The following is a 230,686-nucleotide window of genomic DNA, read 5'->3' as shown; positions in this document are numbered from 1 at the left end:
CCGCATCAATGGTGGCGAGTGATGTGCGAGGTCGCGCAAGCGATGCTGCACAATGCGGCGCACGACGATCCTGATTTCGACACGACGCGCATCGCCGGCATCATTTTCAGCGGGCAAATGCAGGACGTCATCGCGCTCGATACCGATCTCAACCCGGTCCGCAACGCCATCCTGTACTCCGACGGTCGCGCCGAAATACAAGCTCGTGCGCTCGCAGACGCATATGCTGGCGGACACGAACGTTTTCTTGACGTCGTTGGTAATCGACTGGAAGGCTGCTTGCCACTACCAAAGCTCATGTGGATGCGCGATAAGGAACCAGACACCTTTGCGCAGGTTGCGCATGTGCTGATTAGTTCCAAGGACTATCTCATTGCGCGCCTAACAGGCGTGTGCGTTGGCGACGTGGCCGCCTGCTCTACCGCAGGTGCGATGAACATTCATACCGAGCAGTGGGATGAAGAACTGTGCACGGCTGCTGGCATCGATGTTGCGCTGTTGCCTGAACTGCACAAGCCTCAGGACGTTGTTGGCTCGGTGACTGCTACTGCGGCTGCAGTGACCGGATTCGCGGCAGGCACGGCCATATACGCTGGCATCGGCGACGCGGGCGCCACCACGTTCGCTAGCGGAGTCAGCCGGCCCGGCCAATACAATATCAACCTCGGTACCTCCGGTTGGATCGCCACTGTCTCGCCCGAACCGTTCGTAAACAAGCCGGGAGCGGCGAATCTCGCGTTTGGCGTCGCTAACGGATTCGTCAACGCCGTACCATTCCTCAATGCCGGCGACGTGCACCGTTGGGCGACCGGACTGTTTGCAGACGGCGACTATACACGTGCGCATGAGCTCATCACAGCGTCTGAACCCGGCGCCAATGGTGTGCTCTGCCTACCATATTTAGTGGGAGAGCGGTTCCCGGTAATGAACCCGACAGTACGCGGCGCATTCGTAGGACTTTCGCCTGCTGCAAGCTGTGCTGATATGCTGCGGGCTGCGCTCGAAGGCGTCGCGTTCTCCATCCGTCAAGGCATGGAAAGCTTCGATGAGCCACCAACTTCGATTTCGCTCATCGGCGGTGGTGCACGCGAAGCTGCATGGTGTCAAATCCTGGCTGATATGCTGCATCACTCAGTCGAGGTATTCGCTAACGCTGACATCCTGCCTGCTGTCGCGCTCGCCTCGCTAGTCTTCGATCGCCCTGATCTGGTCGCCGCTGTACGTGAAAGCACCGTCTACCAGCCTGAGCCATCCGCCATGCGCGCCTACGACACCCTCTACCCCCGTTTCGTCGCTCTCTACCCGTCACTCGCTGCTCTGAAGTGAGCTCACACCAATCGATCGTATGAAACCCGACTTGGAAACGATGCAGATAAGATGGAGCCATGACAGCGGCAATAATTCCGGCGAGCCGGCATGATAGTGGACGAGAGGAACGTGTTCCCTCTCCATCCGATATCGCTACGCTTGCGCGGCCGTTTGCGCGTCAATATGGAATTGACGAACTGTATTTGTTTGGTTCTATGGCTAGCGGTGAGGCCAATGCCGATTCTGACATTGACTTCATTTATGCCACTTCTCATGACGATATGCGTGCACGTAGAGTGGCGAATTTCAGAAGTGCCTTAAGGGATGCGTTTGGTCGCGATATCGATCTGGTGGATGCTGATTACATCACGCAGTCGGAGAAGAAACCGTATGATGAGATGATCCGTTTGCTATTTGTACGTAATGTGACGTCCAAACCAATTTTGCGTATTTTGCCGACCGATGACGAGGAGCAGGTATGAGCGGTTCGCACTCCGAAATGGATCCTCAGAGGGATCTGATTCACCTGCTGCAGATTCGGCACGAACTTGAGCTGGCATTATCGTTTCTCCATGGGGTCACGATTGAACAGTTCGAAGAGGATGAACTTCGTCAGCATGCAGTATCCATGGCGGTTGCTCAAGTCGGTGAGCATGTTAAGAAACTGTCGAAACAGTTTGTCTCATCCCAGCCGGAGGTTGCTTGGAAAGCCATCGCCGGTACTCGTGACTGGATCGTTCACGACTACGGCAACCTTGATTTCGAGGAAGTGTACCGTTCGGTAACCGGTGAAGGCCCGGATATTATTGGTCTTGTCACGCGGGCGATCGAGCTCATCGGCATTCCGGATACGGCGATAGGAACTTCCGGTGCGCAGGCTTTACGGGATGCGCCACTTATCTAGCTGCGAGACATATATTTGAGTGCTTTATTCGCATATCTGACGCAGATCGAGGCTGAAGAGCGCTGAAATACGCCCGGTATCTCACGATTTGGGTGAAAACGGACATGGGACGGCGGTTCGTGATGCTGCGTTGTTACGATGAGGGATTATGAGCGAAAACATCATGCGAATCATCGACCTTCGTGGCAAGAACCTATCCCGTGCTGAACTGCTGGCCGCGATGCCGCGCGCTGCAATGGGCACTTCCGAGGCGACCGATCTGGTGCGCCCGATTTTGAACGATGTGAAGGAGCGCGGCGCTGCATCCCTGCGTGACTTCGAGGAGAAGTTCGATCATGTGCGCCCCGAGCATTTGCGTGTGCCTGAAGAGGAGATCGAAGCTGCACTGACTACGCTCGATCCTGAAGTGCGTGCTGCTATTGAAGAATCCGTGCGCCGTGCCCGCGCTGTTGCTGCGAGCCAGGTGCCGAAGGACTTCCACACGGATCTTGCGCCTGGCGCTCGCGTTGCTGAACGTTGGATTCCGATTCAGCGCGTCGGCCTGTATGTGCCTGGCGGCAAGGCCGTTTACCCGAGCTCGGTCATCATGAACGCTGTGCCCGCGCAGGCTGCTGGTGTCGAATCGCTCGCCATCGCCACCCCGCCGGCTCGCGATAATGACAAGGGCTTGCCGAACAAGACGATCCTCGCTACCTGCGCCATCCTCGGTGTCAAGGAAGTGTACGCGGTCGGCGGCGCACAGGCCATCGCCATGTTTGCGTACGGTGCCAAGGGCTCCGAGCCGCAGGATGGCGACGTGCTGTGCGATCCAGTTGACAAGATCACCGGTCCGGGCAACATTTTCGTAGCCACTGCTAAGTCGCTCGTGTCGGCTTTTGTGGGCATTGACGCAGTCGCCGGCCCGACTGAAATCGGCATCATTGCTGATAAGGACGCTAATCCAAGCTTCCTCGCCGCTGATCTGATCGGTCAAGCTGAGCATGACGAGCTCGCCGGCTCCGTGCTGTTCACTGATTCTCCTGAGCTTGCTGACAAGGTGCAGGAGAATCTCAACTACCGCGTGCCGCGCACTGAACATGCTGAGCGCGTGCACACGTCCCTGTCCGGTACGCAGTCTGCGATTGTGCTGACCGACGGCCTCGACCAGTCGATCGACGCAGCCAACGCGTACGCTGCCGAACACCTCGAAATCCAGACCAAGGATGCCGATGAGGTCGTCAAGCGTATTAAGAACGCAGGCGCCATCTTCCGCGGGCCCTACTCGCCGGTGCCGCTGGGTGACTACATGTCTGGCTCCAACCACGTGCTGCCCACCGGTGGTACCGCTCGCTTCGCCGCAGGCCTAGGAGTCCACACCTTTATGAAGCCTGTCGAAGTTATCGAATACGACGAGGAAGGCTTGAAGGCACTCGCTGCACGTATCAACGCCTTCGCCGTGTCCGAAGACCTGCCGGCTCATGGCGAATGCGTCCTGTCCCGTTTCGTCAAGGACCCATACGACAAGGCCACACTGCGCGAACAGGAAAAGGAAGCTGGCCTGCGCTAAAAGGGCATATGCCAATGAGCTCAGCTCCCCTTGTCAGGGGAGCTGTCAGCCGTAGGCTGACTGAGGGGTAGTCGGACGTTGTGAAACGTTCTGGAGCGGTGACGCTCCCCCAGTCAGCTTCGCTGACAGCCCCCTCAGCCGAGGGGGCCAAGAAACGGAACTGGGGGAGAGAACATGACTGAAGAAACCAACGCGATTCCAGCGAATCTGCCGCTGCGCAACGATTTGATTGGCGAAGAACCATACGGTGCGCCGCAGCTTGACGTGCCGGTCTGCCTCAACGTCAACGAGAACCCGTACGAGCCGAACCCTGAAGTGTGCGCTACGATCGCGCGCCGCGTCGGCGAAATCGCTCATACGCTCAACCGTTACCCCGATCGTGAGCATATTGCATTGCGCCAAGCATTCAGCGATTATCTCGCTAAAGAGTCCGGCGCGCGTCTCACTGTCGACCAGCTGTGGGGTGCGAACGGCTCCAACGAAATCATGCTTCAGCTGTTCCAAGCATTCGGCGGCCCGGGCCGTACTGCGCTCGGCTGTGATCCGACGTATTCGATGTACCCCGAATACGCGCGCGACACGTTCACCGGATGGAAGCTCGCACACCGCAACGCTGACTTCACGCTCGACGTGGATGCTGCCATCGCAGCAATTCATGAGATCAAGCCGAGCATGGTGATCCTCACCAGCCCGAACAATCCGACCGGCACTCCACTCCCATTCGCTGACCTCGAACGCATCCTCGAGGTGTGCGAGAGCGCCGACGTGGCAGGCGCCGCGCCCGGCGTGCACCCGATCGTCGTCGTCGATGAAGCGTACGTCGAATTCCGCAATCCTGGCACGCCCAGTGCTGTCACGCTTATCGACCAGCATCCGAACCTCGCGGTCAGCCGCACGATGAGCAAGGCGTTCGCGTTCGCCGGCGCTCGCGTCGGCTACTTGGCAGCGAGCAAGGGCATCATCGACTGCGTGCGCATCGTCCGCATGCCCTACCACCTGTCCGCTGTCACGCAGGCTGCTGCACTCGCCGCACTCGAACACACTGACGAACAGCTCAGCCAGGTTGCTCACCTGCGCGAGACCCGCGAAGCTACTGCCGCATGGCTTAAGACCCAGACCTATAAGGGCCAGCCGCTTGAAGTTGCCGCATCCGAGTCGAACTTCCTGCTGTTTGGCGGGCACTTCGATAAGCGCGATCGCATCTTTGACGAACTGTTGAAGCGTGGCGTGCTTATCCGCGTCGTCGGCCCCAATGGTTGGATGCGCGTATGCATGGGCACTGATGATGAAATGGCACGCTTCCGCGAAGCACTCGTTGAAGCATTGCGTATTGTGGAAGCGGAATAGAAGCGTGCCCGTAACAGGCGCGCAGTAAACGTAGAACACACGGTAGAACAGACGGTAAGGAGCATCACATGGCACGCACCGCGCACATTATTCGTGAAACCAGCGAATCGCATATTGACCTTGAGCTGAACCTCGACGGTACTGGCAAAACCAGTATCGACACGTCTGTGCCGTTCTACAACCATATGATGAACGCGCTCGGTAAGCATTCACTTATCGATTTGACCATTAAGGCTCACGGTGACACTGACATCGACGTGCACCACACCGTCGAGGACACTGCCATCGTATTCGGTGAGGCTTTGAAGCAAGCGCTCGGCGACAAGCGCGGCATCCGTCGTTTTGCTGATGCGACCGTGCCGCTCGACGAGGCGCTCGCCAAAGCTGTTGTTGATATTTCCGGGCGCCCATACTGCGTGTGCACTGGTGAGCCAGCTGGCTTCGAATACTGCATGATGGGCGGGCATTTCACTGGTTCGCTCGTGCGTCACGTGATGGAATCGATCGCGCTGCACGCTGGTATTTGCTTGCACATGCAGGTGCTTGCTGGCCGCGATCCGCATCACATTGCTGAAGCTGAGTTCAAAGCACTGGCACGCGCACTGCGATTCGCTATCGAGCCTGACCCGCGTATTGAAGGCTTGATTCCGAGCACGAAGGGTGCGCTGTGATGAGTGACGAACAGCCGCACAACGACGATTTCGACATTCCTGATCCGTTCGATTCGTCGAATAACGATTCCAACGGTGACGATTTCGACGCGCATTTCAGCGATGAGGAGCTCGAGGCAGCCCTCGCCGGATTCGAAAAAGAATTCCAAGAGGATTCCCAACACGGCTCTCCAGCGGACAATGCTTCGCCTGCTGAAACGCATGCCGCTGATCCGTCCACACCAGAAGCTGATGCGCATGATGCTTCCGGTGCGCCATCTGACGCGCAGGCAAGTGATGCTGCCGATCCTTCGACGACTTTTGACGATGAACTGCAAGGGTTGCTGGGCAATAAGGCGAAAGCTGCAATGCTCATCACTCGGCTCACGTCGCCAAAACTCCTTGCTGCGTTCTGCCAGCTTTCTGACATTTCTGCTGATTGCATCGGCTCCAAAGAAGGCGCGGTAGCCATTTTGCGCAATCTCGATGGCGATGGCCCTGAATCTGCAGCCCATGACTTGACCATTGTGGTTTCTGGCATGGCTGTTGTGCTCACAGTCAATCGTGCCGACAAGCTCGAAGCAACCATGTACTTGCAAGGCAAGCCAGATCAGACGTTCGTGCCACCAGTACTGTTTAGTGCCACCGCGCCGTTCGTTGAAGATCTCATGCTGGGCATTAGTGATGAAGCCGCATTGCAAGCTGAAGGATTCGACATCATACGTTCCGCCGACCTTGACCATGATCAGGCGATGGCTATCATCGCCGAGTTCACGCGTTTTGGCCGCGGTAGCGCTTCGCGTATCGGCTAACAGACGACTTGGTGATGATCGACAGGCATTAAGCCGGTATCAGCAACACGAGTAAAGAGGAGACCAAGCATGACTTCGGTAGTGATATTTGACTATGGATTCGGTAACGTGCGTTCCATGGTGCGTGCTCTCGCGAACCTCGGCGTCGATGCGACGCTGACCTCCGATTATCGTCAAGCATTAGAAGCTGACGGTCTGGTAGTGCCTGGTGTTGGCGCATTCGGCGCATGCATGGAAGGATTGCGCCACGTTTCCGGCGATCGTGTCATTATGGATCGCCTGCGTGCTGGCCGCTCGGTGCTCGGCGTATGCGTGGGCGAGCAAATCATGTTCGACCAAGGCAACGAGCATGGTGAGCAAGCAAGCGGCTTGGGACTCATTGGCGGTACGGTTGACTTGCTTGACGCCGATGTAGTACCGCATATGGGCTGGGATACGGTGGAAGCGCCTGCTGATTCGGTACTGCTCAACGGTGTTGCGGATGAGCGTTTTTACTTTGTGCACTCCTACGCCGCATGTTCCGCCACGCCTAAAGATTTAAGCTCCGAATATATCGACTTGGGTGATGAGGAGCGTATCACATGGTGCACGTATGGTCGCAGTCGTTTTATTGCGGCGTATGAGCGTGGACCATTGTTTGCTACGCAATTCCACCCGGAGAAGTCTGCTGAAGCTGGCGCGCAACTGTTGCGCAACTGGTTGGCTACGTTCTGATTCATCGTTTGAGATCCAGCTAAGAAGCTAAAACACCGGTAAGAAAGGTCATATTATGTCACTGACATTGTTGCCCGCTGTTGATGTGCGCGACGGCAAGGCTGTGCGCCTGCGCCAAGGCGAATCGGGTTCTGAAACCGATTACGGCTCTCCGCTGGAAGCTGCTCGCACGTGGGTCGAATCCGGCGCGGAATGGATTCACTTGGTTGATCTTGATGCTGCGTTCGGCACTGGAAACAATCGCGCTCAGCTGCGCGAAATCGTGCACGAACTTGGTGACAAAGTCAATATTGAAATGAGCGGTGGCGTGCGCGATGACGCATCGCTCGATGCTGCGCTAGAAGCAGGGGCTGCACGCGTCAACATTGGTACTGCCGCACTGGAAAACCCTGATTGGACCGCTTCGGTGATCAAGAAGTACGGCGATCGCGTGGCCGTTGGCCTCGACGTACGTGGCCACACGCTTGCGGCTCGCGGCTGGGTTAAGGAAGGCGGCGACCTGTTTGAGACGATGAAATTCCTCGACTCTGTTGGCTGCTCACGCTACGTGGTTACCGACGTGGCGCGCGACGGCATGATGAGCGGCCCAAACATTGACCTGCTGCGCGAAGTCGCTGAACGCACGGATGCGAAAGTGACCGCCTCCGGTGGTATTAGCAAGCTCGATGATCTGCGCGCTATCAAGGAGCTTGCCGATCTGGGTGTTGACTCTGCGATCTTGGGTAAATCCCTCTACGCTCGCGCTTTCACCCTTGAGGAAGCGCTCGAAGTCGCAAAGTAAGCGCAATAGCCGGCTGCCTCGACACGTTATGCCATCCCATGCCCTCAACGGTTCGCACGGGATGGCATTTTGCATAGTTACACCATCGCGTGCGAACCTCAATGCGCTCAGGCTGCGCAGGGTAATTCGCCAGAATCAATAAGCTGCTTGAACAACGCATAATCTGCATCATTCTGGTCCGCATACGATGCGGCAAACGAGGCAATCGCTTCATCAAAGGATTCGTCATCACCCACATAAGCGGCGATGGCAATACGATCACCAGTACGCGCATGCGCATGAGCGAGACACCGCGCGCACATGCGCCCCAAATCAGACAGCGCTAGCGCATTGAGATGGTCAATATCAATCGACCCTTTAGCATTCCAGAATTGGCGCACATAATAATCACGCTTGTGCCCATCTTCCGCCATAAAACTCGCCCAACCGAGCAGCACATCCGCAGTCGATTGAATCAACTTCTGCCCTTGCACCACGCGCTCGCCATGCGTCGCGTACGGGGAGCGGCCAACGAAACGTTCCAATACTGACTCGTTAGCTTCCTTCATTTGCAACATCAACGGATCGTTAATATCGCGGCCAGTAAGCACCGACACCCATGCGCGCGTGCCCACTGAGCCAACACCTACTACTTTTCGAGCAGTGTCATGATACGTGTAATGACTCAACACGTGCCGACGATCCTCATACAGGCTATGCCGGTAACTATCGAACAAGGTTTCAAGCCGCCCCTGCAATGCCTCCAAATCGGCATAGTCTTGCAGCTCGTTAATTGGCGTCAACTCCGGCGGTTTCGAACGGAACCGTAATGTGTCACCATCGCGATACGTGAGCTTGGCAGCAGCACGATTGGAATCTTTCAACGCTGCCTTCGCTGCAGCATCACGCAGCGTGCGATTACGCTGACCGTTAACGGTACTCTCATAATGGTCGAGCGCCGCCTCCACATCAATATGGTCATACCAAGCGTCAAGATAATCCATCGCAGCATACTGCTTGAGATGATCACGATATGAATGCACGCAGCGTTTCACCGCAGCACGACGATCCAATTTACGAATACCGTTCGCACGCCCACAAATCTCCACCGACACAGCGAGGCGCTTAATATCCCACTCCCACGGCCCGGTCGTCGTCTCATCAAAATCGTTAATATCAAACACCAGTCGGTTCGATGGAGAGCGGAACATACCAAAATTACCGATGTGCGCATCGCCTACCGCCTGCACCGGAATGCCAGTAACCGGCGTGCGTGCCAGATCATTTGCCATAATCAGAGCCGTACCACGGTAGAACGTGAACGCAGAAACACTCATACGCTGGTAACGCAACGGAATGAGATCAGGCACACGCGCACGCGACTGCTCTTCCAGCAAGCCGATCACATCACGACGCCCTTCACGCACCTGCCACAGCGCATGGCTCGCTAGCGGAATGCGGAAGCGACGATCAAGGCCTGCGCGCTCGCGTTCAGCTGGCGTTGATGCTTGATGCCAAGAGGTCATGTCGATAATCGGATGATCGGCGTCCGCCGTATGCAGAATATTGCTCTCACTCACACACACAACCTTACCGCGTATGCGAAGTCCATAACGGCACATACCAGCATGTACGCGTGCATGAACATCCGTCATACCGCACTACCGATATGAACTACCAACGTGGAATGTTAACGTTCCTCGTAACACGGCTATGGAACGATAGGCGATTATGGATAAGCAACAAGAGTTTGCCCTGCGCACGGTCGAAGAACGCGACGTGCGCTTTATTCGGTTGTGGTTCACTGACGTGCTCGGCACGTTGAAATCCGTGGCTATCGCGCCCGCCGAGTTGGAGGCAGCGTTCGAGGAAGGTTTGGGCTTCGACGGTTCTGCCATTGAGGGTATGACACGCGTGTCCGAAGATGACATGATTGTGCACCCTGACCCTTCCACGTTCCAAATTCTGCCGTGGCGAGGCGGCCCACAAGGCACTGCGCGCATGTTCTGCGATATTCTCACGCCTGATGGTGAGCCGTCGCTGGGAGATCCGCGTCATGTGTTGAAGCGCGCGCTCGCCAAGGCGAAGGAAAAGGGCTTCACGTTCTACGTGCACCCTGAAATCGAGTTCTACCTGTTTGAAAGCCAGGATGACTGGTCGAAGCCGCCAATTCCGATTGATGAGGGTGGCTATTTTGATCACGTGCCGCGTAGCCCTGGCATGGATTTCCGCCGTGCGACCGTCAATATGCTTGAGCAGATGGGCATTTCGGTAGAATACTCGCACCATGAGGCTGGCCCTGGCCAGAACGAGATCGATCTGCGTTATGCCGACGCGTTGACTACCGCCGACAACATTATGACGTTCCGCACGGTCGTCAAGGAAATTTCGCTCGAACGTGGCATTCACGCGAGCTTCATGCCTAAGCCGATTGCTGACGCACCTGGCTCGGGTATGCACACGCATTTGAGCCTGTTTGAGGGGGATGCGAACGCGTTCTACGAGGCTGGCCAGGAGTTCAACATGTCCTTGACCGCTCGTCAGTTCGCTGCCGGCATCCTGTACCATGCGGCTGAGATCTGCGCGGTTACCGACCAGTACGTGAATTCGTATAAGCGCCTGTGGGGTGGCAATGAGGCTCCGAGCTACATTTGCTGGGGGCACAACAATCGTTCCGCTCTGCTGCGTATCCCGCAGTACAAGCCAGGCAAGGGCAACAGTGCTCGCATGGAATTCCGTGCGCTTGACCCGGTTGCGAACCCGTACCTCGCCTATTCGGTGCTGTTGGCTGCAGGCCTCGACGGTATCGAACAGCAGATGACGCTTGGCGAGCCGACCAGCGACGACGTGTGGGAGCTGACCGATGCTGAACGCCAGGCAATGGGTATTGAGCCGCTGCCTGATTCGCTCGACTCTGCGCTCAAGATCATGGAGAAGTCCGATTTTGTGGCCAGTGTGCTTGGTGAGCATGCGTTCGAATATTTCCTGCGCAATAAGCATCAGGAATGGGACGAGTATCGCCGTCAGGTCACGCCCTACGAGTTGAAGACGTACCTGCCGAAGCTGTGACGGTTGTATTGGAAGCCTCTCATACGTGTAGCGTATGAGAGGCTTTTTTATTACTGCTGGCTGTACTGTTGGTTGTGTTGTTGACTGCAATGTTGGCTGCATTGCCTCTGCGACTTATAACACGACGCGCGGAAGCGATCTACGAGGGGTTTTAATGGGGGAGAGGTTGTTTTAGTCTTATCGCTGATTCATATGAATGGAAGAGGAAACCCGCATGTCTACAGCACCTACAACCGCGCGTAATGAGCGGTTCTTCACCCTGCCGGTTATCACGCTGATTGCTTCGAGCTTTGTGCTGGGCATGAGCGAATTTGTTGTTGTTGGTATTCTGCCCGATATTGCAAGTGGACTGAAAGTTTCCGAAGTCACTGTCGGCAACTTGGTGTCTCTGTTTGCATTCGTCTACGCGCCGGTCACGCCGCTTGGCTCGGCGCTATCCGCGCGCTTCCCGCGATTTGCTACGCACTTGACGTTGATCGGTGTGTTCCTCGCTGGCAATGTGTTGTGCGCGTTTGCGCCGAATTATGGAGTGCTGGTAATTGCACGAATCATGATCGCGCTCGTTTCCGGCACGCTGGTCGCCATCGCCATGACCTACGCGCCTGATGTGACGATTGACAAATATCGCACCAAGTTCATCGCCTGGGTGTTCTCCGGCTTTTCGATTGCTTCCGTGGTTGGTGTGCCGATTGGCACGTGGGTAGCGAACGTATTTGGTTGGCGTTGGGCATTCCACCTTGTCAATGTGCTTACGGTGATGGTGATTATTCTAATTCTTACCGTACTGCCACGCAACAGCCACATTGTCCGGGTTGGTTTTATTCGCCAGTTCCGCTTGTTCCTTGATCATCGTATTCAACTTGGTGTGCTTGCTGTTGTGTGCGGTGCCGCATCCAGTTACGTGTTCTACACGTATTTAACGCCGATTATGCGCGATGAAATTCATGTGCCTGAACAGTATTTGAGCATTGGCCTGGTTGTGTATGGTGCCGCTTGCTTGTGGAGTAACTTGCACGCTGGCAAACTCGCGGAAAAGGGCAGGGGAGTGGAGCCATTGTGCCACTTGCGTTGGGTATTTCTTGCGCACGCCGTGTTGCTGTGTTCGCTGGCTTTGGCAAGCATTATTCCGCTCTATGGCGCGTTATTGCTGATTGTGCTGGGTATGTTTATGTACCTGTTTAATGCATCATCGCAGGTACTGTACATGGATGTTGCTGCACAGTCGCACCCGGGTTCGTTGAACCTTGCAGCTTCACTCAATTCGATGTCGTTCAACATTGGTATCGCAGTCGGCTCAGCAGTCGGCGGCGTAGTCAACGATGGGCTTGGCTTGACTTGGCTCGGCCCATTCGGTGCTCTTTTCGCACTGCTCGCTGTCGGCACTACCGTCATGCTGAAGCCGTATATCAACAAAGAAATCGCGTACTGATTTCGGCAAACAGCTGCTTCGTGCGATCAGCGTTGTGCGCTACTATCGCGCGCTGCCAAACCAGCCTTGGTAGATAATCGCGAAATTACGATTACCGTAGCTTGAGCAGGAGTTGCCTTCACCAGCTCCTGCTGCGAGCGCGGCCGTATTAGGCTGATAGGGCGTGTAAATATACAACAGTGCAGTTGCAGTATTAGTGATATACACGTCGCTGCCACCACAGCTTGCGTTCGGATGATATTGAATGTAGTTGAGCTGACCCGCATGATAGCCATACTGCGATTCGTGTGCTGCATAATACCGGTAGCGTTGCGCTGAACCGAATACTTGGTTGAAAAAACCAGCGTACTGTGGATCGCAGCTCGCATCATCTGGGCAACTTAACCCCATAGCGGCTTTGAACTGGAAGTCGCTTGGATGAGTAGCCGTAACCAGCTGCTGCTCTTTTTGCAAGACGGTCAACAATACTTTTTGACTGACTTTGCAAGCGCGCGCAGTCTTGTCAATAATCGCTGCAGCAGTTTCGCCTTTCGCGCCCTTGTAGGCGCTGCAATACTGGTCGGCAGCACGATCTTCAGTATCGAATGTGCGGGTTTTCAAACATTGCGTACCAGAGCATTGCGCGCCTTGCTCGTTAAGAAACGCTTGCACTTCTGCTTCACTCATTGCGTGAGCATTAAAGAACTGACCGTCTGAAATAATGTCGCCAGGATCGAAATTATAGGTTTGTACAAGTTCAGATTGACGATTCTGTGCCTGCACGATTTCGATACGCTGCACCACAATATCCGTGAGCGTCCACACCAGGGCAATAACGCAAATGGTTGCAATCAGCGCGGTGAGCGTGGAGACAAGACGCGTGCGAAGGCTTGCATGCTGCCACCAGCGGGTAAAACTGCGAGTTTTCCGCGAGCGACGAGACTTTGCCGTAGAGTGTGGCCGCTTAGACTGCTTGCCTCGATTAACGGTCCGATTGCGTGTTGACTTGCGCTTAGTACGTGATGTGTTCTTCTTATTCGACTGTGTCATCGTGCGCCCATTGTAGTAGCCGGATGTGCGCGTGCGGCGCACGAAAGCATCAAGAACGCTCAAAGCATGAGCAATGTCGTGAACAACACAGGCTGATTACTCAGCGTTGTTGTTCACGACCATGTTCATGACCAGTATCGTTAGGCCAGCGCTTTCTTAATACGATTGAGACTTGCTGGACCATGCGTACCCAATTCTTGGGCCCACAGGGAGACATAGAACTCCTCCAGCATCCAGCGGGCGGTATCCGCCTTCTTGGTGAGTTCCTCGTGGCGCGGGCCAGCAGGCTCAGCCTTGGCACGTGCGGCAGCCTTATCCACCAGCTGCTTCGCCTCGTCTGCCTCCCACGCCCAGCGCACATCGCGGTTCTTATCTGCTTTCGCCTTGTTCAAACGCATCACATCTGCTTGCAGATAGCGCGGGATATTCACCAGCGCATCTGGGGGAGCGGCGCCCACAAAGCCGGGGAACACTAGCGTTGCAATATGCTCGCGTACTGATTGCAATACTGAGAGCATCGGCAAATCCGCTTTGCCGCTCGTTGCCTTGTCAACCTCCGCATAGCGTTTGAGAATCGTAATCACATCATGTGCGACCGCGTACACGGTGTCTTCGAACACTTCGGTGACGCCGAGTACCGCGTCGGCCAACGCGTCATCGTCCGGCAGCGTATCGACTTTCGGTAGCAGACGCTTGACCGCAGCCAACTGCAAATCCTCTACCAAATCCTTCGTCGACTTGTACGGTGCTGAAGCCAACATCAACGCTTCCGCGCCTAGCCAACGCGACGAAATACGCTCACTGGGCAGTCGCAATGCATCCAGCGCACCACGCCACAGCATTGTTGCACGCGATTCAGTAGTCGCACCAGCCTTATGCAACAAGTTCGCCTGCTCAACCAGCTTGCCCTGGTCGGCTGCACGATCAGCTTGCTTTCGCACCATTTGACGTGCTGATGCTTCCGCCTGTTGCGCAAACTGACGTTGCAATTCAACCAGCGACTTCGACGTGCCTAACGTTTTCACTGGCCCGCGCGCACGACGGTTACGTGCGTTCTTCGGCGCCGGAAGTTGCTGCTCAACCGCAAACGTGACACGCAGATACGGGTTGAGCTTCTCCCACAATTCGCCCGTCAGCACTTCAGGATGGATTTGTGCGCCGACGGTTGCGATTGCTGCCTGCGTAAACACATGCGGTAAATCAGGCCAACGATTGGTATTGCCATCGCTGAGCGCATCTTCAGGCGGCAAATACGGCTTGTTACGCTCACCTGAACCAGGCAAATGAGCAAAATGATCATCAATCCACGAGCGGATCTTACGCGCAGTATCAGGCGCAGGTACAAACTGCACGCGCAGTGTCTTCGGCAACGCCTTAATCATGCCGACAATCAGCTCATCCAACAGGCCGGGCACATTCCACGTGAACTGTTCAGGCGTGAGTCGAGACAGTACTTTCAACGGTACATGAACTGTCACACCATCAGCAGGATCATGCGGGTCATACACGTAGCTCAACCGCAAATCAATCGGCTGACCGTCAGTGCCAAGCGTATGCCAATGATCAGGGTAATCGGCCAAACTCACCGAATTCGTATCGGCTAAACGCTCCACCTTGTTCGGGTCGAAATCAAGCAAATGCGGGTGCTCATCATGCTCGCGCTTCCACCATTTCGCCAGATCCGCTACCGAGGTGACATCGTTAGGAACTACCGACTGATAAAAATCGTACAGATCCTCATCGCTTACCGTTTGCGCCATTTGGCGAGTACGGCTCGCATCATCAGCAGCATCTTCAAGAATGTCACGATTACGCGTCACGAAATCGTCGTAACTAAACCGTTGCTGAATATCTCCTTCGACCAAACCCTGACGGATGAGGAAATCTCTCGCCTCCATTGGGTTAATACGGCCCCACTGCACAGTGCGATCCTGCACAATCGGCAAACCATACAGCAACACTTTCGCACTAGCTACCGCAGAACCACGCGAACCAGACCAATGCGGTTCCGCATACGTGGTACGCGTCAACTGGCCAGCCAGCGGTTCCGCCCAAGCTGGGTCAATCGCCGCAGAATACCGCGCCCACAAGCGGCTCGTTTCCACCAGCTCAGTACTCATCACCCATGCTGGCGTACTCTTCGCCACACTTGAGGCTGGGAACAATGCAAAATGCGTACCGCGAGCACCCTGATAGTCATTCTTCGCCATCTTTTGCGCACGTTTGAATGCGCGCGCTTTCGCCGCACCCTTCAACCCGGTGAAATCAGAGGCTTTCGGCTCGCGAATAATCTGCATGCCCATCATGGAAATCAAGCCGGCCAGCATTGACGTGTGAATACCACGATCATCCCAAGAACAACACAACGAATGCGCTGCCTGCTGATTGATAGGCAGCTGACGAATCGTCAACTCTGGGCGAGCAGCAGGCTGCGGTGAGCCAACATTGAACTTCAATTCACGGCACATTTCCGTAAGCTGCGCCACCAGATCCTTCCACTGGCGGATACGCAGCCAGCTGAAATACTCCGTTTTACAAATACGCCGCAACGCAGCATTACTCGGCTCACCATCCGCTTGGAAAATACGATCCCATATGTTCAGCGCTGTTAAAAAGTCACTCGACTCATCCGCATATCGATTGTGAATACGATCAGCCTCATCACGCGCCTCATCCGGGCGTTCACGCGGATCTTGCAAACTTAAGAACGCGACGATAACCAACACCGCAGCTAACGTGTCTGGCGTCGTTGACTTCGCGGCCTCAATCACCATACGGCCAAGACGAATATCGATAGGAATACGCGACAGTTGACGGCCCACATGCGTCAATACCACTTCGCCATGCTTCCGAGCGACGGCTTTGAGCTCAGTAAGCTCATTAAAACCATCAGAAACAGCCTTCATATCCGGCGGGTCAATAAACCCAAAATCAGTGACATCTTGCGCAGTACGCGCCACGCCAACTGACAACATATGCAGCACCACGGCACCCAGCGACGTACGCAAAATCTCCGGCTCAGTAAACCGCGGACGCGTCTCATAATCCTCACGAGAATACAGACGAATCGCAATACCATCCGCAATACGACCGCATCGACCGCTTCGCTGATCAGCGCTCGCTTGACTAATTGACTCAATAGGCAGTCGTTGCACTTTAGCGCTCTTAGAATAGCGAGAAATACGCGCAGTACCCGGATCTACTACATAACGAATACCAGGAACCGTCAGCGAGGTTTCCGCCACGTTCGTGGCGATGACAATACGCTGATGCGTATGCGGTTCAAACACCCTGTGCTGTTCTTTAGCAGACAGGCGTGCGAACAATGGCATAATCTCAATCGCATCCGGCCTGCGCATATCATCCGCGCGCGGGCCATAATGATGACGCAACGCATTTTCAAACTCGTGAATATCGCGTTCACCAGAAGCAAACACGAGAATATCGCGAGCGCCACGCTCATGACTGGAATGAATAATCAGCTCAGCACACGCGCGTGCCACAGCAGTTGGCATATCCATGGTCGTTTCACGATCATCGCGGCCACCACTCGGTGCTGCAGACAACGCAGCATACTCATCTTCGCCAGGCATAGCGCCCGTTTCAAAACCAGGCACATTGCGCATCAATGCTGGCGCGCACCCCAACGGTTCATACACAACCTGCACCGGGTACGTGCGGCCAGACACTTCAATCACTGGAACCTTGGTGTGCAGCGCGTGTTCAAAATGCTCTTGGAATTTGACTGAATCAATCGTTGCTGAAGTGATAACCAGTTTGAGATCACGCCGTTTAGGCAACAATGCGGTCAGATAGCCGAGCAGGAAATCAATATTGAGACTGCGCTCATGAGCTTCATCGATGACGATCGTATCGTATTTCATGAGCTGCGGATCGCGTTGAATCTGCGCCAACAAAATACCGTCAGTGACCACGCGCAAACGCGTTTTCGGTGAGCTTTCATCCGTGAAACGCACCTGATAGCCGATCTCATCGCCCAAGCGCACACCCATTTCAGCAGCAATGCGTTCCGCTACCGTGCGCGCAGCAATACGCCGCGGCTGCGTGTGCACAATCTGCCGGCCATGCGATCCGCGGCCAAGCTCCAGCAGAATCTTCGGCAGCTGCGTGGTTTTACCAGAACCAGTTTGGCCGGAAACAATCACCACTTGACTGCGACGAACTGCATCAGCAATCTCGTTACGCGCTGCGCTAACTGGTAATTCGGACGGATATTCGAACTTCATCAATGACTTGTTCCTACTGTGACCTTACAGACTGAACCTACGGTTGAACGTACAGGTTGACCTTACCAACTACGGTGTGCTGGCCTACTGGCGTGAGCGAAAGACTATGCGGTTACGCGTTCCTCACCACTTCGATAACACGATAACCCTTTGCAGAATGATACTTGGACACCTCATAGTCGTCGCCAAGCGCACTCGCCAGCCACGGAACCAAGGAATCGGCGCCAAGATTCTTCTGCACGACTAAATAGGCAACACCGCCAGCAGGCTTCAGTCGCGGCAGCCACGCCATCAATAACGTGTGCAACGCGTCTTTACCAATACGAATAGGCGGATTCGACCAAATAGCATCAAACACCAGATCATCCGGCATTGATTCGCAAACGCCGGCAGGCTGCGTGGCAAGCGGCTTGCCATCTTCATTGCAAGCGGTGACATGAACATTAGTGCAGCCATTACGCTTCGCATTCTCAGCAGTTAACTCGAGTGCACGCGTGTTCACATCCACTGACCACACATCGGCATGAGGCGAGGCGAGAGATAACGCCAACGTAATCGGACCCCAACCGCACCCCAAATCCAAGAGTGCGCCCGTTTCAGGAGCGTCCGGCACTTCGCGCAGCAGCACCGACGTGCCCAGATCAACACGAGATCCAGAAAACACGCCGTTCGACGTTTCAACCTGTACGTCATGACCTTGCACACTCACGTTCAGCGAACGGCGAACGTCCTCAGACGCGGGTTCGGCAGAAAAATACTGTTCGACCATGCCTCTCCTTATATGCCCTGTATACAGATACCCTGATATGCCTGTCGTCCAACACGATGATAATAGGAACCACCATAGTTCAATCGTGAGTCAAGCGAGAGGTGCCATTGATCGATCAGAGCCGTCGACGGTCCACTGAAGAAACGACCGTGCAAGAACGGTCCGCCAGCCAAGAGGGGGAGTTGGAACAGGGCGGCGTACTCGCTGACCAATCCGACGTGCTGCTTGACGAGCATGATCACGGCGTAGGAGTTGGCGAACGGTCAGACGAAATCTGGGAAGAACGCGAATCACGTAACGCGTTAAAGCATGTAGCTGGCCTTGGCGAATTACAAGATGTTACCGAAGTTGAATATCGTAAAGTACGTCTTGAACGCGTAGTGCTCGTCGGCGTGTGGTCGAGTGCTGAAACTACCGCCGCACAAGCAGAAGAGTCGCTCCGTGAGCTGGCAGCCCTTGCACAAACTGCGGGCGCTGTCGTATGCGACGGACTACTGCAACATCGACTTCGACCAGACGCTGCCACATATGTAGGCTCCGGTAAAGCGCGCGAAATCGCGCAAATCGTAGAGCGTGAGGAAGCCGATACAATTATCGTCAACGATGATCTACCACCAAGCCAACGCCGTGCTCTCGAAGACGCTACGAAAGTCAAAGTAGTTGATCGCACCGCGGTAATCCTCGACATTTTTGCTCAGCACGCGACTTCGCGTGAAGGCAAAGCGCAAGTTGAACTCGCACAATTGGAATACATGCTGCCGCGTTTGCGTGGTTGGGGCGGTTCACTATCACGTCAGGCAGGTGGCCGTGCAGCCGGCGCAGACGCTGGCATCGGTTCGCGAGGCCCTGGCGAAACAAAAATCGAAATGGACCGTCGTGTCATTCGCTCCCGAATTGCACGATTACGCCGCCAAATCCGCGAAATGGCTCCTGCTCGTGAAGTCAAACGAGGCGCTCGCAAACGGTTCGGCCTGCCAACGGTTGCCGTAGTCGGGTATACGAATGCTGGCAAATCATCGTTGACGAATCGGTTGACAGGCTCTAGTGAGCTTGTTGAGAACGCACTGTTTGCCACGCTTGACACTGCTGTGCGCCGTGCAAAATCGCATGACGGGCGCTTCTATGCGTATGTTGATACCGTTGGTTTTGTTCGCCAACTGCCAACACAACTCGTTGAAGCGTTTAAATCCACGTTGGAAGAAGTAGCGGAAGCTGACATCATCCTGCATGTTGTTGATGGTTCTCACCCTGACCCATTCTCGCAAATTGATGCAGTCAACGATGTGCTGGCTGACATTGAGGGCACTGCAGAAATTCCGCGTGTACTGGTGTTCAATAAAATCGACCGCATTGATCAGGCAACACGTGAACGACTGACTTCACTGGAGCCGCAATCGCATCTTGTCTCCGCCTATACCGGCGAAGGGCTTGATGAACTGCGTGATGCTATTGAAGCGATGCTGCCACTTCCTGGCGTGCATGTTTCTGCGCTGCTGCCGTATTCGGCTGGCGCACTATTATCACGTATTCGTGAGTATGGCAGTGTTGATTCAGTCGATTGGCGTGACGACGGCGTATGGGTTGAAGCCAACGTTGATAGTCGATTGGCAGCACAAGTAGTGGACCAGGCTATTGACTAATAGTCAGCCTCACTCTTGGTAGGTTCGATGACTGGCAGGAGTGATGACCATTGGTGATTTCACGTGTGAGCTGCGTCACTCTTGCGGTGACTATACAGCATAGTCTGTGAGCGCTAACAACGTTGGAAACGCCGTGCTTAGTAATAATAGTGCGGCATAGCAAATCCAATATGGCAAAACGTCATTATGTGTAGATAAAGTGTTTGTGTTATCCAAAAGAAGTCCCGTTCGCATAACGGGAAGTTGTGCTAAGAGAGGTCGCAACACCATGGCTGAATCGTCCATTAAGCCCACCAAGCTCGCCATCGTCGGAGCCGGTGCCGTCGGTTCTACCCTCGCCTTCGCCGCAGCCCAGCGCGGCGTCGCACGCGAGATCGTTCTCGAAGATATCGCTAAGGAGCACGTGGAAGCCGAAGTGCTCGACATGCAGCACGGCTCCAGCTTCTACCCAACCGTGTCCATCGCCGGCTCCAACGATCCTGAAATCTGCCGCGACGCCGACATGGTCGTCATCACCGCAGGCGCCCGCCAGAAGCCAGGCCAGTCCCGCCTCGACCTCGCCGGTGCAACCATCAACATCATGAAGTCGATCATCCCCTCCATGATGGAAGTCGCCCCGAACGCCATCTACATGCTCATCACCAACCCGGTCGACGTCGTCACCCACGTCTGCCAGAAGCTCTCCGGCCTGCCCACCAACCGCATCTTCGGCTCCGGCACCAACCTCGACTCCGCACGTCTGCGCTTCCTGATCGCCCAGCAGACCGGCGTCAACGTCAAGAACGTCCACGCCTACATCGCCGGCGAACACGGCGACTCCGAAGTCCCGCTGTGGGCCTCCGCCACCATCGGTGGCGTCCCCATGTGCGACTGGACCCCGCTGCCGGGCCACGAGCCGCTCGACGCCGCCAAGCGCGAAGAAATCCACCAGGAAGTCAAGAACGCCGCCTACAAGATCATCAACGGTAAGGGCGCCACCAACTACGCCATCGCCATGTCCGGCGTCGACATCATCGAAGCCGTCCTCCGCGACTCCAACCGCATCCTCCCCGTCTCCTCCATGCTCAAGGACTTCCACGGCATCTCCGACGTCTGCATGTCCGTCCCCACCCTCCTCAACCGTCAGGGCGTCAACACCGCCATCAACACCCCCGTCTCCGACAAGGAGCTCGCAGCCCTCAAGCGCTCCGCAGAGACGCTGAAGGAGACTGCCGCCCAGTTCGGCTTCTAACAATTTTGCAGGGTGACGGAGCGTCCGCTGCGTTGCTCCTCGGTCGACGCACCTTCGTGCGACTTCCCTCGGTGCGCCTTGCGGACGCACGCGTCACCCTGCAAAATTGCTGTGATTGATGGAGCGTAAACCGCCTTTCTTCGACGCTCGACGCACCTTCGTGCGCCTTCGGTCTCAGACGGCGGTTTTTCGCACACATCAATCAAATATTCGTGGGTATTGGTTGATTGTGGTTGATACCCACGGAATTATGATGTAAACCCCGGCTTATAGGCCGGGGTTTCGTCGTTTATGGACTAATGAGAATGATTGTGAGAAGCAATCTCACCGATACATGAAATGAGACACCAATGAGTCATGACCATGCAGCAGCATCCACTGCTATGCAATCCGGTGCAGATGCTCGCTCGCATCAACGCCGACTGGCGATTACCCTCATCATGACAGGAAGCGTATTCGTAGCGGAAGTCATTGGCGCAATCATCACCGGCTCACTAGCATTGCTCGTCGATGCAGGCCACATGCTTACCGACATGTCAGTACTCATAGCCTCCACAATCACCGCCATACTCATGCAACGCAAACCCAGCACCAAACGAACCTGGGGATGGGCGCGTCTAGAAGTACTCACAGCCGCATGCGGAGCACTAGCACTACTCATCGTCGGCATATATGCACTCGTCGAAGCAGCCATGCGCCTCTTCGGCAAATCACCAGACGCCGTACAAGACATCAACCTACTACTGTTCTTCGGCCTACTCGGACTCGCAGCCAACCTCGGCTCCCTCTTTGCACTCGTTGGCCAACGATCCGACAACATGAACATGAAAGCCGCATTCCTCGAAGTCATGAACGATGCGCTCGGATCAGTAGCTGTCGTGATATCCGCACTCGTGATGATGAGCACCGGATGGGCAGGATTCGATGCAGTTGCCGGCGGCATCATCGCACTCATGATGATCCCGCGAGCAGTGCTACTCTTACGCAATGCCGTACGCGTACTCCTCGAAGAAACACCAGAAGGCCTTGACCTCACCGAAGTACGCGCCCACATGGAACAAGTACCACACGTTATCGCCGTCCATGATCTACACGCCAGTACCGTATCCACCGGCATGCCAATACTCATGGCACACGTAGTTGTAGACCGCACCATCACCATGGAACAAGCAGGTGAAGTGCTCGCCCAATTACAAGACTGCTTGAGAGAACACTTCCCAGTATCAGTGCCACACACCACATTCCAACTTGAACCAGAAGGGTATGAACAAACTCAACCAGAACAATTAGAAATGTAACTGATCGTTGTGTTGCTGAGTATGCCTCAGCAACACAACGATCAAGCGACGTTGATCACAGCTTTCGCAATACTGTAACTACACGACCCATAATCTGCGCGTGCGTGCCATCAATAGGAGAGTAAGCAGGATTGTGAGGAATAAGCCACACATGCCCATTTTCCTTACGGAAAGTCTTCACAGTAGCTTCATCGCCAAGTAGTGCTGCAACAATATCGCCATTCACTGCAGAATGCTGTTCACGAACTACGACATAATCACCATCGCAGATCGCAGCATCCACCATTGAATCACCATGCACTTCCAGCATGAACAAATTACCAGTGCCAGTAAGCCGCTCCGGCAAACGCATCACATCATCAACATGCTGTTCAGCCGTAATAGGCACACCAGCGGCAATACGACCGACCAGCGGCACATCCCGCGATTCCTGAATTGATTCGCTGGATTCACTACTCGTGGGGAATGGCAACACAGTGGCAACCTGTGTGCTCTCCCGAGGAAGATCATCAATAAGCTCAATAGCACGCCCTTTATTGGCGTTCATGCGAATATAGCCTTTTTCTGCCAATGCTTGAAGCTGATGTTTAACAGAAGAAGGACTTTTTAACCCAGCTGCTTCGCCAATCTCACGAAAAGATGGAACAAAGCCCTGCTGCGTAACGTGGTCACGAATAGCATCAAGGACCTTGCGCTGCCGGTCAGTGAGTGTAGGCCGGCCCTGACGGCTGGCAGCCTGCTTCGGTTCGAAGGGTATGGTGCTCACGCTGGGCTCCTTTCGTATGATGCATCCAGCATAACGTGAACATCACGTGAAATCAAACATCTGTTCGACACAGCGTGTTGCACAAGTCGAACAGATGTGCCATAATCAGAACACCTGTTCGATAGAACTTTTGTTCGAGAAGGTGGTGGAATTATGGCGTATATGGCACCGACGATGATGTCTGGTATTCATACAGGCGATCAAGCCGCTCCTCGGGTTGTGCGCTCTCATGCATATATTCACGTGGATCAAAGGAACAGCCGAAGCGGCACATATGCTGTAACGCATAGCAAGAAGTCAATTGGGGGAGTAACGCTTGATGGAGCTTGCCATCAGCGCAATCGGCATTCTTTGTCACGCACAGGCAATCGCCGCACGGTGAGTAGTACGCGTTGGCCATTAGCGTTTTTCGTTGCGGTGTTGATTAGTATTGCTGTGCTTGTGTTTGGTCCGGTTCAAGCTCGTTCTGCTGTACAGACGAGCACGATGAGCTATATCGTGCAGCCGGGGGATACGTTGTGGTCGTATGCGGAAGATATTACGCCGAAAGGTGGTGATGTTCGCGATACGGTAGATGATTTGATCGCCATGAATGGGCTTGATGATATGACGTTGCATGCTGGGCAAAAGATCATTGTGCCAGTGGAATAAACACTGAAGAGGTGACGCATGACCTTGTTTTGTCAGGCGGTACGCTATTCTGAGGTCATGCATTGTCCTTATTGTCAGAACGCCGATACGAAGGTTATCGATACACGAATTAGTGATGATGGGTACTCTATTCGTCGTCGTAGGGTATGCCAGACTTGCCACAAGCGGTTTACGACTGTAGAAAGCACCATGCTTCTGGTGCGTAAACGCTCCGGCAATGTTGAGCCATTTGACCGTAAGAAAGTAATCTCTGGTGTGCGTAAAGCCTGCCAAGGTAGGCCGATCGATGAGGATGATTTGAAGAAACTCGGCCAATGCGTTGAAGAAGATCTGCGTTCTCGTGGCTTAGCTGAAGTTGATTCTGACGATGTCGGTAAAGCAATCCTCGAGCCGCTTCGCGATCTGGATGAGGTTGCCTACCTGCGATTTGCTAGCGTGTACCAGAATTTCGATGGTTTAGAAGACTTCCAGCGTGCTATCGATGAACTGCGCAAGGAGAAGGCTGCAGATAAACAGGCGTAAAGGACACTGCTGCATGTGCCACGCGTGTATGTGCTGCACATAGACGCGCGCATGTATTACATCATGCAAGTGGGGGTGTGACTCAACACGGTCACACCCCCACTTGCTACGAATCGCTAGCTTTGTCTTGTACCCTTTGCGCGCGTACAACTCGGCTGCAAGCAACCAGCATCGCTATCAGCTAATCACGCGCATACGAATTGTGCCTTCAATATGGCTCAATGCATCGAGCGTTTCCTGATCAGGCTTTTGCGACACATCAGTCACCACATAACCCAATTCGCCTTCAGTGCCAAGAGACTGTGCAGCAATGTTAATGTTTCGCTCGCCCAGCACATGATTCACACGAGCAAGCACACCAGGCAGATTTGCATGCAGGTGAGCGATGCGAGCTGCTCCCTTGCAAGGGCCAAGCGTGAGCTGCGGCATATTCACCGACAGCATCGTGGAACCCTTGCTCCAATAATCTTCAAGACGCTGTGACACAAAATGACCGATCGACTCCTGAGCTTCCAGCGTGGAACCACCAATATGCGGAGTGAGAATCATATTGTCCTCATTAGCAAGCTCCGTATGGAACGGATCGCCAACCTTCTTCGGCTCAACCGGGAACACGTCAACCGCAGCGCCAGACAAATGACCAGAATCAAGATGACGCTTCAGCGCATCAAGATCAGCAACAAAACCACGCGATAGGTTAATGAAAATCGCGTTCTGCTTCATATGCTCGAACTGATCCTCGCCAAAGAAGCCAGTATTAGACTTGCGGCCATCAACATGCAACGTCACTGCATCAGACTGTTCCAACAGCTCGTTGAGCGTTTCGCAACGGTGTGCATTACCCATTGCCAACTTTTCTTCAATGTCGTAAAACACCACGCGCATGCCTAATGCTTCAGCAAGCACAGACAGCTGAGAGCCAATATTGCCGTAACCAATAATGCCCAGCGTTTTGCCACGCACCTCATGCGAACCCGAGGCAGACTTATCCCATAAGCCGTGACGCATGTGATGTGTATGCGCCGGAATACGACGCATCAAGCAGATAATGTCGCAAATCACCAGTTCGACCACGGAACGCGTGTTGGAATATGGGGCATTGAACACGGCAATACCTTTTTTGCCCGCATAGTTAAGATCAACCTGATTAGTACCAATGCAGAAGCATCCCACGGCAGTCAGCCATGGGCATGCATCAATCACTGCCGCGGTCACGCTCGTCTTGGATCGCACTCCAAGCAGGTCCACGCCATCAAGGGCGCGGATGAGTTCGTCCTCGCCAAGCGCGCCCTGCATGGTTTCGACCTCGAAGCCATGATCGCGCAGCGATTGCGCGGCGAAGGGATGAATGTTCTCCAGAAGTAACGCTTTTGCCATGTCCACCACCTTAGAGGTTCAGGGCGATTTCGTCATCATCGGTCCGCACGATGAACAGCTGCTGTGTCGGACGAGTCATTGCCACATACAAGTCAGCGGCAGCTACCAGACGCGATGGAGCGTCTTCTTCGATACGCCCTGGCTGAACTACCACCACAGCATCAAATTCAAGGCCTTTCACCGCTTCAGTAGAAGTGACAACAACCTGCGCATCCCACTCTTTCTGGCGCGCAATACGCGCCGCTTCTTCTTGACCCAAAGCGTCGGGAAGACGAGACAGAATCGCATTGCTCAGCGTGTCGAGATACGAATCCGGAGCGATAACAGCTACGCGTCCAGTGCCATCAGCAGAAACAAACCGCTGCGCAAGTTGCGTGGCAACGCGCGCAACCTCGTCGCTCAATGCAGCCTGATCCTTCACTGTCACACGCTGTACTGCATCAGGAATAGTACGTACCGCGTTCACAGTGGAAATATACAAGCCTTCATGTTGTGCAAAACGAGAGGCAAGATGCGACACTTCCTGCGGATTACGGTAATTAATCGTCAGCTCATTGAGCTCCCAGTTATGCTCGCCAAACAGGCGATCCATCGTGCTGTTCCAGCGACGCGTGCCGCCAAGAGCCGCAGTCTGCGCCACATCGCCCACGATCGTAAAGGAACGAGACGGGCAACGACGAATGAGCATGCGCCAGTCCATTGCCGTCAATTCTTGCGCTTCATCAACAACGATATGCCCGTACGTCCATTCACGGTCAGCCGCTGCGCGCTGAGCAGTCATCTCATCGCCTGCACCATTCATATGGTCAATAAGCATTTGCGAGGTCACAATACCTGAACCAATACCAGCCTGCGCAAGCGTATCGCGAGCAAACTGCTCTTCTTCAGCGCGCTTGGCGTCGCGAGCAGCCTGCTGAGCTGCAGTCTTCGGATCGGTGCCTAACAATTCCATAGCCTCATCAAGCAGCGGAATATCCGACACAGTAAGCGGCGAACCCTTCGGTCGCGTCAGCGTCGCAATATCCTCGTCGGACAGCCAGGGGGCGTATGCGCGCAGGCGTGCTGGATTGGCCCACAAATGATCAATCAGCCATGGTCCATTCATAGGCAACCAAGCAAGATTCAACGCGATACGCACTTTATCATTCATGCGCAGCTGCGACAGTGCCTGTGAAAGCTCCGTTTGGCTTGGCGTATAGTCAAGCTGTTCTGCGTAACGATCGCGCAATGACATCAGCATTGACTGCACAAACGTGTCGCGAGCCTTATTATGCGGCTGACGAGTGCGCTTCGCCTGTTCGATGGCATGCTGCACGTCAGTAGCAGTCATGCGCACGGCCAGACCGTTGACATGAATAGTTGGCAGATCGCGGGGTACACGTTCGCGAGCGGCGACTGCGTTCGCAATCACTTGCGCCATACGCCGATCGCCTTTCAGCATGGCGGCTCGAGGCGCATCGTGCGCAGTAGCAGTAATACCAGGGATGAGATCAGCAATCGTACGACTGACTACACCAGTTTCACCCAAAGACGGCAACACCTGGTCAATGTAATGCAAGAACGTAGAGCTAGGGCCAACAACCAGCACGCCAGAACGCTGCAATGTATTGCGATGCGTATACAGCAAGTATGCGGCACGGTGCAATGCGACTGCAGTTTTGCCGGTACCAGGACCACCCTGCACGATAACAGCATGAGCCATATCAGAGCGGATAATACGATCCTGCTCAGCTTGGATTGTGGCAACAATATCGGTCATTTTGCCAGTGCGTCGCGAGCTGAGCGATGCCAGCAGAGCGCCTTCGCCGGTGAGTGTACCGGCGGAAGAAGCTTTACCGACTTGCTCAGAGTGAATGTCAAGCACTTCGTCTTCCACGCCAACAACTTCACGGAAGTTGAGTGTGATATGGCGGCGCATAACAATGTCACCATGATTGGACGGCGTGGCCTCGTAGAACGGGCGCGCTGCCTCGGCACGCCAATCCGTCAAAATCGGCTCATGCTTCTCGTCGGCCAATCCAATGCGCCCAATGTACCTGCGTTTGCCGTGCACATCATCGAGACGGCCGAACACGAGCCGATCCTCAACAGCGCGCAGCTGGGTGAGTCGGTCCTCGTACATGGTGGCGAAGGAGTCACGCTCAGTGCGCTGGGTGGGCGAGCCGTGCGAGCCGGCTGCGCGCACGGTGTCAAGCCGAGAACGGTTCTGTGCGCGTAATGCGTCTAGGCGGTTATAGGCGCGGTCAACGGCCTGCTGTTCTTCATGCAGCTGCGAGGAAAATCCCGACATTCTGTCCATCTCTCTCGTGAAGTGCCAATGGTCCAGGGGTGAAACTCAAGGCAATCTAATGTAGCGCAAAGGGCATACGAACGTTCACGTGAGCAATGCAGCTCAGCGGCGATTGTCATGACAGTGCGACACGGCACGCGGGGGTATCTGTCAGCCGCGAATCGCCGGATGTGGAGGATGAGCACCGAAAACACGTCAAAAAGACATTTTCGTGGGGGAAGATGGTGACGAGTGGGGTAAAGTGGTGACTTGGTGTATGCGGATTAATGCAAAGGAGGTGAACCGGTGATTGATGAGACGGCACCGCAGGGCGTGCCGAACCCTGCCTCGAACCCTACTGCGGGGCTGGATCTCGCCGGTTTGCCTCCGCTGTTGTTGGGCACCTACACGCCCAAAATTGACGCTAAAGGCCGCATTGCCTTACCAGCCAAGTTCCGTACACAACTCGGACCGGGCCTTGTTATGGCGCGCGGGCAGGAGCGCTGCATTTATCTGCTACCGCAAAGTGAATTTCGCAGGATCGCGCTACAGATTCAGCGCACATCAATGGGTAATAAAGCCGCTCGCGATTACCTACGCGTATTCCTCTCCGGCGCGGTTGACCAAGACCCAGACAAGCAAGGACGTGTGCTCGTGCCACAAATGCTTCGCGATTACGCGAATCTCGGCAACGACATCGTAGTAATCGGTGTAGGCACTCGCGCCGAAATCTGGAACCGCGAGGCTTGGGAGCAGTATCTCAACGAGAAAGAACAAGGCTATTCCGACATAGCCGACGACGTACTACCGGCGGTGGATTTCTGATGGACAACCTGACTGATACTAACTTTGGCAGCACTGTCACTGACAGTGTAAACAGTGCCAGCAATGTCGAATCACGCTCCACCGACCTTGCTGCCATCCACCAACCCGTATTGCTCCAGCAATGCGTAGATTTAATGACGCCTGCGCTCGCGAGCGAGGGTGCTATTGCTGTAGATTGCACATTGGGATTGGCAGGACACACGATCGCTTTTCTCAAGGCGGCTCCAGGCGCACGCCTGATCGGCATTGATCGTGACGCTGAAGCGCTCGCAATGGCTACTGAACGCATTCGTCGAGAAGGATTGGCTGATCGTTTCACGCCCGTGCATGCTGCGTTTGATGCTTTCGGTGACGTGCTTGATGATCTGGGCATTAGTACGGTGAATGCTGCGTTCATGGATCTCGGCTTGTCCAGTTTGCAGATTGATGAAACCGATCGCGGTTTCTCCTATTCGCATGACGCTCCGCTCGATATGCGCATGGATGTCAGCCAGCCGCTGACTGCTGCGCGCATCTTAGCTGAGTATTCTGAGCAAGATCTTGTGCGTATTTTCCGCACCTACGGAGAAGAGCGATTCTCGAAGCAAATCGCTCGCCGTATTGTTGCCGTACGTGACCATGAACCGCTCACCACTTCGGGGCAACTCAATCGATTGGTTGATGAAACCGTGCCGCAAGCGCACCGCCCCGCAGGCAATCCTGCTAAGCGCGTGTTCCAAGCACTGCGTATTGAAGTGAACGGCGAACTCGACAAGCTTGCTGGAACACTGCCGCAGATTGCGCAGCGATTGGCTCCGCACGGCCGCTTAGTCGTTGAGTCATACCATTCCTTGGAAGACAAAACAGTGAAGTCATTCATGAATGAAGGACTCAAGGTAGATGCGCCTGCCGGATTGCCAATTATTCCTGACGACGCGCAACCGTTCTTCCGCGCGATCACTAAAGGCGCGATGAAAGCCGACGAGCAAGAGATTGCGGGCAATCCGCGATCAGCCTCAGTAAGGCTGCGCGGTGTGGAACTGGTACGACCACTGCCGCAGCGGTGGCGCAAACAGTTCGAACAGCAGAACTCACGTGAAGGACGCGAGCGCTCTCAGCGTGAGCAGTCCAGTCGACGAGGCCGCGCAAAGCGTACACAACATAATCAACAGACTTCAACATCGATCGCTTACTGACAGCAGGGGACTGACATGGCATCCACATCGCGAACGGTTCGCTCAAGCGCCGCGCCTGCGGGACGACGCGCACCAAGCGAGGCGCGTCCAGCATCGCGTCCGCAGTTGCATATTGTTGATGGCACGCGTTCAGACAAGAGCCCTGATGGTATGGCTGAACGTTTCCGTCGACTGATTGCGTGGACGCGTACGCGCAGCACGCCGTTGATTCATATTGTTATTGCGGTGGCATTTTTGCTGTCGACGTTGCTTGGCGCGTTGATGCTGCGCACGCAGATGGTACAGAACTCGTTTGAAGCTTCTGAAGTGCAGAATCACATTAACGTCTTGTCGCAGGATGTGCAGGATGATCGTGCCAAACTTGATGCGCTAATTGCTTCACTGCCTGATAAAGCGCAGAAAATGGGCATGGTTCCTTCCCAGGATTCCATCACGATTGATCTCAATGGGTATACGCCCAGCAAGGGGTCTGCGCAATGATCAAGGCCATCACTTCGCTTGTCAAATTCGCTAAAGCCCGCCGGTTTGCTGCTGAATGCATTGCGATCGGCGTGGTTTTGGCGCTTATTGCCTCGTCGTGCATGATCAAACTGGCTTCGATTCAGCTTATTGACGGTCAGACTACTGCGCAGGCTGCAACTGATGCGCGCACGCGCAAAGTTACGGTGAAGGCTATGCGCGGTCGTATTACTGATACGAACGGCACGGTACTTGCGCAAAGCGTCGAACGCTACACCATTATTGGTGACCCGTATCTTGCTTCAACGTTCGAACCGATTAATTGCGGTACGAAGCAGGCTGAAAAAGCTGGATTCTGCCATAAAGTCAACGGTAAGCGTGTTGGCGCTAAGGGAGCGGCTGCTATTGCGCGCCTGCTCGCGCCTGTGCTGGGCCTTGACTCCATGGAGTTGGGCGCCAAACTGACTGGTACGAACCGGTATGTGGTTATCAAAAAGGACGTGGAACCGGCTGTGAAGCGAGCTATTGATAACCTGCATTTGGGCGGCATTGTGTATGGCACGTTGTCGAGCCAGCGCGTATACGCCAATGGCACGCAGCTCGGTGCGTTGCTCGGTGGCGTTGACGATTCGAATACGGGCGTTGCTGGTATTGAGCAAATGGAGAATTCGGCGCTCAACGGTACTGACGGCTATGTTGTGTACCAGCAGGGCAATGGTGGCGAGGAAATCCCCGGTACCATGACCGATTCCAAGGATGCGGTTAACGGCTCGGACGTGGCATTGACGATCGACCATGATGTTGACTGGTATGTGAAGAAAGCGTTGAAAGAGGGCAAGGAAAAGAGTGGCGCGGCATGGGGTATTGCCGTTGTGCAAAAGGTCGGTTCTGGAGAAATTCTTGCTCTTGAAGACACTGACGAGTATGAGGCTGGCAGTGATGATGCCAAGCTCAATACTGCGCGTGCAGTCAGCCAAACGTTTGAACCAGGCTCGGTGGGCAAGGTCATTACGATGGCTGGCTTGCTGCAAACCGGCTTGCATAAGGCTACTGACAAGTTCACCGTGCCGTACTCCTATACGAAGAACGGTCAGGAATATCACGATTCGTCATCGCATGGCGATGAGCATTGGACGCTTGCGGGCATTATTAAAAACTCGTCGAACGTTGGCGTGGTGATGGCATCCGCACAGTACACCAATGAGCAACGCTACGAATTCCTCACCAAGTTTGGTGTTGGGCAGTCCAGCGGTTTGAACATTCCTGGCGAATCGCAAGGCGTGCTGCGCTCTCCTGAAGCGTGGGATGGTCGTACTTCCAATACGGTGCTGTTCGGCCAAGGCTACACAACGAACGCTATCCAGTTGACTAACGTGGTGGCCACTATCGCCAATAAGGGTGTGCGCAATCAGCAGTCGCTGATCAAGTCGATTACGCACGCTGATGGCACGGTAGAAACTCCCACTTCGGGCAGTGCCACGCGTGTTGTGGACGAGCAGGTTGCGTCGGATGTGAAGAACGCCATGGAGTCAGTTGCTGAATCGTACGACAAGCTCGTGCACGTTGACGGCTACCGTATTGCGGCAAAAACTGGTACTGCTGAGGTTGCTGGTGCTGATGGCCGACTGACCTCTATTGTCGCTGACTTCACCGGTATGATTCCGGCCGACAATCCGCAGTATGTGATTACTGTGGTGTTGAAGGATCCGGCTGGCACGTATGGCGGTGTGACTGCAGGCCCGATTTTTGCGCAGATCGGTGAATTCCTTATGCAGAAGTACGATGTGCCCGTTTCGAGCCCGCGCAACGATGCTATTGCAGTGGACTGGTGAGCATATCAGCAGCGGAACAAACCGTAGCGAACCACAACGGTTCTGGAGGATATGAGGAAATCATGATGAACGTCGAGGGAAAGGTGGGACGATGAGCGCAGTGAGCGAAGCTGTTGCCGGGCGCATGACGCTAGGTGATATGGCTGAGCGGTATGGGTTCGAATTAGACCCACCGTTTGCCTCGGGAGTGACGGTCACCTCGATTGCCGATGATATTGATTCGGTGCGCCCAGGATGCTTGTACGTGCCCGCGCAGAGCGTAGATGTTAAACGAATTGCTGAAGCGCAGACGCGAGGCGCGTATGCAGCGTTGGTGCCACCATCACTACGTTTGCCTGGCGATCGCACTGAACTACCGTTGTGTCGCGCGCGCTTGACCCCACTACAACTGGGCCGGCTTGCCAGTGATCTCGCTGGTACGCCATCGAATTCACTCGCTGTGTTCGTAGTCAGCGCTGATGATGCTGATCGCGTTGAGCCGTACGTTGACTATGTTGCTGAATTCTTGCATATGCTCGGCAATCCTGTGGGAGTTATTACCTCAGCAGGGTCTAAATCATTGGAACGTGAGCTGGATCTTCACTATCCACTGTCCATTCTTGACGTACAGCAAACGCTGTCAGTATGCGTAGAAGATGGTGCTGCGGCTGTAGTAATCGCGTTGGATGATCGCACGCTGCAACCGGATGCGCTGACATGCGTGAACGTTGATGTTATCGGCGTGGAACGCATTCACATTCTGCCCGATGACCGCCGTTCGCTTACTGAGCAGCTCGCCAGTCACTATGGGTTTATTGTTGACGATCAAACGCATATTGCGGCCAGCGATGAAGAATCTGATTTGCTTGCAGCTGGAGCACCATTTGCACATGATCGCGAAAGTATTCGGGAACTATCGCTTGCGATCGCCATGGTAATGGCAGCCGGTGTGCGCAAAAGCAATATTCGTAGCGCATTGCGCGTCTCCCACGAGCTCGCGCACCGTGAACCGTCTTATACGCAGTCCCATAAGGAGGATCAACAGGCATGAACGACGAGGCAACGATGATGCCGCTGACTGTAGCGCAGGTCGCGCAGGCAGTGAACGGACGGTTGATCGTACCGCAAACCGCTGTGCACGATGCTGACGCTGTAGTAACCAGCGCGGTGAGCGATTCGCGTCAAGTACGCGAAGGCTCAGTATTCGTCGCCATCGCTGGCGAGCGTGTTGACGGGCATGATTTTGTGGCGAAAGCAGCCCAATTGGGTGCTGCAGTCGCACTGGTACAACACGAGGTTGAGGCTCCGGTTGCGCAGATCATTGTGAACGATACGGTTGATGCACTAGGCGCACTGGCTCGCGCCAATATTGCTGCCCGCCGTGCAAGCGGTGAACCGTTCACGATTATTGGTATTACCGGCTCGGTTGGCAAAACAACGACCAAGGACCTCACTGCCGCATTGCTGTCAACAGTTGGCCCGACCGTTGCACCTGTTGGCTCGTTCAACAATGAGATTGGTTTGCCGCTTACTGCACTCAAAGTGGGGGAGCGTACGCGTTTCCTTGTTGCAGAAATGGGTGCAAGCCATGTTGGTGAGATTGCTCGACTCACGCGTATTGCCCCGCCAGATATTGCAGTGGTACTCAAGGTCGGTGTCGCGCATTTGGGCGAATTTGGCTCGGTGGAACGTATTGCGCAAGCAAAAAGCGAAATCGTGCAGGGCTTGGTTCCCGGTGGTACGGCAATACTGAATGCTGATGATGAGCATGTAGCCGCAATGGCTGCTATTGCTCCTGGTGACGTACTGTGGTTTGGCATTCAAGACCAGCATGATGGTCGCGTTGACTTGTTGACTGCGCGTGATATCACCACTGATGATCTTGATCATCCTTCCTTCACCATGATTGCTGCTGATGGCGAACGCGTACCGGTAACGCTGGGTATTTGCGGCGCGCACAATGTGATGAATGCGCTTGCAGCTTCGAGCGTGGCACGCACGCTTGGCATGTCGTTGACGGATATTGCGTCAACGTTGGCAGCACAGTCGCGTATTAGTCCTCATCGTATGGCGGTGTCTGCGGTGCAGCGTGCAGGCGGCCAGTTTACGCTGATTGACGATTCGTACAACGCTAATCCTGATTCCATGAAGGCTGGTCTTGATGGACTGGCACGTTGGCGTCGCGGTGGCGTCAAGCCGTTCCGTGTCGCTGTACTTGGTGCCATGCTTGAGCTTGGCGGTGACGAGAAGGCGTTGCACGAGTCTATTGGCGCGTATGCTGCGGGACTTGGCCTTGATGCTGTGGTGGCAGTTGGCAATGCAACTGACGAACATTTTGATCAGCTGGCTGGTGCGATTGCTGATGGAGCACGCCAGGCGCTTGCTCAAGGCGAGCAGGATGCTCAGCACACTGACGGCGATACCACTGCCTCAGTAGACTGGGTGCATAACGCCGATCAGGCTGATGCGCGTGTTGCTGAATTGGCTCGCGAGCATGCTGACACGGTGGTGCTGTTGAAGGGATCGCATTTTTCTGGTTTGAGTGCGCTGGCTGAACGATGGTCAGCAGCAGGGGAGCCGGGCGCGGCCGCCTGATGGCATAATTCGCGCCAATGAATACGGGACGAGTAGGAAGTGGAGTGCTGAGTTGATTTCGCTCATCATTGGAATTGTGGTGTCGCTGGTCGTTACGCTGACCGGTACGCCGTTGCTGATCCGCACCGTGCATAAGCTGCACTACGGCCAGTACATTCGACAGGACGGTCCGAAGTCGCATCAGATTAAACGTGGCACGCCAACAATGGGTGGTTTAGCGATCGTGTTCGCTATCATCTTGGGCTGGCTCGCCTCCGCACTGTACCGTTTCTTCAGGCTCGGCCAAGTGCCTTCTCCCTCGGCACTGCTGGTGTTGTTTGCCATGCTGTCTATGGGTCTGTTGGGCTTTATTGACGATTTTGCGAAAGTGCGCAAGAAGCAAAACCTTGGCTTGTCAGTGAAAGCTAAGTTTATTGGCCAGTTTATTTTCGGTACGATTTACGCGGTGCTCGCACTGCTTATTCCTACCAAATCCGGTTTCCCCAGTGCACAACCGGGTATTAGCTTTATCGAAAAGCCGTTTATCACCTTTACGTTTGCAGGCAGTGTGATTGCTGTCATCCTCTTCGTGGTATGGGTGAACTTCCTGATGACCGCGTGGACGAATGCAGTAAACCTAACCGATGGTCTTGACGGTCTGGCTGCAGGCTCATCGATGATCGCCTTTGCAGGCTACGGCATTATCGCCTTCTGGGAAAGCTACCACATTAAAGGCGGCACGCATGAAGGCTACTCGTATGCAGTATCTGACCCGCTTGATTTGACGATTATTGCCGTATGCGCGGCCATCGCATGCTTCGGCTTCCTGTGGTACAACTCGAACCCAGCAACAGTGTTCATGGGAGACACCGGCTCCCTAGCGCTTGGCGGTCTGTTCTGCGCATTGTCGATTGCAACGCACACGGAGTTTTTGGCTGTCATCATTGGCGGCCTGTACGTTATCGAAGCGATGAGCGATGTCATCCAGGTCACTTCATTTAAGCTCACTCGCCGTCGCGTGTTCAAAATGGCGCCAATCCACCATCATTTTGAGCTGCTCGGATGGAGTGAAGGCAAAGTCGTGGTGCGTTTCTGGATGGTTGAATTCTTGTTCGTCATCACTGGATTGACACTGTTCTACGGCGATTGGGTAGTGCATTCCGGTCTGCTATTCAACTGAATTCAATAACACATAACAGCAACTTCAAGTATTCCGAAACGTTCACAGCGGGCAGCAAACCCACGAAAGGGGAGTGGAACGATGGATCTGAGCGATAAAACGGTTGTAGTAGCAGGCCTTGGTATTTCCGGCCGAAGCATGGTTGACGTGCTGCGGACACGCGCCGCGCACGTAATTGGCGTCGATGAGCGCAAGCCGGAAGCTGATCTGCATTCCTTCGACGATATTGACTGGGATAGCGTTGATCTCGTCATGACGTCGCCGGTATTCAATCCGCGTACGCCGTTCATTCTTGAAGCACAGCGCCGCGGTATTCCTGTGATGAGCGAAGTTGAACTCGCATGGCTACTGCGCGCCAACAACGAGCGCACTGGTAAGCCTGCGCCATGGGTGGGTATTACCGGTACGAATGGTAAGACCTCCACCACGGAGATGACTTCCGCAATGCTAACCGCGTGCGGATTGACTGCGCCAGCTGTAGGCAATATTGGCAAGGCTGTCTCGCATGCTGCGATTGACCCAGCCAACGATGCCCTGTGCGTGGAATTAAGCTCTTTCCAGCTGCATTTCACGTATTCACTAGCATTGGATTGCGCAGCAATTACCAATATCGCTGATGATCACCTTGACTGGCATGACGGTATCGAAAACTATGCTGCCGACAAGTCGAAAGTGTTCCACGGCGTACAGCGTGCGCTCGTCTACAATGCCGACGATCAGCGCGTGACCGCTTTAGCTCAGGCCGCACAAACCGCTCCTAGCTGCCGTCGTATTGGATTTACGCTCGGAGTTCCGAAGAGTGGCCAAATTGGTGTCGAAGATGGTTGGATTGTGGATTTGAGCGGCATTGCTGGTGGCAAGCTGGGAGAGCCTCATCGTGTGGCTGCTGTGCGTGAATTCCCGCACTTGTGCGAGCCGGACGGCACAATCTACCCGCATCTGCTGGCTGACGCGCTTACTGCGCTCGCTTTAGCACTTGGTCTTGGTGCCGATGTGAATCGTGCGCTCGAAGCATTGCGCGCTTTTGCTCCCGGCGGTCATCGTATTCAAACGGTTGCTACCGCTCATGTTGATGGCGGTACGATTCGCTTCGTCGATGATTCCAAGGCAACAAACGCGCATGCTGCACGCGCCTCGCTGAGCAGCTTTGCGCCTAAGAGCGTGGTGTGGATTGCTGGCGGATTAGCGAAGGGCAGTCGTTTCGAACAGCTGGTTGCTGATCAAGCACATACGATCAAGGCTGCAGTCATTATTGGCAAGGATCAGCAGCCGATGATCGACGCTTTTGCGACGAGCGCGCCGGATATTCCTACTACCATCATTGATCCAGCTGACAATGAGACTGTTATGGCCCGCGCAGTTGATGCGGCTGGAGCGTATGCGACGGCTGGTGATGTGGTATTGATGGCGCCGGCTTGCGCTTCCATGGACCAATTCGTCTCCTATGCTGACCGCGGTAACCGATTTGCCACTGAATCTGAGCGGTGGGTTGAGCAGCATGGTCGGCGTGGGTAAGCCGCGTCGAACGGCGGCATCATCGTCACAGTCGTCATCATCACAGTCGCGAACTCCACGATCCACACGCTCCTCGCGCACGCAAGACGCTGCCAGCACTGCGAGCAGCACGTTTGCGCGCGGGGACGCGAAGCGTACAGTTCGCACGTCGACGATGGACGATGATATTGATGTGCTCAGCCGGTACACTGGCATCCGCAGTTTGCTCAATCCGCTGTGGTGTTATCACGGATTCCGTGCTGCCGTGGTAGTGCTCACCTGCTTTGGTGTGATTATGGTGTTCTCCAGCTCCACGGTGTCGATGGTAGCTGCGGGCGCATCCCCGTTTAAGCAGGCGATTAGCCAAGGCATGTACTGTGTGCTCGGCATGATTGTCGGCGTTCTGCTCATGTGCATGCCAGCTGTGGTGTATAAGCGACTGGGATTTGGTGCACTGGTATTCGCCATTTTTCTGCAGATGCTTACCTTTACGCCACTCGGTGTGGAAGTTAATGGTAACGCTGGTTGGATTGGTAAACCTGGCGTATTTACTATGCAGCCGGCTGAGGTTACCAAACTTGCACTGTGTATTTGGTTGCCTTCCGCACTGCATAATGCGAAGAAACTCTATACACGCGAAGGACTTAAAGCATACGCAGTACCCTCAGCGCTATATGTGCTCTGCCTTGGACTGGTCATGATGGGCAAGGATTTGGGAACCGGCATGATCGTCCTGTTTATTGGCTTCGTGGCGTTCCTTCTCGGCGGTTTCCCTGTCAAATACTTAGCCGGACTAGCCTTGCTGGGTGTTGTTGGTGTTGGCGCGCTAGTCGTTACAAGCCCAAACCGTCTCAACCGCGTGCTGGCAGCGTATCAGGACTGCACTGGCGATGCCATACAAGGCGTGTGCTACCAGTCAATGCACGCGCGGTATGCGTTAGCATCCGGAGGATTACTCGGCGTAGGCATTGGTAATTCACGCGAAAAATGGAATTATCTGCCTGAGGCGCATAACGATTTTATTTTCGCCATTATTGGCGAAGAAACAGGGTTTGTTGGCGCCGCTATTGTGATCGTACTGTTCGTAGTACTCGGCTGGTGCATGATTAGTGTTGCGTTGCAAACGAAAGACCGATACGTGTCGATCAGCTTGCTGTGTATTACGGTATGGATTGTTGGCCAAGCGCTGGTCAATATTGGCGTTGTTGTTGGCGTGTTCCCCGTTATGGGCGTTCCTATGCCATTCGTATCCGCAGGCGGCTCATCATTGATTATGTGTCTTGCTGCAGCCGGAGTGGCAGCAAGCCTGATGCGATCGCAACCGCAGATTAAAGCCGACTCGTCTAAGGCATAAGTGCCATCACGCACTGCACGCGCACATGCCATGTACTTCGAGCGCATGATCTCGTGCGCGTGTCGTGCATGACGGCTTGTCATCAATGCTATTCGTCGCCGCACGCGCTAAGCTCGTAGACTATGAGTGCATCATCAGCCCACATTGTTTTGGCCGGCGGTGGAACCGCAGGTCACGTCAATCCATTGCTCGCTGTCGGCAACGCTATCCGTCGTATTGACCCCGATGCGCATGTCAGCGTTATCGGCACTGCAGTCGGCCTCGAACGCGACCTGGTACCGCAAGCCGGTTTCGAACTCGACGTGATTGACAAGGTGCCATTCCCACGCCGACCAAACCTGTACATGCTGCAATTCCCCGCGAAATGGATTCGCGAAACACGCAAAGTCCGTGACATTCTGACCCGCCGCCAAGCCGATGTTGTTGTGGGATTTGGCGGATACGCGTCCGCGCCTGCGTATGCTACAGCGCACAAAATGGGTATTCCGGTTGCCATTCATGAGCAAAATGCGCGTGCTGGCATGGCCAACAAGCTTGGCGCTCGGCACGCTGCGTTTATCGGCACTGTATATGAGAACACAGGGCTGAAACCTGGTAAAACAGCGACGGTTGAGCGCGTTGGATTACCATTGCGTCCAGCAATCAGTGATCTCGCTCATCGTTTTACGACCGATCGTGCAGCTGCACGCGCACAAGGTGCTGCAGCACTCGGTCTCGACCCCACGCGCCCAATGATCCTGGTTACCGGCGGCTCCCTGGGTGCAGTCAGCCTCAACCGTGCAGTAGCTTCTAGTGCTGCAACCCTCCTGCGCCATGCGCAAATCGTCCATTTGACCGGCAAGGGCAAAATCGACGAAGTACGCGCACTAGTAAGCGCATCCGCTGGCAAAGAAGTGCTCACTGGTATTGGCCCCGATTCAGCTGGCCAAGGCGACTATCATGTGGCGCAATATCTTGAGCGTATTGATGAAGCGTTCGCTTGTGCGGATCTGGTGATTTGCCGTTCTGGTGCCGGATCGGTCTCCGAACTCGCCGCGCTGGGCTTGCCTGCCGTTTATGTGCCGCTGCCGATCGGTAACGGTGAGCAGCGATTCAACGCGCAACCAGTAGTAGACGCTGGCGGTGGCGTAATGATCGCCGACCGTGAATTCACTGACGTGTGGGTAAGCTCGCACATTCCTGCACTGCTAGCGGATGAAGATGCGCTTACCAACATGGGGCAGTGCGCTTGGCAGTATGGTATTCGCGATGCAGCAGACGTGATGGCTCGTCGTGTACTTGGACTGATTCGTTAGTATTCGCGCACAACAACCTCTATACGTGCCGTACAACATTCATGCGAAGCGTGCCCCTTGGGGGGCGCCTCGCTCATAATGGGATGAGCTGAATATCCCAAGGAGAATTTGCCGTGTCTGAAACCCTTACCAATGCCGAAACCGCCATCCTTGATCCGACTCGTGCCGCATTTGACGCGCACGCTACGGTTGCTGATTTAGGGCGAACCCATTTCATCGGCATCGGCGGCGCCGGCATGAGCGTGCTTGCTGAAATGCTGCACGAGCGTGGCGTTGTTGTTGACGGTTCTGACCGCGAGGCCAGCTCTAAAACGGAGCGACTGCAAGCACTAGGCATCACTGTTGAATTTGGTCAGCGCGCACAAAACGTCGCTGACGCGCAAACCGTAGTGTATTCCAGCGCTATCAAGCCGGACAATCCTGAAATCGTTGCAGCTCACGAAGCTGGTAAAGCTATCGTGCATCGAAGCGATATTCTTGCCCTGCTGATGAACGATCGCCGTGCGGTTACCGTGGCTGGCGCACATGGCAAAACCACAACGAGCTCACTACTCGCACATATTCTCGTGCACGCTGGCGAAGGAGCGCTCGCTGATCCAAGCTACGCTATTGGCGGCTCTATTCAAGCGCCCGGTGGTGGCACGCTGGACGGTGGCCATGCTGGCGAAGGTCAAGTACTGGTTGCAGAAGCGGACGAGTCTGATGGCAGCTTCGAAAAATATCATCCCGATATTGCCATCATCACCAACGCTGAAGCCGATCATCTTGACCATTACGGTACCGAAGAACACTATTGCGCAGCGTTCGTAGAACACGCAGGACACGCGAAAAACTATGTCATCATGTCTGGCGACGATGAAGGCGCACGAGCAGTATTGCGCGCACTCGACCCGCAAATCAGCGCGCACACTATTATCACGACGACACAGACTGCTGAACAGTTCGGTGACACCAACGGTGCCACGCTCGTGACAATCACTTCCGAAAGCGAACAAGCTGATAGTGGTGTTGAACAATTCACCATGTGCGTGCCAGCTGCACTTATTGGTGCCGCACAGCCGTTGAATCTGCCGGTTCGCCTAGCAATTCCTGGTATTCATAATGCGCGCAATGCTACGGCGGCGATTACGGCCGCAATGCTGCTAGGACTTGACCCGCACAAGGCTGCTGAAGCTGCATCGTCATTCTTGGGTGCGGCACGACGCTTCCAAGTATGTGGCAGCGTTGGCGATGTGACGGTCGTGGATGATTATGCGCATCATCCTACGGAAATCGACGCGCTCTTGCATGCTGCACGCCGCCGCTACCCGCAGGCAGTACTTCGCGTACTCTTCCAGCCGCACCTGTTCTCGCGCACGAAGTTCTTCGCTCACGAATTCGCACAAGCATTAAGCCTTGCCGACGATGTGATTGTCACCGGCATTTTCCCCGCGCGTGAAAAGCAAGAGGATTTCCCTGAGATTTCAGCGCGTACTATCGCTGATGCAGCGGCAGATATTGCGCACGATCCAGCATCGTGGATTAGCGCAGTTGATGACATGCATACTGCTGCGCAAATGCTTGCGATGCGCGCCAACCCAGGTGATGTCATTCTTACGGTTGGTGCCGGTGATATTACGACGATGACTCAGGTGATTCTGCACGCCCTCGACGCGCGTTACAGCGCCGGTGAGCGCTAATGGCAGGCAGGGTTATTCGATCTGGCGCTGCGGGGTCCGCTGCTTCACGCGCTCACGGGGCCGGTACTGGTCGCAGTGTGACTTCATCTGGCCGCACGGTGACTGGAAACGCTGGAGCCGGAAACACACGTTCCGCAGATTCCAGTAGCACTGCTGGCAGCGGCAATACTGCTGCTCGTCGCGTTGACACCGACAGTCACACGCAATCCGGTACTATGCCGCGCGTAGGGCGCAAACCGCGCGTGTCAAGACCAGTGCGCTCAACACGCACGAGTGCGCGTACAGTGCGCAACACTGAGTCTGCGCGCACAGACACACGTTCGCAAGCTGAACGCGAATCTGCCGCCTCTGCAACGGGTACTTCGCGTACAGGATCTGCGCGCACAAGCTCGCCTCGTACCGGTTCTATACCACGCACCTCACGTTCGTCGTCGCGCAGTCGCACGCGTACACGGCAAACGCAGGCTGCAGTAAGCCGACGTTTCGGGCGCAGCACTAGCTCTCGCACAAGTGCACGTTCCGCCTCGCCTGCACGGCCGCAAACCGGCTCACGCACAGTGAATTCTGGCACTGTTGAGCGATCCAGCGAAGGTGGATTTGTTGACGCACGGCGTTTGCATAGCGACGATGTTGTTTCGAAAACACTCAACGAAAACGTTGGCGTGCTCGGGGTTGCCACACGGCCAAAAGTCCTTGATTTTGATGCGCGTTTGCGTGAGAAACGCAAGGCGAGCGTGCGCGTTATCGCACTGCGTGTTACGGCCATCGTCGCTGCTATCGCTGCCGTCTGCGCGCTCGTATGGCTATTGTTCTTCTCTACAGTATTCCGGCTTGAGACGTCGCAAATTAGTGTTACAGGCGGCAATGAGTGGGTGAGCGAACGCGACGTTCTCAACATTGCTGGCAAACAAGCTGGAAAATCACTGCTATTGGTGTCTACTGACGATGTCAGTACACAACTGCAGTCAATTCCTGGCGTGACTCAAGCAACCGTTGTCAAACACTATCCGCGCTCGCTGTCGGTTGCGGTGAAAGCACAGCAGCCGGCGGCAATGCTGAAAAGCTCCGATGGCTCAATGGTTGCGGTAGACCGTAAAGCACGTGTGCTGAACGCTGTTGGCGATGCTTCTACCGAGGGCATTCCGGTTATTGAAGTCAGCGATGTTAACCGTGGGCTGAATAATCGTGCAGTCAAGGAAGCGTTGAAAGTACTTGGTGGCCTGCCGGATACGATGCGGCAGACTATTACGAAAGTAACGGCTAAAACGCAGGATTCCATCACTACGCAGATGAGCGGCACCTATACGGTAGTGTGGGGTGACTCCTCAGATTTGAAGTTGAAAGCTGCGATTGTCGATAAGCTCATCAACGATCCCACCAAGATCGGCGATAAGCATCAAGTTGATGTTTCTGCTCCCAGCCGTCCGATTATCAAATGATGACGTGCGCACAGCGTGCATGCTTGGCGCACGCGGCAGTAGCAGGCGTGCGATCGCTCGTTCGCTGGCGGCATAGCCACGCGGGGCTTGCGCGCTGACGATATTGGGATACAATGAGATGTCCGGTTTTTGGGCCGGAGCTTGATAATTCAAGATTGGGGTCGATCGGTTTCGACGGTGACCTGTTCGTCGCAGGGAAGCGTGCCGAGAACGCCGGGTCCGCTCGTGGATGCCCCCGGCAAAAGAATAAGTGCTAAATCTAACCGCACTGAGTTCGCTCTCGCTGCCTGAGCTTCGCGCCAGGATTAACCAGTGAGCAGCCGCTCCGTTCACTCCCTCTCGTCTTTGGGGGGATGCTGAGCGTCGTTTAAAAGACTTGCTTGAGTCACTGCGTTGCAGGGTGATTCAGGGACTTTAACTGCGAATATGCTCGCCGCCCGTTGTTCACGACATAGGCGGGGGCAGAAAAACTGCCATCTTGGCCAGTGAACTACGCACGTAGAAGACTGAGGGTACGGTCATCGGACCGGGGTTCAATTCCCCGCGACTCCACGAACGCGTGAGATTACGCAAACGCGAAAACAATAGCCGCTTCTTTCCTGCTCGGGCAGGGGAGAAGCGGCTATTGTTATTGCAGATTACGACTGACAAGCAAGTCAGTTCTCGATCTTGCCCTCTTCAGTCATAGCCTTGAGCTGGGCCGGAGTGTACTTGTCACGCTTGAATTCGGTGATGAAGTACAGGCCGACAATCAGCAGCTCAATAGCCGGCAGAATGAAGGAGAACTGCATCGAGGTCGCATCAGAGAGTGCGCCCTGAGCCATTGGCAGGATAGCGCCGCCAACCAGAGCCATTACGATAATGGCGCCGGCGGTCTCGGTGTGGCGGCGATCCTCGACGGTCTTGAGCGTACGCGAGTAGATCGTCGGCCAGCCCGGTCCCAGGAACAGCGACACGAGCACGGCGAGCCAAACAGCAGCCATACCGGGGATGAACGCGGTGCCGAGCAACACCAGGAAGCCGATGATCATGTACGCAGCAAGCACGCGCGTCTCACGGAACTTCGACAGCAGGTAGCTGGCGGAGATACGGCCGGCGAAGAAGATAATGTAGCTGATGATCATGTAGTTTGCCGCGTCGCGGTCGGAGATCGGAGCGCCAGCCTGCTCGGAGATGTTCAGAGCCAGTCGGATAGTGAACGACCAGATGCCGGTCTGCGCGCCGATGTAGATGAACTGTACGGCGATGCCCTGCCAGAAGCGACCGTTGTGGCCCAGGTAGCTCAGCGTCTCGCCAAGCTTAGCCTTGGCAACATCGCCTTCCTTGGTCTGCGGGCGGCACTTCGGGAACTTGACAATCGCGAACAACACGATGAACAGGAGCATGATCGCCATAACGACCATGTACGGCTGCAGCGTGCGGCTGAGCTGGTCGGAACCATATTCGAGAGCCTTGGCCGGATCGGTGGCGCGCAGCTTCTCCATCTCGGTGTGCAGGTTAGAATCCTGGAACACGAGGTACTTGCCCAGCAGGATACCGGTGAGCAGGCCGAGCGCGTTCATCGTCTGCGCGACATTCAGGCGCAGCGTGCTCAAACGCTTCGGACCAAGCAGCGTCGCATACGTGTCGGCGGAGGTCTCGAGGAAGCTCAGACCGATCGCTTCGACGAAGATAGCGAACAGGAAGACCTCATAGGTGACCAGTCGGGAGGCTGGGAAGAAGATGAAGCAGCCGAGCGCGAAGAACGCGAGACCGGTCATGATACCGACCTTGTAGCTGGTCTTCTTAATGAACAGGGAGGCTGGGATAGCGATGATGAAGTAGCCAGCGTAGAAAGCGCTCTGCACGAACGCGGTCTGCATGTCGCTCAGCTCGAAGACGGCTTTGAACTGAGTGATCAGCACGTCGTTCAAGCTGGAGGCGATCGCCCAGAAGGCGAACAGCACTGAGGTCATTGCGAACTGGAGGACCGGTGTGCGGTCAAGGTAGCCGTCTGGGCTCTCTACCCACGGCGTCTTTGCGGCGGTTGTGTTGCTCATGATGTGATTCCCCTTGTTGTTTCTTTGCGTGAGTGAAGCTGGTGTGCGGCAACTAGCAGTTACTGAGTTGCCACACACCAACAGGCGACAGTTACATGATCTGGCAGAACTCGATGACCTCGTGGTTGGGGCCAAGCACGTTGAAGTAGCGGATGCCGTGCTCCCAGAACGTGTCGATGTGCTGGATAGAGCCTTCAACGAAGTTCAGGCCAAGCTTCTGTGCTTCAGCAAACGATGCTTCAATATCCTTGGAGTCAAGTGCGAAGTGGTTGATTGCGCCGTTCTCCATCGGGGTCGGATCCATCGTCCACACTTCGAGCGTGAGGTTGTTCAAGCGCAGGAACGTACAACGATCGTCACCGTTCGGGTAGATGCCGAGACACTCGAAACCGAGCTTCTCATAGTAGGCAATAGTGCCCTCGAGATCGGTGGTAGGAATGCCGACGTGCTGCACACCAGTGACGGTATCCTGAATGGCCATGATTACTCCTTTGTGTTTGGTTGTTGGTTGTAGTAGATCGATGTGAAACTGGCACAGTCCAGCCGAAAACAGGTACGCGAAGGCACACCGTAGACGGTGATACTGCAATGAATGAGGATGAGTGGGGGGAGGCTATGGCGACGCGACATCGTTGTTGTGCCGCCATAGCTGCGTTTCTGATGGTTTTCGGCCGCAGACCTCAGACCATCAATGCTGCGTTGAGCGCTAGTGCGCTCGCATGCTTACTCGGCTTCTGACGCCTTTTCAGTTTCGGCCAGATAGTCAGGCATGACTTCCGGGTACTTCGGCCATGCGCCAGCCTGCGTGCACACGAATGCAGCAGTGTTCACAGCAGCGCGGTGAGCCTGTGCCAGCGTGGAGCCGGTGAGAATCTTGCCGGTGAACGTGCCGGAGAACGAGTCGCCAGCGCCAACGGTGTCAACGACCTCAACATGCGGGGTATTGAGCGTGGAGGACTCGCCGTTCTTGGAGATGATGGTCGAGAAGGTGGAACCGCCGGTCAGGATCACGTAATCCAGGCCGTATTCGGTCATGAACCAACGGCAAGCCTCATCGTCGGAAGTACCGCGGATATCGAACATGTCGCGCAGGAGCAGCAGTTCAGCATCGTTGATCTTGAACACGGTAGCGTAACCGAGCAGCTCTTCAATGAGCTCCTTGGAGTAGTGGTCACCGCGCAGGTTGATGTCGAAGAACTTCATTGCGGACGGCTTAGTGTGCTTGAGCAGCTCGATAATCGTGTCGTGCGATTCAGGGGAGCGCAGGCCCAGCGTACCGAAGCATACAGCGTCAGCCTGCTCGGCAACTTCGATGAGCTGGCGGGTGAGCAGCAGGTGATCCCATGCCACACCCTTAACGATGGTGTACTCCGGAATACCGTTCTTGAGCGCTACTTCAACGGTGGAGGTCGGCCATGCGTTGCGCTGAATAATGGTGTGAATGCCAGCCTTCTCAGCCTCGACAAGCAGTTCGTCACCGAGCTCGTCTTCGCCAACAGCGCTGATGGACCAGCCTTCAGTACCATTCATCATCGCATGGTAGGCGAAGTTAACGGGGGCGCCGCCTGCACGCTTGCCAGTGGGCAGCATATCCCAGAGGAGTTCTCCCAGAGACAGAACAATTGGCTTGGCCATGATGGTTCCTTTCATTGGATGTGGTGTGGTTAGTGGTTTCCGTTTGGAAAATTTGGAAAAACTTACATATCTCGCTGTTGCGAGGTTGGTTACGTGAGTTCGAAGAACATGGATGGATGCTCAAGGAACTGGTTAATGGCGACTGCGGCACCGCCTCCGAGCGCTGCATCAGCAGGTAATTCGGATAGGGTGATGGTGGTCGCTTCGTTGAGTTCAGGAATAACGTGCTGATTGACAACGGTTTTGACTTCGTCGAGGAGGAGCGGGCCGGCTTCGGAGACAATATCACCGATGACGATCTGCGCGGGGTTAAACGCGTTGAAGATAGTCACGCAGCCGAACCCAATGTATTGCCCGACTTGGCGAACGAGCTGTATCGCGCGTTCGTTGCCGTGCTTTGCCATGGCAAACAGGGTGCGAGCAGCTTGCGTGTGTGTCAGCTGGCTGGCGTTGTCAATCAGGTCGCCTTCATTGACGATCATCTCGTGAATAGCGGGAGTAGAGCAGTAGCGTTCAAGGCAACCAACATTGCCGCATTCGCAGGGTTTGCCGTGAATGTCAATGCTGACGTGGCCGATTTCGGTAGCGGCTCCCATTGCGCCGTTGATCATTGAACCGTGGTCGATGACGCCGAGGCCTACGCCTTCGCCGATGAGGTAGTAGGCGAGACCGTCGTCGGCAACAGAGGGGTCGAATAAGTATTGTGCGAAAGCGCCTGCGCGAGCGTCTTGCTCAACGAATACGGGGACGGGGAAAGCGCCACCGAATTCATCAAGGAAGTTGACGCGCTGCCAACCGCGCATCGAAGAGACGACTGCGGTACGGCCAATATGGCGCAGGTAGGGTCCGGGGACAGCCATACCAACAGCGACAATAGCGGAGTCGGCATGGATCATGTCGTTGATGATCGCATGAAGCAGATTCACTGTTTCGCTGATGGTGTCCTCGGTGATTTGCGGGAGGTCACGTACGGTCAGCGGGGTGCCGGCGAGGTCGAAAACACCGATTTGTACCAGACTGCGAGCGAATTTGACGGCAATAACATGGAACGCGTTTTTATCGAGTTTCAGTCCGATAGAGCGACGGTTCTTGCTGCCTTCAAGATCGCCGGTTTCTTCGATAACGCCTGCATCGAGGAGTTTTGCGGTGATTTTGGTGATGGCTGCGGGGGTGAGTTCGAGGGCTTTTGCAATTTGTGCCCGAGAGCTGACACCGTGCTGGTAGAGGTGGTGCATGATGCGCGAACGGTTCGATTCGGAGACCGATGCGATTGATGTGGCTGTGCCGGCCATATTGCCCATCGCTACTCCTTCGTTGGTTGCGCCTATGCCACAGCAGTCGTTGCCGACTATCTGCGTCGTGTCTCATGATCGTCGTTGAATCTGAACGATGTTTATATATTAACGCAGTTAACTCAAAATGGGTAGTCAAGGGGGTCTACGGCGTGTCGCCTTATGGCACTTATCTTTTCCCTCCGACGCGCCGCTGAAACAGGGGATGATAGCCTAGTGAAGTCATCGGCAATGTTGCGTCAAAGGAGATGAGCATGACGGTTGAAATAGCAGTACAGGATGTATCAGGCACGCGCATCGCCGTAGAAGAGGGTGCGGACCGTGTCGAACTGTGTATGGCATTGCGCACAGGAGGCATGACTCCCAGCTTTGGGCTGATTCAAGCATGCACGCATGTGGGCGTTCCACAAGGAGTGCAAGCGTTGATTCGTCCGCGTGCCGGCGATTTTGCATACGATGATGTTGAAAAGCAAGTGCAACTTGCAGACGTTCGTTCAGCGATTCTCGCAGGAGCGACTGGCGTAGTAGTCGGTGGGCTGACCGCAGAGGGTGATATTGATTTGCCGTTTGCTGAACAACTGGTGCAAGCTGCTCGCGATGAGGCTGAGCGGTGTAATCGCAAGGTGCAGATCACGTTCCATCGTGCCTTTGATATGGTGGCGAACCGGTTTGCAACACTGGAAGCATTGATCGACATGGGATATACGCGAGTACTCACTTCCGGCGGTGCTGCGCGCGCTATCGAAGGACTCGATCAATTGCGAGCGCTGGTATCACACGCAGGTGGGCGCATTCAAATCCAAGCAGGCGGTGGTGTTGCAATCGATGACATTCCTGCATTGTTGGATGCGGGTGTGTCTTCAGTGCATCTTTCTGCTCGCCGATCGCGCCCGTCCAACGGTGGCCCTGGCGGCGGCGGTCATGAAGACATTGATGAGACTGATAGGCAGATAGTGCGTGCTGCAGTCGCCGCAGCGCGCAGATGGTAACGAAGTAATCGGCGATTGCGGCGTGGCTTGGTGTATCGCAAGTCACGCCGCAATTATTGAAGGTATGAGCGAGTAATTGCGCGGGCGCTTACAAGCTTTCGAGGTAATTATGCAATACGGATAATGCTTCGCCGCGTAAAGTGATATCGCCGCCGCATTGGCATCGACGGATGATCGTGCGCGTATGGAATGACGAGCCAGTCAACTGGTCAAATCGCCGCTGGGCCGCGGTAAGAAAATCATCATTGACGATATCGGGCTGGCCATACACGCACACGTCCGCCATATCGAGCAGGCCGACTGGCATGGAGAGCGCGGTGGCAAGATATGTGCCAGCTTGTCGAAGAATTTGCGTGCGCTCAAGAAGCGACGCATGCTGCATACGAGCGCGTAGTGAAGTTGCTGAAATGAGCCGCTCGAGACAGCCGCGCTTGCCGCACGCACAAGGTGGTCCTTGCGGGTCGAGTGAAATGTGACCGATTTCGCCGCCGGCATGGTATTCGCCAATAACGGGTACGTCATCAATGAGCACTGCGCCACCGATGCCACGGCTAATGCGTACAAACAGCATATTGGGTCCGCCTTGGCCGAAGAACCGTTCGGTGAGCATCGCGCAGGTGGCGTCGTTATCAACGGTGACGCGAATTCCAAAATGTTGTTCGATTGGTGAACGCAGATCAAGATCTTCCCAGCCGAACAATGTGGAACGGCGCACCACGCCTTCCTCATCGACAACGCCAGGGGCTGCGATACCAATGCCAATAGCGTCGCCAGCGTGATTGAGGAGCTGTTCAATAATCGAGGTGATCATCTCGATCGTAACGTGATCAACAGCGTTGAGCGCTGCTTCAGCGCGATACGTAGGAATACCAAGCAAATTGGTAACAGCACCTTGAATGAGATGCGGTTGCGACATGTCAATGCTGATAATGTTCAGTCGCGTAGTATCAACGCTTAACAGTGTGCCGCGCTTACCTTTGCCACTGTTAGATTCTTGACCATTTTCGCGCAGAAGGCCACAGTCAAGCATGTCGTTGACAACGTCGGATACTGCTACTCGTGACAATCCAGTGCGCCGGCCAATTTCAGCACGTGAATACTGATGATCAGGGAACAGTAGGCTAAAAATCAACGATCGATTAATACGGCGTACATCCGCTGGACTGGCTTTGGCGCTACGGTCCGGGGTATGTAGTGCCCAGATCCCGGAGCGGCGGGAAGCGGTCATGATACGTCCTTTCACAAGCGAGCGAAGACGGCGAAAATGCCGGAGAGAAAGTTACGCTTTCTTCATTGTATGGCCATGACATGGTAAACGCCGGAGCGTGCACAAAATGAAATAAGTTAGTATACTTAACAAATAGCGGAACTGCTACGGATGTAGCAAGCCCATCGCCGTCGTCGAACACGATGTGCGCGCGGTGACGAGGGCGTTGCCGAGCCGCGGATAATCCAGAAAGGTGGGACAACATGCCAGAAGTAATTGTCGTCAAGAACGAGCAGGAAGCGGGCGAAATCTACGCTCGTTGCGTCGCTGATTTAATCAAGGCCAAGCCCAACGCAGTGCTAGGTCTCGCTACAGGCTCCAGCCCGCTGGCTGCCTACCAGGCACTCGCCAAAATCGTCAAGGATGAGAGCATCGATGTCAGCCAGGTGCGCGGCTTCGCACTTGACGAGTACATTGGCTTGCCGCTGACCCATCCTGAGTCCTACCATTCCACCATTCACCGCACTGTTGTTGAGCCGCTCGGCCTCGATCCAGCCAAGGTTCACGTGCCCGGTGATGTCCTCGACGGTGCGCCGCTGGAAGATGGCGAGAAAATCGAACACGCTGGTGCTGATTACGATGCAGCTATCGAAGCTGCGGGTGGTATCGACGTGCAAATCCTCGGCATCGGTACCGACGGTCACGTTGGCTTCAACGAGCCTGGCTCGTCGCTGGCTTCCGGCACGCGTATTAAGACGCTTGCCGAGCAGACTCGTATCGACAACGCACGCTTCTTCGACGACGACATCAACCAAGTGCCAACCCACTGCATTACGCAGGGTATTGGCACGATTATGCGCGCTCGTCACCTGGTGCTGCTGGCCTTCGGTGAAGGCAAGGCTGAAGCCATTGAGGAGACCGTTGAGGGCGGCGTGAGCGCCTTCTGCCCGGCTTCCGCACTGCAAATGCACCCGCATGCAACGATTATTGTTGATGAGGCTGCTGCTTCTCGCCTGCGCCACAAGGACTACTACAAGTACGCATTCGCGCACAAGCCGGCATGGCAGGGCATCTGATCTCATCGTTTACCAGCGCTCCCTTTGCTACTTCACTCGGCAAGGGAGCGTTTTTTCGATAAGGAGCATGACGATATGAGTCAATCACGAGAAGAGATCGTCGCGCAGGTGAGCGAATCGCTGGCCGGAGCCCCGGAACGTATCGCTATCCGCGGCGCGCGCAAAGTTGACGCACAGGGAGTGACCAGTCACTTCTGGCTGACCGCCGCACACGGTGTTATCACTGCCATCGGTACCGATGATGAGGAATTCGAATCAGCGTGCCGCTCTATCGGCCTCGATCCAGCCGACGACACGGCAGTGATCGACGCCGCAGGGCAACTGGTCACGCCTGGTTACGTCGATATTCACGCACACGGCGCATGGGAACATTCCTTCGATGATGGTCCAGAAGGTATTGATATCGCACGCGCAGGCCACGCTGTACACGGCACTACCCGACAGGTGCTGTCGCTGATCACCAACCCTGTTGACGTCATTTGCGCGAACTTGAAGAACGTGCGTGCCAAGATGGATATGCGCCCCGACATTCTGGGTGCTCACTTGGAAGGTCCGTTCCTTGCGCTCGCTCGCAAAGGTGCGCATGATCCAGAATGCTTAAAGGACCCGGTACCTGAACTGGTTGAACAGCTGTTGGAAGCCGCTGACGGGTGCATTCGCCAGATCACCATCGCCCCCGAGCTGCCGCACGGTATTAGCGCAATTCAGCAGTTCGCCGCCGCCGGCGTCGTTCCTGCGGTTGGCCACTGTGACGCCGACTATGAGACCGCCAAGCGTGGTTTTAACGCAGGAGCCGGCATTATGACCCACATGTTCAATGCGATGAACGGACTGCACCATCGCAAGCCGGGCCCGATTCCAGCTGCTGTAGAAGACCCGCGCGTTACCATCGAGCTGATTAACGACGGTTTCCACGTGCAGAACCCGATGGTTCGCTTGGGCTTCGGATTCGCGCCGCATCGCATCGCTTTTGTTACCGACGCAATGGCCGCTACCGACTGCCCGGACGGTGCTTACAAGCTCGGAGCGCTGGACGTCAATGTTGTTGATGGCCACGCACGACTGGTTTCCAACGGTGCAATTGCTGGATCGACGCTGCTGCTCGAAGTTGCTGTTGAACGTGCAGTCAACGAGCTGGGTATTTCGCCAGTGGATGCTGTTGAAGCGGCCACACTCACCCCGGCCAAGGCGTTCGGCTACGACAAGCCGAACGCAGTAACCGGCGCTCCTCTGGGTCTACTGGCACCCGGATACGCTGCCGATGTGCTGATCACCGACCCTGCCACCTGGAAGGTGCAGCAAGTGTGGTGCGCCGGCCGTAAGGTCAAGTAACCGCGGATAAGCCACCTATGCAATAGGGGCGGTGTTTCCTTCGATGAGTTGAGAAGGAAACACCGCCCCTATCTTGTGGTTGATGGCGCTCAGTGCATCACACCATCCGCCACGAAGATCGCATGTGCGTCTCCGTGGCTTTTGTTTTCGATGTACCGGCGGAAGATCGCCAGACGCTCCACGGTGCTTTTGGCAAGCGGCTGCGGCATGTCGTCGAGATCAAACCAACCAACGTTGAGACTCTCCTCATCGCCAACAAACGGCTTCGCATTGCCACCCGGCTTCAACGCGCACAGGAACGAATGATCCATGTACATCGTGTTGTCGCCGTTCGCATACGTGATCACCTTGCTCGAGGAGACGACAGCCACCAAGTCAGTGACGACCGCATCCACGCCCGTCTCCTCTTTGATCTCGCGCACCACCGTATCGGCAGGCTGCTCGCCCGGCTCATTGATGCCGTACACCATCGCCCACTCGCCGGTATCACTTCGCCGACCGAGCAGAATACGGCCTTCGCCATCCAGCACGCAGCCGGTGACGCCGTTGAGCCAGAGAAGATCATGACCGATCTTCTTGCGCAGTTCCAATACGAAATCTGGTGTAGGCATGACTACTCAGTCCTCGTGGGCGGCCGCTGCGCGCTCGGCCATCCACTGTTCGACCTCATCGGGCTGCTTCGGAATGCCGGCGGAAATCCATTCGGGGCCGTTCTCGGTCATCAGCACATCGTCCTCAATACGAATGCCAATACCACGGTACTCCGGCGGGATCAGCAGATCATCCTCACGGAAGTACAGGCCCGGCTCGATCGTGAAGATCATACCCGGCGTGATCTTCGCGCCCTGATACGACTCGTAACGAGCCTGCGCGCAATCGTGCACGTCAAGACCAAGATGATGCGCCACACCGCAAGCAAGCCAACGACGATGCTGCTGGCCTTCAGGGGAGAGGGACTCCTCGACGTCTACCGGCAGCAGGCCCCACTCGTGCAGGCGCTCGGCGATCACGCGCATGCACGCGTGATGAATATCCGAATAGGTTGCGCCTGGCTTAGCTGCCTCAAAACCGGCCTGCTGGGAATCGAGCACCGCCTGGTAGAGACGACGCTGGAAGTCGGTGAACTTGCCGTTAGTCGGGAACGTACGAGTGATATCGGCCGTGTACAGGCTGTTCACCTCTACGCCAGCGTCGATGAGCAGCATGTCGCCCTTGCGCACCACGCCCGTGTTACGCATCCAGTGCAGGATCGGCGCATGCTCGCCCGACGCGATAATCGTGTCATAGCCGAGCGTGTTGCCCTCCTCGCGGGCTACTGCGTTGAATGCGCCCTCGAGAATGCGCTCAGAACGCGGCTTATCAAGAGCTTCCGGCAGCTTCGAAAGAATGCGATCGAAACCGTGCTTCGTGGCGGCCACAGCCTTACGCATTTCGCCGATCTCATACGCATCCTTGACCATGCGGGCTTCAGCAGCAAACTCGTGCAGCTTATCATCGTCGGCAGCGTTCGTATCCGGATCCGTATAACCGTTCGCCTCGCGAATCGACTCCACCAGCGACGTGATCTGCGGGTCAACATCGCTGATCACGCGCACACGCACCGCACCAGCCTCAGCGCCAACATCCTTCGACAGTGCATCTGCCAGCTGAGCAATATCATGCGTTTCGATGCCGGTCATTGCCGTCATCTCTTTGAGCCCCGCGCGCGGGCCTACCCAGTACTCGCCATAATGCGGGTTCATGAAGAAGTCCTGCGTGGCGGTGTCGGCGCGCGGAGCCACAAACAGCTCCGCCTCATGCGTCTTGCCAGCCTTGGCTTCCTCACTGTTTGGATCAACCGGGTTGAGCACCAGCACCGCACCCGCTTCGTAATCCTGGCCAAGACCCGTGTAGTAAGCGAACGAAGTGTCTGGGCGGAACATGTAGTCGCAGTCGTTGTTACGCACCTTCGGCTGACCAGCCGGAATCACCAGACGCTCGCCGGGGAACGCACGGCCCAGCGCTTCAAGACGTGCTGGCGTGTACTTGGCAGCCTCCAACGGTTCAATATCCGGCTCGCTGGAATCCCAGCCGGTCTTCATGAAATCAATGAAAGCCTCAGAACGCGGGCGCAGCGAACGGTTGTTCACGCGATCGCTCATCGGCTGATCTGCGCCAGGAGCCTTCGCCTCCTCGCGAGCCTCATACTCCTTGTCCTTTTCAGTGATGACTTCGCTCATGATCACTCCTCGCATAATCGAGTCACAGTGTTACCGCTCTCATCCTAGTCGCACTGCGTGCGAATCGTCGCCGCGGCACCGTCAGCAAGATCTGTATATTCGCCGCGCGCAAACGCATAAGTGTTAGGTTGACGCCACCTTCTAGAATATGAGCGTTCAACGCAAGCACTATTTAACCATGCAAAGGGCGATGCAAGTCATGTCATTCGAGCATCCGAATCGATATAACGAGACCATTCTCGACGTCGAGCGCGATATTATGCGCCGACCGCCGGAACACAATACCACGAACATGGATCTCGACCGGATGAACCTCATGCTCGACATCCTCGGCCACCCCGAACACTCATTCCGCGTTATCCACGTAACGGGCACTAATGGTAAAGGCTCCACGGCGCGCATGGCTGAAGCGATCTGCCGCGCGTACGGGCTGCGCACCGGCCTGTACACCTCGCCGCACCTCGAACGCATCAATGAACGTATTGCTATCGACGGCCAAGAGCTGTCCGACGACGATTTCGTTGACATTTGGGATCAGGTCAAAGACCTCGTCGACCTCGTCGACGCCAAAATGGAAGAACAAGGCAAGCCGCGCATGAGCTTCTTTGAAGTACTCACCGCGATGGCAATCTGGAAGTTCGCCGACGCGCCAGTTGACGTAGCCATCGTAGAAGTTGGCATGGGTGGCCTGCAAGATGCGACCAACGTGCTCGACGCCGACGCGGCAATTATCGGCCCTGTCGACATGGACCACATGATGTGGCTCGGCGACACCGTCGAGAAGATCGCCGAACAGAAAGCTGGCATTATCAAGCCTGGATGCACGGCGATTATCGGCCGTCAGCCGCACGAGGAAGAAGTCATGCCAATCCTCGAAGAAGCTGCGCGCCGCAACAACGCAACACTGGTACGCGATGGTTACGAAATGGAAGTCACCGGTCGTATGCCCGCAGTCGGCGGTCAAATTGCCACGCTGCACACGCCCAACGGTGTGTACACGGACGTGCCAATCGCCAAGTTCGGCGAACACCAAGCACACAATGCGCTCGCCGCGCTCGCCGCTGCCGAAGTAGTTATCCCGGTGAACGGTCCGCTCGACGGTGATCTCGTTGCTGAAGCGTTGCAGGGCGTTCGCGTGCCTGGGCGTATTGAGCAGATTCGTACCTCGCCGACCATCATTCTTGATGGTGGTCATAACGTCAACGCGGCAGAAGCACTACGTGCTGCTATTGAAGAAAGCTACGATTTCACCCAGCTGGTTGGCGTCATCGCCATGATGGGCGACAAGCAGGTCGAAGAATACTTGGGCGTGCTCGAGCCGATTTTGAGCCACGTGGTCGTTACCGAAAACTCGTGGCGCGACCGTGTTATGCCCGCTGAAGAATTAGAAAAGGTTGCTGTCAGCGTGTTCGGGCGCGACCGCGTAACACGCGTAGACTCCCTGCCGGACGCTATCCAAACGGCTGTCAATATGGTTGACGCGGAAGATGAGCTTGGTGTTGGTTACGGCCGCGGCGTGCTTATTTGCGGCAGTTTCGTCACTGCTGGTGACGCGCGCGTACTGCTCAAAGAGCAAATGAACCCCGATTTGGCCAAGCCTAAGGCCGAACGCGTTGAACCCAATCTTGGTACTGCATCATCTGATACCTCTGCTCCTGCCGAGGATGCTGCCGACCGCGATTTCGCGACCGATGCAAACCCTGATTTTAACGAGAACGACTTCGCTGGCATTGGCACCAGCGACGAAGAGAGCGCGAACAACGGCGATGAAACACCTGCCGAAGAAGCTGACGATACATCGTTCTCGCAGGACGCGAACTAACACTCATGTATCTTAAAGAACTCACGTTGCGCGGCTTCAAGTCGTTTGCCTCTGCGACAACGCTCCGGTTTGAACCGGGCATTACCGCAGTAGTCGGGCCGAACGGTTCCGGCAAGTCAAACATTGTTGACGCGCTCACGTGGGTCATGGGCGAGCAAGGCGCGAAAAACCTGCGCGGCACATCCATGGAGGATGTGATCTTCGCAGGTACTTCATCGCGCCCGCCACTCGGTCGCGCACAAGTGAGCTTGACCATCGATAACAGTGATCACACGCTGAACATCGACTACACGGAAGTGACCATCAGTCGTACTATTTTCCGCAATGGTGGCTCTGAATACGCGATCAATGGCTCTGCATGCCGTCTGCTCGATATTCAAGAACTGCTCAGCGATACTGGTTTAGGTCAGCAAATGCATGTCATCGTCGGCCAAGGCCGGCTCGACAGCATTCTGAAAGCAGATCCCAGCGGTCATCGCGCGTTCATCGAAGAAGCCGCTGGCATCCTCAAACATCGCAAACGCAAAGAGCGCGCACTGCGTAAGCTCGCCAACACGGAGACTAATCTCGCGCGCCTTGATGATTTACTTGGCGAAATCCGACGCCAACTTGGCCCACTCGGCCGTCAAGCCCGCATTTCACGCCGCGCCGATGGTATTCAAGTAACGCTACGCGACGCGCAAAGTCGCCTCTACGCTGACGACGCGTTACAAATCATGCGGCAGCGCGACGATATACGCGCCAACTTGCATACCGTGCGAGCACAGCTTGCCGCAGCACAACAAGAACTTGCTCGCACGAAAGTGCACATTGAACGTATTGAAGCATTGAATGCGCAGTCAAGTCCTGCGCTCGCCGCCATCAATCAAACATGGCATGAGCTGTCACGCCTTGAAGAACGGTTGCGATCATTAGCTTCCATCGCACAAGAACGCGCGCATTCGATGAGCGGTCAGCTTATTACCGCCATGGGCGACGATCCGCAATTGTTGAACCAGCGAGCGGATGAGCTTGAAACATTAGCGGACCAGGCGCGCGCGAGCGTGCAGGATACGCGCATGCAGTTCGATCACGCGATCGAGCAGCGTGCGGATGATGAAAAACAATTAGCTTCCATACGCCAAACGCTTACCGAACTGCGACGCACAGTTCGCCAGCGCGAAACAACAATCGCAAACCTGCGCGAAAAACTGGCGCGCGAAGAAGCCGCGGTACAACTCGCGCACAGTCGTGTCACCGATTTCACCACGCAGCACGATAGTTTGACTGCGCAGCGAGCTGACGCGATAACGCAACGTGGCACGTTAGAACGTACTGCAAACAGTGAGGACACTGATGATGGCAGCGAAGCATTGGACGCTGCGCGAAGCCACCTATCTGACGCAGTTGATGCGCTCAATGAGCTACAAGATCAGCAGCGCAAACTCAACGGCACCATTATTTCATTGCAAGCTAAAGCTGACGCATTACGCGACACATTGGAAAGCCGCAACGCTTCCGGATCCTTAGAACATGATGCTGGGGTTGGTGCGCTCGGCCACCTCACGGATTTTATTCACGTCGCTGAAGGCTGGGAAGAAGCTATTGCCCGCGCCCTCAACGATTTCGCGAACGCTGTTATTGTGCCGAACAATGATGCATTGCGTTATGCGCTGAACCGTGCGCGCGAAGACCGTTGGGGGCGCGCAGTAGTACTGCGAGCAGACGATACAGCGAGCGACGCTAGCGACCATGCAGATATGACGGTAGATATAACCGCGTTGGCTGATAATGCGGTTATTCCTGCCGCGAATTTGATCAGCGTCAATCCGGATGCTGCAAATAGCGAACAAGCACGCAATGTAGTGCGTTCAGCGCGCATACTCCTTGCTGATACTGCTGCTGTGCACACGCTCGAACAAGCGGTGGCAGTAACCGCACAGGCAGATGCTACCGATACTGGGGGAGTAGCGCCGCAGTTCACGCGTGCTGTCACACAGGCCGGCGAGATCGTCAATACGGTCGGCGCAGTGGGCGGTTCAGCACTGTCACAAAGTGACCTGTCGCTTGCTGCTCGCCGAGATGCTGCACTCAAACACATGCGCAGTCTGCAAGTTGAATGCGATGCAATCGAACAGCGCATCGAAACCGCGCGCGCAGAGCGTGACCAAGCTCGACTCGCTGTTGATCAAGCAGCAGCAAAACGAACCGAAGCGCGAGTAAAAGCCGAACAAGCTGCGGCAGCATTACGATCTGCACATGATCGCATTGCTGGATTAGAACGCCAAATTCGTGCGCTCGACGCTAAAATCACTACGGCTCATGACGATGCACAGGCTCATCAGCGTGCTTTTGATGAGCTTAGCCGTGCGCTCGACTCCGCGCAGAATGCGAACAGTGAGCACGCTAATGCTGATGAACTCACTGCGCGCGAACATGAACTAGAGACCAGTCTTACTCACGCACGCGAACGAGAAATTACCGCCAAAATAGCGTGGAAAGAGGCTGAACGTAAAGCCGAATCATATGATCGACAAATCGGTTTGCTGCGCGACCAAGCCAAAGAAGCGGTAGAACGCCGTGCGCGCATTGAAGCCATGAACGCGCGCAAACAAGCACAAGCTGCTCGTGCGCAAGCAATCGCACAAGACGCTACAGCAGTCGCACAAATGGTCGCTCAAGCCATCGCTGACGTAACGCAACGCCGTGAAACACTGCAAGCGCGCGCATCCGGCCACGATGAGGAACTCAAACAATTGCGTGCCGAGCGTGATGCTCTTGAACCGCAAGTCGCACAAGCACAACGCCGCGAACACGAACTGGACGTGGATCGCGAACGCGCAGCAGGCGAGTATGGGCGTATTACGCAAAAAATTGCTGACGATCTGGGCATGAGCGTTGACGAACTCGTACGCGAGTACAATCCCAGTTTGCCAGTGCCAGTGTTAGATGATGATGGCCGCCCTGTACCGCTCAACGACAATGCGCAATCTCACGCTCATGAAGCGGCTGAGCGTGATGAGAGCGAGAGTACGGATGCGCATGAACAGCGCTATCAGACAGTGCCATACGTGCGCGCAGAGCAGGTGAAACGTTTAGAAAAAGCCAAGCGTGATCTCGCTGCTCTAGGCAAAGTCAATCCGCTTGCTGCTGAGGAATATGAGGCGCTTGAAACACGTAACCGGTATTTGAATGAGCAACGCGATGACGTGGTGAAATCACGTGACGATCTCATGCAGCTTATTCGAGAACTCGACTCTACGATGGTTTCCGTATTCCAATCCGCGTTCGACGATACGGCAGCCGCGTTCGAGAACATGTTCTCCACCCTGTTTCCCGGAGGCACTGGGCGATTGCGCCTCGAAAATCCTGCGGATATGCTCACCACCGGTGTGATCGTAGAAGCGAGCCCTGCCGGTAAACGAGTCAAACAATTGAGCTTGCTTTCCGGTGGCGAGCGCTCGCTGACTGCGCTAGCGTTGCTGTTTGCGATTTTTACCGCGCGACCCAGTCCGTTCTACGTGATGGATGAGGTCGAAGCCGCACTCGACGACGTGAATCTCACTCGTCTGATTAACGCATTCAACGAGCTGAGATCACACGCGCAGTTGATTATCATTACACATCAACAACGCACGATGAGCATTGCGGATGCTTTGTATGGCATCACGATGCGTTCCGATGGCGTGACCGCTGTTGTTTCGCAGAAGTTGGAGCGGGACTGAGCGGGTTGTACCGGAATCGCGCTTGCGCGCGATGCTGTGTTGTTAGCGGCGAGCACCGCGACCGCTCCCTCACCCGGCTTCGCCGGGAGCGTCCTGTAAAACTATGGACTCGCTTCGCGAGCGTTTTGCCTGCTCGCCTATCGGCGAGCACAACGCCTAAAAACAGCCCACAGGGCTGTTTTCTACACGGCGTTGTCAGCTGAGGGGGCTGGCTGAGCGAAGCGAAGACTGGGGGAGTGTTACCACAATCGTCGCTTCGCGTTGATTGTGAGTTGTACAGCCAATTACAGCCAATTATTAGAACGTTAGAACCCAGTACTTGTAGGCTTCGGATAGTACTGTGCGAACTTGCGATATTGGTTAAGCTCCGACTCTGTCAAGTGCAGCCAACGCTTGAAACCGCCATCCTTCGGGTTACGCTGCGGGCTAATACGACCCGCCTTCTGCAAACGCTTCACCTGCGCCTTCAGCTCCGGATCAGTGACATAACGCAGCAGCAGCGGGTTCGGGATAATCGAATACAGCACTTCGCCGCGTGCAACGCGCGCCGCCATCGGATGCCCTTCGATCACGTCAGAAACCAGCACCTCCATCGGATTGACGCCAGCGCCGTACACGTAGAAGCTATTGCGACCAATACGCGGGTTCACCTCAAGGAAATAGAAGCGGCCGGTATGCGGATCGCGCTTGACATCGAAGTTTGCAAAACCGCGGTACGGCATCGACTCGAGGAAACGCTTCGCCGGTTCCAAAATCTCATCAATCGGTTCGGTAATCATCGCGCACGGGTTGCCCAACGTCGCCGGATGATGCTCCTCAAGCAGCACATGCGCTGAGCACAACAGTGACACCGTGCCGGTTGTATCCACGTACGCGGTCACCGAATACATACCAGTGTCATCGCCCTCAATCAGCTCCTGTGCAACGAACGTGCCACGGAATCCAGCCTTCGCGAGCGTCGCCCACAACTGCTGCAACTGTGCATCCGTGTCGATGCGATACACCTTCTGACGGCCTTCGAAGATCAGATTCTCATACTGGGAGCTATCAGCAGGCTTCGCCACAATCGGAAAATGCAGGTCTGCAGGCGTAGGCTGCGGCACCCAGCCGGCACTTCCCGCTGCAGAAAAATCCTCATAGAACGACTTCGGTACTGGCATACCCTGCGCGGTGGCGAGTCGCTCGAATGTCTGCTTGTCACTCACCTGATCAATGACTTCCAGCGGCGGAATCGGCACAACATAATACTGTTCGAGTTCGTCGCGATGCGATGCCAGCACATGAATACGCCAATCAGTATTCGCCAGCAGCAGCAGCTTACGACGCGGATTTGCCGCCTTCAGTTCAGCTCCCAAACGCAGCAGCTCTTCAACCAACGGCTCTTCCTCATTGGCCTTATCAAAGGCGTGGCGGGTGATGATCTTCGAATCGCGGATTGCGCTCGGATTGTAGGCGGTGACCAGAATTGGCTGAACACCGTACGCGTCGTTAAGCTCGCGCGCCAAAGCATATGCGCCGAGATCGCCGCCGAGAATCACCGGTTGAAACATTGTCATCGTATTTGTTCCTTCGCTTCGCCGGGGCCGCGTACTTTCCGATATATTGGCGTGTTGTCAAGCAGATTATGGTTCATACGCGTAAGGTTGTCATGCGTTTCTTACATGCCGATAAGACATTGTACATAAACGTTGGTTGAAGTTGTTTATTGATGAGTCATATGCATGTATATGATGCTCGTTCGTTTACTGCCCAACGATGTAGAGTTGCAACCCGCTGTTAACGTTGTAGCTCCAAGTACCGGTGAGACCATTCCAAGTAAAGCTTTTCTGATCAGGCTGGTCCTGTTTTGATTCAATTTCGGCGGTCACATCAGTAGGAATCTGCAGTTGCTTTGCGATGCAATCGTAGGTTGTGAAGTTGGATTGTGCGCCGGACATCAGGGTTAATGATCGCGTCGCTTGATCGACAATTAGTGACTCCTGAGTGGGGTTTTCTGCATTGAACGTGGTATGCGGGTTGCATGCTGAGTCGGCTTGCTGAAGCACAGTTGGAATGTCGGTTGATGTCGACTGCTGCTGACCCGGCTGGTCTTGCTGATTGGATTGGGATTGATCGTCACCATCGATCTGCTGACTATCGTCATTATCCTTTGCCGTGTCATCGTTACTCGTAGATGTTGAATTGTTATTGTTGTTCTGCTGCTCGCTGGTTGTTGGATTAGTGGCAGTCTGAGCGGAACGACTATGTGTGAGTATGCCGAATGCGATGCCTGCGACCACCAGTACTGCTACGACGACAGTAATAATAATCACAATAGTGCGATTCAATGGATGGCCTGACGAGTGATGTTGTGCTGCGTTCATGATGGAATCCTTCTTCCTTGCAGACGATCTCAATCAGACAAACGGACGCAGCGCACCGGAAGGCGCGCCGTACGCCCACAGGCTGTTGATACGTACAGTTGGCACGTTCGCCTCAATAATCTGATCATTGCCGAGATAGATCGCGATATGTCCGGGCCAATAGATCAGATCACCGCGTTGACGATCGTTTAATGACACATGCATGAAACGGCTGTCAGCAGCCATGTTATTTGCATCATGACTATGCCACGGATCGTACCAATGATTCGATGGATTGTACTCATGCAAATCCATACCTGCCGCGTATAGTGACTGCATTACCAAGCCAGCACAATCAACGCCAACACCCGGCTGCAATGCATAATCCCACACATAACGCGTACCGAGATAATCGTAGGCACGGCTAATCATTGCTTCGATTGCTTGATCGCGCGTTGCATTCATTGTGATACGTGATGGCGAAGCATATCCGAACTTGCCATTGGCGGGTACACCCACATCACATGAACTCACTTGGAAGTATTGGGCGGGATTCTGCCATCCTTTCTTACCACAACCATTCCAGAACAATGTGCCATGCTGGAAGTCTTGAGCTAGACCTTTATTCCAATCATGCTCATCATTGACGGGGTAGCCGAGATCTCCGGCCTCGTAGCGGCGTGCTGCATAATCGCCAAGAAAAGTGCCGCTGACACTGTGGACGCCTGATGCGGTGGACCAAAATAGAGTACCGCCTTGGAACCGTTGCGAAGCTCCGCCGTCACGTAAACCAGTGACTTCATCACTAGTGGGATACCCAAGCCATCCGTTTTCCCATCCATGTGCGGCCCAATAGTTTTGAATATCTCCTCGTGTGAAGAACGTTCCTGCAGCGGACTGATGTATTTCTCCTTTTTGGAACGCCTGTGAATGGCCTCCGCGCAATGTTGTTTCATTGACGAGCGGCATTCCTAAAATGCCGTTTTCTGCGCCGAGTGATGCGTATTTTGCATAGATATCACCGGCGACTCCTAGGACTTTGTTATTGGCATTGGTCCATTGGTATACCGCACCGTGCTGGAACGTTTGGCGCAAACCATAAGTTGTTGTTTCAGCCGGTTGTGTTGGCCTGCCAAGACGAAGATGTTGATTCCAATATGCTCGAACCTGGGGCGTCATATCGATGATTTTTTCAAAATTCCATTGTTGCGCACGCGATCCGTTATCGGCATACGATTGCACATTGGTACCGGATTTGGCGCGTCCGTCGAATACATCCAATGACAGTAGGTAATCGCCAGTGAGTGCGGAGCGTAGAATAATACGTCCATTTGAATTGATAGCGATCCATTTCTGCGCCCGTGAATTGTTGGATGCGTACGACTGAACGTTTGCGCCAGACTGGTTGTTTCCTGAGAGTATATCCAGTACTTTGCCGGATCCCTCGTTGGTGAGCGTCAGATAGCCCTTATCGTCTTTTGTTACCTTCCATCGCTGCGCTGGGGAAGCATTGTCTTGGTATATTTGCACATTTGCGCCGTTGTCAGTACTGCCATTGGACACATCAAGTACTAAGTTACTGGCCAATGCCGAAGAAATCGTGTACTCACCTTCATTGATGAGATCTTTATTTGCTTCGGCCAGTGCATCAAGATACTCAACCGTATATGTAGGACCGGTCTTCTCAGGGGGAAGTGTGGACGTACCGGAATGAGATGGTGATTGTTCCGTGGATTGAGATGATTGTTCAGTGGACTGATCGGTTGATGAATCAGCTTCGGGCGTGGTCTGCTGCTCATTAGTAGCGAGAGGTTCCTCTGAACTATCGTTTGCGGTTGTATCTGGTGCCGAGGATGATGCGTTGTTACTTGGCGTTGTGGCGGCTGTTGCGTCGCTGGTGATACTGTTCGTTGTTTCAGGGGAGGTTGAACCGGTTTCGGCTGCAAATGCGATCGTTGTGGGCATACATAGTGATGTGATCAGTAATGTCGCTGCTGACATACCGCAAACAGTTTTACGCAGTTGTGGGAACCGATGGTATGAGCGTCGTTGCATGATAATCTCCCTTCACATCTGCAGTAATGGTAAATCATTTTCCATGTTTCAGACATCGGGGGTGTCGTTTATCTCATGTTCGAAGGGAGGTTGGAGAAGCAATGACGCGATACAGTAATGTGGCATTGGAATGTGTGTGGGAACGGCGGCTGACAGCCGATTGGATGGAAGGCGTAAGCAATGGCAAACGATGATGGACGATTCAAAAACTTGCGAAAAGCGTTAGCTGAGCGTACGGGGACGAATGCGGGTGACTGGTTTCCTGTGTTTAAAGCGCGGTATGGCATGCAGATTGTGTTCGAAGCATTGCGTGCCACGCGCGGCGCCGGATCGGTGATTACGCAGCTGTTCACTTGCTGCACGGCAGTTGATCCGATTATCGTCGCAGGACTGACGCCGCGATATGCGGATGTTGATGCGGATACGATGGCGATCGACGCCAATGCTATCGATTCGCTGCGCGTCGGCGCTGACGAGCAGATTCATGCTGTGATGCTGCAACACACCTTTGGCGCGATCGCCTCCGAAGAGGCCCGACGGTTGGCCGACTTCACGAACGGGCTCAATGCGCTACTGGTCGAGGATTGCGCGCATTGCGCTACCCGTATGGCACACAATGAAGCAGGGGAGCCGCTGGCCGACGTCTCTGTGCACTCGTTCGGCGTGGAAAAGATTCTGCCGACCCGATTCGGTGGCGCCGTATGGGTAAACCCGCATCTCGCAAAGCGCGATCCTGAACTTGACCAAGCAATTCGACGCGGGTTTGCTGCGCTCGCCGAACCTCCGAAGCATGTGGATACTGTTACGAAAATCTACGTCAACGAGAATCGTGTGCTATCGCGGCTTGGCTCCCTTGGCGGGCGCCTCCGCGGTGTTTTGACGCGCGCTGGCTGGTATGAGCCGCCAATCGCCGACGTCGAGCGCCGCGGTGGGCTGGCCTCGCAGCCGATGAGTGTAACCCCGTGGATCGCCGCACAGGCCGAACACGCTATCAAAGCCCTTGACACCAACGAGGCTGGCCGCCGCGAGATTGTAGACGCGTATCGTACAGCGTTTTCCAAGTGCGATCATGTGACGATGCCGAGTGTCGTAACTGCCGGTGGCCCACAGCCGTTGCTGCGCTTCCCCCTGTTCGCTCGTGACACCGAGGCTGCTGAGCGCATTATCACCGCTGTGCGCGCTGCAGGAGGTTATGCTGAACGCTGGTATCGGCCGGAATTGTTCCCCGGAGTCACCGACCCGGCAGCGTACGGTCTCGATACGCTAGATCGCTCCACGGTAACGGTGAGCGATCGCCTCGTTGCTACCGCATTGTGTTTGCCAACTGAACTCGGCGCTGGTGAGACTGCGCGTGCGCGAACGCAGACGATTATCGAAGCAGTGTTGAATACGCGCTGATATTGACGCAGATCTTTGCGAAGATATCAAGAAACCCGTGCAGCACACAATTGCCACTGTATGGTGAAAAAGTGAAGTCCCTGACCTTCGAAATGAAGATCAGGGACTTCACCATATGAACTCGCGATAGCACGTGAGCTGAGACTACTTCTTCAGCCCATCCTTAACGGATTTTGCAAGCTTCAGCGTACTGTAGAACGCCTTCTTAATCGGCACATCGCGCCCGGCAGCCACATGGGTGATTTCCTCGGTGAACTTGCACTTGAACTCGTTAAGACCATTCAGGCTTGGTGCTAAATCAGAGCCAATGCCCATGAGATCGTATTCGGTAATGCCCTGCGAGCCGAGGATGCAGCATTCGGTGTACAGCAGCTTGTCAGTGACATGCAGGCGCATGACATCGTTGCGCATACCGGCATAGTAGCGCACCGCGTGCGTGCCATTGACCGTAACAATCGACCAAGCAACCACGCGTCCGTCGATACGTGCGGCGAACACACGGCAATGATCGGCACCAAGTGCCTTGATCATATCGGAGTAATCGGTGATCGGCGCGGGGGTGAAGCCATCGCGCTTGCCGGTCTCGACCATCACATCGTAGTATTCCGCAAAATCGGCGATCGCCTCAGCGGTCTCATCAGCGCATTCGGCCGGGCATTCGCGCAGGGCCTTGCGCACATCGCGACGGCCGCGGCGCTTCATGCGGGCGAGAATCTCGTCATCGCCGCCGGTCACGTTGATCACTACAGTCTGGTCGTACGGCACGGTGGACAGTACCGGCACGGTGCCGTCAGTGAACCAAGTATCGATGCGAATGAACGCCACGCGGCGGTCGGCCTCGTGCACGGTTTTAGCGATCGCGTCGATCGTCTCGCGCTCCTCAGCCTCATCCGGCTTGGTGATCCAGACCGGGCCGTGCATCGAACGCAGGTAATGATAGCCGTGCGTCTCCATGTCGATGAACGCGATGAACGCGATGATATCGCCATCACGCTTGATCAAATACACGCCCCACGGGGTACGACCGGGAATATCCGCTTGAAAACGCGCCCAGATTCCGGTTTGCTCAATAGGCAGCGTCACTCCAGCATCAGACGCAGCCTGTTCCATCTGCGGGTAATCGGACTTCTCCAACGTGATCATGCTTGTATGTTCCTTACGAATCCTAATAGTTTCACGCTGCCGACTGCAGCGTACGTCGGCAGCAATATGTGCGGATGTGCGGGTGTACTCGCGTTTAGGCGAACAAGCGCTCGATAATATGATCGTCGCCTTCGAACGGCACATGCTTGTTATGATTCTTAATCCAACGCTCATCGCCCTTACCGATAATGAGCAGAATGTTGAACTGGTCAGCATGCGCGCGCGCATCGTAGACAGCGTTCGTCACAGCGGTCGTACGATCAGAAATCACCGTTGAGGTAACAGCATCGTTGGTAATATACCCCTGCATTTGCATGCAGATATCAATAAACGGTTCGCTGTCAGTATCCTCAGCCGTGAAAATAAAGTTTGCAATACGATCCTGCGCGGCTTCAACGATTTCTTTGCGACGATCATACGCTTTGTTGCCAGCCGAACCAGTAACCAGCGTGATACGCGGATGCTGCTCACCAAACCGCTCATACACAAAGTCGAGCAGTGCGGTGACCGACGCGTAATTATGCGCATAATCGACGATGGCAAGCGTATTCGACTGCGGATCACGGAACTGTTCCATGCGCCCAGCGATACGGACGGTTGTCATCGCATGCGACACACGTTCATCGTGCAGATCTGCGCCAGCAGCCTGCGCGATTGCCAGTGCGGCTGCTGCATTCGCATAGTTGAAGTCACCATCCAGTGCGAGCGTAAACGCACCAAGATCAGCGTTATCAGCCGCAATATGGTAGCTGCTATGTGCCTCATTAGCAGGGCGAGCAACAAAATCTGCAACAGTATGATCAGCGTCAGCTGAATCATTGTCAGTTTCAGAGCTGGCGGTGTACAGGGAATCGTTACGCAAAGCGAACGTCGTCACCGGTACGCCGGCAGCCGCGGCATCTTGGCGCAACAAATCCGCATGGTCTGCGTCAACACCCAAAACTAGCGAACGGCAGTTAGCAATAATGTGACGCTTGCAGTACAGGTAATCTTCAAACGTAGGATGCTCAATCGGGCTAATGTGATCAGGGGAGATGTTAAGGAACGCCGCCACATCAAACGTAAGCCCATAGACGCGCTCCACCTTGTATGCCTGCGAGGAAACCTCCATCACAAGGTATTTCATACCGTTATCAACAGCCTCGCGCATCATGCGGAATGCGTCCATTGATTCAGGCGTAGTCAAATCAGATTCAACGTACGTATGCCCGTCCAAACAGTTGTCCACCGAGGAGAAGAGCGCCGCATGACCATCGCTATACGCATTGAGCACAGCCTGTGTAAAGTACGCGGTCGTAGTCTTACCTTTAGTACCAGTGATACCAACAACAGTCAGCTCATCCTGCGGGCGACCATAGAACTGTGCAGACAGCAAGCTCATAGCACGGCGAACATCGTTCACAATCAGTCCTGGAGCATCAGTTTCGCCAGAAAAATCTGTTTCTGCCACATATGCTTGAAGGCCAGCTTCATCAATACCATGCAAGTATTCAGCTTTGAAACGGCCCTTGCAGCATAGCAGCGTGCCAGCTTTCACCTGACGAGTGTCATAGGTGATTGCTGCGAACGCCGTGTCGCAGTCATCGAAATCATGCGGATCAAGCGTCCAATGGTCACGTCGAATGATCTCGCGCAACAAGCCGTGTTCCTTAAGCAGTTGCGTCGCCGACGCCAAAGTGAGTGTCATGCCGTAGCACCTTTCCTAACAAATCCGTCCCTTATTGTACAAGCACGGTTGCCGCGCCGCCTACAATGGTGTGCGTGACTGACGAGCAGACATTGAGCGAGACTACAGCGCAGAAGCGCGCGCGCTTTGAACGGCTTGCCATGCCTGCGGTAAACGCGTTATACCGTCAGGCAATGAAACTCACCAATGATCCTGACGATGCTCAAGATCTTGTGCAAGACACGTTTGAACGCGGGTTTAAAGCATTTGACTCATTTAACCCTGACTCTAATTTCGAAGCGTGGATGACCACCATTGAACGCAACGCATACTTTAACCAGTATGCGAAAGCGAAACGGCGCCCGCAGCGAGCTAACGATTCTACGGGCGAATATGATGACTGGGATATTTACGCAGCATCTGAACATTCGCCAGAAGAGTTGAAGTCAGCTGAGCAGGAATATTTGGATGCGTTTGCACCTGAGGAGATTATGAAGGCGCTCGCGCATTTGTCTCCTGAACGGCGGCAAGTGTTTATTGACGCAGCGATTGATGGTAAGTCATATCAGCAAGTTGCTGACGAGCAAGGCGTCAAAATTGGTACGGTGATGAGCCGACTCAATCGTGCGCGCGCACAGTTAAAACGTGAGCTTGCGTCATACGCGTTAGAACGTGGCTACGGTTCACCGTCCGCGAACCGTGCAGGTGCAGGTCATAATGGGCATAATGAACATACGGAAAGCATGACGAGCAGTGCGACACGTACGTCTGCTGCGTCGCATGCTACGAATGCTACACGGCGAGCTGTCAGTGGTAAGGCAGCCGATACGGGAAAGGAGTGATGATGGGCGAGCCTGTAGAACGGCACGGTCGTATCTCCATCACCCGGCGGACGCCTGACGGTGCGGTAATTCATACGGATGTGCGTATCACGACGGTGGATGTAAACGCGGATGTGTCTGATGGCTCTAGTGTCAGCGCGCAGTGGGTGCCTATGGATTCAGGTGAGTGTTTTGACCCTGAATCGTGCTGTGACGCGCGCGAAAAGGCGATGATTCGAGCGTTGCGCGCCTATTTGCGCCCACAAGAGGCGCCGGAATGTCTGCTGACTCGTTTGCGCGACACGCTGGATCGGTGTTGTGGTGAAAACCAGTGCGATGGCGATATTGAAACAGCGACAGGCTGCCCGTGCGGCAATCCTCGCTGTGATGGTAGTTGTTCACGATCCTGTTGCAGCTGAGAGCTGTTGCTCGATGAGCAATTTGAACATATGAAAAACCCCGATATATGGCGTGATAATCGCTGTATATCGGGGTTTTATATGCTGATGACGTGTGTAACGTCATCGACAAGAATCAGGCGTTTGGCCTCTTGCCGTGGTTGGCGGCCTTCTTGCGGCGATCCTTGCGCTTGCGTCCGCGCATGCCCATGATGGACTCCTTTTCGTACGATTGATAAGCCTTGGGGATTATCGCATAAAGGCGAGACGTTAGCAAGTCGCGTCCCGCCTTTCACTTCTAGCAGCCGGTAATACGACGCTGATTTATGCTTCTAGTTGGCGAGCAGAGATGAACAGCTTCGTTTCGCTCGTCTCGCCTGGCTTAATTGCGATGAGATCAATACCAGTATTGAACGCGTTAGCATACGCGGTTTGCGGTTCGACAGCAGTACCAGCCGGGTGCTGGTTCGCGGGGAAGCCAGTACCCGTGCACACCTGGAACGAAGTAATCGTCTCATCGCCGCCAACCGTGATTTGCAGGCCGTCAGGGCGAGTAAACGTGGCGGTCGTCGTGCCATCAGCATCGTGATGCACGTCAGTCCACGCGTCGTCGAACGGCTGGCCAGTCAGCAGCGGATTATCGCGCAGATCATACTTCGTACCATCCACTGGCTCAGTGCCGGTCGGAATAAGATTCTCATCCACAGTAACGTGCGTGTTAGCCGGCACGGTCAGATGGCATTGTGCATTGTGACCGTCAATTTCATCGCCGTAACCGTTGAACCCGTTATCGAGCCACGGGTGGATTGCCAGTGCCCACGGAGCATCCACATCGCCGTTATTGTAGGCGCTCACGGTCACATGCATGCCGTCATCATCAAGCTCATGCTTAGCCGTCACAATCACGTCGAACGGGTAACCGAGCAGGAATGGTACACGCCACGACTGCGTGACGGAGTTTTCAGTGAGTTCCTCGAGCTTCCAGTAGGAGCGGTAACCGTAGCCATGAATAGCGGTATTGCGATCATGCTCGTCGATCGGCAGCGTGTACGTTGTGCCCTCAAACGTGTACGTGCCCGCTTCGATACGGTTCGGGAACGGTACGAGCAGCTGACCATGGCAGCAGGTGACCGGATCATCGGGGCCAAGCGGCACGATGACGTTCTTGCCTTGATAGGTGATCTTGCGCATCGTTGCGCCCAGTTCGGTGATCACCGCCGACCAGTCGCCGTGGGAGATGGAATACTGCTGACCGGTGCGCGGCGGAATGTTATTCGTCATGTGTATCACTCCATTGAGATGAAGGGTGTCTATGTGTTCGACAACGTTGTGTTACCGCTAACACCGTTGCCGCTACCATATCAGTGTAGCGCGCAAGATAACGCCGCCATGCGAGACACTCAACTGAATCACGTGATAAAACGGGCGAAATTGTTGCCTCTCGTGTTCGCTTCGGTATAAGGCTCGCTACAGTGGTGTGGAGCATAGACAAAGCCAGACGGCATGCGATAGACGTGAAAGGTGAAACGGATGACCAAACGCATCGTATTGGCGGACCCGCGCGGATTTTGCGCTGGCGTGGATCGAGCGATTCTCACGGTGCGCACGATTCTTAAAGCCGCGGATAGTACACGTTCACGTGCCGATGGACTGCCGCCAGTGTATGTTCGCCGTCAGATTGTACACAACAAGCATGTGGTAGAAGAACTTGCTCAGCAAGGTGCGGTGTTTGTTCAAGAACTCTCTGAAATTCCAGATGTGGCCGCTGCAGCTGGCATTCCGATTGTGTTCTCAGCACACGGCGTGTCGCCAACAGTGAAAGCTGAAGCGGACCGCCGAGGCATGCATGTTGTTGATGCTACCTGCCCATTAGTAGGCAAAGTACATCGTGAAGTATTGCGGTTTGTGCGCGCGGGCTATGAAATCGTGTACATCGGGCATAAAGGCCATGATGAAGCCGTTGGCGTGGTAGGGGAGAGCCCCGAACACGTACATCTTATTGAACACGCTGATGATGTTGCACAGCTTGACTTCACGCCGGATATGAAACTGGTACTGCTCAGCCAAACCACGTTAAGCGTGGATGAAACTGCCGATACGATTGCAGCACTCAAAGATCGCTTCCCATGGATTGAAGAGCCGCCAAGCTCTGACATTTGCTACGCAACGTCGAATCGTCAAGCTGCCGTCAAACTTGTTGCTGAACAATCCGACTGTGTGGTGATCGTTGGATCAGCAAACTCATCAAATTCAGTACGTTTGATGGAAGTAGCGCAAGATGCGTTAGCTCAACGTGGCACAGCACATCGTGTTGACGATGCAAACGAACTCGACCCCGCATGGTTTGGCGGTGTCGAAGCCGTTGGCGTATCCTCCGGAGCATCAGTGCCCGACGAACTCGTTGCGGGAGTAATCGATGCACTCAAAGCCCAAGGGTTCACTGATGTGACCACAGTGGAAACGATTAAAGAGAATATGCATTTCGTGCTACCGGCGGAACTCCGCCGGTAGCCTTCGCAGGCGCCTGTAGCGCGCCTGCTCACTTCGCCTACAAAAAGCCCACTGGGCTTTCTGCTTAACGGCTCAGCTGGCGGAGCTCCGCCGGTAGCCTTCGCAGGCGCGGTAGATTACCAAGTGCCGATCGGAGCGGCGACGGCGTCAAGTACTTTGAGCAGATCGTTGGGATTGACGCCTACAGAAAAGCCGCGTTTGCCTCCGGAGAGAAGAATCTGATCGAATTGCAATGCGGATTCATCAAGCACAGTTTTATGTTTGGTGCGCTGGCCAAGCGGTGAAATACCGCCAACAACATAGCCGGATTCACGCATAGCAACTTTCGGATCGGCCATAGTTGCTTTCTTTGCTCCAACAGCAGCAGCGAGCGCTTTCAAATCCATATGCCCACTGACTGGCACTACGCCGACCACACGCTCAGAGCCGGTATCAGCCATGAGTGTTTTGAATACCTGATGCTCGTCAAAGCCGAGCTTGGTTGCGGCTTCAACACCGTACCCGTCATCCATGTGATCGTTGGAATGCTCGTATTCGTACGTGGTAAATGGCACGCCAGCGGCTTCGAGCTGCACGGTGGCCGGCGTGGAACCTGCGCCTTTCTCATGTTTCTTCTTAGCCATGCCCATTATCCTAAGCCGAAGAGTCACCGAACGATATTGCGCCACCGATATGCGGCAGCTCGTGAGGTGAGGTGAGTAAACATGCAAAAGCCTCGAAGCTGTTACGCTTCGAGGCTTCTTACTATGCGTTATCGCGAGCTAGTCGTGAATCATTGCGGGCAAACCCGCATGCATTCACTCGGAGATCTCAGCGAAGTACAGCAGGGTACGGATCATGTTGGAGGTGAAGCCGTACTCGTTGTCGTAGAAGGAGACGGTACGAGCCAGGGTCAGGCCGTCGATGTTGTTCACATCGGTCTGAGTCGGGTCGAACACGCCACCGTGGGTGTCGCCGAGGATATCGGAGGAAACGATGCCCTCATCGTTGTAGCCGTAGTAATCGGTGTTGGAGAAGGCTTCCTTGAACGCGGCGTTGATCTCGTCAGCGGTGGTTTCCTTGTTCAGGACGGTGGTCAGCTCGGTGACGGAGCCATCCGGAACCTGGACGCGCTGAGCGTGGCCCTGCAGCTTGCCGTTCACGGACGGAACGACCTTGCCGATAGCCTTAGCAGCGCCGGTGGAGTGAGCGATGGTGTTGATGGCGGCAGCGCGCAGGTTGCGGCCGGTCTTGGTGCCACGCGGGCCATCGAGCAGCATCTGGGTGCCGGTGTAAGCGTGGATGGTGGTCATGAAGCCAGCGCGGATGCCGAACTTCTCGTCCAGCAGCTTGACCATGGCGGCCATGGAGTTGGTGGTGCAGGAGCCGGCGGAGACGATCACGTCGGAAGCCTTGAGGATTTCGTGGTTCACGCCGAACACGACGGTCGGGGTGACGTCATCCTTGGCTGGAGCGGAGATCAGAACCTTCTTGGCACCAGCGTTGATGTGAGCCTGGGACTTCTCAGCGGAGGTGTAGAAGCCGGTGCACTCGAGCACGTACTCAACACCGTCGTTCTTGACCCACGGAATGTTGTTGGCGTCCTTCTCGGCGTAGACCTTGTATTCCTTGCCGTCCACCACGATGGAGTCCTCGGTGGCCTTCACGTCAACCGGGGTGCCATCGTCGTGACGGAAGGTACCGTGGGTGGAATCGTACTTCAGCAGGTAAGCCAGGGTGGCCGGAGTGGTCAGATCGTTGATGGCGGCAACTTCGATGTCACCAGCCTGGCCGCCGCGAGCCTGCAGCTCGAAAATGCGACGGAAGGCGAGACGACCGATGCGACCGAAGCCGTTGATACCAATCTTAACTGTCATGTAATTCTCCCTTGTAGGGTGGCAGTGGCGCATGCGAACGCACCACGCCGTTGTTTACCAACACTCTTACTGTAATGCGCCGTCTGTACGAGGGCAACGTCACCGCTCAAGCCGTGGGCATGATTCACCAAAAGTTTCGTTAACGCTCACATCTGTAGTATTCGGGGTATTCGGGGTATTCGGGGTATTCGGGAAAACAATCCTGTACGAATACTGCGCGCGTCATACCGCCAATGCGGAAGACACGGTGGTATCTAACGCGCCCAGATCTCCAGTGAAAGCATGATGACGAGTAATACGTGGCAAAGATTCACTGGAGGGGAACGTGACAATCAGCGTGCCCTGACGTACATCAATGGATGCTGCACGCTCATCAAGAAGCTCATTGCTGACTCCTTGCACAATGGTATTTGTCAGCGTCGCATCCGTTAACTCATATTTCAATCCGCGCTCGCTGACCCCCTGCGCGTCGCTCGAATGCGCGAATACTGACACCATGCGCGCTCTCGCATCGCCAGTACTATCCACATGGCGCGCTGCAAAATCAAGTCGCGCATCGCTAACCGCAGTGACAATCATGCCATCGCCATAAAGAAAACCAACACCGCCATGCTGTGCGAGCAGTGCGGTTAACTGAATACTGGCAATAGTATGGTCGATTCGTCCGCCTAATGCGCCATATATGCGGAACTGGCGCGCTCCGCGATTCCAGCCAACTTTGAGCGCTGATAGCAGATCGGGGTCATCTTTCTGCGAAGGCAGGCGCAACGTATTCGAACCATGCGGCACGCTACTGGTCAACGAATCAAAATCACCGATCACAAAATCTGCTTCAATACCCAACGCACGCGTATGGTCCAATCCGCCATCCGCAGCAATGACCAGTGCGCCGCTTGGCACTATCGGCGTGTCCCCGTAGTATTCGCCAGCCGCGAAAATTACACAAGTCTGTTCGCTCATGCGCACCACTGTACGCCTCGCCTGCAGATTTGTGGACAGTGCAGCATGACTCACAGTGGTGTAGGCTCGCAGCATACCGGTGAATGCGCAAGGCGGGGGAGACTATGGCGAAAGTGGATGTGCAATCAGAACGACCAATCTTGAAGTCGAAACTGTTCCTCTATGTCACCGAGTTCTTCTCAGGTATGGGCGTGATGGCTGCGGAACTTGGTGCGTCGCGATTGCTTGCCCCGTATTTTTCTAGTTCGCAGATTGTATGGACCATTATTATCGGCACGATTATGATCGCGCTTGCTCTCGGTGCGCTTTTCGGCGGACGCTGGGCTGACAAAGACCCTAATCCTGACCGCTTGTACTTGCGTATTCTCATTGCTGCAGTATGGATTGCGCTCATTCCACTCGTGGGCAAATATGTGATTATTCTTGTGTCCGGTTTGCTGATCGTCACCGTGTCAACGAACTTTTTGATCATCGCAGCATTTATTAGCTGCATGATTATTTTTGTGCCGCCGCTGTTTCTTCTTGGCACCGTTACGCCTGGCCTGAACAAGTTCGCGACCGATTCGCTGGAGAACAATGCGTCTGTTGTCGGCCGACTGTCCGCATGCAATACTGTCGGCTCAATCCTTGGCACATTCCTGCCCACGTTTGTAACCATTCCTGCCGTTGGTACGTTTGTAACGTTCCTGATTTTCTCTGGTTTGTTGCTAGCGCTCGCACTGGCGTACTTCATTGCTTCGCGTATTCGTATCGTTGTGTGCGTCGTCTCAGCTGTTGTGTTTGTTGTTTCCGCTGTGCTCTCGCCGATGACCGGTTTCGCTTTCTGGGAGAATCGCAGCGCTATCGCGTACGAAGGTGAGTCGATCTACAACTATCTGCAGGTCAAGAACCTTTCCGACCGCACGATTCTGTCAACCAACGTGCTGTTTGGCGTGCAGTCAGTCACGATGAAAAACCAAGGGTTGACGGGTATGTATTACGACACAGCGCTTGCGGCGCCGGCGCTCGCTGATCATGCGCGTTCTGCATTGATTTTGGGTATGGGTACCGGCACGTATGCGCGCCAGCTGAAGCGTTATTACCCGAATATGAAGGTGACCGGCGTCGAGATTGACCAGAAGATCACCGATCTGGCGGCAGAATACTTCGACGAGCCGGCCGACATCCCCGTCTCCACCTACGACGGGCGCGCATGGCTGTCCGCTGCAACAGATACCTACGACGTGATCATGGTTGATGCGTACCAAGACATCACGATCCCATTCCAGATGAGTTCCGACGAGTTCTTCTCGATGGTGCGGCGGCATTTGAACCCCGGCGGTGTGATGGTTGTCAACATGAACATGATCTCTGACGGTGCTGGCTCAATCAACGAATCATTGCAGGCGACTATTGCTAATGCGTTTAATGGTGCGTGCAGAGTAGGCACGACATACACTGCTGACGTGCCTGGCACAACAAACCGTGAACTGTTCGCTAAAGCGCCAACTGCTGCAGAACGTCAGCAATTCGCCACACAAGACGGTGCGTGTGATGATTCACAGCGTTCAATTGGCCAGATTGCCACAATCAGTAAGCCGGTGACCAGCACCATGTATGCAGACGTACAAGCTGATGCATTGCGCGATTCGACACTGCGACGCACTGGAAATGAAGAGCTTGCGCAATACATGGAGGATGTTGCTGAGCGCATGACAGCGGTTCGTGACCCGTCGAATGATACTGGCGATCGCAGGCTCATTCTCACCGACGATCGTGCACCGGTTGAAGTACTTGGTATGAAAGCCATTGATCAACTGATTGCCCAGGAAGCAGGGCCGTACCGTGAGCTTCTCAAACGTGAAGGCATTGGCGGGTTGCTGAAATCCGTACAGTAGTGGGCACAGGCACGACGGTCTGCATAGTGCCTGTGCTGCATGTATTGTCTGCGACACGCCCGGAGCGTGCCATGTGGTATTATCTACAAGGCTTGAGAAATCAAGAAAGCGGGTACGCCCCACCTGGAAGCCCTTCATGGTTTCGGGTTCAAGGCATAAGCCTTTGCCAAGCATGAGATATGCATTGGTAGTGCGATACGAATGCACGCGAAAGCGTTACCATTCAGTGTTTGCTGATGAGATTACTCTTCGGCTCGCATATTGGCATGCCATGAACTTATGACTTCATGAATGGTTACGGATAAGGCCGCCCGGGAGAATATGAGGATTGGAGTCATCATTAGCGACGAACCACGTATCAACGACGAGATTCGCGTCTCGCAGGTACGCCTGATCGGCCCAAACGGCGAGCAGGTGGGAGTGATCGCGACCTCGGTCGCCCTGAACCTGGCGAAGGAAGCGAACCTCGATCTTGTCGAGGTGGCGCCCAATGCGAAGCCTCCTGTCGCCAAGCTCATCGATTACGGCAAGTTCAAGTACAACGAGAAGATCAAAGCTCGTGAAGCGCGCCGCAACCAGAGCACTGCCGAGATCAAGGAGATCCGCTTCCGTCTGAAGATCGACGATCATGACTTCGAAGTGAAGAAGGGTCATGTCACGCGCTTCCTGAGCGGTGGTGACAAGGTTAAGGTCACCATCATGCTGCGAGGCCGTGAACAGTCCCGTCCGATCGGCGGTGTTGAACTGCTGCGTCGACTTGCAGCCGATGTTGAGGAGTACGGCAGCATTGAATCCGCACCGAAGCAGGAGGGTCGCAACATCATCATGACGTTGGCGCCCAAGGGCAAGAAGGTGCACACCCAGTCCGAGCAGCGCCGTCGCGGTGATCAGTCGCGTGCGGAGCGTCAGGCTCGCCAGGCTGCTCGTCTGGCCGCCAAGCAGGAAGCACAGCAGCAGGCCGCCAAGGAAGCCATGTCTGCGGTTTCCTCCGAGACTTCCACGAAGAAGAATTCAACCAAGGAGGGCAGCAATGCCGAAGATGAAAACTAATTCCGCCGCGTCCAAGCGCGTCCGTGTCACCGGCAAGGGCAAGCTGATGCAGGCCGGCACGTCCATGCGCCACAACCTCGAGCACAAGTCTGCTCGCAAGCGTCGCGCCCTCAAGGCCGACCAGGTTCTGGCCCCGGCACAGTCCAAGAAGATGAAGCAGCTGCTGGGCATCTGATTCGCCGAGCACCATTGAGCCGTTAGATAGAAAGAGGAATACATCATGGCACGTGTCAAGCGCGCAGTTAATGCTCACAAGAAGCGTCGCGTCGTTCTCGAAAGGGCGTCCGGCTACCGCGGTCAGCGTTCCCGCCTGTACCGCAAGGCTAAGGAACAGCTGCTGCACTCCTTTACCTACAACTTCCGCGACCGTAAGGCTCGCAAGGGTGATTTCCGCAAGCTGTGGATCCAGCGCATCAACGCTGCTGCCCGCGCTGAAGGCATCACGTACAACCGCTTCATCCAGGGCCTGAAGCTGGCTGGCATCGAGCTGGACCGTCGTGCTCTCGCTGAGATCGCTGTCTCTGACCCGGAGACCTTCAAGGCGATCGTGGAGCAGGCCAAGGCCGCTCTGCCTGCAGACGTCAACGCTCCTGCCGAGGCGTGAAACTCACAGCCCAGTGGGCTGTGAGTAGCCGAGGTGAGCAGCTGCAATTTGGGCAGCTGTGAAGGGCGCGTGAAGCGCGTCAGGCGCGAAACAAATAGCCCATTGGACTGATTGACTGAACGAAACCCCGCTTAATGGCGGGGTTTCTTCGTATGTTGCTAGGCTTTCCACAACGCAATGTGAGGTGAGAGATATATGAAACATGATTTCGACACGCTCCGTGAGCGTTTCCTTGCGCATATTGCGATTGAACGTGGCCTTGCTGATGCCACGGTGAAAGCATACGAATCTGATATCGCCAAATACGTGGGATGGTTGCACGCACGCGGTATTGATCATCCAGCTGATATTCGTACCAGTGATATTGAAGATTATGTCGCTGCTCTAGACGCTGCAGGCGAATCAGCGCGCTCGAAAGCTCGCCGACTTGCCTCATTACACGAATTGCATCGTTTTGCGCTTGCCGAACATGTGGTAACAGATGATGTTTCTGCCCATGTTAAAGCTCCAAAGAGCGCCTCTACGCTCCCTGAAGTGCTGACCGTTGACGAAACCGCTCGCCTGTTAGATGCGGCTACGCCTAGTGCTGATTGCGATGACCCGGTAGCGTTTCGCGATAAAGCAGTGCTTGAATTCATGTATGCAACCGGTTGCCGTGTCTCTGAGGCAGCTGGTATGAATCTTGACGATCTTGACCTTGATGACGAGCATGTGGCTCGTCTCATGGGTAAAGGTTCTAAACAACGACTAGTACCGATTGGCAGTTACGCATGTGCCGCGGTACGCCGCTATCTTCAAGGGCCACGCGCTCAATTAGAAGCGCGCTCGAAAGCAGCAGTGCCAGAGCGCCGCGCATTGTTTTTAAACAAGCGCGGTCAGCGTATTTCACGACAGTCGATTTGGCTGATTGTTCAAGCAGCCGGCCGCCGCGCTGGCATCGATCGACCATTACACCCGCATACGCTACGGCATTCGTTCGCCACGCATCTGATTCAAGGTGGCGCTGATGTGCGCACGGTGCAAGAACTGCTTGGCCACACATCGGTAACTACAACGCAGATTTACACGCATGTGAGCCCAGAGCATTTGATTGAAGCATATTTGATGTCGCATCCAAGAGCCCGATGATTAGGCTTCGCATTGGCTGCGCTGGGTGCGGCCGCGAGTAAGGTGGAAACGGAGATTTTTCCGACGGCGGAATGAGGCAGCAATGGGCGACTGGCGTGACAGGCGCACGCAAGACGGCGGAGCACAACAGGGCACGCTGCCGATGGCTGGAACGTATGTCGTTGCTCCACAGGACGACGTGGATATTGATAAGGTAGAGGTCATGCCTACTGATTTGCTTGGACGAGAATATGAGACTTTCCCCGCGCCCGAACCATTGGATCACCATGGTCCCGCGCGCGTTATCGCCATGTGTAATCAGAAGGGTGGCGTTGGTAAAACTACTAGCTCTATTAACATTGCTGGCGCACTCAGCCAGTATGGTCGCCGTGTACTGATTGTTGACTTTGACCCGCAAGGCGCTGCTACCGTGGGCCTTGGCATCAATGCGAATGCGGTAGAAAACACGGTGTATACGGCGCTGTTCGACCCTTCGGTTGACCCGCACGATATTGTGCAGCACACTGCATTCGCCAATCTTGATGTCATGCCTGCCAATATTGACTTGTCGGCCGCAGAAGTGCAGTTGGTTACGGAAGTTGGTCGCGAGCAAATTCTCGCAAGCGTACTACGCAAGCTGAAGAACGAATACGATGTCATTATCGTTGACTGCCAGCCGTCGCTCGGTTTGCTCACTGTGAATGCGCTTACGGCTGCAGATGGCGTGATCATTCCTGTGGCTGCCGAGTTTTTCGCACTCCGCGGTGTAGCTCTCCTCATGCAGTCCATCGAAAAAGTGCAGTCGCGTATCAACCCGAATTTGCAAGTGTACGGCGTGCTAGTCACGATGTTCACGCGCACACTGCACTGCGAGGAAGTGCTACAGCGCATTTACGAGGCGTTCCAAGATAAAGTGTTCCATTCGGTGATTTCTCGTTCGATTAAACTGCCAGATGCCACCGTCGCCGCAGCCCCTATTACGATTTTTGCGCCTGGGCACAAGACTGCAAAAGAGTATCGTGAGGTAACGCGCGAACTAGTGGCGCGCGGTATTGTCGCATGAGCGAGAACCCCGCAATAGCTGGAATGCTAGGCCAGCGGGGAGTACCTTCGGCAGTTGATACGCCGGACGTGAGCTCATTGAGCTCAGGGTTTTCAGTGGATCTTGACGTGTATTCAGGGCCGTTTGACGCCCTGTTAAGCATGATCGCTAACCGTCGTCTTGAACTGACCGAAGTATCGCTATCAACTATTACCGAGGAGTTCCTCGCGTATGTGCGCGGCATGGATGTTACGCACAATATGGAGGAGGCGAGCGCGTTTATCGACGTAGCATCAGTGCTGGTTGAAGCAAAAAGTGCTGCATTGCTGCCAAGCCAGTCTGATGAGACACGAGACGAGCAAAGCCTTGAGGCATTGCGCGAACGTGATTTACTGTTCGCACGATTATTGCAGTATCGCGCATTCAAGCAAGCGTCAGTGGATTTCCGTGCGCGATTAGCGGCTAACGCCGGTCGCTTTGCGCATCCAGCTGCCGTAGATGAAGCAGTTACGGCGATGCTTCCCGAATTGGTATGGACGCTTGGGCCGCAGGATTTAGCACGTATTGCAGCTCATGTGTTCACCAACGCGCCGGTTGATGAAGTTTCATTACACCAGTTGCATGTACCGTTGGTGGATTTGCGTGCGCAAGCCGCGATTGTGCGCGACCGATTGCGCGCATTGCCATCTGGTAGTTCGATGACCTTCGCACAGTTGACGCAGGATGCTCACGGGCGTCTTGAGATTGTGGCACGGTTCCTCGCAGTGCTGGCGTTTTTCAAACAAGGAGCGCTGCAAGTGAGACAAAACGGGCCATTCGAAGAACTATATGTGCGATGGGTGCATGCCGCTGACCATGACGGAACTGACATTGCTCATGCAACCAGTGGCACCGACAATACGAGTAGTGTGAGTGTGAATATAAGCGAGAAGGATTTTGCATGAGTAGCCAGCAAACAGCACGAGCACAAGCGTTGTATGACGGCATCGCAGTAGATGCGTTCCCTGGCGGTTTGCGCGCTTGTTTGGAAGCGATACTCATGGTTGCTGATCAGCCACAACAGGAGGCTGATTTAGCGCGTATTCTTCACGTGAATGAGCAAGAAGTGCATGACGCGCTAGCAACATTGCGTGCATCGTATGACGATGAGCATCGTGGTTTTGAATTGCGCCATAGCGCTCGCGGATGGCAGTATGCGAGCCGTGCAGCGTTTGAACAGGTAACGGCTGCGTTTGTTACCGATGGTCAGAGTGCTCGGCTTTCGCAGGCGGCGTTAGAAGCATTGGCGGTTATTGCATATAAGCAGCCGGTGACGCGCGCGCAGATTGCTGCGATTCGCGGTGTGAATTCTGATGGTGTGATTCGTTCACTGATGGTTCGTGGTTTGGTGCGCGAGGAAGGTGTAGATGAGGAGTCGCGTGCTGCACTGTTGGTAACGTCTGCCGTGTTTCTTGAGAAGATGGGATTGGATTCGTTGGATCAATTGCCTTCATTGGCACCGTTTTTGCCTGATTCTGCGGGTGCAGTGGTAGCGCAAGCGCAGCAAGAGGCTTCGTTTGATAATGCGTGGGAATCGCAGGAGTGACAGGTGACTCAAGTGACGATGGAATATGGCGATGATACTGCGTTCGATGAGCGCAGCATGACGATTAGTGGCGTTGTTGGCAATGTGAGTGAACGGCGTCGCCGGCCTCCGCAGGTTGGCGTATCCGTGGTTATTTTGGCGTTGGGACCAGGTAAGACAGATTCGGATAGTGGCGCAGATGACGCGGATTCGTCAGGGCGTTCGCGATTGTGGTTGCCACTGGTGCGCCGTACTAAGCAACCATATTTAGGTGATTGGGCGCTGCCTGGTGGGGGATTGCGCGCGGATTTGTCGTTGGAACGCTCGGCGTATTTGGCGTTGGAATCTACTACTGATTTGCATCCAGCGTATCTTGAGCAATTGCATACGTTTGGCGGTCCTGAACGTTCTCACGGCGGTTTGCCAATGGTCTCGATTGTGTATTGGGCGTTGGTGGGGCGTGCAGAAACGCGTGATTTTGCGCCCAGTGATAATGTGCGTTGGTTTGCGCAAGATGAGTTGCCGCCATTAGCGTTTGATCATCGGGCCATTATTGATCATGCTTTGCAACGGTTGCGTGAGCGTATTGAATATCCTGATTTGGTAACGCGACTAGTGGGCCCAGAATTCACGTTGCGTCAGTTGCATAATGTGGCTGAAGCAGTGACTGGCGAGGATATTGATTTGGCGAACTTCCGCCGTCGAATGTTGGCGAGTGGGCGTCTTGAAGAGACTGGTACGAAAGTGCGCGAAGGCCGTCAGCGGCCTGCTGCAGCGTATCGGTATGTGCCAGTTCCGGGGGAGCAACGTTGGAGTATGACTCCAGATTCGGCACTGTCGATGACGAGCGGCACTCGGCGAGATGACCCTGATGATGCGCTAGGGCCTCTGATGACCGATACTCCAAAACGTTGAAATTATTGAGTATCTCTCGCTAATGCAAACACTTATAGTCATTGTGACTATAAGTAGTGCTATGGTGACTCCTTGTGTGCGAAACGTCTATAGTTTCGCCCAATAGAGAGGAATTGTCATGGCACAAGCCACGTCAGCATCCGCCGCATCATCACCGGCTGGAGCACCACTTACTCGTAATGAACGGCTCGATCGGCTGCCGTTCAACAAGGCTCACCGCAAACTGCTCGTCGCCTCCGGTATCGGCTGGGCGTTCGATGCCATGGATGTTGGCCTCGTATCGTTTGTTGTGGCAGCCATTGCCGCTGATCCACACTTCAACCTCAACCCATCCGAAAAATCGTGGGTGCTGTCTATCGGCTTCGTTGGCATGGCTGTTGGCGCAGCACTTGGCGGTTTCATCGCCGACCGAGTGGGGCGTAAAACCGTCTTCACTGCCACGCTGATCATCTTCGGTATTGCTAACGGTGTCATGGCACTGTCTTGGTCGCTGGGCATGCTGCTCGGCGCGCGCCTTGTGATCGGCCTTGGTCTTGGTGCCGAATTGCCAGTCGCCTCCACGCTCGTCTCTGAGTTTTCTCCAACCAAACAACGCGGCCGCATGACCGTCCTACTCGAATCATTCTGGGCAGTTGGTTGGATTATCGCCGCAATGATCGGCTATTTCGTCATCCCTAACACCGGCGATTGGGGATGGCGTTGGGCGTTGGCAATCGGCGCACTGCCATTGCTGTACGCGATCGTCACCCGCGTACACATTCCCGAATCCGTACGCTTCCTAGAAGCTAAGGGCCGTGAAGACGAAGCTGAACAAGCTGTGCGCTACTTTGAAGCTGCCGGCGGGGTGGCACCAGTCGCATCTCCCAAAGGGCAGCCACTGCCAAAAATCAACACGCGTGAACTCTTTGGCTCCAAATATATTGCGCGCACCGCAGCAATTTGGGCCACATGGTTCTTCGTGAACTTCTCGTACTACGGCGCGTTTACGTGGATGCCGTCGCTGCTCGCGGACCAGTTCGGCTCGCTCACCAAGTCGTTTGGCTATACGCTGGCGATCTCCATCGCCCAGCTGCCAGGCTACTTCCTTGCCGCATGGCTCGTTGAAATCTGGGGACGGCGCAAAACACTGAGCATCTTCCTCGCGATATCTGCACTAGCAGCATTCGCATTCTCACAGGCTGGTTCGGTAACACTCGTGCTCGTGTTCGGCATGCTGCTCTCCGCCTCTAACCTCGGCGCATGGGGCGTGCTGTACGCGGTCACTCCAGAGATTTACCCGACTCGACTGCGCGGTGCTGCCGCTGGCGCTGCCGCCGCATGCGGTCGTGTCGCCGCGATTATTGCGCCACTGCTCATGCCGTGGTTCCTCACCCTGTCCGGTGGTAACAAAGCAGTCGCGTTCATTATTTTTGCTATCGCCTTCGTACTCGCATGCGTTGCAGCACTCTGCCTGCCTGAACGCAAGGGGCTTGACCTCGAAGACTAATCGCATTGAGCGCGGAATACATCGACCGTCCTCTATGTAAGCGATCACTAGTTGCTTCATATAGGGCGGTCGAAGCATATGAGTATGCTTGTGCCGGTTTGTGAGTAAGTGAAATAAGGTACCACCGAAGCAACAACACCGGTCATGTACCGGGCGGTTACGCAAAGAATCAATTAAGAGAGGTTTCTATGGCGGTTCGCGGCGATATTCGTAATGTGGCCATTGTGGCACACGTCGACCACGGCAAGACCACGCTGGTGAACGCGATGCTCCAGCAGTCCCACGTGTTCAACGAGCGTGAAGAAGTGCCGGATCGTGTGATGGACTCCAACGATCTGGAACGCGAGAAGGGCATCACCATTCTGGCCAAGAACACGGCCGTCGAGTACACCGGTCCGCTGGCCGCCAAGTATGGCTACCCGGACGGCATTACCCTGAACATCATCGATACCCCCGGCCACGCCGATTTCGGTGGCGAGGTTGAGCGCGGTATCTCGATGGTTGACGGCGTTGTGCTGCTCGTGGACGCTTCCGAAGGCCCGCTGCCGCAGACCCGTTTCGTGCTGCGCAAGGCGCTTGAGGCCAAGCTGCCGGTGATTCTGTGCGTGAACAAGGTCGACCGCCCGGATGCGCGTATTGAAGAAGTCGTCTCCGAGTCCACTGACCTGCTGCTCGGCCTCGCGCAGGATGTTGTTGAGGAAGGTGTTGACCTCGATCTCGACCATCTGCTCGACCTGCCGGTCGTCTACTGCGCGGCTAAGGCCGGCTACGCCTCCACCAACCAGCCTGCCGACGGCGCTCTGCCGGACAACGACAACCTCGAGCCGCTGTTCGAAGACATCATCAAGTACATCCCGGCCCCGGAGTATGAGGAAGGCGCCCCGCTGCAGGCTCACGTCGCCAACATCGACTCCTCCGACTTCCTCGGCCGACTCGGCCTTGTGCGTATCTACAACGGCACTCTGGAGAAGGGCAAGACCTACGGCCTGTCCCGTGTGGACGGCTCGATCGAAAACTTCCGCGTCACCGAGCTGCTGCGCACACAGGGCCTCGAGCGCGAATCCGTCGAATCCGCAGGCCCTGGCGACATCGTCGCCGTCGCCGGCGTGAACGATATCATGATCGGCGAAACCATCGTTGACCCGAACGATCCGAAGCCGCTGCCGCTCATCCACGTTGACGACCCGGCTATCTCCATGACCTTCGGCGTCAACGACTCCCCGCTGGCCGGTACTGAAGGCAAGGATCACAAGCTCACCGCTCGTATGATCAAGGATCGTCTCGACCGCGAGCTCATCGGTAACGTGTCGATCAAGGTACTGCCCACCGACCGCCCGGACGCGTGGGAAGTGCAGGGCCGTGGCGAACTCGCGCTGGCTGTGCTCGCCGAGCAGATGCGCCGCGAAGGCTACGAGCTGACCGTCGGCCGCCCGCAGGTAGTCACCAAGACCATCGACGGTCAGATCAACGAGCCGATGGAAAACACCACCATCGACGTGCCGGAAGAGTACATGGGTACGGTTACCCAGCTCATGGCAGACCGTAAGGGCCGCATGGACTCCATGTCCAACCACGGCTCCGGTTGGGTGCGCTTGCAGTTCACCGTGCCGTCCCGTGGTCTGATCGGCTTCCGTACCGCACTGCTGTCCGCCACCCGCGGCACTGGCATTGCTTCCTCGCTGTCCGCTGGTTACGCTCCGTGGGCAGGCCAGATCGTCACCCGTCAGAATGGTTCGATGGTGTGCGATCGTAAGGGTGTGGCCACCCCGTACGCTATGCAGCGTCTGCAGGCTCGCGGTATCTTCTTCGTCGAACCGCAGTCCCCGGTCTATGAGGGCCAGGTTGTCGGCATGAACAACAAGCCTGACGAGCTCGACGTGAACATCACGCTCGCCAAGCACATGACCAACATGCGTTCCTCCACCGCTGACGTGCTCGAAACCCTGACCCCGCCGGTCAAGATGAGCCTCGAAGAGTCGCTCGACTTCGCCAACGAAGACGAGTGCGTCGAAGTCACGCCAGAATCCATCCGCGTGCGCAAGATCATCCTCGGCCGTGAAGACTGGTACAAGTGGCGCGCCAAGCAGCGTCGTCAGAATAACCAAGCCACGAAGTGACTTGGTTATTCTGACGACGCTGCCTTCGCGGATGCCCTGTGGTGGCATCCGCTCACCTCGGCTACGAACAGTCCACTGGACTGTTCGTTTAACGCCTCGGCATCGTCAAAACAATCAGGCTACGAAGTAGCCCGATTGTTTTGACGACTTCGCGGGCGCTTGTAGTGTGCCCGCTCACTTCGCCTACAGAAGGCCCACTGGGCCTTCTGCTTAACGGCTCAGCAGAATAACCAAGCCACGAAGTAGCCTGATTTGATAGGCATAGGAGGTCGATCTACTTGCGGTAGACCGACCTCCTTGTATAGGTGCTGGCGGAGCCTTGCCCCCCTCTGCCGAGGGGGTGTCAGCGAAGCTGACTGGGGGAGAGACCGCCACAATATCAGTGCAAACCAGGTAGTTAGCAACGCACAACCGATCAATTTCATACGTTTGTTCGCCCGTTCGGGGCATACTGGTACGCATGATGCAATTGGAAGATCGTGCTAACCTGCCGTGGTCCCATCGTTTGGGGCTGATTGCGCGGGGTGTTGTTACCGTACTTGCTGGTGCACTGGTTGCCGTATTCGGCACATTCGCACATCGTATGGGAGCGGCATCCAATATTCCTTACGGTCTGGCAATCGCCTTTCTCATCCTCATCCTGTCAACATGGTGTGCACGCGCTCGACTCGACGCCGTCGGCCTCGCATTGCATCTGATCGCATCATCCGGCACAGCATGGGTTATTGCCGGAGCGTCTACTGGCGACGCACTCACGCCAATCGGCTTTGGCGGCTCAGTACCATACTTCAGCCAGCATGCCGGGTACATTTGGCTTATCGGCATGATTCTCGTCCAACTTGGCATGCTGTTTATGCCAGCATCATGGTTCCGTATCGGCACAAAACCAACCCCAAACGGAACTACACCCCGAGCCACCAGTCCCAGCTCGTCTGCCGGTGAGGCACGCTAATCATGACCACGCTGCACTATCTTGGCCCTGAAGGCACGTTCACGCATCAAGCCGCACTACAAGCTGCAGCAACATTGCACGCTATTGACGGTACGATCACCTTGCAAGCTGAACCCGATGTGCCAGCGATTCTCGACGCTGTTCAACACCATGGCGATTGGGGTGCTATCGCTTGGGAAAACAATATCGAAGGATACGTGGTCCCCAATCTTGACGCGTTAATCGACGCACGAAACACTGCCGCATTCGCACGCGTCGGCATTGATGTCTCCTTCGACGCATTTGTCAAACCTGCTTCGTCGCATACGACAGACAGCACGGCAGACGCAGCATCGCTCATTGCATCATGCACGACAATCACCGCGCATCCTCACGGATTAGCACAATGCCGTCGTTTTGCCGCCGAACATAAGCTCACTGCTGTGCCGGCAGCATCCAATGGTGCCGCATGCCGTGATCTCAAACCGGGGCAAGTCGCACTTGGCCCAGCAATTTGCGGCGAACTGTACGGACTGACGCGCGTTGCAACAGCTGTTGAAGATTATCCCGGTGCACACACCGAGTTTTTGATTCTGGCACCTCGCGCCGAAGCTGCACAACTTGCAGCTGTAGCAGCGCGCGTCAGCAGCGGCAAAGCAAATCGTGACGACGCTGAATTCGAATCCATTGTCGCGTTCATTCCGCTCTATACCGGCCCGGGCGTGCTCGCAAACCTGTTGGATGTTTTGCGTGACGCAGGACTCAACATGACCAGCTTTATCTCACGCCCTATTAAAGGCCGAGACGGTACGTACAGTTTTATTGCCACTATGGATGCAGCCCCATGGCAACCGCATTTTCGTGAAGTGCTTGGCGAAGTTATCGAACACGGCGACTGGGTGAAAACTCTGGCCGTATATCCACGTCGCGAACGGCCTAGCCCACCGGTATACGCATGGTCGCTGCCAAACGGTGGCGTGCGATACGAGGATAATGCCTCAAGCGACTGGATGAACGATGATAAAACCTGCAAGGAGCTGTTGTGGTAGAAGCGCAACCAACGCATACGATTCATGCCAACGACCGTAATCACACGGTTGGTATCGTCGGTTTGGGACTGATCGGTGGCTCACTTGCACGCAGGCTCGTCGCGCGCGGAGCGGACGTGATCGCCTGGAATCACCGTGATCATCCGTACGCACAGGCGCAAGCGGACGGTATTCGCTGTATGACAACGCTAGCTGAATTGGCGCAAGCTCAGCCTGCAATCATTGTCTTGTGCAATCCGCTCAAAGCAATGCCCGCCATACTTGCCGAGTTGAAGCGTTCGCTTAATTCACAGGTAACAACGCTTACCGATGTGGGCAGTGTGAAAACTATGGTGCGCGAACAGGTGAACGACGCCGGACTAGGGGAGTGCTATGTAGGAGCACACCCTATGGCCGGCAATGAACTGTCTGGATGGTCGGCAGCTGACCCTGCGCTGTACAACGACGCATTGTGGGCAGTAAGCGTAGACGAGCACACGGATTATGATCGTTTCCTCGCTGTTGCACGGTTGATTGTTCAGGGCGTAGGCAATCGCATTATTGTGATTAACGATCACGTGCATGATGGGGCCGCTGCCATGATCTCACATATGCCACACGTGGTATCCACGGCATTGATCAATGAAATCACGGCTCACCCTGACCGCAATATTGCCGCCGCACTGGCTGCCGGCTGCTGGCGTGATATGACGCGCGTGGCACTCACCGATCCAAACCGTACGCGTGCGATGGTCGATGAGGATGCTGCCAATGTTGAGACACTCCTGCGTTCGATGGCCACGCGGTTAACCGATATGGCTGACGCGTTGCGCGATGGTGATAGTGATCGCATTACTGATTTCTTTGCTGCCGGTCAACCATTCCGCGACTACAAAGCCGCGCAACGGTTGCGCGATTCGGCCGGGGACCCGGCATCCGTGCCGGGTGCCGAACAGTCGGAATACGATCTCCATATCGACCCAGATCATTGGCGCGCAGACCTATTGGCTTCTGCTCGTCGCGGCGAACACATTGTCGCTATTCGCGATTCGTACGATATGCGCGTACAGGTACGTTCCGCAATCTAGTCGGCGCTAGGCGTAGCGCGTAACAGTACGGCTGATACTAGCGTTGCGCTACGCCTGTATACCTTATTACCTATGGGATTATCGCTTATGAGAATTCTATGGGCGAGTAAAGGGTCGCTCCGGTACTGGTTTAAGTGTGATAATCGTATCCGCATCAATAGTGACGCGCTGTTCAGGGCGTGAACCGTTAGCGGCAGCATCGCGAGTCATTTCCAACGTATGACCATCCCATGAGGTGACATGCCCCACGTAGTCACGGTATTTCATGCGATGATCAATCGGATCTACGCCTTCGGATACGCGAACGACTACGCGCGCGTGCGCTGGGATTTCATTAGGGATTGCCATATCGACTCCTTTGCCTGTGCCGTTGTTCCATCGTAGCGCTGCGAACGGTAATGTAGAAGCAAAAGGGGAGTTTGCCATGTCGTCATCGTCTGCTTCAGCGTCTCAGTCAACTGCAACTGAGGCATCGCTCCGCTCATCGAGCGTAACGCAAGACGCACAACCATCACCCTTTGATAACGATGTAGCACCTTTCCTTGTTTGGCTTGCAGCAAATCGTGGCTTATCAGCGAACACGGTAAAAGCGTATGGCACTGATATTGCGCAATGCAGCACTGTGCTCGCTGAGCGCGGTATCACAGCGCTGGCCCAAGTAACAACGGATGATTTGCGCGCTTGGATGGCTGACCTGACGCATACGCATGCGCGATCTAGCATGGCTCGCAAAGTCGTTTCCGTACGCGCACTGTTTGCGTGGGCGCATGAACGCGGGCGTATTCCAACGGATCCAGCAGCAGTATTGATGACACCCAAAAGTGCCAGCACACTGCCTACCGTGTTAACTGAAGCACAGGCTGGAGCGTTAATGGATGTTGCAGATGCTGATGCTACCGCTATCGATGATTCGCGCACGCGCAGTGATAGCAGTGATATGCACGGCAACAATGCCTCTGACGATAGGGAAGGTGCGCGTACCAACAAGGCGGTAACGCATGCCATTGCGTTGCGTGATGCTGCAATGTTGGAAACGTTGTACGCTACGGGGATTCGTGTAGCAGAACTGACTGGATTGAATGTTGGCGATATTGATTTAGCTTCGCACACGCTGCGTGTCACTGGTAAGGGGAACAAGCAACGTGTTGTGCCGTTTGGGGCTCCAGCTGCTGCCGCATTAGTAGCGTGGCTTGAGCAGGGGCGTTCGGTACTTATTGCGCGGGGCAACACACAAGCGGCACACAAATCGTCATCATCGCGCTCGCCTATGTTTCTTGGTGCGCGTGGTGGGCGCATCGATCAGCGCGTAGTACGCATGGTGGTCCATCGTAAAGCTCAGGAAGCCGGCGTACCAGATATCGCGCCTCACGCACTGCGCCATAGCGCCGCTACACATATGCTCGATGGTGGCGCTGACTTACGCGAAGTGCAGGAGCTGTTGGGGCATGCCTCGCTAAAAACTACGCAGCGTTATACGCATGTGTCTATTGAGCAGTTGAAGGCGCGTTATACACAAGCATTCCCTCGCGCGTGAATGCAAAAGTACGGTTTGCTGCCTTCGTGTCTCACCATGTAGATACGCCATCGGGGAAATTTGTAAGCAAATATAACGTAAAAACGCCTGGAATTAACATACTCGTAACATTGCGCAGTGGATTTATGCACACTGTCACACAGCAATATCATGTGAACACTCTTGTATCAAGCTGGGAAATCCGTTGGAATCTCGCCACATGCCCCTCGCTGGCCAACATCGATGACTGTACATAACACTGCTGCGAAGTGTTTCGAACTCGTGATTATGCGTTGTCGTAAAACCGCGCAACAATAAGCCTTGATCAGCAAAGGGGTTGTGCACATACGTGTGTCGCATGTGCCAGCCCCTTTTGCGTAACGCCGGGCAAGGCCCGACGACAATGGAATAGGAGAACATCATATGAAGAAGAAAGCTCTTGCTTTCGCGGCCGCGGCTTGCTCGCTGGCCATGCTGCTGAGCGGCTGCGGCTCCTCCAACAGCAACACCGCTTCCTCTGATAACGGCAAGATGATCATCACCTCGTACGCTTCCGAGCCTCAGAACCCGCTGATCCCGGGTAACACCAACGAGACCGGTGGCGGCAAGCCGGGCGACCTGCTGTTCGCTCGCCTCGTCTCCTTCGATGCTAAGGGCAACGCTTCCAACGAAGTGGCTGAGTCCATCACCCCGAACGAGAACGCTACCCAGTACACCATCAAGATCAAGTCTGGTTGGAAGTTCACCGACGGCACCCCGGTGACCGCTGAGTCCTTCACCAAGGCTTGGAGCTACGTGGCTAACGCCAAGAACGCTCAGAAGTGCTCCTCCTTCTTCTCCACCATCGCTGGCTTCGACGATCTGCAGAAGGACGGCCTCAAGGGCACCGAGCAGCTCTCCGGCCTGAAGGTTGTTGACGACACCACCTTCACTGTGGACATGTCTCAGCCTGACGCCACCTTCCCGATCAAGATCGGTTACCTCGCCTTCGCTCCGCTGCCGGAATCCTTCTACAAGGATCCGAAGGCCTTCGGCGAGAAGCCGGTAGGCAACGGCCCGTACAAGTTCGACGGCTGGGATCACAACAAGGAAATCCGCCTCGTCAAGAACCCTGACTACAAGGGCAACGACGTTGCTAAGAACGACGGCATCACCTTCAAGATCTACACTGACGACAAGGCTGCTTACGCTGACATCCAGGCTGGCAACCTTGACGTGATGGAGTCCGTCCCGGCCTCCGCCACCAAGACCTTCGAGAAGGATCCGAAGGTGCAGGCTTACAACAAGGCTGGTTCTGTGTCCCAGACCTTCACCATTCCGTCCAACCTCGAGCACTTCGATGTGAACACCGAGGAAGGCCAGCTGCGTCGTCAGGCTATCTCCAAGGCCATCAACCGTGAGCAGATCACCGACAAGGTGCTCAACGGCGTCGGCACCCCGGCCAAGGACTTCACCTCCCCGCTGACCCCTGGCTACTCCGACTCCCTGAAGGGTGAGGACAACCTCGAGTTCGATGCTGCCAAGGCTAAGGAACTGTGGGCCAAGGCTGACGCTATCTCCAAGTTCGATGGCCAGCTGACCTTCTCCTACAACGCTGATGGTGGCGCTAAGCCGATCTACGACGCTATCGTCAACCAGCTGAAGAACAACCTGGGCATCAACGTCGCCACCACCCCGGTGCCGACCTTCCAGGAGTTCCGTGACGCGATCACCAACCGTCAGGTTAAGGGCGCCTTCCGTACTGGTTGGCAGCCGGATTACCCGTCCGCTGAGAACTACCTGTTCCAGCTGTACGCTTCTGCTGCTGCTGACGGCAAGGGCTCCAACGATGGTGACTTCAAGAACGCTGACTTCGACAAGCTGATGGACGAGGCTTACGCTGCCCAGTCCACCGACGACGCCAACAAGCTCTACCAGCAGGCTCAGGAGATCCTGCTGCAGGACCTGCCGTCCATCCCGCTGTACTACTCCAACGCTTGCGGCGTTGCTGGCACCAGCGTGAAGGGCTTCGAGATGAACTGGCAGAACCTGCCGGTCTACGAGGAGCTGACCAAGTGAGCCTAAGCGCTTGCTGATCATCTTCGTGATCTCTGATTGCGAACGGGGCGGAATCCGTACGGGTTCCGCCCCGTTTTGTATGCTCAAACAGCTTGTGCGCGTGTCTTTACAACATCCGCGATATACCGTTTTTAAGATTCACGTCATCCTCACGAAACATTCAGGTCAACCCATGGGGTAGACTTACGGGGTACTGAGCGACCGGCCCAGTGTATTTTCGTGCGCCCATTGCGTGCGGGGGAGAAGCGGACGGCCGGTCCGAAAGAATAAGGAGAAGCCAATGGGCAAGTATCTTCTGCGCCGAGTATTGCAGATGATCCCCGTGGTTCTCGGCACGACACTGCTGGTCTATGCACTCGTCTTCGCACTGCCGGGCGATCCGGTTAAAGCGATGTTTGGTGACAAGCCGGTTAACGAAGCTGTCGCCGCCCAGATCCGCGCCGAGTACAACCTCGACAAACCGTTTATCATCCAGTACCTGCTGTTCCTCAAGAACGCGCTGACACTGAACTTCGGTCAGACGTTCGCCGGTCAGCCAATCACTGCGGAAATTGCGCGTGCATTCCCGGTGACCATCAGGCTGGGCATCATGGCCTTCTTCTTCGAGGCTATCTTCGGTATCATCTTCGGTATCATCTCCGGCCTGAAGAAGGGCAAGTGGTACGACACGGTTATCCTGATCGTCTCCCTGCTGCTCATCTCTGTGCCTACCTTCGTGACTGGCTTCGCTGGCCAGTACTTCCTGGGCGTGCAGTGGAGCCTTATCCCTGTGACCGCTGGCAACGACCCTGGTTTCTTCGACCTGTTGTTCCCAGCGATGGTGCTTGGCTCTGTGTCTATGGCCTATATCATCCGTCTGACCCGCTCTGAAATCTCCTCGAATATTGCTGAGGATTACGTGCGTACGGCGCGCGCGAAGGGTATGAGCAACAAGTCAGTGATGGTTCGTCACGTGCTGCGTAACTCGCTGATTCCTGTGGTGACTTACCTTGGCCAGGATCTTGGTGCACTGATGGGTGGCGCTATGATCACCGAGCAGATCTTCAACATTCACGGCGTTGGCTTCCTGACCTACCAGAGCATCCTGAAGGGCGAAAGCAACCTTGTGGTGTCCATCGTGACGCTGCTGATGCTGGTCTTCGTCGTCTGCAACCTGATCGTCGACCTGCTGTACGCGGCACTTGATCCGCGTATCCGTTACGCGTGATGCAGGGGAGGGATAACACAATGAGTGACAACACGACTATCCATGACGTTGCCGTCCTCCCCGGGCAGGAGCGTTTCGTCGCGCCTCTTGATGAAACTCCGCTGCAGGATGTCGACAAGGTTGATGAATCCGCTCCGGCTACGAGCATGTGGGCTGATGCGTGGCGCAACCTGCGTAAGAACCCGCTGTTCATCATTTCGGGCATTCTTATCATCTTCATCATCTTTGTAGCACTGTTCCCAAGCGTGCTGACTAAGACTGATCCGAACTACTGCAACTTGGACAACTCGCTAGGCGACCCGGAAGCTGGCCACCCGTTCGGCTTTGACTTCCAGGGCTGCGACGTGTTCGCTCGTACCGTGTACGGTACGCGTACGTCGCTGTCCGTTGGCCTGCTGTCGACGATCCTTGTGGTGATCATCGGTACGCTGATTGGCGCTGTCGCTGGCTTCTGCGGCGGCTGGATTGATGCAGTGCTGAGCCGTTTGAACGATATCTTCTACGCGATCCCGATGCTGCTCGGCGCCATCGTCGTGCTGCAGATGTTCAAGACCTCCACGTCGATCTGGAAGATCGTGCTCGTGCTGGCCCTGTTCGGCTGGGTATCCACTGCGCGTATTGCTCGTGGCGCTGTGCTGGAAGCGAAGAACCTTGAGTTCAACACTGCTTCTACGGCTCTGGGCTCCACTCCAATGCGTAATCTGTTCCGCCACATCATCCCGAACTCGCTGGCCCCGATCATCGTTATCGGTACCACGTCGCTGGGCTCCTACATTGTCTCCGAAGCTACGCTGAGCTTCCTGGGTGTCGGCCTGCCGACCACCACGGTCAGCTGGGGCGGCGACATCTCCAATGCACAGACCAACCTGATGACCAACCCGATGGTGTTGTTCTACCCGTCCGTGGCTCTGGCTGTCACTGTGTTGAGCTTCATCATGATGGGTGACGCCGTCAAGGACGCGCTTGACCCGAAGAGCCGTACGGCGTGATCGTGAGGAAATCCAATGACTGAAAACGTGAATGAGAACACCGAGGCCAAGATCGTCGCTATGCAGCGCGAACAGGGCCCGCTGCTCGAGGTCAAGGACCTTCAGGTCGACTTCACCACCGACGACAAGCGTGCAGTGCACGCAGTGCGCGACGCTTCCTTTAGCGTCTACCCCGGTCAGTGGGTGGCTATCGTAGGCGAATCCGGCTCCGGTAAGTCCACGTCCGCTATGGCTGTACTGGGCCTGCTGCCCGGCACTGGTCATATTGTTGGCGGTTCCATCAAGCTGGAAGGTCAAGAGATCGCTGGCTTTAAGCCAAAGGAATTTGACAAGCTGCGCGGCTCTAAGATGGGCCTAGTCCCGCAGGACCCGATGAGCAACCTTAACCCTGTGTACCGTATTGGCACGCAGGTTAAGGAAGCACTGAAGGCCAATGGCATGGACGTCTCGCATGAGAAGCGTTCTGCGCTTGCCAAGGCGCTGGCCGGCGACGAGGTCGCGGTAAAGGGCAATGATGATGAGACCTTTATCGGCTCCGCTCAGCTGCCCGCTCTGCTTGAAGACGCGAAGAGCGCATTGACTGCTATTGGTGTCAGCGGTGAAAAGTTTGACAACGTCATGCAGTACTTCAAGGACGAGTGGGTGCCCGGTTCTGAAACCCGCTGGCGTGTTGCCGACGACCTGATCAAGGCCGGCGTGAGCGACGATAAGGCATGGGAGATCGCTAAGAAGCACGTCACCGGCTCCACGATGGAAGATCGTATTGCCGGCCTGCTGTCTGAAGCTGGTCTGCCGGATGCTGCCACGCGTGCTCGCCAGTACCCGCACGAGTTCTCCGGCGGTATGCGCCAGCGTGCACTGATCGCTATCGGCTTGGCATGCCGCCCTGACCTGCTGATCGCCGACGAACCGACTTCTGCACTGGACGTGACCGTGCAGAAGAAGATCCTCGACCACCTGCACATGCTCACCGACTCGCTGGGAACCGCTGTACTGTTCATCACCCACGATCTTGGCTTGGCTGCCGAGCGCGCTCAGCATATCGTCGTGATGTACAAGGGTCAGGTTGTCGAATCCGGCCCAAGTCTCGAAGTACTCCAGCACCCGCAGCACCCATACACCAAGCGACTCGTGGCAGCAGCTCCCTCGCTGGCTTCTCAGCGCATTATCTCCGCTAAGGAACGCGGTGAAGATGCGGATGCACTGCTCGAACACCAGGTAAAGGGTGAGGCAACGCTTGAGAAGAGCGAACACATTATCACCGTTGACCACTTGACCAAGGAATTCAAGCTTCCGCGCAAGAAGGAAATGTTCAAGGCTGTTGACGACGTATCGTTCTCGGTCAAGCGTGGTACCACGCTGGCTATCGTGGGCGAGTCCGGTTCTGGTAAGTCCACTGTGGCCAACATGGTGTTGAAGCTGCTTGAACCGACCTCCGGTACGGTGACTTACGAAGGCAAGGATATTTCTAGCTTCAAGGGCAAGGAACTGCTTGACTTCCGCCGTCACGTGCAGCCGGTGTTCCAGAACCCGTACGGTTCGCTTGACCCGATGTACTCGATTTATCGTTCGATTGAAGAGCCGCTGCGCATTCATAAGATCGGCGATAAGAAGAGCCGTGCTAAGCGTGTGCGTGAGCTGCTCGACATGGTTGAGATGCCTGAGTCTGTGATGACCCGTTACCCGAACGAGTTGTCTGGTGGCCAGCGTCAGCGTATCGCTATTGCGCGCGCTATGGCTCTTGACCCGGATGTCATCATCTGCGATGAGGCCGTGTCCGCACTGGATGTGCTGGTGCAGGATCAGGTGCTGCGTCTGCTTAATGATCTGCAGGCTGAAAAGGGCTTGAGCTACCTGTTCATCACCCACGATCTGGCTGTGGTTCGTCAGATCGCCGACGAAGTCGTGGTGATGCAGCACGGACGCTTGGTTGAACACGCTACGACCGATGAGGTGTTCGACCATCCGAAGATGCAGTACACGCGCGACCTGCTTGACGCTATTCCTGGCGGCAAGCTCCAGCTCGGCTTGGACTGATACAAGCTACGAGTAACGCGTAAGAGGCATATCGAGAATGATCTTCTCGATATGCCTCTTGTTGTATTTGGCCTGATAGCGATACGCAGCAGAGAGTGTTTTGTATAGTGGACGGCATGACCATCACCATTACGACATCGAATGTGAACGGTATTCGCGCAGCCGAGCGTAAAGGCATCGCCCACTGGGCTGACACGCATACGCCAAACGTCTGGTGTATGCAGGAGGTGCGCGCTCCACAACCAGATGTGGATCGCATTCTTAACCGCCTCGCTCCTAGCAGTGAGCACATGAACGAGGTTTGCCGTATTAAAGGCCGTGCTGGTGTGGCTCTTACTACAGATTTGCCAGTTACCGCACGCCGTTACGGTCTTCCAGGGCTCGATGACGATGTTGATACCGGGCGTTGGATTGAAGCTGACGTAACTACTCCGCAAGGCTACGGCATCACGGTAGTATGCGTGTACGTGCACGCAGGCAATGCTGACGATCCGGTCAAAATGACGCAAAAATACCGTTTTCTTGATGCAATGGTGACTCGTATGCGCGAACTGCGCGATGAGGCTGCGCATGGCGGCAAACAATCAGTATTGTGCGGCGATTTCAACATTGCGCATACGCCGCTTGATATTAAGAACGCGAAAGCAAACGAAAAGCATGCAGGATTTTTACCGCAAGAGCGCGCATATGTTGACCAATGGCTAGGAGAGCTGGAATTCGTTGACGTCATGCGTGATCTTGCCGGTGATATTCAAGGACCGTACACATGGTGGAGCCAGCGTGGACGTGCGTTTGATAACAATGTGGGATGGAGAATTGACTACCAGTTTGCCACTCCAGAACTTGCTGAAACGGCTCGTGGATTTGTTATTGACAAGGCGCCCACGTACGATGCTCGATGGTCAGATCATGCTCCATTGAGCATTGATTACGACGTGTGAGCGCGGCTTCGGCCCGGCTTTCAGCCAATAACAAGGCAGGGTGATACGCTAGTTGGCGTTGCACCCGTAAGAAATGAGGATTCAATGGGACTGTTCGGATTCGGCAGGAAGAAGCACCAGAACGAGGACAAGGCCGACGAGGCTGCCAAAGACGAGGCTGCCAAGGACGAGTCGCTCAACGCTGAGCACACTGAAGACGCTGCACCTGAGCCGGAAACGCCAACGACGCCAACTGACACGTATGAGGGCCGTGGTGAAACGTATGGCCCGTGGGACGTGAACGATGAGAACGCGCCTGACTACGACGATTACCTGGACCTCGGCTCCTACTATCTGCCATTCTTGCAGGGTATTGAGCTGCGTATTAAGGCAAATCGTTCCACGCAGCAGGTTCTTGGCTCCACGATTACCTACGGATCGTCCAGCTTGGAAATCGAAGCGTTCGCAGCTCCTAAGACGATGGGCTTGTGGGATGATGTGCGCGCTGATCTGCTTGAAGCGAACAAGAACGCTACCGAGCAGCCGGGCGTGTTCGGCACTGAGCTGGCATTGCCGGTGACGTTGAAGGGCGGCAAAACCCTGAATACGCGTATCGTGGCTGTTGATGGCCCGCGTTGGATGCTGCGTGGTATTTTCTCCGGCAAGGCTGCCAGCGACCCGGATAGCCCGGAGACTCAAGCGCTGAACAAGTTCTTTGCTGACATTGTTGTTGAGCGTGGTGAAGAACCGTTGGCTCCGCGCGATCTGATCCCTATGCACCCGCCCGTTACCCCTGCTGAGCGTAAGGCTGCTGCAAGCCAGAGCGAGGAAGAGACGGAAGGCAAGGAACATCTGAAGGATATTCCGGGCAAGCCGACTGGTCCGTTCGATTCCGATCAGCAGACTGAGGTGAAGACCACGTTGTCTCGTGGCCCGATGTTCTCTGAGGTTCGCTGATAACGCGTCTCTACAATCCCGTGACTTCCGCATGCAGCAATATGCGTGCGGTACAGGAGTGATCATTTGTGAACGACAACGACCAGAATCCCAAAAAGCGCACGGGTATGGCCTCACTGGCCGCCGCTGGCGATGATGATTTTTCTGTTATCGACGCTATCGGTGGCCCGCGAGGCGTTGTCGAATCGATGCTGCCTGGCGTCGTATTCGTCGTCCTGTTTGTGGTGACGAGCGACCTGAATCTCACGATTATTGTTTCGGCAGTACTCGCTGTAGCGCAGGTTATTGTTCGTCTCATTCAACGGCAATCGCTGATGGGCGCGCTTTCAGGCCTTATTGCTGTTGGCATCTGCCTGATTTGGGCATGGCAAAGCCATGAAGCACGCAACTATTACCTGTTTGGGTTTCTCACGAACGCCGCATATATGGTGCTGCTGACGGTAACCTTGCTGATTCGCGTGCCTGGACTGGGCGTGATGATCGAGTTTATTCGCACACTGCCCACTGAGCATTGGCGTGCCTGGTTGCATGATTGGTTGGATGATGCGCCGCTCAAACGTGCGTATACGATTGTCACACTGTTGTGGATCGGCGTGTTTGGACTGCGACTTGTTGTGCAGGTGCCGTTGTACTTGGCAGATCAAGTCGCTTGGCTTGGTACTACGCGCCTGCTGATGGGCATTCCATTCTGGGCATTAGCTATTTGGGTGTCGTATCTGATCGTTGCTACTCCCATGCATCGTCACAAGCTTGCAGCACAAGCAGCACACGCTGAGAGCGAATCTGCATCATCTGCATCATCTGAATCATCTGCATCAGCCAACTGAGCTGGCTGACCGAAATAGCGTGCATACGCGAAACGGAAAGGACATTATGGACGCTGAAGTGCGCATCGAACGATACGCCGATCAGGGACGTTGCGTTGGCCATATTGATGGGCGCGTTGTATTCGTACGATTCGCATTGCCAGGCGAACTAGTGCGCGTTGAACTCGACGAACCGCACGACCGCGACGACCGCTATTGGACTGGCGAAGTTGTAGAGGTTCTTGAAGCGAGCGAAGATCGCGTGTCCCCCGCATGGCCGCTTGCCGGCCCTCTTTCGATGGGCGGCGGTGTTGGCGGCGCTGATCTAGTGCACGTATCGTTAGCTGGTCAGATTCGTTGGAAAGCGGTCACGATCAGCGAGCAGATGAGCCGACTCGGTCATGTTGAAACAATCGTGCCTGTTGACCGCATCGATGGTGATGAAGCACTAGGCGGACTTCACTGGCGCACGCGTATTGAGATGATCGCCGACGATGATGGCCGCCCATCTATGCGCCGCCGTGGCTCACATACGCGCGTGCCGCTCGACACAATGCCACTGGCTACGCATGCGCTGCTCAATGTTGCTGAGCGCAATCATGTATGGGACGGCGGTTTTGAGCCGGGCTCGCAGATTCGCTTGTCTGTTCCTGAACCGCGCGACATGGCTGACGGTATGGACTTGGCGGAGGCAATCGGCGACAATTACGCCGTACTCGTTGACGGTGACATGAACGCTGGTAGCCGAATGCTCACCGAGCGCGTCACCATCGATCACACCACCTTCGAATATGGTGTTGATGCGAACGGTTTTTGGCAGGTACACCGTCAAGCACCCGTTTCGCTTGCTGGCCATGTTATTGATATGGCGCGTCGTGCACTAGACGGTGCGCGATCTGCCTGCATTTGGGACCTGTACTCTGGCTCCGGCTTGTTTACACTACCGTTAGCCACGATGGTCGCACCGCGTACCCGTATGCTCAGCGTGGAAGGCGGCAAAACCGCGGTGAAGCATGCGCAGAGGAACCTGCGCCACTATGACCTCGCTGATGTTGATGCTCGCTGTGGTGATGTGGCAGCGACGCTCGCACACGTGCCAGCGCATTTAGCGAAGCCTGATCTGGTCGTACTTGATCCGCCGCGTGCCGGCGCACACGCTAAAGTATGCCGTCAAATTGCGGCTAGCGGCGCTCGCACGGTTATTTACATTGCGTGCGATCCCACGAGTCTTGCTCGCGATACGGCGACGCTAGTTTCACTCGGCTACACATTGTCCGACATTCACGCGTACGACATTTATCCGATGACTCACCACGTTGAAACCGTGGGCGTGTTCACGCGTACGGAACGAGAATAGTATGTTCCGCACGGCCGCAGAGCAGACGAAGATAAGCAGTGCAGCACATCGTGTGCGTACACGCATAGCGATGCGCTGTACTGCGGCGCTGCTTGCTGTCTGCGCAGTGTTCACAACGGCTTCGTGTACGCCTAACGGAGCAGCAGTTGGCGACACGCAGGATCATCAGCCAGCAATTGCTCACGCGGGTATTCAGCGTGCGGATATGCTCATTAGCCTGATCGGCTCTACTGACGTTGATCGAGATCGCTTGGTGCTTACAGCGTTTGCGACCGCGAAATTACATGCCTCGTATGTGTCGACATCTCAAGTCAGCGATCCGGTCACCGCTGCGCAGCAAGGTGTGATTGATATGACGAATCAGCAAGTGCACGTCATCATCATTAGCGGTATTGATGTGACCGACAACACTGCTGATAGTTGGGCTCAAACATTGGAGGCTCCACGTGAAGCGGGTATTCCTGTCGTACTGCTTGAACCACAAACAGCGCCACAGAATACGCAGTTGTATGCAGCTGTGTTCACCATCAATGATCGTGCTACGGATGCTACACCAATCGATCAAGCTATCGACGCGGTGATTAACGATGAGCCGCATGAGCGAGACATGATGGTAACCACAAACGTTGCATGATGAGCTGATGCGTTGAATACGGTGAGATGTAGTGCTGTGCGACCCACGCGGTAGGGTGGAGCGTATGAGCGAACGTTCCTCCTTGCCTACGGTAACGCAATCGGGATTAAGCGAATCAGAAGTCAATCAACGACTCTCTGACGGTCGCGCCAATATTGTACGTGACGCCACCTCACGCTCAGTCGCTGATATTGTGCGCGCCAACGTGTTCACGTTATTCAATGGGATTATTGTCACCGCAATGATTCTCGTGCTGATTACTGGCTCCTGGAAGGATGCCGTATTCGGCTTTGTCATCATTATCAACACGGGTATTGGCATTGTTACCGAGCTCAAAGCAAAACGTACGCTCGACCGGTTATCAATTCTTGTCGCCTCCGATTACACCGTACGCCGCAATGGAACCAATATTGAAGTTCCTTCCAACGGTATTGTGCTTGATGATCTGCTGTGGATTCGCGCTGGCGAACAAGTGCCAGCAGACGCGCACATTATCGAATCGTGGGGACTAGAACTTGACGAATCGATGCTCACTGGAGAATCACGCACCGTTCGCAAACAAACTGACGATAACGTGTACTCCGGTTCCACTGCGGTTGCCGGCATGGCATTAGTGCGAGTAAGCGCAGTCGGTGCGCATAGTTATGCAGCAACGCTCACCGCGCAAGCCAAAGTGTATAAAAAAACGGTGTCTGACCTGAACAAGGGCATTAACACCATCTTGAAATTCATGACGTTTCTCGTCGTACCGCTATGTGTGCTGCTGATTATCTCGCAAATCAATACGGTAGGCGGATGGAATATCGCACTATCGACTGGCGCATGGCGGCAAGCAGTAGTGTCCGCTGTAGCTGGCGTTGTTGGCATGATTCCTGAGGGATTAGTACTGCTCACATCGTTGAACTTTGCTGTCGCAGCCATGCGACTTGCACGCCATAACACGCTGGTGCAAGAGCTTGAATCAGTAGAAACGTTAGCTCGCGTTGATTGTTTGAATCTTGATAAAACCGGTACGATCACCGATGGTGGCATAGCATTCGACCATATTGCGATGCTGCCGAGCACATCATGCAGCGAACATGTGGCGCAGCAAGCACTCTACGATCTAGCCAATGAAGAACAACCCAATGGCACGGGGCAAGCAGTACTTGCCGGTTTGCGCGACCAAGGGTTCAGCGAGGGGCAGGTTGTAACGCGCGTACCATTTTCTTCTGCGCGCAAATGGAGTGCTGTCACATATGGTGACGGCACGACCTGGTATATGGGCGCGCCAGAAGTGCTTTTGCGCGCACTTGACGGCGATTATGCGAATGTGCTCGCACAGGTGAACGTGCTCGCTGAGAACGGCAATCGTGTGCTCTTGGTAGCACAAGTGACTCCAGAAGATGCAACAGTCTCGGCCCCCTCAGCCGGGGGAGCTGAGGAGGTGGTGGATCCGCAAGCGAAACCAGTGGGCTTGGTAGTGTGCGCGGAACGCATCCGTGCTGACGCTCAGGGCACGCTCGCATGGTTCCGCGAACAAGGCGTGCGATGCCGGATCATCTCCGGTGATAATCCGGTTACTGTTGGCGCGATCGCCGCCAAAGTACGCCTTACTGGCGAACGTCAGCCAATCGCCATGGATGCGCGTACGCTACCGGAAGATATTGATGAGCTTGCACGAACGCTCGAAAATGTGGATGTTATTGGCCGCGTACTGCCGGATCAGAAGAAAGCTATCGTCCAAGCATTGCATGCTGGGCATCATGTGGTAGCAATGACTGGTGACGGTGTGAATGATGCGCTCGCTATTAAAGAAGCTGATCTTGGCATAGCAATGGGCAATGCGGCGCCTGCTACCAAAGCAGTCGCACAAGTAGTGCTCGTTGACTCGAAGTTTGCTCATTTACCTGACGTGGTGGCACGCGGCCGTCAAGTAATGGCCAATATGGAGCGCGTCGCCAGCCTGTTCCTCGTAAAAACAGTGTATTCAGCACTGATTTCGCTAGGCGTAGTACTGACCGCTATCCCATTTCCGTACTTGCCGCGTCACATTACGTATGTGGGAGCATTAACCATTGGAGCGCCTGCCTTTATTCTCGCGCTCGCACCCAATACGAGACGCTATATACCAGGATTCTTAGGCCGCGTTGTACGATTCGCGTTGCCTGGCGGAACGGCGATTGCCTTGTCGGTATTGCTGTCAGCATGGCTACTGCCGAGCATCATGCACTGGAATGTAGCGCGCGAAACTGATTTAGCGTCGCTGCGTGCCACGTGTGCGATCATCGTATTCACCCTTGGCGTGCTGGTGCTTGCTCGCGTAGCCAGCCCCTTGAACTCATGGCGAGGCATACTGGTTGCCGCATTTGCTGCCGCTGGCGTTATTGGCTTATGTATTCCATTTGTAGCCCAATTTTTCGCATTGCACATGCCTACAGGCAGAGTGCTTATTGCTACGGGCGTAGCGTTATTGATTGCCGCAGTGATCTTTGTACTGTGCCATGTTGTGATGGCGTTAGGGGCGCGAATTGTCTCACATTACAATCCGACACGCCAGAGCTGAGGTAACACTCCGGTATCGTTAGCGGCGGATAATCGGCGACGAAATCATGATTCGCCGATCTAAAGGCCGGAGGGAACATGTCCGTACGAGACAACCAGCTATCCACACTGAGTGTGAATGGCAAGGACTATGACTACTATTCGATTGCTGATCTGCCCGGCGTCGATCACTTGCCGTATTCGCTGAAGGTGCTGGTCGAGAACCTCGTGCGCAATATCGACGGTGCCAATATCACTGACGATCACGTTAAGGCACTGCTGAATTGGGATCCGACTGCTGAGCCGAGCCATGAAATCCAGTTCACGCCAAGCCGCGTGGTGATGCAGGATTTCACTGGCGTACCGTGCATTGTTGATCTTGCTACCATGCGTGACGCTGTCAAGCAGCTTGGCGGTGACCCGGAGGTTATTAACCCGCAGGTGCAGTCCGACATGGTGATCGACCACTCTGTGCAGATCGACAAGTATGGTGTTGCCGACGCTGTTCAGCAGAACATGGACATCGAATACCAGCGTAACGGCGAACGCTACCAGTTCCTGCGCTGGGGTCAGCAGGCGTTCCGCAACTTCCGCGTCGTGCCGCCGGGAACCGGCATCATCCACCAGGTCAACATCGAATACCTTGCCAAAGTCATTATGACTAAGGCAGGGGAGCGCGGCCGCGATCTCGCATATCTTGATTCGTGCGTTGGCACCGACTCACACACCACTACTGAAAACGGTCTCGGCGTGCTCGGCTGGGGTGTTGGCGGTATTGAAGCCGAGGCTGCTATGCTCGGCCAGCCGATCTCCATGCTCGTGCCGCGCGTCGTCGGCTTCAAGCTCACCGGTTCTATCCCCGAAGGTGTGACTGCTACCGACGTGGTGCTCACCATTACCGACATGCTGCGCAAGCACGGCGTTGTCGGCAAGTTCGTCGAATTCTACGGCGACGGCATTGCGTCTGTGCCGCTGGCCAACCGCGCCACCATCGGCAACATGAGCCCTGAATTCGGCTCCACCTGCGGCATCTTCCCGATCGATCAGGTTACGCTCGACTATCTCAAGCTCACCGGCCGCTCCGACGAGCAGGTCGCGCTCGTCGAGGCGTACGCGAAGGCCAATCATCTCTGGGGCGACGCATCCGACCCGGACTATGTCGAACCGCAGTACTCCGAGTACGAGGAGCTCGACCTGTCTACCGTCGTGCCGTCCATCGCCGGCCCGAAGCGTCCGCAGGACCGTATCGTGCTGTCCGAATCCAAGAAGACGTTCGAAGATACACTGCCCGCCTATGAAACGCCGAAGACTGTCAAGGAGCCGGTTGCTGTATCCACCGACTTCCGCGGTGATTTTGATCTCACCAACGGCGACGTGGCCATCGCCAGCATTACTTCGTGCACGAACACGTCCAACCCGTCCGTGATGATCGCCGCCGGCCTGATCGCCCGCAACGCGGTCGCCAAGGGCCTGAGCCCCAAGCCGTGGGTGAAGACTTCGCTCGCTCCCGGCTCGCAGGTCGTCGCCGACTATCTTAAGGCCGCAGGCCTGCAGGACGACCTCGACCGGCTTGGCTACGAGCTCGTCGGCTTCGGCTGCGCCACCTGCATCGGCAACTCCGGCCCGCTGCTGCCGGAGATCTCCGAGGCGATCAACGCGAACGACCTGACCGTCACCGCCGTGCTGTCCGGCAACCGCAACTTCGAAGGCCGCATCAGCCCGGACGTCAAGATGAACTACCTCGCCTCGCCGCCGCTCGTCATCGCGTACGCGCTCGCCGGCACGATGGACTTCGACTTCGAAACCCAGCCGCTCGGCCAAGACCCGGACGGTAACGACGTGTATTTGAAGGACATCTGGCCGACCAATGAGGAAGTCGCCGCCGTGGTCAACGGCACCGTGAGCCGCGAAATGTTCCTCAAAGACTATGCGAGCGTTTTTGAAGGCGACCATCGCTGGAAGGGCCTCGACGTGCCTGAAGGCGAATTGTTCGCATGGGATCCGAAGTCCACGTACGTGCGCCGTCAGACGTTCTTTGATGGCATGAAGGCCGTGCCGGATCCGGTTTCGGACATTCACAGTGCCCGCGTGCTCGCCTTGCTCGGTGACTCGGTCACCACTGACCACATCTCCCCGGCAGGCGCATTCAAGGCATCCAGCCCAGCTGGCAAGTACCTGACCGAACGCGGCGTCGAACCGAAGAACTTCAACTCGTACGGTTCTCGTCGAGGCAACCATGAGGTGATGGTTCGCGGTACATTCGGTAACATTCGTTTGAGGAACCAGCTGCTTGCCTCCACCGGCAACGAGGTTACGCCCGGTGGTTTCACGTACGATTTCACGACTGGTAAGCCATCTACGATTTTCGATGCATCGCTGAACTACAAGGCTGCTGACATTCCGCTAGTTGTGCTTGCTGGCAAGGAATACGGTACCGGTTCGTCTCGTGACTGGGCTGCTAAGGGTACGCTCATGCTTGGCGTCAAGGCAGTCATCACCGAGAGCTTCGAACGTATTCACCGCAGCAACTTGATCGGCATGGGTGTGCTGCCATTGCAGTTCCCAGCAGGGGAGAGCTACACGTCGCTCGGTCTCGACGGCACAGAAACCTACGATATCGACGGTATCGAAGAACTCAACAATGGTGCGACCCCGAAGACCGTGCACGTGACCGCTACGCACGCCGACGGCTCCAAGACTGAGTTTGACGCGGTCGTGCGCATCGATACGCCTGGTGAGGCTGATTACTACCGTAACGGTGGCATTCTGCAATACGTGCTGCGCAACCTCATGAAGTAATACGCTGTTGAACCGTAAGGGGCTGGTTTGATATCACGAGATATCAAACCAGCCCCTTACGCGTTAGGTACGCAATGCCTTCAGCACTGTGCACCACTAGTAGCGCAAACGATATTCCTTCCAAATATCACTCAGCTTGCGGCCATCCGCAGTACGCTTCCACACATCTAAACCATTGCCAGTACTGCCACTGGCTGCTTTTGCGGCCGCCGTTGGTGACGCATATTCCGAACCATCTTCCAAACGGAATCGGCCATGTTCAGTCACCGTTGCCACCCAACGCTCACCCTTACGCGGGCGCTCCCACACCAACGTTTCACCAGGAATAAGCAAGCCAGCAGCCACCACTTGTGCAATAGTGACGCGGCGAGATCCGCGCGTAGGCTTGGCCGCATGATCGCGAGCAAGCTGCTCGACATCTTGCGCAGTCAAGTCAGCATGATCTTCGTCATAGCGAATATCCCAGTATTCGGCAATCAGCCGAATAGTTTCTTCCTGCCGTGCATGCAGCATGTGCGGCGTGCACGCATTGAAATCCTCTAACTGCGCGGTAAGCGGGAATCGGCGCGAATCCGCGCGCATAAGCATCCGGTTACGGCGGCGATCATAGTCGGTAAGGCGATTGAGCTGATCTTCACTGCCCTGTACCAACGCCATATTGCCCAGTCGATACATCCAAAAATCATGCTGTTCCTGCGTCCAGTCAGCAAACGATGACGATTGCGTAATATCCAACGGCATGATTGGCAAAGCGCTCAACGAACGCGGCCGCGTAATACGCGACTGAGCCTTACACTCGTTTGCGCGAATCAACAACAGTCGAATAAGGTTCTCTTCACCCTGTAATTCACCGTGCAAACGTACTAAAGCTCCTGCACGATCATTGGCAGACACAGACAGTCCGCGTACAAGCCGTACCGGATAACCCTTGTCAAGATCGCGAATTGCAGCAGCAGCACGCCCACGACGAGTAAGCGCACTATGACGATTCAATGTGGCAATGCCGGTCGCTCGCTCAAGCGCTACAAGCACTTCCTTGAGCCGTTGCCGGTCATGAAGATCAAGCACAGCTTTTGCATCAGCCGCAGAACGAGTGGCATGAGCGCCAATGGCCGTAAATGGTGAAACACCAGGCGCTCCTAAATTGCGGAACGAATGCACGAGCGCCCACATAGCAACAGGTCGCCATTCATGCCCCGAATAATCATTCAACAATTCGAGCACATCACGTGCCTCATCTGGTAGCAATGCCTCACTCGGACGCTCAAGAATACGCCATGCCATCGCATATGGTGCAAGCACTTTATCAATAAACGCCGTTACTGTGCCGCCGGCAAGATACGGTTGCAATACTTCATCAAGAAAATCACCAATCAGCCTGCCGCTAGCCGGCTTATGCGTGACGATCATATGCAAGTATGCGAAGAATTCTTCAACCTGCGCGGTATCATCGCCCAGCGGATCCATAATGTCATCCCAGCGGGCAGCCCACGCGTCTGCTTCCGCTGGCTTCATACCGGATAATGCTTTTGCTTTAAACACATCCGACGGGGTGAGCGGCAAACCGCGCATATTCATCACGTCAAAAATACGATGTGCGCCATCAAGATCATCGGTGGTCACAATGACCAGCGTCACACCGTTCACCAAGTAGGAGGCGAAACGATGCCGCTCATCCTCACTGAGCGCATCTAACGCGTCATACGCTGTTTTAGTGTTAATCGTGATATTGCGTTGTGCGTTCGACGCCCAATCATCATCACTTAAGTCGAAGAGCGCTTCCAGATTACCTTCCTGCACATATTCGCGGAAAAATGCCGCATCACGCTCGCGCAGTGTTAACCGTGGCTCGTTCGCAATGCCACGCAATTTGTCGCCAGGCTCTACGATCAGCGCATCAAGCAGACGCATCCACTCCGGGTCAGTTTCCAAATCACGCAAAGCGGCAATAATAATCGACAGTGATACCAGTCGCTGCTGGCCATCAATCACACTAAACCGCGTGCCGCCTTCTCGAACGAGAATCAACGATCCAAGAAAATACGGGGTATTTGGTGTTTTTGCTGCTTCCTCAAGATCGTTAATCAGCTGCAGAATGTTTTCTCGACGCCAAATATAGGCGCGTTGAAATGATGGAATTGAGAACTGATAATCCGGGGTGAATACTTTGCCTAGCGGCTTCTCGTATGCACTGATCGACATGTGATCCTACCCCCTCCATTGGCGCGCGTGGCGAACACGCCATGCTTCAATCTCCAGCCTAGCAGCGTGCGCCCAGCCTGTCAGGCAGATATCACTGGGCGCGTCCCATCATCAAGATCGGCCCGTTCAACAAGTCGTGCCATTTGCACGCGGCCCATTGCTAGCTTGTCAGCCGCGCTCGAAAGATGCGCTTTGGCCGTACGCTCCGAAATAAACATGCGCGCCGCAATCTCCGCATTCGTCATTCCTTCGGCAGCGAGAATCACTGTTTCTCGCTCACGCGCAGGCAGCGCATTAAGCAATGCGCGTGCCTCATCGCGGCGAGCCTGCGGACGCGACGAACCAAGATCAGCAAGCAACTGCCGTTGACTGGCAACATTGAACTGTGGGGCGCCCTGACACACATCAAGCACGCGACGAATAATTTCCTCCGGCGCATCCGTTTTCGACACAAACCCTTCAGCACCCGCTTCTATTGCGCGTTGCACCGTATTCGAAGGATTAAGCGATGTAAGAATCAACACATGCGTTGGATGGGGCAGTGCGCGCAACTGCTGAGTAGCTGCAATACCATCCATGTCAGGCATGGCGATATCCATCAACACGACGTCAGGGTGCTCGCTACGTGCTTTTCGCACTGCTTCGCGGCCTCCAGTAGACGTGGATACTACGCGAATAAGACCCTGCGAGTAATCGTTGAGAATCAATTCCATCGCCTGACAGACCATCGGATCATCATCGATGATACTCACAGTGACAATCGTGCTAGCTTCTCGCGGTTCTTCTGCCTTCACGATGCCCATCATACTGGCACAGTAGCGGTGGAGCCGGCCGGCATACTGGGCGTTGCTGGATTATCTGGCGTGTGCCAGGGCAATACCACATCAACATGGAAGATTTGTTGAGCATCACTGCCATAGCGGCATTCTCCGCCCACTGAACGAACGCGCGCAGCAACACCGGGAAGTCCAGCACCGGTACGCGCATTGTGCGCAGTATCGTTCGATGAAGCAGCTGGCATAGCACTAGCATCATGCGACTCGCTGCCAGTGATGGGATTACTGACATGCACGTGCACGCCTTGCTGCGGATTGACTGTTACTTCCAAACACACTGGTGCGCCAACAGCATGACGGCACGCATTGGTGAGACTTTCTTGAATCGCACGATACGCAACCTTGCCAATCGTCTCGTCTAAATCACCCAGCTGATGAATATCAATCCACGTGTTCAACGATGTGCCAGCTCGCCGCGTATCTTGAATCAACGCGTCCAACGATTCGCGCGTTAACGCAGTCTCATCACTGGGAGCCAATTGTTCCCACGCCTGCTGTGGGTGACGCAACATGTCGATAATCGCATGCGCTTCGTCCAAAGCGCCTGCCGACTGGCGGCGGATTTCATCAGCTTTCAGCGCGACCGTTTGCGCACGCCGACGCATATCGTCAACATTGGTACCGGCTTCGTGCAGATCAGTTTGCGCTAAACGCGCAGCCTCGACTTGTAATGCGCTCGCATTGAGTGCAATCAACGATAGCGAATGCGCCAACGTATCATGTGCTTCAGCGGCGATCGCATCAGCAAGCTGTTGATTGGCAAGATCATCTTGTAAGTGTGCGGCATGATGACGAGCGGCTTCAGTGCGCGCATCTGCCTCGTTGAGTCGCGCGCGCGAACGAATATGCAAGCCAATCAATATGGCTCCGCCCACGCCTAGTAGCGCGATCACAATCGCAGTCGTCACAATTGTCGATTCCTCAACAAGCATGACCGGCGTTTGCCCAGTATCAGTAGTGCCTGGTTTGGCAAACACTTCATGCCAGAACGATGTGCCTGCTGGCTGAAGTGCATCACGCAATTGTGCCCAAACAGCAATCGGTGTTGCAACAACTATGGCGCGCAACGTGCGCCGCGTGTCTGATCGGCGAGCAATGAGCGAGCACAACGCCATCAGCATCAGTAGCGGATCATAAGGGAATACTAGGGTCGCGAGCGCACAAATCCAGAACACAGGTTCAGGGTGCTTCGAACGCTTTTGCAACACAAACGGCCAGACCAGCGCAAGCAATACGCCCAGTATCATCCACGGGTTAGTAAGGTCACCATCCTCATTCGTGAATGCTGAGGCTGCATAAGCAACTTGCACTAAACACATCATCATGGCGAGAGGAATCATCACCACCGTGCACCACAGTCGTGTGCGTACTGGTACAACGTCATCAGCCGTAATAGACAGTGGCCATCGGTGAGGCAAGCGTGGCATCGAGGAAGGTGCGGTCATATTTCCCACTGTATTGCTGCTCGCCGATCGACACCATTGAACGAACGGGCGCGTCTAGACACGTTCGATTGCCCGAATGGGCAATGCAATATGACCATTCGTCCACTGACGGCGTGGCGCGTATTTCGATAGCGTCGTATGTGTCAGGCGCCGCAACCTGCACGATGAGCGTCGCCGATTGCCGCGAAAGAGAAAGAAGGAGCTATGAGTAACCCCAACCCTGCTCAGCAGCCGAGCCAGCGGCCCGTGAGCCAAGGTGAGCAGCATGCCGCAAAACCGAAGAAACCACTGTGGAAAAAATGGTGGTTTTGGCTGATCATCATCATTGTTGTGGCAGCTCTCGGTAGCACTGCAGCACCGAACAGCTCTTCAACAGACGACGCCAACAAGTCATCAACGTCCAGTCAGTCCAGCAGTGACGCCACGCAGAAGAACAATGCTGACACTGATGCATCGTCCACTGACGGCGACACGTCAAAAGACAAGGCAGCCGCAACCGGCGAACAGGACATGGAAGGCGATGTTGATTCCGGCAACTACCACGTCAAACTCGTGTCATTGACCAAAACCGGTGCAGATTACGAAGGCAAGCCCACGGCAGTACTGACGTATGAGTTGACTAACAATAAGTCTGAAAACTCGAATTACATGGATTACATGGTCAGCGCGTTCCAGAACGGCCGTCAGCTTGATACTGCAATCTTCACTGAGGCTCCAGAGGGGTACGATGCCAACTCGGCGCTCTCGAAATTGCAGCCAGGAGGCACCGCAACGGTCACGCAAGCGTACGTGCTTGAAGATGACAGCCCAGTCAGCATTGAAGTTGAAGGCACTGTTGACTTTACCGATGCCAAAGTAACGCACACGTTTACGTTGCAGTAAGTTCAGTGCAGTAGGCGCGCAGATTGATCAGGTGGGTAGGTGTTTGTCTACCCACCTGTGCGCATATCGTGAAACCGCCATGCTCCAGGCTGAAATTCAGGTGACTCTCAGGCGATACCCCGTAGGATGAGGGAGAAGCGACAAGCAAGGAGTCATGATGACATTCGGTCAGCAGCCGCAAGGTAACGGCAATCCATTTGGCCAGCCGCAATACGGTCAGAATCAGCAGCCGTACGCACAGAGCCCTTATACGCAGAACAATTACGGTCAGCCCCAGTATGGGTATGCGCCCAATGGTACGGCGACCATGAACGCGCAAACTGCGTATTCCTATGAACAAGTGCAGCAGGCACAGCGAGCCTCAGTCACAAAAGCATATGGTGAGATGACCATCGGCCTGATTATTACCGCCGTGGTCGCTGTATTCACGCAGATGACTGGTGCATATGTTGCCTTTATCAGCGCTACTGGTCTGATCGGGTTCTTCCTCTTCGCCATTGTTCAGGTAGGTCTCGCGCTCTATCTTGGCGCACGCATTATGACCATTAGCTCTACAGCCGCTCGCGTCATGTTCTACGTGTATGCTGCACTGATGGGCTTTACACTCAGCTCGATTTTCATCGTGTACCAATTGTCTGATATTGGTATTGCGCTTGGCATGTGCGCACTGTTCTTCCTTGTGCTTACGATGTTCTCGCTGACCACCAAGTTTGACATGCTCAAGCTCGGCCCAATTCTGATGGTTGGCCTGATCGTACTGATCATCTCGCAACTAGTACTGATGTTCATTCCAGGAGTTGGCGAAGCAACGCGTATTATCTGCGCAATTGGCTTGGTGCTGTTTGCTGGCATGACGATGTACGATGCGCAGGCTACGCGTGCACTGTTCGCTCACTATGAGTCTCAGGGCCCGGAAATGATTCGTAAGATTTCGATCGTGTGCGCGCTCAACCTGTACCTCGACTTTGTGAACATGTTCCTGTACATCCTGCAGCTGTTCGGTAGCAGAGACTAGCCTGCGAGTAATCGCATAGGATGAAGCCCGGCTCAAGTAGTCGGGCTTTTTCATATCCGTCACATGCCGCCGGTACCGTAGTGCCTCATGAAGAGACAGGAACTGATGGGGCTCGCGTGCCTGCTATTAACCGCGTTGATTTGGGGATTTGCGTTTGTTTCTCAAGTGCAGGGCATGGATTCGATGACCCCACTGTTTTTCAACGCAACACGATTCACGCTTGGTGCGCTTTCACTGATTCCTTTGCTCGCATGGCGCCGGATGAAGCACGCTGCAACGCCGACAGTATCGGCTAGCGCACAGGCCAATCATGCGCGCTGGCTTTCCAATCCGATCATTGTCGGCGCAATCTGCGGCATATTTCTCTTCACTGCGAGCACCTTGCAGCAATACGGTATTCTTTACGGTCGCTCGGCTGGCCGCGCTGGATTTATTACGGCACTGTATATTGTGATGGTGCCGCTGCTCGCCTTCGTATTCTTGCATCGACGCGTGCACTTGATGACCATCATCGCAGTAGTGATTGCTGTCGTAGGTTTTTATTGCCTGTGCATCACCAATGGGTTCGGTTCATTAACGCTGGCCGACCTATTGCTATTGTTCACCGCAGTGCTGTTTGCCGCGCATATTTTGGTCATCGACACATTGGGGTCTCGTATTGACGCACTAGTGCTGTCTTTCACGCAATTTGTTACTACTGCCATCTTGAGTTGGGTAGGTTCACTCATCGAAGGATCAGTGAACTGGGCAGGTGCTGCTCAAGCGTGGGAAGCAGTGTTGTATGCAGGCATTGGTTCGGTTGGTATCGCGTACACATTGCAAGTTGTTGGCCAGCAATGGGTGCCGCCAACACAAGCCAGCCTTGTCATGTCACTGGAATCATTCTTCTCAGTGCTTGGCGGCGCATTGCTACTCGGCGAGGTGATGACCCCGCGCGGTTACCTTGGGTGCGCGCTCATTTTTGCGGGCACGATGCTCGCACAACTGCCCGCAAACCCGTTTACAACACGCGCAAAAAGCCGTTAGTCAGCTTTCGGCGCTTCGCCAGCCTGTGGTGCGCCGTTAATATCACGGTGAATATTCTGCATTTGCGTTTCAATATTCTGCAACGAACGCGCACAGTCAAGCAGTGTTTGCGAATGCTCGGTCAGCTTAGCGTCAGGCAAATCAGTTTTGTACCGCAATGCATGCTCAAGGCTCGCCCAATAATCCATAGCGATAGTACGGAACTGTACTTCAACTGGCGTGTAGTGAGCACCGGATGACAGAAACACTGGCACTGCATAAATCACATGGAGTGAGCGGTACCCGTTTTGCTTAGGATTTTTAATGTAATCCTTGACGCGCAGTACGGAAATATCGTTTTGCGCTGACAAATAATTCGATACAGAGTACACGTCATCGCGGTAGTTGCAGATCACACGAATACCAGCCACGTCGAACAAGTTATCGCGCATTGCCGCAACATTGAGCGGCAGCCCCTTGCGTTCCAACTTGCCTAGAATCGAATTCACCGACTTCAAACGCCGTTCCATATGATGAATTGGGTCGTGTGCGAAGCGAACCTGAAACTCAGAATCAAGAATTTCGAGTTTGGTACTGATCTCATACATTGCGCCTTCGTAGACCTGCATAAGATCAGCGAATTCAGTGATCTCATCGGTGGGGAACGGGGTGTTCTCGCCACCAAGAGCCTTGAGTCGCGCTTTGAGATCGTTGGTATTGATGCGGTTCTGTCGGTCAAGTATCACGGTCAATATTGTAACCGCACATGTGTGCTGAACCTGAATAATCGCTGAAGCAGACTTACCAGCGTGACGCAACACGGTTGACGCTCTGGCGTGGGCAATCGATACGATGGAAAACTATGAATGAAGACATGATGACCGAGGCTGAACGCGCCTCAAAACTGGCTGAACCAGCGGCTGATGCTGCCGCAATGCCAAACCGTGGCAAGGGCGTGTACTATGTGCACACGCTCGGATGCCAGATGAATGTGCATGATTCCGAACGTATTGCTGGCGTACTTGAAGCAGACGGTTATGTGCCAGCGACTGAAGATCAGGTGATTGACAAAGATATTGACCTGATCGTGATGAACACGTGCGCAGTGCGCGAAAACGCTGCTGAGCGTATGTATGGCACGATCGGCTTGTGGGCGCAGATGAAGCGTGAGCGGCCGAACCTGCAAATCGCAGTAGGCGGGTGCATGGCGCAGCTTGATCGTCAGAAGATCGCAAAGAAAGCGCCATGGGTAGATGCAGTGTTCGGTACGAAGAACATTGGCTCTCTGCCGCAGCTGCTTGATCGCGCGCGCATGATTGGTGAACCGCAGGTTGACGTGGTTGACCATCTGGATTATTTCCCTAGCCAGTTGCCGACCGCCCGCGCCTCGCGCGTCTCCAGCTGGGTGTCAATTTCGATCGGCTGCAACAATACGTGCACGTTCTGCATCGTGCCGACCACGCGCGGTAAGGAACATGATCGTCGCCCGGGCGATATTCTTGCTGAAATTCGCCAATGCGTGGATAACGGTGCCAAAGAGGTTACGCTGCTCGGCCAGAACGTGAACTCGTTCGGCTATGGTATTGGCGACCGGTACGCGTTTTCTAAGCTGCTGCGCGCATGCGGCGACATTGAAGGCTTGGAACGCGTGCGCTTTACTTCGCCGCATCCTGCTGCATTCACGGACGATGTGATCGCTGCAATGGCTGAAACACCGAACATTATGCACCAACTGCATTTCCCACTGCAGTCTGGTTCTGACCGCATTCTGCGCGCAATGCGCCGCTCGTATCGTTCAGCGAAATTCCTTGACATTCTTGGTCGTATTCGTGAAGCCATGCCGGATGCGCAGATTTCCACGGATATTATTGTGGGTTTCCCCGGTGAAACTGACGAGGATTTTGAAGAGACGATGCGCGTTGTGCGTGAAGCACGATTCTCTTCCGCCTTCACATTTGAGTATTCTCCGCGCCCGGGCACCCCGGCTGCGTCTATGGAACAAATACCGCATGACGTGGTCCAGGAGCGTTTCGACCGACTGGTAGCGTTGCAGGAGCAGATTACTGCTGAAGAGCTTGCCAAGTTCGAGGGCCGTGATGTTGAGGTGATGATCACGGGGACGACGGGCAAAAAGGATGCTGCCACGCATCGTGTAACGGGCCGTGAAAAAACTGGTGTGTTGGTGCATATCGGTGTGCCTGATGGTGAGCCTATGCCACAAATCGGCGATTTTGTTACCGCAACTGTTACGCATGCAGGCCGCCACAATCTCATCGCTGACCCTAACCCAGCGCAAGGCCAAACGTATTCAGTGAGGCGATAACCATCATGACAGCACGAGTCGTATCGATTGTCGGCCCTACCGCGTCCGGCAAAACAGGACTGGGTATCGCCATCGCCAAAGCGTTGGCGGTGCGCGGAGAACGCGCTGAAATCGTGAACGCTGATGCGTATCAAATGTATCGGGGTATGGATATTGGTACCGCCAAGCCAACAGCGGAAGAACAGGCTGCAGTACCGCATCATCTCATCGATATTGTTGATCCGGATGAAGCGATGTCAGTTGCGCGCTTCCAACAGCTTGCGCGCGACTGTATTCACGATCTGCAAGATCGCGGTATTCGTCCAATTCTGGTAGGTGGCTCGGGCTTGTATGCGCGCGCCGCCATCGACGATATTTCTTTCCCTGGAACTGACCCTGAAGTGCGCAAGCGACTCGAAGAGCGCGAACGAATCGAAGGTGCGGGAGCACTGTTCGATGAGCTTGCCGTCAAAGATCCTGAAGCTGCCTCGCGCATGGACCCGCACAATCCACGGCGTACGATTCGCGCACTTGAGGTCATCGAGGTCACAGGACGGCCGTATTCAGCAAGCTTGCCGCATTATCGGTATGTGATTCCCACCGTGCAAATTGGTCTTGACTTATCGCGTGAGGAGTTGGACCAGCGTATTGATATTCGCACCAAGCACATGCTTGAAGGCGGTTTCGTAGAAGAAGTGGAGCGTTTGCGCCCGCATTTGGGTGCTACTGCCGGTCGTGCGCTCGGCTATCAGCAGGTTATCGACTATCTCGACGGCCTGCGTGACATGGAGTACACGTTCTACGATATTGCGCAAAAAACCAAGCGTCTTGCCCGCAAGCAGATGGGCTGGTTTGGTCGAGATCCGCGCATTCACTGGCTGCAAGCGCTCAACCCACAGCTGGTTGATAAAGCAATGGCCATTATTGACCACGCTGATGCTGGTGACTACGATCCGATCGACGCGCAAGCCGACGAATACGTACAGCATCATCTCGGCGATATCGACTGATATACGCGTACACACACGCTGAATATAGGTACAGGGTTGCAGTTCACAGGAATGAACTGCAACCCTGTACATGTTGGTGGTACTGAAGAGTACTTACTGCAGGTGCCGTCAGTGTGCGGGACCTTGCTCCCATCCAGCAATCAGGAAAATACGCGTTGGATTCGCCGGACGCACAATCGTGGCAAACATTCGTTCGAAACCGCTGATATCACCCTGATACGCGCGCAATTTCGCTGCTTTATACGATTCGCGCGTCACGGTACCCCAGTCAAGATCCCAACCGGCATCATGCGCGAGTCGAGAAGCAAAAATGCGCAATGTCATCGCATTACCACCCTTGAAGGGATGCAGGTAACCGAGTTCGTCGTACACGTACGCGAGCGCGTGCGTGAAATCGTCACGATCAAGATTGTTGAGATTATGCTTCTCAGCTAGCTCTGTGGCGATATTGAGCGCGCCGGTTTCGATGAGCTGCGCAGGGAAAAACGCTTCCGGATTCTTTGCACGTGCTCGATCGCTTGTCACTTCGCGTGTCACATTCGATGTGCGCAAATGACCAGCGTCCGAAAACACGCCTTCAAACAATGCTGTATGAATAGCAATGAGCTCGTGTAAGTCTCCGGTTGGATTCCAACGGCGTTCAGCAAGGAGTACCGTGCGCGCAAACACGCTGCTCGCATGATCGGTTGCATGATCGTCGAGACTGCCATCAGCAAGTCGCCCGTTCACAATGCCAGACGTCTCCCGATCGGCAGTGTCGATGAGTCCGAGCACGTCCACTTCACCGCGCTCGTAGCAGGCCGCGGCGCGCATCGTTGCTTCGCCCGGCCTCATCGATTCCAATGCGCAGTTGTGAAGAGAGAATGCGACTGCGCTCGCACGTTCGGCTGGAGTCATAGTTAGATGGTACATGCGTTGGAGGTGAATTGTGCGCTTTTGACGCACATCGTCGGCGTAAAGTGATGGGTGATGGGTAGAATCTGAAGCGTTATGGCACGTACAGCATCCTCATCAGATAATCGATCCTCTGATTCCCGCTCTCGCACGCGGTCGTCGCGGGGGAGTTCTCGCGACGGCGGTGGGCAGGATCCGCGCGAACCAGAACCCATGTGGAAGAAGGTACTTCTCGCGATTCCGCGTGCTTTCGGATCATTGGTGCGTTCTATTACCGGCGTGGGTGAATATGATCCGGTGTACCGCCGTGATGGCTTGTGCTTCCTGCTCATTGTGCTCGCTGTACTGTTTTGCGCTTCCGAATGGTTCCGTGTGAACGGTGTGATTGGGCGCGTGTTGCACTCATTCTCGTCTGGCGTTTTGGGCGTAATGAGCGTGGTATTACCGGTACTGCTGGTTATTGTTGCTGTTCGGTTGATGCGCAATAGCGGCAAAGATTCTGACAATCCGCGTGTAGTTACCGGTTGGACACTGCTGTTGTGGTCAATCTGTTCGATTTTGGATGTGATTATCGCCTCTGACGCGCGCGTTTTTGACATTCGTATTTTGCAAAACGCTGGCGGTTTGTTTGGATTCTTCTTGGGTTCGCCGCTCGCTTGGGGATTGTCCAAGGTGTTCGCGGTCATTATTTTCGTCGTTGTTGGCCTGTTTTCGCTGCTGATGATCACCCGCACGCATGTCAATGAGGTTCCTGAGCGAGCGCGTGCGTTGGTTGCAACAATCAGTGGCGCTATGCCTGAAAAAACAGGTCATAGAGGCAGTAGCGATGAGGATAGCGACCAGTTCCCCAATGAAGTGCGCGTTGGTGACGATACGCTCGCATTTGCCGAAGGCGTGCCCGCACATGATGGCAGTGATGAAACTGAGGCTGAGAGCGCTGATAGCCCGGTAAAAGAAAGCTTCTTTGCTCGACTGTTTCATTGGCGTCGTGGCAGCAAGCAGGATGATGATACTGCTTTGGAGCGTTACGCCGGCGATGATCCGTTCACCAGTGCAGCTAGCCGTCACGGTCAGGCAGCTGAAACTACATTGGATGAACACGGTGGTGTTGTGCCACGCACAGTTTCTTCCACTGTCGGGGATGATAATGCGGCTAGCTGGGCATCTGATCCAGATGGCACACTACCGATGGGGGCTGGGTCTGCAAACGCGCCGGTACCAGTAGCATCTTCCGGTACGGTAGCAATGCCCGGGCCGTCTGCTGATCCGTGGGCGGCTATGCCAGCTGTTGGCGGCAGCGGATCGGCTGCAGTAGTACCAACACAGCCGCGTACTGTGTCGTCAAGTGTGCCGAGCGCAGTACCGAGCGCAGTACCAGGTGCAGTGCCGAGCGTTGTGCCTGCTGGATCTTCAAGCGCAGCAGATGTGCCGGCTGGCAGCGCGAACAGTGGCGAAGACATGAATCCGAATGCTGATGACGAGCAAGCGGGCAGTATTCCGGATGCGCCGTATCAGTTGCCGGATTTGAATATGCTGTCGCATGGTCAACCGCACGCTGTGCGCACCCCGGCTAACGATCGCGTTATCCGCGCGCTGACCTCCACGTTCCAGCAGTTCAACGTGGACGCGAAAGTTGTTGGCTTCCTGCGCGGCCCTTCGGTTACGCAGTACGAGGTTGAGCTTGGCCCTGGCGTTAAAGTCGAGAAGGTTACCAACTTGCAGCGCAATATTGCGTATGCGGTTGCTAGCTCTGACGTGCGTATTCTGTCGCCAATTCCCGGTAAGTCCGCTATCGGTATCGAAATTCCGAACGACGATCGCGAAATCGTCCACTTGGGTGACGTGTTGCGTTCTGATAAGGCAATGAACGATCCCAACCCGATGCTTGCTGGTGTTGGCAAAGACGTTGAAGGCCATTTCGTCACGGCTGACTTAACGAAGATGCCGCATTTGTTGGTTGCTGGTGCAACTGGTTCAGGTAAGTCGAGTTTTATTAACTCAATGCTGATGTCGATTATTATGCGCGCGACTCCTGAGCAAGTGCGACTGATCATGGTCGACCCGAAGCGTGTCGAATTAAGTGCGTACGCGGGTATTCCGCATCTACTAACGCCGATTATCACCGATCCGAAGAAGGCTGCTCAAGCTCTCGAATGGGTGGTTAAGGAGATGGATGCGCGCTATGACGACTTGCAGTTCTTCGGATTCCGCCACGTCAAAGACTTTAACGAGGCAGTACGCGCTGGCAAGGTGCATGCTCCAGCCGGTTCAAACCGCAAGGTTGCTCCATACCCGTATCTGCTGGTTGTTGTCGACGAGATGGCTGATCTTATGATGGTCGCCAAAAACGACGTGGAAAGCTCTATTCAGCGCATTACGCAGTTGGCGCGAGCCGCTGGCGTACACCTGGTGCTCGCCACGCAGCGCCCATCCGTTGACGTGGTCACTGGTCTGATTAAGGCCAATATTCCTTCAAGGCTCGCATTTGCAACGTCGTCGGCTACTGATTCGCGCGTTATTCTCGACTCGGTAGGCGCTGAGACGCTGATCGGCCAGGGTGACGCTTTGTTCCTGCCGATGGGCTCGATGAAGCCAATTCGTGTGCAGGGCTCGTGGGTGAACGAGTCGGAGATTCGCAAAGCGGTCGAATTTGTGCGCACGCAACGCAAACCGCATTATCGCGAAGATATTGAGCAGATGGCCAAGGAAGCAGAAAAGGCTGCTGTTGAGCCGGATGAGGATATCGGTGATGATCTTGACGTGTTGCTGCAGGCGGCTGAACTGGTAGTCACCACACAGTTTGGTTCCACATCAATGCTGCAACGCAAGCTGCGTGTCGGCTTCGCAAAAGCAGGCCGTCTTATGGATTTGCTGGAATCGCGCGGTGTTGTTGGCCCATCGGAAGGCTCTAAAGCACGCCAAGTGTTGGTACAGCCGCAAGATTTGCCGGCAGTCCTTGCCTTTATTCGAGGAGAAACCAGTTCGATTCACTCTGGCAGTGCTAGTGCGGGGGCGGCAGACTCACAAGCAGCTTTGCCAAGGCAAGACGAGTGAGCACAGTGACCGATGGTATCGGCGGTTTTCCTGACGATTGTCAGCTGATACTCATTCAACGTAGCAACGTGAGGGTATGGTGAACACTATGGCTACAGACATGAAGGAACGTCAAGAAACTTCGAAGACATCGCTGTTCGATGGCTGGAACGCGCCGCCGAATCTGGTCACGTACACCCGCATTGTCCTAGTGCTGGTGTTTCTTGGCCTTGATATTGCTGCCGGTGCGTGGGGCGCGAATAATATTGCACTGCGTTGGGCGGCTGCAATACTGTTTATTGTTGCTGCTTCGACCGATAAAATTGACGGTTGGATGGCGCGCACGTTCAACCAAGTCACTGAGCTTGGCAAACTCATGGACCCGATCGCTGACAAGCTGCTGACTTGTTCAACATTGATCGTTGCTTCGGTGTTCAGTGAAATTGGCTGGTGGGTAACTATTCTCTTCCTCGTGCGCGAAATCGGCATTACGGTGATGCGCTTCTTCGTTATTGACACCGGTGGCAAGGTCATTGCTGCGGCGTGGCCTGGCAAGCTGAAGACTCTGTTCCAGTGCATTGGTTTGGCTATGCTGCTGCTGCCGGTGTGGCATCTCAACGCAGCACAGACTGTGCCGATGTGGATGACAATCTACTACGTGCTGACATACGTGTTTATTTACGTGGCGTTGGCATTGTGCCTGTACTCGGGCATTCTGTATCTCGTCAACACGTTTGCTGGCCGCAAGAAGAGCAACGCAAATGCCTGATAAGGCAAATGCTCTGTCGCGCGATGAGCGAGCAGCTCGCATACTGGCGTGGTGCCAGGCGCGCGATATAAAAATCGCTTGCGCTGAGTCACTGACTGGCGGGTTGCTTGCGGATGCATTCGTGCGTATTCCTGGCGCGTCTCGCGTGTTCCTTGGCTCAGCAGTGACGTATGACATTGCAGCAAAAGCGTCCATATTAGGTGTTGATCGCAGCTTGCTTGAGCGTGAAGGTGCAGTGCACCCTGAAGTGGCTCGGCAGATGGCGCGCAATACAGCACGGTTGTATACGCAACCTGCATATTGTGGTGTGATTGGTTTGTCGACAACAGGAGTAGCTGGTCCTGGTCCTGATGGTGACAAGCCCGCCGGATTAGTGTATGTGGGCGTGAGTATTCCGGCCATTGCTGCGCCATCCGGTACGGACTTGTGTGCGGCATACGAACTGCGTTTGCATGGTTCGCGCGAGGATGTGCGTGAGCTCACCGTATTGCGCCTTATGGAGATAGTGAGCCAACTCACAGTGGATTCACAGGAATAATCTGCGCCTGGTCGTGTTGGTCATAGTGGAACGCTTGAACGATATGAACAACACGAAAGGGGAGTCAGACATGGATACGATGACTCGAACCAGCGAACGCATGGAGACGACCACCATCCCGCAAAGGGTACAACCCGGCACCGCGCGCATGCGCGATCTGACCCCAGCACAGCGTAGGGCGGTACTGTTTGCTCAACAGCAGGTATTGCGTGCTCGCGCTGCCAAGAAGGCGAAGGATGAGCGTCAAGCTGAACTTGAGCGTATGCGTATGGCGGAGGATTCCTTCGAGACGAAGCCGCGCGCAGCAGTACGTAGTGTGCAGAGCACTCCAGAGGCTAAGGATGTTTCGCTGCGCGAAGCTATCGGCCACGTGCTGCGCGATTTGCGTACGCGTGACGGCAAGACCTTGCGTGAAGTGAGTGAAAAGGCCGGGGTGTCGCTTGGATACCTGTCTGAAGTGGAGCGTGGTCAAAAGGAAGCAAGTTCAGAATTGCTTAGTTCGATCGCTGAATCGCTGGGTGTGAGCACTGCACAAATGCTGCGTTTAGTTGCTGACTATCTTGACTCGCTTGAGGCGTAACTTGGCCTGTTGCCAAGCTGTATGAGGTTGCCTGTTGACATGCAGGCAACCTTTTTTGTTTGCGGTTGTGCGCGGGGCTACTGTTGAATGCTGGTGTGAGGTTGAGGCTACACTGGTGGGTCATGCATGAGCGAGAATTCTGGGAATTGGTTGATGAAGTATTCGGCAAGGCGTATGGCCGCAGCCTAGTGCGAGATCAGACGCTGGATGTGCTCGGTGGTAGGTCTGCGCTGCAGGCGCTGGCTGATGGTGTTGAACCACGCGTGGTATGGAATGTGCTGTGCGATCATATGCAGATTGGTGACCCGCAGCGGTGGGGTAGAGGCCACAATGCACCACCTATGCCTGCTCGATAAACGGTAGATGGGGTGAACTACGCTACGGCGTGTCTGGCGATTGCATGCGGTTTTGACGATGTTGTAAGCCGTAACCATGAGCAATAATCGAACAAATGTTCGCCTTGTGGGGTATGGTTATCCACATAAAGACGATAAAGCATCGCATAAGTGGACGAGCAAGCAACACGCCGACTTATTCCTTACGGCAGTAGGGAATTGTGGCTACTGTGCAGACTTTTTGCAGTAGCCTTCGACCACATAAGTCGGTACAGCTTGCGTCGATATGCTGCTGATTCGTACGGTGGATATTGATATCCGCCCACTGACGTGAAGGAGACTGACATGGCACAGCGCACGAGTACGAAGGAAAGCGCGGCAAAAGCCGGGTCAAAGTCCGCGGCGGGAGCTGGCGACGCGCATGGTATCGACCCGCGTCGTAAAGCCGCACTGGACTCTGCTCTCGAGCAGGTAGAGAAAAGCTTTGGCAAGGGCTCGGCAATGCGTTTGGGGGATAGACCCGAACAGAACGTGGAAGTTATTCCTACAGGGTCGCTGGCTCTTGATTTAGCGTTGGGTATTGGCGGCTTGCCAAAGGGCCGTATTGTGGAGATCTACGGTCCAGAATCTTCGGGTAAGACAACGCTTGCATTGCATGTAGTAGCCAATGCACAGAAAAATGGTGGTGTAGCTGCGTTTATTGACGCAGAACATGCGCTCGACCCCGTGTATGCCCGTAAGTTGGGTGTTGATACGGATTCCTTGATTGTCTCGCAGCCAGACAACGGTGAGCAGGCACTGGAAATTGCGGATATGCTGATCCGTTCTGGTGCTCTCGACGTGATTGTTATTGATTCGGTGGCGGCGCTAGTGCCTAAAGCTGAAATTGAAGGTGACATGGGCGACAGTCACGTTGGCTTGCAGGCTCGATTGATGAGCCAAGCACTGCGCAAAATGACCGGTGCTCTGGCACAGGCTGGCACGACCGCTATTTTCATTAACCAGTTGCGTGAGAAGATTGGCGTTTTCTTCGGCAATCCGGAAACCACTACTGGTGGCAAGGCATTGAAGTTCTACTCATCAGTGCGATTGGATATTCGCCGTATTCAGACCATCAAATCTGGTGATGAAGCAATCGGTAACCGTACGAAGGTCAAGGTTGTGAAGAACAAGATGGCTCCGCCATTTAAGTCGGCAGAGTTCGACGTGCTGTATGGCGAGGGTATCTCAACAGAAGGTTCTGTGCTTGATATGGCCTTGCAGTGCAACGTGGTGAAGAAGTCGGGTTCGTGGTTCACCTATGACGGAGATCAGCTCGGTCAGGGCCGTGAGAACGTACGCAAGTTCCTCAAAGACAATCCGCAGATCACTGAAGAGATTGAAAACAAGGTCAAGGCTGAATTTGGTCTGATTGAACCACAGGATCAGTTTGCTGAAGGTGAAGCAGAGCCGCAGACTGACGCAGGAGCAGATGCTGCTGGCGATGCTAATACTCAGCCCGCTGACACCAAGGCCACTGCGTCGAAAAGCGCTGCCTAGTGAACTGTAGTTATTGGCAATGATACGAGCGGAAGATTTTCTCGCAGATCATGCTCCGCTGGTTGGTGATGACAGTGCGACTGACGCTGTCATCACCAACCAGCAGCGCAGTTTCCCTGCACGTCAATCAAGCGCGGGGAGTGCAGCATGGCATCGTCGCAGTCGGCAGCAGCGTACGAATGCTCGATATGCTTCTCGATCACAGAGTATTGGCATGTCGGGCGTACAGTCGGACTCAGCGCAGGGGAAAGGCGTTGAAGATCCGCGCGATTATGATGCCTGCCGGGAGGCTGCGCTGAGGCTGCTTGACGCTGCAGCTCGACCATCCGGCGCGTTACGTGACCGTCTGATAGCTAAAGGCTACGATGAAGATATTGTTGCGGATGTTATTGATCGACTCACGCAATTGTCTTTACTGGATGATGAAGCATATGCGCAATCAGCGTTACGTTACTGTTTGAACAGGCTCATGGGCCAGCGAGGCGCAATGGCAGATCTCACGCGCAAAGGTGTCGGTCGTCAATTAGCTATGCGCGTGTGTGAACAAGCTCGTGAACAAGGCGCTTTTGAAGATGCCGCATGGGAATTAGGACGGCAAAGCGCGCGCAAAACGGTTGGTTTGGACCAGCAAACACGCAAACGTCGCTTCTGGTCAGCTGGTGGGCGCAAAGGACATAACCCTGCCACGCTGGGAGAGGTCGCGCACGCACTGTTTGACCAATCTAGCAATGACTGAGGTTCGGAAAAAGAAAAACGAGACCCCCGATACCCCGGGTTCTGTCGCGTGTTACCACGCGGATGACCATCCATCTCGACCTGACGTTACCGTCAGGCTCTAGCGGCCTACCCGATGGCACGGGCGAGCAGCCCTTACCGCCATCTGCTTGGCCTTGCTCCCGATGAGGCTTGCCATGCGGCCAACTGTTACCAGCGGCCCGGTGGTCTCTTACACCGCCGTTTCACCCTTACCCGCTCGCGCGGGCGGTCTATTCTCTGCTGCGCTATCTCTCAGGTCGCCCTGGGCGGACGTTATCCGCCATCGTGCTCTGTGGAGCCCGGAAGTTCCTCAGCGTTGCCAAATGAATGACGCGGCCGCGGTCATCTGGGGGTCTCGAACGCACCATTATACAGATAGGGCGTACAGGCGGTGGTACGCCACATGCACGTATATGAATCGAAAAGAGCTTACAGGGTTGCTTGCGCCACGTCACTTGACAATGCCAGCGGCGATACGCTTCAGCTCGGCAATATGTCCGTCGAAAGCGGCACGCCCGGCCGGTGTCATCGCATACCAGCGCACCATATGCCGGCTCGTATCAGATTCGCGCTTATCAACGGACACATACCCACAGTCAACGAGCGCTTTGAGATGTTTGGAACAGGCCGCGTCTCCCAGTTGCAGCGCGTCACGTAAGGCCGCGAACTGCAACTCGTCGACCGCAGAGAGCATGCCGCAGATGCGCAGACGCATCGGCTCATGAATCACTGGATCGAACTGGGGGATGATACGCGTCGAATCGGTCATGTCAGATCTCCAGCAATGCTTTGCGCGCAAGATCGTCGTATGAGCGTTCGGTGGCAACGAAGAAAATAAACCACACGCAGCTTGCCAGCAGAAGTCCTAAAGCAGCTCGCCCTATCTCCTCGGGAGTATGAGGGCTGATAGTGGAGCACCACCAGATCGTGAACGCAACGTATGCGGCAAACCCACAGTACATGGTGATCTGCAATGCTCGCATAGCTGCGTTGCGCGGACGAATACCGAAGGTGAGGCCGCCGGGCCACAATCCGCCACGATCCGGCAGTCCGCGTGAACGCGTAATCCAGCGAATCATCATGATCAGCACTGCGATGCTGGCAAGAGCTACGGCCCATAGTGCGAACTGTGTGGCTACAGCGAAGTTCCATTGGCTCTTTGCTGCCGAAACTGGCGAATCGTATATGGCAGCGATCGAGTCTGTTGATGTTCCAGCGGCGTCAGCGGCCTCCAGCTTATCTATATATTCACTCTGCAATGTCTGAAATCGATTCCACGACAGAGTTGTGTACAGCGAGCCAATAAGGTAGCCAAGGTCGCTGAATATGGCAAGCAGTGCAATTGCTGGATAGAACCAACCAGGGGGAGTGATGCGATCGGCAATGCTATCTCGGCCTTGCCGCACAGTGTTCAATGCTTCCTGCGCGAGAGCTGCATTCAGTTCGGGATGACTACTGGGGGTTGGGGTGTTTGCCGGGGTGTGATGAACGGTGCGCTGAGTTGACGTCATCGCAAGTCTCCTTTGACGAGCATATATGCGATCAGAGATTGATATTGCAGGGCACTGCTACGAGCGAGTAAGGGTGGTGATGGAGGAAGAGAGCCTCACAGAGGTGAGCTAACAAGAATAACTTTCCGTATAAGAAAGTATATTGCTTTCCTCTAAGGAAAGCAATAAAAACGCGTCATTACGGCACTGCCGTAGTGACGATGTGCCCATCTTGCTGCGCACCCCGCACGAAACAAACAAATCCAAGCATATCTTCGTTACGAAACGCTGGAAAAAAAGAAACATATTTCTATGGGCGAGTTCTTCCCAGAGTTTACCTTTCGTTCGGCTACAATAAAACGTACCCGATTGGCGAGGACGCCTTTCGGCACACATATAGCGGGAAACCGCTTGAGTATAGGGAGGTCCACATGGAAATCGTCGTTACCGGACGCCATACGCAGATCAAGCAAAGGTTCCGTGATGTCGTCGAAAGCAAGATGAATCGTGTGACCGCTATTGCACCGGATGCGCAGCGCGCGCAGATCGTGCTGACGCATGAAGGCAATCCGCGTCAGGCTGATACTGCCAAGCGCGTGGAGATTACCGTTATTGCCGGTAGCACCGTGGTACGCGCTGAGGCTTCGAGCACTGATGAGTTCAGCGCGCTCGACATGGCGCTTGACAAGCTGACTCTGCGTTTGCGCCGTACGCGTGATCGTCGTAAGGATCATCGTCGCGGCTACACCAACCCGGTGCCGGTTGATCTGGGCGTGATTACCCCGCCGGAGCCGGAAGAGGAAGCCGAGCCGGAAGAGCCGAACAACAGCCCTGAAGCTGCTGTCGCTTCTGATCTTGGTCCTGGCGAATCTGTGGAAGTCCAGGTTGGCGACACGCCGATTGTCATCCGTCGTAAGCTGCACATCGCAGAGCCGATGAGCATCGATGAGGCACTGTACGAGATGGAGCTGATCGGTCACGACTTCTTCCTGTTCGTCAACAAGGAAACTGGCCGTCCGTCCGTCGTCTACCACCGTCACGGTTGGAGCTACGGCGTGTTCGAGATCGACACCCCAGAAAACGTGAAGAAGTAAGGGGGTACTCCTCACTGATTCGTCGGTAGGGTAACGCTCACGCAAGAGCAAGATCGACGAATAAGCAACTGATAAAGGTCCGTCCGGCATCAAGTCGGGCGGACCTTTTTGTGCCAGTTGATTGGTGGGAGCGGCACGCATGAAAACACCGAGTGATCATGCTCGTCGTGAAGAAAATGTCCATGCGCGCGGGTCGCAGTTCGTGAAAATCGGCGCGTTCGCCTATCATGGTTGAAGTTTGTGCCCGGCGGCGTACGACGTCGGGCTGGCTCGTTGACGTCCGAAGTTAAACAGGGAGCGAATGTGGTAGATATCGTCGATAAGGCCCTTCGAATGGGTGAAGGCCGCCAGATCAAGAAGCTGGAGAACGTGGCCAAGGCCGTGAATGCTCTTGAGGACGAGATTTCAGCTCTGTCCGACGAGGAGCTCAAAGGCCAGACCGCCAAGTTCAAGCAGCGTCTGGACAATGGTGCCACGCTGGACGATCTGATGCCGGAGGCGTTCGCCACCGTGCGCGAGGTTTCTAAGCGCACCCTCGGCCAGCGTCACTTCGACGTGCAGCTGATGGGCGGCGCAGCCCTGCACTGGGGCAACATCGCTGAAATGAAGACTGGTGAAGGTAAGACCTTGGTCGCCACCTTGCCGAGCTACTTGAATGCACTCGAAGGCAAGGGCGTGCACGTGGTCACCGTCAACGACTACCTCGCCAGCTACCAGAGCGAGCTCATGGGCCGCATCTACCGCTTCCTCGGCATGTCTGTCGGCTGCATCATCACCGATCAGAAGCCGCCGGAGCGTCGCAAGCAGTACAACGCTGACATCACGTACGGCACCAACAACGAGTTCGGCTTCGATTACCTGCGCGATAACATGGCGTGGGAGAAGAGCGAACTGGTGCAGCGCGGCCACCGTTTCGCCATCGTCGATGAGGTTGACTCCATCCTGATCGATGAGGCTCGTACGCCTCTGATTATTTCTGGCCCGGCTGAAGGCGACGTGACCCGTTGGTACCGTCAGTTTGCGCGCCTTGTGCCGAAGCTGACTCGTGACGAGGATTACGAGGTCGACGAGAAGAAGAAGGTCGTCGGCATCCTCGATCCAGGTATCACCAAGGTTGAAGACTTCCTGGGTATTGACAACCTGTACGAGCCGGCCAACACCGCACTGATCGGTTACCTGAACAACGCCATCAAGGCTAAGGAACTGTTCCTGCGCGATCGTGATTACGTGGTCACCAATGGTGAAGTACTTATCGTTGACGAGCACACTGGCCGTATCCTGCCGGGCCGCCGCTACAACGAAGGCCTGCACCAGGCGCTCGAAGCCAAGGAGAACGTGGAGATCAAGGCTGAGAACCAGACCTTCGCAACCATCACCTTGCAGAACTACTTCCGTATGTACGACAAGCTCGCTGGTATGACCGGTACTGCTGAGACTGAGGCTGCTGAGTTCATGGGCACCTACAAGCTCGGTGTGCTGCCGATCCCGACGAACAAGCCGATGATCCGTATCGACCAGGACGACCTGATCTTCCGCACCAAGAAGGAGAAGCTGGCCGCCATCGTTAAGGATGTTGCAAAGCGCCACGCGAAGGGCCAGCCGGTGCTGCTGGGTACCGCATCCGTCGAGTCTTCTGAAGTTGTTTCTTCGCTGCTCGATGTTGCTGGCATTCCTCACCAGGTGCTCAACGCTAAGCAGCACGCCAAGGAAGCTGCTGTGGTTGCTGTCGCCGGTCGTAAGGGCGCAGTTACCGTGGCTACCAACATGGCTGGTCGTGGTACTGATATCATGCTCGGCGGTAACGTTGAGTTCCTCGCTGATGCCAAGCTGAAGAAGGATGGCTACTCGCCTGAGGACACTCCGGATGAGTACGAGAAGCGTTGGCCGGGCGTGCTCGCTGAGGTCAAGGAGCAGGTCAAGGACGAACACGAAGAGGTCAAGAAGCTTGGCGGCCTGTACGTGCTCGGTACTGAGCGTCACGAGTCTCGTCGTATTGATAACCAGCTGCGCGGTCGTTCTGGCCGTCAGGGCGACCCGGGTGAATCCCGCTTCTACCTGTCGCTTGAGGATGATCTGATGCGCCTGTTCAACACGCAGCTCGTTGCTCGTGTGATGGCCAAGGGCATGCCTGAAGGCGAGCCGATCGAGTCGAAGACCGTTTCTAAGGGTGTGCGCACTGCACAGAAGACCGTTGAAGCACGTAACTTCGAAATTCGTAAGAACGTGCTCAAGTATGATGACGTGATGAACAAGCAGCGTACGGTCATCTACTCTGAGCGTCAGGCTGTACTGAAGGGCGAGGATATCCACGAGGATATTGAGCGCTTCATCGCCGATACGGTGCTCAGCTACGTCAAGGGCGCTGAGAAGGGCTCTGCGAAACCGGCTGACTGGGATTGGGATGGCCTGTTCAAGGCACTGAAGACCGTGTTCGGCTTTGACATCGACCAGGATGCTGCTAAGGCTGCTGCCGAAGGCGCTAAGGGCGAGAAGGCTGCTGAGGCTGTACGCGACGTGATCGTCGAACAGACCAAGAAGGAGTACGCCGAGTTCGAAGAGAAGATCGGTACCGATGGCCTGCGTCAGCTTGAGCGTCGTGTGGTGCTCGCTGTGCTTGATCGCAAGTGGCGTGAGCACCTGTATGAGATGGATTACCTCAAGGATGGTATTGGTCTTCGTGGTATGGGCCAGCGTGATCCGCTGGTTGAATACCAGCGCGAAGGCTACCAGATGTACAACTCGATGATCGAGGCCATTAAGGAAGAGTCGGTTCAGCTGCTCTTCCACGTGGATGTACAGCAGGTGTCTCGTACCGATGAGGCTAAGGCCGCTGAGCAGGAATCCGAAGAGAGCGCAGACGCTGCCGTTGATCAGGCTGAAGCTGCTCTTGGTGTGGAGAACACTGAAGAGGATAAGGCTGATGAGGCTGAAGCTTCTGTGAGCGATGAGCCGGCCGACCCGGACACGTTGGATGACGAGTCTGACGAAGAGAAGGCTGCTATTGCTGAAGCTGCTAAGGCTTCCGAAGCTGGCGAGACTACGTCGTCCATTACTGGCCCGGCTCCGATCAGCCACGCTGAAGGCAAGGTTCCGGTCAGCAAGCGCCCGAAGAGCGAAGAGCTGAAGACTCCATGGGCTGATGGTCGTACGTTCCCGGGTACCCCGAAGAACGCGCAGTGCCCGTGCGGTTCCGGCCGTAAGTACAAGATGTGCCACGGTCAGAACGAGGCGTGACCTGCCAGTAGTTGTGCTCGCACATAACGTGCGCACATGAGCTAGAGGCTTCCCATTGTGGGAAGCCTCTTTGCGTTTCTAGGGCACATCATTTTCCCTATACTTGACTATGAAATCCCCATGGGTAGGGGTATTGCCCGAGCTAGCGTACGGTGAAGCCCTGCGAGACAGCGTACAGTTTGAGTCGCCGCTCCCATTCGCCAAGTAACGCTGCACTATTGCCGCCCGCGTGCAATGCGGGAACGATCAGTCGCATGAACTCAGCGTTGAGCTGGCTATAGAACGGCAAATTATCCCAATCGCGATTCACACGTGCAGCTGATTTCGCATACACGTCGTAAATCTGCTGATTGAAATACGGATCTACCGTACCGCGTCGTGTTAAATCTTCCACATAGCCTGCCGCCGCAGACACGCCGCCTGGCGCTCGTAATTCCACTGATGCTGGATCAAGTTGGAACCAGCGAATAAATGTTAGTGCTGCTTGCAAACGGATTTTCGGCAGTCCTGCACTTACTGCCAAGGTTGAGCCACCAATTTCTGCAGTGCGCACCTTACCTGGATCAACGAATGCGGGCGGTAGCGCCACCTTCCAATGACCTTTATCTTGCGGATACGAGGCAGCAAGAATCTTACCTAACCAATTCGCATACGTTACGGTGAGATACTTGCCAGAATCAGGCAGCATGTACCGGTTGTTCCACATTGGTTCTGCGGCAAGCACACCATCATCGAGACATTGTTGAATAAACTCCGCCACAGAAACCATGAGCTCATCGGTCATATGGAAAGCGATCGTGGTGTTGTCTTCCACACGCCACGGTTGTACGCGTGCTGAGCGGAAGAACGACAAGTAATGCTGCACGTTCGTAGTATCAAGAATGCTCATATAGCGTTGCGGATTGCGCGCATGTAACGCTACGCCTTCCTCGTAAAGCTGATCCCATGTAGCTGGTGGTGTGAGCTCATATTTATCAAATAAGTCAGCGCGGTAGAACATCACGGTCTGCGACTGATCTCCAGGAATACCGTAGAGTTTGCCTGCATAGTGTGCTGAACGCCATGCAGCCTTGTCGACAAGTGGCGCAGTTTCAGCTTCAATACCAGTGTCGGATAGATCTTGCAATGCGCCGGATGCGGCAAGCTGGGGGAGCGCTGTTCGTTCAAGATTGATGAGATCAGGTACAGAACGATGATTGATTACGCGCTCCCAGTACAAGGCGAGCGTGTTCTCTTGCGTGCGCCCCTCGATTGGATCAATAACAATATGCGGGTGGATACGCATGAATTCGTTGATACGCGGTAGCGTTTCGTTAAACGCATTAGAGAGCATCGTGAGTGCAACCACGTCACTTGAACGCCGGATTTCTGCGTAAGGGCCAAGTTTCATGGTGGAACGCTTGTGCAAGCTCATCGAATTACGCGCGACAAACTCAGCATTGAGCGAGATAGTAGAAGGTCTTGCACCGGCAGGATTGCGTACTGCGCTGACTAACGCGTCAGCAGCATGTTCAGCGATATCGTTGATTTTCAGATCAATAGTGCTCAATGAGGGAGAGATGAGCTTCGCCGTAGCGATATTGTCGAAGCCGATCACCGAAACATCTTCAGGAATACGCAACCCATTGCGTTTTGCAGCGTCGATAAACCCGGCAGCAAGATCGTCATTAAAAGCGAACACTGCGTCAGTAGGGCGAATGAGATATTGCTCAAGCGCTTGCACGCCACCGCTGATATTAGGCGCGCATTCTCGAACCACGCGATAGGTCATGTCATAGCGGAAGGCTGCTGCGCGAATATATCGACGGCGGTACTCATTCGACCATGAACTTGCCGGGCCTGCAAGATACGTGATAGAAGAGTGACCGCTATCTTTGAGTCTGCGAACAGCATCATCAACAGCTTGTGCCACGTCAACGGTAACGCTGTTCAATCCTGGAATGGCACGATTCAGTAGGATAACCGGGCGAACAAGGGCAATACGGCGGATATCTGGTTCGCTTAGTCTCGAGGAGAGTAGTACTACACCGTCGACATTGCGCATGACATACGACATGGCTTTACGCTCAGCAGCTGGCTTACCGTCGGTATCAAGAGTGATTAAGCCATAGCCGCGCGCGTCAAGACGACGTTGCAATGCGTTGACAGTAAAGGCATACAGCATATTGGCGAGCGTGGGCGCGATAACCGCCATCATGCCAGTGGATGGTAGTAGCTCATCGCTGTCACTGGCATCCATCGAAAGATAGCCGAGCTGCTCAGCAATACGGCGAATGCGAAACTCAGTTTTTGCTGCCACGCGACCGGGCTGGCTCAACGCGCGTGAAACCGTAGAGGGATTGACGCCGGCCTCGCGCGCGATGTCATAAATAGTTGCTTTGCGTCGCTCATTTGCCATGGTAGGTTCCTTCTGGCTTTCCGGCACTGTGGATGACATTTCAACTGCTCGGCAACATTATGGCAACCTTTGGCAACAAGTGCAATGGGGGTGCTGAATCAGACGAATATAAAACATGTCAGCGAAACGCCAGCGCGTAGGAGCGCAGGAATCGCAACAAAACAAGCAGCAGACAAGTTCACCTGGAGGAACCATGTCTATATCCATCACAGCCGCCACGCGGGTAACGGGTGCGGCGCCATCCAAGGCCGTATCGTTTGCGGTTGAGGATGTCGAGCGCGACCTGAAGGCCACGATTGCGCCGTCCGAGACCCCCGGCGCCAATATCGTGCTCGTCGAAGGCCCGCACAATCCGGAAACCTATGAGGTACGTGTGGCGGACGGTAACCTTGAGATCCACGCTGGCGACGACTTCGGCTTTATTTACGGCCTGTACGCGGTCAGCCGCGAAGTGCTCGGCGTCAAGGACTTCTGGTTCTGGAACGACCAGCGTTTCGAGCCGGTGCCATCCATCGAACTCGCCGACGACTTCACGCTCACCAGCAAGCCAACCGCCGTCAAATACAAGGGCTTCTTCATCAACGACGAAGTACTCCTCGAGGATTGGAAGGTTGACAACGACCTCGACAAGACCTGGCGACTGGCGTTTGAGACCGTGTACCGTCTCGGCGGCAATATGGTCATCCCCGGCTCCGGCCAGCGCGGCGAGCCACACTTGAAGCTCGCACAAGACATGGGCTTCTACATCAACCAGCATCATGCGTGCCCGCTCGGCGCACGCATGTTCGCCGCCGCCTACCCGGGTGTACAGCCCAAGTGGCCTGAGGAAGAGCCTCGTTTCGAAGCCTTGTGGCGCGAAGCAATCGAAGCGCAGAAAGGCAAGCGCACCGTGTGGACGCTCGGCTTCCGCGGCCAAGGCGACCAGCCATTCTGGAACTTTGACCCGCGCTACGCCACCGACGAGGCTCGCGGCAAGCTGCTCTCCGAGATCATCCAGCGCCAGTACGACATGGTGCAGGAAGCCGACCCGGGTGCGCAGTGCGTGATCTACTTGTACGGCGAAGCGATGGAACTCTACCGCGCAGGCGTGCTCACGTACCCCAAGCAGGTGGCCAAGATTTGGGCCGACAACGGTTTCGGCCGCATGGTCTCCCGCCGTCAGGAAAACAACAACCCGCGCGTGCCCGCCATGCCTACAAACGACGGCGACAACGGCATCTACTACCACGCCAGTTTTTATGACCTGCAGGCCGCCAACCACACCACCGACATCACCAACGACCCGCGCCTCGTCGCCAAGGAGCTCGAGGATGTCATCGTCAACGGTGGTGACGACGTATGGATCGTCAACGCCTCCAACATCAAGCCGCACGTGTACTTCCTCAACTTCATCGCTGCAATTTGGCGCGACGGCAAGATCAACTTCGAGAAGACCGCGAAGGACTACATCGCCGACTACTACGGTGACGACAACGTGGACGCAGTGTTCGACCTGTACGAAGAATACTGGAAGGCCGCCGTCCAGTACGGACCCAACTGGGATGACCACGCCGGCGAACAGTACTTCAACCACGTGCCGCGCATGCTCATCACCCAGTGGCTGCGCGACCGCCAAGCCCCCGCGCAAGATCTGCGTTGGATGCACGATGCTGCCAGCCTCAAGGAGCAGATCACTTTCTACCGCGATCTGATCGCTCCGGCTGTTGCTCGCTATGCGGCGCTCGCCGACAAGGTAGAGCTGGCTGCCATTGCCGCCGAATTGCGCGGTGAAGAAGACGCTGCCGAGCTCATCCGCGACTCGATCGGTGTCGAGGTCGGCATCTACGAGCACTCAGTGGCTGCATCCGTGCACGTGTGCGACGCACTGCTCGCCGGATATGAGGAGGACTGGCAGCACGCGTTCTACGACGCCGGACTCGCGGCCGAAGAGTTCACCGCCGGCGACCGCGCAATGCGCGACCGCGAACACGGCAAGTGGGCTGGCTTCTGGCGCAATGACTGCCTGACTGACATCAAGCAGTCCGCTTGGGTTGCGAAGCAGCTGATGGGCTACCTGCGCTGCGTGGGTGACGGCCCGCACTACTACCAGTGGCTGCGCGACTTCTGCTACCCGGCTTGGGAGAAGGACGTGTTCGTGATCATGAACATGGAGAACCACCCGACCGACGACGAGATCTTCGCCGCCATGAAATCCAAGTGGGGCAAGTGACGCGAACTGGCTTCCGATGAAGGAACCGGATCATCAGCGCAAACATTTGCCTCATACGAGAAGAAAATCCACAGGGATTCGAAACCGTGGGGAATCGGGGTGCCTCCCGACCTTCACGGACACAAGAAAAATCCGGCTTCGGGGTGCCTCCCGGAGCCGGATACGGAAAGGATGCTGCAATGACACAGCAGGCAACCACTCCCAAGGCTAACGTGCCTCAGGGACGCAAAATTACACTGCTCAACGCAATCGGATACGCGTTCGGCGACTTTTACGGCGGTGGCTTCGGTCAGATCGCCACGTACCTGACCCTATTCTGGACCACGTTCGCAGGGCTCAAGGTTGCGCAGGCTGGCTCCATCGTTGGTATTGCAACGATGCTCGCCGCCTTCTCCGCACTGATCTTCGGTACGCTGTCCGACAATCTGTACAAGTGGAAGATTGGTCGCAAGTTCGGCCGCCGTCGTTTCCTGATCTTGCTTGGCGTGCCTACATTGCTGGTCACCATCTTGATGTTTGTGCCTGGTCTGCCATTCTGGGCGTACTTCATCGTGTACGCGCTGTGGATCATTGCCAACCAGCTCATCATGACCCCGTACTCGGTGCTCCCGAACGAGATGACCACCGACTTCAACGGCCGCACGATGCTCTCCACCACGCGAATGCTGTTCTCCGGCATCTCCACCGCTGTGATCCCGCTGGGTATGGCTGCCTTCCTCAAGGCGCTTGGTGACAAGCAGAGCTCCTCTTACACGATCTCGATGGGCTTCTTCATCGTACTGTTCGCTGTGTTCGTGTTCATCGCCTACAAGTCCACCTGGGAGCTGACCCCGGAAGAAGCCGGCTTCGACGAGGCAACTATCGAGGCGGAGCAGAAGGAACCGTTCAACTTCGGCAAGTGGCTCAAGGGCGTGGCTGACATTTTCGTGGGCTACTTCTCCACCTTGCGCAACAAGACCTTCCGCAAGCACATCCTCATCTACCTGCTTGGCCAGTCCTTCCTGGACATCTTCGGCCAGGTGTGGCTGTTCTTCGTGCTCTACAACCTCAACAAGCCGGTCGCTTTCGGTTCCGCTCTGTTGGGTATGGCGCTGATTGGTGAACCGCTCAAGCCGGTCTTCGGCTGGATCTTTGCCAAGCTTGGACCGCGCAAGATGTTCTCCCTGAACTTCGCCGGCGCCATCCTCGGCCTCCTGGGCCTGTGGGGCCTGTGGCAGACCGCCGCTCAGAACAACACCGCAGCTTGGAACACCGCGCTGTACGTGGTCATGGTCTGGTGGCTTATCTTCCGCGCTATGACCTGGTTCATTCCGTGGAACGTGTTCCCGTTCATCCCGGATGTTGACATGATCATGGCTGGCGAGAACCGCGGCGGCCTGTACATCGGCTTCCAGCAGTTCGCTCGTAAGATCACCGCAGGCCTGTCCGCGATGGCCTGGGGCTGGTTCCTCGGCGCCAACGGCTTTGTTGAGGACGCGTTCAAGGCTGGCAAGCCGCAGCCTGAGCAGGCTGTGAACGCCATCGGCACTGTGCTGGTGTGGTGGATCATCGCCGGCCTGGCCGTAGCGTGGATCATCTCCTTCACGATGAAGCTCGACAAGAAGACCGATGCTGTGCTGCTCAAGGAAATCGACCGCTTGAAGGCCGGTGGCCGCAAGGCTGACGTCGATCCTGCTACTAAGAAGGTCGTCGAACAGCTCACCGGTATCAAGTACGAGCAGTGCTGGCCGCAGACCACTGAGTGATCAGCACCACGCGTAACGCATAACTCGTGACGTGTGACTGGCGGCGGTCGTGGTTGCAGACACGATCGCCACCAGTCTCAAACAGTCCGGAGTCTTCTCATACGAGAGCAGACTCCGGACTGTTCTGCTATATGGAAGATCATGCTCAGTGAAACGTTCGGCCACTACAATGAGCGGCGATATTAGCTAAACGGCGCCTTCCAGCGTCAAGGAGGAACAATGGCAGAGATCACATGGAAGTCGATTCTCACCAAGTTGGTCGGGGGAGACCACTTAAGCGCCGAGGAATCCGAATGGTTCGTCGATGATCTGATGAAGGGCAACGCAAATCCGGCAGCTGTGGGTGCTGCGCTTGCTATGCAGCAGCAGCTGGGATTGACTCCTGAGGAGGTGTCTGGCGCTGCCAAGGCCATGGTGTCGCACGCTGTGCCGCTGAAGGTCTCCGGTGAAACCACCGACATCGTCGGCACTGGCGGTGACGGTTTCGCTACCGTGAACCTGTCGACGATGGGCTCGGTTGTGGCCGCGGCTGCTGGCGTGAAGATCGTCAAGCACGGCAACCGTGCGGCATCGTCTAAGTGCGGCGCCGCCGACGTGCTTGAAGCACTCGGTTTGCCGCTGGATTTGAAGCCTGAAGCAGTGGGTGAGATTGGCGACGAGGTGGGTATTACGTTCGCGTTTGCGCGCACCTTCCACCCGGCCATGCGCTTCGTGGGCCCGATTCGCGCTGCGCTCGGTATTCCGTGCGTGTTCAATGTGCTGGGACCTCTGACCAACCCGGCAAAGCCTGCGCACGTGGCTATTGGCTGCGCGAAGCGTGAGGTTAGCCCGATTATGGCTGCTGTATACGCTGCTAACGGCCAGTCTGGCATGGTGTACACCTCGCATGAGGGTCTTGATGAGTTGGCGCCTACTGGCCCGGTTTCCGTGTGGGAGATTCGCGACGGTAAGGTGACTGAAACTGATTTCGACCCGACTGTGGACCTTGGCCTTGCCAAGATCGACGTCGCCGAGCTGAAGGGCGGTGAGCCTGAAGTTAACGCTGCTGCATTCCGTGACTTCTTGGCTGGTAAGGATGTTCCAGCCCGCACCACCGCGCTGCTCAACGCTGCATCCGCCATCGTAGCTGACGGTCATCTGGTTGGCGAGGGCACGTTAGCTGAGCGCTTCAAGGAAGCATACGCGATTGCTGAAGATGCAGTTGACTCCGGCAAGGCTGCGGCACTGCTCGACAAGTGGATTGCAACCGCTAAGTCCAAGGCGTGAACGCTCGCAAGAGCATAGTGTGTGCGGGTTAGCTGACCGTTGTTTATTGCTGCGGTTCGGCTGACACGATAAGGCCTCTTCCTTCGGGAAGAGGCCTTTGTTATGACTGAAGGTATGTTCTTACTCCTATTCCGTCTGCGAGCCAATGTGCGTTGGCAACCAGTTTGGCAACTTTGGCAACACGGATAGGGGGTCTGCTTCGCGCCTCTATCGTGAATGGCATCGAGCCAATGATGGCGATACCGAGCAGGAGGACATTGTGAGTTCGTTTGCGGAATTCGGAGTGCTGGTCAACAACCGGCATAAGCCGAAAGACAAGCCAGCCGACACCAAAGTAGCATTGGGGTTTCTTGCGCCGTGGCTTATTGGCGCAGTATGCCTCAGCCTCATCCCCATGTTGTACTCGCTCGTGATCTCCTTCACCAAATACAACATGATTAAACCGCCGCAGTTCGTCGGCCTGATGAACTACCGGCACATGATCGCCGACCCAAGGTTTATTAACTCGCTTACCGTAACGCTCACCTATGTGATCGTCTCCGTGCCGCTGCAACTGGTCGCTGCACTCGCTCTCGCTGTGCTGCTCGACCGCGGCATGAGGGGCCTTGCGTTCTACCGTTCCGCGTTTTATCTGCCATCCATGCTTGGCGGTTCGGTTGCTGTAGCAGTCCTGTGGAAAATGGTGTTTGGTGCTGACGGCCTGTTCAACGCCTTTCTTGGGATTTTCGGCATCGATACGACGATGAGCTGGATTGCAAACCCGGATACTGCCAATTGGACGCTTATGGCTCTGCACGTGTGGCAGTTCGGCTCTCCGATGGTCATCTTCCTCGCCGGTCTGCGCCAAATTCCGCGCGAACTGTACGAGGCTGCCAGCGTGGACGGTGCCGGCACATGGCGGCAATTCCGGTCGATCACGCTGCCGATGCTCTCACCGATCATCTTCTTCAACCTGGTGATGTCAGTCATCAACTCATTCCAAACGTTCACGCAGGCGTACGTCGTCTCCGGTGGAACCGGAGGGCCAAGCGACTCCACATTGTTTTATACGCTCTACCTCTACCAGCAGGGATTCGCCTCCCTGCGCATGGGATACGCCTCCGCGCTGGCATGGATCATGGTATTGATCGTGGCCGCGCTAACGGGAATGAACTTTGCTCTTTCGAAATTCTGGGTGCATTACGATGACTGACACGACACAAACTACGACAACCAGCGCATACGCAGAACTCGGTTCCGGCCACGGTATGAATCCCAACCGGGGGAGGGCTGCCGTTCGCATGATCAGCGCCATTATCAAACAGATCGTGGTATTGCTGCTCGCCATCCTCATGCTCTACCCAATCCTGTGGATGATTGCCAGCTCCCTGCGCCCACAAAACGAGATCTTCACCAATATGGGATTGCTCGTCACCAAACCTGTTTGGGAAAACTATGTCGCTGGGTGGAACGCACTGAGCTATCCGTTTGGTCGCTACATTCTCAACTCGCTGATCATCGTCGTTTTCGCGATCATCGGCAATATTCTCACCTGCTCAATGGCCGCGTACGCGTTCGCACGATTACACTTCCGATTCCGCGGCGTGTTGTTCGGCTTCATGCTGCTCATGCTCATGATTCCGATCCACGTGATCGTCATCCCGCAGTACATCATGTGGAACTCACTGCACCTGATCAACACGTTCGTGCCGCTCATCGTCCCTAAATTCCTCGCCATGGACGGTTTCTTCACCTTCCTGTTCTATCAGTTCCTACGCGGGCTGCCTCGCGACCTCGACGAGGCGGCGAACATCGACGGTGCCGGCCACATTCGCATCTTCTTCCAGATCCTCCTGCCCCTCATGAAACCCGCTATCGGTACTTGTGCTGTTTTCACGTTTATCTGGACTTGGAACGACTTCTTCAGTCAGTTGTTGTACCTGACCAAACCCGACATGTACACTGTGCCGATTGCTTTGCGCACGTTTATTGACTCGCAGTCCCAATCCAGCTACGGCCCCATGTTCGCCATGAGCGTTATCAGCCTGATCCCGCTGTTCCTCGTATTCACGTTCGGGCAGAAGTATTTAGTCCAAGGCATCGCCACTACTGGTGGTAAGTAAGCATTGAAAGTGATTCAAAGATGAAGCGTTTATGGAAGAAGTATTTGACAGCTGTGATGGCGGCCGTGGCATTGTGCGTCACCACCGCGTGCGGCAGCTCGGTCGGTGCCTCTGACGTGCCAGTTGTGGCATCGGATGGCGACGTGACCATCCGCCTTGACTGGTGGGGCGGTGACTCGCGCGTCGAAACCACCGAACAAGCGGTTGCGGCCTTCGAAAAACTGCATCCGAACATTCACGTTGACATGGAATACTCCGACTGGACTGGCTACTGGGACAAGCTCGCTGTACAGTCGGCAGGCGGCAACGCGCCCGATGTTATGCAAATGGACGAACTGTACCTCTCGTTCTACGGTTCGATGGGTTCGCTTCTCGACCTCAATACAGCGTCGAAATATCTTGAACTCAATGGTATGAGCGATTCACTCAAATCAATGGGGCAAGTCGAAGGTAAACAGGTCGCTGCCCCCGCCACCACCGCACAATATGGCGTCATCGTCAACAACACGATTCTCAACAATCTTGGGCTCACACTGCCCGATACTGACCATTGGACGTGGGATGAATTCGCTGACTTCGCCAAACAGGTCACCGAAAAGTCCAACGGCACAATCATCGGCTCACTGGCACCAAATAACGGTTATGGCTTGCAATTGTGGGCGCGCCAGCACGGCGAAAAACTGTTCGACGGCAACCATATCGTCATTCAACCTCAAACACTCGCATCGTTTCTACAATTGCCTGCTGACTGGGCTAGCAACGGCGTCGAAGGCAGTCGCGAACGGTGGAGTGAAAACAGTGCTGCGACACTCAACGACAGCGACTTTGGCAAAGGCCAACAGGCGATGATGATCACACAAGCCACGATGATTACGCCTTACGCCCAAGCAGCTGGCACCGATGACATGTCGATTGTGCCACTGCCGCAGATCGACCCGGGAGCAAAAACCATGTATCTCAAGCCCGGCATGTACTGGTCGATCTCCTCGAGCTCCCAGCATCCAGCTGAAGCAGCTATGCTCGTGAACTATTTGATCAACAACAAGCAAGCAGGAACGATCCTCGGCACAGAACGCGGCATTCCATCCAATGACGATATCCGTCATACGCTAGCGAACAGCGTGTCGGGAACTGATCGTACAGCGCTTAACTTCGTTGATACGATTCAGCCCACATTGGGTACCTCTCCATCGATTACGCCCAATGGTGCTTCCGAACTTGATAAGACCATCATCCGCTATCAGCAAGATGTTGTCTTCGGCAAACGTAAAGCCCTAGACGCGGCAAAAGCTATGATTGCCGAACTGCAAGAGTCTATCGACTTTGCTTCGTAAGGTGTTGCGGCCAAGACGTATACGAGTGGGGGGTGCGGTTCACACACGTAGTGAACCGCACCCCCCACTCAAACAATGATGGCATCGTCATACGTGTGCCAGCAGACTACACCCTTGCACCATCATCAAACGGGTTAGTACGCGTCTCACTGTGCCCCTTATGCTGCAAAATCAAGCCAGCCGCACCGATTAGCGCGCATACGCCGAACACAGAACCCAAAATAGCGGCTAGTGCTGGAACGAACACTGAACCAATAATGCCAGCAACGCCAACGAGAAGCAGTATCCAAAACACAAGCTTCGAAGCCTGAACATGCCCAATCTTTGGATTCGGCGGCACAAAATCGTCACCATACTGATCCATCACATCGTCAGTGTCAAGCCAGCTAGAACCCACGTGATCGCGTGGACCACGCTGATGCAATGGAACAACATCGTCCGTAAACGTGCCAGCGTCAAGATCATTCACTGATAGCAGTGCTTCTTTTTCTTTACGCTGCGCATGACGTTCAAAACGCCGCGCATTACGGGAACGCGCTACATCATCAAGATCATCGGCATGTTCAGCTGCGAATGCTGCCCAATCCAAATCGTCGCCAGCTCCAGACGTGCTGGAATTCTGCCCATCTTGCGGCGTGGGGTTTGGACGCTCGCTGTCCGCATTGCTATTGTGGTTCTCGGTCATATAGTCCTACTGTAATCAAGCGGCCAGTCAAACCGCCGCAAACCGTTGGAGGTGGCAATCGTGCTGTACTGGTTCTTTGTTAAGGGCTTCGGTTGGGTCGCTCGTCGTCGTATGGGCCCGACTGCGCACGGCTTGGAAAACATTCCGCGTCATGGTGGAGCGATTATTGCTGCGAACCATCTCGCCGTTATTGATGATGCGCTTATTCCGATTACCTGCCCGCGCATGGTGCATTTCATGGGCAAGGCTGAATATTTTGAAGGTAAGGGCATTAAAGGCAAGTTCAAGAAGTGGTGGTTCACTTCTGTCGGCGTGTTCCCCGTGGACCGTTCAGGTGGCTCCAAGTCGCTGGGTGCGCTCGCTCATGCGCGTGAGATTCTTGAAGATGGTCATCTGTTCGGTATTCACGTCGAAGGTACACGTAGTCCCGACGGCCGCTTGTACCGTGGCCACACAGGGGCCGCGCGTCTTGCGTTGGAAACCGGCTGCCCGCTGGTGCCTACTGCGCTGATTGGCACGCGCGAAATCCAAAAGCCGGGGCAGATTATTCCGGGCAAGGGTAAAACGCAAGTGATTTATGGCAAGCCGATTCCAGTTGAGAAGAAGGCTGATGATGAAATCACGCATGAGGAAGCACGCGAACTCACCGACCGTCTGATGCGCGAGATTCAAAAGCTCAGCGGACAAGAGTACGTGGATGAATACGCGCAAAAAGTTAAGGCACGGCTAAAGGCTGAGGCTGAAACAGCGGAAGCGAGCGAACAGCAGCAGGCGTAACATGTTCGACGCTAGAAGTGCCGGAAAACGACAACAATACTAGTTTGGGCAGCTCTCCACATTGTTGGAAAGCTGCCCAAACTATATGCGCATAAATCAGTGATGATTGCGCTTAGTAATCACTCATCATCACACAACAGTCAGTGTGATGACTGTCTTTTTGCCATTCTCATCACGCAGACGAGTCTGACCGGTAGCGCTTTGCTGCTGTACCAAACCAAGAATGTTCAAACCAGTCGTCTTTACGTCAAAGCCAAGTGCTTGCAGCGTCTTGGTCGCCGCATCCTTGTTCTGACCAACCACGTTCGGCACGTTGGCCATCTCAGGTCCCTTGGAAATCACCAACGACACAGCATCGCCCCAATGCAGTTGCGAACCAGCGTTCACCGACGCAGAAACCACGCTGCCGGCGGGTACCTTGTCATCGTACGCTTCAGACGTAGTGACCTTGAGCTTGGCTTCATTCAACGCAGCCATCGCCTCGTCCTGCGTTTTGCCGACGACGTCAGGCATTGCTACCGGCATTGGCCCCTTCGACAGGACTACCGTGATCTTCTCGTTATGCGGCAGAGTAGCACCCGGTTCGACGCTAATGGATTGCAGCGTACCTTCAGGCAGCGTTTGCGAATACTGCTCCTGCGATTCATCACGCGTAACATTCGTAAAGCCAGCTGCTTGCAACGCAGCCAGAGGATCCTTGCCATTGGCTGAGTTCGGATCGTCAATATCGCTTGGAACCGTTGCGGGCTTGACACCGCGCGACACTACAACGCTCAAATGATCGTTGTTTCGCTTGCTAATATGATCGCCAACATTCTTCGGACTCGTGGTAATAATCGCACCTTGTGCAACATCATCACTGTACTGCTGCGAAACCTTGAACGGAATATTCGCCACGTTCAACGTGCTCTTATACGTGCTCCATGATGCGCCAGCAGTAGAACATGCTTCTCCCTGAACACAGGTGACGTCAGTCGGCTGCGGCACTGTCCAATAACTGCCCGGACCAAGGTAATACCACCATGCTCCACCGCCACCGCCAGCGCATAGTGCTACAACAAGAGCAACAACCAGCGTGATAATCAACGCTTTATGAGATTTACGCGGCCTATCAACCTGCGCGTTGTGTTGCGCGCTGTGCGGCATGTTCTGCGCAGAAATAGTTGGGAAAGGAAGGTTATGCGACGGCGAGCTCGGCATATCAGGATCAGAAACTGCCGCTAAGTCAATCGATTGCGTGGTGCTTCCAGGCTGCGAGGTAATTACTTGCGTGGCAGTCTGATCCGTTACCACTGGCGTGTTTTGTACCGGTGGTACGGGTGCTAGGGGCGTGGTAACCGCTGCTCCAGGCGTAGAAGGCACAGGAGTTGCACCTGCGGCAGTAGTTGAACCATTCTCCTCGCTGCCAGCAGTATCCGGCACAGTATCCGGCACGGTATTCGGCAACACCTGCGTAGCTGGGGGAGCAGGAGGAGCTGGAATTGTGCCAACCAGCGCCGGCACCGTGGACTCATGCGCATCCTGACGTGCATCATCCGGCAGCTTACGATACTGCCATGCGGCCATATCGAGTTGTGGCGTAAACTGTTGCAACTCGTGCAATGCATCGGCCGCATCCGCAGGACGATCATTAACCGCACGAGCTGTTAAATGTGCGATAAATGCGGCAACACGCGGGTCAATACCAGGGCAGACTGTTGCCACAGACGGCACATCCTCATGCACATGCTTAAACACCATCGTGACAGGATTATCCGACGTGAATGGCACATCACCAGCGAGCATTTCCCACGCCATAATGCCCACCGAATACAAGTCACCCTGCTTGGTTGCCTGATTATTTTCGATCATCTCCGGCGCTAAATACGCGGCCGTACCCAGCAGCATGCCAGTAGACGAGAGCGTAGCTTGAGACGCAGCTTTAGCCAAACCAAAATCAGTAATCTGCACGTGCCCGCGATCATTCAGCAGAATATTTTCCGGCTTAATATCACGATGCACCACGCCCACACGGTGTGCGGCAGCCAAGCCGTCAAGCGTTTCAGAAATAACACGCAACGTTTCCCGCACACTAAACGTGCCCTGCAGATTCATATCATGACGCAAATTCACGCCATGCACATACTCCATAACGAGATAGTCAAGCCCGTTAAACTCGCCAGTGTCATACACCTGCACAATATGCGGGTTAGCAATCGAGGCGGCGGACTTTGCTTCCCGGCGGAAGCGCTCCACGAACTGCGCGCGGTGAGCACCTTGCGCCAGCTGCGTATGCATGATTTTGATCGCGACCGTACGTTCAAGCCGCTCGTCCACCGCTTCATACACGGTGGCCATGCCGCCCTCCGCGATCCTGCGGATGACGCGATAGCGTCCTTCGATCGTCTGCCCTTCCGGCGTGGCTGCGGCTTCACTCATGGTTGTTCGTAAGGTTCCTTCAAACGCGAATCGTCTTTCCCCAGTGTATATGGTGGCGCGAATCCTACACGGCAAAATCCGGTACGAAACGTGCACATGCTGTGACGAGTGCGTTCGTCGCCTCATCAGGAAGACCAAGTTCATACACTGCAGCCTTCGAACGCGCCCACAACGTGCGAATACGCTCACGCGAACGGTCAATCGCACCAGTAGAAGCAAACAGTGCAATCACATGCTGTACGTCAGCGTTGCTGCGCGCTGAAGCTTCGAACAAACGAATCAACTCATCGCGATCCGCATCACTAGCATGAGCCAGCGCATCCGCCAACAGTACCGTGCGCTTACCTTCGCGGATATCACCGCCCACCGGCTTGCCAGTATTGCGCGACGAACCAATAACATCCAACAAATCATCTGCTAACTGGAAAGCTTGGCCGAGCGGCAAACCAATCGCCATCGCATGGTTGCGCGCAACATCCGGCGAAAACCCAGCTGCTAATAGTGCGAATTCAAGCGGAGCGATCGTCGTATAACTCGCCGTTTTCCAACGGAAAACATTCAACGACGCTTGTGCCAACTGTTCAGGATTATCAAGCGGATTCAACTCGACAGCAAGATCAAGTACCTGACCAATTTCCACTTCGCGGTGCATGGTTAAGAACGTTGAGACAATAGCGCCAGCATCGGCGTTCATGCGCTGCGCTGCAGCATTGGCAATATCAACACTAGCGGTAGCCAGCAGATCGCCTAACATAATGCCTAATCCACGGCCGATTGACGCACTGTGCGTAGCAGACTCCAACGCGCGATGCGCTGACGGTTTGCCACGGCGCAAATCAGACTCATCAATAATGTCATCATGCACGAGCGCTGCAGTTTGAAACACTTCGATAGCGCACGCTAAGTCAACAACCGCATCACGTGGAGTATCAGCGTGACACGATTGAGACTCATTGACATGAGCATGCTGTGCTGCATCGAATGCATCAAGTACCAGTAGCGCGCGCAGTCGCTTGCCTCCCTCACTGGAAACAACCGCTTGTCGAGTGACCGTGTCCATAACCATTCGGCACGATTGCGCAATCGACTCATTGCTGCCAACACGCGCAAACTGGTCCACCAAAACGCCAATACGCGGTTCGATAAGGTTCAAATCCGATGCAGTACTCATACCTAAGAGGTTATCCACAAGGTTTTACGAATACAAGATTGGCGGATTTCCAACGCTGATAAGCCTTCGACCACATAGGTCAAAAAACGCGTGGTAAATGGCGAAGATAGTGCATAGTAGACATATGCGGTTGATCGGGGAAATCAGCCGTACCAATACACCCGTGATTGTCAGTGACAATGCGGGCTCCATGAATCAAGGGGGATTGTCATGGTATTGAAACAATCAGCATCTGCTGTCCACGAATTGCATGTGCCCAGCGAGCAATACAGTGCAGTAGAACGTCTCTCATCGCAGCGGTTAACGCAGCTCACTAGTCAATATCGGCAAGATCGACGTTGCCGAGGCGCGAGCATTGCAACACACGATTGGGTGCGCTCGCCGTTTGCTTGGTGGGCTGATGCGCTCGAACACGGCGAATCACAATTAGATGTTGAAGCGGTTGCTGCGCTAGCTGTAGGCATGAATGAAGTGCTTTCGATTCGCGACGCACTCGTACTCTCACTGATTGCTGTGCCAACGTATGCCGATGTCGAAGTAATGATTGAACTTGCTGCACGGCCTCATGATCCAGCGGTGCAACGTCGCATGTATCGCGAACTCAATCGCGCATTCGCCGATGACCAACGCCGCCCTGACATACGCCGATGCTTGACCGGCGTCGATTTACTCACCAGTATGATCGGCGCACTACCGGAACGATTCGGTATCCAACCGCTGGCAATTATTGCGTACGCATTATGGTGGATTGGAGATCGGCGCGCGGTTACATTCGCTTTGCAATGTTTGATGTTGGATGATGAGTGCACGCTAGCGGCTATTGTCTGTTCAGCGATTCAACGAGGAACAGGGCCAGCTTGGCGTGACGGACAGCCACTAGGCAGTTCACTGAGATAAGTGAGATAAGCGAGGCAAGTGAGGTAAGCCTCAACAACGCGTAAGCGCTGGTGCTCAAGCGTGTTGCATCGTGTTACATACTGTGCGGCGCGCGGAAAGATGCCGGCTATGGGAATAATCGTCCTAGGAAGATGGTTAACTCCAATAGTTGACGATTTGCCCTTGCCAGAAGTGCGCCTATTGTGGTATAAGCACGGCTGGCGAGAACAAGCAGGAGGATGAGTTTGGCTGCGAAGGACACGAAAGCTACGACGGTGAACGAAGCGGAAGCCAACGAGAAATCCAAGAGCACCGGCGCGCGCAAAACCGCCACGAGGAAGAAGGAGACCGCCACGGCAGGCAAAGGCAAGACTTCGACGGCACGTAAGACGACCGCGACCAAGACCCCGCGCACGCGCACGGCGAAGAAAGCCGCGCCCGAGGTTAAGGAAGAGACTCGCGTTGAAGAAACGGACGAGGATCTTGACGACGATCAGGTCGACGAGCCTGATGTTGACAGCCTCGACGACGATCTCGACGACGTGGACGACACGGACGTTGATGACGAAGACGACGAGGATGATCTCGACGACGAAGACGATGAAGACGAGTCGGAGGATGACGACGACGAGGACAGCGATGAGCGGGCTCGTAAAGAAGTCGAAACTCCGAAGGAGAAGGGCGCTTTCGTTGTACGCGATGACGATGACGACGATAATCTGACGCCATCGGGCAATCCGAAGCGCCGTGTTATTGCTGCTGGCGCTACCGCTGATCCAGTCAAGGACTACTTGAAGCAGATCGGCCGCGTGAGCCTGTTGAACGCTGAGCAGGAAGTTGACCTCTCGGAGCGTATCGAAGCTGGCTTGTACGCGCAGCACTTGCTTGACACTGAATCCGACAAGATGGACTTTAAGCGCAAGCGTGAGCTCAAGTGGGCTGCAAACGACGGCAAGAAAGCTAAGGACCACTTGCTCGAAGCTAACCTGCGACTGGTTGTTTCGCTGGCAAAGCGTTACACCGGCCGTGGCATGCTCTTCCTCGACCTTATTCAGGAAGGCAACTTGGGCTTGATTCGCGCAGTCGAGAAGTTCGACTGGAAGAAGGGCTTCAAGTTCTCCACGTACGCTACTTGGTGGATTCGTCAGGCAATCACCCGCGCTATGGCTGATCAGGCGCGTACGATTCGTGTGCCTGTGCACATGGTTGAAGTGATTAACAAGCTGAGCCGTGTGCAGCGCCAGATGTTGCAGGATTTGGGCCGTGAGCCTACGCCTGATGAGCTGGCACGCGAGCTTGACATGCCGGTTGAGAAGGTGCAAGAAGTGCAGAAGTACGGCCGTGAGCCGATCTCACTGCACACTCCGCTCGGCGAGGACGGCGATTCTGAGTTCGGTGATCTGATCGAAGATACCGACGCTATCGCACCGTCCGACGCAGTCGCATTCTCACTGCTGCAAGAGCAGTTCAAGCAGGTGCTTGAAACGCTGTCCCCCCGTGAAGCCGGCGTGATCAAGATGCGCTACGGTCTTGAAGATGGCCAGCCGAAGACGCTTGACGATATTGGCCGCGTGTACGGCGTGACTCGTGAACGTATCCGTCAGATCGAGTCGAAGACCATGTCGAAGCTGCGTCACCCTTCGCGCTCGCAAACTTTGCGCGACTTCTTGGATCAATGATCCTCTCCGTGCTCCCCACAAGGGAGCACGTTTTTTGTCTTACCTGGAGCAAACAAGGAGAACTATGCCTGAATCCTACGGTGCAGACAGTCTTACCGTGCTTGAAGGCCTTGATGCGGTGCGTAAGCGCCCTGGTATGTACATTGGTACGACTGACAGCCAGGGACTCATGCACTGCCTGTGGGAGATCATCGACAACTCTGTGGATGAGGCTCTCGCCGGCGCATGCGACCGTATCACCGTCACCTTGCACACCGACGGTTCTATCGAAGTAGCAGATAACGGTCGTGGTATTCCTGTTGACGTCGAGCCTAAAACCAAGCTCACCGGCGTTGAAGTCGTGCTCACGAAACTGCACGCGGGCGCCAAGTTTGGTAATGCGTCATATAACGCGGCAGGCGGTTTGCATGGTGTTGGCTCGTCGGTAGTGAACGCGTTGAGTTCGCGCCTTGATGTTGAAGTTGATCGTGATGGGAAAACCCACCACATGGCTTTTCATCAGGGTCATCCAGGCGTGTACACGGATGCTGATCCTACGCATCCTTCACCGGATTCGCCATTCAAGCGCACGCGTAAGAACAAGCCAACTGAGCTGGAGATTATTGGCAAGGTCAGTCCGAAAACCACGGGTACGCGCATTCGCTACTGGGCTGATCCGGAGATTTTCAATGACACTGCGCAGTTCAGCTATGAGCAGCTCATTGACCGTGTGCGCCAGACCAGTTTTTTGGTGCCGGGGCTGAAAATCACGGTTATTGATGAGAATATTCCGGAAACCGGTGATGATCAGATCGACGAGCTGCATGAAGTCGATGAGCGCGATGAGCGTTTTGCTGACTCCACCGTTGATGCTGTTGAAACTGCTGACGAGACTGTTGATGACAGCGCTGACAGTGATGACGCTACTGACACTGACGCTACTGAGGCGCAGAAACATGCTACGCAGTCTCATGCAGTAGCCATCGCCAAGGCTGACGCTGCCGGTCACGCACACCGTCGCGTCGAAGAATTCTGCCATACCGGCGGTGTCAAAGACTTCGTCGATTTTCTCTCAGCTGGCGAAGCTGTTTCCGACATTTGGCGCATCCAAGGCGAGGACACCTATGAGGAGGAGACGCAGGCCGTCGGCGAAGGCGGCGAACTACACGCGCTCAAGGTCACACGTACCTGCGGTGTCGATATTGCGATGCGCTGGACCAACGGTTACGACACCGTCATGCGCAGCTTCGTCAACGTTGTGGAAACGCCCGGCGGCGGCATGCACGTCGACGGCTTCCTCAACGGCATCACCAAGCAGATTCGCAAAGCTGTCGAGGACAATGCGCGCAAGCTCAAGGTGAATCTCAAAGATTCCAACATGCGCGTCGAACGCGACGACATCACGGCTGGACTCGTCGCTGTCGTCACCGTGCGCATCGCCGAACCCCAGTTCCAAGGCCAGACGAAGGACGTGCTTGGAACTGCACAGGTCAAGCCGATCGTCACCAAAATGACTGACAAGCAGTTCGGCGAGATGATCACCGGCTCCAAGCGCGGCTACAAGGAACAGTCCGGCCGCGTGCTCGAGAAGATCGTCGGCGAAATGCACGCGCGCATCCAAGCGCGCAAAACTAAAGAGGTCACACGGCGTAAGAACGCGCTCGAATCCGCATCCATGCCGCCCAAACTGTCCGACTGCCAGCCGGGCAACGACGACGTGGCCGAACTGTTCATCGTCGAGGGTGATTCCGCACTCGGTACTGCTAAGGCCGCGCGCAACTCCGGCTTCCAAGCACTACTGCCGATCCGCGGCAAGATCCTCAACGTGCAGAAGGCGTCGCTGAGCCAGATGCTGTCCAACAAGGAATGCGCAGCGATCATCCAGGTGATCGGAGCCGGCTCCGGCGCAAGCTTCGACATCGAACAGGCGCGCTACAACAAGGTCATCATGATGACCGATGCTGATGTTGACGGCGCGCACATTCGTATTCTGCTGCTCACCTTGTTCTACCGGTATATGCGCCCGCTCATTGAGCATGGGCACGTATACGCCGCCGTGCCGCCTCTGCATCGCATCGCGCTCGCCGGCTCGCACAAGGGCGAATATATTTACACGTATTCCGACGACGAACTTGCTGGCAAACTCGCTGACCTTGAGAAGCGCAAGATCTCCTACAATCCGGACATCCAGCGTTACAAGGGTTTGGGTGAGATGGATGCCGACCAGCTGGCGGACACGACGATGGACCCGCGCACGCGTATGCTGCGCCGCATCCGCATGGAGGATGCTGCACAGGCTGCCGGTATCTTCAGCCTGCTGATGGGCGACGATGTGCCGCCGCGCAAGGCGTTCATTGTCGACAACGCCGACGATTTCGATCGTTCTAAGATCGACACCTGATCGAAGCGAATCCTATTGTGCGCGATCCGGCGCACATACGATGGGCCTGTGCGAGCAGACATTCTGCTTGCGCAGGCCCATTGCTATTGATGCGTGATTGCGCGTGATGTGCGGCGTTACTCGTGCCGTTCGCGGCACGTCTGACCGAGCCTACGCGACAGAGAGATCGGGTCAAGCAACGCGTCAAGCTCGCTGGCCGGCAGATCGGTACGTTCACCAGCAACCTCGCGCACAGAACGGCCACTGACCGCTGCTTCCTTAGCGATGTCAGCCGCATGCTCGTAGCCGATCGCGTCGTTGAGTGTGGCGGCGATCGACGGAGAATATTCGGCGTACCGGCGGCCTACTTCGGCGTTGATCGTGATGCCATCCACGCAACGCTCGCGGAACATTGCCATCGCATTCGTGAGTAGATCAATACCGCCAAGCAGCGCGTGAATAATCACCGGGTCGAATGCGTTAAGTTGCAGCTGTCCTTCGGAGGCGGCCCATGTGACGGTCGTGTCCATGCCGAAGATCATGAAACAGCACTGGTCCACGCATTCGGGAATCACTGGATTTACTTTGCCGGGCATAATACTGCTGCCAGCCTGCCGTGCTGGCACGTTCAGGTCGTTGAACCCGTCGTGCGGGCCGGAGTTGAGGAGTCGTAGGTCGTCTGCTGCTTTCTTTAGATGGATGGCAAGATTCTTCACGGTTTGCGAGACAGCGATGTACGCGCTCATGTCGGTCATCGCGGCTATCGGGTCGGGTGCAGCGGTGATTGGCAGGCCCGTGATACGGGCCAAATGCTCAGTGGCTGCCTTGCGGAAGCGCAAGTCAGCACAAATGCCAGTGCCGATGGCTGTAGCGCCCAGATTGAGTGTCATCAGCTGCGGTACGACGCGCTCCAGCTCAGCAAGATCGGTTTTCAAAAAACTTGCGAATGCGTGGAATTCCTGGCCGTACGTCATTGGCACGGCGTCCTGCAGTTGCGTGCGGCCGATGGTTACATCGTTGATATGTCGGTCGGCCAGAGTATGGAACGATGTGGCGAGCTGCTTCGTCTCCTCAGCAAGCGGGTTGAGCGCGTCGATGAGCGCGAGCTTGCATGCGGCTGGATACGTGTCATTGGTGGATTGACTGTGATTTACCGTGTCGTTCGGGTGGATGACAGCGTAGTCGCCACGCTGATGGCCGATGATTTCGAGCGCGCGGTTGGCAATAACTTCGTTGATATTCATATTGGTGGAAGTGCCAGCGCCACCTTGTAGTACGTCAACGGGGAATTGATCGGCGAGTTTGCCGCTTTCAATCTCAAGACATGCGGCGACGATGGCGCGCGCTTTGCTGTTGTCAATGAGGCCGAGTTCAGCGTTAGCTTCGGCGCAGGCGCGTTTGACGGTTGCGTAGGCTTTGACCAGCTGCGGGTGCGCGGAGTCGGGGATACCAGAGACGGTGAAATTGCCGATGGCGCGTTGCGTGTGGATACCCCAGTAGACGCCGGCCGGTACCTCGAGCTCGCCGATGCAATCGTGTTCTATGCGGGTATTGGCGGTATTGTGGCCGGATTTCGTGATCATTTGACGCTCCTTTATGGCGATGTGTCCTGATCCACGGGTGGATACTTCTGAGTTAATCATGCGTGATATTGGCTGATTCTTGGTGTATTCGCCGTGCGCGAATTGGGTTGACGCGCCGATTTGGCGATTGATGAGGGTGCTGGTGGGGTGTGTGAAGGGTGTCGCAGATGTTGATGTAGATGTTGATCGGCGTGTCGCGACACGACCATTGGCTACCAACTGGTAATTATCTTCAATATTCGCTATGGTTTGTACGAACGTACATTTATCTATTGTCTGTGTGTGCGATAGCGCGCGTGATGTAAGGAGGGGATATGGTCAACCTGTTGCTTGCTGTGATCTATGTGGCCTTCATTAGCTTAGGATTGCCGGATTCGCTACTTGGCTCAGCATGGCCGACGATGAGTCAAGATCTCGGCGCGCCCGTTTCGTGGGCGGGTGGAATCTCAATGACGATTTCCGCAGGTACCATCATCTCCGCACTGCTCAGTGATCGTATGACGCTCAAGCTCGGCGCTGGTCGAGTCACCGCAATCTCTGTGGGATTGACCGCTGCGGCGCTGTTTGGCTTCTCGGTGGCGCCAAACTATTGGGTGCTGCTGCTCATGGCAATCCCGTACGGTCTTGGTGCCGGTGGTGTTGATGCAGCGCTCAACAACTATGTCGCGATCCATTATGAAAGCAAGCATATGAGCTGGCTGCACTGTATGTGGGGTGTGGGTGCTTCGCTCGGCCCATACATCATGGGATTTGCGCTTTCTGGCGGCCAAGGATGGGCCTGGGGATATCGATATATCAGCATCATGCAGATCGTGCTCACTGCGGTACTGGTGCTGAGCCTGCCGATGTGGAAGTCGCGTACGGCAGTGCCGGCCGCGGCGGGTACTGCGGGTAGTGCTGACGGTAATGCTAAGACGACCGTGCCTACCGAACGCAAACCGTTAGGACTTTCTGGTGTACTCGCCATTCGCGGTGCCAAAGAAATTCTCATTATGTTTTTCTGTTACTGCGCAATCGAATCAACTGCCGGCCTATGGGCTAGCAGTTACATGGTGATGCACGACGGTGTTGATAAAACCACTGCGGCTTCCTTCGCTAGCCTGTTTTATGTGGGCATCACCATCGGTCGTGCGCTAAGCGGCTTTATGACGATGCGCTTCAGCGACCCTGTGATGATTCGCATCGGCCAATGCGTGCTGTTGCTCGGTGTGTTGCTGGTTACCTTGCCGCTGCCTGGGACCTGGGGGACTGTGGTCGGTTTGGTGACGATCGGACTCGGTTGTGCGCCGATCTATCCGTGTGTTATTCATTCGACGCCTACGTATTTTGGTGAGGAGAACTCGCAGGCGATTATCGGCGTGCAGATGGCCAGTGCTTATGTTGGTTCACTCGCCATGCCGCCGGTGTTTGGCCTGATTGCACAGTATGTGACGATCTCGCTCTACCCGTTCTACCTACTGGTGCTCCTTGCATTGATGGCATTCATGCACGAGTCGCTACGTCGCAAGCGCAGCTGACAGGCGGTGGTGTGGTGGTGTGTGATGATTGCGTGCGGGTTATTGCATATCGAAAAACGATAGATTAGTATCGAATTACGATTATTGATAATCGAATTTCGATAGGATATTGTCTTGTTGGGGGAGGGTGGCCGTCATGGGTTCGGCAAATTGGTTGAACGGGTCGTCCGGGATGCGGTCGACCATGTGGCGTGAAGAGCATCCGTGGGCGATTGGCGCGCTTAAGGCGCTGATCGTTCTGTTTGCACTGATCTGCCTATGGGGGCAGTATGCCTGCTATGTGGTCGCCGGCGATGTTGTGCTGACGTATCCCGAGACGGCTCCAGCACGCTGGCCGTATACGATCGCTGGAATCCTCGGAGTCGCATGCTTCGAGGTCGCCATGGTGCCGTTGTGGCGTCTGCTGGATCTGGCCAGACGACACGACGTGTTCTCTGGCAAGGCCGTGTTCTGGGTGAACATGATCATCGGATGCGCCGCTGCGGAAGGCGCGCTGGTGCTGTTCGTGCTGCTGTTTGGTATGTTCGCGCAGTTCGACTACTGCGATCCGACGAGTGGCGAATGCTTTCCTGCCGCTGTGACTATGCCTGCGGTGGAGCTTGGGTGTCTAGTCGCATTGCTGCTCGTTGCTGCGTTTATTCTGCTCATGCTTATCATGCGATCGCTGCTCGTGGCTGCGATCGCACAGCATGATGAGCTCGAGGCGGTGATCTGATGGCGATTCGCGTGAACCTCGACGTGATGCTCGCCAAGCGCAAGATGAGCGTCGGTGAGCTAGCTGAACACATTGATATCACACCGGCGAATGTCTCTGTACTCAAAAACGGTCGGGCCAAAGCCATCCGGTTCTCCACACTCGATCGGATCTGCAAGGTTCTCGACTGCCAGCCTGGCGATATTCTCGAATTCTCGGATGGGCCACAGGTGGAAGACTAGCGTTTGCAACGTGTGTCGAGTGGTCTGTGGTGACTGTCATAATCGAACGTATGTACGAATGTTTGGACTTGTTCTCAGAGCCCACTAGGGCGTGGTTCAAACATGCGTTCGGGTCGCCGACTGAGGCGCAGCAAGGCGCGTGGCCGGCGATCCATTCGGGCGGGAATGTGCTGGTGATCGCGCCCACCGGATCCGGCAAGACCCTGTCCGCGTTCCTTTCGGCGATCGACCGGCTTATGGGGGAGCACGCCGCACGTTCCGCGCCCGAGCATATCGCCGATGCTCACGACAATCCTGGCGATGATGCGGTGGTTATGCCGGCAAACGAATCGGATGCTGTCTCGAACGGGAAGTCGGGGCGTCGAGCTCGTCCAAGACGCAAGCACGCTATGGCCAAAGGCGTCAAAGTGCTGTACGTATCACCGTTGAAGGCGCTGGCGGTCGACGTGGCAAAGAACCTTCAAGCGCCGCTTGAAGGCATCGCCGCCGAATGCCGCGATATGGGGCTTCAAGCGCCGAACGTCACCGTGGCGACACGCAGCGGCGACACCACGCCGCAGGAGCGTCGCGCGATCGTCTCGCATCCGCCGGACATCCTCGTCACCACGCCAGAATCGTTATACCTGCTACTTACCTCCAAGGCGCGGCGCATTCTCGCTACCGTAAACACGGTGATCGTGGACGAAGTGCATGCGGTGGCTGGTACCAAACGCGGTGCGCATCTCGCCTTGAGCTTGGAACGGCTTGATGCATTGCTTGACAAGCCCGCACAGCGCATCGGCTTGTCCGCAACCGTGAATCCACCGCAAGAAGCTGCACGATTCCTGGCTGGCGCACGGCCGGTGAGCATCATCAACCCTGGATCTCATCCGGCGATGGACCTGCGCGTGGTTGAACCACTCGAGAACATGCGCGACCTGCAATCCGCTAACGCCGGCAATCGAGCCGGCGGTATAAGCAGCGGTTCGTCGGCTCCACGTATCTCCGGCATCACTCCCGCCATGCAACGGCTTGCCGAAAGGCGTGGCATCATCCCGGTCACAGACCGAAACAGTATGGAAGGGGAGCTAGATTCCAAGACTGCGGGCGGCATCGGTTCAGATTCGCAGATCGGCCATGATTCCGTGGATCTGGTCGGCGCGGCCGGCGACCAGACCTCAGGGTCGATCTGGCCAGTGGTCGAACGCAGTGTGCTTGACGAGATCCTCGCCCATCACACTACGCTGGTGTTCGTCAACTCGCGAGGATTGGCGGAAAAGCTCACCGCCCGGTTCAACGATATGTATGCCGACATGCGCGGTACTGGACAGCACATCACATCGCCAGAAGGGCGTGAAGGATTTGCTGAACACTACGATGCAGTGGTCGGCTCGACAACCATGCTCGTCCAATCGCACGAACCGGATGATGTGATCGCGATGGCACACCACGGGTCAGTATCCAAGGATCGTCGCAAGCAGATCGAGGAAAAACTCAAGCGTGGAGCATTGCGCTGCGTTGTAGCAACCAGCAGCCTCGAACTGGGCATTGACATGGGGTCGGTCGACCTGGTCATTCAGATCGCGCCGCCATTGTCCGTCTCCTCCGGACTACAACGTGTTGGACGTGCCGACCATCGCGTCGGCGGCGTCTCACATGCATTGTTCTACCCGCTCACCCGCGAACAGATCATTGGAGTCGCCGCTTCGATCGAAAGCATGAAGGCTGGTGCCATCGAACCGTTGTCGGTGCCGCGTAACCCGCTCGACGTGCTCGCTCAACAGACAGTGGCCGCAGCTGCAATGGGCGACATCAAACCCGACGAATGGTATGCGACCGTACGCCGCGCGGCGCCCTTTGCTGAACTGAGTCGCGATATGTTTGATGCGGTCATGGGCATGCTGACTGGCGCATATGCCGACGAGGAGTTCACCGCATTCCGGCCGCCGCTCATGTGGAACCATGACGATAACGTCATTGCTGCACGCCCCGGCGCGCAACGATTGGCGGTCACCAGCGGTGGTACGATCCCCGACCGCGGCCTATACACTGTCGTCCTGCCCGAGGCAGATGCTGGCAAAGGGCCACGCCGCGTCGGCGAACTCGACGAGGAAATGGTCTACGAGTCACGAGTCGGCGATGTGATCACACTCGGCACCTCCACCTGGCAGATACAGGAAATCACACGCGACAGGGTTATCGTAACGCCTGCGCCCGGGCGGACAGCGCGGCTGCCGTTCTGGCATGGCGAAGGCGCCGGCCGCGACTACGGATTCGGCTGTGCGCTCGGACGGTTCCTGCGTGAAGCTGCACAGGGGCTTCAAACCAATGATGTCAATCGCAATAGGCATGACGATGCCAACGATTACAGGCGCGAAGCAGGCCCGCGATTCGATGTGGATACCCGATCGCGGCTGAAAGACGACGGGCTTGACGACAATGCGATCGACAATCTAGCACGATTGCTTGGCGAACAGCGGGCAGCCACGACCGTCGTTCCCGATGACCGCCATCTGGTCATCGAACGATGCCCCGACGAGGAAGGCGATTGGCGTGTAATCATCCACTCGCCGTACGGCCGGCGCGTCCACGAACCATGGGCGATGGCCATCGACGCCCGACTGAAACAACGATATGGCTTCGACGGGCAGACCTATGCTGCAGATGATGGTATCGTCTTCCGACTGCCGCAAGGCGAAGGCACGATACCCATCAAGCAGCTGATCACCTTCGACATCGAGGAACTACAGCACATTATCGAAACGCAGGTCGGGCAAACCGTGCTGTTTGCTGCACGATTCCGCGAATGCGCCGCCCGATCGCTCTACCTGCCACGCACCGAACCCGGCAAACGCGTGCCGCTATGGCAGCAGCGACTCAGAGCCGCGCAACTGCTCAACGCCGCTCGGATGAAGCACAATTTCCCGTTGTTATTGGAAACCGCGCGCGAATGCTTGCAGGACGTATACGACCTTCCGGCCTTGCGCGCAGTGATGTCCGCTATCGACAATGGTTCTGTCACACTTATAGATACGACCACGCAGACTCCGTCACCGTTCGCGGAGAACCTGTTGTTCGGATTCGTGGGCACGGTCATGTACCAGTACGACGTGCCACAAGCCGAACGCTCAGCGCAGTTACTATCCATGGATCCGCAGGTCTTGGAGAAGCTGCTGGGCGACACCGACATGTCAACCGTGCTTGATCCGGAAGTAATCGCCGAAGTGACTCGCCAGATGGAAGACCGCACCTTCTGGAATGAACTTGACGCTGATGACATCGTTGGGCGGGTCAGCCGATACGCGAAAACGCATGGGCCATTCACCGCCGACCAGCTCATCGCCGATACGGGCATTCCCACGGTCGAAGCCGTGCACGCGCTCGACGAGCTGAAACAACGCGGGGATCTGATCAACGGCATCTTCACCCGCGACGATCATGACGATCATGCAGACGTGACGGGGAAGACGCGTACCGAGCCAGTACAATGGCTGCACCGCGAAGTGTTCCGACGTATCCGCGCGCTGTCGCTGTCCAAAGCGCGCAAGGCCATCAAGCCAGTAAGCCCGCAGACGTATCAGGCGTTTCTGCTGGAACGGCAGGGGATTGGCCCTATCGGGGGAGAACACTACGAGGGTATCGATGGGCTGATGCGCGTCCTAGAACAGTTGGAGGGTGTGGCATTGTCGCCAGCTGTTTGGGAGCGATCCGTGCTACCGACGCGTGTGCGCGACTATCAGCCGGCCATGCTCGATGAACTGCTTGCGGCGGGCGACATCGTATGGGTTGGCTCGAAGTCAGCCGGCACCAAAGCTGGCGAACCGGGGCGAATCGCCTTCCACCCGGCCGATTCCGCACTGCTGTGGACAGGTGAGGACACGCATGGCGGCAACGGTGACGATAACAGTACGGCAGATGACACAGTAGTCACCATTCCCGATGCCATCATGCGCTCACTCGCATCATCAGGAGCCTATCGTGCCGATCAGTTGGCGGCCATGACCAGACGGCTGTGGCAGGACTCCAATCCGGAGACAGTAGATCCCGTCACCGGGGAGATCACCACGCCGCCTTGGTCAAACACGCAGTTCGAAGAAGCCTTATGGTCACTCGTGTGGCAGGGAAAGGTGACCAACAGCTCCTTTGCTCCGCTGCGAGCGTTGGGCACACCCGCAAGACCGGTTCGGGCTCCCGCACGTTCAACGCGGCGGCGTATCCGCATGACCCCTCCCACGCCGATGACCTTGGGAGGATTATGGTCATCTGTTGCCGCGTGCACATCAGTTGCTTCACAAACAACGGTGGATTCTGGAACCGCGTTTGATTCGGACATGACAGTAGACCCGGCTACACCGGAACGCCGAGCCATCGAACTAGCGGAGGCACTACTTGACCGATACGGCGTCATCGCACAACCACTGGTAGAACGCGAAGATGTCAACGGCGGATACTCCGGCCTGTACCCCGTGCTGCGCCGCATGGAGGAGCACGGTCTGCTGACACGCGGCATGTTCGTGCGTGGCTTTGGTGCGGCGCAATTTGCGGCACGAGACACTGTCGATATGCTGCGCGACGCCGATCCGCAACGGGGAGCATCATACGTGACGCTCGACGTCAACGACCCAGCCAACCTTTACGGCTCCGCTATCGAATGGCCAGCCATTACTGCAGCGTCACATGCCCAAGCCGATAAACAATTGGAGCAGAGCAGCAAAGAGATGGTGCCGCCGGATCAGTCACTGGCAGGCAAACCATCGTCGAAAACGACTAAGCCAAGTCGGCGCGCAGGCGGATATGTGGTATTGCATCAGGGCGAACTCGTATTGTTCGCCACGCCGAAAAGTCATCATCTGCTGGCGTTTCACACGAGCAATACACAACTGAGAGCAGCCTGCGCTGAACTTGCATTCGCTTTGCCACGTCACATTCCATCAAGCGTAAGCTTCATTGACCTCAACGGCATACCGTTGAACCGATTAGCGGAGGAAAGCCATATTCTTCACGCCGCAGGTTTCACACCTTCACCCCAAGGCATGAAACTGTGTCGGTAAGCCTCAGCTAGGAAAACAACCAGCTTCAGTCGACTCCAGTCGGCTCCAGTCAAGCCCAGTCGCGCACGGAGTTGAAAACAAGAACAACACCATTGGAGATACATAAAACGGGTGGTATATCGCTCATCGAACGACATACCACCCGTTAGAAAAAACACGGCATAGCGTACGCGTGCGCGCTACGCGCAGTACGTGATCGGCGCAGTCAAATCCACGCCAGAAGCATCACGGCGCATATCCGGCTTCGGCAATTCCACCGGAGAGCCACCCTCAGTCGACGCATGCAACGGGTACATACCCACCCAAGCAAACACCAACGTATTCTGCCCCTTCAAGAAGCGCTGCGAACGCACACCACCAGTGGCACGCCCCTTGGTCGGGTACATTTCCAACGGAGTCACCTTAGCAGCACCATTCTCTGTGCCGGGTAGCGCCTCAGCATCGCCAGCAACAGTGAGCACTACCGCGCCGGATGCAGAGAACAAGCCATTATCGCCTTCCTCATACGTCCAAGCAATCTTGCCAGCCGGAATCACGTTAAACGCAACCACCGTGCAATCTTGTGCCAAACGAATACCAGCCATACCACCAGCAGTACGGCCTTGCGGGCGCACAGCCGACGCTTCAAACGTCAGCAGTGACGAATCTGAAGAAACGAACACGATACGGTCCTCGTCAGCAGCATTAGCTGCGAACACCACACGATCATCATCCTTCAAATCAATCACTGACCACGAATCCATCGTCGTTGGCGCTTCGCGATTCCAGCGCTTTACTACGCCAGCACGCGTACCAATCGCCAATGGCGGCAGTGCGGAGCCCGCCTTATCGTCGTCGGCATCACTGTCAGTTGGTGCTTCCATGGGGATAGCTGTCACCACATGTTCGCCGGGCACTGGATCAGTGCTTTCTGTCATCGACAGCAGCTCATCAGCGCGCACGCCACCTGACACACTCAACACGTCCGACGCGGGCAATGCTGGAAGGTCCGCCACATGAGCCAACACCAAACGTCCGGCTGACGTGATCAACGCATACGTGGCACGCGTTGACGTGCGGAAAATCGCAGTAATCTGATCGTCTGCCGCTCGTGGCCCCGACGCAGTACGCGCCTGCCACACATCCAATGCGGACGTAGTAGTACGCGCGATAAGACCAGAAGCGCTGATCATAACTGCGCACGGCTCATCGTCGATCTGTAATGCGGCGGCAGCAGCCTCCTGCTCACCAGCCTTACGCGCAGCCGCTGCAGCCGCCACATCAGCTGCAGCATTCGACACCGTATTCGCGGCGTTCACCGCTGCTAGTGCGGAAGCAGAAACACCATCGGCTCCATGCGCCACAACCGGCGTCAACTCACCATCTGGGCCAGAATCCAACAGTACGGTGCGCCGCGGCGAACCCCACTGGGCGACAGCCTCATCCATTTCACGCACCACCACTGTATCGAGTTCGGTACTTGAAGCAAGAATCCGATCCAGTTCTTCAATGCGGCGCTTCAAATCATCACGTTCTGCTTCAAGCTCGATACGGCTCATGCGAGTAAGCCTGCGCAAACGCAAATCCAGAATGTACTGCGCTTGAATATCATCAAGGTCAAAAACAGCCATCAAACGAGTTTTCGCCGCGTCAGCATCATCGGAGGAACGGATCACCTGGATGACCTCGTCGATATCCACCATCGCGAGCAGCAAGCCTTCAACCAAGTGCAGTCGTTCCAACGCCTTCTTGCGGCGGAATTCACTGCGACGGCGCACCACAGTACGACGATGCTTGATCCACACTTCAAGCATCTCTTTCAGACCCATCGTATGCGGGCGGCCATCAACCAGCGCCACGTTGTTGATCGTGAAATTATCCTCAAGCGGCGTGTGACGGAACAGCTGTGCCAACACTGCATTCGGGTCAAAACCAGTTTTGATCTCAATAACCAAACGCGTGCCGTTGTGACGGTCAGTCAGATCGATAGCACCAGAAATACCTTCGAGCTTACGGTTCTTCACGCCTTCAGAGATGCGCTCCAGCACGCGTTCAGGGCCAACCATAAACGGCAACTCTGTTACGACGATCGCCTTTTTACGCGCGGTTACGTTCTCAATATGCGTAGCGGAACGCGTGGTCACTGTGCCACGGCCGTTCGCATACGCGTCACGAATACCATCGAGGCCAATGATGATACCGCCGCCCGGCCAGTCCGGCCCCGGCAAGTAACGCATCAGCTCTTCGAGTGACGCGTCAGGATGCGCCATCAGATGCTTTGCTGCGGCCACTGTCTCGCCCAGATTGTGCGTGGCCATATTCGTAGCCATGCCTACTGCAATACCTGAACCACCGTTGACCAGCAGGTTTGGAATCGCAGCCGGCAGTACAGTCGGCTCCTTGAGCTTATTGTCATAATTCGGCGTGAAATCAACAGTATCCTCGTCAATATCAGCGTTCATGCCCAGTGCCGCTGGAGCGAGACGAGCCTCAGTGTAACGGGATGCTGCCGGACCATCATCGAGCGAGCCAAAATTACCGTGACCATCCACTAATGGCAAACGCATGGCGAACGGTTGCGCCAGACGCACCATCGCCTCATAGATCGCTGAATCACCATGCGGGTGCAGTTTACCCATAACCTCGCCGACCACACGCGCTGACTTCATGTACGCGCGGTCCGGCGTCAGGTTCATTTCACCCATCTGGTATACGATGCGCCGCTGTACTGGCTTCAAACCATCACGCGCATCAGGCAATGCGCGCGCATAAATCACCGAATACGCATATTCGAGGAATGATTTGCTCATTTCCTCGTTCAACGGCGTTTCAACGATATGCTCCTTGACCGTGCGCGGGTCAAAAGCCGGTTGAGCCGGTTTGCGATGTGCCATGAACGACGCTCCTCGATACAACAGTCGATGCGATGAGATTCCAACCGCACCATACTATCGAATATGCCGGCCAAGCCAATGCCTAGTGAACGCGGAGCGTTTTCGTTGCACGGTGATTGAATGGTGAGTATGAACGATGATATTGCGGATATGAACGAGTTGCTACGCATTGTAGACACAGTGCAGTATTCGGATGATGCTCCCAAGAGTGGGCGCGGGGGAGTATTGCATCTATCGGCTGTACTGCCTGCAATATCAGCAGCAATCGGGCATCCAACGTCTACCGCAATTCATCATGATCCACAGGCAGCACAACGCGCATTAGGCTTGCCTGAAGCAAGTCATGCCATCGTCGTACTCGTAGACGGGCTCGGTTATTGGAACCTGAGAATCCGCCTCGGGCACAGTCCCTACTTGCGCTCGCTAATGCGCGAAAGCATCAACCAACGGCCCATTTCTACTTGCGCGCCGAGCACTACGGTTGCCGCAATGGCATCTTTTGGTACTGGAACTTGCCCAGGGTTAACCGGCATGGCGGGATATACGCAGCGCAACAATAGTACCGGCGAACTCGCGCAGCTTATTCAATTCAAAAACGCGCCAGAACCAACAGATTTACAGCGTCAACCTACGGTGTTTGAACAATTGCGCGCGCAGGATGTACGCGTTACCAGTTGCGGATTGCCAAAGTTTGCTGACTCACCGCTTACGCGAGCTGCATTGCGTGGAGCTGATTACGTAGGTGGGTTAAAGCCTAGTGACCGTATTCGCGCAGCATGTGAATCCGCGCGTACACCAGGCTTAACGTACTTGTATATTCGCGATGCTGACAAAGTTGGCCATGCTTCCGGATGGGAGTCGGAAAGCTGGGTTGCAGTGTTTGAACGTATCGATGATCAGTTGGCTCAACTGCGCAGGCTTGCGCCGAAAGGCACGCTGATTGTTATTACTGCTGATCACGGCATGGTGAGTGCTGACCCGCAGCAGCGTATTGATATTGCGGGGGAGCCAACATTGTGCGCCGGTGTGGCGATGGTTGGCGGAGAGCCGCGCTCGCTGATGTTGTATGCCGAAGATGGTGTTGATCCGCAGGATATTGCGCATCGGTGGCGCGAACGGCTCGGCGATTTGGCGTTGGTGCGTACGAAGCGTCAAGCGTTTGAACAGGGATTGTTTGGTCCAGTTGACCCGCGAATAGAGCCGATGATTGGCGATGTGATGGTGTCGGCTGCCGAGCATGTGACGCTGGTCGATTCGCGCATTCAAACCGATAAGGCAACACGCTTGCCTAGCGTTCATGGTTCGCAAACTGCTCTGGAAATGGATATTCCATGCCTGATTGATATGGCGTGATCGATAACGAGATAACTCGATAACGTGGCAAATTGAAGCGACAGAGTCGAAAACACTTTCGGTATTCGACTCTGTCGCCAGTTCTATTCTTGCTACTTGCTACGCCTTAGCGAAGCGCGCGGTGTACACCGGCTGCAGTTGTACGGACTGAAGACCGGCAACCATACTGTCGGCATTTTCCATGCGCGCAGCCATGGAAGATTCGACGTTCACATTGGCTCCCTCGCGAATAGGCGTGATGGTGAGCACCAGCTGATTGCGGTTATCTGCTATCAGCTGCGCGTATTCTTTGAGACCGATCTCCCACACATCACCGTTGCAGAAGTTATCATCAAGCAGCACGCTACCGCACCACAGCCAGCCAACGTCACCCGAATAGCTGATGCGCAGCAGAGCGTCCGTCACACCATCGCCTTCCAACCAATCGGACGGCAGCTCGATCGCATAACGGGTATCAGTCACACGGCGCACAGTGGGCTGCACGCGATCGCTCACGTCAACGCCCAAGCGAACAGGCTTATCATCCACGCTCACGCCTGCAAGATAGTTAGCCGGATAGGTTGATACCGCAACACTCGGCTGTGTCGACTCGACTACCACGCGATCTCCAAGCTGGTAGACCGCCGCACCACCGTTAACAATGGAGGGGCGATCAGCATCCTGCTCCACTGCGTCGCCAGCGAACACCAGTGCTTCGCCGTCGAGCACTGTCATCGAATCAGCGTCCGCACGGCTCACGCACAGAATCGACGCGGCATGGCCCTCATCGTCAGCAACGTCGAACAGCGCACGATCCTCAGTGATATGCCGCACAGTACCATTAGCAAAACGGAACCAGCAGTCATCCATGCCCTCGGGCTTCAAGAACACGAACGTGCGCGTTGCAGCACCCGGCGTGCGAATCACCGTAACCGGCTGAGCTGTGGCTGCCTCGAGCGTGACGCCGTCCAAATCCATATTGAATGGCAGCATGCAGTTCTCGTCGGGCGCAAGACCGATCCCATCGAAGACGACCGGCGAACCGTCCGCAAGCGTGACCGTAATCGTCTCGCCGTGCTTGGCTGGCGTCGAGGCGTGATCCTGGAAATTGTCGATGAACACGAAACCGCGCTGCCCATCGGTACGCACACACCAACGCAGCGTGTTCACATCCGTCGGATCGATCTCGCTTTGGCCTTGCGGCACGACTACGCCCAGCGGGCACAGGCGCTCGCCAAACGCCAAACCAAAATAGTGCAAGGCCTTCAAGCGGCGGTACGATTCGCGCGTTTGACCGAACTCGCCCAATGCTGCTTGGAAATCGTAGGAGATCTTCGGCAGCTGGCCTTCGTTGAGATAGATGCCGTCGCCGATCGGGTTCGAACCGCCCTGATACATGTAGTAGCCGAGGAAATTGCAGCCGGACGCCATTTTGATATTCGCCATCGCGTCAACCGACTTCATTGGCAGGATAAAGCGGTAGTTGTAGGAGCTGAACATGCCGCCACCCATCTCGCAACACGCGTACGGTTTGCTCGCCGGCGCATAGGTTGGCGCGAACGATTCACCTCGCGGGCAATCATCGGAGTGAAAATCTCGGTACAAGTATTCGTCAGTGATTGGGTGCTCGCCCGGTCCCGCGTAAAACAGCCACGGACGGTACGCGTAGCCGCCCCACAATGGCAGCACGTCATCGGGAACAGGGGAACCACCCCAGCCAGTATTCGTATAGAACGGTGCAGAAATGCCCTCTTCTTCGGCGATTCGACGCAGCGCGTGCACATAGTCGAAACCGTCGTGGCCGCCGGGCACCCATTCGTTGGTGATACCGGTGGTCATTTCCCACGGGGAGGAGGAGTGCATGTACTCGTTGTCAAGCTGCGCGGCGATGATCGGCCCGCCATCCTTAAAGTAGAGGCCTTCGATCTGCTTGGCGATATGCGCATACAGGTCGCGCGCCAATTCCAGGAAGCCCGGGTTAACGGAACGCGCCTCGAATGGCTTGCCGTACACCCAGTCGGGTACGCCACCGTTGCGCACCTCGCCGTGGTCGAACGGTCCCAAGCGGATAATGACTTTCAGACCATGCTTGCCGCACAGTTTGATGACACGACGCAGATTACGCCGGCCGGTAAAGTTCCAGACGTTCTCATGCTCCTCGTGATGGTTCCAAAACACGTACGTGGCCACCACGTTAATGCCGCCGGCCACCATTTTCGCCAGCTGCTCATCCCAGCGGGAGGGGTCCATACGCGAATAGTGGAATTCGCCGCACACACCGTAGAACGGTTTGCCATCAAAAGTCATGTAGTAGTTCGTGAAGTCAATGCCGGTGCCGTCAGGCGCGGTGCTCCAACCGTCGCGGACGATGGGGAACGGGGTGATGGCCTTCGCGTCGAAGCCGGTCAGGTCGAGAGTGTGGTTCATGAGTGTTGCTCCTGTGCATCGCTGCACCGTTGTGATGATGATTGATAATTACGGCGGCCGTGTGATCGGCACGGCCGCCGCTCCGGCGATAGACGCCGGGATTCGCCCGATTGACTTCAAGGAGACAGTAGAGAAGTGTCTCGAGCGAAAGTCTGTTGTTGTGGTGTGAGGATGGCTGACGATTTCAGCGGTGCTCACAGAGTTGGTTAGTTGACTTGGTAGCCCTGCTCTTTGGCATATTTGATGAGTGCATCCTGGTAGGAGGAGACTGCGTCCTCAAGTGAGACTTCGCCTTGATACGCCTTGGAGAGATGATCGCCGAAGATCGATTGTGCGTAGGCGCTGAACGGCAGGAACTGGTAGGACTTGGAATCCGTTTGCGCCGCTTCCGAAAGAACCTTGTTGACGTTCTGACCGCCGAAGTACTCGTTGGTCTGATCAGTGAACTTGCTGCTGTTAAGAATCGACTTCAGTGCAGGGAAGTTACCGATATCTACAAGAATCTGCGTACCTTCCGGATCATGCGTGGAGTATTCGATGAATTTCCATGCGGCCGCCTGCTTTTTGGATTGTGTTGGAATGGCGAACACTGAGCCACCATCCTCAGCATTGAGCGGATGATCGGGATCCCACTGCGGAATTGGAGCTACACGCCACTTGCCCTTACCTTCGGCTGCACTGTATTCCAGATTGCCAGGCATCCATGCGCCAACGGCAAGAGAAGCGGTTGATCCGTCGCCGAGGCTGCGGAACCAGTCGTCAGTCCAATTACGGATGTTGGGGTTGACGAGATCTTCGTCGATAAGCTTCTGTTGGAATTCGATATACTTCTGCACCTGTTTATCGCCGGTCAGATCAATGGTCAGATGATCGTCCTTGAGGGTGAACGGGTGGGCGGCCATCTGCCAGATCATCGCGTTGAATTCAGCGTAACTATCGCGATCGCCAGCAGCGTTGGTGATGTAGTGGTCGCCGCCGAGCGCGCGAATCTTTTTCGCATCCTCGTAATACTCGTCCCAAGTCGTCGGCGGTTCGCTGATGCCAGCCTCGTCGAATACCTCCTTGTTGTAGAAGAACGCCATTGGGCCGCCACCAATCGGCATGGCATAAGGCTTGCCACCGAATTGTGACTGGTTCCAAATACCGGGGGCGAAATCGTTACCAAGATCAGCGGCGCCGAACGAACTCAGGTCGGCGATGCTGCCCTCCTGCGCGTACTTGGAGACGTCGGTGCTGAGCAGCATCGTCACGTCAGGGGCGCCTTTGCCGGCTTCAATAGCGTTATTGAGTGCTTTAGCGACTTCGTTGCCGGTGCCGATAGGTGTGTATTTGACGGTGATGTTGGGGTATTTCTTCTCGAAACCGGCAATGACTTCCTTCATGCCGTTGCCCCAACCCCAGATGGTGATCTCACCTGAGGCGTCCTCGTCAGCAGCGGATGTGCCGCCGCTGGATGATCCGCAGGCCGCCAGTGGAATTAGCATCGCCGCCGTGGCGACCATTGCTGTCGCCTTCATCATTCGCTTCATCATTACCTCCTTGTAATTGGGCTAATCCGCCGTTGGATGCCCGATGATGATGTGTGCTTGATATGTGTTTGTCGTTCGCGAAGTACTTTCAGAATATGGTGTTATACAAGCCCAAAATTCATGATTTCTACGCTGTTATATATAAAAAATGCTCACCTGGTAACGATTGCTGGTTGCTCACAGTGCGCCAAGCTGTTGTCTGTTGGCGCACTGTGAACGGATGCTGCTACTCGATGTCACTCGCCGTCAAGATCCAGCAGATGCAGCTCGAAGCGTGCCTTCGGATTGTCTGGGTTGAGCTTCAGGCTCTTCTCGAACAGTTCGCGGGCACCGGCCTTGTCGTTAAAGAACAGACGGCTGTAAGCGAGCGCGCGCACCGTCTCTGCCTTGTGTTCGCTCACCGCGTCGGGTACGAACGATAGGTGCAGTGAGGTGACGATCGGCTTGCGGTCGCGGTCGTCGAGCGCATCCTGTTCCCACTTGACCACGGAGGCGCTCAGATGCTTGCGCGAGAGCACATTGTCACCGAGCAGACGTTCGGCGAGCGCCGCATAATAGTCGGTTTCCGGGCCCATGTAAGGGCTGTAGTTGCTGTGGATGAACGGCAGGATGCGTTTTGCTGCCTCGCGCGCCTCGTCCTCGCGGCCGAGACGGTGCAGCGCTTCCGCCTCGAACCAGCGCGCGTAGTAGAGCTGTTGGGTGTCCCACCAGCCTGCGCGGAAGTTCGCCGGGATGATCTGCGCGTTCTTGTAGCATTCGAGCGCCTCTTCGACCTTGCCTTCGCGTTCGAGCAGCCGCCCCTTGCAGCATAGGGCGAACGTGTACGATTCGGTCAGGTACGTCTCCTGGCATTCGGCGGCCACGAATTCATGATTGTGCAGCACGTCGAGCGCCTTGTCGAAGTCGAACACGTTGCTGTACGCGTCGGCTAGATCCCAGGTGAGCGTGTCGGAGGGGTGTTCGGGCAGGTTGGCGAGCAGCCAGTCAAGCCGTTCATGCCCGTCGACGCCGAGGCGTGCGGCCACGTAGTTGGTCTCGCGCACGAGCGTATCGTCCTTCGGCTTGGCCTTGCAGGCACGCTTCATGAGCTCCAGCGCCTCCTCGCGGCGATCGAGCTTGCTGTAGTAGGCGATCGCGAGGTTGCGCCAGCCGATGTAGAAATCAGGCTTGAGTTCGGTGACGCGCTTCCACTGTTCGGCAGCGGCTGTGTACTGCAGCTTGTCGTACAGCAGGCATCCGTACAGGTAGGCGGCGGTATAGTCGCTCGGGTCGGCATCGACAGCCGCGCGCAGCACTGGCAGCTCTTCGAGACGGTAGGGGAATACGTCCACGATCGGACTGTCGGACACGGCCTTGCGGTTTGCGGCGGCCGCCTCGCCCTTGCCCAGCAGGTCATAGACGTAGGCGAGCACGTAGTGGGTCATTGTGGTGGCCTGTCCGGCGAGCTTGGCGCCTTCGAGCAGGGCCACGGCTTCACTCTTCAACCCGGCGAGCAGTAGATCGAACGTGACGTCGAGGATGGTTTGTGCGGGGTTGCTCAGCAGAATCGAATAGAAGTCGCCCAGGTCGCCGCCTGAATAGTGCAGGTAGGCGAATCGTGCCAGATGGTCGAGTCGATCGCGTGCGATGATGTCTTCGAGCGCGGCGAGACCGGCTTCGCGGTTGCCAAGTTTGATGTCGGCGATGGCCTTGTAGGTGCCGCAGATGGCGTGGTCGGCCTCCTTCTTGAGCGCCTGCTCGGCGTGCTCCTTCATTTTTGCCCAGTCTCCGCGCTGACCATCGATGCCGGCGATGTAAGTCATAGCGGGGGAGATCACGTTATTGCTCCACGCTGCCTTGAAGAATGTCTCGTAGGCTTCGTCGACCATGCCCTTACCGTATTCGCACAAGGCCTTGAGATAGCTGTACGTGCCGTCGTACGGATTATGATTGTAACGGTTGAGCACCTTGTCGGCGCGGCGCAGATACGCCAGCGCCTCGTCATACAGGGCGTTGTTGTAACGATCCTCGGCCATGGCGAGCAGGGAAGGCAAATGCTCTGGGTCGCGTTCGAGCGCCACCGTGTAGTAGTCGCGGCCCCTGAACGCCGGATCGCGGTACTGGTCGATGTGCGCGCCGGCCATGTAGATTTCCTGCGCGCTGCCGAGCTCGTGTGGCGTGGGGATGCCAGTGTTGTCTTCAGGAATGCGCAGCACGTCGGGCTTGTCCTCCGTGTAATCCATGAGCACGGTGCCATCAGCAGCGGTCAAGCGCAGTGTGTACTTGTCGGCAGGCAGCGCCACGTCGAACTCTCGATAATCGCCCGGGTTGAGCGTGACGGTCTCACGCAGTACAACATCATCGCCATCGAGCACTTCGAGTAGCGCGTTCTTGACGCTCTTGGTAACAGCCACGCGCACCTCGCCGTTAGTCTTGTCGAGGTTGATTACGCCGTGGAGGTTCGCGAAGGTCGGTGCCTTAGTGCCGTGAATCGGGTACCAGTACTGCGACCAAGTTTTTACCTCATACGGTGCAATGTAGGTAAAGTCCGGCTGGTCATCCGAGTAAGCGCCGGCCATGAGCTCGGCATGCTCGCCGTCGTTGTCGGTTAGGTTCGCGTTCCACGCGTCGCCCAGATCCTCCAGCGCCCACATGAACTGCTTCTTGCCGGGCACCATATGATGGTCGGCCACATGTACGGTGCCGCAATCGCGGTCATGGTCGTAGCCGCCGAAGAAGTCGTATTTCGAGGGAGCTGCGAAATACGAGTTGCCCTTGATCGTGTTCTTGTGGATGCTGATGTCGGTTTCTTCCTCATGGTTCTCGACCGCATACCAGCCCTTGGTGATTGGGAAAGTGGCGTGATGGCGGTCGTAGTGGTGGTGCACGTAGCCGACGTCCTGCGGGAAGAACAGCTGATAGTTGGCATTGACGTGAATGCCCGCGTTCTCATACCACAGGAACGGCTTCTTGATTGGTGTACGGTTGTCGATCTTCACCACGGTCTCGTAATACGACACGTCCGGGCGCAGCTTGACGCCCCACGTGCCCTTGAGACGGTACTGGCCCGGCGAGGGGGCTGCCTCGGAACACCAGACGATTACGGTACCGTCGTCGAGCTTCTCGATGCTGTAGTCGACGGGCATCCACGTGCCCGGGCGGTGATGGAACGGGAAGTTGAACTCCATGCCGCCGGAAATCCAGTTGCCGTAGGAGCCGACGATCACCGGCTTAATGCGATGATGACGGTAGAGGAAGTTGTAGTCGTTGACCTTGTCGTAGCCTTCGAGAATGCGGCCGCCGAGCTCGGGCAGGATCAGCAGGCGGATGTAGTCGTTCTCCAAGCGAACAACCTTGTACTCATGGTCGGTGAGCTTCTCACGTTCAACACCCAGAGTCACACGGTTCGGATAAGCGTATCCGGTGGAGCCTTGATGCTGGCGGAACTCCGAATACATCGGCATTTCGTCGGGTGTAGGCGGCTCATAGGTAGGGATGATCATCGTGGTGGCCTCGACGGTCACGGGATGGTGTGACATGGCGAACTCCTTCGTTGGCTGTGTTGTTATCGTCGACTGCGCTGTCACCATCAACGGTATGGCCAAAACGAAGGCTTGAATTTATAAAAAATGCTCTTGGATTATTGAAAGATGATCAGAGAATCAGCTGTGCATCGCCGCTCGGTCCACACTACTCGCGCACAGAACGCCGATACTCCAACGGTGTCATACCCTGCGCACGCTTGAACGCCAAACAGAACGCGCTAGGCGACGAAAAACCACATTTGGCACAGATCTGTTTCAGCGACGCCTGAGAGTCAGCGAGCATCCGCTTTGCCGCATCCATGCGCGCATTCACAATGAACGCGTGCGGTGTCACACCGGTAGCGCGGCGAAACTCCTTAATAAAATAGCCCGGGCTCATGCACGCCATATCCGCCAATTCTTCGTTGGTTAGCTCTTGCGCCAGATTCGCCACAATGAACTCTTGTACGTCTTCCATCGCATATCGATGTGATGATTCGTCCGTAGGTATCTCATCTGGAGCGCTTGCGCATTCGGTGAGAATATCGGTTAAATAGCGCGACATTACCGGCTCTGACATACGCTTTCCAGCGCGAAAACCGGCACAAATACGCTGCAGTCGATTGACTGCGAACTGCGAGTTAGCCGTGGAGAACACATTCCCTTTGCGTTCACTAATGAAGTCGTAATACATGCGCGCAGAAATGCCATTGAAATGAATCCACAACACTTCGCTAGCATCCAACGCTTGGTAAGACTGCGGCTTGTAACAGTCAATCAGCACAAAATCGCCGGCGTGCGCGATGATACGCTCCCGGTCAGGCAAATCGATGGCGAACCTGCCTGAGCGAATAAAAAACAGCAGGAAATTATCTAGCGGCCCACGATTGAGCGTATAACCGGGCACATACCGGTACGTGCCCAACCATTCGGGGTACAAGAACACGCGTGCTCCCGAATTGGTTGGACGGTACACATAGTGTTCAGACTGTTCATTGAGCACGTTCTTCTCGGCCGGCTTCATAATGCATTACCACCTTCCGATGAGCGAATCACGTGGGAAAGCCGGGCCGCGCCGCCCGGCATCACGAAATCACAATACCGTGCGTGGGATTATCACTCGCCGAACAAGATCTCATCCCAGCTGGGCACCGCTGAACGACCGGAGCGACGCTTAGCAGGCTTAGCGTTTGCTGCCTGCTGGTTCGTCTGCTGATTCGTCTGAGACGTACCATCAGTTGTTCCGCTTGCAGCAGTCCCAGACGATGCTTGAGCGCTCGATGTTTGAGCGCTGTGCGAAGCTTCAGTAGCCCCAGGAACAGTAATCGTTTCAGTAATACGCTCTCCATCCGCCTGTGCAGCAGGAGGCGTAACGACTGTCTCATTGTTCGATGGAACTGTGAGCACAGGCGAAGCATTGACTGTATTCGCGGAACGTGCAGCATCAGTAGCGGCTGGCATAGCATGAGCTTGCGCAGCTGAAGGAGCAGTATGACCAGCGTTCGCTGAACCAGCAACACCATTCGCATTGTTCGTTAAACCGTTCGCTAAACCGCTTGCCAAGCCGTTTGATAAACCGTTCGCCACGTCTCCAGCGGTTCGAGGCATTCGTGCTTCCGGGCGAGCTGCCGGCAGTGTCGGCTGCGGTGTATTCCACGCGGATACAGCGCGTTCAATACGCGCCGAACGCACCGAATCACCAGGCAAAGCCACGGGCATGGAGAATTCGTCGCCGCCTTCCATGCCAGGAGCAGACGAGTTTTGCGCGCCCATCAACTTGCGAGCCGTGGGGTTCAAAGGGCTAACCGCATTGTCGTGCATATTCCACGACCATTCGGCTTTCACCTGCCGGCCAGCAGATGTAAACAATGCGCTAATCCGCCACGGTTCAAGACCTCGGCGCGTCGCCCGCCATGTCACCGACTCCATGCCGATGCCAGCAGTAGCCAACGTGCGTTCAATCAGCTCCGCAATCGTACGCACTCGCGTTTCTTTCGGCGCAGGCACGGTAAAGAACTGTTCAATCGCATACTGTTTCTCAACTTCCACAGCTGCGGAGAAACGCCGAACTAATGCTTCACTCAGTTGGTAGCGTTCTGCCACGCGAGCAGGATCAGCACCAGCACGAATCAGCGCTTGAATCTGCGAAATCGGCAACGTTGCAGTCGTTGTGGGTTGAGCTGAGCGCGTTTGCTCATCGCGTACCTGTTTAGCTTCAAGAAGGGCGCGTTCCAGTGTCTCGTCCACATTGACGGCGAAACGCTCGTCGCCTGCCGCGAACACGAGGCGACCCGCTCCATCAACATGATCGAACCGGGCTTGCGTGACCGGTTTGTCAGGCATGATCACACCACTTTCTCGATAAAAATATAACTTCCTCTATTGTGCCCCACGTGTCGTATTTTACGAGTATTTCGAATCGTGTATCCTATGCCGAGTAAAAGTCATGTATTCTATGGCGCAGAAGTTGCCATGAGGATGAAAGGATTACGATGGCTCAGGATTATGATTCCCCACGAAACAAGGATGAGGACGAGGAATCGCTGCAGGCGCTTGGCAAGGGTTCCCAGGGCTCTTCCGGCGATATCGACGACGATGAGAACGCCATTGCAGAGGATTATGAGCTGCCGGGCGCTGATTTGAGTAATGAGGATGCCTCGGTAACCGTTATCCCTATGCAGAATGACGAGTTCATTTGCTCCGAATGCTTCCTGGTCAAGCACCGCAGCCAGCTCGCTTACGTGAACGATGATGGCCAGCCAGTGTGCGAGGAGTGCGCCGCCTGATGACGTTTGACGAGACGTACAACGAGCCGGAGAATACTGAGATTCTGGTTCAATCATTGAATCCCGATTTTCCTGCTCGTTTGCACTACGCCCACGCAGGTGATGCTGGCGCTGACCTCATTACCACGCAAGAAGTTGAGCTTAAACCGTTCCAACGTGCTCTCGTACCGACTGGTGTAGCAATTGCTTTGCCAGCCGGCTATGTTGGTTTGGTTCATCCGCGCTCAGGCTTGGCTGTCAAGCAGGGAGTGACGGTGCTGAACGCGCCTGGCACGATTGATGCCGGCTACCGTGGTGAGATTAAGGTGCCGCTGATCAACCTTGACCCAGAACATACCGTAGTGTTCCACCCGGGCGATCGTATCGCTCAGTTGGTTATTCAACGCTATGTTGAGGCTCGGTTTGTACCAGCAGAAACCTTGCCTGGTTCCGACCGGTCCACTCGAGGGTTTGGATCTACTGGCGTGGCGTCCTGACGGCGCTGTACTGCAGTCGGGCGCGGCGTGCAGCGTGCGCGCCCGGCATGTAGGATAGGAGCAATTGCGAGAGGGAGGCGGATATGGTCGACGATGAGGCGGAGCACAATGCCGCCCGTATGCTCGGCTGCGAAATCAGCGGGGATCCTCTAAACCCCCTGCGGCCGATCATGCAGGCTTGTCAGTCCCATCATCCCGGTGAGGACATGAGCATTCTCGAACGCGCCTATCGGCGTGCTGTTATTCAGCATTCCACACAGCGCCGCAAATCAGGTGAACCGTACATTATTCACCCACTCGCTGTTGCCCAAATTCTTGCAGATCTTGGCATGGGCCCACTGGTCGTGGCTGCCGGCTTGCTGCACGATACTGTCGAAGATACGGATTACACGCTTGACGAGTGTCGTGCTGAATTCGGCGATACGGTTACCGGACTTGTTGATGGCGTAACCAAGCTCTCCAAGATGGAGTATGGCGATTCTGCGCAAGCTGAGACGATTCGCAAAATGGTTGTGGCCATGAGCCGCGACGTACGCGTTCTTGTGGTCAAGCTTGCTGATCGTGTGCATAACGCGCGCACATGGCGGTATGTCAAAACGCCGAGTGCGCAGAAAAAAGCGCGTGAAACTCTTGACGTGTACGCGCCGTTGGCGAACCGTCTTGGTATGAACGCTATTAAAACTGAGTTGGAAGAGCTCAGTTTTAAGGTGTTGTATCCGAAGATTTATAACGAGATTGTGGTGCTGGTGGCTCGCCGAGCTGGCCAACGCGACGTGTATTTGAAGCAGATTCTTGCGGAGATCAATGAAGATCTTGATGCGCAGCATATTAAAGCGCATGTGACTGGCCGCCCGAAGGATTACTTCTCGATTTATCAGAAGATGATCGTGCGCGGTCATGATTTTGCTAATATTTACGATCTCGTTGGCGTGCGCATTATTGTCGATACGATTCAGGATTGCTATGCGGCGCTCGGCGCAGTGCACGCGCGGTGGAGCCCGGTGCCTGGTCGTTTTAAAGACTATATTGCTATGCCGAAGCTCAACATGTACCAGTCGTTGCACACGACGGTGGTGGGCCCCGGTGGTAAGCCAGTGGAGATTCAGATTCGCACGTGGGATATGCACCGTCGTGCAGAATTCGGTATTGCCGCTCACTGGAAGTACAAGGAGAACGGTCAAGCTGGCCGCGCGCTGAGTGCTCCGGATAAGTCTGATTTGAAGCGCGGTGATGACAATCAGGAACTGAGCGAAGCCGATAATCTCAAGTGGATTCAACAGCTTGCCGACTGGACGAGCGAAACACCTGATTCCAACGAGTTCTTGGGCTCGCTGAAAGAGGATCTTGGCGCCGCTGAAGTGTACGTATTTACGCCGAAGGGCAAAATCGTTTCACTGCCAGCAAACGCGACACCGGTTGACTTTGCGTACGCAGTGCACACAGAAGTTGGCCACCGTACGATGGGTGCGCGTGTTAACGGTCGCTTGGTGCCGCTTGATACGCGACTGGAGAACGGCGATACTGTTGAAGTCTTGACATCAAAGTCGGATAACGCAGGCCCATCTCGCGACTGGTTGAGCTTTGTGAAAAGCCCGAAAGCGCGCAATAAGATTCGCCAATGGTTCTCTAAGGAACGCCGCACCGAGGCTATTGAAGAGGGGCGCGACGAGCTGACGCGCGCTATGCGCAAGCGTAATCTGCCGATTGCCACGCTGCTTACTGTTGAAGCATTGGTTGGCGTGGCTGACGAGCTGAACTTCCCCAACGCGGATGCGGTGTTTGCTGCTATCGGCGACGGTCAGATTTCCACACAGAATGTCATCGCACATCTGGTTAAGGATGCTGGGTCCGATGAGGTTGATGAGGAAGTCGAGCAGGAAGCGCTGCCACTTCGCGCAGTCGAAAATGTCAAGAAAAAGACTAGCTCGATTGGCGTGTCGGTTAAGGGCGTTGGTGACGTGTGGGTCAAGCTTGCACGCTGCTGCATGCCAGTGCCTGGCGATCGCATTATTGGCTTTATTACGCGCAATCAAGGCGTATCAGTGCACCGTACTGACTGCCAGAACATGCTCGATTTGCAAAAGCGTCAGCCTGAACGTGTGGTGGATGTGGCGTGGACGAGCACCAAGGGCTTGTTCATGGTCAAGATCCAGGTGGAAGCACTCGACCGTCAGCATTTGCTGAGCGATGTGACGCGCGTGCTTGCCGATCATGGCGTGAACATTCTCTCTGGTTCGCAAACCACTGGCTCTGACCGTGTGGCGATTAGCCAGTTCAGTTTTGAAATGGCCGATCCGCAGCATTTGAACCGACTTTTGGCTGCTGTACGCAAGATCGACGGTGTATTCGATGTTTACCGTGTCACTGGTGCCAAAGACTCGCAGGAGCCACGTTTGCGCAAAATGCAGCAATAGTGTAGTGGCGTATCGGTTGTGCGATAGAGCACTGATGGCATTGGCGGGCTGCGAACGTTTTCTACGTTCGCAGCCCGTATTGGTTCTCATAGGCAACGATCGTCTGGAGTATCTGGAAGACTGTACCGTTATGACCACTATTGTTATGCACACCTCTGAAGGTGACATTAAGATCAACCTGTTCGACGATGAAACGCCGATCACCGTGAAGAACTTCCTTGGCTTGGCCACCGGCGAAAAGGAGTGGACGGATCCGTTCACTGGTCAGCCTTCTCATGAGCGTTTCTACGACGGCTTGACTTTCCACCGCATTATCAAGGACTTCATGATCCAGGGCGGCTGCCCGCTCGGCAACGGCACCGGCGGCCCCGGCTACGATTTCGACGATGAGATCGTAGCTGATTTGAAGTTCGATCGCCCCTACCTGCTGGCAATGGCGAACGCTGGTCTGCGCCGCGGTCGCGACGGCAAGATCCACGGCACCAACGGCTCTCAGTTCTTCATCACCACCGTGCCCACCCCGTGGCTTGACGGCCACCATACGATCTTCGGTGAGGTTGCTGACGACGAGTCCAAGGCGGTAGTGGACAAGCTTGACTCTGTTGCCACTGATCGTTCTGACGCTCCGCTGGAGCCGGTTGGCATCACTTCTATCGAAGTGCTCTAAGTTGCTTACGCACTGCTAACTACACGAAGAGTGGCCTGCTCACACATGTGAACAGGCCACTCTTCATATGTACCGTTTAACGGTTACGCGTGTTTACTGTACGTTGCTTTGCGAAGTTGCTGGTGCTGCAGTTTGCGCTGCTGCAAAGAGACGACGCTTGCGTATCCACGATGGTGCAATCATACGACCATGATGTTGTAAATGGATCAGCAATACTACCGCAAGCGAGCCAAGCACAATCACGGGAACAATGCTTGCTTCTAGGCCAAAGGTGCCGCCAGTAAGCCATTCGGGACCATTCCATTGCGCTATCAGCCATGAGCGTTGTGCACCATTACCGGAGACAATTGAACCGAAAATCGGCCCTTCAGCAATATTCCACATGAAGTGGAATCCCATGCACCACCACAGTGATCGAGTAGCTAAATAAATCGCACCAAACAGTAAACCAGCTTCGATCGCAATAGCGATACCGCCCCACAAGGTGCCGTCTTTATTGCCGAGATGCACGAGTCCGAACACGAGAGCAGACAGTGCCACTGCGCCCCACGAGCCCAGCCACTCCTCGAGCAAACGCAGCAAGATGCCGCGCATCATAATCTCCTCGGCAATGCCGGCTGTGAATCCCAACGTCAGCAGATCTGCCCAAGGCTGGTATCCAGGGTCGAAGCCGACGATTCGGTAGCCGCCGAACACTGCGATCACACCGATGCATATGGCAATGCATACGAAGGCAGATGCCATGCCAGCCAATGCGCCGCCAGCACGTTTGGGAGCTAGCTCCAACGGTGGTCTGCGCCCTTCCATAACGAGCACGACCACTAGATAAGCGATCACAGCCGAAAAAAGTTCAGTAAGCATGGAAAGCACCGCTAATGGCGATGACAGAGCGAATGCAGAGGAGTTGAGTGAAAACTCCATGCTTGTGCTGCCACTGCTCGAGGAGATGTAGAACGCGTTCGGTGCTATCGCCACTGCAATGATTGAGAAAACGATGATAAGAAGAATCATCGAACCGATCATGATTCCCACAAATGTTAAGCCACGCAGTAGTGGATTGAAACGCGAACGTTCTTGCGGGTGATACCAGCGATATGGGTGATCGTTGGTGAGTAAATCGTATGCTCGCGCAGATGCTACATCATGGTCGAGCAGTGCACTATGCACACGTTGTGGCAGCGTTGTTGATGAGTGAGTGTCCTGCGTCATTGTGCGCCCCTTTCGCGGAACAACTATCCACCTGCCGCACATCTGCGTTGGTGGCGGTACCATAAGTCAATCATGACTGGAACGCGAATGGTCGTATTCGTCAACGCACGTTGACGCAGGACACATCAAGAATTTTGGTTACAGAATGCCATAATGCTTCAGCGCATTCATAATGCCATCGTGATCAACATCATCAGTAATGTAATCAGCCGCCTCTTTAGCCGGCTGAGTTGCATTGCCCATGGCCACGCCAATGCCAGCAAACGCGAGCATCGTTGCATCGTTGCCGCCGTCACCGAACGCAATCGTCTGCTCACGCGTCCAACCATAGTGGCGCATAAAACGCTTCATGCCTTCAGGCTTGCCACCGTCAGCGGGGATTAAATCAACAAAATCCGGATGCCAGCGCACACCTTGCACGTTATGGCATAGTGCGATCACTTCAGCTTCTTGCTCGAGCGGAATATAGGGGCTGATCTGGAACGTCTCATGGGTCAATGGGCGCGTATGCGGGTCATCAACATACACTTTTGGTGCAGTTTTACCGAGCTGCTGCCATGTGCGTCGCATAGCATCGGTCACCTGATTAAAGTACACGTAATCTTTCTCGCAGAAGTTCGACACTTCATTCGGGTGCTCATCAAGCCAGCCAACAACGGCCATAACATCATCAAGATCCAACGGCTTTTTCTCTAAGAATCCATTGTCATCAAAACAATACTGGCCATTCAAGCCGACAATGCCATCAAAATGCACCGGCATCATATCAAACACAACCTTCATATGCGAGGGAGCGCGGCCAGTGCAAATAAAAATACGAATGCCTTTGGCTTGCAGTTGGTGCAACGCATCCACAGTAGATTGAGGAATTTCATGAGTGACGAAGCTGGTGAGCGTGCCGTCAATGTCGAAGAATGCAGCCTTGATATCGGCGATATCGGCGCTGTGAACGCTGGTAGTGTGCGAATATTCGTTGGGTGCCGTCATACCATACTCCTTGTTGTCGGTTTCCCAGTCGTCAATTGACCAAAACACATACTGTGTCCAGTGTAAAGACGAGTCCTGCCCAAATATGGTGAGACAAACCGGGTGTGTCGCATACGTTGAACGGGTTATCAATTCCGCGCGAACATTGACCTCTTACGCGGGGTATAAGCAACACATATACGGCAATCCGCCATTTTTAGCCAAAATGACCGCAACTCCATCGTATGGTTGGGTATGTCAACAAGCTTGAAAGCCAAACATGAGAAGAGAGGAAGACTCATGGCAAGCACTACTCAGCAGCCGGCAGCTCCGGCAAACCCAACCAATCCGAACGAACCGGTGCGCGTAAACCACACTGTTCGCAATGTCATTATCGCCGTGGTTGTTGTCGCGGTAATTGCCGTGGCAGTATTCTTCGGCCTGCGCCTGAACAAGGGCGCGGAAAGCGACGCGAAGGGTTCTGCAAACAACCCGGTGAAGATCGGCGTCGTCGGTGCGACCGACCCGCAGTGGCCTGAATTCCAGAAGAAGGCCGAAGCCGCTGGCATCCATGTGAAGATCGTTGATTTCCAGGATTACACGTCTGAAAACCCGGCGCTCGACTCCGGTGAGCTCGACCTCAACGAGTTCCAGCACCTGCTGTACCTCGCCAACTACAACGTGCAGAACAACAAGGACTTGCAGCCGATCGGCGGCACCGCTATCTACCCGCTTGGCGTGTACTCCGACAAGGTGAAGAGCATCGACGAGATCAAGGACGGCGACACGGTCGCTATCCCGAACGACGAAACCAACCAGGCGCGTGCTATCGGTGTGCTCAAGGCTGCAGGCCTCGTCACGCTCAAGGGTGACTGGACCGCGTTCACCACGCCTGCTGATATTGACACCGACAAGTCCAAGGTGAAGGTCACGCCGCTGAAGGCCGAGCAGGTTGCTAACTCGCTTAAGGACCCGACGATTGCCGCTGGTGTGATCAACAACGATTACGTTGCTGATGCAGGCCTGAAGGCTACCGACGCCATCTACCAGGATGATGCCGAAAGCGAAGAGGCTCGCCCGTACATCAATGTGTTCGTTGCCCGCAAGGCTGACGTGAACAACGAGACGTACAAGAAGCTCATCAAGATCTTCCAGTCCAAGGATGTGCTTGACAAGCTGCAGGAGAACTCCGGTGGCACTGCAGTGTTTGCTGACAAGTTCAGTGCTTCCGAGCTGCAGGGTTATCTCGCAGACATTGAAAAGGACGCTAAGGCTCAGTGAGCTTTTCAATGAGCTTTCAACGAGCCTGATAGCCGAGCACGCCACCGAATACGCCACTATTCGGTAACACGCATGGCGTAGCCTCAACACAGGTCCACTAGTATGGCTCCTCGCATGGTATTGATATGCGAGGAGCCTCATCCATGTGCACGACGTTCAAGAACACGACATAGGAGAACCGCATGTCCGAGCCAATCATCACGTTCAACCACGTGATTAAGGAATTTCGCCAAAAAGGTGCGAAACAGCCGTTCCGCGCTGTTGATGATGTGAGTTTGACCATCAATCGTGGCGACGTGTTCGGTGTTATCGGATATTCCGGTGCCGGCAAGTCCACGCTGGTTCGTCTCATCAATGCGCTCGAACGCCCCACATCCGGTACGGTTAGCGTGCTCGGCACTGAGGTGAGTGCGCTCAATGAATCAAAGCTGCGCCCAATCCGGCAGAAAATCGGCATGATTTTCCAGCAGTTCAACCTGTTTTCCACCAAGACAGTCGCACAGAACGTTGCATACCCGCTGCAGCTTGACCATTGGCGTAAAGATTATCAAGATCGTCGAGTAGCGGAACTCCTAGAATTCGTGGGTCTTGCTGATCAAGCAAACAAGTATCCATCGCAACTGTCCGGCGGCCAAAAGCAGCGCGTTGGTATTGCTCGCGCGCTCGCTACTAATCCTGAGATTTTGCTCGCCGATGAGGCAACCAGCGCGCTCGACCCGGATACTACGAACGAAGTATTGGCGCTGCTCAAGCGCGTGAATGAAGAGTTCGGCATCACGATTGTAGTCATTACGCACCAAATGAACGTGGTACAGCGTATCGCCAACCGTGTGGCCGTAATGAGCTCCGGACGCATTGTTGAATCCGGCAACGTATATGACGTGTTCGCCGCCCCGCGCGAGCCAGTGACGAAACGATTCATTGCTACCGCAGTGGACGGTGTGCCTGAGCCTGAGCGTGTTCAGCAAATGCATCGTGACTGGCCAGGGCGCATTGTCACGGTGCTGATTCGTCAGAAGGATGTTGCTGCTGGCGAGCATGGCGAAGCAGTGAGCGCTTCCGGACAGAATATTTCCGAACTGATTGCCAAGCATGGTGTGACCAGCGGCCTACTGTACGGCGGTATTGACACGGTCGCAGGAACCGCTATCGGTGCGATTACCTACGAGTTTTCTGGCGATGAGAGCCGACTGCGCCCGTTCTTAGATGATTTGGCACGCGACAGTGATCTTATTGATTTCGGTACAGCAGCGCATCCAGTGGATTATGATACGGCGCTTGCTGCAGCTCACATGAGCGGGGAAGGAGAGACGCGATGAACGCAACGGTAACCACGATTGCAACCGTGGCACATTCGCACACGACGATTCTGGCCGCGCGACCAACTGATTGGACCGTGCTCAAACCATTACTGTTCCAGTCCATTGGTCAAACACTCGAAATGGTACTGGTTACGTTGGTAATCGGTGGTTTCCTCGGTCTCGTGCTTGGCGTGGTTCTGTACGGTACGCGCCCGGGTAACCTGTTTGAGAACGCGATTATTTATCGCATTCTTGACTTCATTGTCAACATCATCCGCCCGATCCCATTCATTATTTTCCTCGCCGCAATGCAACCGGTAACGATCGCTGTTGTTGGCACGTCAATCGGCACTGTGGCAGCAATTTTCCCCATGGTAGTGATGTGCACAGTTGCCACGTCTCGACTGGTTGAGCAAAATCTCGTACCAGTTGATCATGGCATGATCGAAGCTGCACGCGCGATGGGCGCTTCAAAGCTTACGATTATTCGCACGGTACTCATTCCTGAAGCGCTCGCTCCGCTGATTCTTGCATACGCGTTCCTATTTATCGGTGTACTCGATATGTCCGCGATGGCCGGCTATATCGGCGGCGGCGGATTGGGTAACTTCGCGATCGCTTATGGTTATCAGAAGTTTGATCAAACCGTTACGTGGACGGCTGTCATCATCATGATCGTGCTCGTTCAGGTTGTGCAAGGTATCGCGAATGCGATCGCCAAGCGTATTCTGAAACGTCAGCAGTAAGTCACGGCAGCTCACATCAATCAGGAGGCTCCCCATGATTGGGCACATCACTATTGGTGATGATCTCATCGCCATCCGCCACTATTTGCACGCGCACCCCGAACGCAGTTTTGAAGAACGCGAAACCACCGCGTACTTGAGAGAGCAAATGCGCGAGCATGGCATCACTGTGCTTGACGCGCCAATAGAAACCGGTGCAGTGGGGCTGATTGAAGGAAGTAAACCCGGCCCGCGTATTGCATTACGCGCTGATATTGATGCTTTGCCAGTACATGAAGAAACGGGTTTGCCGTTCTCCTCCGTCAATAATGGTGTGATGCACGCGTGCGGTCATGATTTGCATATGAGTGGTTTGCTCGGTGCTGCGTTCTGGCTCGCCGAGCATCGCGACCTGATTGCAGGAAGTATCAAAATCGTATTCCAGCCTGCTGAAGAGCTCGGCATGGGTGCGCGCAAAGTCATCGCCGCTGGTGTCGCTGATGATGTTGAAGCCATTATCGGCACGCATAACAATCCGAATTATGCGCCCGGTCAGATTGCGATCGGTCCTGAACCAATGATGGCCGGCTGCGTGAAGTTCAAAGTCACGTTGCACGCACAAGGCACGCATGCTGGCTACCCGCAAAAAGGTACCGGTCCTATCGAAGCGCTCGCTACGATGATTCTTGCACTGCAGACCATCGTGAGCCGCAATGTATCACCATTCCACGCGGTAGTCCTGTCTGTTACCGAAGTGCATGGCGGCGATGTGTGGAATGTGGTACCGGCCGAGGCTGGATTCCAAGGCACGGTGCGCTTCTTCGACCGTGACGATGAAACGCTGGTACACAACCGTTTTATCTCCGAAGTGAACCATACTGCTGAAGCGTACGGCATTGACGCAGACGTGGACTGGGATTGCATTCAAATGCCACTGGTCAATGATGCGCCGCTAGCTGAAGCGGTGGCCGCAGACGTTCCTAGATACGCAACGTTGAAGCCAATTCGTGCCAGCATGGCAGGGGAGGACTTTGTCGAATTTGAACGTAAAGCACGACTCGTGTTTGCGTTCATTGGTTCGAACGGGCAGCCGGGGTGTGCTGACTGGCATAGCCCGCATTTCATCGGCTTGGATGAGGCTGTTGAACCGGCAGTGAACTTTTACGCGCACGCAGCATTGCGCGTACTGGACGAATTGCGCTGAGCCACGCCGCCCAGTCGCGTGCACTGTGCACTACACTGGGGAGCCATGACTCAGCTTCGTTTTGCTCTCGCCCAGATCGACACTTGCGTCGGCGACCTTGACGGCAACGCCGACCGAATCATGCAGTACGCGCATCTTGCTGCGCACGGCGGCGCTCGCGTTGTCGTATTTCCTGAAATGACGCTTACCGGATACCCGATTGAGGATCTGGCATTGCGCCGCACCTTCCGCCAAGCCGCATGGGATAAGGCGAATTGGTTAGCTACTGAACTGGAAGCCGACGGGCTCGGCGACCTGTATGTAGCTGTTGGCACCGTCGGCACTGATCATGCGCTCGACAAGCCGCGCAACCGCATGGTTGTACTGCATGATGGCACTGTGAGCGCCGCGTACGATAAGCACTTCCTGCCCAACTATGGTGTGTTTGACGAGTTTCGTATTTTCGCTGCTGGTGAGCGTTCTACCGTGCTCGAAGTTGACGGTGTACGCATTGGCGTGGCCATTTGCGAAGACATTTGGCAGGATGGTGGCCCGGTAGCCGCGCTCGCTGAGCAGGGCATTGACGTGCTGATGACGATGAACGGCTCGCCATATGAAGAAGGCAAGACGCACACGCGCTACGATTTGGCGGTTCGCCGCGCAGCTGAAGTGCACGCGCCGGTGATCTATGTCAATCAAGTTGGCGGCCAGGACGATCTTGTTTTTGACGGTGGCAGTTTTGTAGTGGATGCTGATGGCACGCTGCTTGAACGCTCTCCAATGTTTGTTGAGCATCTTGGCTTCTTTGATCTTGATACGAGTGCACAGCATCAAACGCCTGGTGACATCGAGCCTGCGCTCGACCCAGATGAAGAAGTGTATACCGCGTGCGTGCTTGGCTTGAAGGATTACATGGCCAAGAATCATTTCACTGGCGTATGCCTCGGCTTGTCTGGTGGCATTGACTCGGCACTGGTGGCGGCAATGGCAGCCGATGCGTGCGGTGGCGCAAACGTGCACGGTATTTCCATGCCGAGTATGTACTCGTCGGATGGTTCCAAAGATGATGCTGCCGATTTGGCGGCCAATATTGGCGCACATTACGATATTCAGCCGATTGAGCCATTGTTTAATGCGTTCCAAGGTCAGCTTGCACTTGAAGGTGTGGCAGCTGAAAACTTGCAGGCGCGCATTCGTGGCGTCATCGTGATGGCATACTCCAATTCCAAGGGCCTTTTGGCCGTTGCTACCGGCAACAAGTCCGAACTGGCATGCGGATATTCAACGATTTACGGCGATGCTGTCGGCGGATACGCGCCAATTAAAGATTTGCTCAAGACTCGCGTATGGGAGTTGAGCCGTTGGCGTAACCGTGCAGCTCAAGCTGGCATTGGCGTTGGTGGATTGCGCATTGTTGGCAATGAGAGTAGGGGAGCGGGCAAGCCATTGCCGAACGGTGTGATGATTCCGGTGAATTCGATTGAAAAGGCACCGAGTGCAGAATTGCGCCCCGGCCAGAAGGATTCTGATTCGCTACCGGAATACGAGCTGCTCGACAAGGTGCTCGCCGCGTACATTGAACATGCGCATGGTCGTGCCGACTTGCTGGCTGACGGTTTTGACGCAAAGACTGTTGACACGGTGATGCGACTGGTGGACCGCGCTGAATGGAAGCGCCGCCAGTACCCGCTTGGCCCTAAGGTGACTGCGCTTGCCTTTGGCCGCGACCGTCGCTTGCCGGTTACGAACGCATTCCGCGAGTAGCGGAGTAGTGTGCGGTATTGAGTAACAAGTGTTGAGAGTGTGTAACACATCGCAAAGAAGGTTGATATGGCCGATCGTCGTTGGTATTTCAACACAAAAACTGAACAGCCTGAGCAGGGTTTGCTTTCACCCAGTACACAGCGCATGGGACCGTACAAAACCCGTCAGGATGCTATTGACGCTTGGAAAATCGCGAAAGAACGCAACCTGACCTGGGAGGCGGTCGACCGCGAATGGAACAAGTGGGATGACGACGAGGGTGGCAATCCCACCACTGATTCCGCTGCCAATCCCGCTGCCAAAAGTGACGTGGAAAGTGACGCGGAGGGGGATGCGGATACTGGTACTGCGAACTCATCGCCGTCCGCTGCACAATAAAGAGCGCGCAAGGAGATGATGTATATGCGATGCCACCTGGCCCATACCAGGCTGGCATCGCAAACATCGAAGCATACAGCTATCACACAGATGAACATTAACAATGTGCGTTTGAACTGCGTGAACGATCACAGAATGTGAGATATGTCACTGTCATATTCAGCTCGCCTTGAGGTGTACGCGGGTAGAATCATTCCTGAACACAACGTGATGATGCGTTGCATACAACACCAAGGAGTGAAAATGACAGCAGCAGTAGACGCTACCGCTCTCTCCCCCGAAGAGCTCCAGGCAAAGGCTTGGGACGGTTTTGCTGAGGGCAACTGGCAGAAGGACATTGACGTCCGCGACTTTATTCAGAAGAACTACACCCCGTACACTGGCGATGAATCCTTCCTCGCCAACGCCACCGAGAAGACCAAGCACCTGTGGAAGTACCTCGACGACAACTACCTGGCAGTCGAGCGTAAGCAGCGTGTCTACGATGTTGATACCCACACCCCGGCTGGCATCGACGCATTCCCGGCTGGCTACATTGAGTCCCCGGAAGTTGACAATGTGATCGTTGGTCTGCAGACCGACGTGCCCTGCAAGCGTGCGATGATGCCGAACGGTGGCTGGCGCATGGTTGAGCAGGCTATCAAGGAAGCCGGCAAGGAGCCGGATCCGGAGATCAAGAAGATCTTCACCAAGTACCGCAAGACCCACAACGACGGCGTCTTCGGCGTGTACACCAAGGACATCAAGGTTGCTCGCCACAACAAGATCCTCACCGGTCTGCCGGATGCTTACGGCCGTGGCCGCATCATCGGCGACTACCGTCGTGTGGCCCTGTACGGCGTGAACGCGCTGATCAAGTTCAAGCAGCGCGACAAGGATTCCGTGCCGTACCGCAACGACTTCACCGAGCCGGAGATCGAGCACTGGATCCGCTTCCGCGAAGAGCACGACGAGCAGATCAAGGCCCTGAAGCAGCTCATCAACCTCGGTAACGAGTACGGTCTCGACCTGACCCGCCCGGCGCAGAACGCTCAGGAAGCTGTGCAGTGGACCTACATGGGCTACCTGGCTTCCGTCAAGAGCCAGGACGGCGCTGCCATGTCCTTCGGCCGTAACTCCGCCTTCTTCGACTGCTACTTCGAGCGCGATCTCAAGGCCGGCAAGATCACCGAGACCGACGCACAGGAGATCATCGACAACATCGTCATGAAGCTGCGTATCGTGCGCTTCCTGCGTACCAAGGATTACGACGCGATCTTCTCCGGCGATCCGTACTGGGCAACCTGGTCTGACGCAGGCTTCGCTGACGACGGCCGCCCGATGGTCACCAAGACCTCCTTCCGTCTGCTCAACACCCTGACCCTCGAGCACCTCGGACCTGGCCCTGAGCCGAACATCACGATCTTCTGGGATCCGAAGCTGCCGGAAGGCTACAAGCGCTTCTGCGCCAAGATCTCCATCGACACCTCGGCTATCCAGTACGAGTCCGACAAGGAGATCCGTAACCACTGGGGCGATGACGCTGCTATCGCATGCTGCGTCTCCCCGATGCGCGTGGGCAAGCAGATGCAGTTCTTCGCAGCTCGTGTGAACTCCGCTAAGGCTCTGCTGTACGCGATCAACGGTGGTCGCGATGAGATGACCGGCATGCAGGTTATTGATAAGGGCGTTATCGACCCGGTTCTGCCTGAAGCTGACGGCACCCTCGACTACGAGAAGGTCAAGGCCAACTACGAGAAGGCTCTCGAATGGCTGTCCGAGACCTACGTCAAGGCGCTGAACATCATCCACTACATGCACGATAAGTACGCCTACGAGTCCATCGAAATGGCTCTGCACGACAAGGAAGTGTACCGTACCCTCGGCTGCGGTATGTCTGGTCTGTCGATTGCTGCTGACTCCCTGTCTGCATGCAAGTACGCCAAGGTGTACCCGATCTACAACAAGGACGCCAAGAACCTCGAAGGCCACGAGTACGAGTACGTTGAGGGCGCTGACGACGATCTGGTGGTCGGCTACAAGACCGTAGGCGACTTCCCGATCTACGGCAACGACGACGATCGTGCTGACGACATCGCCAAGTGGGTTGTGTCCACCGTCATGGGCCAGGTCAAGCGCCTGCCCGTCTACCGTGGTGCTGTCCCGACGCAGTCCATCCTGACCATCACCTCCAACGTGGAGTACGGTAAGAACACCGGTTCCTTCCCGTCCCGCCACAAGAAGGGCACCCCGTACGCTCCAGGCGCTAACCCGGAGAACGGCATGGACTCCCACGGCATGCTGCCGTCGATGTTCTCGGTCGGCAAGATCGACTACAACGACGCACTGGACGGCATCTCGCTGACCAACACGATCACCCCTGACGGCCTGGGCCGCGATGAGGATGAGCGTATCAACAACTTGGTCGGCATCCTCGATGCTGGTAACGGCCACGGCCTCTACCACGCAAACATCAACGTGCTGCGTCGCGAGACCATGGAAGACGCTGTTGAGCACCCGGAGAAGTACCCGCACCTGACCGTGCGCGTCTCCGGCTACGCGGTGAACTTCGTCAAGCTCACCAAGGAGCAGCAGCTCGACGTGATCTCCCGTACGTTCCACCAGGGTGCTGTCGTCGACTGACGGTAACGCGAGCGTGACAGTCACGCGGTAAACATCAATGAAGGGGTGGAGCACATGCTCCACCCCTTCCTGCATACAGGGGCTTGCATACCCGTGTGTAGGTCAAGAATGCAAGCTCTTCTCAGGAATCAGGAGGACGATGATGCCCGACACCCAGTTCCGCACCACCACGCGCCACATGCTGCGCGAATCAAAAACGTATGCCTCGCAAATGCTCATGGGCGGGCTTTCTGGCTTCGAATCGCCTATTGGCCTCGACCGTCGCGATCGTATCGAAGCGCTGAAAACCGGCGATATTGGCTTCGTACACTCGTGGGACATTAACACTTCGGTGGACGGTCCGGGCACGCGCATGACCGTCTTCCTTTCAGGCTGCCCCCTGCGCTGCCAGTACTGCCAGAATCCAGACACGTGGAAAATGCGTGACGGTCAGCCGGTCTATTTGGATGCAATGATCAAAAAAGTTGACCGGTACAAGGATTTGTTTAAAGCCACGCATGGTGGCATCACCTTCTCCGGTGGCGAGTCAATGATGCAGCCAGCGTTTGTTTCACGCGTGTTCCGCGCGGCCAAAGAAATGGGTGTGCACACGTGCCTTGATACGTCTGGTTTTTTGAACAAGAACTACACCGACGAGATGATCGAAGACATTGACCTGTGCCTGCTCGATGTCAAATCTGGTGATGAGGAAACTTATCACAAGGTCACCGGTGGCGTGCTGCAACCTACGATCGATTTTGGTCAGCGTCTTGCTAAAGCTGGCAAGAAGATTTGGGTACGTTTTGTACTCGTACCTGGGCTCACATCGTCGGAAGAAAACGTTGAAAACGTAGCAAAAATTTGCGAAACGTTCGGCGATGCAGTGGAACATATTGACGTGCTGGGCTTCCACCAGCTTGGCCGCCCGAAGTGGCATGAACTGCGTATTCCATACCCGTTGGAAAACCAGAAGGGACCGTCTGCTGCAATGCGCAAACGTGTTACCGAACAGTTCCAATCGCATGGATTCACTGTGTACTAAAGCACAATCGCACAGCGCAATAGTCACAGCGCAATAAGCACAGCGCAATAATTACAGCGCGATAGTCATACATATCGGCACGCGGCACCGCATACTACATGGTTCCGCGTGCCGATACGCATGAAACTCAGCTACACATCGTAGGCTGGTGTTATGGCTGAAATTTTCGTTTTTCCGGCCGACGCTCCATTGTCGCAGCGTACCGGAATCAATGCTGCGCCCCGGCCTGATGGCGTGCCGGATGCCGTATGGTCGGCAGTTGAATCAGTGCGCACCATGCCACGTGTGAACGGTATCCAATACCGGGAAATCGCCGTACCCGCATCACTAGCCGATTATGGTATTGGTGTTGGTTTGACATGCAATCAAGACAGTCACGCTATGCCGTCTCAGCCAGCGGCCCGCGCGGCAGACGGTTGGATTATGCTCTTGTACGCGCACGAGCCGCCGGTGCAATGGCAATCACATTGGCGTTGCGTAGCATACGCGCGTATGCCACTGCCAGCTCTTGAAGATAATGGGTTAACGCCTGCCATGTACTGGGATGACATGTGCGATCGTCTCGTTGATATTGACCCCGATAGTATTTCAGGAACGGTTACTGTTACACGAGATACGACGTTCGCCGCGCCCACAGAAACCGGCAGCTCTTCGCTTCCTGTAGCCGATCGTGCTGATTGCGGGTGTGAAATGCGCGTCTCATGGACCCCCATTGCTAGCATAGATGGCGTTTTGGATGCTGGTGGCCAGATTCAACTCTGGGCTCGGTTCATTCATGCCGCTTATCAAGAACAGCGAGAACAGGAGGATTCGTCCGTTGACCGATGAACCCAGGTTGTTAAGGGAACCGCGCGGGGGAGTACCTGCTGTTACTGATACGCCCGAAGGGTTCCGGGCTGTATGCGAGCAGATGGCGCAGGCTACAGGGCCTCTTGCTGCTGACGCTGAACGAGCGTCAGGATTCCGTTATGGGCATGAGGATTGGCTGATTCAGTTCAAACGTGAGGGTGCTGGCATTGTACTGTTCGACCCGATAGCGCTTACACGCGCTGGCGTGGATTGGAATCTGTTCAATGAGGCTATCGGCGATGATGCGTGGATTTTGCATGATGCTGTACAAGATTTGCCCGGTTTTGCTGACATTGGATTACGCCCGCGCGCACTGTTCGACACAGAGATTGCTGCGCGCCTGCTGGGATTGCATCGCTTCGGTTTAGCTGCTGTAACCGAGCATTATTTGGGTATTACGCTGGCGAAAGAGCATTCCGCGGCAGACTGGTCGTATCGACCATTGCCACGCGATTGGCGTAATTATGCTGCGCTGGATGTTGAGCTGCTGATTGAACTGCGTTCGTTAATGACCCAAGAGTTGAAAGCGCAAGGCAAATGGGAGTGGGCGCTCGAAGAGTTTCACTACGCGCTTGAACAGGGTATGGCTCCTCGACGTGAACATCCTGCGCCGTGGATGCGTATTTCGCACATCACTGAGCTTGGCCATGATCCGCAAGGTTTGGCGGTGGCAAAAGCATTGTGGGAGCGCCGCGATGCGCTGGCACGCCAATACGATATTTCGCCCAGTTTGCTGCTGGCGGATGCGTCGATTATTGAAGCAGCGTCGCGCAAGCCGCGTAACGCGCGCGAATTTCGTATGATTCGCTCGCTCAATGAGCGTGTGCGTATGCATACTGGTAGCGAACAAGACAAAATGTTTGAACGCTATGCGCCGATTCAGCGCAAGGTCAAACCATCACTATGGCGTGAAACGATTCGCGAAGCGCTTGCGTTGCCGAGATCGCAGTGGCCAACACCGCCTGCTCCGCCAAGTGATGATGATGCGCAGACGAATGCGCCGCGATCAATGAAAATGTGGGCTACTCGTCACCCACAGCGTTTGCGCCGATTGCAAGCTGCTCGTGCCGTAGTCAATTCGATTGCGGACGATACACGCACGCCTGCGGAAATGATTATTAAACCGCAGATCATTCGTAACTTATGTTGGACGGATGAGCCTGATCGTCGTGATGTTGCACAGTTCCTGACGAGCCAAGGTGCACGTGACTGGCAGGTGCGTTTGATTGCAGCGTCCGTAAGTCGCGTTATCATGTAGAGGTTGCCTATTGGCAGACGAAGTTAGAACAACGACTTTCAGGAGCGCAAGCGTGAAGATCAGCGTTAGGAATCTCGAGCCCACCAAGGTCAAGCTCACCATCACCGTCGACCCGGAGGAGTTCGACCCGTATCTCGATGCCGCCCGCAAGGAGATCGCCAAGCAGGTGAACGTCCCGGGCTTCCGTAAGGGTCACGTCCCCGGCAAGATCATCGACCAGCGCATCGGCTTCGCAGCCGTTGCTGGCGAGGCTGTAAACAACGGCGTGCCGGAGCTGTACTCCAAGGCTCTCGAGGAGAAGAAGATCCGCCCGATGGCTCAGCCGGAGATCGACGTGCAGGAAGTGCCGGCCTCCGCTAAGGATGAGACCAAGCTCAAGTTCACCGCCACTGTCGAGCGTCGCCCCGACATTGAACTGCCGGAACTGGAAGGCCTGGAGATCGAAGTCCCGAAGGCTCAGGTTACCGATGAGGACGTTGACAAGCGCCTCGAGACCCTGCGCCAGCGCTTCGGCACCCTCGTGGGTGTGGACCGCCCGGCCGCTAAGGGCGATTTCGCCAACATCGACCTGAATGCTGAAATCGACGGTGAGACCGTTGATTCTCAGGAAGGCGTGAGCTACGAGCTCGGCTCCAACACCATGCTCGACGGTCTGGATGAGGCTCTCGAAGGCCTGTCCGCTGGCGAAGAGACCTCCTTCGAAGGCACGCTGGAAGCTGGCGAGCACGAAGGCCAGAAGGCTCTCGTCAAGGTGAAGGTGAACTCCGTGAAGGCTGAAGAGCTGCCGGAGCTCAACGATGACTTTGCTCAGGAAGCTTCTGAGTTCGACACTCTCGAAGAGCTCAAGGCTGACGTGCGCAAGGCTGCTGAGCGTGACGCTGAAGGCCGCCAGGCGACCGAGGCTCGCGACGCGTTCATCGCCAAGATCGAAGAGGGTCTTGAGATCCCGGTGCCGAAGGGCGTGAAGGCTGAGATGATCGAGCAGCAGCTCAAGAACGTGACTGCTGACCCGTCTAAGGCTACCGACGACCAGAAGGCTGAAGCTGAGCAGACTGTGGTCAAGGATCTGACCGACCAGATGGTGCTCGACGCTCTGGCTGAGAAGCTGGACGTCAAGGTCTCTCAGGCTGATGTCATGAACTTCCTCGCTTCCATTGCTCAGCAGTACGGCATGGACCCGAGCCACTTCATCAACGCGATCGTGCAGAACGGCCAGCTCGGCTCCGCTGTGCAGGAAGTCGCTCGCTCCAAGGGTCTGCTCGCTGGTATGCGCGCTGTGACGTTCAAGTCCGAGGGTGAGACTCTCGACCTGAGCGCATTCCTGGGCGAAGCTGCTGAGGATGAGGAAGCTGAGTCCGTTGAGGCTGCTTCTGCTGCTGCCGCTGTGGCTGACGAACTGGCCGGTGACAAGGCTGACGAAGCTCCGGCTGAGAATGCTGAGTGAGCATCATCCGCTAGCTTGTAGCAATCGATAATGCACTGAATAAAGGCTTGGAATCACCCGATTCCAAGCCTTTATTCATAAGTACTGTACGTCTCCTCGGCCCCCTCGGCTGAGGGGGCTGGCGTGCGTAGCACGACTGGGGGAGCGTCACCACATTAAAACGCTACAAATGCAAATATGCAGGGGCATGAGGGGGGAGAAACAAGAATGACGAATAGCGTAAACGGTATACATTGGAAGCGCCTCGGCTGGCTGGCCGCAGCTGTTCTCGTACTCGGCGCCATCATTGGCGTTGGCGCCGGCCTACTCACCCTGTTGCTGTATCAGGTTGAGCATCTGATGCTCGGCTATATTGAAGGCTCTGCTGCGCCTGGCCCGTTCGCCGTACCGCATCTTCGCCGCGCAATCTCGGTGACAATCGGTTTGAGTATCGCTGGCGTGATCTGGTGGCTGCTGCGCACGAAAACCACCAAGGTACCGTCTGTCAAAAAAGCTGTGGAAGGCGATCGGATGCCGTTCTGGCAGACGATCGTGCACGTGTGCTTGCAGATTTTCATCGTCGGCTCCGGCGCGTCAATCGGCCGCGAAGTTGCTCCGCGCGAGCTCGGCGCAATGCTCGCGCAACGCTTCTGCGACCTGTTCCATCTCGATGGGCTCGATAAGCGTGTAGTCGTCGCCGTGGCGGCTGGTGCCGGCTTGGGCGGCGTGTACAACGCGCCATTGGCCGGCATGTTTTTCGCCGTGGAGATTCTGCTGGCGGATGTGGCGATCGAAAACGTCGCCTTCGGTCTTAGCATGTCGGCCGTAGCCGCGTTCGTGGCGACTGAGATCAAAGGCCGGCACGTCTTCTACGACATTTCAGCTATGCAGCACGAGCTCACACCCACGCTGATGCTCGCAGCGTTGCTTATTGGCACCGCCTGCGGAGTCGCAGGCGCATGGTTCCGCCGCGGTTCGCAGTGGGCCGAATCGCATAAGCCGCAAGGCGCGGCAATCCTGTGGCAAATGCCGTTGGCTGGTGTTCTTACCGGCATTGTTTCGCTTGCTTTGCCGCAGATCATGGGCAATGGCCGTGCAGCCGCACAATTGGGCTTCAGCACAATCTCCACTCAAGAGGGGCGTTCTATTGCTGAGTTGATCAACCCGAATTCCACGCTTTTCGGCACGAACAGTACGTACCTTTCGGATCTCGGGAGCACTAGCGATACCGTCTCCCCGTGGACCGCGTTGGGGTTTGACTCGCGGCAAAGCGAGCTGCTACTGGTGATGATGGTGTTGGTATTCACGTTCATTGCCAAAGCGGTAATCACATTGCTTACCATCCGCTCTGGTGCATCTGGCGGCGTACTTCAGCCTGGTATCGCGCTCGGCTCTATTCTCGGTGCCATGTTCGGCATTTTCTGGGCGATGGCTTTCCCCGCGGATTCAGTCACTGCCTGCGCCCTCATCGGCGCGGCCGCACTGCTCTCCGCCTCCCAGCAGGCGCCCCTGATGGCCATGTGCCTAGTGTTGGAACTCACCGCCGCCCCCAGCGACTTCTACGTCCCTGTAGCCCTCGGCGTCGCCGCCTCCTGCTTCATCTCCAAACAACTACTCCGCAAATAATTGCGCATGAGTGTTGAAGGTTGGGGGACGGTAGAGTGGGATCATTGTTTGCGATAATCTGGTTGGAAAGGGCGCGATGATTACTGGGGCTGTAAAAAACAAGGTTGATGACATTTGGCAGCGCATGTGGGAGGGTGGCATCACCAATCCGCTGGAAGTGATCAGCCAGCTGACCTACCTCATGTTCATGAAGTCGCTTGACGATAAGCAGCTCGAAGCTGAGCAGATGGCACAGCTTACTGGTATGCCGGTCGGTAAGCTTACGTTCCCGGATACGCCTGAAGGCCAGAGACTGCGCTGGCATAATTTTAAAAACGAGCCGGCCGAGCAAATGTTCGCGACCGTCGGCCAGCAGGTGTTCCCATTTCTGAAGACCCTGCATGAGGGCAATGCGTTCGCCGAGAGTATGGAAGATGCTTCATTCGGCTTCAACAAGCCGAAAACACTCGAACGCGCGGTCGCCGGCATTGATGATCTGCTCACGAACTATGTCAAGGACCAGGATGATCTGGGCGACCTGTACGAATACATGCTGAGCAAGCTCAACACGGCCGGCGCAAACGGCCAGTTTCGCACGCCCAAGCATATTCGTGACCTCATGGTCGGCCTACTTGACCCGAAACCCGGCCAGCTGATCGGCGACCCGGCATGTGGTACCGCTGGATTTTTGATTTCCGCAGCCGAATGGATTCGCCGCACCTATGGCGATACGATGAGCGCTGACCAGTGGAACCTATTCGAAGGCGAGCAGTTCACCGGATTTGACACGGACCAGACGATGGTGCGCATCGCCGCGATGAACATGCTGCTGCACGGCGTCGAACACCCTGACATCCGCAACCAGGACAGTCTGTCGCGCTTGAACACGATTCGCAGCAAATTCGACGTGATTCTCGCCAACCCGCCGTTCACCGGCTCGCTCGACGTGGAAGACATCGACGATTCGCTCAAAGCCATCGTGGAAACCAAGCAGACTGAACTGCTGTTTGTGGCGCTGTTTTTGCGCATGTTGAAACTCGGTGGCCGATGCGCGTGCATCGTACCCAATGGTGTACTGTTCCGCTCCAACGCGAAGGCGTATCGTGAACTGCGCCGCGAACTGGTAGACCATCAGCGGCTCGAAGCGATTATCTATATGCCTTCCGGCGTGTTCAAACCGTATTCGGGAGTGAGCACCGCAATCCTCGTGTTCACCAAAACTGATGCGCCGAACAGCACTGACAAAGTCTGGCTGTACAACATGGAGCACGACGGTTACACGCTCGACGACAAACGCGACGAAGACACCGCGCACAACGACATCCCCGATATCCTTGCGCGTTGGAAGCACCTTGACGCCGAAAGCGCTCGCGAGCGCACCGAGCAGAGCTTCATGGTGACGCGCGACGACATCGCTGCCAACGACTACGACTTCAGCTTCAACAAATACGTCACAGTCGAATACGAGCGTAAGGAATACCCGCCGACCAGCCAGCTCATGGCCGAACTGCGCGACCTGAACACGCAGTTCGTGAGTGGCCTCAACGCCCTCGACGCCATGCTCGCTAAGGATGGTGAGTGATGGGGGAGAAGATTCGACTCAACCAAATATGCGCCAAAGGAACATCCTCGCTGCGACAAAAAGATTTGCTTCCTGAGGGCAAATATCCGGTATACGGTGCTGCTGGGATCGCGGGATATCTTAATAGTTATCAGTTTGAACAGGAGTATCTGGCCGTAGTTAAGGATGGCGCTGGCGTGGGCCGCGTGCAACTGTGTGATAGGAAATCTTCTGTTCTTGGAACTTTGCAGCCGATTATTCCGAATGATTCGGTTAAGCTTTCGTATCTTCGTTTTATGCTTGAAGGTTTGCACTTGGAATCGTATGCGTCAGGTGCCACGATTCCTCATATTTACTTCCGCGATTATGGAGAACGATTAGTTGATCTTCCTGATGCTGATGAGCAAGAGTGTGTTACGTGCTTGTTTGAGACAATTTTGAAGCAGATTGCACTGGGCGAGCAAATGCTCGCCAAAGCCGACGAACTCATCCAATCTCGCTTCGTCGAGATGTTTGGTGATGATTCTTTTGCTTTTGTACCTCTTGATCAGATTGCTGATGTGCAAGGCGGTCTGACAAAAAACTCTAAGAGGCAAAAGCTGCCTCTTCAGTTGCCATATTTGAGGGTTGCTAATGTGTTAGCCGGTTCATTAGATCTGACTGAAATTAAGACAATTGGGCTTACTGAATCCGAGCGCGATAAAACAATGCTTGAAACAGGTGATTTGCTTTTCGTCGAAGGCAACGGTAGTGGTGATCAAATCGGTAGGTCTGCTATCTGGAAAGGCGAGATTGATTGCTGTGTTCATCAGAACCATCTCATCAGAGCGCGATTCCATGACGGCATTCTTCCGTCATTTGCGCTGTATTATTTCAATTCAAGGTCCGGCCGCAGGCAAATTATAGGAAAAGCTGTCAGCACATCTGGTTTGTATACCCTGAGCACAGGGAAGATCAAGTCATTGAAACTGCCGCTTCCACCCGTCGCCCTGCAGAACGAGTTCGCCGAGTTCGTCACGTCGGTGGAATCCCTCAAATCCACCGCCCGCCAACAGCTCGACCGCCTCAACACCCTCTACGCCAGCCTCACCCAGCGTTACTTCGCCCAATAACAGATAGTCTTGGATAGGATCATCTGCGTTCGTAGAGCGCGTCAAGAATGGGATACAGTCGTTCGGCGAATCGGGGCAGTCCGCATCGTTGGAGCATATATGCGTAATCCTCCGGTGTTTGCGGATACGCCTTGTAACTGATGAGCGCAGCGTAGCAAACCTGTGCAACCCGCCCGGGGTCGAGGTCGAGCACGTCCAGCAGAAAATCATCCGGGTGCTTGACCTCGATATGCAGAGAGGTGGTAGATGAATCCGGAAAATCCTTGAGATTGAACGTTACCAATGTCTGCGCGGGTGAGTGATCGGCGGCTGCGAGCACATGACGGTCCTTGGCGTCGCAGGTCATGATCGGGATCAGACTGTCGTAGCCGGTAACGAGCGCGTCGGGGAAGGCGGACCGCATTGCGTGAATGCGTCGGTTTGCCCGATGTTCTCCGATGCGCGGTACAAGATTTCTATAGAGTTCCGTGAGTACGCTTTCCGACCAGTATGGCGTGAAAAACCGGTCTTCGGCAAGACGAAGCACTAAATCGTTGACGATCTCGCCGAAGAGACTACATGTGTCGAAAAATACGGGGAAGCTCACGGAGTGCCTTTCTGCCGGTTTGATGATGCCGTCAGGAGATCAGAGGGTTGTCTAGAGTTGCTCTCGGATCCTCGTCAGCAGCGAGCTCATCGAATGTGCTGATATTGTTTTGATGTCGGGCATTCATGTATTCCTGCAGATCAGCGAGCAGAACACGGCGGTGGCGTCCTACTTTCTCGAACGGGATTGCGCCACCTTCTAGTAGTTTCACCAGTGTAGGACGTGAGACGCCGAGAAAATCGGCTGCATCCTGTGTGGTGAGCATCGTGTCATACGGGGCTACGAACACGGCTCGACCGCGGGATAATTGATCGGCGACCTGCATCAGCACGTTCGCCAGTTCCGGTGTGAGTGGACGCGCCGGTGAACCAGGGACTTTGAGCGTTGCAACAGGGAAATCCGTCTGATTCGCCATATCGTTGAACGTGGCCTCGGAGGTTCTCTTTGCTTCCTGCGTGATGTGAGACAAGGCGTCCTTGATGTCCATGAGCTGTCGGCGATCCTCTGCATTGGGCATATAGGTCGCGGCGTCGTTGACAAGACTGCGTGTTCCCATGATGGACCTCCTTCTGAGTTGGAACGGTAGACGTGCAATTGCCATACCAGCATACCAGTAAACGAAATATTCGAAAACTATTGTATGTTCGTCGAGTTCGTCACGTCGGTGGAATCCCTCAAAATCCCACGTGCCAACAGCTCGACCGTCTGAGCGCCCTCTACACCAGTCTCGCCCAACGCTACTTCGCACAGTGATCGATAGATTTTGATGTTCAGAACATTTTGTTTATTTCAAAAAATAAGAAGTAAATAAAATACACTTTAATAATTTTGATATTATTGAGAAGCTGGAAATCGATATTGCTTACGTGAGTGAGGTGATGGTGGTGATTGATCGGCCGCTATACCTGAAGAAACTTGACGCATGGAAAGACCGTGACGTCATCAAGGTGATCACCGGCGTGCGCCGTTGTGGCAAATCCACATTGATGACATTGTGGAAACAACGGCTGATCGACGAATACGGCATCGATCCGTCCTCCATTGTGCATATCAACCTTGAACTGTTGGAGAACGAAACGCTACTTGAATACCATCGGTTGTATGGAGAGATTCTCCATCGTCTCGATTCTTCAGTTGGCCAACGCTACGTCCTGCTGGACGAAATACAGAATGTGCCAGACTTTCAAAAAACATTGGACAGTCTGCAAGCTCGAGGTGATATGGATATCTATGTCACCGGATCGAATGCCACGCTATTGTCGGGCACGTTGGCAACTCTCATCTCGGGCCGGTACGTGGAAATAGCCATGACACCGCTGTCTTTCGCCGAATACATGGGCGCGGCCCCCGTACAAGGTAAAACTCCCCAACGCGCATGGTCCGAATATCTGCATGACGGGGCTCTGCCGGCCACGCTCGCCCTTGCCGGCGACGAATCGCTGCTCCACGACTACCTTGACGGCATTCTTAGCACCGTGTTGTTCAAAGACGTGGCTGCGCGTCTCGGACTGTCCAACATGGCAGCACTCGAAACGATCACGCGCTACATGTTTGGCAACATCGGCAATCTCACTAATCCCAAAGCCATAGCGAACGCCATGACCTCATCGGGCATGAAGATATCCGCACCTACGGTGTCTAATTATCTGGAAGGACTGGGCGCTGCGTTCATCTTCTATCCGGTGCAGCGGTATGACATTAAGGGCAAACGCGCCTTGCGTCAGGAACGTAAGTATTACGCCGTGGACCTCGGAATGCGCCGTGTGTTGTGCTCCGGCAATGTACGCGACACTGGTCGTTTGCTGGAAAACGTGGTGTTTCTCGAACTCATGCGACGGGAAGGAGAAGTGTATGTCGGGCAAAGCGCTAGCGGGGAGATTGATTTCGTGACCAATGGTGCCACCGGTCGGCGGTACTATCAGGTCAGCGAATCCGTGCACGATCCGAACACGTTAGAGCGTGAGTTGTCATCGTTGCGCGTGATACGCGACAACTACCCGAAGACGCTCATTACGTTGGACGACGAACGCCCTGTATCCCACGAAGGCATCCAGCAGATCTACGCGTTGGATTGGCTGCTCAGCGGAGAAGTAAAATGATCAATGGAAATGGTGTAAAATGTATAATGAAATTGGCGTAAAATGATAGATGTATAGGTGGTGGGGCTATGGTGCTTCGTCCTGAAACGTACAGGCCTCGTCTGTTGGATGCCCAAGTGGCTAAATTGCTTGACATATTCGGTGCTGTCCAGATCGATGGGGCGAAATGGTGCGGAAAAACGTGGTGTGCACTATCTCATGCCAATAGCGTCACCGGTTTGGACGATTACCGTGTCCGCCCGTTAGCAGAAGCCGATCCCACCATGCCGCTTCTTGGTAATCAGCCGCATCTGATTGACGAATGGCAAACTGTCCCCGCCGTTCGCGATGCGGTCCGTCATGCAATCGACCAAGAATCTAATCGCCCCGGACAATATCTACTCACCGGTTCCAGCGCTCCGCCATTAGAACAATACGAACATAGCGGTGCCGGCAGAATCGCACATTTGCGTATGCGACCCATGAGCCTATACGAGCAAGGTTTATCCACTGGCGCAGTATCCTTACGCAAGCTTTTTGACGGTGAATTCTCGCCGGCCGTCACGCAGGTGTCGTTGGTGCAGATTGCGCAATGGATCTGTCGTGGCGGGTGGCCGGCTGCTTTAGACCGCGATCTTGAAAGTGCGTTGTATATTCCCCAACAGTATTTGGAAGCGGTCTGTGAAGACAATGCTCCACGCATGGGCAAGAATCCTGCCATGACACGACGGATCATCATGTCGTTAGCCAGGAACAACGCCAAAGCGGCCACGGTTAAAACCATCAGCCGTGACATGTACGCCGGTGACGAAACCGCAGACACGGAACCTGCTCGCGCAACTACCACCAGCTACGTGGACATGCTGATTCGTGAGTTCCTCATCGAGGAGCTGCCCTGTTGGGATGCCCCCATCAAAGCCCGCAACCGGATGCGAGTCAAGCCGAAACGATATTTCGTTGATTCGTCCCTCGCTGTCGCGTCCCTCGGCATCAACCCTGCGCGATTGCTCGCCAACGGGCAGATATTCGGCGACGCATTCGAGAACCTAGTCATACGTGATCTCATGGTGTATGCCTCCGCGTGGGTTGGTCTCGAACATCCCAAGGTGTATTTCTATCGCGACGACAAAGGACTGGAAGCCGACGCCATCATCGAACTCGAAGACGGCAGATGGGGTGCCATCGAGATCAAACTCGGCGAAAACAAAGCGCAGGAAGGCGTCGATTCACTACTGAAGGTACGCAATACGGTTATGGCGAATCCATATTCTCAACAGCAAGAGCCAACGTTTCTTATGGTGATCGTCGGCAACGGTATGTACGCAAGGAAAACAGCGGAGGGCGTGTATATAGTCCCTATTACCGTACTGGGGGCCTGAAGTCTGGTGATTAACAGCTCTACGCGTTGTACGATGGATCTGATCGGGCGACGATTACCGCAGTGCAGTGCATAAGGGAGGCGGATATGGCCAACTTCTCGTTTCTGCAAGGCCAGGACGACTACGCGATGTTCGCTGACGCCTGCCTAGAAGCAGAACGAGCACTATCCCTGTCGCCAACCATCAGTGCGCTCGCCGCGCGTCGCGCCTTCGAACTCGCCGTCAAATGGGTGTATGCCGCTGATAAAACAATCAAGCCGCCCTATAAGGACAACCTGCAATCCCTCGTCCACGAGCCCACGTTTCGTGCTGCGCTTGCCGACAATCATCTGTGGGAATCTTTGCAATACGTCATCAAGGCCGGCAATATGGCTGCTCACCGTAACGCGCAGCTCAAAGGCGAAGACGCGATGTTCTCACTGCGTATCCTCTTCGCATTCATCCAATGGATCGACTACTGCTACGGACGCCATTACACCAAACGTACGTTCGACCCCAAACAAGTGCCCGCCGTCAGTCGCGTGCTCGCCACTAAAGCACGCAAAGCACAAGAGGATGCCGCCCGCAAGGAATACGAGGCGCAAATCGGCGAGCAAACTAAGCAGATCGCCGAACTCGAAGCGCAAATACGCGCGCTCAGTGGTCAACTTGCTGAGCGCAAAGCGGAACAGCCGCCGATGCCGCAGCCTCCTGCCGATGAATTAAGCGAAGCAGAAACCCGCCGCCGTTTCATCGACCTCGACTTGCAGCTGGTCGGCTGGAATATGAATCGCGACATTATCACCGAGTACCCCGTTACTGGCATGGAAGGTAATCCCGGTCAAAAGGGCTACGTTGACTATTTGCTCAATGGACGCGATGGCAAGCCGCTCGCCATCATCGAAGCTAAACGCACCACCTACGACCCTGCCAAAGGTCTTCAACAAGCACGCCTGTACGCTGACTGCCTCGAACGGCAATTTGGTTATCGGCCGCTTATTTTCCTCTCCAACGGATATCAAACCTATTTCGTCGATGATGATCACGGTTCTTACCGACAAGTCGGCGAAGTCTTCGCGCAAGACGACCTGCAGCGCATTATCAACCGTCGTCACAACGCCATCGACCCAGCCAGTGTGCCCGTCAACCGTGACGTCGCCGGCGGTAACGACGCTACTATCAGCTCGAAGCTATCCAAGCGGTCTGTGACAACCTCAACCAAGGGCAGCGCCGTAGTCTGCTTGTTATGGCCACAGGCACCGGTAAAACGCGTGTTTCCGCAGCACTGGTCGATGTACTGATGCGCGCCGGACTTGTCAAAAACGTGCTGTTTCTCGCCGACCGCATCGAACTCGTCGGCCAGGCAAAAAGCGCGTACGGCGAATACTATCCAAACTGGTCGCTATGCAACCTGTGTGACAACAAACACGATACCGATGCGCGCGTCGTCTTCTCTACCTACCAGACCATGATCAACGCCATCGACGTAGAAACTGGTGCGGACGGCAAACCAGCATTCTCTGCCGGGCATTTTGACCTCATTATTGTCGACGAAGCGCACCGGTCGATTTTCAAGAAATATAAAGTCATTTTCGACCATTTCGACGCGCTCATGGTGGGACTCACCGCCACACCGCGCAACGAAGTGGACCGCAACACGTACGACTTTTTCCAAGTGCAACACGGCGTACCCACTTACGTATACGAATATGCGCAAGCACTCAACGACAATGTGCTTGTGCCGTTCGTCAACGTCGAAGCAAAAACCAAATTCGTCGACGAAGGCATTACCTACGACGACCTATCCGACGAGGACAAAGAGCGCTACGAGGAAGACTTCGGCGACCCTGATCTCGATGACGAAGGCGACAATGCAGACGTGCCCGAACACATCGACGCGGCCGCAATCAACACGTATGTGATGAACCCCGCCACCGTAGACACCGTGCTGGAAGACCTACATGATAACGGCATCAAAACCGACGGTGGTGAACGACTTGGCAAAACCATTATTTTCGCTGCCAATCAAGCGCACGCGCGATATATCGTCGAACGCTATACGGCGCGCTATCCCAAAGAAGCAGCACACGGTTTTATCAAAACTGTGCTGCACAGCGACGATTATGCGCACAGCATTATTAGCGAATTCAAACGCAAACCTCTACCGGCGATCACTGTATCAGTCGACATGATGGACACCGGCGTTGACGTGCCCGACATCGTCAACCTCGTGTTCTTCAAAAAAGTACGCTCCAAAATAAAATTCTGGCAAATGATCGGCCGTGGAACCCGGCTGAGCGCAGATCTTGATTGCGTCGACAGTATCGACGGTGAATACGTTGGCAAACGCCGATTCAAAATCTTTGACTATTGCGGCAACTTCGCATTCTTCCGCGAACAAACCAATCCGGTCGAAGACAAGCTCTCTGCATCGGTGAGCGAACGTGTATTCGCGCGCAAAGCACAACTCATCCAAGCATTGCAAACCGGCGAATACGCGAGTGACTCGCATATTATGCAATGGCGAGACGAGCTTATTCAAGACTTGCGTGAACAGATTAACTCGTGGGATACCGCCAAAGTCGCAGTGCGAGCTAAACGCGAATACGTGGAACGCTACCGTCAGCCGCACGCATTCGCTGCCCTCAATGATTTGAACGTGCGTGAACTCGTACGCGAACTTGCACCGCTAGCGCACTGCGATGAAACAGACGTGGCCGCATTGCGATTCGACGCGCTCATGTACGCGCTGATGGTCGAAAGTGCAGCCGGCCGCTCCACCGCAGCATACGTGACAAAAGTCCGTACAATCGCCACACGATTGCATGAGCGTATGACCATCCCGCAAGTAAGTGAGCGACGCGAACTCATCAACGCAATTATCAACGACGAACAATACTTGAAGACCATGCCAGTCAGCGAACTCGAACAGATTCGCTTGCGCTTGCGCGGACTGATTCGATTCCTCGCTGACGCTGGTGGGCGCCGAGTAATCATTACCGATCTGGCTGATCCGCTCATCGAACGCAGCGAAAACGAGCCGTTCGACATCACCGAACACTATGAGGATTACAAACTCAAAGTCAACCGGTACATCAACGAGCATGGCGACGATCCAGTCATCTACAAAATCCGCCACAATCAGCCAGTGAACTCAGCCGATTACAGTGAACTCGAACGTATTCTCGTCGAGCTACTTGGCACGAAAGAGCAGTATCAAGCCGCCTACGGCAACACGCCGTTCGGTCTGCTCGTGCGCCGTATCGGCAGACTTGATCACGCGGCGGCGATGGAGGCATTCGCGTCGTTTATCAACACGCATACGCTCAATCAAGCACAAATCAGTTTCCTGCACATGATCGTCGACTACATCGAACGCAACGGATATTTGGAGCCTGAACAGCTTTCCAAGCCGCCGTTCGACAGGCCGCGTCCGATATTCAAACTGTTCGACAACGCGCAGGCGATGGACCTCATCATGTGCATTCGTAAGGTTGAGTCCAATGCGCTGGCACCAGAGCGGCCTTAACCTACAAGCGCTATGCGGGTAGCCGAAAAAGGGCGGAATGGCGGCGCTCGTCGCTTTGAACGGGTAATGTAGCTACACGTAATGTTTTGTGAGTCAAGGAGATAAGGTGGCAGATTTGCTGACATCGTCGCCGGTGATGGCTGATGGCGACATGCCGTCCATGCCGGATCCGATTTTCAACCGCCTCTTGAAGGACCGCATCATCTGGATGGGCGAAGAGGTCAAGGACGACATGGCCAACCGCATCTGCGCGCAGATGCTGATGCTGGCGGCCGAGGATCCGAAGAAAGACATTTGGCTGTACATTAACTCGCCAGGCGGTTCGATTACCGCTGGCATGGCGATTTACGACACTATGCAACTTATTGAGCCTGACGTGGCAACCGTGGGTATTGGTATGTGCGCCTCGATGGGCCAGTTCCTGCTGAGCTCCGGCACCCCGGGCAAGCGCTTTCTCACCTCGCACGCTCGCGTGCTCATGCACCAGCCCTCCGGTGGCATCGGTGGTACGTCCACCGACGTGCGCATCAGCGCAGAGCTCATCATGGACATGAAGAAGACTCTCGCCGAGCTCACGGCCAAGCAGACCGGCCACACCGTCGAAGAAATCTACCGTGACAACGAGTACGATCACTGGTTCACTGCTGAAGAAGCACTGGCCTACGGCTTCGTTGACAAGCTCGTGTCCACGCACGACACGATGAGCGCAAAGGAAGGGGAGTGACACTGATGGCATCTGAAGAAGCACAGTTCGTTGAGCGCGCTAACCGCTTGGCTGGCCCCGCTGGCGTAGTTGGCTTTATGCCAGCTGCCGCGCGTCGCGCTGCATTCGAAGGCCGTGGTATGGCTCCGGCCTCTCCGCAGGACCGTTACATTCTGCCGCAGTTTAGCGAGAAGACCCCGTATGGCATGAAGACGCAGGACCCGTACACCAAGCTGTTCGAGGACCGCATTATCTTCATGGGCGTGCAGGTGGACGATACCTCTGCCGACGACATTATGGCCCAGCTGCTCGTGCTCGAATCGCAGGATCCGAACCGCGACGTGATGATGTACATCAACTCGCCCGGCGGCTCGATGACCGCAATGACTGCGATCTACGACACCATGCAGTACATCAAGCCCGACGTGCAGACCGTGTGCCTCGGCCAGGCAGCCTCCGCTGCAGCGATTCTGCTGGCCGCCGGCGCTAAGGGCAAGCGACTCATGCTGCCTAACGCGCGCGTGCTCATTCACCAGCCGGCCATCGACCAGGGCTTCGGCAAGGCTACGGAAATCGAAATCCAGGCCAAGGAAATGTTGCGCATGCGCGAATGGCTGGAGAACACGCTTGCCAAGCATACTGGCCGCGATATCGAGAAGATTCGTAAGGACATCGAAGTTGACACGTTCCTGACGGCCCCTGAAGCCAAGGAATACGGCATCGTTGACGAAGTGCTCGAGCATCGTTCATGAGATTGTTGTGAGGATACCCTCAGCCGCCCAAGGCTGAGGGTATCTTTGTATGAGCGCAGAAAAGCAGGAGCACAAGCGGAACAAAGGAGTGACATGGGGCGTGTAGTCAGCTACAACGAGGACGTGCCGCGTTGCACGTTCTGTGGCAAAACTGAGCATCAAGTGCGCAAACTCGTCGCCGGGCCCTCTGCCGCAATCTGCGACGAATGCATTGAATTATGCGTTGATATTGTTGCGGAAGAACGTCAACGTGATGCTGCGATTAACGCGCTCAGCCTGCCTAAGCCTGCGCAAATCAGCTCTTATCTTGATCGGTATGTTGTGGGCCAAGAAGCCGCTAAACGCACACTATCCGTGGCGGTATACAACCATTACAAGCGCGTCAATATGGAACTGCGCGAAGCTGCAGGTCATCTCGGTGGCGCAATGGACACGGCTCGATCAAACCGCCGCAGTGACCCGTTCGCTGACGTTGAAGTTGCCAAATCCAATATTCTGTTGCTCGGCCCAACCGGCGTTGGCAAAACCTATCTTGCTCAGTCGCTTGCGCGTGTAATGAACGTGCCATTCGTGATCACCGACGCTACTACGCTCACTGAAGCTGGTTACGTTGGTGACGATGTTGAAACCGTATTACAGCGATTGATTGACGCTGCAGACGGGGATGTTGAACGCGCGCGCCACGGCATCGTTTATATTGACGAAATCGACAAAATCGCCCGCAAATCCGGCGAAAACACGTCCATTACCCGCGATGTATCCGGTGAAGGCGTACAGCAAGCACTGCTGAAAATTCTGGAAGGAACCATTGCGTCAGTGCCAATGGAAGGCACGCGCAAACATCGCGATCAAGAAACCGTGAAAATTGATACGCGTGGCATCTTATTCATCTGTGGTGGTGCGTTCGTAGGGCTGAGCGATATTATTCGCAGGCGACTTGGCGCACATGAAAGCGGTTTTGGTGCTGCATGGCGTGATCATGACATCAAACCGGAAGATCTGCTCGAACAAGTAAGCGCTGACGATCTTGCCGAGTTTGGATTACTGCCCGAGTTTATTGGCCGACTGCCCGTCGTTAGCGTGCTTGACGAGCTTGGCGAAGAAGATCTTGCGCGTATTCTCACCGAGCCGAAAAACGCGCTGGTAAAGCAGTATCGCAAAATGTTCGCGGTCGACGGAGTAGATCTCGAGTTCACCGACGATGCGATTGCTGCCATCGCACAGACTGCGATTGCTCGGGGGACTGGTGCTCGAGGATTGCGATCCATTATCGAAAAAACCCTCGAAGAAACCATGTTTGAGTTGCCGAGCATGGATGACGTGCAGAAGGTAATCGTTACTGCGCAGGCGGTGCAAGGGCAATCTATGCCACAACTCGTGCGCACAGAACAGTCAGAGCGCCGCCGCGTCGCATAACAGTCGGGCACGCGGCCTCACAATCCGCATAACAGAGGGGATTGAGGCAGCAAACAGCAGAGCGCGACACGCCGATGCGCTTGTCGATTTGCTGTAATCCTTACATTGATGTAGTTTATTCGAGTTGCCGAAAACAAGACAACATGCGCCAGTAGCCCAGCGGATTAGAGCAGCTGACTACGGATCAGCAGGTCGCAGGTTCGAATCCTGTCTGGCGCACACCTCTTGCCACAAGAGGTTAAAGAGTGGTGCTGCGCCAGTAGCCCAGCGGATTAGAGCAGCTGACTACGGATCAGCAGGTCGCAGGTTCGAATCCTGTCTGGCGCACAAGGGCCCTTGACCGCGAATGCGATCAAGGGCTTTTCCAATTCTTGGCCCGGTTATTCACGAGGCAAGCAATTTGCGCATAACAGCAACATCTGGGAGGCAACGGTGTCGTACGATTTTCAGTCTGTAGTCGAACGTCGCGGAACCATGTCCGCCAAATGGCACATGATCGCCGAAGACATGGGCCCTGGCAATGAGGATGTTATCGCCATGTCAGTTGCTGACATGGAATTCAAGCCGGCACCAGAAATCGTACGCGCACTCGTCAACGCGGCTCAACACGACGTCTTCGGCTACGATTACGTCACCGACGACTATTTCGCAGCGCTTGAATTCTGGATGCACCGCCATCACCAATTTGATATCGACGCATCCTGGGTGCGCCTCTCTAATGGCGTGATGCCAGCCGTCAACAGTGCGTTGCGCGCTGTCACTCGCCCTGGCGATAAAGTCATCATTCAAGGGCCGGTCTACTATCCGTTTACGTTTGCTGCCGAGCGCAACGGTTTAACCATTGAAAATAATGCGCTGGTATTAGGTGACGATGGACGATACCGCATGGATTTTGCTGATTTAGAACACAAAGCAGCAGATCCACGATGCACTGCCATTATGTTGTGCAATCCGCACAATCCAGTCGGACGCGTGTGGACTGCCGATGAACTGCGCCAACTCGGCGATATTTGCATCGCGCACGATGTGACAATTCTTGCTGACGAAATCCACGCTGATTTTGCCTATACAGGCCATGAAGTCACCATGTTCGGCACACTAGGGGAGCAGTATGCTGAACATTGCTTCGAATTCACGGCCCCTACCAAAACCTTTAACTTGGCTGGTCTTGCATGTTCGAACGCGATTATTCGAAATCCTCAACTTCGCAAGCGCTTCGATATTGCTGTAGAGAATATTGCAGGGCTTACGGTCAGTCACTTTGGTCTTATTGCATGCCAAGCCGCGTATGAGCATGGTGAAGCATGGTTGAACGAGCTGATGAGCGTACTTGACACGAACCGTGCGCTCCTGCGCGATTTCGCCAGCACAACCCCCGGTTTAGCGCTCATCGAGCCAGAAGGCACGTATTTGGCGTGGCTTGACTGCCGGGGACTGGGTATGACTGCCGACGAGCTGCGCGATTTTATGCGCAATAAAGGCCGCGTGTACTTCGACGAGGGCGCATTGTTCGGTCGTGGGGGAGAAGGCTTTGAACGAGTGAATCTCGCCTGCCCGACAGTATTGCTGCAGCAAGTAGTTGAACGAGTGGGCACGGCCATTGCTGAACGCTGACGACTGGCAAACAGTGCGCATGCAACTGACAATGCGCATACAACTGAATAAGTGAACGCGAGAAAAAACTAAGAATACTTCGACTACGATAGGCGGCGGTATGAATACGTCAACAACAGGGGAGCGTAAGCCCCGATCAGTATGGGCAACCATTCGACGCATTGCTGCATCTGATCGTATCTCTGGTCTGATCATGCTATCGTTCGCATTCGTCGGACTGATACTTGCCAATCTGCCGTGGAGTGCGCATACGTTTGCTGCTGTAGCAGAAACACATATTGGCCTGCCATATACGAATATTGATCTACCGATCGGCCATTGGGCGCAAGATGGGCTCCTGACTGTCTTCTTTCTTACGGTCGGGCTTGATCTCAAACAGGAACTGACAACCGGTTCATTAGCGAATCCCAAAGCAGCCGCCGTGCCCATGCTGTGCGCGGTAGGTGGCATGCTCACTCCGCCAATACTCTTTGTTGGCGTGATCTCGCTATTCTCATGGCTAGCACCTCCGCAGTCGGGTGTGATTACCATCCCCACCACAGGAGCGAATATTCCTTTTGCTGAAGCCATACACGGATGGGCTGTGCCTACCGCAACAGATATTGCGTTCTCACTCGCCGTACTGGCATTGTTTGCAAAAGCACTACCGGGTGCAATTCGTGCGTTCCTGATGACGCTCGCTACCGTAGATGATCTGCTCGCTATCGTGCTTATCGCAGTATTCTTCTCGTCATTGAACGCATGGTACTGGTTTATTGGCATTGCAGCATGCGCAGCTGCATGGGCGTTCCTAGTGCGCTTGCAACGAGTACCGTGGCTGCTGGTCGCTATCGTTGGCTTGCTTGCATGGGTGATGATGTTCGAAGCTGGCGTACACCCAACATTGGCGGGCGTGCTCGTTGGCATGCTGACGCCATCGCGTGAAATGTATGGTGAAACTACACCGCGCGCGAGTCGTTACGCAGAAAAACTGCAACCGTTCTCAGCACTGCTTGCTTTGCCGATTTTCGCACTATTTGCCACTGGCGTGCATTTCGAGCAATTGACGCCCGCACTCATGGTGTCGCCGATTGTGATCGCGCTGATTGTTGCCCTCGTAGTGGGCAAACCGTTAGGCATTATGACTACTGCGTGGCTGTCTACGCATGTGGGCGGGCTGAGCATGGCGAAAGGGTTGCGAGTACGTGACATGTTCCCAGCTGCCTGCGCATGCGGTATCGGATTTACCGTATCGTTCCTTATCGCATCGCTGGCATATTCGAACGCGGAACTATCAGCAGAAAGCCGTTTTGGCGTGCTCGTAGCATCGCTTATCGCAGCAGCGATCAGCGGCGTACTGTTGAGCCGACAATCGAAGCATTACGAGCAAGCGGCTTTACTTGGTCGCGAGTAAAGCCGCGAGTAATACGAAAAACGGAGGAGCGTTGAGCACCTCCGTTTTTCGTGTCCATGGTCTGAGTGATTAGCATCCGCTGGCTGCGGTGGCCACCGCCTCATCTACATCGTCAGTGAGCAATACGAGCGACGGGTCGAGTGCGGAAATCATGCCATGCTCTTGTACTGGGCCTTCGAGCCAGTCGAATAAGCCTTGCCAGTATGCTTTGCCATACAGCACGATAGGCATTTTCGTGGTCTTATGCGTTTGCACGAGGGTGAGGATTTCAAACATTTCATCCAGTGTGCCAAACCCGCCAGGGCATACGATCACGCCTGAAGAATATTTTGCAAACATGGTTTTGCGCACGAAGAAATAGCGGAAGCTCATTCCCAGATTAACCCACTGGTTTAAGCCTTGTTCGTGTGGCAGTTCAATACCTAATCCGACAGATTTTCCGCCGGCAAGTGCGGCACCGCGATTAGCGGCTTCCATAATGCCAGGGCCGCCGCCGGTGATCACCGCTATACCGCGTTCGGCGAGTCCGCGGCCCATGCGGCGAGCGGCTTTGTAATCGGGATCGGTACGAGGCGTACGTGCTGAGCCAAAGATTGAAACAGCGGGCCCAAGTTCCGCTAGTGCACCGAACCCGTCGACAAATTCGGATTGAATACGGAGCACGCGCCACGGGTCCATGTGCAGCCATTCAGTTGACTGATCGGCTTGTAACAGATTTGCAGTGGTGTTGTCGTGAGGAATCATCGGACCGCGTAAAATTACCGGACCGCGATGGTAGGTGTCGCCTAACGGTGATTCGCTGGACATATCAGTCGGTTCGGCTGCGGGGGTGTGTGTTGCATCGCTCTGTGACATGTGTGCTCCTTATGCAACTGGTCTTCGATGCACACTAACCATACCAGCCGTTTGCATGGTTGCGATGATTAGCCTCGCTTGGTCCATTTAATTACTGCCTGAATGCGGGTTTCAACGTTGAGTTTTTGCATGGCAGATTGAATGTGCTTACGCACCGTTGCTTCTTTGATGTCTAAGTGCAGGGAGATGTCGGTGTCACTCATGCCGCCTGACATAAGATCCATAACTTGTAGTTCGCGGTTTGAGATGATATCGAAGATGTTTGCGCTGGAGTTGCGGATGCGGCAGTGAGCGATGTGTGCTGATTCAAATTCGTAGTTTCCGTAGGTTTTGCCGCTTGATACTTCGCGGATGCCAGAAAGCAGGTCTTGTTCGTCGTTTTTGTTCACAATTCCTTGTGCGCCAGCATCTGCTGCATCGTGGCCATAGCATCCGATTGCAAACGATGTCATTGCGAGCAGTTTTGTAGTGCTGTTGCGTCGGCGAATACGCCGGCATACGGCGATCCCAGACATAGATTCAAGTGACATATCTACTAACATCAAGTCAGGCAGCCTGATGCCATCGAGTCGTGAAAAAGATATTTTTGACCCGTCAGTCATTGACCACAGTAGCTTTACGTTAGGCAGGAGCTCCTCCACTATTTGCTCCAATGTGCGCAGTGAGCAACGGTCATTATCCACTATTCCCAACGAAAAGCAAGGATTCTCATCTGCTTGATGAGTCTCGTGCGTGCATGATGTGTGCGATGTGTGCGCCGTGTCGCAGTCGGCGCATTGGTGAGTGGCATTGGCGGTTACTGCATATCGATCATCATTATCATTCATAGGAAACCGTAACTTCAGATCCTCTTCTCTGTGCACGATGGTGTGCGTAATAAGCGTAACGACATTATGCAAACGTTGTCAATTGGGTTGTTTATGTACGGAAACTTTACGTAATTGCTTGATATACCGGAAGATCACATGCAAAGATTGGCTTAGCAGCTATGTGCACAAGGTGCGTTTGCAGTACTGAAATATCGAAATATGAGACACAGGGAGTGTCGCTCATACGCAACGGCCAACCCTCACCAAGGCAATTGTGCATATGCCATTCCCTTTTGTGAATACAAAAGTCCTTAATGTGTAGTGCAAATTCAGTCGCAGCGCACCAAAATATCTCTACCCGGAACAACAAAAAGCCGATGCCAGAGCATCGGCTTGGAACAATATTGCGTCTTGTATCGAGTTACCGCTTAACGGCGATGAGCAGACCGGTGCCGGTTGCGGTGAGTGTGGAATCGAAGCGTTCGTCAGCCTGTACTGTCTCGAGTAGTTGGCGCATTGCTAGCGCCTTTTCACTACGATCAGCTGGGTTCAGTACGCCACCGTTTGACTCATCAGATGCGAGTGCGAGCACATCAGTGAATACAATCACGCCACGATCGCGCAGTAGGCGTGGTGCCTGCTCAAATGTCTCCAAATAATTACCAGCGTCACCAGAGACGACGATCATGTCGTAATCGGCCCCGTTCAGTCTCGGCAAAAACACGCCAACTGGTGCGTTTACCGCGCGCAGTGTCGTTTGCGTATCATCCGACAAGCCAGCAAAAAGCCCGCGAATAAACGCAATACCCTGCGCTGAAGAATCAACCGCTGTCAGTTGGCCAGAACCACCCAACGCGTCAATCAACTGCATGATTTCCACAACAGAGCCAGTGCCAACAGTGATTACCGACGTACTGTGCGTCATCAACGCCAGCGTATGCAAAAACTCAGCTTGCACCGCCGAGCCCTGCGATAAATCATTCTCTTCAGCACGAGAACGCACGCGATGCAATGCCTCTGATTGGCGGGCATACGCGTGATCTTCAACGAACTGACAAGCCTTGCTCAGATACGTGTATGACGTCTTCTCCATAATCACCTACTGTAATTGCATACTGGAAAGTGACACGATCACATTCGCGCAACGCGTGTTACATCACAGTGATAGTCAGCGTTCTCGGACGCGCGCGACAATCTGCCACATCTCCTCGCCGACATCAATACCGCGCGGGCAATGGCGAGAGCACGCGCGTACCGACTGGCAGGCAGCAACACCATCTGCCGTATCAATCATGTCCAAACGCTCAGCCGTAGCCGTATCACGTGAATCGTTAACAAAACGAGAAACAGCAATCAGCGCAGCCGGGCCGATAAACGCATCGCCGCCAGCGAATACTGGGCAAGAGCCCTCGCACACACCGCACGCAATGCAGTTGCTCAACATTTCATACTTCGCTAACTGCTCAGGGCGCTGCAAATACTCAAAGACATTGATTTTGCCCTCATCAGTGGTAGCTAACACGCCATCCGCTTTCAGATACGGTGCCAGCTTCGTGATCTGATTGAGCATCGGATCAATGTCAGCGATCAAATCACGCTGAACCGGGAAACCAGGTAGGGGAGCGAGCTCAATAACGCCAAGATCCGCAGCATTATCGCCGTGCGCATTCGCGATATTCGAGTCAGACGAGGAGCTGTCGATCGTTTCAGGAGAACCGGTATGACGGAATCCCTCGTCATCAATGGAAGCGGCTGCCGGCGCGTGCTTCGCCCATTCGCCAACGGTTGCCGTACACAGTAGCGTCGGCGTGCCGTTAATCGACACCGCGTCAGATCCACACATGCCATGACCGCAGGAATAACGAAACGCCAGCGTCGGGTCCATCGTGCGCTTCACAGTCAGCAAGCATTCCAGCACTGTAGTCTCAGGGCGCACGTGCAGCACATAATCCTGCGTCCACTGCTTACCACGAGGGCGACGACGGGCCGATGCAGAAGACGAACCAAACGGCGAACTTTTACGCCCGAACGGGCTACCAGAACGGGCCGCGCGCTCACGCTCAGGACGAGGTGCAAATCGGTTTACCCGCAATGTCACCGTCGCCGACGCAACGTCCATGCCGCTCATACGAAAGCCTCCCTCAACACAAGAATCAGCATTACATTGTGCCATGAGCCATGCCTATGCCTGCCACAACAAGTGTTCCTGCCATCTGACAGGCCATAGGCACGTCACAACATAAACGATTAGTATTCGCGGGCTTTAGGCGGGAAATCAACAATGTGTACCGGCTGCCAAGAAATATCGTGATGCTCATCGACCATCGAATGTGCAAGGAAATGCTCATCATCACGGGTTGGATAATCCAGCCGTTGCAAAGAACCACGCGATTCTTCACGTGCCTGAGTTGCTGCAAGCAGCGCATCAGCCAAAGCAACCAAATGCTGAGCTTCCCAAATCGCAGTAATCTCCTGATTAAACACGCGAACATCACTATGCGCGTGAAGCGCTTGCGCGCGTGGCGCCAACTCATCATGCAATTGTGCGAGCGCCGTCGAAAGCGTATCGTGCGTACAACGCACAGCAACCGCGCGCTCCATAGCAACACCCAAATCAGCAAGCAGCTGATATGGATTGTCATCAGTATCGGAATCGGAAGCATCCTGAGAATCTGCAGCAGCGAGCAACGCTGCAACTTCCTCCTTGCGCGCCTCAGCAGCACGATCTACCGGCGCAGTCAGCTCCTCATCCTCACTTGCAGACTCGTCAGCCATTGGATCATCCACCGGAGCATCAGCAATACGTGCGGCAAGCGAAGCTCCCGCGCGAGTACCAAAGAGGCAAGCATCAAGTAAAGAATTGCCGCCTAAACGGTTCGCGCCATGCACAGACACGCATGAGCATTCGCCAGCAGCATACAAGCCTTCAACAATGACACGTTTGCCAGCACTACCATCCGTTGCGGGCTGCCAACGATACACTTCACCATCGGTTGTGATTGGAATGCCACCCATCGTATAGTGCGCAGTAGGCTTAATCGGCACCCAATCCACCGCAGGATCAAGATTCGCATAATCGCGGATTGTCTCAACAACCTGCGGCAATACCTGCTCCATATGATCCTTATCAATACCGGTCATATCAAGCCACACACAGTCCTTAGGGCCATGAGGATCCTTCGGATCAGCAACACCTCTACCAGCATCAATTTCTGCCATAATTGAACGGCTCACCACGTCGCGCGCCGCCAAATCACGGTGCTCTGGCGCGTAGCGTTCCATAAACGCCTCGCCATCCGCATTGCGCAGCACGCCGCCCTCAGCGCGCGCAGCCTCCGATAGCAAAATGCCAGTGTGAGCAAGTCCAGTCGGATGGAACTGAACAAATTCAGCATCTTCAAGCTGCAAGCCAGCAGCCAAGGTTAACGCCATACCATCGCCAGTCAAATCCCACGAATTCGATGTCGTATGGAACAAACGGCCCGCACCACCAGTTGCCAGCAGCACATTACGCGATCGAACCGCATGCACGTCACCCGTATGCGTGTCATACGCCACCACGCCAGCTACGCGCGTGCCAGCCTCGTCCAACACCAGATCAGTAACGTACCATTCCTCAGCAAAAGTAACGCCCGCAGCCACACACTGCTGCCACAACGTATGCAAAATCTGATGGCCAATACGATCCGCCGCATACGCAGCACGGCGCACCGGCGCTTTACCAAAATTGGCAGTATGACCGCCAAAACGGCGTTGCGCAATATGCCCGTCATCAGTGCGAGAAAACGCTACGCCCATACGCTCCAAATTCACCACTGTTTGTGGCGCGTATTGGGCAAGCAATTGAGCTGCGTCCTGATCCACCAGCCAATCGCCGCCCTTAACCGTGTCGTAGTAATGCCAATGCCAGTCGTCCTGCTCCACATTGCTCAAACTGGCTGCAATACCACCCTCAGCAGAACCAGTATGCGAACGCAATGGTTGCAGCTTTGAAATCACCAGTACCTTCGGGTCAATGCCACTGTCCTTCAGACGCTCAATGTCAGGAGAGTGCAGCATTCCCAACGCTGCCGACAGGCCAGCCGCACCGGCGCCAACGATCACCGCATCGTACATTTCTTCCACATGTTTCGGACTCATATCCACGATTGTCGCACAAGGGCTGACGTGCGCGACCGGCCCGGCAACGGGTGAGGCTGCTGAGAGATAATGACGGCATGGAACAATCCTTTAATGCCAGAGTGTATGACGTAGTACAGCGTATTCCGCGTGGCAAAGTCGCTACCTATGGGCAGGTGGCGGCACTCGCCGGCAATCCGCGCAATGCGAGATTTGTTGGTTTTGCGCTGCACGCCAATCCGCAGCCGGGCGTGATCCCATGCCATCGAGTGGTTTTTCGCGACGGTTCGCTCGCGCCTGGTTTTGCATTCGGCGGGCCAGATCGGCAGCGCGCGCTGCTTGAAGAAGAAGGCGTGCGATTCGTACCACCTCAAGCCAGCGGCAATGCTGGCGATGAAGGATGGCGTGTTGATCTGGAGCAATGCCAGTGGCATGAGTGAACCGTATCGTGTTACGTGCCAGCTGGGTTGGAAGCAATAACCGCTGAACCATTGCGCATGATGATCACCCCCTCAAGTTCTAACAGACCAAGTCCTGCTGTCACCTCGGCAAGCAGACTATCTGCTGCAGTTTGTGCGTCTTGCGCGACTGCTGTGCGCTCTTGCGCTAGCAGATCAGCGAGAGACTGCGGGGTCGTCGGCAGTCGTTTGCGTTTGCAGCGTCGTATGAGCGCGAGTAAGGCCTGACGGGTGCTATCGGGCGTGATCTCGGCGCGCTGGTTGGCAGTATCGTGCGTTGGCGGGTTGTTCGTCGTGACGTCATTGTCGGATGAACCTTTCTGTGTTGGATTTTCCTGTGAAGTGAGTTCAGCAGATGCATTGCTCACGAGCTGCACAGCCAACGTTGGCTGATGCGGGTCATGACACAACTGGTCAATATGAGTTGCTGAGCGAAGAATAACCGCCTTGTTATCGTGAATCAGCAAATTACACCCTGAGTTATCAGGAACATTGATATCGCCAGGTGCTGCATACACTTCACGCTGCAGTTCAGCAGCCCAATTCGCGGTGCTGAGCGCTCCCGAACGTAATCGTGCTTGTGCAACGACGACCGTAGACGATAATGCTGCGATAATGCGATTGCGCAACAGAAAACGGCGAGCTTCTGGTATGGTGCCAGGGCATAGTTCGCTAATCAGCGCTCCGCGTGACGCTTCAATACGATCAAACAAATCCTGATTGCGCTGCGGACCTATATGATTCAATCCGCCTGCAAACACAGCAACCGTACGCCCCGCGTGACCTGAGCCAAGCATATCCGCCGCTGATAACGCGCCCCAATGCGCGGCAGCATCCGCGCCCATAGCTCCACCTGAAATCACCAGATGACCATCGGCAGCTGCATGTTGTGCAACCGTGTGCGCTACATACCGGCCGTAATCATTGATACCCCGTGATCCCACGATGGCAATCGGCTTCGCGCAGCTCACTAATGCCATTGGGTCTCCCTTGCCCCACAGGCACAGGGGAGTAGCCCAATCTTTACGAATGGATAGATCGTTAAGCTGCTGCGGCCATGCTGGGTGATGCGGTGCAATAATCCATTGCGTTCCGCCAACAGTAAACCAATCCGACAAGTCACGTATGTTGCGCGACGGCAGTAAGGCGAGACGCTGATGCCAGCTCGCTAATTCGTGATGAAACACCTTCATTCCTCGCGCATCAAGCCGGCGACCCCAGCGAGCAATACCTACTGCAAAATCATGCTCAATACGCGTGTGCGCTTGCGTGCTGGCACGTGCAGATGCATGCGGCGCACAATCATCAATACGCTGCAATGCTGCTAACGCACTGCCGCATCCCTTAATCAACGCGAACATCAGCGCATTTGCCGCATCAAGGCAAAACGTCAACGTTGCACGCGCTACAGTCTCATCATCAGGCTCAACCATATCGCCTCCTTTCACGTCAATCGTGTTCTGAGCATGATGCCTTGCGCCATTTCGTCACGCCCAGGCGACGTTTTGCCAGCCAAATCAGCGAGCGTCCACGCCAAACGCATCGCACGATCGGTACCGCGCAAACTGAGCTTTTGTGATTCCAACGCGCGATTCGCTAACTCCAACGCTTGACGCGACGTATACGATCGCAACCATGCGCCAGAGACTTGCGCATTACACGACCAGCCCTGATCGCGAAAACGATGTCGAGCAACTGCGCGCGCATTCATCACCGCTTGCCGCATCTGCTCGCTGCTGCGCGGCGATTGCGAACGGTCAGGAGCAATACGCTCGACTGGCGGCACCTCCACCTGAATATCAATACGATCAAGAATCGGACCAGATAATCGCGCAAAATATCGGACTCGTTCGCGTTCTTTGCATACGCAGCGCTCGCCGGTACCGTACGCAAAACCGCATGGGCATGGGTTTGCGGCCATAATCAACTGGAATAATGCCGGATAATACGCAGTGCCTTTGGAACGTGACACTGCAACATAGCCTGATTCCAATGGTTCGCGCAATGTTTGCAAACTCCGGACGGAAAACTCTGGCGCTTCATCCATGAAGAGTACGCCATGATGTGCGCGCGTAATCGCTCCCGGGCGAGCAACGCCCGATCCACCGCCTACGAGAGCTGCGGTTGACGCCGTATGATGCGGAGCCTCGAACGGTGGCGTATCAGTAATACCGTAATTGGGTAGCGTGCCGCATAACGAACGGATTGAGGCAACCTCTAATTGTTCGCTTGGTGTCAGCGGACACATAATGCTTGGCATTCGTGACGCCAGCATGGTTTTACCAGACCCTGGTGGGCCGGTCATAATGAGATGATGGCCGCCTGCTGCTGCGACTTGCAACGCCCACTTGGTGTGTTCTTGGCCGACTACTTCGCTCATATCGCCCGGGGAAGCGAATTCTGCGTGTTGCGCAGTGTCATCATCAAGCATTGACGATACGACATCAGAGAGTTGATACCGAGCATTACCGCCCATCAATTCGATGAGCTCGCCGACATGGCGAACACTCACAGCTTCCACATCTGATATGAGCGATGCTTCATCTGCATTCGCTTGAGGAATAATAACGCGGCGCAAACCGCGATCTCGAGCGTGCAACATGATTGGCAGTAGCCCGTTAATCGGCAGAACAGTACCATCAAGATTTACCTCGCCAAGCACGATTGTTTGCGCTAAGCAATCGTGAGGAATAGTGCCAGCGGCACTGAGTACACTTGCTGCGATTGCCAGATCATGTGATGAACCGCGTTTCGGCATTGAAGCGGGGGAGAGGTTTACGGTAACTCGCGTCTCAGGCCAACGAAAACCACTGGCTTGGCATGCTGATTTCACACGCTCGCGTGCCTCGCTCAATGATGCGTCCGGCAAACCAACGATAGCGAAATGCGGCAAACCAGGTGAAATAAACGTTTGAATTTGTATAAGAAACGGTTTTAAACCGATTAAGCCCACTGATAAGGCACTTCCAATAGCCATTAGAATGCCTCCGGAATGTAGCGCAACTGTACCCGGCCATCGCGCACAATAATGGCGATTACGTCAAAGCGCACACCATTGTGTGCGATGCGATGTTCTGGTGCTAGCAGCCATTGCACGCTAGCGCGACGTAGTCGTAACCGTTTGTGTGAAGTAACAGCTTCTTGCGGTACGCCATACAAGGCCGACCTGCGAGTTTTCACCTCAACAAAGAGGAGCGTGCCCTCAGGAGACATGGCTACGACATCAATTTCGCCATACCGCGTTTGCCAATTGCGGTCGAGAATCCGATAACCCCGACGTTGCAACCACATTGCAGCGTACTGTTCACCGTATGCGCCTAATTGCTTGGGATTCAGTGTTGGATCGAGCAGCTGGTGAGTGACGTACGTTACCTCATCTCCACGCATGCTCATGTGATGATCGTCCGTGTGAATAGTGTCTATGCAGATGTTCATGACACCAGCACAGCAGATTTTGCTGTTTTACCATACGGTTTTTGACCAATGTGGTCGAAGGCTCGAGTTTTCGGCGTGTTGTGGATAACTCACCTCATTTGGGTACGTAGTCGCGTAAAACTGCCAAAATCGTTGAAATATCAACGATTGTTGTGTTTTGCTGACGTCGCGACACGCCGAAGTCCTGGCATGCCGTATTATAGATACTCGTGCTCTTGTTCAAGAGTCACGAACGGCCCCGTAGCTCAGTTGGTTAGAGCGCCGCCCTGTCACGGCGGAGGTCACCGGTTCAAGTCCGGCCGGGGTCGCCAGCTAAGAAAGCCCTTGCGAAACACATTCGCAAGGGCTTTCTGCGTATTAGCCCAATACTGCGCGACTGCGCGGCGCTAAGCGGCCCACTCGCTGGGGTTCGCTGAGTTGCGCGTAACCCCAGCGAATGGACTGCTAGCTACTTAGCTACTTAGCGCACAAGATCCGTCAACTCACCAAGATTGAGCTCAAAGCTCACGCCACGCTCTTCAAAGTTCGGCTGATGACGCGTGCTCTCCATCGCATGACGCACAAACTCGCCAGCAATCTCAGCCGACTCAGCCAAACCACGGCCAGCCAGCACTGCGCCACACAGTGCAGACGCGAACGCATCGCCAGTGCCATGAATCATGTACGGCAGCTTGTTATGAGCCAGCTCAATCTTCGCTTCAGCGCCAGTAGAGGCACTAGCCACATAGTTAACGATCTTGCCATCGCCATGGTCAATACCCTTGAGCACTACGTTCTTTGCGCCAAGCTTCAGCAGTGCGTCAAGCAGATCAGTCACCGCAGCATCATCAAGATCCTGACCCGGGTACTCACGCTTCGTCAAAATCGAAGCTTCCGTCAAGTTCGGCATCAGCACGTCAGCGCCATCAGCTAGCGCACCCATCGCCTCGCACAGTTCCGGCGTGTACGTCGGATACATCTGGCCAGCATCGCCCATCACCGGGTCGACCAAGCGCAACGCCTTCGGATACTCGCGGTACAGACGCTGAATAATCGCCACCTGATCAGGCGAGCCAAGGAAACCAGAATAAACGCCGTCCAGATCCACGTTTTCCTTCTGCCATGCATCCAAATAGTCGGACAGAATGTCAGTCGTATCGTGGAACGTGAACACAGCGTACTTGGTGTGCGCTGAGAACAATGCGGTCGGCACAGGGCACACATCGCAGCCAGCGGCAGAAAGAATCGGAATAGCTGCGGTCAGCGAGCACTTGCCATAACCACACATGTCGTGCACGGCGGCCACACGCGGAATGTACTGCGGGTCACGATCATAGAGAATCACATCATTGGTCATATCGTTACTCCTTGAAAACGAAGTCACAGAACATGTCTGAGACTATCATCATCAACCGTCTTCTGCCCCATGCTCGCCCATATACTGCCATGATGTTGATGGTGGCGCATAGGGGTAGGCTATGGTCGATTAGTCAGTGAATGGACGCATAGATGCATGTGCCCAGCGAAGGAAGGAGCGATGATGAGTGAACGTGCGCGAGTGCACACTGGCTCGGGCGTGCGAAGCACGGCATTCAAAGCAGCGTTTCCGCTAACGTTGCCAATTGCTGCGGGCTTCTTGTTCCTCGGCTGCTCATACGGTTTGCTGATGCATGCGAAGGGATTCGCATTCTGGTATCCGGTGTGCATGGCGTACTTTATCTTCGCTGGGTCCATGGAATTTGTGACGGTTAATCTGCTGCTGTCAGCGTTCAATCCGATCGCCGCATTCCTGCTCGCGCTGATGGTTAATGCTCGCCACCTGTTCTACGGTCTGTCAATGTTAAAGCCCTTTGCCAACACGGGCTGGAAGAAACCGTATTTGATTTTCGCAATGTGTGATGAGAGTTTTGCGATCAATTCAAGTGCGCATATTCCCGATGACGTTGATCATGGATGGTTCATGCTGTTCGTGAATCTGCTCAACCGGTGGTATTGGATTGCTGGCTCTGCGCTCGGCTGGCTTGTTGGAGGCCTGTTACCGTTCTCGACCAAAGGTATTGAGTTCGTGCTGACTGCGCTATTTTTGGTGATTTTTCTTGACCAGTGGATTGATGCTGATCGCCGCCGACACACGTCAGCGATGATTGGCGTGCTTGCCTCACTCGTATGCTTGATTATCTTCGGATCAGGGCAGTTTATGATTCCATCGCTGGTATCAATGCTCGCATTGTTTGTGGCATTACGCCCATATCTTGATGATTTGAAGCCTGAAACTGACAGTCCTCAAACTGACCGCATTGACATTGAACAGGAGGAGAGCCGCTCATGACCATGCCTTTGTGGCAAGCGGTGGTGACCATCGCAGTGGTAGCGATCGGCACGATCATCACTCGGTTCCTGCCATTCATCGTCTTCCCCGAATCTAAAAAGCCGCCGCGTTTTGTCGAATATCTCGGCAACGTCCTGCCGTACGCCATGACCGGTCTGCTCGTCGTCTACTCGTTGAAAGACGTTTCAGTAACCTCGGGCACACACGGTCTGCCGGAAGCAATCGCAATGGTGGCGATCATCGCCTTGCACATGTGGAAACGCAATATGCTGCTCTCGATCGCCGGCGGCACTATCTTGTACATGGTTTTGGTGCAAACAGTGTTCATCTGAACGTGATGGTTGCTGTGATGGTTGCTGCAGCTGCCTGGTCGGTGCCGGCGTGTCGCATACGCTAACTCGCACTTTTTGCCTCGATGAAGTACGGCTCAATCCCAATAATCCCAACGGGTTTTAAGGGGCTATAGCCAACCCCGATAACGTTGAGCTTGCGGCTTGCTATGAGCGTGGCTTATCGTCTCAATCAACACCTCGCCAAACGCTGTACGTCCGGCGGGTGGCGAACAAAGAAGACACCAAGCGCTGCAGTAGCGCATAGCCCACAAGGAGCAACGACCATGACCGATTCGAACAAGAAGTACCGTTTTGAAACCCTGCAGCTGCATGTTGGTCAGGAAGAAGCCGACCCGGCAACCGACTCCCGCGCAGTGCCGATCTACGCGACCACCAGCTACGTCTTCCACAACTTCGATCACGCTGAGGCTCGTTTCGGCCTGGCCGACCCGGGTAACATTTACGGCCGTCTGACCAACTCCACCCAGGGCGTGTTCGAGAACCGTATCGCTGCTCTTGAAGGTGGCACCGCTGGCCTTGCAGTTGCTTCTGGTGCTGCTGCCGTTGAATACGCAGTGCGTAACATCACCCAGTCCGGCGACCACATCGTCTCCTCCAAGAACATTTACGGCGGCACCTTCAACCTGCTCAAGCACACGCTGCCGCGTGACGGCATCACCACCACCTTCGTTGACCCGGAAGTTCCGCAGAACTTCGAAGACGCCATTCAGGAGAACACCAAGCTCGTCTACTTCGAGACCTTCGGCAACCCGAACGCTGACCTGCCGGACTTTGAGGCTATCTCCGAGATCGCTCATAAGCATCATCTGCCGGTGATCGTCGACAACACGTTCGCCACCCCGTACCTGTTCCGTCCGCTCGAGCACGGCGCCGACGTTGTGGTCGAGTCCGCAACCAAGTTCATCGGCGGCCACGGCACCACCCTCGGCGGCGTGATCGTCGAAGGCGGCAAGTTCAACTGGGCTGAAGTGCCGGGCAAGTTCCCGACCCTGACCGAAGCTGACCCGTCCTACCACGGCCTCAACTTCTACGAGGCCCTCGGCGGCGCTGCATTCGTGACTCGCATCCGCGCAATCCTCCTGCGCGACACCGGCGCCACCCTGTCCCCGTTCGCCGCGTTCCTGCTGCTGCAGGGCACCGAAACCCTGTCGCTGCGCGTCGAGCGCCACGTGCAGAACGCCCTCAAGGTCGTCGAATACCTGCAGACCGTGCCGGAAGTCGAATCCGTCTCCCACCCGAGCATTCCGGGCCGTCGCGATCACGCGCTGTACGAGAAGTACTTCCCGAACGGAGCTGGCTCCATCTTCACCTTCGACATCAAGGGTGGCAAGGATGCAGCACGCGTCTTTATTGACAACCTGCACCTGTTCAGCTTGCTCGCCAACGTGGCTGACGTGAAGTCCCTCGTCATCCACCCGGCTTCCACCACGCACTCGCAGGAGACCCCGGAGGAGCTCGAGGATCAGGGCATCCACCCGGGCACCATCCGCCTGTCCATCGGCACCGAGAACATCGAGGATATTCTCGACGACTTGAAGGGCGGCTTCGAAGCGGTGCGCGCTTCCGGCCTGGCCAAGTAAGACCAGCCAAGGTAAGGCCAAATAACACTACATAAATCAGCCCTAGCGGCTGACAGTACGCATAAGGTGGCAGTCACGATTTTCGTGGCTGCCACCTTACGTTTATGTGCAACATGCACGGCGTGTGGACTCAGCTATTGAGCTCCAGCTCGCCAAGCTTGTCAGTGAGCTTCATGTTCTCGCTGTAGTCCACAGGGCAGGCGATTACATGCACGCCGCCTTCAGCCATCATCGCGGCTTCAATCGTCGGCTTCAAATCATCAGCCGACGAAACAAGATGACCGTGTGCGCCAAAACTTTCAGCAAGTGTAACGAAATCAGGATTGTTGAAATCTACATCGTCATGATGGCCATTGTGCAGGTCCATCTTCCATTTGATTAAGCCGTACGCTTCATCAACCCATACAAGAATCACAATATGGCAGTTCAGTCGTACCGCCGTCTCAATCTCTTGCATATTCATCATGAAACTGCCATCGCCCATCACCGCGAGCACTGGCCGTCCATGGCGGGCAAGCGAGGCGCCAATCGCGCCCGGCAGCGTCCAACCCATCGTTGACAGACTGTTATCAATAATGCACGTGTTCGGCAAATACGTCGGATACAAGCGCGCCATCCACATCTTCAAAGCACCCGTATCCACTAGCGCTACATCGCTATCGTTGAGTGCTTTACGCGTGTCATACACAACGCGTTGCGGCTTCATCGGGAACGACTCATCATCCTTGCACGATTCAAACTCGTGCATCAGCAGCCCGCGAATCTCCGATTCAGCGTTCGCAAACGTAATATCGCGCTCGCGCAATGCGTCAATCAACTGCGTAAGCGTGGCGTCAATATCAGCCATGATGTTCAACGTTGTCGTGTAATGCGCGTCCGTATCTTCAACAAACGTGTTGATATGAATGATCTTCTTATCATTCTTCGGATTGATCTTCACCGGGTCAAACTGTTGAATTGAAAAGCCGATCGCGATAATCAAATCAGCATCATCAAACGCAAAATTCTCATAATCGTGACGCATGAAACCAACTACGCCAAGCGCGTTGCGATGTCGATCAGAAAACACGCCCTTGCCTTCGAACGTGGTAGCTACCGGTGCATTGAGCTGCTCAGACAATACGCGCAGCTGATAGTCAGCGTGTGCGCGGCTCACTCCATTACCGGCCAAGATGATCGGATGCTTTGCTTTGGCAATAATGTCAGCCGCAGCCTCAATATCAGCTGGCGTTGGCACCGTATGCACTTGAAGCGCGCGGCTGAGCGGCTCAGCATCGGCCGGTGCGGGCTGCTCAGCGATATCCTCAGGCAGAATAATGCACGTCGCAGCCGGA

180 protein-coding genes, 3 tRNA genes, 2 other RNA genes and 1 pseudogene (2 of these 186 cut by a window edge) are annotated in these 230,686 nt (G+C 55.2%); 128 read left to right on the top strand and 58 right to left on the bottom strand.

What is annotated here, in order from left to right; all coding sequences use genetic code 11:
- From D2E25_RS03045 to priA, 9 genes are all read left to right on the top strand, one after another.
- Positions 1 to 1,326, top strand: partial view of a xylulokinase gene (locus tag D2E25_RS03045; RefSeq protein WP_125979891.1) — the 3' portion only. Its footprint begins 144 nt before the window's first position; only the last 1,326 of its 1,470 coding nucleotides appear in the window; its start codon lies off the left edge, out of view; its stop codon occupies positions 1,324 to 1,326.
- A gap of 59 nt (positions 1,327 to 1,385) precedes the next feature.
- Positions 1,386 to 1,790 (top strand): nucleotidyltransferase family protein, encoded by a 405-nt coding sequence (locus D2E25_RS03040; protein WP_125979518.1) that lies wholly within the window; start codon positions 1,386 to 1,388, stop codon positions 1,788 to 1,790.
- The gene (locus D2E25_RS03035) at positions 1,787 to 2,212 is read left to right on the top strand and encodes a HepT-like ribonuclease domain-containing protein (protein ID WP_125979517.1); all 426 of its coding nucleotides are present in this window, start codon (positions 1,787 to 1,789) and stop codon (positions 2,210 to 2,212) included. Before D2E25_RS03040 ends, D2E25_RS03035 begins: the two co-directional genes overlap by 4 nt.
- Positions 2,213 to 2,360: 148 nt before the next feature.
- Complete coding sequence (hisD, locus tag D2E25_RS03030) at positions 2,361 to 3,758, top strand: histidinol dehydrogenase (protein ID WP_164514679.1); 1,398 nt, start codon at positions 2,361 to 2,363, stop codon at positions 3,756 to 3,758.
- Between the two features lie 174 nt (positions 3,759 to 3,932).
- Entirely contained in the window at positions 3,933 to 5,105 is a 1,173-nt protein-coding gene (locus tag D2E25_RS03025) for a histidinol-phosphate transaminase (RefSeq protein ID WP_125979516.1), read from the top strand.
- A gap of 68 nt (positions 5,106 to 5,173) precedes the next feature.
- The gene (hisB, locus tag D2E25_RS03020; RefSeq protein ID WP_125979515.1) at positions 5,174 to 5,776 is read left to right on the top strand and encodes an imidazoleglycerol-phosphate dehydratase HisB; all 603 of its coding nucleotides are present in this window, start codon (positions 5,174 to 5,176) and stop codon (positions 5,774 to 5,776) included.
- Positions 5,776 to 6,567: a hypothetical protein gene (locus tag D2E25_RS03015; RefSeq protein ID WP_241216949.1), complete on the top strand. Its 792-nt coding sequence runs from the start codon at positions 5,776 to 5,778 to the stop codon at positions 6,565 to 6,567. The genes hisB and D2E25_RS03015 overlap by 1 nt, the downstream gene beginning before the upstream one ends.
- Before the next feature lie 69 nt (positions 6,568 to 6,636).
- Positions 6,637 to 7,281: an imidazole glycerol phosphate synthase subunit HisH gene (gene hisH / locus D2E25_RS03010; RefSeq protein WP_125979514.1), complete on the top strand. Its 645-nt coding sequence runs from the start codon at positions 6,637 to 6,639 to the stop codon at positions 7,279 to 7,281.
- 55 nt (positions 7,282 to 7,336) lie between these two features.
- Positions 7,337 to 8,062: a bifunctional 1-(5-phosphoribosyl)-5-((5-phosphoribosylamino)methylideneamino)imidazole-4-carboxamide isomerase/phosphoribosylanthranilate isomerase PriA gene (priA, locus tag D2E25_RS03005; protein WP_125979513.1), complete on the top strand. Its 726-nt coding sequence runs from the start codon at positions 7,337 to 7,339 to the stop codon at positions 8,060 to 8,062.
- Positions 8,063 to 8,169: 107 nt separating this feature from the next.
- On the opposite strand, the gene D2E25_RS03000 is transcribed toward priA, so the two are convergent.
- A complete protein-coding gene (locus D2E25_RS03000) occupies positions 8,170 to 9,567 on the bottom strand; it encodes a DUF2252 domain-containing protein (protein ID WP_125979885.1) in 1,398 nt (465 codons plus the stop codon).
- 205 nt (positions 9,568 to 9,772) lie between these two features.
- Here D2E25_RS03000 and D2E25_RS02995 point away from each other — a divergent pair, with 205 nt between their 5' ends.
- Both D2E25_RS02995 and D2E25_RS02990 read left to right on the top strand, forming a co-directional pair.
- Positions 9,773 to 11,110 carry a glutamine synthetase family protein gene (locus D2E25_RS02995; protein WP_125979512.1) on the top strand — a complete coding sequence of 446 codons (1,338 nt, stop codon included), beginning with the start codon at positions 9,773 to 9,775 and terminating at the stop codon, positions 11,108 to 11,110.
- Positions 11,111 to 11,324: 214 nt separating this feature from the next.
- Positions 11,325 to 12,539, top strand: a complete 1,215-nt coding sequence (locus D2E25_RS02990) for an MFS transporter (RefSeq protein ID WP_125979511.1) — start codon at positions 11,325 to 11,327, stop codon at positions 12,537 to 12,539.
- A 42-nt stretch (positions 12,540 to 12,581) separates the two neighbouring features.
- On the opposite strand, the gene D2E25_RS02985 is transcribed toward D2E25_RS02990, so the two are convergent.
- The 3 genes from D2E25_RS02985 to D2E25_RS02975 form a co-directional block, all read right to left on the bottom strand.
- Positions 12,582 to 13,568, bottom strand: coding sequence for a hemagglutinin (locus D2E25_RS02985; RefSeq protein ID WP_241216991.1), 987 nt, complete (start codon positions 13,566 to 13,568; stop codon positions 12,582 to 12,584).
- 140 nt (positions 13,569 to 13,708) lie between these two features.
- Positions 13,709 to 17,815 carry a DUF3418 domain-containing protein gene (locus tag D2E25_RS02980; RefSeq protein WP_125979881.1) on the bottom strand — a complete coding sequence of 1,369 codons (4,107 nt, stop codon included), beginning with the start codon at positions 17,813 to 17,815 and terminating at the stop codon, positions 13,709 to 13,711.
- A gap of 112 nt (positions 17,816 to 17,927) precedes the next feature.
- On the bottom strand, positions 17,928 to 18,584 hold the full coding sequence (locus D2E25_RS02975; RefSeq protein ID WP_125979510.1) for a class I SAM-dependent methyltransferase: 657 nt from the start codon (positions 18,582 to 18,584) through the stop codon (positions 17,928 to 17,930).
- Positions 18,585 to 18,733: 149 nt separating this feature from the next.
- Between D2E25_RS02975 and hflX the strand changes: the two genes are divergently transcribed.
- From hflX to D2E25_RS02960, 3 genes are all read left to right on the top strand, one after another.
- Positions 18,734 to 20,224, top strand: coding sequence for a GTPase HflX (gene hflX, locus D2E25_RS02970; protein ID WP_125979879.1), 1,491 nt, complete (start codon positions 18,734 to 18,736; stop codon positions 20,222 to 20,224).
- A gap of 268 nt (positions 20,225 to 20,492) precedes the next feature.
- Complete coding sequence (locus D2E25_RS02965; RefSeq protein WP_125979509.1) at positions 20,493 to 21,455, top strand: L-lactate dehydrogenase; 963 nt, start codon at positions 20,493 to 20,495, stop codon at positions 21,453 to 21,455.
- 350 nt (positions 21,456 to 21,805) lie between these two features.
- Positions 21,806 to 22,753: a cation diffusion facilitator family transporter gene (locus D2E25_RS02960; protein ID WP_125979508.1), complete on the top strand. Its 948-nt coding sequence runs from the start codon at positions 21,806 to 21,808 to the stop codon at positions 22,751 to 22,753.
- Between the two features lie 55 nt (positions 22,754 to 22,808).
- Here the strand turns inward: D2E25_RS02960 and lexA are convergent, their stop codons facing one another.
- On the bottom strand, positions 22,809 to 23,519 hold the full coding sequence (gene lexA / locus D2E25_RS02955; protein ID WP_125979507.1) for a transcriptional repressor LexA: 711 nt from the start codon (positions 23,517 to 23,519) through the stop codon (positions 22,809 to 22,811).
- A 486-nt stretch (positions 23,520 to 24,005) separates the two neighbouring features.
- On the opposite strand from lexA, the gene D2E25_RS02950 reads away from it, so the two are divergent.
- A complete protein-coding gene (locus tag D2E25_RS02950; RefSeq protein WP_125979506.1) occupies positions 24,006 to 24,170 on the top strand; it encodes a LysM peptidoglycan-binding domain-containing protein in 165 nt (54 codons plus the stop codon).
- Between the two features lie 57 nt (positions 24,171 to 24,227).
- The gene (nrdR, locus tag D2E25_RS02945) at positions 24,228 to 24,692 is read left to right on the top strand and encodes a transcriptional regulator NrdR (RefSeq protein WP_125979505.1); all 465 of its coding nucleotides are present in this window, start codon (positions 24,228 to 24,230) and stop codon (positions 24,690 to 24,692) included.
- Positions 24,693 to 24,869: 177 nt separating this feature from the next.
- On the opposite strand, the gene serA is transcribed toward nrdR, so the two are convergent.
- Positions 24,870 to 26,069, bottom strand: a complete 1,200-nt coding sequence (gene serA, locus D2E25_RS02940) for a phosphoglycerate dehydrogenase (RefSeq protein ID WP_125979504.1) — start codon at positions 26,067 to 26,069, stop codon at positions 24,870 to 24,872.
- 10 nt (positions 26,070 to 26,079) lie between these two features.
- On the bottom strand, positions 26,080 to 28,359 hold the full coding sequence (locus D2E25_RS02935; protein ID WP_125979503.1) for a HelD family protein: 2,280 nt from the start codon (positions 28,357 to 28,359) through the stop codon (positions 26,080 to 26,082).
- Positions 28,360 to 28,671: 312 nt separating this feature from the next.
- Between D2E25_RS02935 and mraZ the strand changes: the two genes are divergently transcribed.
- The 13 genes from mraZ (at position 28,672) to ssrA (ending at position 44,178) form a co-directional block, all read left to right on the top strand.
- Positions 28,672 to 29,163: a division/cell wall cluster transcriptional repressor MraZ gene (gene mraZ / locus D2E25_RS02930; RefSeq protein WP_164514701.1), complete on the top strand. Its 492-nt coding sequence runs from the start codon at positions 28,672 to 28,674 to the stop codon at positions 29,161 to 29,163.
- Positions 29,164 to 29,297: 134 nt separating this feature from the next.
- A complete protein-coding gene (gene rsmH, locus D2E25_RS02925) occupies positions 29,298 to 30,338 on the top strand; it encodes a 16S rRNA (cytosine(1402)-N(4))-methyltransferase RsmH (protein ID WP_241216990.1) in 1,041 nt (346 codons plus the stop codon).
- A gap of 15 nt (positions 30,339 to 30,353) precedes the next feature.
- Complete coding sequence (ftsL, locus tag D2E25_RS02920) at positions 30,354 to 30,818, top strand: cell division protein FtsL (RefSeq protein WP_125979501.1); 465 nt, start codon at positions 30,354 to 30,356, stop codon at positions 30,816 to 30,818.
- Positions 30,815 to 32,629: a peptidoglycan D,D-transpeptidase FtsI family protein gene (locus tag D2E25_RS02915; protein ID WP_125979500.1), complete on the top strand. Its 1,815-nt coding sequence runs from the start codon at positions 30,815 to 30,817 to the stop codon at positions 32,627 to 32,629. Before ftsL ends, D2E25_RS02915 begins: the two co-directional genes overlap by 4 nt.
- Positions 32,630 to 32,720: 91 nt before the next feature.
- The gene (locus D2E25_RS02910; protein ID WP_125979499.1) at positions 32,721 to 33,659 is read left to right on the top strand and encodes a UDP-N-acetylmuramyl peptide synthase; all 939 of its coding nucleotides are present in this window, start codon (positions 32,721 to 32,723) and stop codon (positions 33,657 to 33,659) included.
- 14 nt (positions 33,660 to 33,673) lie between these two features.
- Positions 33,674 to 35,203: a UDP-N-acetylmuramoyl-tripeptide--D-alanyl-D-alanine ligase gene (locus tag D2E25_RS02905; RefSeq protein WP_125979875.1), complete on the top strand. Its 1,530-nt coding sequence runs from the start codon at positions 33,674 to 33,676 to the stop codon at positions 35,201 to 35,203.
- Between the two features lie 52 nt (positions 35,204 to 35,255).
- Positions 35,256 to 36,362, top strand: coding sequence for a phospho-N-acetylmuramoyl-pentapeptide-transferase (gene mraY / locus D2E25_RS02900; RefSeq protein WP_125979498.1), 1,107 nt, complete (start codon positions 35,256 to 35,258; stop codon positions 36,360 to 36,362).
- An 81-nt stretch (positions 36,363 to 36,443) separates the two neighbouring features.
- The gene (gene murD, locus D2E25_RS02895; RefSeq protein ID WP_125979497.1) at positions 36,444 to 37,877 is read left to right on the top strand and encodes a UDP-N-acetylmuramoyl-L-alanine--D-glutamate ligase; all 1,434 of its coding nucleotides are present in this window, start codon (positions 36,444 to 36,446) and stop codon (positions 37,875 to 37,877) included.
- A 154-nt stretch (positions 37,878 to 38,031) separates the two neighbouring features.
- Complete coding sequence (locus tag D2E25_RS02890) at positions 38,032 to 39,210, top strand: peptidoglycan glycosyltransferase FtsW (protein ID WP_241216989.1); 1,179 nt, start codon at positions 38,032 to 38,034, stop codon at positions 39,208 to 39,210.
- 122 nt (positions 39,211 to 39,332) lie between these two features.
- A complete protein-coding gene (locus D2E25_RS02885; protein WP_125979496.1) occupies positions 39,333 to 40,505 on the top strand; it encodes a UDP-N-acetylglucosamine--N-acetylmuramyl-(pentapeptide) pyrophosphoryl-undecaprenol N-acetylglucosamine transferase in 1,173 nt (390 codons plus the stop codon).
- A 113-nt stretch (positions 40,506 to 40,618) separates the two neighbouring features.
- Positions 40,619 to 42,184, top strand: coding sequence for a UDP-N-acetylmuramate--L-alanine ligase (gene murC / locus D2E25_RS02880; RefSeq protein ID WP_125979495.1), 1,566 nt, complete (start codon positions 40,619 to 40,621; stop codon positions 42,182 to 42,184).
- Between the two features lie 407 nt (positions 42,185 to 42,591).
- Positions 42,592 to 43,623, top strand: coding sequence for a cell division protein FtsQ/DivIB (locus D2E25_RS02875; protein ID WP_420897317.1), 1,032 nt, complete (start codon positions 42,592 to 42,594; stop codon positions 43,621 to 43,623).
- A 157-nt stretch (positions 43,624 to 43,780) separates the two neighbouring features.
- Positions 43,781 to 44,178, top strand: a transfer-messenger RNA (tmRNA) gene (gene ssrA / locus D2E25_RS02870).
- A gap of 101 nt (positions 44,179 to 44,279) precedes the next feature.
- Here ssrA and fucP read toward each other — a convergent pair.
- The 4 genes from fucP to D2E25_RS02850 form a co-directional block, all read right to left on the bottom strand.
- Positions 44,280 to 45,662: an L-fucose:H+ symporter permease gene (fucP, locus tag D2E25_RS02865; RefSeq protein WP_125979494.1), complete on the bottom strand. Its 1,383-nt coding sequence runs from the start codon at positions 45,660 to 45,662 to the stop codon at positions 44,280 to 44,282.
- A gap of 91 nt (positions 45,663 to 45,753) precedes the next feature.
- Positions 45,754 to 46,143 (bottom strand): VOC family protein, encoded by a 390-nt coding sequence (locus tag D2E25_RS02860; RefSeq protein WP_125979493.1) that lies wholly within the window; start codon positions 46,141 to 46,143, stop codon positions 45,754 to 45,756.
- Between the two features lie 242 nt (positions 46,144 to 46,385).
- A complete protein-coding gene (locus tag D2E25_RS02855) occupies positions 46,386 to 47,297 on the bottom strand; it encodes a carbohydrate kinase family protein (protein ID WP_125979492.1) in 912 nt (303 codons plus the stop codon).
- 89 nt (positions 47,298 to 47,386) lie between these two features.
- A complete protein-coding gene (locus D2E25_RS02850) occupies positions 47,387 to 48,598 on the bottom strand; it encodes an ROK family transcriptional regulator (protein WP_125979491.1) in 1,212 nt (403 codons plus the stop codon).
- Between the two features lie 245 nt (positions 48,599 to 48,843).
- Here D2E25_RS02850 and D2E25_RS02845 point away from each other — a divergent pair, with 245 nt between their 5' ends.
- Entirely contained in the window at positions 48,844 to 49,578 is a 735-nt protein-coding gene (locus tag D2E25_RS02845; RefSeq protein WP_125979490.1) for a copper homeostasis protein CutC, read from the top strand.
- A gap of 88 nt (positions 49,579 to 49,666) precedes the next feature.
- On the opposite strand, the gene D2E25_RS02840 is transcribed toward D2E25_RS02845, so the two are convergent.
- Positions 49,667 to 50,806 carry an ROK family protein gene (locus D2E25_RS02840; protein WP_125979489.1) on the bottom strand — a complete coding sequence of 380 codons (1,140 nt, stop codon included), beginning with the start codon at positions 50,804 to 50,806 and terminating at the stop codon, positions 49,667 to 49,669.
- 242 nt (positions 50,807 to 51,048) lie between these two features.
- Between D2E25_RS02840 and nagB the strand changes: the two genes are divergently transcribed.
- Both nagB and nagA read left to right on the top strand, forming a co-directional pair.
- The gene (gene nagB / locus D2E25_RS02835; protein WP_125979488.1) at positions 51,049 to 51,861 is read left to right on the top strand and encodes a glucosamine-6-phosphate deaminase; all 813 of its coding nucleotides are present in this window, start codon (positions 51,049 to 51,051) and stop codon (positions 51,859 to 51,861) included.
- A 75-nt stretch (positions 51,862 to 51,936) separates the two neighbouring features.
- On the top strand, positions 51,937 to 53,193 hold the full coding sequence (gene nagA / locus D2E25_RS02830) for an N-acetylglucosamine-6-phosphate deacetylase (protein ID WP_125979487.1): 1,257 nt from the start codon (positions 51,937 to 51,939) through the stop codon (positions 53,191 to 53,193).
- An 89-nt stretch (positions 53,194 to 53,282) separates the two neighbouring features.
- On the opposite strand, the gene D2E25_RS02825 is transcribed toward nagA, so the two are convergent.
- Together D2E25_RS02825 and D2E25_RS02820 are read right to left on the bottom strand one after the other, a co-directional pair.
- Positions 53,283 to 53,804 (bottom strand): NUDIX hydrolase, encoded by a 522-nt coding sequence (locus D2E25_RS02825; protein ID WP_125979486.1) that lies wholly within the window; start codon positions 53,802 to 53,804, stop codon positions 53,283 to 53,285.
- Between the two features lie 6 nt (positions 53,805 to 53,810).
- The gene (locus D2E25_RS02820) at positions 53,811 to 55,412 is read right to left on the bottom strand and encodes an aminopeptidase P family protein (RefSeq protein WP_125979485.1); all 1,602 of its coding nucleotides are present in this window, start codon (positions 55,410 to 55,412) and stop codon (positions 53,811 to 53,813) included.
- A gap of 199 nt (positions 55,413 to 55,611) precedes the next feature.
- On the opposite strand from D2E25_RS02820, the gene D2E25_RS02815 reads away from it, so the two are divergent.
- Positions 55,612 to 57,234 (top strand): bifunctional folylpolyglutamate synthase/dihydrofolate synthase, encoded by a 1,623-nt coding sequence (locus D2E25_RS02815; RefSeq protein WP_125979869.1) that lies wholly within the window; start codon positions 55,612 to 55,614, stop codon positions 57,232 to 57,234.
- A 5-nt stretch (positions 57,235 to 57,239) separates the two neighbouring features.
- The gene (smc, locus tag D2E25_RS02810) at positions 57,240 to 60,938 is read left to right on the top strand and encodes a chromosome segregation protein SMC (protein WP_125979484.1); all 3,699 of its coding nucleotides are present in this window, start codon (positions 57,240 to 57,242) and stop codon (positions 60,936 to 60,938) included.
- A 305-nt stretch (positions 60,939 to 61,243) separates the two neighbouring features.
- Here the strand turns inward: smc and D2E25_RS02805 are convergent, their stop codons facing one another.
- The 3 genes from D2E25_RS02805 to D2E25_RS02795 all read right to left on the bottom strand — a co-directional run bounded on the left by D2E25_RS02805 (position 61,244) and on the right by D2E25_RS02795 (position 65,281).
- Positions 61,244 to 62,494, bottom strand: a complete 1,251-nt coding sequence (locus D2E25_RS02805) for a carboxylate--amine ligase (RefSeq protein ID WP_125979483.1) — start codon at positions 62,492 to 62,494, stop codon at positions 61,244 to 61,246.
- A gap of 186 nt (positions 62,495 to 62,680) precedes the next feature.
- Positions 62,681 to 63,301, bottom strand: coding sequence for a hypothetical protein (locus D2E25_RS02800; RefSeq protein WP_125979482.1), 621 nt, complete (start codon positions 63,299 to 63,301; stop codon positions 62,681 to 62,683).
- A gap of 33 nt (positions 63,302 to 63,334) precedes the next feature.
- Positions 63,335 to 65,281: an RICIN domain-containing protein gene (locus tag D2E25_RS02795; RefSeq protein ID WP_164514678.1), complete on the bottom strand. Its 1,947-nt coding sequence runs from the start codon at positions 65,279 to 65,281 to the stop codon at positions 63,335 to 63,337.
- Between the two features lie 234 nt (positions 65,282 to 65,515).
- Here D2E25_RS02795 and D2E25_RS02790 point away from each other — a divergent pair, with 234 nt between their 5' ends.
- Positions 65,516 to 66,733 carry a DegT/DnrJ/EryC1/StrS family aminotransferase gene (locus D2E25_RS02790; protein WP_125979480.1) on the top strand — a complete coding sequence of 406 codons (1,218 nt, stop codon included), beginning with the start codon at positions 65,516 to 65,518 and terminating at the stop codon, positions 66,731 to 66,733.
- Between the two features lie 144 nt (positions 66,734 to 66,877).
- On the opposite strand, the gene D2E25_RS02785 is transcribed toward D2E25_RS02790, so the two are convergent.
- A complete protein-coding gene (locus D2E25_RS02785; RefSeq protein WP_125979479.1) occupies positions 66,878 to 67,876 on the bottom strand; it encodes a lipid II:glycine glycyltransferase FemX in 999 nt (332 codons plus the stop codon).
- A 94-nt stretch (positions 67,877 to 67,970) separates the two neighbouring features.
- Positions 67,971 to 69,563: a UDP-N-acetylmuramoyl-L-alanyl-D-glutamate--2,6-diaminopimelate ligase gene (locus tag D2E25_RS02780; RefSeq protein WP_125979478.1), complete on the bottom strand. Its 1,593-nt coding sequence runs from the start codon at positions 69,561 to 69,563 to the stop codon at positions 67,971 to 67,973.
- Between the two features lie 65 nt (positions 69,564 to 69,628).
- On the opposite strand from D2E25_RS02780, the gene D2E25_RS02775 reads away from it, so the two are divergent.
- Both D2E25_RS02775 and D2E25_RS10650 read left to right on the top strand, forming a co-directional pair.
- Positions 69,629 to 70,384: a sigma-70 family RNA polymerase sigma factor gene (locus D2E25_RS02775; protein WP_338142117.1), complete on the top strand. Its 756-nt coding sequence runs from the start codon at positions 69,629 to 69,631 to the stop codon at positions 70,382 to 70,384.
- Positions 70,384 to 70,782 (top strand): hypothetical protein, encoded by a 399-nt coding sequence (locus tag D2E25_RS10650; RefSeq protein WP_241216948.1) that lies wholly within the window; start codon positions 70,384 to 70,386, stop codon positions 70,780 to 70,782. Before D2E25_RS02775 ends, D2E25_RS10650 begins: the two co-directional genes overlap by 1 nt.
- A 115-nt stretch (positions 70,783 to 70,897) precedes the next feature.
- Here the strand turns inward: D2E25_RS10650 and D2E25_RS10875 are convergent, their stop codons facing one another.
- Both D2E25_RS10875 and D2E25_RS02765 read right to left on the bottom strand, forming a co-directional pair.
- Entirely contained in the window at positions 70,898 to 70,972 is a 75-nt protein-coding gene (locus D2E25_RS10875) for a 50S ribosomal protein bL37 (RefSeq protein WP_003817083.1), read from the bottom strand.
- Between the two features lie 113 nt (positions 70,973 to 71,085).
- On the bottom strand, positions 71,086 to 72,042 hold the full coding sequence (locus D2E25_RS02765) for an aldose 1-epimerase family protein (protein ID WP_125979477.1): 957 nt from the start codon (positions 72,040 to 72,042) through the stop codon (positions 71,086 to 71,088).
- Between the two features lie 249 nt (positions 72,043 to 72,291).
- Here D2E25_RS02765 and D2E25_RS02760 point away from each other — a divergent pair, with 249 nt between their 5' ends.
- Complete coding sequence (locus D2E25_RS02760; RefSeq protein WP_125979476.1) at positions 72,292 to 73,272, top strand: 4-hydroxy-3-methylbut-2-enyl diphosphate reductase; 981 nt, start codon at positions 72,292 to 72,294, stop codon at positions 73,270 to 73,272.
- 116 nt (positions 73,273 to 73,388) lie between these two features.
- Here the strand turns inward: D2E25_RS02760 and ybaK are convergent, their stop codons facing one another.
- The 3 genes from ybaK to D2E25_RS02745 all read right to left on the bottom strand — a co-directional run bounded on the left by ybaK (position 73,389) and on the right by D2E25_RS02745 (position 76,088).
- Positions 73,389 to 73,895 carry a Cys-tRNA(Pro) deacylase gene (gene ybaK / locus D2E25_RS02755; protein ID WP_125979475.1) on the bottom strand — a complete coding sequence of 169 codons (507 nt, stop codon included), beginning with the start codon at positions 73,893 to 73,895 and terminating at the stop codon, positions 73,389 to 73,391.
- Positions 73,896 to 74,069: 174 nt separating this feature from the next.
- Complete coding sequence (gene gap / locus D2E25_RS02750; RefSeq protein WP_125979474.1) at positions 74,070 to 75,128, bottom strand: type I glyceraldehyde-3-phosphate dehydrogenase; 1,059 nt, start codon at positions 75,126 to 75,128, stop codon at positions 74,070 to 74,072.
- A 222-nt stretch (positions 75,129 to 75,350) separates the two neighbouring features.
- Positions 75,351 to 76,088 carry a thiamine diphosphokinase gene (locus tag D2E25_RS02745; RefSeq protein WP_125979473.1) on the bottom strand — a complete coding sequence of 246 codons (738 nt, stop codon included), beginning with the start codon at positions 76,086 to 76,088 and terminating at the stop codon, positions 75,351 to 75,353.
- Positions 76,089 to 76,192: 104 nt separating this feature from the next.
- Between D2E25_RS02745 and D2E25_RS02740 the strand changes: the two genes are divergently transcribed.
- From D2E25_RS02740 to D2E25_RS02675, 14 genes are all read left to right on the top strand, one after another.
- Positions 76,193 to 77,965: a spermidine synthase gene (locus tag D2E25_RS02740; protein WP_241216947.1), complete on the top strand. Its 1,773-nt coding sequence runs from the start codon at positions 76,193 to 76,195 to the stop codon at positions 77,963 to 77,965.
- 321 nt (positions 77,966 to 78,286) lie between these two features.
- Positions 78,287 to 79,015: a translation initiation factor IF-3 gene (infC, locus tag D2E25_RS02735; RefSeq protein WP_125979472.1), complete on the top strand. Its 729-nt coding sequence runs from the start codon at positions 78,287 to 78,289 to the stop codon at positions 79,013 to 79,015.
- Entirely contained in the window at positions 78,996 to 79,190 is a 195-nt protein-coding gene (gene rpmI, locus D2E25_RS02730) for a 50S ribosomal protein L35 (protein WP_125979471.1), read from the top strand. Before infC ends, rpmI begins: the two co-directional genes overlap by 20 nt.
- A 45-nt stretch (positions 79,191 to 79,235) precedes the next feature.
- On the top strand, positions 79,236 to 79,619 hold the full coding sequence (rplT, locus tag D2E25_RS02725) for a 50S ribosomal protein L20 (RefSeq protein ID WP_125979470.1): 384 nt from the start codon (positions 79,236 to 79,238) through the stop codon (positions 79,617 to 79,619).
- A gap of 195 nt (positions 79,620 to 79,814) precedes the next feature.
- Positions 79,815 to 80,747 carry a site-specific tyrosine recombinase XerD gene (gene xerD, locus D2E25_RS02720; protein ID WP_125979469.1) on the top strand — a complete coding sequence of 311 codons (933 nt, stop codon included), beginning with the start codon at positions 79,815 to 79,817 and terminating at the stop codon, positions 80,745 to 80,747.
- A gap of 202 nt (positions 80,748 to 80,949) precedes the next feature.
- Complete coding sequence (locus D2E25_RS02715) at positions 80,950 to 81,789, top strand: ParA family protein (RefSeq protein WP_125979865.1); 840 nt, start codon at positions 80,950 to 80,952, stop codon at positions 81,787 to 81,789.
- A gap of 23 nt (positions 81,790 to 81,812) precedes the next feature.
- Positions 81,813 to 82,712 (top strand): segregation and condensation protein A, encoded by a 900-nt coding sequence (locus D2E25_RS02710; RefSeq protein ID WP_125979863.1) that lies wholly within the window; start codon positions 81,813 to 81,815, stop codon positions 82,710 to 82,712.
- Complete coding sequence (scpB, locus tag D2E25_RS02705; protein ID WP_125979468.1) at positions 82,709 to 83,353, top strand: SMC-Scp complex subunit ScpB; 645 nt, start codon at positions 82,709 to 82,711, stop codon at positions 83,351 to 83,353. The genes D2E25_RS02710 and scpB overlap by 4 nt, the downstream gene beginning before the upstream one ends.
- A 57-nt stretch (positions 83,354 to 83,410) precedes the next feature.
- Positions 83,411 to 84,247 (top strand): NUDIX hydrolase, encoded by an 837-nt coding sequence (locus tag D2E25_RS02700; RefSeq protein ID WP_241216987.1) that lies wholly within the window; start codon positions 83,411 to 83,413, stop codon positions 84,245 to 84,247.
- A gap of 118 nt (positions 84,248 to 84,365) precedes the next feature.
- The gene (locus tag D2E25_RS02695) at positions 84,366 to 85,733 is read left to right on the top strand and encodes an MFS transporter (RefSeq protein WP_125979467.1); all 1,368 of its coding nucleotides are present in this window, start codon (positions 84,366 to 84,368) and stop codon (positions 85,731 to 85,733) included.
- A 188-nt stretch (positions 85,734 to 85,921) separates the two neighbouring features.
- On the top strand, positions 85,922 to 87,850 hold the full coding sequence (gene typA / locus D2E25_RS02690) for a translational GTPase TypA (RefSeq protein ID WP_125979466.1): 1,929 nt from the start codon (positions 85,922 to 85,924) through the stop codon (positions 87,848 to 87,850).
- Positions 87,851 to 88,313: 463 nt separating this feature from the next.
- Positions 88,314 to 88,802: an alcohol dehydrogenase gene (locus D2E25_RS02685; protein WP_241216986.1), complete on the top strand. Its 489-nt coding sequence runs from the start codon at positions 88,314 to 88,316 to the stop codon at positions 88,800 to 88,802.
- Positions 88,803 to 88,804: 2 nt separating this feature from the next.
- Complete coding sequence (locus tag D2E25_RS02680) at positions 88,805 to 89,830, top strand: prephenate dehydratase domain-containing protein (RefSeq protein WP_125979465.1); 1,026 nt, start codon at positions 88,805 to 88,807, stop codon at positions 89,828 to 89,830.
- Positions 89,824 to 90,897, top strand: a complete 1,074-nt coding sequence (locus D2E25_RS02675; protein WP_241216946.1) for a prephenate dehydrogenase — start codon at positions 89,824 to 89,826, stop codon at positions 90,895 to 90,897. Before D2E25_RS02680 ends, D2E25_RS02675 begins: the two co-directional genes overlap by 7 nt.
- A gap of 96 nt (positions 90,898 to 90,993) precedes the next feature.
- On the opposite strand, the gene D2E25_RS02670 is transcribed toward D2E25_RS02675, so the two are convergent.
- The gene (locus D2E25_RS02670; protein ID WP_125979464.1) at positions 90,994 to 91,245 is read right to left on the bottom strand and encodes a DUF6725 family protein; all 252 of its coding nucleotides are present in this window, start codon (positions 91,243 to 91,245) and stop codon (positions 90,994 to 90,996) included.
- A 76-nt stretch (positions 91,246 to 91,321) separates the two neighbouring features.
- Here D2E25_RS02670 and D2E25_RS02665 point away from each other — a divergent pair, with 76 nt between their 5' ends.
- The 12 genes from D2E25_RS02665 (at position 91,322) to acnA (ending at position 108,697) form a co-directional block, all read left to right on the top strand.
- Positions 91,322 to 92,431 carry a tyrosine recombinase XerC gene (locus D2E25_RS02665; protein ID WP_125979463.1) on the top strand — a complete coding sequence of 370 codons (1,110 nt, stop codon included), beginning with the start codon at positions 91,322 to 91,324 and terminating at the stop codon, positions 92,429 to 92,431.
- A gap of 402 nt (positions 92,432 to 92,833) precedes the next feature.
- Complete coding sequence (locus D2E25_RS02660; RefSeq protein WP_125979462.1) at positions 92,834 to 94,468, top strand: peptide ABC transporter substrate-binding protein; 1,635 nt, start codon at positions 92,834 to 92,836, stop codon at positions 94,466 to 94,468.
- Positions 94,469 to 94,748: 280 nt separating this feature from the next.
- Positions 94,749 to 95,675 carry an ABC transporter permease gene (locus D2E25_RS02655; protein ID WP_125979461.1) on the top strand — a complete coding sequence of 309 codons (927 nt, stop codon included), beginning with the start codon at positions 94,749 to 94,751 and terminating at the stop codon, positions 95,673 to 95,675.
- 20 nt (positions 95,676 to 95,695) lie between these two features.
- Positions 95,696 to 96,664 carry an ABC transporter permease gene (locus D2E25_RS02650; protein WP_164514677.1) on the top strand — a complete coding sequence of 323 codons (969 nt, stop codon included), beginning with the start codon at positions 95,696 to 95,698 and terminating at the stop codon, positions 96,662 to 96,664.
- A 15-nt stretch (positions 96,665 to 96,679) separates the two neighbouring features.
- Complete coding sequence (locus D2E25_RS02645) at positions 96,680 to 98,701, top strand: dipeptide ABC transporter ATP-binding protein (RefSeq protein ID WP_125979459.1); 2,022 nt, start codon at positions 96,680 to 96,682, stop codon at positions 98,699 to 98,701.
- Between the two features lie 116 nt (positions 98,702 to 98,817).
- Positions 98,818 to 99,642, top strand: a complete 825-nt coding sequence (locus D2E25_RS02640; RefSeq protein ID WP_125979458.1) for an exodeoxyribonuclease III — start codon at positions 98,818 to 98,820, stop codon at positions 99,640 to 99,642.
- An 84-nt stretch (positions 99,643 to 99,726) separates the two neighbouring features.
- Positions 99,727 to 100,578 carry a DUF3710 domain-containing protein gene (locus tag D2E25_RS02635; RefSeq protein WP_125979457.1) on the top strand — a complete coding sequence of 284 codons (852 nt, stop codon included), beginning with the start codon at positions 99,727 to 99,729 and terminating at the stop codon, positions 100,576 to 100,578.
- 107 nt (positions 100,579 to 100,685) lie between these two features.
- Positions 100,686 to 101,405: a DUF3159 domain-containing protein gene (locus tag D2E25_RS02630; RefSeq protein ID WP_125979858.1), complete on the top strand. Its 720-nt coding sequence runs from the start codon at positions 100,686 to 100,688 to the stop codon at positions 101,403 to 101,405.
- Between the two features lie 46 nt (positions 101,406 to 101,451).
- Positions 101,452 to 102,741 (top strand): class I SAM-dependent RNA methyltransferase, encoded by a 1,290-nt coding sequence (locus D2E25_RS02625; protein ID WP_125979456.1) that lies wholly within the window; start codon positions 101,452 to 101,454, stop codon positions 102,739 to 102,741.
- Between the two features lie 70 nt (positions 102,742 to 102,811).
- Complete coding sequence (locus D2E25_RS02620; RefSeq protein WP_164514676.1) at positions 102,812 to 103,375, top strand: sugar ABC transporter substrate-binding protein; 564 nt, start codon at positions 102,812 to 102,814, stop codon at positions 103,373 to 103,375.
- A gap of 64 nt (positions 103,376 to 103,439) precedes the next feature.
- Entirely contained in the window at positions 103,440 to 105,920 is a 2,481-nt protein-coding gene (locus D2E25_RS02615) for an HAD-IC family P-type ATPase (protein WP_125979454.1), read from the top strand.
- Positions 105,921 to 105,997: 77 nt separating this feature from the next.
- Positions 105,998 to 108,697 (top strand): aconitate hydratase AcnA, encoded by a 2,700-nt coding sequence (acnA, locus tag D2E25_RS02610; protein ID WP_125979453.1) that lies wholly within the window; start codon positions 105,998 to 106,000, stop codon positions 108,695 to 108,697.
- Between the two features lie 96 nt (positions 108,698 to 108,793).
- Here the strand turns inward: acnA and D2E25_RS02605 are convergent, their stop codons facing one another.
- From D2E25_RS02605 to D2E25_RS02595, 3 genes are all read right to left on the bottom strand, one after another.
- On the bottom strand, positions 108,794 to 110,899 hold the full coding sequence (locus D2E25_RS02605) for a GmrSD restriction endonuclease domain-containing protein (protein WP_125979452.1): 2,106 nt from the start codon (positions 110,897 to 110,899) through the stop codon (positions 108,794 to 108,796).
- 80 nt (positions 110,900 to 110,979) lie between these two features.
- Positions 110,980 to 111,702, bottom strand: coding sequence for a response regulator transcription factor (locus D2E25_RS02600; RefSeq protein WP_125979856.1), 723 nt, complete (start codon positions 111,700 to 111,702; stop codon positions 110,980 to 110,982).
- A complete protein-coding gene (locus D2E25_RS02595; protein ID WP_125979854.1) occupies positions 111,702 to 113,075 on the bottom strand; it encodes a sensor histidine kinase in 1,374 nt (457 codons plus the stop codon). The genes D2E25_RS02600 and D2E25_RS02595 overlap by 1 nt, the downstream gene beginning before the upstream one ends.
- 309 nt (positions 113,076 to 113,384) lie before the next feature.
- Between D2E25_RS02595 and D2E25_RS02590 the strand changes: the two genes are divergently transcribed.
- The 3 genes from D2E25_RS02590 (at position 113,385) to D2E25_RS02580 (ending at position 116,103) form a co-directional block, all read left to right on the top strand.
- The gene (locus D2E25_RS02590) at positions 113,385 to 114,062 is read left to right on the top strand and encodes a DUF5067 domain-containing protein (RefSeq protein ID WP_125979451.1); all 678 of its coding nucleotides are present in this window, start codon (positions 113,385 to 113,387) and stop codon (positions 114,060 to 114,062) included.
- A 157-nt stretch (positions 114,063 to 114,219) separates the two neighbouring features.
- Positions 114,220 to 115,077 carry a Bax inhibitor-1/YccA family protein gene (locus D2E25_RS02585; RefSeq protein ID WP_125979852.1) on the top strand — a complete coding sequence of 286 codons (858 nt, stop codon included), beginning with the start codon at positions 114,220 to 114,222 and terminating at the stop codon, positions 115,075 to 115,077.
- 87 nt (positions 115,078 to 115,164) lie between these two features.
- Positions 115,165 to 116,103 carry a DMT family transporter gene (locus tag D2E25_RS02580; RefSeq protein ID WP_125979450.1) on the top strand — a complete coding sequence of 313 codons (939 nt, stop codon included), beginning with the start codon at positions 115,165 to 115,167 and terminating at the stop codon, positions 116,101 to 116,103.
- On the opposite strand, the gene D2E25_RS02575 is transcribed toward D2E25_RS02580, so the two are convergent.
- Positions 116,100 to 116,837 (bottom strand): GTP pyrophosphokinase, encoded by a 738-nt coding sequence (locus D2E25_RS02575; RefSeq protein WP_206430726.1) that lies wholly within the window; start codon positions 116,835 to 116,837, stop codon positions 116,100 to 116,102. The genes D2E25_RS02580 and D2E25_RS02575 overlap by 4 nt on opposite strands.
- A 107-nt stretch (positions 116,838 to 116,944) precedes the next feature.
- Between D2E25_RS02575 and miaB the strand changes: the two genes are divergently transcribed.
- Both miaB and miaA read left to right on the top strand, forming a co-directional pair.
- Positions 116,945 to 118,405 (top strand): tRNA (N6-isopentenyl adenosine(37)-C2)-methylthiotransferase MiaB, encoded by a 1,461-nt coding sequence (miaB, locus tag D2E25_RS02570; protein ID WP_164514675.1) that lies wholly within the window; start codon positions 116,945 to 116,947, stop codon positions 118,403 to 118,405.
- Between the two features lie 5 nt (positions 118,406 to 118,410).
- Entirely contained in the window at positions 118,411 to 119,394 is a 984-nt protein-coding gene (gene miaA / locus D2E25_RS02565) for a tRNA (adenosine(37)-N6)-dimethylallyltransferase MiaA (protein ID WP_125979448.1), read from the top strand.
- Positions 119,395 to 119,502: 108 nt separating this feature from the next.
- Here miaA and D2E25_RS02560 read toward each other — a convergent pair whose 3' ends face one another.
- Positions 119,503 to 120,291, bottom strand: a complete 789-nt coding sequence (locus tag D2E25_RS02560) for a Fic/DOC family protein (RefSeq protein WP_125979447.1) — start codon at positions 120,289 to 120,291, stop codon at positions 119,503 to 119,505.
- A 210-nt stretch (positions 120,292 to 120,501) separates the two neighbouring features.
- On the opposite strand from D2E25_RS02560, the gene D2E25_RS02555 reads away from it, so the two are divergent.
- The 7 genes from D2E25_RS02555 to D2E25_RS02525 all read left to right on the top strand — a co-directional run bounded on the left by D2E25_RS02555 (position 120,502) and on the right by D2E25_RS02525 (position 127,818).
- Positions 120,502 to 123,342, top strand: a complete 2,841-nt coding sequence (locus D2E25_RS02555; protein WP_420897316.1) for a DNA translocase FtsK — start codon at positions 120,502 to 120,504, stop codon at positions 123,340 to 123,342.
- 76 nt (positions 123,343 to 123,418) lie between these two features.
- The gene (gene pgsA / locus D2E25_RS02550; protein ID WP_164514674.1) at positions 123,419 to 124,090 is read left to right on the top strand and encodes a CDP-diacylglycerol--glycerol-3-phosphate 3-phosphatidyltransferase; all 672 of its coding nucleotides are present in this window, start codon (positions 123,419 to 123,421) and stop codon (positions 124,088 to 124,090) included.
- Positions 124,083 to 124,628: a CinA family protein gene (locus D2E25_RS02545; protein WP_125979445.1), complete on the top strand. Its 546-nt coding sequence runs from the start codon at positions 124,083 to 124,085 to the stop codon at positions 124,626 to 124,628. The genes pgsA and D2E25_RS02545 overlap by 8 nt, the downstream gene beginning before the upstream one ends.
- A 70-nt stretch (positions 124,629 to 124,698) precedes the next feature.
- On the top strand, positions 124,699 to 125,208 hold the full coding sequence (locus tag D2E25_RS02540) for a helix-turn-helix domain-containing protein (RefSeq protein ID WP_164514698.1): 510 nt from the start codon (positions 124,699 to 124,701) through the stop codon (positions 125,206 to 125,208).
- Positions 125,209 to 125,330: 122 nt separating this feature from the next.
- The gene (locus tag D2E25_RS02535; RefSeq protein WP_125979444.1) at positions 125,331 to 125,564 is read left to right on the top strand and encodes a DUF3046 domain-containing protein; all 234 of its coding nucleotides are present in this window, start codon (positions 125,331 to 125,333) and stop codon (positions 125,562 to 125,564) included.
- A gap of 324 nt (positions 125,565 to 125,888) precedes the next feature.
- Positions 125,889 to 127,082: a recombinase RecA gene (gene recA, locus D2E25_RS02530; protein ID WP_241216943.1), complete on the top strand. Its 1,194-nt coding sequence runs from the start codon at positions 125,889 to 125,891 to the stop codon at positions 127,080 to 127,082.
- A 19-nt stretch (positions 127,083 to 127,101) separates the two neighbouring features.
- A complete protein-coding gene (locus D2E25_RS02525) occupies positions 127,102 to 127,818 on the top strand; it encodes a regulatory protein RecX (protein WP_125979443.1) in 717 nt (238 codons plus the stop codon).
- Positions 127,819 to 127,832: 14 nt separating this feature from the next.
- Here the strand turns inward: D2E25_RS02525 and rnpB are convergent.
- From rnpB to D2E25_RS02510, 3 genes are all read right to left on the bottom strand, one after another.
- An RNA gene (gene rnpB, locus D2E25_RS02520) (RNase P RNA component class A) lies at positions 127,833 to 128,196 on the bottom strand.
- Positions 128,197 to 128,289: 93 nt separating this feature from the next.
- Entirely contained in the window at positions 128,290 to 128,607 is a 318-nt protein-coding gene (locus tag D2E25_RS02515; RefSeq protein ID WP_241216941.1) for a transcriptional regulator, read from the bottom strand.
- A 1-nt stretch (position 128,608) separates the two neighbouring features.
- Entirely contained in the window at positions 128,609 to 129,349 is a 741-nt protein-coding gene (locus D2E25_RS02510; RefSeq protein WP_125979442.1) for a hypothetical protein, read from the bottom strand.
- A gap of 410 nt (positions 129,350 to 129,759) precedes the next feature.
- Between D2E25_RS02510 and hpf the strand changes: the two genes are divergently transcribed.
- Both hpf and secA read left to right on the top strand, forming a co-directional pair.
- Positions 129,760 to 130,422, top strand: a complete 663-nt coding sequence (gene hpf, locus D2E25_RS02505; protein ID WP_125979441.1) for a ribosome hibernation-promoting factor, HPF/YfiA family — start codon at positions 129,760 to 129,762, stop codon at positions 130,420 to 130,422.
- A gap of 303 nt (positions 130,423 to 130,725) precedes the next feature.
- Positions 130,726 to 133,656, top strand: coding sequence for a preprotein translocase subunit SecA (gene secA, locus D2E25_RS02500; protein ID WP_125979440.1), 2,931 nt, complete (start codon positions 130,726 to 130,728; stop codon positions 133,654 to 133,656).
- A gap of 142 nt (positions 133,657 to 133,798) precedes the next feature.
- On the opposite strand, the gene D2E25_RS02495 is transcribed toward secA, so the two are convergent.
- Positions 133,799 to 136,054, bottom strand: coding sequence for an extracellular solute-binding protein (locus D2E25_RS02495; RefSeq protein ID WP_164514673.1), 2,256 nt, complete (start codon positions 136,052 to 136,054; stop codon positions 133,799 to 133,801).
- A gap of 193 nt (positions 136,055 to 136,247) precedes the next feature.
- On the opposite strand from D2E25_RS02495, the gene D2E25_RS02490 reads away from it, so the two are divergent.
- From D2E25_RS02490 to D2E25_RS02465, 6 genes are all read left to right on the top strand, one after another.
- The gene (locus D2E25_RS02490) at positions 136,248 to 138,263 is read left to right on the top strand and encodes a glycosyl hydrolase 115 family protein (protein WP_164514672.1); all 2,016 of its coding nucleotides are present in this window, start codon (positions 136,248 to 136,250) and stop codon (positions 138,261 to 138,263) included.
- 179 nt (positions 138,264 to 138,442) lie between these two features.
- Positions 138,443 to 140,008 (top strand): MFS transporter, encoded by a 1,566-nt coding sequence (locus tag D2E25_RS02485; RefSeq protein WP_125979437.1) that lies wholly within the window; start codon positions 138,443 to 138,445, stop codon positions 140,006 to 140,008.
- A gap of 219 nt (positions 140,009 to 140,227) precedes the next feature.
- Positions 140,228 to 141,274, top strand: coding sequence for an anthranilate phosphoribosyltransferase (trpD, locus tag D2E25_RS02480; RefSeq protein ID WP_125979436.1), 1,047 nt, complete (start codon positions 140,228 to 140,230; stop codon positions 141,272 to 141,274).
- 259 nt (positions 141,275 to 141,533) lie between these two features.
- Positions 141,534 to 142,466: a carbohydrate ABC transporter permease gene (locus D2E25_RS02475; RefSeq protein ID WP_206430715.1), complete on the top strand. Its 933-nt coding sequence runs from the start codon at positions 141,534 to 141,536 to the stop codon at positions 142,464 to 142,466.
- Positions 142,459 to 143,376 (top strand): carbohydrate ABC transporter permease, encoded by a 918-nt coding sequence (locus D2E25_RS02470; RefSeq protein ID WP_241216940.1) that lies wholly within the window; start codon positions 142,459 to 142,461, stop codon positions 143,374 to 143,376. The genes D2E25_RS02475 and D2E25_RS02470 overlap by 8 nt, the downstream gene beginning before the upstream one ends.
- Positions 143,377 to 143,396: 20 nt before the next feature.
- Positions 143,397 to 144,710 (top strand): ABC transporter substrate-binding protein, encoded by a 1,314-nt coding sequence (locus D2E25_RS02465; protein WP_125979434.1) that lies wholly within the window; start codon positions 143,397 to 143,399, stop codon positions 144,708 to 144,710.
- A 106-nt stretch (positions 144,711 to 144,816) separates the two neighbouring features.
- Here D2E25_RS02465 and D2E25_RS02460 read toward each other — a convergent pair whose 3' ends face one another.
- Positions 144,817 to 145,395 carry an NfeD family protein gene (locus tag D2E25_RS02460; protein WP_125979433.1) on the bottom strand — a complete coding sequence of 193 codons (579 nt, stop codon included), beginning with the start codon at positions 145,393 to 145,395 and terminating at the stop codon, positions 144,817 to 144,819.
- Between the two features lie 60 nt (positions 145,396 to 145,455).
- Here D2E25_RS02460 and D2E25_RS02455 point away from each other — a divergent pair, with 60 nt between their 5' ends.
- Positions 145,456 to 146,172, top strand: a complete 717-nt coding sequence (locus D2E25_RS02455; RefSeq protein WP_125979432.1) for a lysophospholipid acyltransferase family protein — start codon at positions 145,456 to 145,458, stop codon at positions 146,170 to 146,172.
- Between the two features lie 129 nt (positions 146,173 to 146,301).
- Here the strand turns inward: D2E25_RS02455 and D2E25_RS02450 are convergent, their stop codons facing one another.
- On the bottom strand, positions 146,302 to 148,590 hold the full coding sequence (locus tag D2E25_RS02450; RefSeq protein WP_125979431.1) for a Stk1 family PASTA domain-containing Ser/Thr kinase: 2,289 nt from the start codon (positions 148,588 to 148,590) through the stop codon (positions 146,302 to 146,304).
- A gap of 64 nt (positions 148,591 to 148,654) precedes the next feature.
- Positions 148,655 to 149,761: a polyprenyl synthetase family protein gene (locus D2E25_RS02445; protein WP_125979430.1), complete on the bottom strand. Its 1,107-nt coding sequence runs from the start codon at positions 149,759 to 149,761 to the stop codon at positions 148,655 to 148,657.
- Positions 149,762 to 149,971: 210 nt separating this feature from the next.
- Between D2E25_RS02445 and D2E25_RS02440 the strand changes: the two genes are divergently transcribed.
- From D2E25_RS02440 to D2E25_RS02430, 3 genes are all read left to right on the top strand, one after another.
- The gene (locus D2E25_RS02440; protein ID WP_125979429.1) at positions 149,972 to 150,658 is read left to right on the top strand and encodes a DUF4192 family protein; all 687 of its coding nucleotides are present in this window, start codon (positions 149,972 to 149,974) and stop codon (positions 150,656 to 150,658) included.
- 224 nt (positions 150,659 to 150,882) lie between these two features.
- Positions 150,883 to 152,316 carry an RNA polymerase sigma factor gene (locus tag D2E25_RS02435; protein WP_125979428.1) on the top strand — a complete coding sequence of 478 codons (1,434 nt, stop codon included), beginning with the start codon at positions 150,883 to 150,885 and terminating at the stop codon, positions 152,314 to 152,316.
- Between the two features lie 64 nt (positions 152,317 to 152,380).
- Entirely contained in the window at positions 152,381 to 154,696 is a 2,316-nt protein-coding gene (locus D2E25_RS02430; protein WP_125979427.1) for a DNA gyrase/topoisomerase IV subunit B, read from the top strand.
- A gap of 116 nt (positions 154,697 to 154,812) precedes the next feature.
- On the opposite strand, the gene D2E25_RS02425 is transcribed toward D2E25_RS02430, so the two are convergent.
- Complete coding sequence (locus D2E25_RS02425) at positions 154,813 to 156,258, bottom strand: aspartate ammonia-lyase (RefSeq protein ID WP_125979426.1); 1,446 nt, start codon at positions 156,256 to 156,258, stop codon at positions 154,813 to 154,815.
- 314 nt (positions 156,259 to 156,572) lie between these two features.
- Here D2E25_RS02425 and D2E25_RS02420 point away from each other — a divergent pair, with 314 nt between their 5' ends.
- From D2E25_RS02420 to D2E25_RS02405, 4 genes are all read left to right on the top strand, one after another.
- Complete coding sequence (locus tag D2E25_RS02420; protein ID WP_164514670.1) at positions 156,573 to 157,775, top strand: MFS transporter; 1,203 nt, start codon at positions 156,573 to 156,575, stop codon at positions 157,773 to 157,775.
- 136 nt (positions 157,776 to 157,911) lie between these two features.
- A complete protein-coding gene (locus tag D2E25_RS02415) occupies positions 157,912 to 158,490 on the top strand; it encodes a DUF2975 domain-containing protein (RefSeq protein WP_241216938.1) in 579 nt (192 codons plus the stop codon).
- Positions 158,490 to 158,711, top strand: coding sequence for a helix-turn-helix domain-containing protein (locus D2E25_RS02410; RefSeq protein ID WP_125979425.1), 222 nt, complete (start codon positions 158,490 to 158,492; stop codon positions 158,709 to 158,711). Before D2E25_RS02415 ends, D2E25_RS02410 begins: the two co-directional genes overlap by 1 nt.
- A 50-nt stretch (positions 158,712 to 158,761) precedes the next feature.
- Positions 158,762 to 163,741 carry a DEAD/DEAH box helicase gene (locus D2E25_RS02405; RefSeq protein ID WP_125979424.1) on the top strand — a complete coding sequence of 1,660 codons (4,980 nt, stop codon included), beginning with the start codon at positions 158,762 to 158,764 and terminating at the stop codon, positions 163,739 to 163,741.
- A gap of 179 nt (positions 163,742 to 163,920) precedes the next feature.
- Here the strand turns inward: D2E25_RS02405 and D2E25_RS02400 are convergent, their stop codons facing one another.
- The gene (locus D2E25_RS02400) at positions 163,921 to 166,614 is read right to left on the bottom strand and encodes a DNA gyrase/topoisomerase IV subunit A (protein WP_125979423.1); all 2,694 of its coding nucleotides are present in this window, start codon (positions 166,612 to 166,614) and stop codon (positions 163,921 to 163,923) included.
- A gap of 129 nt (positions 166,615 to 166,743) precedes the next feature.
- Here D2E25_RS02400 and D2E25_RS02395 point away from each other — a divergent pair, with 129 nt between their 5' ends.
- Positions 166,744 to 167,967: an alkaline phosphatase family protein gene (locus D2E25_RS02395; protein WP_125979834.1), complete on the top strand. Its 1,224-nt coding sequence runs from the start codon at positions 166,744 to 166,746 to the stop codon at positions 167,965 to 167,967.
- A 99-nt stretch (positions 167,968 to 168,066) separates the two neighbouring features.
- Here D2E25_RS02395 and D2E25_RS02390 read toward each other — a convergent pair whose 3' ends face one another.
- Complete coding sequence (locus D2E25_RS02390; RefSeq protein ID WP_125979422.1) at positions 168,067 to 170,373, bottom strand: beta-galactosidase; 2,307 nt, start codon at positions 170,371 to 170,373, stop codon at positions 168,067 to 168,069.
- Here D2E25_RS02390 and D2E25_RS10450 point away from each other — a divergent pair.
- Positions 170,372 to 170,542, top strand: coding sequence for a hypothetical protein (locus D2E25_RS10450; RefSeq protein WP_164514669.1), 171 nt, complete (start codon positions 170,372 to 170,374; stop codon positions 170,540 to 170,542). The genes D2E25_RS02390 and D2E25_RS10450 overlap by 2 nt on opposite strands.
- Before the next feature lie 37 nt (positions 170,543 to 170,579).
- Here D2E25_RS10450 and D2E25_RS02385 read toward each other — a convergent pair whose 3' ends face one another.
- From D2E25_RS02385 to sepH, 4 genes are all read right to left on the bottom strand, one after another.
- A complete protein-coding gene (locus tag D2E25_RS02385) occupies positions 170,580 to 171,902 on the bottom strand; it encodes an ABC transporter substrate-binding protein (protein WP_125979832.1) in 1,323 nt (440 codons plus the stop codon).
- Between the two features lie 236 nt (positions 171,903 to 172,138).
- On the bottom strand, positions 172,139 to 175,420 hold the full coding sequence (locus D2E25_RS02380; RefSeq protein ID WP_164514668.1) for a tetratricopeptide repeat protein: 3,282 nt from the start codon (positions 175,418 to 175,420) through the stop codon (positions 172,139 to 172,141).
- 151 nt (positions 175,421 to 175,571) lie between these two features.
- On the bottom strand, positions 175,572 to 176,429 hold the full coding sequence (locus D2E25_RS02375) for an AraC family transcriptional regulator (protein WP_125979420.1): 858 nt from the start codon (positions 176,427 to 176,429) through the stop codon (positions 175,572 to 175,574).
- Positions 176,430 to 176,521: 92 nt separating this feature from the next.
- Positions 176,522 to 177,748: a septation protein SepH gene (gene sepH, locus D2E25_RS02370; RefSeq protein WP_125979419.1), complete on the bottom strand. Its 1,227-nt coding sequence runs from the start codon at positions 177,746 to 177,748 to the stop codon at positions 176,522 to 176,524.
- A gap of 149 nt (positions 177,749 to 177,897) precedes the next feature.
- On the opposite strand from sepH, the gene D2E25_RS02365 reads away from it, so the two are divergent.
- The 4 genes from D2E25_RS02365 to D2E25_RS02350 all read left to right on the top strand — a co-directional run bounded on the left by D2E25_RS02365 (position 177,898) and on the right by D2E25_RS02350 (position 181,748).
- Positions 177,898 to 178,191 carry a DUF4193 domain-containing protein gene (locus D2E25_RS02365; RefSeq protein ID WP_125979418.1) on the top strand — a complete coding sequence of 98 codons (294 nt, stop codon included), beginning with the start codon at positions 177,898 to 177,900 and terminating at the stop codon, positions 178,189 to 178,191.
- Positions 178,191 to 178,667 carry a dUTP diphosphatase gene (dut, locus tag D2E25_RS02360; protein WP_125979417.1) on the top strand — a complete coding sequence of 159 codons (477 nt, stop codon included), beginning with the start codon at positions 178,191 to 178,193 and terminating at the stop codon, positions 178,665 to 178,667. The genes D2E25_RS02365 and dut overlap by 1 nt, the downstream gene beginning before the upstream one ends.
- An 83-nt stretch (positions 178,668 to 178,750) precedes the next feature.
- Positions 178,751 to 181,081, top strand: a complete 2,331-nt coding sequence (locus tag D2E25_RS02355; RefSeq protein ID WP_125979416.1) for a RelA/SpoT family protein — start codon at positions 178,751 to 178,753, stop codon at positions 181,079 to 181,081.
- A gap of 130 nt (positions 181,082 to 181,211) precedes the next feature.
- Positions 181,212 to 181,748, top strand: a complete 537-nt coding sequence (locus D2E25_RS02350; protein ID WP_125979415.1) for a peptidylprolyl isomerase — start codon at positions 181,212 to 181,214, stop codon at positions 181,746 to 181,748.
- 93 nt (positions 181,749 to 181,841) lie between these two features.
- On the opposite strand, the gene D2E25_RS02345 is transcribed toward D2E25_RS02350, so the two are convergent.
- Complete coding sequence (locus tag D2E25_RS02345; protein ID WP_164514667.1) at positions 181,842 to 182,957, bottom strand: CPBP family intramembrane glutamic endopeptidase; 1,116 nt, start codon at positions 182,955 to 182,957, stop codon at positions 181,842 to 181,844.
- Positions 182,958 to 183,095: 138 nt separating this feature from the next.
- A complete protein-coding gene (locus D2E25_RS02340; RefSeq protein ID WP_125979413.1) occupies positions 183,096 to 183,944 on the bottom strand; it encodes a Cof-type HAD-IIB family hydrolase in 849 nt (282 codons plus the stop codon).
- A gap of 279 nt (positions 183,945 to 184,223) precedes the next feature.
- On the opposite strand from D2E25_RS02340, the gene D2E25_RS02335 reads away from it, so the two are divergent.
- The 14 genes from D2E25_RS02335 (at position 184,224) to D2E25_RS02270 (ending at position 202,006) form a co-directional block, all read left to right on the top strand.
- Complete coding sequence (locus D2E25_RS02335) at positions 184,224 to 185,204, top strand: MetQ/NlpA family ABC transporter substrate-binding protein (RefSeq protein WP_125979412.1); 981 nt, start codon at positions 184,224 to 184,226, stop codon at positions 185,202 to 185,204.
- Between the two features lie 182 nt (positions 185,205 to 185,386).
- Complete coding sequence (locus tag D2E25_RS02330) at positions 185,387 to 186,523, top strand: methionine ABC transporter ATP-binding protein (RefSeq protein WP_125979411.1); 1,137 nt, start codon at positions 185,387 to 185,389, stop codon at positions 186,521 to 186,523.
- Positions 186,520 to 187,251, top strand: coding sequence for a methionine ABC transporter permease (locus D2E25_RS02325; RefSeq protein WP_420897309.1), 732 nt, complete (start codon positions 186,520 to 186,522; stop codon positions 187,249 to 187,251). Before D2E25_RS02330 ends, D2E25_RS02325 begins: the two co-directional genes overlap by 4 nt.
- A gap of 34 nt (positions 187,252 to 187,285) precedes the next feature.
- Positions 187,286 to 188,434 (top strand): M20 metallopeptidase family protein, encoded by a 1,149-nt coding sequence (locus tag D2E25_RS02320; RefSeq protein WP_125979410.1) that lies wholly within the window; start codon positions 187,286 to 187,288, stop codon positions 188,432 to 188,434.
- Positions 188,435 to 188,479: 45 nt separating this feature from the next.
- Entirely contained in the window at positions 188,480 to 190,177 is a 1,698-nt protein-coding gene (locus D2E25_RS02315; protein WP_125979409.1) for an NAD+ synthase, read from the top strand.
- 66 nt (positions 190,178 to 190,243) lie between these two features.
- Positions 190,244 to 190,555, top strand: a complete 312-nt coding sequence (locus D2E25_RS10825) for a hypothetical protein (RefSeq protein WP_338142116.1) — start codon at positions 190,244 to 190,246, stop codon at positions 190,553 to 190,555.
- Between the two features lie 243 nt (positions 190,556 to 190,798).
- Positions 190,799 to 193,177 (top strand): formate C-acetyltransferase, encoded by a 2,379-nt coding sequence (pflB, locus tag D2E25_RS02305; protein WP_125979408.1) that lies wholly within the window; start codon positions 190,799 to 190,801, stop codon positions 193,175 to 193,177.
- A gap of 139 nt (positions 193,178 to 193,316) precedes the next feature.
- Positions 193,317 to 194,198 (top strand): pyruvate formate-lyase-activating protein, encoded by an 882-nt coding sequence (gene pflA / locus D2E25_RS02300; protein WP_164514666.1) that lies wholly within the window; start codon positions 193,317 to 193,319, stop codon positions 194,196 to 194,198.
- 153 nt (positions 194,199 to 194,351) lie between these two features.
- Complete coding sequence (locus D2E25_RS02295) at positions 194,352 to 195,026, top strand: DUF3000 family protein (protein ID WP_125979407.1); 675 nt, start codon at positions 194,352 to 194,354, stop codon at positions 195,024 to 195,026.
- Positions 194,974 to 196,305, top strand: a complete 1,332-nt coding sequence (locus D2E25_RS02290; protein WP_164514665.1) for an HRDC domain-containing protein — start codon at positions 194,974 to 194,976, stop codon at positions 196,303 to 196,305. The genes D2E25_RS02295 and D2E25_RS02290 overlap by 53 nt, the downstream gene beginning before the upstream one ends.
- Before the next feature lie 52 nt (positions 196,306 to 196,357).
- Positions 196,358 to 197,749, top strand: a complete 1,392-nt coding sequence (tig, locus tag D2E25_RS02285; protein WP_125979405.1) for a trigger factor — start codon at positions 196,358 to 196,360, stop codon at positions 197,747 to 197,749.
- A gap of 207 nt (positions 197,750 to 197,956) precedes the next feature.
- A complete protein-coding gene (locus D2E25_RS02280) occupies positions 197,957 to 199,354 on the top strand; it encodes a chloride channel protein (protein ID WP_125979404.1) in 1,398 nt (465 codons plus the stop codon).
- Positions 199,355 to 199,430: 76 nt separating this feature from the next.
- On the top strand, positions 199,431 to 200,915 hold the full coding sequence (locus D2E25_RS02275) for a class I SAM-dependent DNA methyltransferase (RefSeq protein ID WP_125979403.1): 1,485 nt from the start codon (positions 199,431 to 199,433) through the stop codon (positions 200,913 to 200,915).
- Positions 200,915 to 202,006 (top strand): restriction endonuclease subunit S, encoded by a 1,092-nt coding sequence (locus tag D2E25_RS02270; protein ID WP_125979402.1) that lies wholly within the window; start codon positions 200,915 to 200,917, stop codon positions 202,004 to 202,006. Before D2E25_RS02275 ends, D2E25_RS02270 begins: the two co-directional genes overlap by 1 nt.
- Before the next feature lie 19 nt (positions 202,007 to 202,025).
- Here the strand turns inward: D2E25_RS02270 and D2E25_RS02265 are convergent, their stop codons facing one another.
- Positions 202,026 to 202,532, bottom strand: coding sequence for a PIN domain-containing protein (locus D2E25_RS02265; RefSeq protein WP_241216983.1), 507 nt, complete (start codon positions 202,530 to 202,532; stop codon positions 202,026 to 202,028).
- A gap of 91 nt (positions 202,533 to 202,623) precedes the next feature.
- Entirely contained in the window at positions 202,624 to 203,148 is a 525-nt protein-coding gene (locus D2E25_RS02260) for a helix-turn-helix domain-containing protein (RefSeq protein ID WP_125979400.1), read from the bottom strand.
- Positions 203,149 to 203,458: 310 nt separating this feature from the next.
- Here D2E25_RS02260 and D2E25_RS02255 point away from each other — a divergent pair, with 310 nt between their 5' ends.
- From D2E25_RS02255 to D2E25_RS02210, 11 genes and pseudogenes are all read left to right on the top strand, one after another.
- Complete coding sequence (locus D2E25_RS02255; RefSeq protein ID WP_125979399.1) at positions 203,459 to 204,691, top strand: ATP-binding protein; 1,233 nt, start codon at positions 203,459 to 203,461, stop codon at positions 204,689 to 204,691.
- Between the two features lie 68 nt (positions 204,692 to 204,759).
- Complete coding sequence (locus tag D2E25_RS02250; protein WP_125979398.1) at positions 204,760 to 206,049, top strand: ATP-binding protein; 1,290 nt, start codon at positions 204,760 to 204,762, stop codon at positions 206,047 to 206,049.
- An 86-nt stretch (positions 206,050 to 206,135) separates the two neighbouring features.
- Positions 206,136 to 207,329 (top strand): type I restriction endonuclease, encoded by a 1,194-nt coding sequence (locus D2E25_RS10560; RefSeq protein ID WP_206430714.1) that lies wholly within the window; start codon positions 206,136 to 206,138, stop codon positions 207,327 to 207,329.
- Positions 207,221 to 209,557, top strand: a complete 2,337-nt coding sequence (locus D2E25_RS02245) for a type I restriction endonuclease subunit R (RefSeq protein WP_241216982.1) — start codon at positions 207,221 to 207,223, stop codon at positions 209,555 to 209,557. The genes D2E25_RS10560 and D2E25_RS02245 overlap by 109 nt, the downstream gene beginning before the upstream one ends.
- Positions 209,558 to 209,693: 136 nt before the next feature.
- A complete protein-coding gene (locus D2E25_RS02240; RefSeq protein ID WP_164514697.1) occupies positions 209,694 to 210,281 on the top strand; it encodes an ATP-dependent Clp protease proteolytic subunit in 588 nt (195 codons plus the stop codon).
- Positions 210,282 to 210,286: 5 nt separating this feature from the next.
- Positions 210,287 to 211,012 (top strand): ATP-dependent Clp protease proteolytic subunit, encoded by a 726-nt coding sequence (locus D2E25_RS02235; RefSeq protein ID WP_125979396.1) that lies wholly within the window; start codon positions 210,287 to 210,289, stop codon positions 211,010 to 211,012.
- A 93-nt stretch (positions 211,013 to 211,105) separates the two neighbouring features.
- Complete coding sequence (clpX, locus tag D2E25_RS02230) at positions 211,106 to 212,428, top strand: ATP-dependent Clp protease ATP-binding subunit ClpX (RefSeq protein ID WP_125979395.1); 1,323 nt, start codon at positions 211,106 to 211,108, stop codon at positions 212,426 to 212,428.
- A gap of 145 nt (positions 212,429 to 212,573) precedes the next feature.
- Positions 212,574 to 212,647: transfer RNA gene (locus D2E25_RS02225), tRNA-Arg, on the top strand.
- Positions 212,648 to 212,681: 34 nt separating this feature from the next.
- Positions 212,682 to 212,755, top strand: a tRNA-Arg gene (locus D2E25_RS02220).
- 105 nt (positions 212,756 to 212,860) lie between these two features.
- Positions 212,861 to 214,042, top strand: coding sequence for a MalY/PatB family protein (locus D2E25_RS02215; RefSeq protein ID WP_241216937.1), 1,182 nt, complete (start codon positions 212,861 to 212,863; stop codon positions 214,040 to 214,042).
- 100 nt (positions 214,043 to 214,142) lie between these two features.
- Positions 214,143 to 215,408 (top strand): annotated as a pseudogene (locus tag D2E25_RS02210) (Na+/H+ antiporter NhaA); the annotation flags it as partial.
- Positions 215,409 to 215,504: 96 nt separating this feature from the next.
- Here the strand turns inward: D2E25_RS02210 and D2E25_RS02205 are convergent.
- From D2E25_RS02205 to D2E25_RS02185, 5 genes are all read right to left on the bottom strand, one after another.
- A complete protein-coding gene (locus D2E25_RS02205) occupies positions 215,505 to 216,290 on the bottom strand; it encodes an LOG family protein (protein WP_125979393.1) in 786 nt (261 codons plus the stop codon).
- Positions 216,291 to 216,358: 68 nt separating this feature from the next.
- Positions 216,359 to 216,973 (bottom strand): LuxR C-terminal-related transcriptional regulator, encoded by a 615-nt coding sequence (locus D2E25_RS02200; RefSeq protein ID WP_241216980.1) that lies wholly within the window; start codon positions 216,971 to 216,973, stop codon positions 216,359 to 216,361.
- Between the two features lie 547 nt (positions 216,974 to 217,520).
- Complete coding sequence (locus tag D2E25_RS02195; protein ID WP_125979391.1) at positions 217,521 to 218,192, bottom strand: O-methyltransferase; 672 nt, start codon at positions 218,190 to 218,192, stop codon at positions 217,521 to 217,523.
- Positions 218,193 to 218,267: 75 nt separating this feature from the next.
- On the bottom strand, positions 218,268 to 219,227 hold the full coding sequence (locus tag D2E25_RS02190) for a succinate dehydrogenase/fumarate reductase iron-sulfur subunit (RefSeq protein WP_125979390.1): 960 nt from the start codon (positions 219,225 to 219,227) through the stop codon (positions 218,268 to 218,270).
- A gap of 119 nt (positions 219,228 to 219,346) precedes the next feature.
- Positions 219,347 to 221,239, bottom strand: coding sequence for an FAD-binding protein (locus D2E25_RS02185; RefSeq protein WP_164514664.1), 1,893 nt, complete (start codon positions 221,237 to 221,239; stop codon positions 219,347 to 219,349).
- 77 nt (positions 221,240 to 221,316) lie between these two features.
- On the opposite strand from D2E25_RS02185, the gene D2E25_RS02180 reads away from it, so the two are divergent.
- Entirely contained in the window at positions 221,317 to 221,658 is a 342-nt protein-coding gene (locus D2E25_RS02180; protein WP_164514663.1) for an MGMT family protein, read from the top strand.
- Positions 221,659 to 221,669: 11 nt separating this feature from the next.
- Here the strand turns inward: D2E25_RS02180 and D2E25_RS02175 are convergent, their stop codons facing one another.
- The 3 genes from D2E25_RS02175 to D2E25_RS02165 are packed head-to-tail and all read right to left on the bottom strand — an operon-like array spanning position 221,670 to position 225,069.
- Positions 221,670 to 223,109: a DNA-processing protein DprA gene (locus D2E25_RS02175; RefSeq protein WP_125979389.1), complete on the bottom strand. Its 1,440-nt coding sequence runs from the start codon at positions 223,107 to 223,109 to the stop codon at positions 221,670 to 221,672.
- Positions 223,110 to 223,120: 11 nt separating this feature from the next.
- Positions 223,121 to 224,653 (bottom strand): YifB family Mg chelatase-like AAA ATPase, encoded by a 1,533-nt coding sequence (locus D2E25_RS02170; protein ID WP_125979388.1) that lies wholly within the window; start codon positions 224,651 to 224,653, stop codon positions 223,121 to 223,123.
- Positions 224,653 to 225,069, bottom strand: coding sequence for a YraN family protein (locus D2E25_RS02165; protein ID WP_241216936.1), 417 nt, complete (start codon positions 225,067 to 225,069; stop codon positions 224,653 to 224,655). The genes D2E25_RS02170 and D2E25_RS02165 overlap by 1 nt, the downstream gene beginning before the upstream one ends.
- 276 nt (positions 225,070 to 225,345) lie before the next feature.
- Here D2E25_RS02165 and D2E25_RS02160 point away from each other — a divergent pair.
- Positions 225,346 to 225,422, top strand: a tRNA-Asp gene (locus tag D2E25_RS02160).
- Positions 225,423 to 225,571: 149 nt separating this feature from the next.
- On the opposite strand, the gene D2E25_RS02155 is transcribed toward D2E25_RS02160, so the two are convergent.
- Positions 225,572 to 226,447 carry a pyridoxamine kinase gene (locus D2E25_RS02155; RefSeq protein WP_125979387.1) on the bottom strand — a complete coding sequence of 292 codons (876 nt, stop codon included), beginning with the start codon at positions 226,445 to 226,447 and terminating at the stop codon, positions 225,572 to 225,574.
- A gap of 180 nt (positions 226,448 to 226,627) precedes the next feature.
- Here D2E25_RS02155 and D2E25_RS02150 point away from each other — a divergent pair, with 180 nt between their 5' ends.
- From D2E25_RS02150 to D2E25_RS02140, 3 genes are all read left to right on the top strand, one after another.
- Complete coding sequence (locus D2E25_RS02150) at positions 226,628 to 227,419, top strand: AzlC family ABC transporter permease (RefSeq protein WP_125979386.1); 792 nt, start codon at positions 226,628 to 226,630, stop codon at positions 227,417 to 227,419.
- Complete coding sequence (locus tag D2E25_RS02145) at positions 227,416 to 227,751, top strand: branched-chain amino acid transporter permease (protein WP_125979385.1); 336 nt, start codon at positions 227,416 to 227,418, stop codon at positions 227,749 to 227,751. Before D2E25_RS02150 ends, D2E25_RS02145 begins: the two co-directional genes overlap by 4 nt.
- A 284-nt stretch (positions 227,752 to 228,035) precedes the next feature.
- Positions 228,036 to 229,352, top strand: a complete 1,317-nt coding sequence (locus D2E25_RS02140) for an O-acetylhomoserine aminocarboxypropyltransferase/cysteine synthase family protein (protein WP_125979384.1) — start codon at positions 228,036 to 228,038, stop codon at positions 229,350 to 229,352.
- A 130-nt stretch (positions 229,353 to 229,482) separates the two neighbouring features.
- Here D2E25_RS02140 and D2E25_RS02135 read toward each other — a convergent pair whose 3' ends face one another.
- On the bottom strand, positions 229,483 to 230,686 hold the 3' portion of the coding sequence (locus D2E25_RS02135; RefSeq protein WP_241216979.1) for an acetolactate synthase large subunit. The gene runs 485 nt beyond the window's last position; 1,204 of the gene's 1,689 nt are visible here — the last part of the coding sequence; its start codon lies beyond the right edge, outside the window; it ends in the stop codon at positions 229,483 to 229,485.

This window comes from Bifidobacterium goeldii (genome assembly GCF_003951095.1).
Classification (GTDB): domain Bacteria; phylum Actinomycetota; class Actinomycetes; order Actinomycetales; family Bifidobacteriaceae; genus Bifidobacterium; species Bifidobacterium goeldii.
Note: the sequence above shows the minus strand (reverse complement) of the source record. Positions and strands in the feature narration are given on the sequence as shown.

Excerpts from the sequence above, each read along its gene's own strand:
- pgsA (WP_164514674.1), top strand. The coding sequence starts at position 123,419 with ATGGTGAACACTATGGCTACAGACATGAAGGAACGTCAAGAAACTTCG.
- D2E25_RS02405 (WP_125979424.1), top strand. The coding sequence starts at position 158,762 with ATGTACGAATGTTTGGACTTGTTCTCAGAGCCCACTAGGGCGTGGTTC.
- D2E25_RS02700 (WP_241216987.1), top strand. The coding sequence starts at position 83,411 with ATGACGATTAGTGGCGTTGTTGGCAATGTGAGTGAACGGCGTCGCCGG.
- ftsL (WP_125979501.1), top strand. The coding sequence starts at position 30,354 with ATGGCATCCACATCGCGAACGGTTCGCTCAAGCGCCGCGCCTGCGGGA.
- D2E25_RS02805 (WP_125979483.1), bottom strand. The coding sequence starts at position 62,494 with ATGACAATGTTTCAACCGGTGATTCTCGGCGGCGATCTCGGCGCATAT.
- hisH (WP_125979514.1), top strand. The coding sequence starts at position 6,637 with ATGACTTCGGTAGTGATATTTGACTATGGATTCGGTAACGTGCGTTCC.
- D2E25_RS02745 (WP_125979473.1), bottom strand. The coding sequence starts at position 76,088 with ATGAGCGAACAGACTTGTGTAATTTTCGCGGCTGGCGAATACTACGGG.
- D2E25_RS02785 (WP_125979479.1), bottom strand. The coding sequence starts at position 67,876 with ATGATCACGTTGGAGAAGTCCGATTACCCGCAGATGGAACAGGCTGCG.
- D2E25_RS02525 (WP_125979443.1), top strand. The coding sequence starts at position 127,102 with ATGATACGAGCGGAAGATTTTCTCGCAGATCATGCTCCGCTGGTTGGT.
- D2E25_RS02630 (WP_125979858.1), top strand. The coding sequence starts at position 100,686 with ATGGCCTCACTGGCCGCCGCTGGCGATGATGATTTTTCTGTTATCGAC.
- D2E25_RS02995 (WP_125979512.1), top strand. The coding sequence starts at position 9,773 with ATGGATAAGCAACAAGAGTTTGCCCTGCGCACGGTCGAAGAACGCGAC.
- D2E25_RS02415 (WP_241216938.1), top strand. The coding sequence starts at position 157,912 with ATGGGTTCGGCAAATTGGTTGAACGGGTCGTCCGGGATGCGGTCGACC.
- typA (WP_125979466.1), top strand. The coding sequence starts at position 85,922 with ATGGCGGTTCGCGGCGATATTCGTAATGTGGCCATTGTGGCACACGTC.
- D2E25_RS02270 (WP_125979402.1), top strand. The coding sequence starts at position 200,915 with ATGGGGGAGAAGATTCGACTCAACCAAATATGCGCCAAAGGAACATCC.
- D2E25_RS02545 (WP_125979445.1), top strand. The coding sequence starts at position 124,083 with ATGCCTGATAAGGCAAATGCTCTGTCGCGCGATGAGCGAGCAGCTCGC.
- D2E25_RS02985 (WP_241216991.1), bottom strand. The coding sequence starts at position 13,568 with ATGACACAGTCGAATAAGAAGAACACATCACGTACTAAGCGCAAGTCA.
- D2E25_RS02625 (WP_125979456.1), top strand. The coding sequence starts at position 101,452 with ATGGACGCTGAAGTGCGCATCGAACGATACGCCGATCAGGGACGTTGC.
- clpX (WP_125979395.1), top strand. The coding sequence starts at position 211,106 with ATGGGGCGTGTAGTCAGCTACAACGAGGACGTGCCGCGTTGCACGTTC.
- D2E25_RS02855 (WP_125979492.1), bottom strand. The coding sequence starts at position 47,297 with ATGGCCAAGCCAATTGTTCTGTCTCTGGGAGAACTCCTCTGGGATATG.
- D2E25_RS02325 (WP_420897309.1), top strand. The coding sequence starts at position 186,520 with ATGAACGCAACGGTAACCACGATTGCAACCGTGGCACATTCGCACACG.
- D2E25_RS02445 (WP_125979430.1), bottom strand. The coding sequence starts at position 149,761 with ATGAGTACTGCATCGGATTTGAACCTTATCGAACCGCGTATTGGCGTT.
- D2E25_RS02275 (WP_125979403.1), top strand. The coding sequence starts at position 199,431 with ATGATTACTGGGGCTGTAAAAAACAAGGTTGATGACATTTGGCAGCGC.
- D2E25_RS02665 (WP_125979463.1), top strand. The coding sequence starts at position 91,322 with ATGTCGTCATCGTCTGCTTCAGCGTCTCAGTCAACTGCAACTGAGGCA.
- D2E25_RS02800 (WP_125979482.1), bottom strand. The coding sequence starts at position 63,301 with ATGAACGCAGCACAACATCACTCGTCAGGCCATCCATTGAATCGCACT.
- D2E25_RS10450 (WP_164514669.1), top strand. The coding sequence starts at position 170,372 with ATGAGTGTTGCTCCTGTGCATCGCTGCACCGTTGTGATGATGATTGAT.
- D2E25_RS02330 (WP_125979411.1), top strand. The coding sequence starts at position 185,387 with ATGTCCGAGCCAATCATCACGTTCAACCACGTGATTAAGGAATTTCGC.
- D2E25_RS02355 (WP_125979416.1), top strand. The coding sequence starts at position 178,751 with ATGGTCGACGATGAGGCGGAGCACAATGCCGCCCGTATGCTCGGCTGC.
- D2E25_RS02615 (WP_125979454.1), top strand. The coding sequence starts at position 103,440 with ATGAGCGAACGTTCCTCCTTGCCTACGGTAACGCAATCGGGATTAAGC.
- miaB (WP_164514675.1), top strand. The coding sequence starts at position 116,945 with ATGAATGAAGACATGATGACCGAGGCTGAACGCGCCTCAAAACTGGCT.
- D2E25_RS02460 (WP_125979433.1), bottom strand. The coding sequence starts at position 145,395 with ATGACCGAGAACCACAATAGCAATGCGGACAGCGAGCGTCCAAACCCC.
- D2E25_RS02765 (WP_125979477.1), bottom strand. The coding sequence starts at position 72,042 with ATGACGAATAACATTCCGCCGCGCACCGGTCAGCAGTATTCCATCTCC.
- hisB (WP_125979515.1), top strand. The coding sequence starts at position 5,174 with ATGGCACGCACCGCGCACATTATTCGTGAAACCAGCGAATCGCATATT.
- D2E25_RS02645 (WP_125979459.1), top strand. The coding sequence starts at position 96,680 with ATGACTGAAAACGTGAATGAGAACACCGAGGCCAAGATCGTCGCTATG.
- D2E25_RS02195 (WP_125979391.1), bottom strand. The coding sequence starts at position 218,192 with ATGGAGAAGACGTCATACACGTATCTGAGCAAGGCTTGTCAGTTCGTT.
- rpmI (WP_125979471.1), top strand. The coding sequence starts at position 78,996 with ATGCCGAAGATGAAAACTAATTCCGCCGCGTCCAAGCGCGTCCGTGTC.
- ybaK (WP_125979475.1), bottom strand. The coding sequence starts at position 73,895 with ATGGCTAAGAAGAAACATGAGAAAGGCGCAGGTTCCACGCCGGCCACC.
- D2E25_RS02905 (WP_125979875.1), top strand. The coding sequence starts at position 33,674 with ATGATGCCGCTGACTGTAGCGCAGGTCGCGCAGGCAGTGAACGGACGG.
- D2E25_RS02695 (WP_125979467.1), top strand. The coding sequence starts at position 84,366 with ATGGCACAAGCCACGTCAGCATCCGCCGCATCATCACCGGCTGGAGCA.
- D2E25_RS02410 (WP_125979425.1), top strand. The coding sequence starts at position 158,490 with ATGGCGATTCGCGTGAACCTCGACGTGATGCTCGCCAAGCGCAAGATG.
- D2E25_RS03040 (WP_125979518.1), top strand. The coding sequence starts at position 1,386 with ATGACAGCGGCAATAATTCCGGCGAGCCGGCATGATAGTGGACGAGAG.
- D2E25_RS02365 (WP_125979418.1), top strand. The coding sequence starts at position 177,898 with ATGGCTCAGGATTATGATTCCCCACGAAACAAGGATGAGGACGAGGAA.
- hpf (WP_125979441.1), top strand. The coding sequence starts at position 129,760 with ATGGAAATCGTCGTTACCGGACGCCATACGCAGATCAAGCAAAGGTTC.
- D2E25_RS02910 (WP_125979499.1), top strand. The coding sequence starts at position 32,721 with ATGAGCGCAGTGAGCGAAGCTGTTGCCGGGCGCATGACGCTAGGTGAT.
- D2E25_RS02390 (WP_125979422.1), bottom strand. The coding sequence starts at position 170,373 with ATGAACCACACTCTCGACCTGACCGGCTTCGACGCGAAGGCCATCACC.
- D2E25_RS02650 (WP_164514677.1), top strand. The coding sequence starts at position 95,696 with ATGAGTGACAACACGACTATCCATGACGTTGCCGTCCTCCCCGGGCAG.
- D2E25_RS02495 (WP_164514673.1), bottom strand. The coding sequence starts at position 136,054 with ATGGCAAATGAGCGACGCAAAGCAACTATTTATGACATCGCGCGCGAG.
- D2E25_RS02345 (WP_164514667.1), bottom strand. The coding sequence starts at position 182,957 with ATGACGCAGGACACTCACTCATCAACAACGCTGCCACAACGTGTGCAT.
- D2E25_RS02155 (WP_125979387.1), bottom strand. The coding sequence starts at position 226,447 with ATGACCAATGATGTGATTCTCTATGATCGTGACCCGCAGTACATTCCG.
- D2E25_RS02485 (WP_125979437.1), top strand. The coding sequence starts at position 138,443 with ATGACACAGCAGGCAACCACTCCCAAGGCTAACGTGCCTCAGGGACGC.
- D2E25_RS10825 (WP_338142116.1), top strand. The coding sequence starts at position 190,244 with ATGGCCGATCGTCGTTGGTATTTCAACACAAAAACTGAACAGCCTGAG.
- D2E25_RS02655 (WP_125979461.1), top strand. The coding sequence starts at position 94,749 with ATGGGCAAGTATCTTCTGCGCCGAGTATTGCAGATGATCCCCGTGGTT.
- infC (WP_125979472.1), top strand. The coding sequence starts at position 78,287 with ATGAGGATTGGAGTCATCATTAGCGACGAACCACGTATCAACGACGAG.
- D2E25_RS02715 (WP_125979865.1), top strand. The coding sequence starts at position 80,950 with ATGCCTACTGATTTGCTTGGACGAGAATATGAGACTTTCCCCGCGCCC.
- D2E25_RS02465 (WP_125979434.1), top strand. The coding sequence starts at position 143,397 with ATGAAGCGTTTATGGAAGAAGTATTTGACAGCTGTGATGGCGGCCGTG.
- D2E25_RS02790 (WP_125979480.1), top strand. The coding sequence starts at position 65,516 with ATGGCAAACGATGATGGACGATTCAAAAACTTGCGAAAAGCGTTAGCT.
- D2E25_RS02450 (WP_125979431.1), bottom strand. The coding sequence starts at position 148,590 with ATGAGTGAAGCCGCAGCCACGCCGGAAGGGCAGACGATCGAAGGACGC.
- gap (WP_125979474.1), bottom strand. The coding sequence starts at position 75,128 with ATGACAGTTAAGATTGGTATCAACGGCTTCGGTCGCATCGGTCGTCTC.
- D2E25_RS02825 (WP_125979486.1), bottom strand. The coding sequence starts at position 53,804 with ATGCCTACACCAGATTTCGTATTGGAACTGCGCAAGAAGATCGGTCAT.
- nrdR (WP_125979505.1), top strand. The coding sequence starts at position 24,228 with ATGCATTGTCCTTATTGTCAGAACGCCGATACGAAGGTTATCGATACA.
- hisD (WP_164514679.1), top strand. The coding sequence starts at position 2,361 with ATGAGCGAAAACATCATGCGAATCATCGACCTTCGTGGCAAGAACCTA.
- D2E25_RS10560 (WP_206430714.1), top strand. The coding sequence starts at position 206,136 with ATGGCCAACTTCTCGTTTCTGCAAGGCCAGGACGACTACGCGATGTTC.
- D2E25_RS02420 (WP_164514670.1), top strand. The coding sequence starts at position 156,573 with ATGGTCAACCTGTTGCTTGCTGTGATCTATGTGGCCTTCATTAGCTTA.
- D2E25_RS02235 (WP_125979396.1), top strand. The coding sequence starts at position 210,287 with ATGGCATCTGAAGAAGCACAGTTCGTTGAGCGCGCTAACCGCTTGGCT.
- D2E25_RS10650 (WP_241216948.1), top strand. The coding sequence starts at position 70,384 with ATGATGGGCGAGCCTGTAGAACGGCACGGTCGTATCTCCATCACCCGG.
- D2E25_RS02555 (WP_420897316.1), top strand. The coding sequence starts at position 120,502 with ATGTGGAAGAAGGTACTTCTCGCGATTCCGCGTGCTTTCGGATCATTG.
- D2E25_RS02680 (WP_125979465.1), top strand. The coding sequence starts at position 88,805 with ATGACCACGCTGCACTATCTTGGCCCTGAAGGCACGTTCACGCATCAA.
- D2E25_RS03035 (WP_125979517.1), top strand. The coding sequence starts at position 1,787 with ATGAGCGGTTCGCACTCCGAAATGGATCCTCAGAGGGATCTGATTCAC.
- D2E25_RS02205 (WP_125979393.1), bottom strand. The coding sequence starts at position 216,290 with ATGTCACAGAGCGATGCAACACACACCCCCGCAGCCGAACCGACTGAT.
- D2E25_RS02395 (WP_125979834.1), top strand. The coding sequence starts at position 166,744 with ATGAACGATGATATTGCGGATATGAACGAGTTGCTACGCATTGTAGAC.
- D2E25_RS02515 (WP_241216941.1), bottom strand. The coding sequence starts at position 128,607 with ATGACCGATTCGACGCGTATCATCCCCCAGTTCGATCCAGTGATTCAT.
- D2E25_RS02740 (WP_241216947.1), top strand. The coding sequence starts at position 76,193 with ATGGCGAAAGTGGATGTGCAATCAGAACGACCAATCTTGAAGTCGAAA.
- D2E25_RS02585 (WP_125979852.1), top strand. The coding sequence starts at position 114,220 with ATGACATTCGGTCAGCAGCCGCAAGGTAACGGCAATCCATTTGGCCAG.
- rplT (WP_125979470.1), top strand. The coding sequence starts at position 79,236 with ATGGCACGTGTCAAGCGCGCAGTTAATGCTCACAAGAAGCGTCGCGTC.
- D2E25_RS02535 (WP_125979444.1), top strand. The coding sequence starts at position 125,331 with ATGCATGAGCGAGAATTCTGGGAATTGGTTGATGAAGTATTCGGCAAG.
- D2E25_RS02840 (WP_125979489.1), bottom strand. The coding sequence starts at position 50,806 with ATGACCGCTTCCCGCCGCTCCGGGATCTGGGCACTACATACCCCGGAC.
- trpD (WP_125979436.1), top strand. The coding sequence starts at position 140,228 with ATGGCAGAGATCACATGGAAGTCGATTCTCACCAAGTTGGTCGGGGGA.
- D2E25_RS03015 (WP_241216949.1), top strand. The coding sequence starts at position 5,776 with ATGAGTGACGAACAGCCGCACAACGACGATTTCGACATTCCTGATCCG.
- D2E25_RS02315 (WP_125979409.1), top strand. The coding sequence starts at position 188,480 with ATGACTCAGCTTCGTTTTGCTCTCGCCCAGATCGACACTTGCGTCGGC.
- D2E25_RS02780 (WP_125979478.1), bottom strand. The coding sequence starts at position 69,563 with ATGACACTCACTTTGGCGTCGGCGACGCAACTGCTTAAGGAACACGGC.
- D2E25_RS02165 (WP_241216936.1), bottom strand. The coding sequence starts at position 225,069 with ATGAGCATGCGTGGAGATGAGGTAACGTACGTCACTCACCAGCTGCTC.
- D2E25_RS02175 (WP_125979389.1), bottom strand. The coding sequence starts at position 223,109 with ATGGTTGAGCCTGATGATGAGACTGTAGCGCGTGCAACGTTGACGTTT.
- D2E25_RS02890 (WP_241216989.1), top strand. The coding sequence starts at position 38,032 with ATGGACGATGATATTGATGTGCTCAGCCGGTACACTGGCATCCGCAGT.
- D2E25_RS02685 (WP_241216986.1), top strand. The coding sequence starts at position 88,314 with ATGCAATTGGAAGATCGTGCTAACCTGCCGTGGTCCCATCGTTTGGGG.
- D2E25_RS02710 (WP_125979863.1), top strand. The coding sequence starts at position 81,813 with ATGCTAGGCCAGCGGGGAGTACCTTCGGCAGTTGATACGCCGGACGTG.
- D2E25_RS02470 (WP_241216940.1), top strand. The coding sequence starts at position 142,459 with ATGACTGACACGACACAAACTACGACAACCAGCGCATACGCAGAACTC.
- D2E25_RS03025 (WP_125979516.1), top strand. The coding sequence starts at position 3,933 with ATGACTGAAGAAACCAACGCGATTCCAGCGAATCTGCCGCTGCGCAAC.
- D2E25_RS02190 (WP_125979390.1), bottom strand. The coding sequence starts at position 219,227 with ATGAGCGGCATGGACGTTGCGTCGGCGACGGTGACATTGCGGGTAAAC.
- D2E25_RS02350 (WP_125979415.1), top strand. The coding sequence starts at position 181,212 with ATGACCACTATTGTTATGCACACCTCTGAAGGTGACATTAAGATCAAC.
- dut (WP_125979417.1), top strand. The coding sequence starts at position 178,191 with ATGACGTTTGACGAGACGTACAACGAGCCGGAGAATACTGAGATTCTG.
- D2E25_RS02240 (WP_164514697.1), top strand. The coding sequence starts at position 209,694 with ATGGCTGATGGCGACATGCCGTCCATGCCGGATCCGATTTTCAACCGC.
- D2E25_RS02935 (WP_125979503.1), bottom strand. The coding sequence starts at position 28,359 with ATGTCGGGATTTTCCTCGCAGCTGCATGAAGAACAGCAGGCCGTTGAC.
- D2E25_RS02170 (WP_125979388.1), bottom strand. The coding sequence starts at position 224,653 with ATGGCTATTGGAAGTGCCTTATCAGTGGGCTTAATCGGTTTAAAACCG.
- D2E25_RS02605 (WP_125979452.1), bottom strand. The coding sequence starts at position 110,899 with ATGTCGATCAGTGCATACGAGAAGCCGCTAGGCAAAGTATTCACCCCG.
- recA (WP_241216943.1), top strand. The coding sequence starts at position 125,889 with ATGGCACAGCGCACGAGTACGAAGGAAAGCGCGGCAAAAGCCGGGTCA.
- D2E25_RS02490 (WP_164514672.1), top strand. The coding sequence starts at position 136,248 with ATGTCTATATCCATCACAGCCGCCACGCGGGTAACGGGTGCGGCGCCA.
- D2E25_RS02815 (WP_125979869.1), top strand. The coding sequence starts at position 55,612 with ATGTCATTCGAGCATCCGAATCGATATAACGAGACCATTCTCGACGTC.
- D2E25_RS02400 (WP_125979423.1), bottom strand. The coding sequence starts at position 166,614 with ATGGCACATCGCAAACCGGCTCAACCGGCTTTTGACCCGCGCACGGTC.
- D2E25_RS02375 (WP_125979420.1), bottom strand. The coding sequence starts at position 176,429 with ATGAAGCCGGCCGAGAAGAACGTGCTCAATGAACAGTCTGAACACTAT.
- sepH (WP_125979419.1), bottom strand. The coding sequence starts at position 177,748 with ATGCCTGACAAACCGGTCACGCAAGCCCGGTTCGATCATGTTGATGGA.
- D2E25_RS02850 (WP_125979491.1), bottom strand. The coding sequence starts at position 48,598 with ATGGGCAATATGGCCGGCACAGCCACATCAATCGCATCGGTCTCCGAA.
- pflA (WP_164514666.1), top strand. The coding sequence starts at position 193,317 with ATGATGCCCGACACCCAGTTCCGCACCACCACGCGCCACATGCTGCGC.
- priA (WP_125979513.1), top strand. The coding sequence starts at position 7,337 with ATGTCACTGACATTGTTGCCCGCTGTTGATGTGCGCGACGGCAAGGCT.
- D2E25_RS02140 (WP_125979384.1), top strand. The coding sequence starts at position 228,036 with ATGACCGATTCGAACAAGAAGTACCGTTTTGAAACCCTGCAGCTGCAT.
- D2E25_RS02590 (WP_125979451.1), top strand. The coding sequence starts at position 113,385 with ATGAGTAACCCCAACCCTGCTCAGCAGCCGAGCCAGCGGCCCGTGAGC.
- D2E25_RS03000 (WP_125979885.1), bottom strand. The coding sequence starts at position 9,567 with ATGACCTCTTGGCATCAAGCATCAACGCCAGCTGAACGCGAGCGCGCA.
- pflB (WP_125979408.1), top strand. The coding sequence starts at position 190,799 with ATGACAGCAGCAGTAGACGCTACCGCTCTCTCCCCCGAAGAGCTCCAG.
- murD (WP_125979497.1), top strand. The coding sequence starts at position 36,444 with ATGGATCTGAGCGATAAAACGGTTGTAGTAGCAGGCCTTGGTATTTCC.
- D2E25_RS02990 (WP_125979511.1), top strand. The coding sequence starts at position 11,325 with ATGTCTACAGCACCTACAACCGCGCGTAATGAGCGGTTCTTCACCCTG.
- D2E25_RS02595 (WP_125979854.1), bottom strand. The coding sequence starts at position 113,075 with ATGATTCCTCTCGCCATGATGATGTGTTTAGTGCAAGTTGCTTATGCA.
- D2E25_RS02620 (WP_164514676.1), top strand. The coding sequence starts at position 102,812 with ATGCGCTGTACTGCGGCGCTGCTTGCTGTCTGCGCAGTGTTCACAACG.
- D2E25_RS02440 (WP_125979429.1), top strand. The coding sequence starts at position 149,972 with ATGGTATTGAAACAATCAGCATCTGCTGTCCACGAATTGCATGTGCCC.
- smc (WP_125979484.1), top strand. The coding sequence starts at position 57,240 with ATGTATCTTAAAGAACTCACGTTGCGCGGCTTCAAGTCGTTTGCCTCT.
- D2E25_RS02975 (WP_125979510.1), bottom strand. The coding sequence starts at position 18,584 with ATGGTCGAACAGTATTTTTCTGCCGAACCCGCGTCTGAGGACGTTCGC.
- D2E25_RS02960 (WP_125979508.1), top strand. The coding sequence starts at position 21,806 with ATGAGTCATGACCATGCAGCAGCATCCACTGCTATGCAATCCGGTGCA.
- D2E25_RS02635 (WP_125979457.1), top strand. The coding sequence starts at position 99,727 with ATGGGACTGTTCGGATTCGGCAGGAAGAAGCACCAGAACGAGGACAAG.
- D2E25_RS02290 (WP_164514665.1), top strand. The coding sequence starts at position 194,974 with ATGCCGCTTATCAAGAACAGCGAGAACAGGAGGATTCGTCCGTTGACC.
- D2E25_RS02150 (WP_125979386.1), top strand. The coding sequence starts at position 226,628 with ATGATGAGTGAACGTGCGCGAGTGCACACTGGCTCGGGCGTGCGAAGC.
- D2E25_RS02510 (WP_125979442.1), bottom strand. The coding sequence starts at position 129,349 with ATGACGTCAACTCAGCGCACCGTTCATCACACCCCGGCAAACACCCCA.
- D2E25_RS02425 (WP_125979426.1), bottom strand. The coding sequence starts at position 156,258 with ATGATCACGAAATCCGGCCACAATACCGCCAATACCCGCATAGAACAC.
- D2E25_RS02295 (WP_125979407.1), top strand. The coding sequence starts at position 194,352 with ATGGCTGAAATTTTCGTTTTTCCGGCCGACGCTCCATTGTCGCAGCGT.
- D2E25_RS02660 (WP_125979462.1), top strand. The coding sequence starts at position 92,834 with ATGAAGAAGAAAGCTCTTGCTTTCGCGGCCGCGGCTTGCTCGCTGGCC.
- D2E25_RS02335 (WP_125979412.1), top strand. The coding sequence starts at position 184,224 with ATGGCAAGCACTACTCAGCAGCCGGCAGCTCCGGCAAACCCAACCAAT.
- D2E25_RS02950 (WP_125979506.1), top strand. The coding sequence starts at position 24,006 with ATGAGCTATATCGTGCAGCCGGGGGATACGTTGTGGTCGTATGCGGAA.
- nagA (WP_125979487.1), top strand. The coding sequence starts at position 51,937 with ATGAGTCAATCACGAGAAGAGATCGTCGCGCAGGTGAGCGAATCGCTG.
- rsmH (WP_241216990.1), top strand. The coding sequence starts at position 29,298 with ATGACGCCTGCGCTCGCGAGCGAGGGTGCTATTGCTGTAGATTGCACA.
- D2E25_RS02860 (WP_125979493.1), bottom strand. The coding sequence starts at position 46,143 with ATGGCCATTCAGGATACCGTCACTGGTGTGCAGCACGTCGGCATTCCT.
- D2E25_RS02760 (WP_125979476.1), top strand. The coding sequence starts at position 72,292 with ATGACCAAACGCATCGTATTGGCGGACCCGCGCGGATTTTGCGCTGGC.
- D2E25_RS02430 (WP_125979427.1), top strand. The coding sequence starts at position 152,381 with ATGCCTGAATCCTACGGTGCAGACAGTCTTACCGTGCTTGAAGGCCTT.
- D2E25_RS02340 (WP_125979413.1), bottom strand. The coding sequence starts at position 183,944 with ATGACGGCACCCAACGAATATTCGCACACTACCAGCGTTCACAGCGCC.
- D2E25_RS02600 (WP_125979856.1), bottom strand. The coding sequence starts at position 111,702 with ATGGGCATCGTGAAGGCAGAAGAACCGCGAGAAGCTAGCACGATTGTC.
- D2E25_RS02885 (WP_125979496.1), top strand. The coding sequence starts at position 39,333 with ATGAGTGCATCATCAGCCCACATTGTTTTGGCCGGCGGTGGAACCGCA.
- D2E25_RS02320 (WP_125979410.1), top strand. The coding sequence starts at position 187,286 with ATGATTGGGCACATCACTATTGGTGATGATCTCATCGCCATCCGCCAC.
- D2E25_RS02795 (WP_164514678.1), bottom strand. The coding sequence starts at position 65,281 with ATGTCAGCAGCGACATTACTGATCACATCACTATGTATGCCCACAACG.
- D2E25_RS02820 (WP_125979485.1), bottom strand. The coding sequence starts at position 55,412 with ATGAGCGAAGTCATCACTGAAAAGGACAAGGAGTATGAGGCTCGCGAG.
- D2E25_RS02180 (WP_164514663.1), top strand. The coding sequence starts at position 221,317 with ATGGAACAATCCTTTAATGCCAGAGTGTATGACGTAGTACAGCGTATT.
- D2E25_RS02560 (WP_125979447.1), bottom strand. The coding sequence starts at position 120,291 with ATGACTCCAGCCGAACGTGCGAGCGCAGTCGCATTCTCTCTTCACAAC.
- D2E25_RS02260 (WP_125979400.1), bottom strand. The coding sequence starts at position 203,148 with ATGGGAACACGCAGTCTTGTCAACGACGCCGCGACCTATATGCCCAAT.
- serA (WP_125979504.1), bottom strand. The coding sequence starts at position 26,069 with ATGGCAAAAGCGTTACTTCTGGAGAACATTCATCCCTTCGCCGCGCAA.
- D2E25_RS02915 (WP_125979500.1), top strand. The coding sequence starts at position 30,815 with ATGATCAAGGCCATCACTTCGCTTGTCAAATTCGCTAAAGCCCGCCGG.
- D2E25_RS02185 (WP_164514664.1), bottom strand. The coding sequence starts at position 221,239 with ATGAGTCCGAAACATGTGGAAGAAATGTACGATGCGGTGATCGTTGGC.
- D2E25_RS02640 (WP_125979458.1), top strand. The coding sequence starts at position 98,818 with ATGACCATCACCATTACGACATCGAATGTGAACGGTATTCGCGCAGCC.
- D2E25_RS02380 (WP_164514668.1), bottom strand. The coding sequence starts at position 175,420 with ATGTCACACCATCCCGTGACCGTCGAGGCCACCACGATGATCATCCCT.
- D2E25_RS02280 (WP_125979404.1), top strand. The coding sequence starts at position 197,957 with ATGACGAATAGCGTAAACGGTATACATTGGAAGCGCCTCGGCTGGCTG.
- D2E25_RS02775 (WP_338142117.1), top strand. The coding sequence starts at position 69,629 with ATGGTGTGCGTGACTGACGAGCAGACATTGAGCGAGACTACAGCGCAG.
- D2E25_RS02670 (WP_125979464.1), bottom strand. The coding sequence starts at position 91,245 with ATGGCAATCCCTAATGAAATCCCAGCGCACGCGCGCGTAGTCGTTCGC.
- fucP (WP_125979494.1), bottom strand. The coding sequence starts at position 45,662 with ATGAGCAACACAACCGCCGCAAAGACGCCGTGGGTAGAGAGCCCAGAC.
- D2E25_RS02980 (WP_125979881.1), bottom strand. The coding sequence starts at position 17,815 with ATGAAGTTCGAATATCCGTCCGAATTACCAGTTAGCGCAGCGCGTAAC.
- nagB (WP_125979488.1), top strand. The coding sequence starts at position 51,049 with ATGCCAGAAGTAATTGTCGTCAAGAACGAGCAGGAAGCGGGCGAAATC.
- D2E25_RS02845 (WP_125979490.1), top strand. The coding sequence starts at position 48,844 with ATGACGGTTGAAATAGCAGTACAGGATGTATCAGGCACGCGCATCGCC.
- miaA (WP_125979448.1), top strand. The coding sequence starts at position 118,411 with ATGACAGCACGAGTCGTATCGATTGTCGGCCCTACCGCGTCCGGCAAA.
- D2E25_RS02580 (WP_125979450.1), top strand. The coding sequence starts at position 115,165 with ATGAAGAGACAGGAACTGATGGGGCTCGCGTGCCTGCTATTAACCGCG.
- acnA (WP_125979453.1), top strand. The coding sequence starts at position 105,998 with ATGTCCGTACGAGACAACCAGCTATCCACACTGAGTGTGAATGGCAAG.
- D2E25_RS02145 (WP_125979385.1), top strand. The coding sequence starts at position 227,416 with ATGACCATGCCTTTGTGGCAAGCGGTGGTGACCATCGCAGTGGTAGCG.
- D2E25_RS02250 (WP_125979398.1), top strand. The coding sequence starts at position 204,760 with ATGGTGCTTCGTCCTGAAACGTACAGGCCTCGTCTGTTGGATGCCCAA.
- D2E25_RS02385 (WP_125979832.1), bottom strand. The coding sequence starts at position 171,902 with ATGAAGCGAATGATGAAGGCGACAGCAATGGTCGCCACGGCGGCGATG.
- xerD (WP_125979469.1), top strand. The coding sequence starts at position 79,815 with ATGAAACATGATTTCGACACGCTCCGTGAGCGTTTCCTTGCGCATATT.
- D2E25_RS02540 (WP_164514698.1), top strand. The coding sequence starts at position 124,699 with ATGGATACGATGACTCGAACCAGCGAACGCATGGAGACGACCACCATC.
- D2E25_RS02965 (WP_125979509.1), top strand. The coding sequence starts at position 20,493 with ATGGCTGAATCGTCCATTAAGCCCACCAAGCTCGCCATCGTCGGAGCC.
- scpB (WP_125979468.1), top strand. The coding sequence starts at position 82,709 with ATGAGTAGCCAGCAAACAGCACGAGCACAAGCGTTGTATGACGGCATC.